This window comes from Rudaea sp., assembly GCF_057139185.1.
In genome coordinates, this window is record NZ_DBNHDN010000031.1 from 1 (window position 1) to 186,031 (window position 186,031).

Sequence of the window (186,031 nt, forward strand, 5' to 3'; positions counted from 1 at the left end):
TTTTTTCCACAAGCCATCGAGCTCGGCCAGCAACTGCGGCCCGGGGACACCGGCGGCCTGTTCGCGCGCCATCACCATCATGTCGACCGCCGGCAGCCGGTGGCGTACGCGCCGGAACGACTCGCGCAACAACCGCTTGATCCGGTTGCGCTCGACCGCCCGCTTGGATACGCGCTTGGAAATCGCTAGGCCAAGCCGGGCGTGGCCAAGGTTGTTGTCGCGATAGCGCATATGAAAACAGCGGCCGCCTGCGCGTCCGCTGCTGGTCCGCAAGGCGGCGAAGTCACCCGGCCGACGTAACCGCGCTTCGCGCGGCAGCCCGGCGCTGGACATGACGCTCGCCCTGGTTACGGGATCAGACGCTTGCGGCCCTTGGCGCGACGCGCATTGAGTACGGCGCGACCGCCGCGCGTTTTCATGCGCGCACGAAAGCCGTGGGTGCGGGCGTGCTTGAGGTTGCCGGGCTGGAACGTACGCTTGGTGGCCATGGCGCTGTCGAAACTTCAGGGACAAAGAAGCGGAATTCTAACCTTCGGATTCCTTGTAGGTCAAGCCGCCCGTGCTTGGCGCGGTACGACGTGGCGGCGTAGACTGCCGGGCCGCCCGGGCGAGAATCGCCCTGACGCCATCCCTGGAAATTCTCTGAGCATGACTGATCTGTGGCGCCGCTGCCTGGAACGCCTTGAGGGCGAATTCAGCGTAGAAGACCTGCACACTTGGCTTGCGCCGCTGCAGGCGACCGAGGACGCCGACGGCCTGCGCGTGCTCGCGCCGAACGCCTACACGCTCGATGTGGTGCGCGAGCGCTTCCAGTCGCGCATCGAAGCGGTGCTGCAATATCTGAGCGGCGCACCGGTCGCGCTGCGCATGGACGTCGGCACGTTGAGCCGGGCGGCGGCGAGTCCGCGCAAGCCCGGACACAACGGCTCGTCCGCCCGCACCGGCAGGGGCGCAAGCGAAGGCGATTCGTTCGAATCCAATCTCGATCCGCACTACACCTTCGACCTGTTCGTTGAAGGCAAGTCGAACCAGCTCGGCAAGGCCGCGGCAATGCAGGTCGCGAACAACCCGGGCCGGGCCTACAACCCGCTGCTGCTCTACGGCGGCACCGGTCTCGGCAAGACCCATTTGATGCATGCTGCCGGCAATTTAATGCGCACGCTCAATCCGGCGACCAAGGTCATGTACCTGCGCTCGGAGCAGTTCGTCAGCGAGATGATCCAGGCGTTGCGCACGAAGAGCATGGACGACTTCAAGCGCCGGTTCCGCGCAGTCGACGCGCTGTTGATCGACGACATCCAGTTCTTCGCCGGCAAGGACACGACCCAGGAGGAGTTCTTCCATACTTTCAACGCATTGGTCGAGAGCAAGCAGCAGTTGATCATGACTTGCGACCGTTATCCGAAGGAGGTCGACAACCTCGAACCGCGCCTGAAGTCGCGCCTGGGCTGGGGCCTGAGCGTCGCGATCGAACCACCGGATTTCGAGACACGTGCGGCAATCGTGCTGGCCAAGGCGCAGACGAAGGGCGTCGAACTGCCGATCGAAGTCGCCCAATTGATGGCCAAGCGCATGCGTTCCAACGTGCGCGACCTCGAAGGCGCACTCAACACACTGGTCGCGCGTGCGAACTTTCTCGGCGCTGCGATCAGCATCGAATTCGCGCTGGAGACCTTGCGCGACCTGCTCACCGTACACGCGCAGGCGGTCACGATCTCGAACATCCAGAAGACCGTCGCCGACTACTACCAGTTGCGCCTGTCAGACCTGCTCTCGATGAACCGCAGCCGCTCGCTGGCGCGCCCGCGTCAGCTCGCGATGGCTCTGGCCAAGGAGCTTACCGAGCACAGCCTGCCCGAGATCGGGCGCGCGTTCGGCGGGCGCGATCACACCACCGTGATGCACGCTTGCCGCACGATCCGCGACCTGCGTGCGACCGACGGCAAATTGCGGCAAGATTGGGAAAAACTGCTTCGTGTGCTGACGGAATAGGATATCCTGTGGATAGTTTGTGCCGCACTTTTGGCGCCGCACTTATCCACAGAAAAACAACAACGGGAGCGGACAGATATCCCGGCGTTCAAATTCTCGCAGAGAGTTGATTTTTCTAGTTTTTATGAGCATTTTTGCGATATGCACAGGCTCTACCGCTACTAGTTTTTCAAGTTTTACAAACAGCCCAGCAGCAGCGACTCCGAAGGACTGACGACTTATGCGGTTTTCCATTCAACGCGAAGTGCTACTCAAGCCCCTGCAACAAGTCGTCGGTGTAGTCGAGCGACGGCAAACCCTGCCCGTCCTCGCCAATCTCCTGGTCGTGGCAACGGCCCAGCAGGTGAGCTTCACCGGCACGGATCTCGAAGTTGAAATGGCGGCGACCACACAAGCCGACCAGATTGAAGCGGGCGAGATCACAATCCCGGCCCGAAAGCTGTTCGATATCTGCCGCGCATTGCCCGATGGCAGCAAGATCGAATTCAAGCTCAATGGCGATCGCGTGGAGGTCAAATCCGGACGCAGCCGGTTTACGCTGGCGACCTTGCCGGCGAGCGAATTCCCGGTGATCGAGAATATCGATCTGGTCGAGCGCGTAAGCCTGCCGGAAGCTACGCTCAAGGGTCTGATGGATCGCACCGCATTCGCGATGGCGCAGCAGGACGTACGCTATTACCTTAACGGGTTGCTGCTCGATCTGCGCGAGCATGCGTTGCGCAGCGTAGCCACCGACGGGCACCGTCTCGCCGTCGTCGAGACAAATCTCGAAGCAGGCGGCGTCGCCGCCCAGCGCCAGATCCTGATTCCGCGCAAAGGTGTGCTCGAGCTGCAAGGATTGTTTGAAGTTGGCGATGGCACGGTCGAGCTCGAGTTCGGTCGTGCCCATCTGCGCGTCAAGCGTGGCGACGTTACCTTCACTTCCAAGCTTATCGATGGACGTTTCCCGGACTACGAGGCCGTGGTGCCGATCGGAGCCGACAAGGAGGTGCGTGTCGGTCGCGAAGCGCTGCGCGGCGCGCTGCAGCGTGCGGCCATCCTGTCGAATGAAAAGTATCGCGGGGTCAAGCTGGAAGTCAGCCCGAACAAGCTGCGCATCATTGCCCACAACCCGGAGCAGGAAGAGGCGATCGAGGAAATCGAGGCCCGCACCAGCGTTGCCGAACTCGGTGTTGGCTTCAACGTCAACTACCTGCTCGATGCGCTGAATGCGCTGGGCGGCGAGGAGGTGTTGATGTGCCTGCGCGACGGCAATTCGAGTTGCCTGCTGCGTGCACCCGAGAGCGAGCAGGCGCGTCACGTCATCATGCCACTTCGCCTCTAATTTCGTTTGTTGCGGGATTTGTGCATCTACCAGCGCGCGGCAGAGATGCCGCGCGTTTGTTTTCCGCCTCGACGCGATCGTGCCGTGGATGATTCAACCCCATGCACCTGACTGAACTGCGCATCCAGAATTTGCGGAACATCGAGGCGGAGCAGCTCGATCTCGCCCCCGGACTCAATCTTTTCCTCGGTGCAAACGGGGCGGGCAAAACCAGCATTCTCGAAGCGGCGTACCTGCTCTCCCACGGCGGCAGTTTCCGCACCCATCAATCCGAGCATCTGCAACGGCGCGGCGTCGAGCCGTTGGCGCTGTTTGCGCAGGTTCGAACGGATTCACTGACACGGCGGCTAGGCTTGCTGCGCCAGGACGGACGCTGGACAGCGAAGCTCGATGGTGACGGCTCGGCGAAGCTCACCGACCTGTTCGCCGCCTGCGCCGTGGTCTGTTTCGAGCCCGGTAGTCACGCGCTGATCTCGGGCTCCGCGGATGGCCGACGCGGCTTCCTCGACTGGGGCGTGTTCCACGTGGAACAGGATTTCGCTGCGCGCATGCGCCGCTATCGCCGCGCACTGCGTCAACGCAACGCCTTGCTCAAGCAAGCGGCTGGCGACGAGGAACTGTCTATCTGGGACGAGGAGTTGTCGCAAGCCGCCGAACCGCTGGCAGCTGCGCGCGAGGCCTACATGGTGCGCTTCGAGTGCGAACTGATTCCGTTGCTCGACGGCTATCTGCCCGAGCTGGGCGGGGCGAGCCTGCGTTTTCGCCCGGGGTGGAATCGCGCCGCGCCGTTGCACGAAGCGCTGAAGGAAGCGCGACCGCGCGACCGGATGCTAGGCCACACGACGCGAGGCTTGCATCGCGCGGATTGGAACCTGACGTTTGCCAGGGCGCCCAGCCATGAGCAACTGTCGCGTGGTCAGGAAAAACTCTGCGCCATCGCCTGTATGCTGGCGCAGGTGTTGTTGTATCGAGCGGTGCGCGGGGAGAATCCCGTCATCGCGTTCGACGATCTTTGTTCCGAACTCGACGCCGCACACCAGGCCGCCGCTCTGGAGGAACTGATCGAAAGCGGGGCGCAGATCCTGTTGACCGGTACCGAAATTCCACCGGCCTTGCTGGAGCGTTTTCCCCCCCGACGCATGTTCCACGTGGAACAAGGCCGGGTGCGTGAAGTGGTATAATTGCTCGATTATTTCAGGACTTTTCGTCGTGCTGCGGGCGCAGTGGCAGGCGAGGGGTCCGGCCCGATATCAGCCGAGCAGCGGATGACCGACGAGACCAGGAACAACCAGTACGACTCCAGCAACATCAAGGTGCTCGAAGGCCTCGAGGCGGTACGCAAACGCCCGGGTATGTATATCGGCAACGTCAACGACGGCTCCGGCCTGCATCACATGGTGTTCGAGGTCGTCGACAATTCCGTCGATGAGGCGCTGGCGGGGCACGCCGACGCCGTGGTGGTGAAAATCCATGCCGACGGCTCGGTCTCGGTTTCGGACAACGGCCGCGGTATCCCGGTGGGCAGACACGCTACGGAAAGCGAAAAGCAGGGCCGCGACGTCTCAGCCGCCGAAGTGGTGATGACGGTATTGCACGCCGGTGGCAAGTTCGACGACAACAGCTACAAGGTTTCCGGCGGCTTGCATGGCGTCGGTGTGTCGGTCGTCAACGCGCTGTCGGAAAAGTTGCTGCTCGACATCTGGCGTGATGGCCATCACCACCAGCAGGAATACCGCAACGGCGAACCGGTTTATCCGCTCAAGCAACTGGAGCCTTCCGACAAGCGCGGCACCGAAGTCCGCTTCTGGCCTTCGGTGGTGGCATTCAACGACAACATCGAATTCCATTACGACATCCTCGCGCGCCGCCTGCGCGAGCTGAGCTTCCTCAACTCAGGCGTCAAGATCGAGTTGATCGACGAGCGGCCGGACGGCAAGCACGACATCTTCCAGTACGAAGGCGGCATTCGCAGTTTCGTCGAACATCTGGCTCAGCTGAAGACTCCGTTGCACCCAAATGTTGTGTCGATCACCGGCGAACAGGACGGCATCGTCGTCGATTGTGCAGTCCAATGGAGTGATTCCTACCAGGAAACGATGTACTGCTTCACCAACAATATCCCGCAGAAGGATGGCGGTACCCACTTGACCGGTTTCCGCGCCGCGTTGACCCGCACCCTGACCCGCTACATCGAGCAGAGCGGCATCGCCAAGCAGGCCAAGGTGTCGCTGTCCGGCGACGACATGCGCGAGGGCATGATTGCGGTGCTGTCGGTGAAGGTGCCCGATCCGGGCTTTTCCTCGCAGACCAAGGAAAAACTGGTCACCGAGGCGGTGCGCCCGGTGGTGGACTCGGTGTTCGCCGCGAAGTTCGAGGATTTCCTGCAGGAACACCCGAACGAAGCCCGCGCCATCGCCGGCAAGATCGTCGATGCCGCGCGAGCGCGCGAGGCCGCGCGCAAGGCGCGCGACCTGACCCGGCGCAAAGGCGCGCTCGACATCGCCGGCCTGCCCGGCAAACTCGCCGACTGCCAGGAAAAGGATCCGGCGCTGTGCGAACTGTTCATCGTCGAGGGTGACTCGGCCGGCGGTTCAGCCAAGCAGGGGCGCAACCGCAAGACCCAGGCCGTGCTGCCACTCAAGGGCAAGATCCTCAACGTCGAGAAGGCGCGCTTCGACAAGATGCTGTCATCGGCCGAAGTCGGCACCCTGATCACTGCGCTCGGCACCGGCATCGGCAAGGAAGAATTCAATCCGGACAAGCTGCGCTATCACCGCATCATCCTGATGACCGACGCCGACGTCGACGGCTCGCACATCCGCACGCTGCTGCTGACGTTCTTCTACCGGCAGATGCCGGTGTTGATCGAGCGCGGCCACATCTATATCGGCCTGCCTCCGCTGTACAAGCTCAAGCAGGGCAAGAACGAGCTCTACCTCAAGGACGACCACGCGCTCAACGCGTATCTCGTCAACAACGCGGTCGAGAACGCCGAGCTGCACTATGCGCCAGGTGCGCCGCCAATCACCGGGGCGGGGCTGGAAAAGCTTTTGCTCGACTATCAAGCCGCGCAGGATCAGATCGCGCGCCTCGCTTCGCGTTGCGACGCCAGCGTACTCAACGCGATGCTCGATCTGGCGCCGCCGGCTGCCGAGGACTGGAACGACGCGGCCAAGCTCGAAACCTGGCTGCGCGCGATCACCGCGAAGGTCAACGCCAGCGGCCTCGGTCGTCCCAACTATCGCTTCGAAGTGCGCGCGGCGACGCCCGAGCATCCGGCCGCGTTGACGATCGAGCGCCGCCACCATGGCCTGACTGCGATGCAGATTCTGCCGGCCGCGTTCTTTGCCGGTGCCGAATTCAAGCCGCTGCGCGAGCTCGCCCGGCAACTTGCCGGCTTGATCCAGCCCGGCGCCGAGATCCGACGCGGCAATCACGCGCAGGTGATCGCGAACTTCGCCCAGGCACAGCAGTGGCTGCTCGACGAAGCGAAGAAAGGCCGCACGATCCAGCGCTTCAAGGGTCTGGGCGAAATGAACCCCGAGCAGTTGTGGGAGACCACCGTAAATCCGGAATCGCGCCGGTTGCTTCAGGTCAGTATCGAGGATGCGGTTGCTGCCGATCAGATCTTCTCCACACTGATGGGCGACGTGGTCGATCCGCGTCGTGACTTCATCGAGCAGAATGCGTTGCGCGTCGCCAACCTCGACGTATGATCCGCGCTCGCAAACCATCCAGCGAAACGTTAACGTTTTCGTGCGTACAATACTTCGATAGATAAAGCGGTGCCGGTTGCGCCGGCGCCAACAATGGCCTGAGGGAGGAACCATGAGCATCCGCAGTTTTGTACGTATACTTTGCAGCATCGTCGTCGCCTTTGCCCTGGTCGCGGGCAATGCCTATGCGAAGAAGGAGGCGAAGGAAGCACCGCTGTATCCGAACGCGACGCGCAAGGATCCGAAGAACGACATGAGTTCTTCCAGCGTACAGAAGGATCTGCAGAAGGCGCTCGACGCGCTCAACGACAACAAGGCAGACGAAGCCGCGCCGCTGCTGCAGAAGATCATCGACGATCCCAAGGCCGGCAAATATGCGCATGCGCTGGCGACCCAGGGCCAGGGCCAGATCGCCTACGACAAGCAGGACAACGCTGGCGCGATCAAGGCCTGGCGTGCGGCCTACGACATGGATGCGCTGCCGAACAACCAGCAATTCACCCTGTTGCTCAACATCGCCAACCTGCAGCAACAGGACGAGAAGTATCAGGACTCGCTCAACACGCTCGACGAATATTTCAAGGCGACCAACGGTGGCAAGGCCGAGGCGTACGCGTTGCAGGGCAACGACTACTACCGTCTCGACAAGTACCAGCAGGCGGTCGACGCGATCACCAAGGCACAGTCGATCAGCGACAAGCCGAACGACAACTGGAATCAAATCCTGATGGCCTCGTACGCGGGCATGGACCAGTACGACAAGGCCGGCGCAATCATCGAGAAGCAACTTGCCCAGCATCCGGGCGACGCCAAGCTCGTCGAGCAGGGAGTCAAGGTTTATGTCAATGGCCGTCAGTTCGACAAGGCGCAGGCGATGCTCGACCAGAACAAGGCGAGCCTCAACAACGACACGCTGTATCAGCTCTATCGTGCGCTCGGTGCCGGCTACTCGCAGGAAAAGGATGGCGACATGAAGGCTATCGATGCGTTCGCCAAGGCTTCGCCGCTGGCGAAGACCGGCGAAGTCGACTACTACCGTGGCAGCTTGCTGCTCAACAATGATCGCGCCAAGGATGCGACGCAGGCACTGCAGCAGGCAATCACCAAGGGTGGTCTCAAGGAGCCCGGCAAGGCCTACCTGATGCTTGGCGATGCCTACAACCAGATCGACGACGTCGCACACGCGCGCGAAGCTTGGACGAAAGCCAAGGGCTATCCCGATTCGCAGAAGTCGGCCGACCAACGCCTCAACCTCGGTGGCCACGTCAAGATGACGACGCAGCAGAAGAAGAAGAATTGAACAGGGGCGCGGGGGCGGGCCGCGCAAGAGTATACTTTTTCCCGGAAATGCGGCGCATGACGCGCCGCGGCTTGCGAAGGTCCACGGAAATTGGCATGCTTCAAAACCGCGTTCTATTGCGGTGCTATGGGGAAGAGCGGGTTCACGAGCGGTGAAAAAAGCTTGTCTATACCGCCTGCGCTGTTGTACTTTGCAAGCGACTCATGCGATTTTGTTTTGGGGTTGGCAGCGGCGTTTCGCGCCGCCGCCCGGGATGATGCTCCCTAGGTAATTGGTTGGCACTGATGTCATCAGCAGAAACGGACAAAACGGGTTTCAATTGGCGGCGCACGATCGCCTGGGCCGGTGCGCTCGCGCTGCACGGCTTTCTCTTCCTCATGCTGCTGGCGCCGGTGCAGCCGCCTACGGCGAAGGAGCGTGCCAAGGAAAACGTGGTGACGGTTGAGTTCATTGAACCACCACCACCGCCGCCGCCGCCGCCGCCGCCGCCGCCCGAGCCGCCGAAAAAGCCGCCGCCCAAGATTGTCGAAAAGATCAAGCCGCCGCCGACACCGCCGCCGCCGGCTCCGCCGCCCGTCGTCACGCAGGAGGCAACGCCGATGTCGACGCCCGCGCCGCCGCCGGCACCTCCGGCACCGCCCGCGGCTCCGGTCGACATCGCGCCGAGCGAGAACATCAGCTACCGTAAGATGCGTCCGCCGAAGTATCCACCACAGGCCGTGCGTGAACATCACACGGGCAAGGTGATACTGAAGGTCTTGATTGCAACGGACGGATCGCCGAAGGAAGTCACCGTGGAGAAATCCTCCGGCTATCGCGAACTCGACCAGGCCGCGATTGCAGCAGCGAAGACTTGGATGTTTAATCCGGGAAGCAAAGGTGGGCAGCCGTACGAGGGCTATGCGCTGATCCCGGTCGATTTCACGTTGGCAGATTGATTTGACGAGACGGTAGCCGGCGATTCCGGCGGAATTTCAGAACCACAAACTTAAGGGTAAGGTCATGTTACAAGAAGCAGCTTCCGCTCCGGTTGCCGGGCAAGGCAACGCCGCCGCTCTGACGCAGATGGGTTTCGAACATCTGCTGCACAACTTCGACACCTTGGGTCTGGTTGTGTTCATCACACTCGTGATCATGTCGCTGGGCTCGGTGTTTTTCATCATCGTCAACGGCTGGCGCATGCTGAATATTCGCCGTCGCGGTGACTCCGTACGCGAACAGTTCTTCGAAACTAAGTCGCTCACCGACGCCAAGCGTCACCTTGAGGAGCAGCCGGGTTGGGAGCCGTTCTCGAAGATCGCGCTCGACGTGGCCACCGCCGCCGAACAGCACAGCTCGGCGCAGGGCAGCCGTCTGGCCGAAACCTTGAACCGCTCCGAATTCGTCGACCGCGCGCTGCGCCAGGGCGTCGCCCGCGAAAGCGGCCGTCTCGAGACCGGCTTGACCTGGCTCGCGACCACGGGTTCGACCGCCCCGTTCGTCGGCCTGCTCGGCACCGTCTGGGGCATCTACCATGCACTGCTCAAGATCGGTGCCAGCGGCAACGCATCGATGGACGCGGTTGCCGGTCCGGTCGGTGAAGCGCTGATCATGACCACGATCGGTCTGGGCGTCGCGATTCCGGCGGTGCTCGCCTACAACGTGTTCAACCGTGCCAATCGCGTGACGCTCGGCAAGTTCGACGAGTTCGCGCATGATCTGCACGACTTCTTCGTCAGCGGCACCAAGTAAGGATTTGCAGTCATGGCAATGAGCGCGGGCGGCAGCAGCGGCGGCATCATGGCGGAGATCAACGTCACGCCACTCGTCGACGTGATGTTGGTGTTGCTGATCATCTTCATGATTACCACGCAGCTGGCTCAGCCCAAGATCAAGGTCGAGTTGCCGCAAGGTACCCTGATCGCGCCGCCGACCGACACGCCACCCGTGCCGCCGGTGACGATCGCCGTGCGCCAGGACGGCACGCTCTACTGGAACGACGAGCCGGTGACCGAAGCGGGACTCGTCGCGCAGTTGCGCGTCGTCGCCCCGCAGGCGGTACAGCCGGAAGTCCAGATCCGTGCCGACAAGGACACCGAGTACCAGATCGTCGCCAACGTCATGACCCAAGCGAAGAATCAGGGTATGGTCAAGGTCGGTTTCATCACCACGCCGCAGCATGGCGGCCAGTAAACGATTGACGAGAGCACATCATGGCATTCAGTGCAGGTAGCAGCGGTGGCGGTGCGATGGCGGACATCAACGTGACGCCGCTCGTCGACGTCATGCTCGTGCTGCTGATCATTTTCATGATCACGGCGCCGATGCTGACTCACCGCATCAAGATCGATTTGCCGCAGCCAACCAACAATCCGCCGCCGGTGGAGGAAAATCCGCCGGAACCGATCACGTTGTCGGTTCGTTCGAGCGGCCAGTTCTACTGGAACGATCAGCTCGTGACCGAAGAACAGGTGCAACAGATGATGACGCTGGCTTCAAAGAAAAACCCGCAGCCGGAGCTGCAGATTCAGGCCGACAAGACCGCGAAGTACCAGCTTGTCGCCACCGCGATGGCTGACGCCAAGAACGCCGGTCTGGCAAAGATCGGCTTCCAGCCGCCGCGCGGGTCGGGCCAGTAGGCGTGTCGGTCTCGATACTCAATAAAGATGAAGACGCCGCAGCGATGCGGCGTTTTTTTATGCCTAGAGCAGTTCCGTCTGTAGTGCTTGCACCGCCGATCCGGGGCCATGCGAAGCATGCAGCCGGAATCCAGTTCTTGCCCCATCACCGCGAAGATCAAGAACGGGATGACCAGCCATTCGGCTGTTGAAAACCCCGCCTTTGCGGGAATGACGAAGTTGTAGATACTTGAATCGAAGTCGCTCTAGTGAAAATCATGATTCGCTCCGGCGAATGGTCCGGCCCGTGCAAGTCGCGCTAGGCTGAACACGGCACGCAAATGCGTGCTCTACCGGAGCCGCAGACATGGCTGCTTTCGCACTCGAACGTGAGCCTACCGCATTCGCCCAGGTTAACGTCACGCCGCTCGTCGATGTGCTGCTCGTGTTGCTCGTGATCTTCATGCTCACGGTTCCGCAGATAACACACAAGCTCACGCTCGACTTCTCGCACTGTGATGTCGGTTGTCCGCTGCCGTCCGATCCGGTGAGGCTTTCAATCAAGCAGACCGGCGAGCTCTACTGGAACGGCACTGCACTCAATCGCACCGAACTCGAACACAATTTCGTAGTGCTCGCGCAGGCAACGCAAACGCCAATGTTGACCCTGCGTCCCGAAGCGCGCACGAAGTACGAAACCGTGGCCGAGATAGTCGCCGCGGCGAAAAATGCCGGTTTGCGCAACATCGGTCTGGAACCTGCGATTCGCTGAGGCTCAGCCTGCAAGGATGCGCAGATAGGCCTTCACTGTCGCATCGAGGCCCGTGTACAGGGCTTCGCCAATCAAGGCGTGCCCAATCGATACTTCGGCAAGTTGTGGAATCGCTGCCTTGAACGGGCCAAGGTTGGCCTGATTCAGATCGTGCCCCGCATTCACCCCGAGTCCGGCCGCGATTGCGCGTTCCGCACACGTCGCGCATTGGACCAGTTCGCGCGCGCATTCGCCGCGCGCGAACGCTTCTGCGTAGGGGCCGGTATAGATTTCGATGCGATCGGCACCGATGTCGCTCGCGCGTGCGACATCGGCGCAGTCCATGTCGACGAACAGGCTGACGCGTGCTCCGACGAGCTTCAGTTCGGCGATCAGCGGACGCAGACGCGCCGCGTCCGCGCGCAGATCGAAGCCGTGATCCGAAGTCAGTTGCGCATCGCCGTCGGGCACCAGGGTCACCTGCGTCGGCCGCGTCTCCTCGACGAGCTTGAGTAAGCCGGGATAGCTGCCGCGCGCTGCGGCGAAACCGTTGCCTTCGATGTTGTACTCGACGCGCTCGCCGATTCGCGCCTTCAGCGCGCGCACATCGTCGGGTCGGATGTGGCGCTGGTCCGGCCGCGGATGCACGGTGATGCCGGCAGCACCAGCCACGATGCAGGCGGCGGCTGCCACACCGACGTCCGGCTCGGAGCCGCCGCGCGAGTTGCGCAGCACGGCGATCTTGTTGATGTTGACGCTGAGGCGGGTCATCGGCGGAAATCTCGGGAGAGGGGGTTACCGCAGCGGCATGGCTTCACGCGTCGTTCCGGCGAGCTCGAGGCGGAGCTTCGCGACTCGTCCGTCCGCACCGCGCACAAGGCGCAGGTCGAGCGTGCCTTCGGCATCCGTGAAGCGATCGGCAGCATAAGCAAAAATACTTCGCCGCTCGCCCTGCGTCCATTGCAGGGTCAGCCCTTGCGCGGACGGCGCGATACGCAGCCAGTTCGCGTCGTCGAGGCGATAGTCGCCTGCCGCCGCGACACGCGTAGCCGTGGGTATCGTGATTGGCGCGCGCGCAAGCCGGGGTGCGCGAGTGCTCAGGCGTGTGGCGCTGACGTTGGTGCCACCCGCGTGCAGCACGAGGCCGTTTACCGCGCCGATGCCGCGCATGAAAGTCACGCCAAAAGCACTGCTGTCGGTAATGAAGACATCCTTGTCGGCCGGTCGCAGGCGCCGCGGAAATTCGCCGGGCAACTGCAGGCTCAACGCGTTCGCCGCGACACGGACGACGGCCTCGCTGCCCGCTGCAATCTGGTACAGGCCGGGATACTCGTCGAGCCGATTGTCGGCAGTGGCATTGGCCGCGTGCGCCACCGACGGCGGTGCGTCGTCGCCGAGCCAGGCGATGCCGAGTGCGGCAACGTCTTCGGAGGAGTTGCCGAGCAGGACGATTGCCCGCTGCCGGTCGGTGCGGAAGCCGATGAAGCTAGCAAACCCGGCGGTACGGCTTGCGCGCCAGACCAACGGCCAGGTCGTGGCACCATCGATCTTCTCGCGAACATTCCAGCCGAAGCCGATTTGATCGGCAGGGCCGGCTGCCCGCGGCTGCCGCGCAAGCAGCAATGCGGCGCGCAGGGGCGAGTTCTCCGGCGTCAAATTGTGCTGCAGGAAGGCAAGCATGTCCGGCAGGCTGGCGCGCAGACCGGCGGCACCCGCAAGGACGCCGTAGTGCCAGTGCGGAACGATCGCGCCATGCGCATGTCCCGACAAGAGATCCGGGTCGTCCGCGAACGAAACATGGCGCAGGTCGAGGGGAACCAATACCTTGTCCGTGAGTGCCTGCGCGTAAGCTGTCCGGTAAACGCGTCCGAGCAGATGGCCGAGCAGGCCGGCGTCGAGTATGGAATAGGAATAGGCCGCTTCCGCGGCTTCGCCGGCGCCGCGCTGAAAAGCGAGCAGGGCGAGCAAGTCTTCCCCCGCATAGCCCGCATAGGGATCGTCGAGGTCGTCGGGAAACAGATTTGCCGGCTGCCCGGGCAGCACCGAATGTTGCGAAGCCAGTTGCGCGAGCGTGATCTTGCCCAGGCGCGCGTCCGCAAACGGAAAGCGCTCGGGCAGGAACTTCTCGACCGGATCGGCAAGCCGCAGCTTGCCTTCGACGGCGGCCTGCGCCAGCAAGATGCCGGTGAATACTTCAGTGACTGCGCCGAGCTCGAACAGACTGGCATCGTCGGCCGGCTTCGATTGCGCGTCGCCGCGCCGGCCGAAATAGAATGTGTTGCTGCGCTTGCCGTCGATCACGCCGACTGCGACGCTGGCGTACGCTCCGTCGGCGACGCCATGGGCAATCGCTTCGGTGAATGCGGGTGAAAGCAGCGGTGGTTCGGCCGGTTCGCGTGCTGCTGCTGGCATCGATGCGCACAACAGGACGGCCCACACCACACTCGTCCAGGATAGCTGCGTGCAGAGAAAACCCATGCGCCAAGAATAGCGCATGGGTCGTAATCGAAAGGAGTGTGACGATCAAAGTTCCACGTCCCTGTGGAGGAGACCCTGTGGGGGAGTGCGTACTCAGACACGCAGGCCCGACGAAAGTTCGGCGCCTGGCGCGCACCCTGCGACAGGGTCAGCTTATGGACAGGTTTCCGCCACTTCCTTCCAAACCACCGGGTCCCAGTAACCGCCGCTGTTGAATTCGTTTGCGCGCCCCTCGTTGTAGTGCGCGGCAATCATTAGTGTCGTGTTCGGCTTGACCGTGACGGTCAGCGGCTTGGGCTTGCCGCGGAAGTTCAGCGCGGCGAGTTCGGAAACGCCGACCAGGCGCCGGGTCGGAATCTGCTCGCGCACGAGCAACTCGTGCGTCCCGGCGGCAACCCGATAGCTTCTCGCGCCGCTCGGTCCGGGCGTGGTGCCGTCGACGAGTTCGACCGTCGCGCCGAACAACTGCTGCTGGCGAGGGGCCAGATCCTGCAGGCTGATGCGCCCGCAGCCGCTTGTCGGGCCCGCCGCATTCGTTTCGACCGCCGCAACGCCGAGCACGACATGCAGCGCCGGCAATTGCACGCTCTGCAGCGGCCCGTTCAGCGCAAGCTCGGCGCCGCCGCGGCGCACGCCGAGTTGTATGGTCGCGTCGGAGGGCAGCGCATCGATGCTCGATTTCAGGCTCGAGGCGGCGAGCGCGCGACCGTCCGCGTCGGCGCCGAGCTCGCGCAGCGAGTGGCCGTTCACCGCGACGAGCACGTCGCCCGGACGCACGCCCAGGCGCTCGGCGGTACCGTCCGGCGTCGTACCGAGCACGCGCAGGCCGTCGCGCGCGTTCGCCGCACTCGTCGCATCGACGAGCAGGCCGAGGTTGACCAGGCGTTGCGCCGGCACCGCAACGTCGAGGTTGGTCTGTTCCGGATGTGCGCCGAGCGCGCCGGTCGTGGCCAGACGCATGAGGGCCTGCTGCATCTCCTCACGCACGTGTTGGGCGACGAGGGGCGAGACGCTGCCGGCATCGCTGGTGATCGTGGCCAGCGCCTGCGGCGCGGCCGTGTCGGCCGCGAGGGTGGCGTTGGTGAAACCGCACAGGGCGATCAAACCGAGAATGCGCAGCATGGCGAAAGTCCTCATCAAATGCGGATCAGGGTCAACTGTTCCTTGCGTGCCGCGATCAGCGTGTCGAGCAGCTCGCTGCGGCGTTTCCACAACGGCACGAGTTGATTGGCATCGCTCTTGTGTTCGTAGACTGCCTGCAGGCGACGGTCGATCTCGGCGAGCTCGCTCGTCGCCGGATCGGTACGGAAAGCGGCAGCAGTCGCGATCGGCAGGTGATCGTCGTGTTCGATAGCCAGCAATTGCAGTTCCAACGCCTGCGCACGCGCCTGCCAGTCGATTTCGGTGCCGCGCTCCGGCGCGGACGTCATCGGCTGCGTGCCATGCAGCAGGAACGCACCGACCAGCGCCAAGCCGAGCACCCCGCCCCCGGCCAGGCGCCGCCAGCGGCGCCACCGGACGCGCACGTCATGCGCGACCTCGATGCGTGCCCACAAGTCGGCAGCCGGTTCGGGTTGCGCCGCGACGATCTGGCGCAGAATCGCCGTCGTCTCCGGTGTGGGTTGCGATTCGATGGTTGGCATGACTCAAGCCTCCGCATCCGGCGTGGCGGCGGCATGCAGCCGCTGCAACCCGCGCGCGAGGATCGACTTCGAATAGCTCTCGCTCTGTCCGAACAACTTTGCGATCTCCGTGTGCGTATAGCCTTCCAGCTCGTGCAGCACGACGACCGCGCGTGCGCGCGGCGGCAGGCGTTGCAGCAAGGCGGCAGCATCCAGTTTTTGTGCCGAATTCGTCGCGCAGGCCTCGCTTGCGGCGAACATCGCTTCGGGATCGGCATCGACGAAGCGCTTATTGCGGCGCAGCTGATCGACCGTCGCGTTGGCGGTCATGCGCTTGAGCCACGCGCCGAACGGTGCATCGCCGCGATAGCTGCGTATGCTGTCGATCAGTTTCAAGAACACCTCCTGGACCAAATCCTCGGCGTGCGCGGCGTTGCCGGTCAGCCGCAGCGCCAGACCGTAGCAGGGCCGGCCGAACTGCACGTACAGTGTCGCGAACGCCTGCATGTCGCCGCGCTGCGCGCGCGCGAGCACGCTGGCGTCGACGATCTGCGCAAAACCGGAAAGGCTGCCGAGGCCGCCCGAGTCGGTGTTCGCGCCGTTATTCATCGCCGTCAAGACGTGCAAGACACGCGAATCGTCGCAGCCGCATCGGCATCGGTGGCGACGAAAGCGCGCAGGCGCATGTCCGGCCCACGCCAGCCCAGGGCACCGGTGATACCCGCATGCGGCGACAGGCGCACCAGCCGCCATTGCTCGGGCGTTCCCGCTTGCGCGTCGAGGTGCACCAGGCGTCGGGTTGCGCCTTCGACATCGAGTTCGAAGCCGACCCGGTCGAGGCCGAAGGCAATGCCGCGACCGATCGCCTTGAGCACGGCCTCCTTCGCGCTCCACAACTCGATGAACTTGTCTGCGAGTCGAGCGGCCGGCAGCCGCGCCAGCGCGGCCGCTTCGTCGGCGGTGAAGTAGCGTTGCGCGATTTGTAGATACGGTCGCGCACGCGCACCGCTTTCGATGTCGACGCCGAGCGCCTGCCTGCGACTCAGGCCGATCAGCAGCACCTCGCCGCTGTGCGAAACATTGAATTGCAGCGCCGCGTCGATGAGATGGGGTTTGCCCGCGGCGTTGCGCCCGATGCGCAGGGCGCCGGCATCGACGCCAAGGTAGGCTGCGAGCGTCTCTCGCAGGCAATGCGTCGCGCCGGATTTCCCCCCAGCGGAACCATGCAGTGGAAAAATCCACAAATGGATTTCGTCGTCGTCGAGCTCGAGCGGCGGCGTGGCGCTGGTGAAATCCGATGGGGCAAGCGTGCGCATGGCCCATGCTTGGCCATGCGGCGTTTGTCGTCAAGCGTTCAACGGACCAGACGCGTGTCGACCAGGTTTTTCACCACCGACGGATCCGCCAGCGTGGAAATGTCGCCGAGCTGCTCGGGTGCGTTCTCGGCGATCTTGCGCAGGATGCGGCGCATGATCTTGCCGGAGCGGGTCTTCGGCAGGCCGGGTGCCCATTGCAGATGGTCGGGCGTGGCGATCGGGCCGATCTCCTTGCGTACGTGGACGATCAGTTCCTTCTTCAGTGCATCGGTACCTTCGATTCCGGCCTTTAGCGTGACGTAGGCATAGATACCCTGGCCCTTGATATCGTGCGGGCAGCCGACCACGGCGGCCTCGGCGACGGCGTGATGGCCGACGAGGGCGCTTTCGACCTCGGCCGTGCCGATGCGGTGGCCGGAAACGTTGATCACGTCGTCGACGCGGCCGGTGATCCAGTAGTAGCCGTCGGCGTCGCGTCGCGCGCCGTCGCCGGTGAAGTAGCTGCCCGGATAGGTCTTGAAATAGGTCTCGATGAAACGCTCGTGGTCGCCGTACACGGTGCGCATCTGTCCCGGCCACGAATCGGTGAGGATCAGGTTGCCTTCGCCCTCGCCCTCGAGTACGGTGCCATTCGCGTCGACCAGCGCCGGCGTTATGCCGAAGAACGGTTTGGTCGCCGAACCGGGCTTGGTCGCGATGGCGCCGGGCAGCGGCGTGATCAAAATTCCGCCGGTTTCGGTCTGCCACCAGGTGTCGACGATCGGGCAGCGGCCATCGCCGACGACGTGGTAGTACCACTCCCAGGCCTCGGGATTGATCGGTTCACCGACCGAGCCCAACAGGCGCAAGGAAGTCCGCCGGGTTTTCTTCACCGGCGCTTCGCCCTCGCGCATCAATGAACGGATCGCCGTCGGCGCGGTATAGAACAGCGTCACCTGATGCTTGTCGATCACTTCCCAGAAGCGCGACACGTCCGGGTAATTGGGAATGCCTTCGAACATCAACGAAGTCGCGCCGTTGGCGAGGGGGCCGTAGACGATGTAGCTGTGTCCGGTCACCCAACCGACATCGGCGGTGCACCAGTAGACGTCGTCTTCGCGCAGGTCGAACACGCATTCGTGCGTGTAGCTGACGAACACGCCGTAACCGCCGGTCGTGTGCAACACGCCTTTCGGTTTGCCGGTCGAGCCGGACGTGTAGAGGATGAACAACGGATCCTCGGCGTCCATCGCCTCGGGCGGACAATCGGTGCTCTGTTCCGCGACCAACGCATCCCACCAGCGGTCACGCGGCGCCTGCATGTTGACCGGCGCGCCCGTGCGTCTGACCACGAGTACGGTCTCCACGCTGTTCGTGCCGGGCCGCTTCAGCGCCTCGTCGACGTTGACCTTGAGCGGTACCTTCTTGCCGCCGCGCAAGCCCTCGTCCGCGGTGATGACGATCTTGGAGGCGCAGTCGGCAATGCGTCCGGCGATCGAGTCGGGCGAGAAGCCGCCGAACACGACCGAATGGGTCGCGCCGATGCGCGCGCAGGCGAGCATCGCCACCGCCGCCTCGGGAATCATCGGCAGGTAGATCGTCACGCGATCGCCCTTCTTCACACCGAGATTCTTGAGCAAATTCGCCGCGCGGCAGACCTGTTCGTGCAGTTCGCGATAGCTCACCCGCCGGGATTCGGACGGATCGTCGCCCTCCCACAGGATGGCGGTCTTGTCACCGCGCGTAGCCAGATGTCTGTCCAGGCAATTTGCCGAGAGGTTGAGCGTGCCGTCTTGGTACCAGCGGATGTGCAGGTTCTTCGTGTCGAAGGACACGTCCTTGACCTTCGTGTACGGACGGATCCAGTCGAGGCGCTGGCCGACCCGGCCCCAGAAGCGCTCGGGGTCCTGCACCGATTCGGCATAGTCCTTCTCGTAGTCGGCAGCGTTGACGCGCGCCTTCGCGGCGACATCCGCGTGCACAGGATAAATCTTGGACATGGCTCTACCCTTTCTTCCTGCATGGCATGGTTGGGGAACTTTGCCGCTTTTTGCCCCCGCCGAAATCGGACCTTCGTCCAACTGACTGTGTCTTTTGCCTGTGACGATACTGCGAGACGTGATTCTACGCTCACGGCACTGAGTTGCGTGGCGCCGGGACCAGGGAATCGGCACTACAAACCAACAACGATCGGGGAGAAGACGAATGGCTACGACTATGCAAGGCAGCGCGGCGCCGCTGACCGGCGAACATGTGCGCGTGATCGGCGCGTCCAGTCTCGGCACCGTGTTCGAATGGTACGACTTCTATCTGTACGGGTCGCTGGCGCCGATCATCGCGACGCACTTCTTCTCTTCGCTCGCGCCCGGCGCGGCCTTCGTCATGGCCCTGCTCACCTTTGCCGCCGGCTTCGCGGTGCGCCCGTTCGGCGCACTCGTGTTCGGCCGCCTTGGCGACCTGATCGGGCGCAAGTACACGTTCCTGATCACGATCGCGATCATGGGCGTTTCGACACTCGCGGTCGGCCTGCTGCCAACCTACAACACGATCGGCATCGCCGCGCCGGTTCTGCTCGTGCTGCTGCGTTGCCTGCAGGGCCTTGCCCTCGGTGGCGAGTACGGTGGTGCCGCGACCTACGTCGCCGAACACGCGCCGCCGGGTAGACGCGGCCTGTACACGAGCTTCATCCAGACCACGGCCACGGTCGGCCTGTTCCTGTCCCTGCTCGTGATCCTGGTTACGCGCACCAGCGTCGGCGAGGATGCGTTCAAGGCGTTCTACTGGCGCTTGCCGTTTGTTATTTCGTTGCTGCTGCTGATCGTGTCGCTGTGGATCCGCCTGAAGCTCAATGAGTCGCCGCTGTTCCAGCAGATGAAGGCAGAGGGCAAGGGCTCGAAGGCGCCGCTTGCCGAGAGCTTCGGCAACTGGGCGAACGGCAAGATCGTCCTGCTCGCGCTGCTTGGCGCGACCGCAGGTCAGGCCGTGGTCTGGTACGCCGGCCAGTTCTACGCGCTGTTTTTCCTGACTCAGACCCTCAAGGTCGATGCGGTGAGTGCAAACCTGCTCATCGCCGCGGCGTTGGTGATTGCCACGGCGGGTTTCATTTTCTTCGGCTGGTTGTCGGACCGCATCGGGCGCAAACCGATCATCATGGCCGGTTGTCTGCTTGCTGCGCTGACCTATTTCCCGATCTTCAAGGGGTTGACCCACTATGCCAACCCCGCGCTCGAGGCCGCCGCGGCGAAGTCGCCTGCCGTCGTCGTCGCTGATCCGAAGGACTGCGCGTTCCAGTTCGTGCCCGGCGAGCTCAAGGGCCAGATCAAGTTCACCAGCTCCTGCGACGTGCTCAAGAACCTGCTCAACGCGCGCAGCGTCAACTACGCCAATGAAGTCGCGCCCGCGGGCTCGCTCGCAAGCGTGCGCTTGGGGTCGACCACGGTTTCCAGCGTTGACTCGAAGACCCTGACGCCGGATGAAGCCAAGGCGGCACAGGCCAAGCTTGCAGCGGACGTGACTGCGGCGATCGATGCGGCCGGCTATCCCACGGCAGCCGATCCGGCGCAGATGAACAAGCCGATGGTGCTGTTGTTGCTCACCATCCTCGTGCTCTACGTGACCATGGTCTACGGCCCGATCGCGGCGTGGCTGGTCGAGATGTTCCCGACGCGCATCCGCTACACCTCGATGAGCCTGCCCTATCACATCGGCAATGGCTGGTTCGGCGGATTCCTGCCGACCACCGCGTTCGCGCTGGTGCTGGCGACAGGCAACATCTACTCGGGCCTGTGGTACCCGGTGATCATCGCGCTCGCAACCTTCGTCATCGGTTCGTTGTTCCTGCGCGAGACGAAAGACGTCGATATCACGAAGTGATTCGATTCGCCTTCCGATCCGCATCTTCCCATCGAGGACAACCCCGAAAACAAAGGCCGGAAGCTCGCGCTTCCGGCCTTTGTGCTTGCAGCAAAGCCGCGCCGCCGACTACGCCCGTTTCACCAGGCGGATGACCAGCAGCAGGATGATTGCGCCGATCGCCGAGGTGATGATCTGGCCGATGATGCCGCCACCGATCGAGAAGTTCAGCACGTGTGCGCACAGCCATCCGGCGATCAGGCCGCCGACGATGCCGACGATGATGTCACCGATCAAACCGAATCCGCCCCCTTTCACGACGACGCCGGCCAACCAGCCGGCGATGCCGCCCACGATCAGATAAATGATGAACTCCATACCGTGCTCCCGGATAGCGGTCGGTCGACCGCAGCACCATTGTGCGCCTCAAGCCGGGGTTGTCAAAACGCAGCGCAATAATTCACGTCGTGCGTTCCGGATCCGCAACGGCATCCGCATCCGGCGCGATCGCGGATGAACGCGATGCGGCGGTCGCCGACCTGGCGAGGTTCGCCTTCGCGCGCATCGCGCGGATTTCCGGATCGACGATCAGCGCGACCTCCGGCTGTGCGGTCAGCGCGATTCGCGCCGCGGCAAGCGCGAGGCCGAAACCGAGCAGCCCGGCGCAGCCGAGGATCAGGCCGACGCCCATGAGGCTCGGTGAGGAGGTCGTGAAGGCGACGGCAAATCCGGCTATGGCGACGATGAGCAAGATCCAGCGCATGGGCGTTCCCTCCTGCCGCAAAGGTTGCCACAAGATGCGGCCCGTGGCGAAGGCGAGGCGGTGCAGCGGCGGCATTTGCGCGACCAGTGGCGACCGGGCCATCGATCATGGCTGGTTCATCGATTCGCACTAGAATGACGCGGTCGGTGTCGTGTCCTGCAAGCGAGGGGGGGGATCATGGAACATCTGCAACAGCTTGCGCTCGCCAGCGGCCTGGCCTGGGCCAGTGGCATTCGTCTGTACGCGGCGATCTTCATCGTCGGCCTGATGGCCCGGCTCGGCTACGTGCATCTGCCGGCCGACCTGGCCCTTCTCGAGCACAACTGGGTGCTCGGCGCCTCGGGCGTCATGCTTGTCGCCGAATTCCTCGCCGACAAGGTGCCCGGTTTCGATTCGATCTGGGACAGCGTGCATACCTTTATCCGCATCCCCATCGGCGCGATGCTGGCCTGGGGCGCCATGGGCGATCAAGGCCCGGCCATGCAGATGGCCGCCGGAATCCTCGGCGGCGCCATTGCCGGCGGAACCCATCTGGCCAAGGCAGGCGCGCGCGCGGCGATCAACACCTCGCCCGAGCCGTTCAGCAACTGGACCGCGAGCGCGAGCGAAGACGGCGTGCTGCTCGGCGGCCTCTGGCTCGTGTTTGCGCATCCGGCCGCGTTTCTCGTCCTGCTCATGCTGTTTCTGGTGCTGGCAATCTGGATGCTGCCGAAATTGTTCCGCTACCTCGCGCGCATCTGGCGTGGATTGGGCGGCGGCGGCGGCACGCCTGCGCCCGCGCCGAGACTGCCATCGCCCTGAGCGAAAACGCCGGCGTTTTTTTTCCGCAACCCATGCTTTCGGCACATGGCGAGTGCCCCGCGCTTGCTATGCTGTGCGATCGTTTCTCCTCGATGCCAGCAGGGTGCCGCCATGTCGTTGGGTTTGCCGAAACTTCTCGTTGCTGCCGCGCTGGGCGCGGTTCTGCTCGCGCCACCGCTGCGCGCCGATGACGGTGCCCGGGACGCAGCCAAGGAAGCCGCCGCCAAGCCGGACGAAAGCAAGCTGCCGCCCTTCCCTGCCGACAGGACGGTGAAGCAGACAACGACGATCGGTGGCAAGACGATAAGCTACGACGCCACAGTCGGCTCGCTGCCCGTGCTCGACGACAAGGGCAAGATCATCGCCGATGTGATGTTTGTCGCCTACACCGTGCCCGGCAAGGCGCGACCGGTAACCTTCGCACTCAATGGCGGGCCAGGCGCATCCTCGGTGTACCTCAACCTCGGCGCGCTCGGACCCAAGCGCGTGCAGTTCGGCGCCGAGGGCAACTCGCCGTCCGATCCGGCGACGCCCATCGACAACCCGGGCTCGTGGCTCGACTTCACCGACCTCGTCTTCATCGATCCGGTCGGCACCGGTTTCTCGCGCTCGCGCGTCGGCGAGGACGAGACGAAGAAAAAGTTCTACTCGACCCAGGCCGACATCGAATATCTCTCGCGCATCATCTATGACTGGCTGGTCAAGAACGATCGCCTGATGTCGCGCAAATATCTCGTCGGCGAAAGCTACGGCGGCTTCCGTGGGCCGCGCATCACGCACTACCTGCAGACACGCCTCGGCGTGGCGATGAACGGCAACGTGCTCGTCTCGCCCTATCTCGATCCCGGTGCGCAGAACGACAACGGCGATCTCTCACCGCTGCCGTGGATGCTGACTCTGCCGAGCATCGCCGCGGCGAATCTCGAGCGCCAGGGCAAACTCAGCGAGGCGACCATGGCGCAGGTGATCGACTACACGCGTGGCGACTATGTCGTGGATCTGTTGAAAGGTCGCTCCGATCCGCAGGCGGGCGAACGCATCGTCAAGCGCGTCACCGAGCTGTCCGGGCTCGATCCGGTGTTCGTGCGTCGCGCTGGCGGGCGCCTGGAGACGCAGGCGTTCCTGCGCGAGGTGTTTCGCAACGAAGGCAAGCTCGGCAGCCGCTACGATTCCAACGTCACCGAATGGGATCCGTTTCCGTTCTCGCCCGACCAGCGCACCAACGACCCGTTGCTGGATTCGATCATCGCGCCGACCACAACGGCGATGGTCGACTTCATCACGCGCACCGTCGGCTGGAAGTACATCGGACGCTACAGCGCGCTTTCCTACGACGTGAACCGTCTCTGGGACCGCAAGGGCGAAGAGCGCGGTTCGGTGCAGGAGCTGCGTCAGTCGGTCGCCATCGATCCGAAGCTGCAGGTGCTGATCGTGCACGGCTGGGGCGACCTGTCCTGCCCGTTCATGGCATCCAAACTCATCGTCGACCAGATGCCGTTGATGGGCGACCCGGCCCGCGTGCAAGTCAAGGAGTATCCGGGCGGTCACATGTTCTACAGTCGCGGCGACAGCCAGCAGGCGCTGCGCCGCGACGTGATGGCGATGTACGAGAAGCATTGAAACGTGCGCTGGTGCAGCGCCGGCGACTAGGTGACGTGGGCTCGCCCGGTCGCCGCCTGCACGGGAATATCGAGTACCGCATTGCGCAGGCCGGCGGACGTGGCCTCGATGCGCAGCGTGCCGGTGCTGCGCCCGGTCGCGACAATGGCCATGCACAGGCCGTTGAACGCGCGCCGCGAAGCGGCCCTGTCCGGCTCGTGGCTCGCGGGGTCGCCGTTGCCGACGCCGAGCAGGCGGCCCGCGCCGCTCACCTTGAAGTCGACGACGTTGCCGGCCGTGGGCACGCTGCGGCCTTGCGCGTCGACGATTTCCACCGCGACGACGCACGTATCCTCGGCATCGGCGAGCAGGGCCGTGCGCTCGGTGCGCAGAACGATGCGCGCGGCTGCACCGCTCGTCTCGCGGCGTTCGCGCGCGACCTGCTTGCCGCCGCGATAGCCGCGCGCCTCGATGTTGCCGGAGGCGTACTTCACGCGCCATTCGACGTGGCCGTGGCGCGGCACCTGCAGGCGCCCCTGGCTTTTGCCGTTGACCAGCAGCTCGACTTCCTCGAGATTGCTGTGACACCACACCTCGACCATGCCGTTGGCCGCCTCAGGCAGCACGCTGTCCCAGTTCCAGTGCGGGAACAGGTGCAGCACTGGTTCGTGCGTCCACTGCGCGCGGTAGTACCAGTAGTTGTCTTTCGGAAATCCGCAGGAATCGAAGATGCCGAACTGGGAGGCGACATTCGGCCAGTGGTTGTACGGCGTCGGTTCGCCGCGGTAGTCGAAACCGGTCCAGACGAAACCGCCGGCGATGTAGGCGCGCTCGGCGACGTACGACCACCATGATTCGGCGTTCGATCCCCACGATGGGTAGTCGAGGTCGTAGGCGCGCGCATACTCCTTGGCGTCGTCGGTCCGGTAATTGCCGCGCACCGCAACGGTGCTCGCGGTTTCACTGCCATAGACCGGAATGCGCGGGAAGCGTGCGTGGAAATCACCCATCTGGTTGGTGCGGTAGTTGAAGCCGACGACGTCGACGACCTGGCCGACGCCGTGCTCCCAGCCATTGTCCATCGCGAACGTTGTGGGGCGGGTCGGATCGAGTCTGCGCACCCGACGCTGCATGCTGGCGACGATGCGTGCGCCGCGTTCGCTGACCATCTCCGGCTCTTCGTTGCCAAGTGACCACGCCACGATGCAAGGATGGTTGCGATCGCGCCGGATCATGCGTTCGAGCTCGTCCATCGCTTCGGCGCCGGAGGACATGCGTCGAGTTTCCGCGATGACGAGCATGCCGAGGCGGTCGCACAGGTCAAGCAGTGCGGGCGTCGCCGGATTGTGCGAGCTGCGCAAGGCGTTGCTGCCCATCGACTTCAGCCGTTCGATGCGCCATTCGTGCAGGCGGTCCGGAATTGCCGTGCCGACGCCGGCGTGGTCCTGATGGTTGCAGGTGCCGAGCAGCTTCAGCGCTGCGCCGTTGAGCAGGAAACCGCGCTCCGCGTCGAACGCGATCGAACGGATGCCGAAACTGGTCTCGATGACATCGTGCAGCGCGTTGGCGCTGCGCACTTCGGCGACGAGGCGATACAAATGCGGTGTATCGGGTGACCACAGCGCGGGCGCGGCTAGGTTGACGTGTTGCTCGACGCAACGCGATTCGCCGGCGGGCACGTCGACACCGATGGGCGCGAGCCTGGCGGCGACCTTGCCGTCCGGCGCGTACACGGTCCACGCGACCGTGCAGGCAAGTGCATCGCTGCCGTCGTTGCGCACCGCGCTGTCGACGCGGCAGTCCGCGCCGCTGCCGCGCGGTTCGCAGCGCACGCTCGTGCCGGTCTGAGGCAAGTGCAGTGGGGAGTTCTTGCGCAGCCACAGGTGGCGATAGATGCCGGCGCCTTCGTAGAACCAGCCCTCGCCGAGGCTTGCGTCGACGCGCACCGCGATGACGTTGCTGCCGCCGTAGTCGAGCAGGTCGGTCAGATCGACCTCGAAGCCGATGTAGCCGCTCGCGTTGCGTCCGGCGACGTGGCCGTTGCAGAACACGATGCAGTCGCGGAACACGCCGTCGAACTCGAGCACGACGCGCTTGCCGAGGTCACCCGCGGGAATCTCCAGCATGCGCCGATACCAGCCGATGCTCGTCTCGGGAAATTCACGGCCCAGCGGCCGGTAACCGTGCGCCGCAGCGGGATCGTCGCCCGTCTTGGGTGCACGCGGATTGGGCACGAACGGCAGGGTGACGGCCCAGTCGTGGGGCAGGTCGATCGCCTCCCAGCCGGTGTCGTCGAAGCCCGGCATCGCAGCGTCGGCGGTGTCCTTGCCGGCCTTGGCGTAGGTGCGCTGGTACGTGCCGAAGTTGAAGTCTTTTGCCGGATCCTCGGCATGTCCGAGATGGAAGCGCCAGCCGAAATCGAACAACAGCCGCTCGCGCGTTGCCGGCGTCGGCACGGCGGACGTTGCGGTGCCGGCGCCGGCCGCCGCGGCGGTCGTGGCGCCGGTAGCGATCGATGCGGGCAGTGCCGTGCCCGCGCCCGCGGCGAACATCGCCTGCAGCAGTTCGCGTCGCGTGAGCTCAGTCATGCCGGGGAGTATAGGCGTGGTGCATGATGGCGATGGCCGCAAGCTGTTCGCTACCGCGATCGAAGTCGAAGAACGCCGCGTCTTCCCACGAGGAGCCGCAGCCCCCACGCGTTTCGCATCGGCCGACTTCAGCGTCCACGGGTAGGCGCGTACGGATGAACGCTGCGCACTGACGCGGACAGGAATGGTGCAACAACATGATTCTCCTCCCGATACGAACGACGGACGGTTGTTGCGACGTTGTCCCGGCGGAGCCTGCCGACCGTCGACAACGCCGTCGGCGGGGGTTCTTGGTGTGGCGCGAGAATAGAAATGCGTCGCCTGTCGTACAAATGAAGATTTCCGCTCGAGCTATACGAATGCGGAATAGGCTGGACTTTGCTTCTGCCTGCTTCCACCTCGCTGCGACTGCCGCGCTGAAGCCTCAGCTCAACCCGGACCACCCTCGTTTCGTTCCTGCGCCGGCACGCGCTACTCGGTGGGCTCGGGATACAACTCGCGCGCGACCTTTCTGAGTGCATCGAGCACGCGTTCGGCGGCGGGCGAGAGCCGCTGATGGCGCGCGCGGATAATGCCGAAATCATCCATGCGCACGCCCAGATCTATCGGCAGCACCACGAGTTGGCCCGAGGTCAGGTACGGCGCGACCGAGCGTGCGGGCAGCGTGGTCAGGAAGTCGGCGTCGCCGAGCAGCGCAGTGATTACCGGCAGTGCGGACGTTTCGATCACGTTTTGCGGCCACGGCATGCCGTGATCGAGAAACACCGCACCCAGGCGCGCGCGCAACATGCTCGAGTCCGGCGGCATGATCCAGCCGAAGCCGGCGAGGTCCTCGTAGCGGATGCGCGATCCCACCAGCGGATGTCCCGCACGCGCGATCACCGCGTGCGGTTCGTCCGCCAACGCCTCGAATTCGAGGTCGGCGCCGAGTTCGGGGTCCATGATGCGACCGATGACGATGTCGAGGCGACCCTCGAGCAGTTTCGCGACCAGCGGCCGGCTGGCATCCATCTCGACCCGGATCAGGATGTCGGGCGCTGCCTGCTTGACTGCCGCGATCGCCTTCGGCACCAGGTTGGTGCCCGGGTTGACCACGGTGCCGATCGCCGCCTGGCCCAGGCGGCCATGGCGCAGCATCCGGATCTCGTCGCGCGCGCGTTCGAGTTCGGAAAGCGCGGAACGCGCGCGCCGCGCCAGCGCGTCTGCATAAAGGGTGGGCTCGATGCCGCGCGCGTGGCGTTCGAACAACGGCACGCCGAGCAGGTTCTCCATTTCGGCGAGCAACTTGGACGCGGCTGGCTGGGTCATGTTCGCGGCCGTGGCCGCGTGCATCACGGAACGGTGTTCGTAGAGCTGCGCGAACAGCTGCAAGTGCCGGGTTTTCAGCGGCATGATGGAAGCGCCGCCGGGATAGCGGGAGGGCGGGAGTTTCTTGGTCATGGCGGCACACCTATTCCGGGACGGAATGGAAATTACCGAAAATTTCATTTGATGCGAATAGGTGGCGAGTCGAATAATGCCAACCGAGCCGGACCTGCGCCGAAACCGGCTGTGGCTGCGGATTCGTTCCGGGTGACAACAAGAACGGCAATCGTCGCCAGCCGGGCGCGTTTCGTCGTCGGCGCGGAAGCGCAGGAGGAGGGCAGGTTGGTGACAAACCCGTTCATGGCCGACGCGCATGCGTGCGCTGCGGATCGACCGGTGTGGACATGGTGCGCCCGGGGCGCACGCGCGTGAGCGCGAATGCACGGCTCTCGGGCAAGCGCGTCATTGTCACCGGCGCGGCCGGCGGCATTGGCGCGGCGATCGCGAAACTGTTCGCCGCGCACGGTGCGCGCGTCGCCTGCTACGACCGCCAGGTATCGGATGCTGCCTGCGAATACAGCGCGCAAGGCGACGTCGCCGACACGGGCGCAGTCGTTGACTTCGTCGCCGGCGTGCATGCGCGGTTCGGTGGCGTCGACGTACTCGTCAACAACGCCGGCGCCGACGTGTTCGCCGAGCCGCTGCGGCTCAGCCAGGCAGACTGGCAGCGCAACCTGGACACGAACCTCGGCGGCGCATGGAATTTCGCACGCGCAGTGCTGCCGCACATGCTCGAGCAGGGCGCGGGTTCGATCGTCAACATTGCCTCGGTGCATGGGCACAAGATCATCCCGGGCGCGTTTCCTTATCCGGTCGCCAAGCACGGCCTGATCGGCATGACCAAGGCGCTCGCAATCCAGTACGCCGCACAGGGCGTGCGCTGCAACTCGATTTCGCCGGGGCTCATTCTGGTCGAACGCATCGAGCGCTGGTTCGAGCGCGAGCCCGGCGCGCGCGAACGCCAGACCGAGCTGCTGCCGTGCAAGCGCATCGGCACGCCCGAGGAAGTCGCCTACACGGCGTTGTTCCTCGCCAGCGACGAAGCGCGCTTCATCAACGCCACCGATATTTTGATCGACGGTGGCCGCTCGCAGCTCTATCACGAATGACGACGATGGACTGGAAAGCGCATCTGCCGCTGATCGCGATCCTGCGCGGCGTCACGCCAGACGAGGTCGAAGCGCATGTCGATGCGTTGATCGCAGCCGGCATCACCCTGATCGAGATTCCGACCAATTCGCCGCACTGGCTGCGCAGCGTCGAGCGCGCTCAGGGGCATGCACGCGGACGCGCGATCATCGGCGCGGGCACCGTGCTCAACGCTGCCGATGTCGATGCGCTGGCCACCACCGGCGCGAAGCTCATGGTGACGCCGAACACCGATCCACCGCTGATTCGTCACGCGGTCGCCGCGGGCCTCACCGTCGCCGCGGGGTTTCTCACGCCGAGCGAAGCATTCGCGGCACTTGGCGCGGGTGCGCAGATCCTCAAGCTGTTTCCGGCGGCGAACATGGGCAGCGCCTACGTGCGTGCGATCAAGGCCGTGCTGCCGTCGACGACGCCGCTGTTCGCCGTCGGCGGCGTCACTCCCGAAAACCTTCGCGATTTCCTCGGCGCGGGCTGTTCCGGCGCGGGGCTCGGCGGCGATCTGTACAAGCCGGGCCAACTCTCCACCGCGACGCGTAGCCGTGCCGAGGCATTTATTCGGTCCTACGGAAAGAAATGAAAATCACCAAACTCACCACCTACCGTGTCGCCCCGCGCTGGATGTTCCTCAAGATCGAGACCGACGAGGGCCTCACCGGCTGGGGCGAACCGGTGATCGAAGGCCGCGCGCGCAGCGTCGAAGCTGCGGTGCTCGAGATCGGCGAGCAGTTGATCGGCCAGGATCCGGCGCGCATCAACGATCATTGGCAGACCATGTACCGCGGCGCGTTCTACCGCGGCGGCGCGGTGTTCATGAGTGCGATCGCCGGCATCGACCAGGCGCTATGGGACATCAAGGGCAAAGCGCTCGGTGTACCGGTGTACCAGCTGCTCGGTGGCCTCGTGCGCGACCGCATGAAGACCTATTGTTGGGTCGGCGGCGACCGGCCCGCCGATGTGATCGCGCAGATCCGGCAGCGCATCGAACACGGCTTCGATACGTTCAAGATGAACGCGTGCGAGGAATTGGGGCTGATCGACACGAGCCGCGCGATCGACGCGGCCGTGGCCAAGGTCGCCGAGATCCGTGCCGCGTTCGGCAACACGATCGAATTCGGCCTCGACTTCCACGGCCGCGTCGGCGCGCCGATGGCGAAGACGCTGATCCGCGAACTCGAACCGTATCGCCCGCTGTTCATCGAGGAGCCCGTGCTCGCCGAGCAAGCCGAACACTATCCGCGCCTGGCCGCGCAGACCGCGATTCCACTCGCTGCGGGTGAGCGCATGTACTCGCGTTTCGAATTCAAGCACGTGTTCGAGCGCGGCGGCGTCGCCATCGTGCAGCCGGATCTGTCGCACGCCGGCGGCATCAGCGAATGCATGAAGATCGCGGCGATGGCCGAAGCCTACGACGTCGCGCTTGCGCCGCATTGTCCGCTCGGTCCGATCGCGCTCGCCGCCTGCCTGCATGTCGACTTCGCGAGCTGGAACGCGATGCTGCAGGAACAGAGCATCGGCATCCACTACAACGCCGACGGCGAAGTGCTCGACTACGTCGTCAACAAGGACGCGTTCGCGATGGAGCAAGGCTCGGTCAAGCCGTTCACTCGCCCGGGGCTCGGCGTCGAGATCGATGAAGCCGCCGTCGTCGAGCGCAGCAGGAATCCGCCCGATTGGCACAACCCGGTCTGGCGCCACGCCGACGGCAGCGTCGCGGAGTGGTGAGGCCCGCATCGTGCCGACGCCCGTGAAAAATGAAGCGCGACTCGCCCTCGACAGCCGCTGCACTCTGGGCGAGGGCATCGTCTGGGACGAGCGTGTCGGCGCGCTGTACTTCACCGACATCCACGCGTCGCGCCTGTGGCGCTTCGATCCGGCCAGCGGCGCGGCGCGGCATTGGGCGTTGCCGGACCGGCTCGGTTCGCTCGCGTTGTGCGAATCCGGTGCGCTGCTGCTTGGCCTCGCCAAGGGTATCCATTTCGCCGATGCGAGCCGGCTCGATGCGAGCGATCGCCTCGATGCGCAGCTCCTCGCCGCGGTCGATGAAGCGCCGTCCCTGCGCATCAACGACGGTCGCTGCGATCGCAACGGAAATTTCGTTTTCGGCACGCTCGACGAAAGCGCTCCCAAGCGCCCGATCGGCCGCTTCCATCAATTTTCCACGAAGCACGGCCTGCGTCCGCTCGATCTCGGCGGTGTCGCGATTCCGAACAGCATCGCTTTCGATGCTGACGGAAAGACGCTCTACTACTGCGATACGCTGGCGCGCTGCATCCAGCGCTGCGACTACGATGCCGAGCGCGCGCGCGTCGGCACGCCGCGCGTGTTTGCGCACGTCGATTCGCACGTCAGCGCCGACGGGTCGGCAATCGATCGCGACGGCCGCCTGTGGAACGCGCAATGGGGCGTCGGCCGCGTCGTCGGCTATTCGCGCGCTGGCCGCGTCGAACACGAAGTCGCCGTGCCCGCGAGCCAGCCGAGCTGCCCCGCGTTCGGCGGCGCGAACCTCGACACGCTTTACATCACCACGGCACGCGAAGACCTGAGCTATGAACAGCTCGAACGCGAGCCGCACGCCGGCGCGGTGTTCGGCGCGCGTATCGACGGCGTCGTCGGTTTGCCGGAAGAGAAATTCTCGGGCCTATGATCGCGATCGATTGGGGAACGACGAGTCTGCGCGCGTTTCGTCTCGACGCGGAAGGCCGCGTGCTCGAACAACGCCGTTCCGCACAAGGCATTCTCACCGCCGCCGGACGCTTCGCCGAGGTGCTGCGCGAAACGATCGCCGGTTGGGACGACGCGCTCGTCGTCATGGCCGGCATGATCGGCAGTCGCCAGGGCTGGTTCGAGATGCCTTACGTCGATTGTCCCGCCGGCATCGACGAGATCGCCGCGGTGATGCGGCGTCTTCCCGCCGCCGCGCTGGCCGGGCGCGAGCTGTGGATCGTGCCCGGTTTGCGCACGCGCGACGGCGCTGGCGTTTACGATGTCATGCGTGGCGAGGAAACGCAGCTCTGCGGCGTGCTCGCACAAACCGAGACGACGCGTGCCAGCGTCTGCCTGCCCGGCACGCACAGCAAACGCGCGACGCTCGTCGAAGGCCGCGTCGACGGGTTCGCCACAGCGATGACCGGCGAGTTGTTCGCGCTGCTGTGCGAGCACAGCCTGCTCGGTCGCCTGATGAGCGACGGCGGGCACGATGCCGAGGCGTTTGCACTCGGCGTGGCGCATGCATCACGCAAGGGTGATCTGCTGCATCACCTGTTTGCCGCGCGCACGCACGGTTTGTTCGATGTGCTGCGTCCGGATCAATTGCGGCCGTTCCTGTCCGGCCTCCTGATCGGCCATGAACTCAACGATCTGCCGGCCGACGCGGGCATCGTGCATCTGGTCGCCGCGCCGGCGTTGCTCGTCGCGTATGAGGCCGCGCTCGCGCAGCGCGGCCATGCGGTACGCGCGCATTCGGAGCTGGCATCGGCGCGGGGTTGTCATGCGCTCGCCAGACGCGCGGGGTTGGTGTGAAAAACGGACGCGTGGAAAATACCGTCGCGGAAAACTTGGGACGATTCGGAGGGGACACATGAAACTGGCCTGGCTCGACGCACTCATCGTGCTGGCGTATCTCGTCGGCATCTTCGCGCTGGCGCAATGGGTGTCGCGCGAGAAAGGCGACCACCGCAAGAACGCGCAGGACTACTTCCTCGCCAGCAAGGCGCTGCCATGGTGGGCGATCGGCACCTCGTTGATCGCGGCGAACATCTCGGCCGAGCAGATCATCGGCATGTCCGGCTCGGGCTATGCACTGGGCCTGGCGATTGCGTCCTACGAATGGATGGCCGCGGCGACATTGTTGATCGTCGGCCGCTGGTTCCTGCCCGTATTCCTGCGCAACGGCATCAACACGATGCCGCAGTTCCTCGAGGAACGCTACGGCACGCGCATCCGCACGGTGATGGCGGTGTTCTGGCTGATCCTCTATGTGTTCGTCAACCTGACCTCGATCCTCTGGCTCGGCTCGATCGCGGTGAGCCAGGTTACCGGCATGGATCAATTCATCGCGCTGGCGCTGCTCGGCGCCTTCTCGCTCGCCTATCAACTCTACGGCGGCCTGAAGGCGGTCGCGCTGACCGACTTCGTCCAGGTCGGCTTGCTCGTGCTCGGCGGTTTGTTCATTGCCGCGATCACGCTCGGCAAGATCGGCGGCGATGCCGGTGTCCTCGCCGGCTTCCACAAGCTGCTCGATGCGCATCCCGAACATTTCCACATGATCCTGAAGCCCGACAACCCCTACTACAAGGACCTGCCCGGCCTGGCCGTGCTGATCGGCGGCATGTGGGTGGCGAACATCAGCTACTGGGGCTTCAACCAGTACATCATCCAGCGCGGGCTCGCGGCGAAGAGCATCGGCGAAGCGCAAAAGGGCGTGCTCCTTGCCGCGTTCATCAAGCTGCTGATTCCGCTGATCGTCGTCGTGCCGGGCATCGCCGCGGTTGCGCTCGCACCGGGGCTCGCGCGCCCCGACCAGGCATATCCGACGATGATGGGTCTGCTGCCGACCGGCGTGCTCGGCCTCGTGTTTGCCGCGCTGATTGCCGCGATCATGGCTTCGCTGGCCTCGAAGATAAATTCGATCGCGACGATCTTCACCCTCGATTTCTATGCGCGCCTGAGCGGCCGCAACGAGCAGACGCACCTGGTCACGGTCGGCCGCTTCGCCGCGGTCGCCGCGGTCGCGATCGGCATCCTCGCCGCGAAACCGCTGCTCGGCAGTTTCGATCAGGCCTTCCAGTACATCCAGGATTTCACCGGCTACTTCACGCCCGGCATCACCGTCATTTTCCTGCTTGGACTGTTCTGGCCGCGCGCGAACGAGGCCGGCGCGCTCGCGGCGGCGATCGGCTCGGTCGTGTTGTCGATCGCGATCCGCTTCGGCTTGCCATCGATGCCGTTCATGAACCGCGTCGGCCTCGTCTTCGTGCTGTCGCTGCTGCTCGGCGTCATCGTTTCGCGGATGACGCCCGCGGTGCCGGCAACGAACCGCATTCGCACCGACGACGTGAGCTTCCGTACCTCGGCCGGCTTCAACCTCGGCGCGGTCGGCGTGGTGATGATCCTGGTCGTGCTCTACACGGTGTTCTGGTAATTCCGCCGCACCCTGTCCTCGCGGAGAACTCGATGAAGAAGGCCTTGCTGAAAATCCTGCACTCGTCGGCGCTGGCGCTCTGCGCAATTGCCGTGTCTTTCCACGCGCGTGCGGCGCAGACTGCGGCCGAACTCGCGCCGGCGCCGCAGATGGGCTTCAACAACTGGAATTCCACCCATTGCCGCGCCGAGTTCAACGAGGCGATGATCCGTGGCGTCGCCGACAAGTTCATCGAACTCGGCTTGAAGGACGCGGGCTACACCTACGTAAACATCGACGATTGCTGGGCGTACTGGCAGCGCGACGAGGACGGCAAATTGCGGCCCAATCCGGAACGCTTCCCGAGCGGGATCAAGGCGCTCGCCGACTACATCCACGGCAAGGGGCTGAAGTTCGGCCTGTATTCGAGCGCGGGCAGCTGGACCTGCGAGCCGAAGCAGGCGAACCACGGATTCCCGGGTGGCCTCGGCCACGAGAAGCAGGACGCCATGCTCTACGCGTCCTGGGGCGTGGACTATCTGAAGTACGACAATTGCAACAACGAGAAGATCGATGCGAAGCAGCGCTATTCGGCAATGGGCGAAGCGCTGCGTGCCACCGGCCGGTCGATTTTCTACAGTTTGTGCGAGTGGGGCGAGAACAAGGCCTGGCTGTGGGCGGGCGAGCCACCCGTAGACGGCAATTCCTGGCGCACGACCGGCGACATCGAGGACAAGTACGCCTCGATGCTCAAGCTGTTCAAGCAGAACGTCGTTCTCGATGCCTATGCGAAGCCGGGCCACTGGAACGATCCCGACATGCTCGAAGTCGGCAACGGCGGCATGACCGACGTCGAGTACCGCAGCCATTTCAGCCTGTGGGCGATCATGGCCGCGCCGCTGTTGATCGGCACCGACCTGCGCACGGTCAAGCCCGAAGCGCTCGAGATCCTGCTCAACAAGGAGGTGATCGCAGTCGACCAGGACGCGCTCGGCGTGCAGGGCAAGCGCATTCGCGCAACCGGCGGCGTGCATGTGATCGTCAAACCGCTCAAGGACGGCAGCCGGGCGGTCGCCGTGTTCAACGAGACGAACTCGGCGAAGGAAGCTTCGGTCACGCCGGCTGAACTTGGCCTCGACGCGATAAAAAAGTACACCGTTCGCGATTTGTGGGCGCATGCCGACGCGAACGGCGACGGCGCGATCAGGGTCAAGCTCGCGCCGCACGCAACCGCGATCTATCGGATCAGCGCGCTGTGATCCGGGACGCAACGTGCCGATGATTCTGACGAGTCCTTCACTGCGGCTGGAGATCGAACCCGCCTGGGGTGGAGGATTCCTGCGTTTCGACTGGATCGCGAACGGCACGGCGGTGCCGCTGATGCGCGCGTTCGATCGCGCGTCGGCTGCGCCTGCATCGAGCGCTCCCGACCCGAACCGCCTCGCCTGCTATCCGCTGATCCCCTGGTCGGGCCGCGTGTCCGGCGGCGGCTTTTCCGTCGGCGCACGTCGGGTCGAGCTTGCGCTCAATCGCAACGACGAACGTTGGCCGATTCACGGCAGCGGTTGGCAGCGCGCATGGCGAGTCGAGAGCATTTCGACGAACCAGGTGTCGCTGACGCTCGAGGAAACCGCGACCGACGGCTACTGCTATCGTGCCTCGCTTCGCTACGCGCTCGACGACAGGACACTTGCCGTGACCTTGAGCGCGACCAACACCGGCACGGTCGCGCTGCCGTTCGGCCTGGGTCTGCATCCGTTCTTTCCGCGCCATGGCGACGCGCGCCTGCGCGCGCCGGCAACCGGCGTCTGGCGCAACGACGGGCGCACGCCATTGCCGGTCGAACGGACCTGCGTACCTTTGCGGTGGAATTTCGCGCGCGATTCGGTGCTGCCCGACGGGTTGGACCATTCGTTCGATGGCTGGAGCGGACAGGCAACGATTCGCTGGCCGCAGCGCGGATTGCGCATGGACATCGATGCCGATGTCGATCGTTATATCGTCTACGTGCCGGCGCAGCGCGACTTCTTCTGCTTCGAACCGGTCGATCACACGCCGGACGCAATGAATCTCCCCGGCGGCGCGGTCGCGCGCGGCATGACCCTGCTTGCACCCGAACAAACCTTGGCGCGGCGATTCTGCTTGCGCGCATCCGCGGAATCCTGAGCGAAGACGGCAAGGATTCGCAGGCGCTGAGACGTGCGCGGCGCATACTCGCCGCATGCGCCGCGAACGCACGCCCGACTACAGTGATCGCCTTGATGTGCCCGCGCGCATCAAGGGTCGCGGCGCAGCGTCGAACCCCGAAGGCCGCTTCGAATCGCGCACGAGCACGCGCGAAGACGACGGCTGGGAGCCGGAAGCCGAACCCGAATCGTGCCCGGAAACGACGGTGACCGAGGAGCGCGCGCGCACGATCATCAGCCACAACGAATCGCCCGACCTCCATTTCACCGCGTCGATCAATGCCTATCGCGGTTGCGAGCACGGATGCATCTACTGCTACGCGCGGCCTTCGCATTCGTACCTGAACCTTTCGCCGGGCATCGACTTCGAGACCAAACTGTTCGCGAAGACCAATGCCGCCGAGCTATTGCACAAGGAGCTCGCCAAACCGGGCTACGTCTGTTCGCCGATCAATCTCGGTGCGAACACCGATCCCTACCAGCCGATCGAGCGCCGCTACCGGATCACGCGCGACATCATTCAAGTGCTGGCCGAGCATCGGCACCCGTTCACGATCATCACCAAGAACGCGCTGGTCGAACGCGATCTCGACCTGCTCGTGCCGCTGGCGGCGCAGAACCTCGTGCACGTGTTCGTCTCGGTCACCTCGCTCGACAACCGTCTTGCCGCGGCACTCGAGCCGCGCGCGAGCGCGCCGCATCGGCGCTTGCAGGCCGTGGAAAAACTCAACGCTGCCGGCGTGCCTTGCGGCGTCATGGTCGCGCCGATCATTCCGATGGTGACCGACAAATACCTGGAAAAAATCCTCGAAGGCGCGGCCCACGCCGGCGCGCCTGCCGCCGGCTACACGATCGTGCGCCTGCCGTATGAGCTCAAGCACCTGTTTCGCGAATGGCTGGCGCTGCATGTGCCCGAGCGCGCCGAGCACGTGATGAGCCTGATCCGGCAGATGCGCGGCGGCCGCGACAACGATGCGAACTTCGGCTCGCGCATGCGCGGCGAAGGCGAATTCGCCGAATTGATCCGCCAGCGCTTCCAGCTCGCTTGTCGCAAGCACGGCATCGACCGCGGCCGACCGGTGCGGCTCGACACGAGCCTGTTCCGCGTGCCACGCGAACCGTTACCGCAGGGAGAATTGTTCTAACTGCGCAAGCTAGTAGACCATCCCGCCAAACGGATCATCGATCGACGGGCTCTGCGGGGTCAGCAACTCCGCGCCGTCCGGCGTGATCACCAGATCGTCTTCCAGACGGATGCCGAACTCGCCCTTGATGTACACCCCGGGTTCGTCGCTGAATGTCATGCCTGCCTTCAGCCTGGGCGCCACATCCCAGCCGAACATGTTGTTCTTCACGAAGTACGGCCATTCGTGCCCGTCCATGCCGATGCCGTGGCCGAGACGATGGGTGAAGTATCGAAACCCCGGCCCGTAACCCGCATCGACGATGACCTTGCGCGCCGCGGCGTCCACGTCACCCGCCACGATCCCCGGCCGCGCCGTCTTCAATGCCGCCGTCTGCGCCGTCTTCACGACATCGAAGACCTTCTTCATCTTGTCGGTCGGTTTGCCGAGCACGAAAGTGCGCGTGAGGTCGGACTGATAACCTTCCACCGTGCAACCGTCGTCCAGCATCAGGATCGAGCCTTCGCGCAGCGTCTGCGGCTGGGCCGATCCATGCGGCAACGCGGTGAACTCGTCGATGTTGAGCGAGGCCTCGCCCGGAAAACCGACCTTTGCGTAGGCCAACTGCACGAGGTTTTCCACCTCTGCGTTCGTCATGCCCACGCGTACCGACTGCGCCACGGCCCGATAGACCAGCAGCGTGGCCTTGGACGCCAGGCGCATGCACTCCAGCTCGTGTGTGTCCTTGATCATGCGGCAGCCGGCGGTGACCGGCGTGGCGCTGACCAGATTCAAGTGAGGATTCGCGGCGCGAATCGAATCGGCGAAAACGAACTTCGTGTTCTCATCGATGCCCAGCGTGCCCGTGGCAATCCCGCGGTCGCGCAGCCCCTTGCCCACGAGCGCGAACGGGCTTTCGTCCTCCTGCCAGGTCAGCACCTGTGCCTCCTTGCCGAGCGGGCCGACATCCAGCGCCTCGCGGGCGCGCGCCTCCTCGAACGCCGGCGTCACCACGAACGGCTTGCCTTTGGCAGCAACCACCAGCGCCCACAGCCGTTCGCTGCCACCCATGCGCAGATCGGCGAAATACCGCCCCGACGTGCCACCGGAGATGAGAATGGCGTCGATCCGGTTCTCCGCCATCAACTGCCTGGCGCGTTCGATGCGCGTCTGCCGCTCGGCGTTCGTGAACGCTCGCGCCTGTGCAGACAACGTGGGCAAACGCGCGATCGCGGGAAACGTAGCTGTCGACGCAGCCTGCGCAGCAACGACGCCTGGCTTCGCGATCGCGGCGGCTCCGGCTGCGGTCGCAAGTCCGGTGGACAGAAAACGGCGGCGGGTGAAGGACATGCTCTCTCCTGTGTGGCTGCGGTTCGATCGCGCGGGAAACGCCAATTCGCGCGGATGCATCGTGTTACGCTCACTCGGAGACGTCAATCCTCGACGAGGTTCGGGAGCCCTTGACGAAGCGACAAATGAAGGCCATCGGCGGTGCCAACGACTATCTGTGATGCATCGGCGTGTCGCGCGCGTTCATGCCGCAAGGTGAATTGTTCCGTTGATCCGCGGCCTGAACTGCCGTGCATTCGATGGTTTCAGGATATCGCCGGATGTGTTGAAATTGGTGCTTCGGAACGCGGGACGATGCCGGATTCCCGACGAGCAGCAGCCATGCCGGCCGCCGCTCCCGCAACGCGCTGGATCTCTTTCATCAGGGGAAATCAGTGGACTACATCACGATGTCGGACTGCATGCGCCGGGGCATGGTTTCGGTTTGCCGCGGCATCTTGCGTGGCGCATTCTTGCTGGTGGCGGCAATGGCCGCGATGCCGGCGCAAGCGGCGGTGGCCCCGGCGGAACGCAACGCCTTGATCGATCTGTACAACGCCACCCAAGGGCCACAATGGATCAATCGCGCGGGATGGCTGGCTGCGGCCGGCACCGAGTGTTTCTGGTCAGGAGTCACCTGCGATCCGGGGCAGACCACCGTTGTCGGGCTCAATCTCACGAACAACCAATTGCAAGGGACGCTCCCCGCGCTGGCGGCGTTGACGAATCTGGTCTACGTTGATATATCGCAGAACGCCTTGACCGGTTCGATTCCGTCGCTTGCCGGCTTGACCAAGCTGCAGGTCTTCAATGCCTATGGCAATCAGCTGTCCGGCACGTTGCCTGCGCTCACCGGGCTGACCACACTGCAGCAGTTCCGCGTCTGGGGCAACCAGCTGACCGGATCGCTGCCTTCGTTGAGCGACACGACGAACCTGGTTTATTTCGACGCGAGCAACAATCAGCTTACCGGTACGATTCCGGCGATCACCCAACTTGCTGCGCTTGAGCAGTTCATCGTCTCCAACAACCAGCTGAGCGGCGCCATGCCCTCGCTGTCGGGTCTCGCCAAGCTGAGGAAACTCGACATCAGTTACAACCAGCTCAGCGGCGCAGTCTCCGATCTGGGCACGAATTCGGCGTTGCAGACCTTCTACATCGACCACAACAACCTGTCGGGCGCATTGCCGACGCCACCGGGCAGTCTCGCCGTCGCGACGGTATGCCCGAACGTGCAACTCAGCCACACGAGCAACGCCAGCTGGGACCTGGCCACCGGGCAGTCGCCCTGGTACCAGAACTGCGGCCTTGCATCGCAGCTCGTCATCACGGATATCAACGGTGGCGTCAGTCCGGCGGTGGGTGCCAAATTTCCGGTAACCGTGGCGCTCAAGGACGGTACGGGCGCCAGTGCGATCTCCAACACCTCCATAACCGTTCAATTGAGTGTCGCGCAAGGTTCGGGAACTCTGCTTTTCTTGGCCTCTGGCGCCAAGAGCTGCACGATATTAGTGGGGGCCAGCGGCTGCACGGTTTCGAATGTCTCCTATTCCGCAGTGGAGAGTCAGGTTCGCATCAAGGCGGCGACGTACTACACCGCACCGCCACTGATCCCGGCGATCAGCAACGCGTTTGCCGTGGTCGCGGGTAGTTACACCGTGGGCGGCACGGTCTCGGGATTGGCCGGGCCAGGGCTTGTATTGAGGATGGCCCCGGAGGCTCAGACAGTTACGGTCAATGCCAATGGCGCTTTTGTTTTCCCGATCCCGCTCGGCGATGGTGCGGACTATCAGGTCGACGTTACGAGTCAGCCGGGGTCTCCGCCGCAGAGTTGTACGACAAGCACCGGTTCGGGAACGATCGTCGGCAGCAGTGTCACCTCCGTGCAGGTCACGTGCAAAACCTACTACTCGCTTTTCATCCAAGTCGGATCGAACGCGCAGATATCTGGCTCGCCGACCCAGCTCGTCCTGTCCGGAACTACAGGCTATTTCCATGTTTTTCCGAAAAGTGGATATCGAATTGACTCGGTATCCGGGCGAGGATGTTCGGTGTCGGTGAGTTCGGGCGATGTCACCACCAGTCCGCTCACGAGCGATTGTGTGGTGACCGTGACGCTCGCTGCGCTAGATTACATACCCATGCCGTACGGCCCGAAGCGCGTGCTCGATACGCGCGCCGGCGGATCGACTGCGGATGGTTCCTACGCAGGCCAGGGCCCGCTCGCGGCGAATACGCCATTCGCATTGCCAATACTCGGGCGCAGCGGCATTCCAACCACCGGAGTCGGGGCTCTCGTGCTCAACGTACTTGCGACGAATACCAGCGCTCCGGGCTACATCACCGTGTGGCCGTCGTGCGTCACCCGGCCGCTTGCGTCGAACCTCAATTTCATCGGCCAACAGACGGTGGCCAATCTCGTTATCGTGCCGGCAGGTTGCGATGCGACGACGAACCTGGTGAGTTCCTCCGGTCCGACCGATATGGTGGTCGATGTCGTGGGCTATTTCACGACCGGACCAACGCTTACCTCGTTGGCGCCTTCACGCCTGCTCGATACGCGTGCGGGGGCATGGACCATCGATGGCAAAGCCGCCGGAAGCGGAGCGGTATCGGGGGGGGACCAACTCAATCTGCAAGTCACGGGCCGCGCCGGGATTCCTGCTGGAGCTTCGGCGGCAGCCTTGAACGTTACGGCAACGGGCACGACGGCACCCGCGTTCATCACGGTGTGGCCGACCGATCAGGCGCGTCCCCTCGCCTCCAACCTCAACTTCGTCGCGAACCAGACCATACCGAACATGGTGATCGCGAAGCTCAGTGCAACCGGGCAGATATCGCTGTTCAATTCCGCCGGCAGTACCGACCTCGTGGCTGACGTGGTCGGTTGGTTTCCGGCATCGTCGGATCTGATCCCGCTGGTTCCGGCGCGTCTTCTCGATACGCGTCCGGGCAGTAGCACCATCGACGGCCAATATGCAGGCCAAGGCGCCATCGCAGCCGGTCAATCGAAGTATGTCAGTTTCCTCGGGCGCGGCGGCGTACCACAACAGGGCGTTGGCGCCGTGATACTCAACGTCACTGCGGCGAATCCGCAAGCTGCGGGATATCTAACCATCAATGGAGGCTCAGCGGCACCTGTCCAGAATGTGAATTTCGTGGCAGGACAGACCGTGCCGAATCTCGTGATCGTGCCGGCCGATGTTTACTCCTACATCTATGCCTCGGCAACCACCGACGTGGTCATCGACGTGGTGGGCTGGCTGCGAGGTCAGTGAGCCGTCGGCGCGACCGGCGCGGCCGACATCGAGTCGACCGCGCCGCTCTGTTAGTCTTCGTGGAATGAACGTTCTTGCCAACGATTACCTGCGCCGTATCCTGACCGCCCGCGTCTACGACGTGGCGCGCGAAACCGAACTCGATTTCGCGCCGAACCTGTCGGCGCGCCTGAACAACCGCGTGTATCTCAAGCGCGAGGACAACCAGCCGGTGTTCTCGTTCAAGCTGCGCGGCGCCTACAACAAGATGGCGCAGCTGAGCGCGGAGCAGCGTGCGCGCGGGGTGTTCGCCGCCTCCGCCGGCAACCATGCGCAGGGCGTCGCGCTCGCGGCGAAAAAACTCGGCACGCGCGCGGTGATCGTGATGCCGGTGACGACGCCGCAGGTCAAGATCGACGCGGTGCGCGCACACGGTGGTGATGCGGTCGAGATCGTGCTCGCCGGCGAATCGTACAGCGATGCCTATGTCGCCGCGGTGAAGCTCGGCAACGAGCGCAGTCTCACCCTCGTGCATCCATTCGACGACGCCGACGTGATTGCGGGCCAGGGAACGGTGGCCATGGAGATCCTGCGCCAGCACCAAGGGCCGATCCATGCGATCTTCGTGCCGATCGGCGGCGGCGGACTGATCGCGGGCGTCGCCGCGTACGTGAAAGCGGTGCGTCCCGAAATCAAAGTGATCGGCGTGCAGACCGAGGATTCCGACGCGATGGCGCGTTCGCTCGAACAAGGCGCGCGCGTGGAGTTGCGTGAAGTCGGCCTGTTTTCCGACGGCACTGCGGTCAAGCTTGCCGGCGAGGAAACGTTCCGCCTCTGCCGCGAACATGTCGACGAGATTCTGCGCGTCGACACCGACGCGCTCTGCGCCGCGATCAAGGACGTGTTCGCCGACACGCGCAGCATGCTCGAACCTGCGGGCGCCCTCGCCATCGCCGGGGCCAAGCAGTACGCCGAGCGCGAAGGCCTGCGCGAGGAAACCCTGGTTGCGATCGCCAGCGGCGCCAACCTCAACTTCGACCGTCTGCGCTTCGTTGCCGAACGCGCCGAAGTCGGCGAGGCGCGCGAGGCGCTGTTCGCGATCACGATTCCCGAGGAGCGCGGCAGCTTCCGCCGCTTCTGCGCGCTGCTCGGCGCGCGCAGCATCACCGAGTTCAACTACCGCATCGGCGACACGAAAACCGCGCGCCTGTTCGTCGGCGTGCAGATACGCGACCGCGACGAGCCCGCGCGTATCGCCCAAGCGTTCGCCGACGGCGGCTTCGACGTGCTCGACCTCACCCACGACGAGCTCGCCAAGCTGCACCTGCGCTACATGATCGGCGGGCGCGGCGACCTCGCCACCGACGAGCTGCTCTACCGTTTCGATTTCCCCGAACGCCCCGGCGCGCTCGCGCGCTTTCTCGACGCGCTCGATCCGGCCTGGAACATCAGCCTGTTCCACTACCGCAACCATGGTGCGGATTATGGGCGCATCCTTGTCGGCATCCAGGTGCCGCCGGTCGATCGCGCCGCGTTCGCCGATTTCCTCGCACGGCTCGGTTACGCGTATCGCGACGAGAGCGAAAATCCGGCGTACCACCGGTTGCTGCGCGGCCACGACAAATAGTCCGAGCCGTTTCCCAAGCCGGTTACGACCCCGGCGCCAGCCAGCCGAGCACGTCCACGACCAAGTGCGTCGTGCCGGCCGAATTGAACAGCGCGACCTTGCCGTCGCTGCCGATCGCGGAGATGACGAGGTTCGGCCGTGTCTGCCCCGGGATGAAGTTCAGGTTTGAAGCATTCGGCTGCGAAAAACCCGAAGGCCAGACGGTGACGAAGCCGGTTCCGCTCGGCGCAACTGCGGTGACATTCAGCACGACCGCCGCGGCGCCGCTCGCAGGCACGCCGCCGCGGCCGCTGACATCGAGATCGAGCGTGGCTTGCGCGCCCAGCGCGCCGCCACCGGAGAATCGGCCATCGACCGTGCTCGTGCCCGGACGCGTATCGAGCAGCCGCGCCGGCGTCATCGAAGTCAACTGCGCGCCGCTCGGCAACCAGCCGGTGACATCGGCGATCAACTGCGTGCTGCCCGCGGAATTGAACAACGACACCTTGCCGTTGGTACCGACACCGGTGATCACGAGATTCGCTACGGTCTGCGCCGGCGCAAAGTTGAGGTTGGAAGCGAGCGGCTGTGATTGACCGCTTGGCCAGACCGTGATGAAGCCGTTCGCGCTGGGACCGGTCGCGGTGACGTTCAGGACGACGCTGCCGACGCCGCTGGCGGGAACATTGCCGCGCCCCGTGACCGCAAGATCGAGCGTCTGCGCGCCGTTCAATGCGCCGTGGCCGGCGGACTGTCCATCGATGGTCGTGAACCCGGGCCGCGTATCGAGGAGGCGCGCCGGAACGAGCGCGGTCACCTGTGATGACGCGTTGAAGTACCACGCGACGTCGGCAATCAGATCGGTACTGCCGGCGTAGTTGAACAACGACACGCTGCCGCCGTTGCCGAGCTTGGCGAGCGCGAGGTTGGGCACCGTCTGCCCGGCGCCGAAGTTGAGATTGGATGCACCCGGCCAGGCGGTCCCGCTCGGCCAGACGGTGACGAAGCCCGCGGCGGTCGTGTTCGTCGCGGTCAGGTTGAGCATGACCGCGGTCGCGCCACTGGCCGGCACGCCGCCGCGGCCGGCGACGGAAAGGTCGCGTGTCGATCCGGAACCGAGCGCGCCGCCGCCGGCGAACAGACCGTCGATCGTGGAGTATCCCGCACGCGTGTCGAGAATGCGCGCCGGAAATGCCGGCGGCGGCAACGTACCGGCGTTGTTGCGCACGCATTGCGCCGCCGGGCTGCTGTTGTCGTACGCGATCACCGTACCCAGCGGCATCACGTCGAAATTGCCCAGCGCTACGCCGAACAACGAGTGCGAGTCGATATTGATGTTGGCGTCCGTCCACTGGTGCGCGCTGAACATGCCATCGTCGGCGGTCAGCGGAACCGAGCCGCCGTCGGCAAGGAACATTCCGTATTTCTTCAGCGTGCGCAGGATGACCTGCGCAGCCGGGTTGTAGGCGGAGATGTCGAACCCCGCCTGCAGACGCAGGTGTGCGCCGTACGGGATCGCGTCGGGCGACGACGAACTCGGTGCGCCATTGTGGCTCGCCGGGTACACGTAGGCGCCGCGGCGCATGCGATTGTTCGGCATGACGAATCGGATCGCGTGGCCGAGGTCGCCGCTGCCCTGCATCGCCGCGTAGACCTCGTCGGGGCCGAAGATCAGCGGAGCCATCGGAAAACCCGCCGCATCCGCGCTGGTGCAACCATCGCCGCGGCCGTTCTGCGGATAGACGAGGTCGAGCCGCCACTTCACCAGGCACAGCGAATGCAGGCCGCCGGAATCCACCGTCGTCTGATAGGACTCGTACAGCGTATTGCCGTCGACGACGAACAGGTGGCAGTCGTTGTTGGCGATGTCGCAGCGGTAGTTGCTCGAACCTTCGATCGCGCCGTTCGCGGGCAGCGGCACGCTCAACCCGGTATCGCAGTCGGGCAGGTAGTAGCCTGGTTCCTGCACCAGCGGCGTCTGCGTCACCGACTGCCCGGCGGTGTAGAGCGTATGCATCGAAAAATCGATCTGGAACTGCGTCGTCCCCGTGCCCCAGCCGACGCTGGCGGCGATCATCCTTGCCGAGTTCGGGTCGGGAGACTGCGTGGAGATGTCCTGGTTCCACGCCGCCCCGGGTGGAAAGCGCGGTGTAGCCTGCGCGGCTGCCGCAAAAATCCACGCCAGTGTCAACCCGCACAGCGAGCCACGGGAATATCGCATCGTTCGAATCCAGCTATGCCGGCAACGGCCGGTTTGGCGCCGATTCTGCGCGAGACGTCGAAATACTTCCACCGGATCCGTCAACGTTCGTGGACGTGCGGCGAAGGTTGCGGCAGACGGCATCTCCATGCCTGCATCGCCGGTTTCGTCGAAGCAGGCAATGCGCCTTCCCGTCTCCTTCGCGGGGCATCGTGCGGCGCTGGTTCAATGCGACACCCGGCGCACCCATCCGGCGAAGCAGGCTAACCGGTAGTTGCGGGCGCGGCTGTGCCGTAGAGCACCTGCGCGCTCTGGAACAGCACCCACGAGGTCGCGATGTACTTGTGCGCGCCCCTGGGTTTGTTGCCGCGGTGGGTGTGGGTGAAGCCGGCAGGCGCGATCAAGAGGCTGCCGGTCTGCGGCGCGATCTTGCGCTGCTGATGATAGAACTCGGTTTCGCCTTCGCTGAAATCGTCGTTCAAGTACAGCGTCCACAGCAGCGTGCGGCTCAAGGTGTCGGGTTTTCTTTCCGGATAGACCTCGCAATGCCAGCGCGGGTAGCCGCCCTCGTCGGCAATGTATTTCTGCACGTTGATCTTGCCGGGGCGGAACGCCTTCATCACCAGCGCGGTCAGGCGTGTGTCGTCGAGCACGGCGAGGCCGTCCGGATCGAGCAGGGTCGAGGTGCCGGTCTGCGGGTCCTTCATGCGCAGCCAGACCGGTCCGAGGATCGTGTACGGATACTTGCGCAGGTAGGCGAGCAGGCCGCGCAGCATCGCGTTGTTGAGCGCGCCCTCGGCCTGCTTCCAGCGCGCGTCGTCCGAGATGCAGATATCCCAGCTGTTCTTCATCGAGGTTTCGACGCCGCCGCCCATCGCGCCGCGCGCGATGTTGTCGCTGGCCTCGAACGCGGCGATCAGCGCGCGGCATTGTTCGGCGGGCAGCGCGTCGGCGAAGACTTCGATGAAGTCGGGATGGTCCATCGGCGTTTTTCGTGTGGCTGGGAAGTTCATTCTAGCCCGACAACGAGGCAAGGCTGCTGACAAAACGCTGGCAGCAAGAGGCGCGCAGGATGCGCGACGTGCAATTGCGCACGTCCTTTACGGAGCAAGCCATGTTGAACCCCAACGTTCCCGCCTGGTTCGAGATCCCTACCGAAAACCTCGACCGCGCGCAGAAGTTCTACGAGACCGTGCTGGCGCAGCCGCTCGTCCGCCAGAACTTCGCCGGCAGTGACATCGCCATCCTGCGTGGTGGCGACAAACCCAATTCGAGCGGTGCGCTGGTCACCGGCGAAGTGCAGCCGACCGTACACGGCAGCATCGTTTACATTGGCGTCGACAATCTCGCCCCGGTGCTCGACCGGGTAGACAAGCACGGCGGCGACACATTGCTCCCGCGCACGGCGTTGCCAGCCGGCATGGGCTACTACGCGCAGTTTCGCGATTGCGAGGGCAATCGCGTCGGGCTTTGGTCGCCGGTCTGACCGGGTCTGCCGGGCGATGCGGCGTATCATGCAACGATGCGCCGTGCCGACCGCCTGTTTCTCATCATCCATGCCCTGCGCGGGCGGCGCACGGCCCTGCCCGCGCGGCGGCTGGCGGAAACGCTCGGCGTTTCGCTGCGCACGGTCTATCGCGATGTCGCCGATCTGCAGACCTCGGGTGTGCCGATCGAGGGCGAGGCCGGGGTCGGCTACATGCTGCGCAAGGGCGCGGACATTCCGCCGCTGATGTTCACCGCCGACGAGCTCGAATCACTGGTCGTCGGCACGCGCTTCGTGCGCGCCTTCGCCGGTGCGCGTCTGGCCCGCGGCGCGCAGGCGGCGCTGCTCAAGATCGAAGCGGTGCTGCCGGCGGAACTGAAGCAGCGCAGCGAACGCTCGCGCATCTTCGCGCCGACCTGGCGCGAGCGCATGCAGCGCGCGAGCGTGATCGATCGGCTGCACGAAGCGGTGGTCGAGCGTCGCGTGCTGCGCCTCGACTATGCCGATGGCGCCGGTCGCGCGAGCGCGCGCGAGATCGAGCCGCTATGCCTGGCGTTCTGGGGCGGTGCGTGGACGCTCGGCGCGTGGTGCCGATTGCGCCGCGATTTCCGCAGTTTCCGTCCCGACCGAATCGCCACGTTCGACGCGACCGGCGAAATCTTCGTCGAGATGCCCGAGCGCGGGCTCGAAGCGTATCTGCGCGCGGCGCGCGCCGATCCCGAAATGAGGGGCTGAGAAGGCATGAATGCCGAAGCGAACATTCGCGCAGCGAATGACCCGCAGGGCACGCGGCAGGATTGCCGCGTGCAATGACCATGGCTTCTTCGCAACGCAACGTCGATTACATTCTCGAGCAGATCGCCGCTGCCGGCGCGGTGTCGGCGCGGCGCATGTTCGGCGAATGGGGCCTGTACTGCGACGGCCGCCTCGTCGCGCTGGTCTGCGACGACCGCCTGTTGGTCAAGCCGACCGAAGCCGGCCGCGCCTTTATCGGCGAGGTGGAGCTCGCCCAACCCTATCCGCAGGCCAAACCTTGGTATCTTGTCGCCGAGGAGCAGTGGGACGAACGCGACTGGCTGGCGCGCCTGATCGCGATCACCGCGGCGCAGTTGCGATTGCCGCTGCCGAAACCGCCGCGCAAACGGAAGCCGAACAAATGACACAACCCGGGAATGCTCGAATGAAACGTTTGTCGATCGCGTTGTCGCTGGTCGCCGTGCTGGTGACGCAAGCCCATGCCGGAATTCCGGATCAAGCCGGCGCCGACCAGCGCTTCGAGACCTTGTACAAGACCGAATGGGCGTGGCGCCAGCAGCAGTTCCCCGGACTCGACAACGAAGATCGCGTGGCGGCCGACAAGGACGACCGCCTGCCCGCGGTCGATGCCAAGGCTCAGGCGGCGCGCCTCGCGTACTGGGACGACGTGCTGAAGAAACTCGCGGCGATCAAGCCCGACGAGCTTTCGCCCGACAACCAGGTCAACTATGCGGTGTACAAGCCGCAGATCGAGAACCTGGCCGCCGGCCTGCGTTTCCGCGACTACGAGATGCCGCTCAACAGCGATTCGCAGTTCTGGTCCGATTTGCGTTTCATGGCGGACAAGCCGTTGAAGGACGCGGCGGCGGCAAAAGCGTACATCGCGCGCCTCAACGACGTGCCGCGCTATTTTCACGAGCAGATCGACAACATGCGTGCCGGCCTCAAGCGCGGTTTCTCGGTGCCGCGCGCGGTGCTCGACGGCCGCGATGTATCCATTTCCACATTTGTAAAAGTGGAGAAGCCCGAGGACAGCGACTTCTACAAGCCGTTCAGGGCGCTGCCGGCTACCATTCCCGCCGACGAGCAGGCCGCGCTGCGCGCCGCTGCGGCGCAAGCGATCCGCGCGAAGGTCATTCCCGCCTACGCGAAGCTGCTCAAGTTCTTCCGCGAAGAATACGTGCCGCGTGCGCGCACGACGCTCGCGGCGGAGGCGCTGCCCGACGGCAAGGCGTTCTATCGCCAGCAGATCCGCGAATACACCACGCTCGACCTCGATCCCGACGCGATCCACGAGATCGGCCTCAAGGAAGTTGCGCGCATCGATGCGGAGATGCAGGCGACGATGCGTGCGACCGGGTTCAAGGGCGACTTCCCGGCCTTTCTCGCGTTTCTGCGCGGCGATGCGCAGTTCTATCCGAAAACCGCGGACGAACTGCTGATGCGCGCATCGTGGATCGCCAAGCGCGTCGACGCCAAGCTCGGCCAATACTTCAAGACGCTGCCGCGCGGCCGTTTCGGCATCGAACCGGTGCCGGCGGCGATCGCGCCGTTCTGGACCGCCGGCCGCGGCAGTGCGCACACCTATTGGGTCAACACCTACGACCTGCCCTCGCGCCCGCTGTACAACCTGACCGCGTTGACCCTGCACGAATCCGCGCCGGGGCATGCGCTGCAGGGCGAGCTCGCCGAGGAGGCGAAGGCGCAGCCCGAGTTCCGCTCGCACAGCTACATCTCGGCCTACGGCGAAGGCTGGGCGCTGTATTGCGAAAAGCTCGGCAAGGAAATGGGCATCTATCAGACTCCGTATGACGACTTCGGCCGCGAAACCTACGAGATGTGGCGCGCCGCGCGCCTGGTCATCGACACCGGCATCCACCACAAGGGCTGGACGCGACAACAGGCCATCGACTATCTCGCCGGCCACGCCGCGCTGTCGCAGCACGAGGTCGAAACCGAAGTCGACCGCTACATCTCCTGGCCCGGCCAGGCGCTGAGCTACAAGTTGGGTGAACTCAAGATCGTCGAGCTGCGCGCGCGTGCGGAGAAGGCGCTGGGCGCGAAGTTCGACATCGGCGCCTTCCACGACGCCGTGCTCGAAACCGGCTCGGTGCCGCTGCCGGTGCTCGAACAGCACATCGATGCGTATATCGCCGCGCAGAAGACCAGGTAACCCGGCCGCGCGGCAGCACCCGGGTGCTCGTCTCAGCCGTGGATCGCGTCGTCGGCAACGACGATGCCGTCCGCATCGGCGTAGAGCCATGCGCCGGGACGAAAGCGCACGCCGGCAAACTCCACGACGCCCCCGGCCTGGCCCGAGTGCAGGCCCTTCTCGCTCCTGCGCGGATGCGCGGCGAGCGCCTTGACGCCGACGGCGTGCGTTTCCAGTTCGGGCGTGTCGCGCACGCAGCCGTTGACCACGATGCCGGCCCAACCATTGTTGACGGCGAGTTCGCCGAGCATGCCGCCGACCAGCGCGCAGCGCAGCGAGCCGCCGCCGTCGACGACGAGCACGCGGCCGTTGCCCGGCGTTTCCAGCGTTGCGCGCACGAGCGCGTTGTCCTCGAACACCTTCACCGTCGCGACCGGGCCGTGAAAGGCGCGCCTGCCGCCGTAGTTGCGGAACAGCGGCGCGCAGACTTGCGCCTCGGGTTGCGCATCGGCAAGGTCGGCGGTGGCGGGGGGTGTGCCAGTGTTCGCCATCACACGTCGCCGTCCCTGAGCCAACCCTCGCCCGTGCCGCGCTGGTACACCTTGTCATCTTGCAGGATATTTCCGGCCGGGATCGAACCGGCCGCGGCAAGCTCGGCGTAGTATGGCGTGAAGTCCGGCTCGGTCGCGCGCATCAGCTGCTCGAAGCTGTCGATGACGAAATAGGTTTTCTGGTACGTGTCGATGCGATAGCGCGTGCGCATGATGCGATGCAGATCGAAACCGATGCGGTTCGGTGCCGCCGATTCGAGGCAATGGATCGACTCGCCTTTGGACGACACGATGCCGGAGCCGTAGATGCGCAGGCCGTCGTCCTGCTTGATCAGGCCGAACTCGACCGTGTACCAGTACAGCCGGGTCAGGTTGACCAGCGCCTCGGCACCGGCGCGGTGCGCTTTCACTCCGCCCGCGCCGTAGGCCTGCATGTAGTCGGCGAACAACGGCTCGAGCAGCAGCGGCACGTGGCCGAACAGGTCGTGGAACAGGTCGGGTTCGCTGATGTAGTCGATCTGCTCGGGGCGACGTATCCACCAGGTCACCGGGAAGCGCCGGTGGGCGAGGTGATCGAAAAACGTCAGCTCGGGCAACAAGCCTTCGACACCGATCAATTCCCAACCGGTCGCGTCCTTGAGCACGCGGTTGAGTTCGTCGAATTTCGGGATCGCATCAGGCGTCATGCCGAAGCGCTGCTGGTTGTCGAGGAATTCGCGGCAGGCGCGACCGATCAGCACTTCGCGCTGGCGCTTGAACAACGTCGCCCAGGTGGTGTGATCATCGCGGCTGTAGCTCGCCCAGGGCTGCTCGACCACGGCAGTCGTGTAGACGGGCACGTTGCCCTTGTCGGTTTGCTGATGCTCGACGCGGCGAGGCTGGGCGTTCATGGCGACGTTCCAGGTGAATTGGTTTCCAATGCTACTACTTCTCTCGCGGCGACGAAGGACGACACGATCGCTGCCGCGCAAGTCTCGCGCCGTGCGACGCCAAACCGTATCCTCGCGGCATGGGGTTTCATCTCGTCTACGGCAACGACACCGACACGCTGCTCGAGCAGCTCGCCTCGCGGCTGCGCACGCCTGCCTCGGGGCAGAATCCGCTCGCGCCGGAAATCGTGCTCGTGCCGCAGTTCGGTCTGCGTCGCTGGCTCGAGATCCGGCTTGCGCAGCGGCTTGGCATCGTCGCAAACGTCGACTTCTACGCGCCGGCCGAGTACGCGTGGCGATTGCTGCGCGCCGCCGATCCGGCGCTTGCGCAGAAGTCCGGCTACGAACGCGAACTGCTGCGCTGGCGCATCTTCTCCCTGCTGCCGGCGCTCGCGCGCGAACCCGGTTGCGGCGAACTCGCGACCGCGCTGGGCGACGGCGATGCGAGCCTGCGCCTGCGCTTTGCCGATACGCTCGCGCATGCCTGCGAGCGCGACCTCGCCTACCGCAGCGAACGCCTCGCGCGCTGGGAGCGCGGCGCCGAGCCGGGCGATTGGCGCGCCGAGCTCTGGCGCCGCCTCGTCGGCACATCCACGCAGCCGCATCGCGCGCGCGCGCTTGCCGACTGGGTCGCGCGCCACGCGCCCGCTTCGGCCGCGCCGCCGGGCGTGCCGGCGCGCCTGTCCGCGTTTGCCTGTACCAACATCTCGCCCGACCTGCTCGGTTTCTACGGTCGCCTCGCGCAGCACTGTCGCGTCGATTTCTATCTGCCCACGCCGTGCCGCGCCTACTGGGGCGACGTGCGCAGCCCGCGCGAGCAGCTGCGCGCGGGACAGGAGTTCGACAGCGACGCGTTCGTCGACGACGAGAATCCCGCGCTCGCCGCGTGGGGCCGCGCCGGCCGCGATCTGATCGATCGGATCTACTCCTACGAGTACGTGCAGCCGGAAGAGGAAAGCGACGTATCGCGGGTGCCGTGCGGCAACTCGCTGCTTGCGCGCGTGCAGCGCGACGTGCTGGACCGCAGCGCGCCATCAGGCGAACCGGCGAAGCACGACGGCTCGATCCAGTTCCACCGTTGTCGCTCGCCGCTGCGCGAGGTGCAGGCGCTGCACGACCGCCTGCTCGACCTGTTCGCGAACGATCCGACCTTGACCCCGCGCGATGTCGCCGTGATGTCGCCCGACATCGCCGCCTACGCAGCGCACATCGACTCGGTGTTCGGCGGCATCGCGCGCGACGACAAGCGGCATCTGCCCTACACGCTCTCGGACTGCCCGCTGAGCCGCACGCATCCGCTGCTCGGCGTCGCCCGGCGCCTGTTCGCGCTGCCGGCCTCGCGGCTCGAGCTGGCGCAGATTTGCGAATGGCTCGCGCTGCCCGCACTGCAGCGCCGTTTCGGCTTCGACGCCGACGACACGCTGCGCCTGTCCACCTGGCTGCAGGAGGCTGGTGTGCGCTGGGGCCTCGATGCCGCGCAGCGTGTGGAGCTCGGTGCCGGCGACTATGCGGAGTTCAGCTGGCGCTTCGGCCTGGAACGCCTGCTGCTTGGCTATGCCAGCGGCGACCTCGACGAAGCCGGTAGCGCGCTGATCGCGGGTATCGCGCCCGACGCCGCGGTCGAAGGCACCGGTGCGCGCCTGCTCGGCGCGGTCCTGCGCATCGTCGATCTGCTCTCCGGCCTGCTGCGCGCGCAACGGCGTGAACACACGCCGCGGCAGTGGCAAAAAATATACAACGATGCCTTGTCGCAATTCTTCGATGCGGGCGACGAGCGCGCCGATGCGCAGGCGCTGGACCGCGTGCGCGCGGCGCTCGCCGACTTCGCCGAGGAAGCCGCGCAGGCGCGGATGGACGACGTCCTCGACTGGCGTTGCGTGCGCGACGAGCTGGAAACGCGTCTTGGCGATGCCGAGCGCGGCTATCGCTTCTTCGCCGGCGGCATCACGATCTGCGGCATGGTGCCGCTGCGTGCGGTGCCGTTCCGCGTGATCTGCCTGATTGGCATGAACGAGAGCGCGTTTCCGCGCCGCGACCGCGCCGCGCCGTTCGAACGCGAACGCGCGCCGCGTGGCGAACCCTCGGTGCGCGATGAAGACCGCTATCTGTTCCTGCAGCAACTCATGGCCGCGCGCGACGGCCTGCAATTGAGCTGGGTCGGCGAGGATGCGCGCGACGGCTCGCTCATGGAGCCGTCCGCCGTCGTCGCCGAACTGCTTCACATCCTCGCGCAATACGGCATCGCCACGCAGACCTGTCTCGTCGAGCATCCGCTGCAGCCGTTCTCGCCGCGCCTGTTCGATGCCGCCGGCGACGCCGCGCTGTTCACCTACGACGCGGCCTGGCTCGCCGCGACGCGCGCCTCGCCCGCCGCGCACGCGCAACGCTTCGTCGTAGGCGAAGTGCCGGCTACCGCCGTCGCCGGCGATGCGCCGACGCGCCTCGACCGGCGCGATTGGCAGCGCTTCTGGCGCAATCCCGCCGCGGCGTATTTCAGCCGCGCGCTCGGCATCGCGCTGGCCCGCGCACCGGAAGCGGATGGCGACGAGGACGACCTCGTCCTTTCCAACCTCGGTCGCTACGTCGTACTCGACGAGTTGCTCGACATGCGCGGCGACATCGACCCGGCCGCCGCCTGCGAGCTGCTGCGCGCGCAAGGCAAGTTGCCCGTGGGCACGGCCGGCACGCAGGCATTCGCGGCGTTGCGCGCGCCGCTCGCGGCGCTGTCCACGGCAAGCGCCGGGGTGATCGGCACGCGCGCCGCCGTGCGCGGCGAGACGTTCGAACTGGATCTCGGTGATCTCGTGCTGGGCGGCACGCTGCCGGAACATCGTGACGGCCTGCTCGTGCATGCGTTGCACAAGCCGGCCGAAGGAAATCGCCTGCTGCAGGCCTGGCTCGACTATCTTCTGCTCGCGACGCAGCGCGCCGACGCGCACCTGGTCCTGCTCGAATGGGACGAGAAGAAATCGTCGATCAGGCGCCGCGATGCGCGCGCAACATCGTTCGCGCAGGCGCGCCTCTGGCTGGCTGACCTGGCGAGGTTGCACCTGTGCGGCATGACAGCGCCGCTGGCGTATTTTCCGAAGGCGTCCTGCGCCTACGCGATGGCTTTCGCGGCCGGCGAGCGTAACGGGTCCGCCGCGGAAGACGCCCGCGCAAACCATGCCGGCGCGCTGCAATCCGCGCGTTGCAGGTACCGGAGCAACAAACACCCCAACGGCATGTCCCGCGGCGACGACGCGGAGCCGGCATTCGCACTCGCCGCACGCGGCACCGATCTGTTCGACGCCGCGTCGCCTGCGAGCCGCGCTTTCGCCGACTGCGCGCTGCGTGTGTTTCTGCCGGCGCTGGACACGTTGCGGGCGGTCGATCCCGGCAGCGGCGAAGCCTTGGCCGCGAAAACCCCGCGTGCGCGGGCGAAGGCGGCGCGCCCATGAACACGCGCGACCTCACCCTGGACATGCCGATCGACGGCCTGCAGTTGATCGAAGCGAGCGCCGGCACCGGCAAGACCTGGACGCTTGCCGGCCTGTATCTGCGTTTCGTCGTCGAGCGCCGTCGCGCGGTCGGCGAGATCCTCGCGGTCACCTTCACCGAGGCGGCCACGCAGGAGCTGAAGCGACGCCTGCGCGAGCGCCTCGTCGATTGCGCGGCGCTGGCCTCCGCCGAGGTCGCCCTGACGGCGGCGATATCCGACTCCGCCGAGGCAGCCCAGGCGAAAACGCTGCTTGCACGCGCGCTGGATGCCGGCGAAACGCGCGCGCAGCTCGCGCGACGCCTGCGTCTGGCCGCGCTCGACGTCGATCATGCGTCGATCACGACGATCAACGGTTTCTGCCGGCGCGCGCTGGCCGAGTACGGTTTGCTCGCCGGCCGCGCGCTCGCGGGTACGCTCGTTGCGCAGGACCGCGACCTGGTCGAGACCGCCACGGCCGACTGGTGGCGCGGCAAGGCGACCGCCGCCGCGGCCGCGGATTTCGACGTGTTGCGGGAAGCGTTCAAGACTCCGCAGGCTTTGGCGAAAGTCCTGGACTCGTTGCTGCCCGGCACGCGCCGCCTGTTGCCGGCCATCGATGGCGGCGATCGCGCCGTCGCCCTGCTGCACCAGGCGCTGGACGCGGTGCGCGAACGCGTCGTCGCGGCCAAGCGCGCGACCGCACGGCATTCGCACGACGACGAGATCCGCGAGCTGCACGGCGCGCTCGCGGGCGAGAACGGCGCGGAACTCGCCGCACGTTTGCATGCGCGCTGTCCGGTTGCGCTGATCGACGAGTTCCAGGACACCGACGCACGCCAGTTCGCCATCTTCGAGTCGATCTACGTCCCGCGTGGCGATCTCATCCTCATCGGCGATCCGAAGCAGGCGATCTACGGTTTCCGCGGCGGTGACGTGCACACCTATCTGCGCGCGCAGCGACGCGTTGCCGAGAGGCAGACCCTGACGCGCAACTTCCGCTCCACGCCGACCTACCTGCGTGCGCTCAACGCGCTGTATCGGGGCGCCGGCAAGCGCGCGTTCGAAGAAGATGACATCGTCTACGAAGCGCTGCAGCCCGGCGGCAAGGCGGCCGACGATGACCTTCTGATCGACGGTGTCGCGGCCACGCCGCTGACGCTGTGGTGCGACACGGACGCGGCGATCAAGCGCTCGAGCAAGGACGCAGCGCGCGCCCAGCTCGCCGCGGCCTGCGCGGCGGGCATCTTCGCCCTGCTCACTCCCGGCCGCGCGCGATTGCGCGAGAAACCGGACGGCGCGCACGCGCCTCTGCGCCCGGCGCACATCGCCGTGCTCGTCGCCATGCACGAGGAGGCGCGGGCGGTGCAGGACGCGCTGCGCACGCGCGGCATCGCCAGCGCGAGCATCACCCGCAGCAGCGTGTTCGCGAGTGAGGAGGCGGGCGAACTGCATCGCCTGCTCGATGCGCTTGCCGACTTCGACGAGGCGCGTCTGCGCGGCGTGCTGACGACGCGGCTGTTCGGCGCGACGATGACGGACTTCGCCGGTTTCGTGGCCGCGCCGCACACGTGGAGCGACCAACTCGCTTGGCTGGCCGAACTGCGCGACATCTGGCGCGCGCGTGGAGTCGCCGCGATGCTGGCACGCGTGTTCGAGGTGCACGCGGCGGCGCTGCTCGGTCTGGCGGACGGCGAGCGGCGCATGACCAACTGGTTGCAGCTTGCCGAACTGGCGCAAACCGCGTCGATCGACTGCGTCGGCCTGCGTGGCCTCGTCGATTGGCTGGCAGCGCGCATCGCGCAGGCTGACGACAACAATGAGGACGAACAACTGCGCCTCGAATCCGACGCGGGCCGGGTGCAGATCTTCACCTACCACAAGAGCAAAGGCCTGCAATTCCCGGTCGTGTTCCTGCCGTTCACCGGCATGCGGGGCGGCGCGCCCAAGCCGCCGTACCGGTTCCACGATGGCGAGGGCAATCCTGCCCTGTATTTCGCGGCAAACGCCGAAGCTGCCGCAACGCCCGCGGCCCTCGCCGCGTGTGTCGCCACCGCGCACGACGACCTCGCCGAGGAATTGCGCAAACTCTACGTCGCGCTGACCCGCGCCTGTTGCGCGACGTTCGCCTGCGTCGATGCCATCGGCAGCCGCGGTGAAGAACCGGCGCTGCTGCACCTGCTCGGCGTCGCGCCGGCCGGCGGCACGAAGGATGCCGCGGCGACGGACGCGCAGCTTGCGTCGCGTCTCGCCGCGCTGCGCGCGAGCGCCGCGGGCGCCATCGCGATCGAGACCTTGCCCGCGGCCGCGGCGACCCGGCTCGCCGATACGCGCGAGGCCGCCAAACCGGGCACGGTGCGGCGCATGCCGCGCGCCCTGCGCGACGACTGGCGCATCGTCAGCTATTCGCGCCTCGCCGCCGGTGCGCGCGATGACGTGCGCGCGGACCGAAGCGACGAAGGTGCGTCGGCGCCGGTCGATGGCGCGGCGTCGGTGGCGCGAAGCGCGGTCCTCGGCGGCGCGCGCTTCGGCACCGCCTTCCACGAACTGATCGAAGTCGCCGACTTCCGCGCCTGGCGCGATCGCCATCCGCGCAACCTGCCGCCCGGCGAGGACGCGCGGATCGACCGCATCCTGCAACGCCACGCACTCGACGCTGACGCGGCCGAAGCGCACGCGCTGCTCGCCGACCTGCTCGCGCGCACGCTCAACGCGCCGCTGCCGTTCGGCGCGCGCCTCGCCGATCTCGCAGCCGAAGCCTGTCGCGCCGAGATGCCGTTCCACTTCTCCATCGGCCACGCCGACACCGCGCGCTGGTTGGCGCTGCTCCACGAGCACGGCTACGTGCGCGAGCGCGGCCGTTTCGAGCTCGCCCGGCTCGAAGGCCTGATGACCGGCGTGCTCGACCTCGTCCTGTTCCACGCCGGCCGCTGGTGGGTGATCGACTACAAGACGAACATCCTTCCTGACACCGGCGACTCGCGCCCCTATGCCGCGACCGCGCTCGCCGCCGCCGTGCGCGACAAGGAATACGATCTGCAATACCTGATCTACCTCACCGCGCTGCATCGCTGGCTGAAATCGCGCGACCCCGGCTACGACTACGCGCGCGACATCGGCGGTGCGCTCTACCTGTTCGTGCGCGGCCTCGACGCGCGCGGCGTCGACGGCGTGCATGTGGATACGCCGCCGGCCGCGCTGATCGAAGCGATCGACGCGCTGCTCGCGCCCGCAGCCGAGGCGGCGGCATGACGCACCGGATCGACCGCCTCGAAGCACTCGGCGTGCTGCCTGCCGTCGACGCCGCGCTCGGCCGCCTGTTGGCGAAAAAGTCGCCGCGCGACGGCGATGCCATCGGCCTTGCCGGCGCGCTTGCGAGCGCGGCGCTCGCGCACGGCCACAGCTGCCTGCCCCTGGCCGCGCTGCACGGGTTTGCCGCCGATCTCGCCGCCGCGACCGGTGCGGACCTGGCCGAGGCCTTGCCGACGGTGGCCGACATTCGCGCCGCGCTGCGCGCATCCAGCCTCGCCGCCGCCGATGCCACACGCGCCGCCGCACTCGTGTTCGACACGGACGAGCGCATCTACCTGCGTCGCTATTTCGTCTACGAACAGACCGTCGCGCAGGCGCTGCGCGAACGCCTCACCGATGCGAGCCTGGGCGCCGATCTCGCACGCATCGATGCATCCACGCTGCGCGACGCGCTGGCGCAGGGAATCGCCGCAGGCCGCAGCGACGATGTCGACCAGCGCATCGCCGTGCTGCTCGCGCTGCGTTCGCGCCTGCTCATCGTCAGCGGCGGCCCCGGCAGCGGCAAGACCACGACCGTGCTGCGCCTGCTCGCGCTGATCGTCGCGCAGGCGCGCACCGCCGCGGCGGTCGTGCCGCGCATCGCCCTCGCCGCACCGACCGGCAAGGCCGCCGCGCGCCTGGCGCAAACGCTGCGCGTGCGCGGCGGCGAGCACGCCGACGCCGCGATTCCCGCCACGGCGACGACGTTGCACCGCCTGCTCGGCCTCGGCGCGCCCGGCGGCCGCGCACGTTTCGACCGGAACAATCCGCTGCCGTACGACCTTGTCGTCATCGACGAAGCCTCGATGCTCGATCTCGCCCTCGCCGCGCGCCTGTGCGAGGCGCTGGCGCCGTCGACGCGGCTGATCCTGCTCGGCGACCGCGACCAGCTCGCTGCGGTCGAGGCCGGACGCGTGTTCGGCGCGCTGAGCCACGCTGCGACGGCGGCCGGCGGCTACTCGTCCGCGCTCGCGCATTGGCTGCAGAATATACTTTTGGAAAAAGTGGAAATTGCGTCACAACCGGCGCTGCTGGCTGAGGCGTTCGTCGAACTGCGTGGCAACCACCGCTTCGGCGCGCACGGCGCGATCGGGCGTCTCGCGCGCGCGCTGCGTGACGGCGAAGCCGATACGGCGCTGGGCATCCTGGGCGAGGCGCAAGCCGAGGCCGCCTTGCACCCGCTCGGCACCACCGGGCTCGCGCAGCGCATCGTGCGCGAACTCGTGTCGCGCTACGCCGATCTCGCGCAGGCCGCGGATGCGGACGCCGCCTTCGCCATCGCCGACCGTTTCCGTGTGCTCTGCGCATTGCGCGAAGGCGCGTTCGGCGCCGTCGCGATCAACGCCGCGATCGAGCACGAGCTGCGCCGCCGATGCAGCGTTGCCGAGACGTGGTACCCCGGCCGCCTCGTCATCGTCGGCGGCAACGACTACCGTCTGGGCCTGTTCAACGGCGATGTCGGCGTTGCCCTTGCGCGCGCGGCCGACGGAGCGCTCGAAGTCTGGTTCCGCGACGCCGACGGCAGCCTGCGCGCGCTGCCGCCGGCCATCCTCGGCGACTGCGCGCCGGCGTATGCGTTGACCGTGCACAAGGCGCAGGGCTCCGAGTTCGACGAGGTCGTCGTCGTCCTGCCCGCGCGCGACGCGCGTGTGCTCACGCGCGAGCTGGCCTATACCGCGGTTACGCGCGCGCGCAGCAAAGTGGAGTTGTGGACGAGTGCGGAGATTCTTGCCGCCGCTGCCGCGCGCAGCACGCAGCGCTGGTCGGGGCTGGCGGACCGCCTGGCGTGAGTTGCAGTCTGCGTCGGCGCGGGTTCAATGCACGGTCGGATTGCGCGTACTGCGCGGCTGCGCAAACTCGATCACGTTGTCGCCACCGACCGGCTTCGCGCGCGGTCCGTTCCACAGCACGGGCACATTGCGCGGGCGATCCGGCTCCAGGCCATCGTTGAGTCCGTCGCCGCCCTCGTCCGCGGAGTCGTCTTCGATCTCCCAGCTGTAGCGCTTGCGCGGCGCCAGCGGGTCGAGCCGGTAGAAGGCGATCGCCGCGATCACGCCGGCAATCGCGCCGGCGAGATGGTATTCGAACGACACGTTCTCTTCGCGCGGCAGCACGGTCAGGGTCATGCCGCCGTAGAGGAAGAACACCGCGAGTGCGATAGCCACGCCGAGGCGGTCGCGGCGGAACAGGCCGGTCAGGAACAGGAAGAACATCAGGCCGTGCACGATGCCGCTGATACCGACGTGCAGCGACGGCCGCGCGAACAGCCACACGCCGAGCCCGGAGACGATCCAGATCAGCGGCAGCGCGTAGCGCGCGGCGCGCGGGTAGGCGTAGAGCAGGAACGCGGACAGCAGGCCGAGCGGCAGCGTATTCGACATCAGGTGCTCGAACGAGGCGTGCACGAACGGCGCGGTCAAGATGCCGACGAGGGCGTGCGGGTCGCGCGGGCGGATGCCGAGCGCATCCATGTCCCAACCGAGCGCGAACGCGGCCAGCCAGACGATCCAGATGCCGGCGACGAGCGCGAGCGCACCGAGCACGGCGTAGCGCACGCGCTCGCGGTCGTTGCGCACGGTGGCGGCGCTGGCTTCGGCGGTGATCGGGGCGAGGTCCATGTCTCCATCATGGGGACGTCGGCGGCGCGCACAAGACGTGCCCCGCGTGGCAGACTGACGGCATGCTGATACGACTAGCCGAACCCGACGACGCGATGGACGTGGCGCGCGTGCACGTGCGCGCCTGGCAGGTCGGCTATCGCCGTTTGCTGCCACCGGATTATCTCGAGGGTCTGCGCGTCGAAGATCGGGCACGGCGCTACGATTTCGCGAATCCCGATCAACGCCGACCGGCAACACTGGTTGCCGCAGACGGTGGTGCGATCCGCGGATTCGCGACGACGATGCCAGCGAACAATGCCGATATGCCGGAGTGTGCCGAGCTTTGCGCGCTCTACGTCGATCCGGATTGGTGGGGCCGCGGTGTTGGCGGCGCATTGGCTGCCGCAGCACGCGCCCGTCTGCGCGATCAGGGTTTCCGCGAAGCGGTGCTCTGGCTGCTCGCCGGCAACGATCGCGGCGCACGCTTTTACCACCACGACGGATGGTCGGCGGACGGAATCGTACGCAAGGACGTCGTCTGGGAGGTCGAGGTCGAGGAGCTGCTTTATCGCCGCGGGCTGGATTGACCCGGGCTCGGCCAACGCGCATGCTTTATCATGTCGCGATGAATTCCCCGCACAACGCCAATCCCGTCGTCCATCTCAAGATCGAGCGCCGCTCCAACCATCCTTGGATTTTCCAGAAGATGGTGGAGAAGCCCGAGCCGAAACCGAAGCCCGGCAGCGTGGTCGACATCGTCGACCGCGACGGCATGTTTGCCGGCCGCGGCTTCTACAACGGCCATTCGCGCATCGCGCTGCGCGTACTCACGTCCGATCCGGACGAGGCCGTCGACGAAAGCTTTTTCGCACGCAAGATCTCGGATGCGATCACCCTGCGCCGCGAGGTGCTCAAGCTCGACGCGGCGACCGACGCCTACCGCGTGATCCATTCCGAAGGCGATGGCCTGTCGGGCCTCATCGTCGACCGTTTCGCCGACACGCTTGTCGTCGAATATTTCTCCGCCGGCATGTTCAAGCAGCGCGACCTGATCAAGCGCGTCCTGCTGCAGCATTTTCCCGAGGCGGAAATCTATGCCTTCGCCGAGGAACACGTGCAGAAGCAGGAAAGCTTCGATTGCTCGGTGCCGCCGACTCCGCGGCCGACCGTGATCCACGAACACGGCGTGCAGTTCCATGCCGCGCCGGGCAGCAAGCACAAGACCGGTTTCTTCGCCGACCAGCGCGACAACCGCCTGTTCCTGTCGGAGTTCTGCGCCGGCAAGCGCGTGCTCGACCTGTGCTGCAACTCCGGCGGCTTCGGCATCTACGCCAAGGCGCGCGGCGGGGCCGAGGAAGTCGTCGGCATCGATCTCGACGAGGAGATTCTCGGTATCGCCGAGCAGAACGCGCGCTTGAACAAGGCCAGGGTCAAATTCATCCAGGCCGACATCTTCGCCTGGCTGCGCGATGTCGCCGGCAATCCGCAGAAGAAGTTCGATGTCGTCGTCCTCGACCCGGCGAAGATGACGCGCGACCGCGAGCAGGTGATCCCGGCGCTGAAGAAATACCTCGACATGAACAAGCTCGCACTCGGCGCGGTCAAGCCGGGCGGCATCTTCCTCACCTGCTCGTGCACGGGCCTGATCAGCGAAGAACAGTTCCTCGACATGCTGCGCCGCGCCGCGTTCTACGCCAACCGCACGGTGCAGGTGATCAAGGTGTCCGGCGCCGGCCCCGATCATCCGTGGCAGGCGCATGTGCCCGAGTCGCGTTATCTCAAAGCGGCGTTCTGCCGCGTCGAGTAGCGTTCGACGCATGCGCCGCCTTGCGCGGCGCATGCAATGCGGCAAATGGCTGATCGGGGCGCAATGCCCTTTTACGTTTTCTTTCCCTGCACTCAGCTATACCAAATCTCCAATCGGGTTGCGCGGGTCCGCCCGTGCGCAATGGCCGCTTGCGATCTGCTTGCGCGCCGTGACCCCGACCTTTCCACACTCATTGCAGGGGATGAGCGAGACGGCTCGCGCCCGTGCGCGTCCGTCGCGACTGCGAGGGCCGCATTTGAACCCGATCAGCAGAAAGTTTGGTCGCCTGATCCTGCCGGCGATGGCGCGTCTGGGTTTGCGTCGTGGCATCGTGCGCGGGGTGGGCAAGCGCGGCATGCGTTCGCGGCTCAGCGAAGCGCCGTTGCGTGTGGAACTGCTGACCGCGGCGCAGATGGCCGAGCGTGGCCAGGAGCTCGCCGGCGAGCACGAATGGCGACGTGGACGCCGCGGCGACACGCTGCTGCTCGAACGCCTGCGCCACAACGAGACGCTGATCGAGGACACCAGCCGCGCGCTCGCCGCGGCGATCGCCGGACAGCACCGCATCACGCCGGCCGGCGAGTTCCTGCTCGACAACCTCTATGTGATCTTCGACCAACTGCGCAAGACGCGCACGCACCTGCCGCGCGGCTACAGCGCCGAATTGCCCGTGCTGACGCGCGGCGCGAGTGCGGGCATGCCGCGCGTCTACGATCTCGCCCTCGATGCGATCTCGCACGGCGATGGCCGGGTCGACCAGGATGCGCTCGCGCGCTTCGTGCGCGCCTATCAGGAGCGCGCGCCGCTGAGTCTCGGCGAACTCTGGGCGATCCCGATCATGCTGCGCGCCGCGCTGATCGAGAACCTCGGGCGCGCCGCGGCGCGCGTGCGCCGCGGTCTCGCGCACAGCCGCCTCGCCGCGCAGTGGGCGCAGCGCATGCTCGACGCCGCGCAGCGCGATCCGAAAGCGCTGATCCTCGTCGTCGCCGACATGGCGCGCAGCGAGCCGCCGCTGACCCAGGCGTTCGTCGCCGAGATGGCGCGGTGCCTGCATGGAGCGGGCGCCGCGCTCAACCTGCCGCTGAGCTGGATCGAGCAGCGTCTCGCCGAGGCCGGCGTGTCGATTGCCCAGCTCGTGCAGGCTTCGCATCACGAGCGTGCATTGGACCATGTCACGATCGACAATTCGATCGCGAGCCTGCGCCTGCTCGACACGCTCGACTGGCACGACTTCGTCGAGGCGACGAGTGCGGTCGAACGCGTGTTGCGCGAGGATCCCGCGGGCATCCACACGCACATGGACTTCGCCACGCGCGACAGCTATCGCCACGCGGTCGAGCACTTCGCGCGATGCAGCGGACGCGACGAACTCGAGGTCGCGCAGGACGCCCTCGCGCTCGCGCGCGACGCCGCACGCTCGAGCGCGTTGCCGGAGCAGGAAGCGGCCGCGCACGTCGGCTACCACTTGGTCGGGCGCGGCCGCGCGCAGCTGCTGCGCCGCTGCGGTGCGGGTTTCAGCGCGACGCTGCGCGAACGCTGGCGCGGTGATCTGCCGTTCGCGGTCTACCTGACGGCGATCGTCGCGCTCGGCCTCGCCGTCGCGCTGCCGCTGCTGCACGCGTTGGTGGCGACGCACGCGCCGATCTGGTTGCGCCTGTCCGCGGGCCTGTGCATCGTCATCGTGCTCAGCCAGCCCGTGGTTTGGCTGGTCGATCGCATCGCGCTTGCGCTGATCGGGCCGCGGCCGCTGCCGCGCATGGATTTCCGCAAGGGCATCCCGGCCGAGGCACGCACGCTCGTTGTCGTGCCCTGCCTGATCGGCAGCGTGGCCGAGGCGCACACGCTCGCCGACCAGCTCGAGTTGCGCTACCTCGCCAATCGCGACGGCGGTCTCGGCTTCGCCCTGCTTGGCGACTTTCCCGACGCCGATGCGGAACAACTGCACGGCGACGCGGCGGTGCTCGACGCCGCGGTCGGCGCGATCGAAGAATTGAACCGGCGTCACGCCAAGGCGCGTTTCTTCCTGCTGCACCGGCCGCGCACCTGGAACGAGAGCGAACAGCGCTGGATCGGCCGCGAACGCAAGCGCGGCAAGCTCGGCGATCTCAATGCGTTGTTGCGCCACGGCGATGCGAACGCGTTCACCTGCATCGTCGGCGATCGCGCCGCGTTGCACGGCGTGCGCTACGTGATCACGCTCGACGTCGACACACGCCTGCCCAGCGACGCGGCGCGTCGGCTCATCGAGACGATGGCGCATCCGCTCAACCGTCCGCGCCTTGCGCCGGACGGATGTCGCGTCGAAACAGGCTATACGATCCTGCAGCCGCGCATCGGCAACCTGCTGCCGTCCTCGGGCAGCACGCGTTATGCGGCGTTGTTCGGCGGCGATGCCGGAGTCGACCCATACACGCTCGCCGTCTCCGACCTGTACCAGGATCTGTTTTCCGAAGGTTCGTTCATCGGCAAGGGCATCTACGACGTCGCTGCGTTCGAGCACCTGCTCGGCGATCAGGCCGCGCGTTTTCCGCACAACCGCATCCTTTCCCACGACCTGCTCGAAGGTTGCTATGCGCGCGCCGGCCTGAGCACCGACATCGAACTGTACGAGGAATATCCGCAGAGTTGGCGCGTCGACGCGCAGCGGCGCGCACGCTGGACCCGCGGCGACTGGCAGATCGCGGCGTGGCTGTTCCCTTCGGTACCGATGGCGGGCGCACGGCGCGAACGCAACCCGCTGACTTGGCTGTCGCGCTGGAAGATTTTCGACAACCTGCGCCGCAGCGTGCTCGCGCCGGCACGGTTCGCGCTGCTCCTGCTCGCCTGGTTCGCGTTGCCGCAGCCGGCATGGTGGTCGCTGTTCGTGCTTGTAGCCGCGCTGCTGCCAGTCGCGCTCGACGCATCGATCGCGGCGCTGAACTCGCCGGCCGGCGGCGTCGTGCGCCATCTGGGCAGCGTGTTGCGCGGTGTCGTGCCGGCCGCGGCGCGCGTTGGCCTCCGTCTCGCCTGCCTGCCGTTCGATGCGCTGCGGAACACGACCATGATCGTGCGCACCGGCTGGCGCGTGCACGTGTCGAAGCGGCATCTGCTGCAATGGGTCGCCTCCAGCGTCGTCGCCGAGCGCGCGCGCGGCGACGACGCTGCGTCGACGTGGCGGGAATTGAAAGCCGCGCCGGTCACCGCATGCGTCGTCGGCGTCGCGTTGGCCCTGTTGCGCGCCGACGCGCTCGCCCCGGCCGCGCCGTGGCTTGTCGCCTGGTTTTTCGCGCCGGCCGTCATCGCCTGGTCCGCGCGGGTCCCGCCACGTCGGGTGCGACCGCTGGATGCGCCGCAAACGCAGTTCGTGCGCCAGGCCGCGCGTCGCACCTGGGCCTGGTTCGAGCGCTTCGTCAGTGCCGAGGACAACTGGCTGCCGCCGGATCACTACCAGGAATTTCCGGCGGTCAAGATCATGCACCGCACCTCGTCGACCAACATCGGCATGGGCCTGTTGGCGAATCTCGCCGCGTACGATCTCGGCTACGTGTCGCTGCGCGGCCTGCTCGCGGCGACGCGGCGCACCATCGACACGCTGCGCAAACTCGAACGCCATCGCGGCCATCTCTACAACTGGTACGACACCGCGACGCTGACGCCGCTGCAACCGATGTACGTGTCCACGGTCGACAGCGGCAACTTCGTCGGCCATGTGCTGACCTTGCGCCAGGGTTTGTTCGAGCTGCTGCACGCGCCGATCGTCGGTACGCAGGCATTCGCCGGCCTGGCCGACACGTTCGCCGTGCTGCGCACGTTGAGCGGGCGCGAGACGGATGCGGTCTGGCTGCCGTTCGCCGACGCGCTCGCGGCCGCGCGGCGATTGCCCGCACAGCTGCCGATCGCGGCCAGTCGTGCCGCGCTGCGCGACCTGTTCGAGCGCGCACGCGCGCTGCAACCGGCGCTCGCGGACGCCACACCTCTCGTGCGCGAATGGAGCGAGAAACTGCTGCACCAGGCGGCGCTGGCGATGGCCGATATCGAGGATTTCGTCGGCGACGTTGCGACCCGCGCGGCGACAGCCCGCGATCCCGATGCGACCGTCGACTCGCCGATGCCGAGTCTTGCCGGCCTGGGCGCGGACAAATCGGTGCCGCCCGCGGCGGCGGAACTCGCGCGTGCCTGCATGCAGGAAATCGAAGCGCTGGCCGCGTTCTGCGCCGATTTCGCGCGCGTCGATTTTGCCTTCCTCTACGATGCGTCGCGCGAGCAGTTCGCGATCGGCTACAACGTCGGCGAAGGCCGGCGTGACGCCGGCTACTACGACCTGCTCGCCTCGGAGGTGCGGCTGGCGGTTTATCTCGCCGTCGCCCAGGGGCAGATCGCGCAGGACGGCTGGTTTGCGCTCGGTCGCGTGCAGACGCAGGTCGCCGAAGGCCGGGTGCTGCTGTCGTGGAGCGGCTCGATGTTCGAGTACCTGATGCCGCAGCTGGTGATGCCGGCGTGGCCCGGCAGCCTGATCGCCGAGTCGGCGCGTGTCGCGGTCGCGCACCAGATCGCCTGGGGACGCGCGCAAGGCTTGCCGTGGGGCATTTCCGAGTCGGGCTATTTCCTCACCGACGCAGGACAGAACTACCACTACCGTGCGTTCGGCGCGCCCGGGCTGGGCCTGCAGCGCGGCCTCTCGCAGGACCGCGTCGTCGCGCCGTACGCGAGCGCGCTCGCGCTGCTGGTCGCGCCGAACGAGGCCGCGAACAATCTCGCCGCGATCGCCGCGCGCGGCTGGTGGTCGCAGTACGGCTATTACGAAGCGATCGATTTCACCGCGGCGCACCTGCCCGCGGGCGAGACGGTCGGTGTCGTGCGCGAATACATGGCGCACCACCAGGGCATGAGTCTCGTTGCGTTCGCCGAGTGCCTCAACGGCTCGGCGATGCAGCGCCGCTTCGCCGCCGACGCCGAACTCGCCGCCGTGTTGCTGCTGCTGCAGGAACGCATGCTGCGCGACGTCGCGCTCGCGCCGGCCGCGCCGGCCGCGCTCGACGTGCGTGCCGAGCCCGATGACGCGCCGACACCGCAGCGCCGCTACACCCAGGTCAATGCGCCGCAACGGCCCGCGCTGCAACTGCTCGGCAACGGCAGCTATCGGGTCATGCTGACGCACAGCGGCGCCGGCTACAGCCGCTGGCGCGAACTCGACCTCACGCGCTGGCGCGAGGATCCGACGCGCGACGCCTGGGGCACCTTCATCCACATCCGCGACGTGGCCGGTGGCCGGGTCTGGAGCACGGCCACGGCGGTTGCCGCGGATGCGCCGGCCGCGCGCGAGATCGTGTTCGACGACGCGCGCGTGGAGCAGCGCCTGGTCCTGGAGCAGGCCGAGGCGCACGTGCAGATCGTGGTCTCGCCCGAGGACGACATCGAGTTGCGCCGCCTGCGCCTGACCAACCGCGCACGCGTGCCGCGCACGTTCGAGCTGACCAGCTACGCCGAGATCGTGCTCAACAGCGGCGCGGCCGATGCGTTGCATCCGGCGTTCAACAATTTATTCGTGCAGACCGAGATCCTGCGCGCGCACGGCGCAATCCTCGTCACGCGCCGGCCGCGCCTGGCCGGCGACGCGCAGCCCTGGCTCCTGCATCAATTCTGCGTACGCGGCGAAGCCGGTCGCGCGCTGCCGGTGCTCGAAACCTCGTTCGAGACCGACCGCGCGCGTTTCCTCGGTCGCGGCAATGGCGCGACCGAGGCGGTCGAACTGGGCCGCGCGGGCGCACTGTCGAACAGCGCAGGCGACGTGCTCGATCCGATCGCCGCGATCCGTCAGCGCGTGAGCGTGCCGGCCGAAGGCAGCGTCGTCGTCGATCTCATCGCCGGCGCCGGCGCAGATCGCGAAACCATGCTCGCGCTGGCCGGCAAGTATCGCGAGCGCGCGCTCGCCGACCGTGCGCTGGCGATCGCGACGACGCACAACCGCATGTTGCTCGGCCAGATCAACGTCAGCGAAAGCGAGGCGCAACTGTATTCGCGGCTCGCCGCAGCGATCCTCTACGCCGATCCGGCCCGGCGTGCGCCGGCTGAGGTGATCGCGAGCAACCGGCTCAGCCAGCCGGGGCTATGGGCGCACGGCATTTCCGGTGACCTGGCGATCGCGCTCGTGCTGATCGAGGAGGTGGAGAAACTGGCGCTGGTGAGGCAGGTCGTCGCCGCACAACGCTACTGTCGCGAGAAGGGACTGGGTTTCGATCTGGTCGTGCTCAACGAGGAGCGCGGCGGCTATCGGCAGGAGGTCAACGACGCGATCCATGCCGCGGTCGCCGCGGCCGGCGAAGGCGCGATGATCGACCAGCGCGGCGGCGTCTTCGTCCGCAGTGGTGCGCAGATCCCGCACGAGGACCGCGTGCAGCTGCTCGCGGTCGCGCGCGTCGTGCTCTCCGACCGCGCGGGCAGCTTCGCCGAACAGCTGAAGGACGCCGGATCCTCCGCGGCTGAGCCGGCCGTGCCGGAATTCGCGCCGACGCGCCGGGTCGCGGACATCGATGCGCGGCCGGTTCCGATTCCGAAACTCGACGCGTACAACGGCCACGGCGGCTTCGCGCGCGGCGGACGCGAGTACGTGGTCGTCTGCGAGGAAGGCGAGCCCACCCCGCTGCCGTGGGCGAACGTGCTCGCAAACCCGCATTTCGGCAGCGTCGTCAGCGAATCGGGCTGCGGTTATACCTTCTTCGACAACGCGCACGAATATCGGCTCACGCCTTGGCACAACGATGCCGTGGCCGACGCCAGCGGCGAGGCGTTCTATCTGCGCGACGAGGAAACCGGCGCGTACTGGTCGCCGACACCGCTGCCCGCGCGCGGCCGCGGCCGCTATCTCGCGCGCCACGGTTTCGGCTACAGCCAGTTCGAGCATGTCGAGGACGGTATCGCCAGCGAGTTGCGCGTGCACGTCGACGTCGACGCGCCGCTCAAGTTTTTCGTCCTGCGTCTGCGCAACGACTCGGGCCGCGCACGCAGGATATCGGTGACCGGCTACGTGGAATGGGTGCTTGGCGACCTGCCGGCGAAGGCCGCGCAGCACGTGACGAGCTGGCTCGACGCGAGCGGCGCGCTGTTCGCGCGCAACACCTGGAACGCCGAGTTCGCCGGCCATGTCGCTTTTTTCGACGTCGAGCAGGCGCAGCGCACGATCAGCGGCGACCGCAGCGAATTCCTCGGCCGCAACGGCAATTCGAAGTCACCCGCGGCGATGCGGCGCGCGCGCCTGTCGGGCCGCATCGGCGCCGGATTCGATCCGTGCGCGGCGATCCAGGTACCGCTCGAACTCGCCGACGGCGAGACGCGCGAGGTGATATTCCGTCTCGGCGCCGCGCGCAGCGCCGAGGAAGCCGAGCGCCTGGTCGCGCGCTTCCGCCGCTCCGGTACGGCGCGCGCCTCGACCGAGGCAGTCGCCGCGCTGTGGCGGCGCCTTACCGGCGATGTCGTCGTCACCACGCCCGATGCGGGCATCAACCTGCTCGCGAACGGCTGGCTTCTGTACCAGACGATCGCCTGCCGGCTGTGGGCGCGCAGCAGCCTGCACCAGTCCGGCGGTGCATTCGGCTTTCGCGACCAGTTGCAGGACGCGATGGCACTCGTCCACGCCGCTCCCGCGCTGCTGCGCGAGCAGATCGTGCTTGCCGCGCAACGTCAGTTCCGCGAAGGCGACGTGCAGCATTGGTGGCATCCGCCCGGTGGCCGCGGCGTGCGCACGAGCTGTTCCGACGATCACCTGTGGCTGCCGCTCGCGCTCGCGCGCTACCTGCGCGCGAGCGGCGATCGTGGCGTGCTTGCCGAGCGCAGCCACTACCTCGAAGGCCGCCCGCTCAATCTCGGCGAGGATTCGTACTACGACCTGCCGCTGCGCTCGAACGAGTCCGCCGATCTCTACCAGCACTGCGTGCGCGCGATCGAGCATGCGTTGCGCGGCGTCACCGGCAGCGCGCACGGCCTGCCGCGCATCGGCGGCGGCGACTGGAACGATGGCCTCAACGCGGTCGGCGCGCAGGGCCGTGGCGAAAGCGTCTGGCTCGGCTTTTTCCTGTACCACGTGCTCACCCAATTCCGCGAGGTGGCGTGCCTGCGCGGCGACGACATCTTCGCCGCACGTTGCGAACGCCACGCGCGCGAGCTGGCCGGGAACCTGGAGCGCCACGCCTGGGACGGCGACTGGTACCGCCGCGCCTGGTTCGATGACGGCACACCGCTCGGCGCGAAGGAAAACGCGCAGTGCCGCATCGACTCGATCGCGCAGAGCTGGGCGGTGCTGTCGGGTGCGGGCGACCCCGTGCGCGCGCAGCGCGCGCTTGACGCACTCGATGCGCAACTGGTCGACGATGAGGCGGGGCTGATATGCCTGCTGCATCCGCCGTTCGATCGGGCGACCGCGAACAGGCCCTCGCCAGCAAACGTTTCTGTCGGTGGCGAGGAAGTCAGGATGCCCGATCCCGGTTATATCGCCGGCTACCCGCCCGGCGTACGCGAGAACGGCGGCCAGTACACGCACGCGGCGGTGTGGGCGGTGATGGCGTTCGTGCAGGCGGGCCGCGTCGAGCGCGCCTGGCAATTGTTCGACCTGATCAATCCGCTGCGCCATGCGGCCGACGAAGAAGGTGTAGAAATATACAAGGGCGAACCCTACGTCGTCGCCGCCGACGTCTATGCGAATCCAGCGCATCGCGGCCGCGGCGGCTGGAGTTGGTACACCGGCTCGGCCGGCTGGATGTACCGGCTGCTGATCGAAACCTTCCTCGGCTTGACGCGCGAAGGCTCGCGCCTGCGCATCGCGCCGCGTCTGCCCGCGGCATGGCCCGGCGTCGACATCGCCTACCATCATGGCGAGGCGACGTACGCGATCCATGCGCAGCGCGATGCCTCGCGGCCGCCCGGTACCGTGCTGCTCGACGGTGTGGCGCAGGCCGGCGAAGCGATCGACCTCGACGCGACCGCTGGCGTGCATCGGGTCGACGTCTATCTTGCCGTGGCGCCGGCCCAGCCCGCCGCGCGCAGGATCTGAAACGCAGATGATCGAGGATCGCGCTACACTGCGCGCCCGTTTCCGTGTTGCCGGCTGGTCCCATGAAGAAGAAATCGCCCAAATCCTCGCCCGTCACCCAGACCCAGGCCGAGGACGCCGTGCGCGTGCTGCTGCGCTGGGCCGGCGACGATCCGGCGCGCGAGGGTCTGATCGACACGCCCAAGCGCGTGGTCAACGCCTACAAGGATTGGTTCTCCGGCTACGCCGACGATCCGGCCGACGAACTGCGCCGCACGTTCGAGGAAGTCGCCGGCTACGACGAGATGGTCGTGCTGCGCGACATCGAGTTTTCCTCGCACTGCGAGCACCACATGGCGCCGATCATCGGCCGCGCGCACGTCGGCTACCTGCCGACCAACCGCGTCGTCGGCATCTCCAAGCTCGCGCGCGTGGTCGAGATTTTCGCGCGCCGCCTGCAGGTGCAGGAGAAGCTGACCTCGCAGATCGCGCACTGCATCGAGGACGTGCTCAAGCCGCGCGGCGTCGGCGTCGTCATCGACGCTTCGCACGAGTGCATGACCACGCGCGGGGTCAACAAGACCGGCGTATCGATGATCTCCAGCCAGATGCTCGGCACGTTCCGCACCGACGCGCGCACGCGCGGCGAGTTCCTGCGCTTCATCGACATCGATGCGGGGCGGCGCAAGTAAGCCCGCGCCGATTCGCCAGAAAACCGTTCCTGCCGGGATTTCCGAAATGGAAAACAGCGCTGCGTCTACGCCCACGCCCGCCCGTCGCGCCGCGCTGATCTTCATCTTCATCACGCTGCTGATCGACATCCTGTCGTTCGGCTTGATCATTCCCGTGCTGCCGCATCTGATCCTTGGATTCGTCGGCGAGAACGTGTCGGCTGCGGCGTGGTGGTATCTCGCGTTCTCCGTCACCTTCATGGCGATGCAGTTCGTGTTCACGCCGGTACAGGGCGCGCTTGCCGACCGCTTCGGCCGCCGGCCGATCATCCTCGCCTCGAATCTCGGCCTCGGCCTCGACTTTCTGATGATGGCGCTGGTCAATTCGTTGCCGCTGCTGTTCATCGGTCGCGTCATTTCCGGCATCACCTCGGCGAGCTTCTCCGCCTCGAACGCCTATGTCGCCGACGTGACGCCGCCGGAGAAGCGCGCGCAGGCCTACGGCATGCTTGGCATCGCGTTCGGCATCGGCTTCGTCATCGCGCCGGTGATCGGCGGCTTTCTCGGCGAGATCCATCCGCGCCTGCCGTTCTGGGCCGCGGTCGTCATGTGCCTGACCAATTTCTGCTACGGCCTGTTCGTGCTGCCGGAATCGCTCACTCCGGACAAACGCAGCGCGTACTTCGACTGGGCGCACGCGAATCCGTTCGGCGCGCTGAAGCTGCTGCGCCGCTATCCGCAGGTGTTCGGTCTGGTCGGCGTGGTCGGCCTGTACGCGCTCGCGCACATGGTCTATCCGACCACATTCGTGCTCTATGCCGACTATCGCTTCGGCTGGGGGCCGAAGATGGTCGGCATCACGCTCGGACTCGTCGGCATCTTCTCGGCGATCGTGCAGGGCGGCCTGATCAAGTTCATCGTGGCGAAGCTCGGCGAACGTCGCGCGCTGCTGTTCGGTCTCGCCTGCGGCACGGTCGGCTTCACCTTGTACGCGCTCGCGCCAACCGGCTACTGGTTCTGGGCGATGATGCCGGTGGCGGCGCTATGGGGCGTCGCCCAGCCCGCGGCGCAGGCGATGATGACCCACTTCGTCGATCCGCGCGAACAGGGCCGCCTGCAGGGCGCGGTGACGAGCGTGTCGAGTCTCGCCGGCATACTCGGCGCGTTCCTGTTTCCGTCGACGCTGGCGCTGGTGTCGAGTTCGCACGACCACGGCCTGTGGGCCGGCGCGACGTTCTTCGCTGCCGCCGTCATCGTCGGCGCCTCGCTGCTGCTGGCCTGGTACATCTCGGCGCATCTGCCCGCGTCGATCTCCGCGGCGAGCGCGAAGCAGCCCGGTCCGGACATCACCGAAGAAATCGCCGCGGTTACCAGCGACTTGCATTCGCCGATTGCCGAAACCGAGTCGCGCGCATAACCGCGGCTCGCGCTTGCGGGTGCATCATGGACCCGGGTCCACGCCGGTCACGGAGCGACCCTCGCGCGCTGATTGGCGCGCGGATTCCAGCACGGCCATGACCGCAAGCGCTTCCCCGGGCGTGACCGGGTTGGGGCCGGCGCCGCGCAGTGCGCGCTCGACGCCCAGGTAGTAGCGGCGCTGGTCGCCGGGCGGCGTGGCGATGTCGCATGTCGCGTCGATGTCGAAGAACCGCAGCGGGTCGGGATCGACGCCCCAGCCGTCGGCGCCGGGCACGATGCCGGCCTTGAGTTGTGCTTCCTGTCGATCCGCTTCGCGCTTGACCAGGCTGCCGCGTTCGCCGTGCACGACGAAGCGCGGGCTGGCCCCGGCGACGAGCATGCCCGCATGCAGGATCACGCGCAGGCCGTGCGCGTAGTCGAGCACGACATGCGCCCAGTCCTCGCTCAACGCGCCGGCGCGCTGCATGGCGAGGTTCGCCTGCACGCGCGCGGGCGGGCCGAACAGTTGCAACGCCTGGTCGATCAGATGCGGGCCGAGGTCGAACCACAATCCCGCACCGGGCCCGGTGCCTTCGCGCCAGCGCCGGCGCACGTCGGGACGATAGCGGTCGATGTGCGATTCGAAATGCACGACGCGGCCGACGCGGCCGTCCGCGATCGCCTGTTTCACGCCGAGGAAGTCGCTGTCCCAGCGCCGGTTGTGGAACACCGAGAGCAGGCGATCGCAGGCGTGCGCGGCAGCGACCAATTCGCGCGCCTCGTCGAGGTTCAGTGCGAATGGTTTGTCGACGACGACATGTTTGCCCGCGCGCAACGCCGCGTGCGCGAGTGGGGCGTGCGTTTCGTTCGGCGTGGCGATGACGATGAGGTCGATGTCGCCGCGCGCGATCAGCGTCTGTGCATCGGCGGCCACGTCGACCCGCGGCCAGTCGGCACGCACCTTGGCTGCGTCGCTCGATGCGACGCCGGCAAGCTGCAGCCCTGGCGTCGCCGCGATCAACGGTGCGTGAAACGTCTTGCCGGCGTAGCCGTAGCCGATCAGGCCGACGCGAAGCGGAGTTGGGGGCATCGTGCAGTCGAAGCGTTCCGGAGCTTTCGGGTGGAGGGCGAGTCTAGTCCTGCCGCGCGAGCACGGCATCGACCCATTCGATCCAATGGCGTACGGGTACCTGTGCGGCGCCTTCCAGGTGCGCAAGGCAACCGATGTTGGCGGAGAGGATCATCGCCGGCCGATGGCGTTGCAGGTTGTCCAGCTTGCGATCGCGCAGGCGTTGCGAGAACTCCGCCTGCAGGATCGAATAGGTGCCGGCCGAACCGCAGCACAGATGCGCCTCGTCCACCGGCGCCAGCTCGGCGCCGAGTGCGGTCAGCGCGTTCTCGACCGCGCCGCTGATCTTCTGCGCGTGCTGCAGCGTGCAGGGTGGATGCAACGCCACGCGACGCAACGTCTGCGGCAGGGCGAGCTGCCTGCGTGCGCCGAGCGGCTGCAGCAATGGCGGCAGGAATTCGGCAAGGTCGCGTGTGGCGGCGACGATGCGCCGGGCCTTGTCGGCGTAGTCCGGATCCGCGCGCAGCAGGTGCGCGTAGTCCTTGACCATCGCGCTGCATCCCGAGGCATTGATGACGATCGCTTCGACGCGGGCATCGAGCTGCGGCAGCCAGGCGTCGATGTTGCGTCGCGCCTTCGCCTGCGCGGCGCTGTGCGCATCGAGATGAAAATCGAGCGCGCCGCAGCAGCCGGAGTTCGCCGCGACGACGGCCTCGATGCCGCACCTGTCGAGCACGCGCGCGGTAGCCGCGTCGATACCCGGCATCAACGCCGGCTGGGCGCAGCCGTTGAGCAGCAGCACCTTGCGTGTATGCGCACCGCGCGGCCACTTGCCTGCGTCGCGCGCGGGCGGGAGCTTGGCGCGCAGTGCCGAAGGCAGCACGCCGCGCAGCGCGCGGCCGATGCGCACCGCCGGAGCGAACAACCATCGCCGTGTCAGCGCGAAGCGCAACAAGCCGCGTTGCGCCCGCTGCGCGCCGGAGCGCGGCAGGCGTTGCGCCATCGTCGCGCGGCCGATATCGACGAGGTGGCCGTAATCCACGCCCGAGGGACAGGTCGTCTCGCAATTGCGGCAGGTCAGGCAACGATCGAGGTGCAGTTGCGTCGACGCGCCGGGCGTTTCGCCTTCGAGCAGACGCTTGATTTGGTAGATGCGTCCGCGCGGGCCGTCGAGTTCGTCGCCGGTGAGCTGGTAGGTCGGACAGGTCGCATTGCAGAATCCGCAATGCACGCAGGCGCGCAGGATCGATTCGGCCTCGCGGCCCTCGGGCGTGTTCCGGATCCAGTCGGCGAGATGGGCTTCCACGGTCACCAGCCTTCGTTCATGCGGCCGGGGCTGAAGACGCCGTGCGGGTCGAACTGGCGCTTGAGGCGCCGGTGCAGTTCGCGCTGGACCTCCGCAAGCGGATGGAACATCGACGCCGAGCGCGCGCCGCGCCAAAGCATGGCCGTGCCGCCGAGCGCGTCGGCCAGCGCACGGATCTCGCGCGCGGGCGCGTCGCTGCGCAGCCAGCGCAATGCGCCCGACCATTCGATCAATTCGCCGCCCGAGCGGTCGAGCGATGCAGTGGCGGGAAGGGACAACCGCCACAGCGGCGTTTCGTCGTTGCGGAAAAAATCGAGCGTCTGCTCGCGCAGACTCGACCACCAGGCGCGTGCGTCGGCTTCGTTCATCGGCGTGCCGCCGAGCGCGGCGCAGGCGGTACGCAAGGCACTGGATGATCCCGACAGGCGCGCCACGGCGGCGCCGTCGTGCCAGCACGTCGCCGAAACCGGCAACGGTTGCGCGCGCCAGCGCTGGAACATCGTCAACGCCTGGACCGCGCCGCACTCGAAGCGCAAGCTGATTTCTTCGCGCGGCCGTGGCAGCACCTTGAGCGAGACCTGAGTGATCAGCCCGAGCACGCCGAGCGAGCCGCACAGGAGGCGTGCGACGTCGAAGCCGGCGACATTCTTCATCACCTGACCGCCGAAGCGCAGAACGTCGCCATGTGCATCGAGCAGATGCGCGCCGAGCACGAAGTCGCGTGCGGCACCGACGCTCGCGCGGCGCGGGCCGGACAGGCCGGCGGCAATCACGCCGCCGATCGTTGCCTCGCCACCGAAGGCGGGCGGTTCGAACGGCAGGAACTGGCCTTGCCGCGCGAGCGCGTCTTCGATTTCCGCCAGCGGCGTGCCGCAGCGCGCGGTGATGACGAGTTCCGACGGCTCGTAGGCGAGGATGCCGTGGTGCTCGCGCGTATCGAGCACGTCGCCGGCCAGCGTTTCGGCGTAGAAGTCTTTCGTGCCACCGCCACGCGGCCGCAGCGGCGTCCGCGCGGCGACGGCGGCGGCGATGCGTTCACGCAGGCGGGCGAGCGTGGCTTCCATCGTCAGAATCGCGGCAGCTCGGCGAATGCGAGCTGGCCGTCGTGCACGTGCATGCGGCCGTATTCGGCGCAGCGCGCGAGCGTCGGGATCGCCTTGCCGGGGTTGAGCAGGCCGGCCGGATCGAAGGCGCGCTTGATGCCGAAAAATACCTCGCGCTCGGTCGCCGCGAACTGCACGCACATCGAGCCGATCTTCTCGATGCCGACGCCGTGCTCGCCCGTGATCGTGCCGCCGAGCTCGACGCAGAGCTCGAGGATGTCGGCGCCGAAACGGTCGGCGCGATCCCATTCGCCTTCACGGTGCGCGTCGAACAGGATCAGCGGATGCAGGTTGCCGTCGCCGGCGTGGAACACGTTCATGCAGCGCAAAGCATACTTTCTCTCCATTGCTTCGATCGCGCGCAGCATGTGGCCGAGGTGCTTGCGCGGAATCGTGCCGTCCATGCAGTAGTAGTCGGGCGAAACCCGGCCGGCCGCGGGGAAGGCGTTCTTGCGCCCCGACCAGAAGCGCAGGCGCTCGGCTTCCGATCGCGACACCGTGCAGCGGGTCGCGCCTGCCGCCTGCAGGACGCGCTCGATCCCGGCGATTTCGTCGCCGACTTCCTCGGCGGTGCCGTCGCTTTCGGCGAGCAGGATAGCCGCGGCGCCGAGATCGTAGCCGGCGCGCACGAACGGTTCGACCGCCGCCGTTGCCTTGCGATCCATCATTTCGAGTCCCGCCGGGATGATGCCGGCCGCGATGATCGCCGCGATCGCATCGCCGGCCTTGACCACGTCGTCGAACGAGGCCATGACGACCTGCGCGACCTTGGGCTTGGGGATGAGCCGCAGGGTCACCTCGGTGACGATCATCAGCAGGCCTTCCGAGCCGATCGCGAGCGCGAGCAGGTCGAGCCCGGGCGTGTCGAGCGCGGCACCGCCGAGCACGACTTCTTCGCCGTCGATGGTATAGCCGCGCACGCCGAGCACGTTGTGCACGGTCAAGCCGTACTTCAGGCAATGCACGCCGCCCGAATTCTCCGCGACATTGCCGCCGATCGAGCAGGCGATCTGCGAGGAGGGATCCGGTGCGTAGTACAGGCCGAACGCCGCCGCCGCGTCGGACACGGCGAGATTGCGCACACCCGGTTCGACACGCGCGGTGCATGCGACCGGATCGATGTCGAGTATGCGGTTCAACTTCGCCAGCGAGAGCACGAGGCCGTCCGCGCTGGGCATCGCGCCGCCGGACAGCCCGGTTCCCGCGCCGCGCGCGACGACGGGCACGTTCAGCCGGCGGCAGCTGTGCAGCACCTCGCGCACCTGCGCCTCGGTCTGCGGCAGGGCGACCGCGAGCGGCGCCTGGCGGAATGCGGACAGCCCGTCGCACTCGAACGGCGCGGTCTGCTCGGCGTCGAACAGCAGGCAGGACGGCGGCAGCACGCCAGCGAGCGCGCGGCGCAGTTCGGCCCGGCGTGCATCGGCTGCGTCGGATTGCGGGCTGGCATCGTTGCGGGACATGCCCGCATGCTAGACCGGAACGCTGGCCGTGGACAGCCGCGAATTCGGGAACACGGCATGATGAGGTCGAACCGCAGCGCACACGGGTCGGCGGCCAGCGACGGGTTTGCCTGTGTCGACTCCGCGATGCGGTCAGGCCGGGTCGGGTCGGGGTTCGAGGCGCAACACGAAGGCGTGGTCGCCGTTGCTGCCGACGTTTTCCTCGAGATGCCAGCCCCAACGCTCGCAGACGCGACGGATCATGCCGAGGCCGAGCGCATGTTCGCGCACGTCGAGCGGCGTCGCCTCCGCGGCGGCGGGCGAGCGTTCGTGCGCGATCGCGACCGCATCGCGCGCGACGCCGATGCGCAGCACGCCGCCGTCGGCGAACTGGGTCGCCGCGCGCAGCAGGTTGCCGAGGACGACGCGCAACACCTTCTGCGGCGCGGCCACGGCGATGTCCGCCTCGCCCGCGTGCGCGAGGCGCAGATGTTTTTCGTCGAGCGCGTCGCGACGCTCGGCGAGCAGGCTGCGCACGAGTCCGTCGAGATCGGGCGTGCGCCCTTCGTTGGCTTCGGCTTCGTCGCTGCGTGCGAGCACGAGCAGGGCATCGAGCAGGTCGCGCAGCTCGTCGGCGCCGCGCTGCATGCGCCGGAGCCGGGTCACGACCGCCGTGCCGCACTGGCCCGAGTCGAGCAACACCTCGATCGCGCCGCGGATCACCGCAAGCGGCGTGCGCAGCTCGTGGCTCGCGTCCGCGGTGAACGCACGCTCGCGGCGCACATAGCCGTAGAGCTTTTCCTGGTAGTTGTCGAAGGCCAGCGCGAGTGCACCGACTTCGTCTTCGGCGAAACCGGGTGCGAGCTTTTGCGCGCCGCGGCGCGAAGGCTCGAGTACCTCGACGCGCCGGGCGAGGCGGCGCACGGGCGCGATCGCGCGCCCGGCCCAGAACCAGCCCAGCCAGGCGGAGAGCAGCGTGCCGCACAGCACGAGGGCGATCAGGTCGCGCGTCCAGCGGCGTTCGCGCACGCCTTCCATGCCCATGTCGAGGACGATGTACAGACGCTTTCCGTCGGCAGTCGCATGCACCGCGACGTAGCGGCGTGGGCCGCTGCCGCCGAGCTCGTACGGATCGCCGGGTTCGAGGTTCGCGATCCCGCCCGGCGGCGCCTGGTCGCCGGTTGCGCCGCTGAGAAAAATGCGGAAATGCGCTGAATGCGTCTGCGGCAGCACGCCGAACTCCGTGTAGCGCTGGACGAAATAGTCGCCTTCGACGCGCAGCATTTCGCGCGCGACGCGGCCGACGTAAGCCGCGGAGAAGTGCAGCGAGATGAACGCCAGGCAGGTACTGACGACTAGGCCGAGCAAGGCGAAGGTGAGCGCGACGCGCGCGCGCAGGCTGAGCTTGAAGGGCATGGCGACACTTCGCGTGGACGGGGCCGGGAGCATTCTAGACGCGGATATGGCGCATGCATGAAAAGCCTGGTCCACGCGCCTGTGTGGCGCAGGTCATTCATGCGTCGGCGTGCTCGGCGATGCGATAGCCGAAACCGTGCACGGTGTGCAGCAGATGGGTCTTGAACGGCCGGTCTATCGCCGCGCGCAGTACCGACAGATGCGTGTGCAGCGTGGCGATGTCGCCGACGCCGTCGCCCCAGAGCGCGTGCGCGAGGTCGTTGTGGCGCACGAGGTTGGGTGATTTGCGCATCAGCGTTTCGAGCAGGACGAGTCCGGCGCGGGTCAGGGTCAGGCGCTGGCCGGCGCGTTCCACGGTGTAGTCGAGTGGATCGAGCACGAGGTCGGCGACGCGCAGACGGTCGCCGTGTTGCATGGTCCCGCGTCGGTGCAGGGCGCGGATGCGCGCCTCGAGTTCCTTCATCGCGAACGGCTTGACCACATAGTCGTCGGCGCCCTCGGCGAAGCCGGTAAGCTTGTCCTGCAGCGTGTCGCGCGCGGTCAGCATCAGCACGGGCGTGTCGCGGTTGGCGCGGCGCAACGCACGGCACAGGTCGATGCCGTCGAGCTTGGGCAGGCCGAGGTCGAGAATGATCACGTCGTAGCCGCCGGCCAGTGCCATGCGCAGCCCGTTCACGCCGTCGGCGGCGTGGTCCATGACGAAGCCGCGCAGCTCCAGGAAATCCCAGATATTCGCCGCGATGTCGCGCTGGTCTTCGATCAGCAGGATGCGCAAACCGATGCCCTTGCCCGAGTTGTCGGCGACGAGTTTCCGCTGCATCCCCTTAAGTCCCTCTAAAGAGCCAGGGAAAATTGAATTGTGTAGCAGCCACCGCTGGCCGCAGTTCGGTTCTTGCGTTCAGCGGTGAGCGCAAGAATGCCGATCACAACAGCAGCGTCCCCTGCTTGGCCTCGATACGGCCCTCACCGGTCATGATCTTCTTGAACTCGCCGCGGCTGACCGAAACGTAGCGGTCGTTGCCGCCGATCTCGACCTGCGGGCCGTCGACAACGGCGTGGCCGTGCTCGTCGACCCGCACGACCATCGTCGCCTTGCGGCCGGTGTGGCAGATCGTCTTGATTTCGACGAGGTTGTCGGCCCAGGCGAGCAGGTACTGGCTACCGTCGAACAGCTCGCCGCGGAAATCCGTGCGCAGGCCGTAGCTGAGCACGGGGATGTTCAGGCGGTCGACGATCTCGGTGAGCTGCCACACCTGCGCCTTGGACAGGAACTGCGCCTCGTCGACGAGCACGCAGTGCAGCGCGCCGTTCGCGCCGATGTCGTCCTGCGCGAGGCGCACGAGGTCGTCGTCGCGCGTGAAGATGCGGCCTTCGGCCTTGAGCCCGATGCGCGAGGCGACCACGCCCTGGCCGTAGCGATCGTCGAGCCGCGGCGTGAAGATCAGCGTGCGCATGCCACGTTCGTGGTAGTTGTGCGCGCTCTGCAGCAGCGTCGTCGTCTTGCCGGCGTTCATCGCCGAATAGTAGAAGTAGAGTTTGGCCATGGTCGTTCCGGAAGCGCAGCGCGCATCCTAATCCGAGTCGGCGACGAGAAGAACCCCACGGCTGGCGACCTGGCCGGCGCGCCGGCGCGCGGCTGTCAAGCTGCCGCAAACGAGAATATCCCGGCACAATTGCCGGCCTGATGAGCCTCAATCCCCAACAACGCGCCGCGATCGAGTACGGCGACGGGCCGCTGCTCGTGCTGGCCGGCGCGGGCTCGGGCAAGACGCGCGTGATCACGGAGAAGATCGCGTATCTGGTGGCGCGCAAACATCTCGCGCCGGCGCAGATCGCCGCGATCACGTTCACCAACAAGGCGGCGCGCGAGATGCGCGAGCGTGCGGCGAAACTGATCAGGGGCGAGGCCGCCGAGCAGCTCGCGATCAGCACCTTCCACGCGCTGGGCTTGAAATTCCTGCAGATCGAGCACGCCAGGCTTGGCTTGAAGCGCGGTTTCTCCGTGCTCGATGCCGACGACGCCGGTGCGATCGTCAAGGAACTGCTGCCGGCGGCGATCAAGCCCGACCAACTGTTCGCGCTGCGCAATCTCGTCGCGGCGGCGAAAAACGAAGGCCTCACGCCCGCGGCCGCGCTCGAACGCGCGCGCAGCCCGCGCGAGCACGAGGCGGCGACCTTGTATGCGAACTACCAGCGTCGCCTCGCCGCGTTCAACGCAGTCGATTTCGACGATCTGATCCGCCTGCCGCTGACCCTGCTCGAAAGCGACGACGAGGTACGCGCTGCATGGCAGGAGCGCATCCGCTACCTGCTGGTCGACGAATACCAGGACACGAACACGGCGCAGTATCGGTTGCTGAAGGCGCTTGCCGGCGAACGTGGTGCGCTGACCTGCGTCGGCGACGACGACCAGTCGATCTACGGTTGGCGTGGTGCGAACGCGGACAATCTCGACCGGCTCGGCCGCGACTGGCCGCAGCTCAAGCTGATCAAGCTCGAGCAGAACTACCGTTGCACGAAACGCATCCTGCGCGCCGCCAATGCGCTGATCCGGCACAACCCGCACGTGCACGAAAAGAACCTGTGGAGCGAACATGCCGAAGGCGCGCCGATCCGCGTGCTCGAATGCCGCGACGACGAGCACGAGGCCGAGCGCGTTGCATCCGGCATCGCCCATCTCGCACAGAAGCACAAGGCGCAATGGAACGAATTCGCGGTCCTGTATCGCGGCAATTTCCAGTCGCGCGCGCTGGAAAAGGCGCTGCGTCTGGCGCAGGTGCCGTACCACCTGACCGGCGGCACGGCGTTCCTCGATCGCGCCGAAGTGAAGGACGTGCTCGCCTACCTGCGCCTGATCGTCAATCCCGACGATGACGCGGCGTTCGTGCGCATCGCCAACATTCCGCGCCGCGACATCGGCGCGACCACGCTGGAAAAACTCGGCGAACTCGCGCAGGCGCGGCATTCCTCGATGCTGCGCGCGAGCAACAGCGACAGCGTGCTGAAACAACTCGCCGCGCGTTCGGCCTCGGCGCTGGCCGGTTTCGCTGCGCTGATGCACGAATTGGAAACGGCGGCGCGCACCTTGTCCGCGGCGGATCTCGTCGACGAGGTCATCCGGCGCACGCGCTACCTGACGCATCTGGAAGCCGAAACGCGCGACCAGGCCGTGCGCGGGCGGCGCATCGAGAACCTGCGCGAACTGGCCGACTGGTTCCGCGCGATGCAACGCAACGACTCCCGCGTCGGCGATCTCGCCGCGCAGCTTGCGCTGCTGACCTACGCCGACCGCGAAGAGGCCGGCAACGCGGTGCGCCTGATGACCCTGCATTCGGCCAAGGGCCTGGAGTTCCGCTTCGTCAACATCGTCGGCGTCGAGGAAGGCAAGCTGCCGCACGAAGCCGGTATCGAGGAGGGCCGCACCGAAGAGGAGCGGCGCCTGATGTACGTCGGCATCACGCGCGCGCGCGAAAGCCTGTGCCTGTCGTACGCGGCGCGCTCGCGCCGCTACGGCGAAATCGTGCGCAACGAGCCGAGCCGGTTCCTTGCCGAACTGCCGGCAGATGATTTGCACCGCGATGGCCTGGACGAAGCGGCCGACGCCGAGGCGAAGAAGGAACTGGCCTCCTCGCACATCGCGCGACTGGCAAGCCTGCTGGCGGACTGAAGCTCTGCCCGTCATTCCCGCCTTGGCGGAAAAGATGGCAAAGAGCGAAATCTGAAACTGAACAAACAATAAATTCAATAACTTAGCACACACAAGCTAAGGTATTGCATCAGTTATGTCATTTAAGTATATTCTGCCACGAGCGTTTAACCACGCTCACGAATACGGCGATTACCAAACGATCAGCCTCGCATAACGCCCCGATTGCCGTAGGAACACCGCAAACAACAAGAAACGGTTCCCGCTGGCGAACGGCCAGCACTCTGCCGGACGACCTCGAGTCGTCCGATTTTTTTCCGGTGTGTTTTTGCGATCGTCCTTGATTGCGAAGATCAAATAGCGGCCGCCCGTGGCCGAACTTCCCGACCGAATCTTCTTTTCCCCTTTCGGCGGACAAGGGTATTCCTTGCCAAGCGCAGTGCGGCTGACTACAGTCGCCGCACTTTTCCACTATAGTTGTCGGGGAACGCCATGTCTGTAATGTTGAAACGCACCGCTTTGCTGCTTGCCCTCGCCGCCGCCGTCGCCGCCTGCGGCAAGAAAGAAGAAGCCACTACGCCCGCCACGCCGGCCCCCGCGGCGGCGGCAACGGCAACGCCCGATGCGACGGTGCTCGCTGCTGTACGCGCCCTGCGCGGCAACGACATCAACGCCTTCCTCAACGCCGCGATGCCGGCCGCCGAAGTCGCCAGGATCAAGGCCGACTGGACGAAGAAGATGACCGAAGACCCGATCACCGACGAGGATCGCAAGAAATTCGCCGATCAAATGGGCAAGCTGACCGCGCCTGGCGCGGAGGAAAAACTCTTTGCCGAAGCCGAGCCGCAGCTGAAGAAGCTCGACGCGCAGGCCGCGCAGATTCCGATGATGATCGCGATGGGCCAGGGTTTCCTGCAGAGCGCGATCCAGCAGAACCAGGACCTGACCGACGAGCAGAAGAAGCAGTCCGCGGCCATGGTCGATGCGGCGGCGAAGTGGGCGCAAGGGGTGAAGTTCACCGATCCGGCGCTGACCAAGGCCGCGATCGCCGCGGTGAGCAAGACCGCTCGCGATCTCAACCTCAAGTCACTCGATGAAGTGCGCGCGCTCAACTACGACCAGGGCATGCTCAAGGCGGGAATCGCGTTGGCCGGCTTCAAGCAGGTGGCCGGCGCTTATGGCCTGAAAATCGACCAGTGGCTCGACTCGGTCAAGGCCGAAACCGTGAGCACGACGGGTGATGCGGCCAAGGTCAAGGTCACCTACACCGCGTTCGACCAGCCGTTCACGGCCGAAGGCGATCTGGTCAAGGTCGACGGCAAGTGGTACGGCAAGCAGGCGATCGAGAAGTGGCAGAAGGAGCAGGCGACCGAAGCCGCGGCTGCCGCAAACCCGCAGGCCAAGCCCGATGCCGCGCAGGCGCCAGCGAACAAGTAGGACCTTCGCATGAGGCGGACGACGGCGCCCCAGCGGCGCCGTCGTAGTTTGCGCGCACGTAACGCGCGCTTTGCCGGCGCTTGCGTACAATCCCGAGCATGAACGACGATTCCGGTTCGCTTTCGCCGGCCGCGGCCAAGCCGCAGGCGCCGTGGTGGTTGCGCGCGCTCGGCGCGCTGGCCGAGCCGTGGCTGAAGATCCAGCGCGATCCCGCCGACCCGCGCGCGGGCATCGATCCGGCCGTGCCGGTCTGCTACGTGATCGAACGCTACGGCCTGTCCGACGCGTTGATCCTCGAGCAGGCCTGCCGCGAGGCCGGCCTGCCCGAGCCGCTGCGCCCGTTCGACATCGCCGGGCTGTCCAAGCAGCGCGCGATGTTCGCGCTGTCGCGGCGCGACGGCTGGTGGTTCCAGAAGCCGCGTTCGAAGACGCATTCGCAGACGCTTGCGCAACTGCTCGACACGGTGCGCACGCATCCCGATATCGACGTGCAGCTCGTCCCGGTGGCGATCTTCGTCGGTCGCGCGCCCGACCGCGAGGCGGGCTGGTTCCGCGTGCTGTTCTCGGAAAACTGGAACGTGGTCGGCCGCTTCCGTCGCCTGCTCGCGCTGCTGCTCAACGGCCGCAGCACGATCGCGCATTTCGCCGCGCCCGTGTCGCTGCGCCAGGTGATCGCCGGCGAGCGCGATGCGCCGAACACGCTGCGCAAGGTCTCGCGCGTGTTGCGCGTGCACTTCCAGCGCCAGCGCGCGGTCGTCATCGGCCCCGACCTGTCGCATCGGCGCACGCTGATCGACGCGGTGATCAACGCCGCACCCGTGCAGGCCGCGATCGCCACGGCAGCAAGCAAGGAGAACGTCGACAAGGGCGCGGCGACGGCCAAGGCGCGCGCGATGGCCTGGGAGGTCGCCGCGGACCAGTCGCATCCGGTCGTGCGCTCGGCTTCCGGTTTGTTGACCGGCTTGTGGGACAAGATCTATTCCGGCGTGCGCATGCACCACTTCGACAAGTTGCGCGCGATCGCGCCGGGCCACGAAGTCGTTTACGTGCCGTGCCATCGCAGCCATATCGACTACCTGTTGCTGTCGTACCTGCTCTACCGCAACGGCATCGCGCCGCCGCACATCGCCGCAGGGGTGAACCTCAACCTGCCGCTGCTCGGTTCGTTCCTGCGGCGTGGCGGCGCGTTCTTCATGCGCCGCAGTTTCAGCGACCCGCTGTACTCGACCGTGTTCCGCGAATACATGAGCCAGCTGTTCGCGCGCGGCGTATCGATCGAATACTTCGTCGAGGGCGGGCGCTCGCGCACCGGGCGCACGTTGACCCCGCGCGGCGGCCTGCTGTCGATGACCCTGCGCAGCTTCCTGCGCGAAGCGCAGCGCCCGGTGGTGTTTCAGCCGATCTACATCGGCTACGAGCGCATCATGGAAGGTGACTCCTACATCGGCGAGCTGTCGGGCAAGCCGAAGGAGAAGGAATCCTGGTTCCAGTTGCTGCGCGCGCTCGGCAAGCTGCGTGAGAATTACGGTCGGGTCGCGGTCAACTTCGGCGAACCGATCTTCCTGACTCCGCTGCTCGACGGCGTCGACGCGGACTGGCGCGCGGCGATCGCCGATCCCGAGGCGAAACCGGCCTGGCTCAAGCCCGCAGTCGACACGCTCGCCGAGCGCATCGCCGCCGGCATCAACGCTGCGGTCGACATCAATCCGATCAACCTGCTCGCGCTCGCGTTGCTGGCGACACCCAAGCACGCGATGGCCGAGGCCGACCTGCTCGCCCAGATCGACCTGACCCGCGAACTGATCACCGCGCTGCCGTATTCGGAGCGGCTCACGATCACCGATCTGTCTGCCGCGGAGATCATCGCCTACGGCGAGAAGATGCAGGCGATCGCGCGCATCAAGCATCCGCTCGGCGATGTGCTCGCGAGCGAAGGCAAGGCCGCGGTGCTGCTCTCGTACTTCCGCAACAACGTGTTGCACGTGGTTGCGACCGCGGCGTGGATCGCCTGCTGTTTCCTCAACAACCGCGGCATGAAGCGCGAGCAGATCCTGCGCCTCGGCCGCGTCGTCTACCCGTTCGTGCAGGCCGAATTGTTCCTGCCGTGGAGCGAGGACGAATTCATGGCGCGCTGCGAGGCGACGATCGACGTCTTCGTCGCGCGCGGCCTGCTCAAGGCCGATGAGCAGCGGGAGTCTCTGCAGCGCGAGCCGGGACAGAGCGACGGCGCGTTCCGCCTGCGCGTGATCGCGCAGAGCCTGCTGCAGACGATCGAGCGCTACTACATCGCGATCGCCGCGCTCGTGCGCAACGGGCCGAACACGCTGAGCGCCGGCGAGCTTGAAAACCTGTGCACGCTGACCGCGCAGCGCCTGTCGCTGCTGCAGGAATTGAATGCGCCGGAATTCTTCGACAAGGCGCTGTTCCGCGGCTTCATCGGCAAATTGCGCGAACGCCGCGTGATCTGGCCCGACGCTGGGGGCAAGCTCGAATTCCACACCGATCTGGAGAGCATCGTGCGCGACGCCAAGCTGATCCTCAGTCGCGAGATCCGCCACGGGATTTTGAAATTGACGCCGGAGCGGCACGGTGCGCTGGCCGAGCCGGGCGCCGGGGCGAAGGAAGAAAATTGAGAAGTGCGGCCATGGATAGCCGCTTTGTGATCCTCGCGTTCAAGGGCGAACGCCAAGGTACGGTTCACGCGTCGAGATCCGGAATCAGTTTCGATTCCAGATACGAGATCATGTCCTTCAGGCGCAGCTTGCGCACCTTCATGCGCTTCAAGCGCAATTCGTCGCCGTGCGGGCTCGCGGCCAGGGCGGCGATCGCCGCGTCGAGGTCGCGGTGTTCGACGCGCAATTCGACCAGCTGGCGCGTGATTTCGGATGGGTCGAGCGGCACGGATACGTCCATTCGCGGGGCGCGATTAGTGTAACGCGTGCAAGGCGCCGGGGAGCAGGGGTGCGTCCCGCGCCGGTCGTTTGCGCGCCGGCAAGGTTGTACTCTTGTCGCTGGCTCACCTCGGGAAGCACCATGAACGCATTGATCGAAACGCGCCGTGTCCCGCGCGCGATACCGCTGCTCGCGGTGACGAAAGCGACGCTGCGCGCCACCACCGCCAAGCTCGGCAAGAGCGCCGCGAACTGGATCGCCGCGAGCGGCTTCGATGCCGCGCCCGGCACGTTCTGCCTGTTGCCCGATGCGCAAGGCAAGGCGAAGCGCGTGCTCGCCGGCATCGCCGCGGCAGACGACCTGTACGCGCTCGCGAGCCTGCCGCTGCGCCTGCCGGAAGGCAGCTACCGGCTCGACGACGGTGGCATCGCGCTCGACGCGGAACGCGCCGCGCTGGGCTGGGGCCTCGGCGCGTACCAGTTCACGCGTTATCGCAAGGCGGCGCGCACTCCCGCGAAACTCGCCGTCGATGGCACGGTGTTGCGCGCGGTCGAAGCGCGCCTGGCTGCATCCTCGCGCGTGCGCGATCTGGTCAACACGCCGACCGAGGACATGGGGCCTGGAGAACTTGTCGCTGCGGTGGAGTCGCTCGCGGCGCCGCACAGTGCCCGATTCCGCGAGTGGGTCGGCGAGGATCTGCTGCGCGACAATTTCCCGACGATTCACGCCGTCGGCCGCGCCAGCCATCGCGCGCCGCGTCTGGCCGAGTTGACCGCGGGGGATGCGCAGCACCCGCAGGTCGTCATCGTCGGCAAGGGGGTCTGCTTCGACACCGGCGGCCTCGACCTCAAGTCGGCCGACGGCATGCGCTGGATGAAGAAGGACATGGGCGGCGCCGCGCATGCGATCGCGCTGGCCGATCTGATCCTGCGCGCAAAGCTGCCGGTGCGCCTGACCTTGTTGATTCCGGCGGTGGAGAATGCGGTCGCCGGCAACGCCTATCGCCCCGGCGAGGTGATCCGCACGCGCGCCGGCCTGAGCGTCGAGATCGACAATACCGATGCCGAAGGCCGCCTCGTGCTCTGCGATGCGCTGGCCTATGCGAGCGAATCGAAGCCGGATCTGATCATCGATTTCGCCACGCTGACCGGCGCCGCACGCGTCGCGCTCGGGCCGGACCTGCCGGCGCTGTTCGGCAATCGCGAAGACTTGGCGCAAGCCGCGGTCGCCGCCGGGCGCCGCGAGCAGGATCCCGTCTGGCACATGCCGCTGTGGGCGCCGTATCGCGCGATGCTCGAATCGCGCGTCGCCGATCTGGCCAACGCCGGCGGCTCCAAACACGCCGGCGCGATCACGGCGGCGCTGTATCTGGAACGCTTCGTGCCGCAGACGATTCCGTGGCTGCATCTGGACACTTACGCCTGGAACGACGCCGACAAGCCGGGCCGGCCTGCGGGCGGCGAGGCGCTGGGTCTGCGCGCGATTTTCGCGCTGCTCGCGGAGCGCTATCGCAGGTGAAGCCGCGCCCCAGGCCTTACAATGGCGGCCTGTTCCGGTTTTGAATTCCCCATGTCCGCTCTGTCTCTCGCGTTGCCCGCGCAGCGCATCGATGCCAACAAGCTCGCCAAGCGCCTGCGCCGCCAGGTCGGCCAGGCGATCGCCGACTACAACATGATCGAGGACGGCGACCGGGTCATGGTCTGCCTGTCCGGCGGCAAGGATTCGTATACGCTGCTCGACGTGCTGCGCCAATTGCAGGCGAAGGCGCCGGTGCGCTTCGAGCTCGTCGCCGTGCATCTCGACCAGAAGCAGCCCGGCTACGATCCGGCAACCCTGCCGAACTACCTGCGTTCCATCGAGCAGCCGTTCGAGATTCTCGAGCAGGACACCTACAGCGTCGTCCAGCGCGTGATCCCGGAAGGCAAGACCATGTGCGGCCTGTGCTCGCGCCTGCGTCGTGGCGCGCTGTACACGCATGCCGAGCGCGCTGGCTTCACCAAAATCGCGCTCGGCCATCATCGCGACGACATGGTCGAGACGCTGTTCCTCAACATGTTCTATCACTCGCGCCTGAAATCGATGCCGCCGAAGCTGCTGTCCGACGACGGCAAACATGTGCTGGTCCGCCCGCTCGCCTACTGCAAGGAGGCCGACATCGCCGAGTACGCCGAACGCCGTGCGTTCCCGATCATGCCGTGCAATCTTTGCGGCTCGCAGGAGACGCTGCAGCGCAAGGCGATCAAGGCGATGCTGCACGAGTGGGAGCGCAGGACGCCGGGTCGCATCGAGAACGTGTTCCGCGCGATGACCTCGATCGCTCCCTCGCAACTCGCCGACCGCGAACTGTTCGACTTCGCCACGCTCGGCGCGCGCTCGCCGAGTCCGCCGCCAAGCATGACCGACTGGCTGCTCGGCGACGGTATTTCTGAAAACCTTTCTTAACGCAGATCAGAGCTGATCAAAGCGGACAAGGGCGGATAAAAGATTCAAAAATCCGCTTCTATCCGTTCTTATCCGCCTTGATCTGCGTTCAACGCTTTTGACTCTGGAAAACCCAAGCATGTGGTTTCGTAACCTGACCCTGTTCCGTTTCTCCCCGGCTGTCGCCAAATCACTCAAATCGCTCGATGAGGATCTCGCCGAAAAGAAATTGCGCCCCTGCGGCCCGGTCGAACTGGCCACGCGTGGGTTCATCTCGCCGTTCGGACGCAATGAGGACACGCTGACGCACCGGACTGGCGAATTCGCCCTTTTAACCATCGGCGCGGAAGACAAACTTCTGCCATCTTCGGTGATAAACGAGGAATTAACTGAACGTTTGCAGAAGATCGCCGAAAAAACTGGTAGAAAGCCGGGTGGTCGCGAGCGCAAACGACTCAAGGAAGAGGTGTTGACCGACCTGCTTCCGCGCGCTTTCATACGCTTGTCAAAGCGGAAGGCTTATCTGGACCGCCAGGACGGCTGGTTCGTCGTCGACACCGCGAGCAAGAAAGCCGCCGAGGAAGCCGTCACGCAGCTGCGCGAGGCGCTCGGCAGCTTTCCGGCGGTACCGATGGCGGCCGAGGAGTCGCCGCGCGTGCTGATGACGGACTGGCTCGCGAAAGGGAAATTGCCGGCGGGATTGGTGCTCGGCGACGAATGCGAACTGCGCGATCCGGTCGAGTCCGGCGCGATCGTCCGCTGCCGCCGCCAGGAGCTTGAAACGGACGAGGTGCGGGAGCATCTCAAGAGCGGCAAGCAGGTGTTTGCGCTGGGGCTGACGTTCGAGGACCGGATGAGCTTTTCCTTGAGCGAAGACCTCGTGGTGCGCAAGCTGCGTTTCCTCGACGTGGTGCAGGACGAACTCGGCGAAGGCGACAAGGGACGTGCTGATGAAAATCAGGCCGCCGCCGAACTCGACGCGGTGTTCGCGTTGATGTCTCTGGAATTGAGACGGCTGTTTGCAAAATTCGAGGAATGGTTCGGGTTGCCCCGGCCATCCGACAAAAAATAGGTGCTCGAACCTGTCTTGAAACGTAGCGAGCGAAGACAGGTCGCGTGACGCCGGAGCACAGGAACCGGAGCGTACTTCCAGTACGTGAGGATTCCGAGCACCGCCGGCGTGCGAGATGTCGAGCGCAGCAGTTTCAAAACAGGTTCGACCCGGTTACGCGACGCCGAGGTATATATGAGGTTTATCGACATGACCTTGGCAGAGCAGAACAATTATCTCGAACTCGCCACCGACGACGGCGACACGATCAAGGTGTTGCGTGCCGCGCACCCGCGCGCGCGGCGTCTGCGCCTGACCGTCACCTCGGGCGGCGCGCGCGTGTCGTATCCGCCGTCGACGCATCCGGCGCAGGTGTTCGCCTTCCTGCGCAAGCACGCGGACTGGCTCGAACGCAAACTCGACGAACTGCAAATCGAGGACGCGCCGCCGCCGATCGAACCCGGCCGGCCGACGCTGATCCCGTTGCGCGGCGAAACCAAGCGCCTGATCTGGCGCGATGGCGCGTTTCCGCACATCGAACTCGACGGCGAGGATCGCCTCGTGCTCACGCTGCCGAAGCCGCACAACAAGTGCACGCTGAGCGCGGCGCGCTCGCTGCTGCATTCGTTTTTGCAGGCGCAGATCCGCCGGGACGTCTCGCGCCTGCTCGCGCGCTACGTGCCCGAACTCGGCCGCGCGCCGACCGGCGTGCGCGTGAAATCGCTGAAAAGCCTGTGGGGCAGCCTCGACACGCGCGATGCGGTCACGCTCGATCTCGCCTTGGCGCTCGCCCCGCCCGAGGCGCTCAAGTACGTCGTCATCCACGAACTCTGCCACCTGCGCTATCGCGACCATGGCCCACGCTTCTGGGCGCTGGTCGGCTCGCTTTATCCCGACTGGAAGGGTCAGCGCGAATGGCTCAAGGCGCGCGGGCATGCGCTCAAGGCGGAATTGGCGAGGATGATTGAGGCCTAGTTAGCGTTATGTCTGCCTCTAACGTCGACAAAGCCCGTTACCAAAAGTCACCACTTCAGGCAGCGTATACGCCGAAAGAGTCCTTTGGTTGGGGTTCATTCGTGCGTTACATCGAACTCGGCGACGATGGGTTCACATCTCGTCAAGTTGATGCGTATGAAAACGGATACTTTACTCGCTACGACCGGAAGCATTGGGAAGATCAATTCGGCACGCTGGCCGATTTTCGGTATGGTGAAACTTGGCAAAAGCATTGGGGCAAACCAATCGTCATTGCTCGCGCAGAGTTCGAGCTTCTGTGGTCTCAAGCAGCCATGTCACCGCCTTTCCAACTCCGAGCAGCATCTCCTTCTGTGCAAGCTCCGTGGCTCATGCTGTTCGAGTCGGGGCGCTGGCAAGGGCAGGCATAACTATTCCCGTAAGAGACTTCCTGTCAACCTCGGCAAAGCGAGTAGGGCGCAATAAGCGCAGCGCATTGCGCCGCAAAGTCGCAAGCCTATGAGCTTACAGGATATTGTCCGGTCCGCGCGTGCGGTGCAGCGTGGCGATCGTGGCGGCGATACCGCCGCATTGCGTGATGGTGCATCGGCTCCAATCGATTTTCGCTGTCTTGCGCGCTGACGCTTTCTTCGTCCTCCTGGGTCGCATAACAAATATGTTACCATGCGCGCATGGCATGGAGCATTTCGTATCACACGAAAGCAGTCGAGGTCTTTGTCCTCGGCTTGCCGGAGGGTCTTCTGGCGCGGTATCTGCGCTTGACCGACTTGATGATCGAGTTCGGAGCGAATCTCGGCATGCCGCATACGCGGGCGATGAGCGATGGTTTGTTCGAACTCAGGATCAAGGGCAGGGAAGGCATCGCGCGCGTGTTCTACTGTACCCGCATCGGACAGCGCATCGTAATGCTGCACGGGTTCGTCAAGAAATCGGAGAAGACGCCGCCCGAAGAATTGAAAAAGGCAAGGATGCTGCTGGCAGAGGTGAAGAAATCATGAAACACAGCGAATTGAAGAAAGCAGCATTGCGCAAGGCGGGAGTCCGCGCGGAATATCAGGCTTTGGCGCCCGAGTTCGAATTGCTGCGTCAGATGTTGCGCGCACGTGCACAGGCGGGCATGAGCCAAGCCGATGTCGCAGCGCTCATGGGCACACAGGCGCCGGCGATAACGCGGCTGGAGTCGGCACTGAGCGGAGGCGGGCATTCGCCGTCGATCGACACGCTCAAGCGATACGCAGAGGCGGTGGGCTATGAGTTGCAGCTCAAGCTGGTTGGCAAGCGCAAAGGTGCGTCCCGACGTGCGATTTCCGACAAGGCCGCTGCGTAAAGGTCGCTTCTTGCCGGTTGTTGTTTCAGTCGGGCCTGCGACTCGTGCACGCCGCGCACTGTTTGGTTAGCATGCGAGCATGAGCGAGAACGACGCCGCCGATTCCTTCAGTGCCTTGCCGCCGCCCGCGGAAAGTTCGCCTGCACCCACGCCGGTACGCCGCCGCGGCGCGGGCGGCTTCGGCTGGCTGCTGCTGGTCCTGATCCTCGCTGCGGCCGGCTACGGCTACTGGCGACTGCAGAACATCGAGCAGGGGCACGAGGCGACCGTGCAGACGGAAGCGTCCGCTGCGCAGAAGCTGCGCGACGAGGTCGAGGCGTTGCGTCGCAGCGCCGATGCGTCAAAGAACGAAGCGCAGACGCTGCGCACGCGGCTGGACGACACGGCCAAGGTCAACGAATCGCTGCGCGCGCAGGTGCTCGGCTTGTCCGAGCGCGCGCGCCTGTCCGAGGACGCGATCGCCAATCTCGCCGAGAAGCGCCTGTCGGGCCACGATGCGTTCCTGCTCGACGAAGCCGAGCTGTTGCTCGTGCTCGCGCAGGAACGCTATGCGCTGTTCGCCGATCCGGCGCCGTCGCTGGCCGCGTATCGGCTCGCCGACGCGGCGCTGGCGCAGGCCAACGATGCGGCATTCGCCTCGGTGCGGCAGAGCATCCAGGCCGAAGTCGCTGCGTTGGGCGCGCTCGAAACGAACAGTCCATCGATGGCACAACAGTCGCTGGCGCAATTGCGCGATTCGCTGGCGCAACTTCCGAGCCGGCAAAACAACGAAGAATCGGACAAGGCGCAACCGGGCTCGCGCTTCGCGCGCATCTTTGGCCAGTTCATCCGCATCCGTCGTGACGATGATGCGGGCGGCCGCTTCGGCAGGAACGATCCACTGCTGGCGCGCGCGCTGCTCGACGCGAGCCTGCGCGGCGCGCAGGGCGCGCTGTTGATTCGCGACGCGTCGCGCTGGCAGCAGGCGCTGACCACCGCTCGTGCGCAGCTTGCGCACGATTTCGATGCCGCCGCGCCCGATGTGGCGAAGGCGCAGGCGGCGCTCGATGCGCTGGCAAAAACGGCGATCGCGCCGCCCGCGCCGAACGTGCTCGGTGCCGCGCTCAAGGAACTGCGCAACCTGCGCACGACGCACAGTTTGCAGGCGCCGCCCGCGGCTGCGCCGGCCAAGCCTGCGGCACCCGCGCAACCGGAAGGCCAGTCGTGAGATCGTGGACCGCCGTGTTGTTGCTGCTGATCGTCGCGGTCGCCGCGGCCTGGGGCTGGCATGCGCTCGCGCTCGATCCGGGCGAGGTGCGCCTGCGCTTTGCCGGCTGGCGTCTGGAGACAAGTTTCGTGTTTGGTGTAGTCGCCGCGTTGTTGCTGTGGGCGATCCTGAGCCTCGTTTTCCGCGCCGTGTTCTGGCCGGGTCGCGCGCTGCGCCGGCGCGCGTTGCAGCGCGGGCACGAACGCATCGCCGACGGCCTCGTCGCCGCGGTCGAAGGCCGCCACGCGCAGGCGGCGAAATCGCTGGAGCGTGCGGCACACATCGAAGCCTTGCAGGCGCCGGCGCTGCTCGAACGCGCGCGCTCCGCGCATCGACAAGGCGATACGCAGCAGGCCGCGGCCGCGCTGGATGCGGTGGAACCCGTTGCGCCGCAGGCCGCACTCGCGCTGCGCGCGCGCTTCCTGCTCGACGATGGCCGCAACGCCGACGCACTCGCGCTGCTCAACGCCGCGATGGCCAAGGCGCCGTTGCCGCCCGCGGCGCTGCGCAGCCTGATCGAAGCGGCCGGTCGTTGCGGCGATTCGGCCACGGCGTTTGCCGCGCTCGCGGCATTGGCAAAAAACCATTCGCTCGCGGACGCGGATTTCACCGAACTTGAAACGAACACGCTGGCCATGGCGCTGACGAATGCGACCCGCGCCGATGCGCTGGCCAGCGCATGGTCGAACCTGAGTCGCGCGCAGCGTCAGCGCGAGCCGCTCGTGGTCGCTTACGCCAGGCGCGCCGCCGCACTCGGCCAGCCGTTGCCGGCGATGGGCGAAATCGAGTCCGCGCTGCGCCGCGACTGGTCGGAGAATCTGGTTCGCGCCTACGGTGAACTTGGGCCTTCGGATGTCGCCGCACGCCTGCGCAAGGCCGAAGCCTGGATCGCCACGCAGCCGAACAGCGCCGGCCTGATGCTCACGCTCGGCCGCCTGTGCAATCAAAGCGAACTCTTCGGCAAAGCGCGCGAGTATCTCGGCCGCGGCCTCGCGATCGCCGCCGATGCGCCGCTGTGGGAAGCGCTCGGCGACGCGTGTGTCGGCGCGAATGACAACGACACCGCACAACGCGCCTATCGCAATGCCCTGCGCGCGGCGCGCGGCGAGAAGACCGAATCGCTGCCGGATACCTTGCGCGGTGCGCTCGACACGCGCGCCAGCGTGGTCGAGCAGCGCAGCGCGCACGGTGTGCCCACGCTCGTACTGCCGCGACAGTAGATCGGCGTCTCGCAAACGAAGGAAAGGATCGACCCATGTCCTTGTGGAAAACCCAACCCGATCTGGCCCAGATCAGGCAGGCAAACCAGAAGACGCTGATAAACACGATCGGCATCGAGATCACCGAGATCGGCGAGGATTTCGTGCGCGGCACGATGCCGGTCGACGCGCGTACGCACCAGCCCTACGGCATCCTGCACGGCGGCGCGTCGATCGCGCTCGCGGAAACGCTGGGCAGCTATGCGGCGATGTTGAGTTGCGATCCGCAGTTCCGCGCCGTCGGCATCGACATCAACGCCAATCATGTGCGCGCCGTGGCGAGCGGCATCGTTACCGGTACCGCGCGGCCGCTGCATGTGGGCCGGTCGACCCAAGTCTGGGAAATCCGCATCGAGGACGAAACAGGCAGGCTCGTCTGCATCTCGCGGCTGACGACCGCGGTGGTGCCGAAGCAGGCGATTGCGTCCGCCTGAATCGCTGTCTGATTGTTGCATCGCTGCGGTGGCGGTGGGCGACGCGCTTGGCTACCATCGCGTGCGATGAGCGCATCGACGCAAATTTCCATCACCTCCGCATCGAAACGCGATTGGCTGCGGCCTTTGCGCTATCTCGTGCGCGTGCCCTTGCTCGCGGTGCACATCCTGATCGCGCCGCCGTTGGCGATTTTCGTGTTCTCGCCGCTCGGTGCGAAATTTTCGGTCAACGGCGAACGGCTAGATCATTGGGCGACGCGCTGGTGGTCGGGCGCGCTGATCCGGCGCTTCGGCTTCCGCATCCGCCGCATCGGCGAACCGTTGCCGGGCGCAACCTTGTTCGTCGCCAATCATGTGTCGTGGATGGACATCGAGCTGATGCACAGCCAGCGCATGATGAGTTTCGTCGCCAAAAGCGAAATCGCGCGCTGGCCTTTCGTTGGCTGGCTGGCGACGCGCGCGGGCACGATCTACCACCAGCGCGGCTCGACGCATTCGCTGGCGTCAGTGACCGAGAGCGTGGTCGCGCATCTCGATGTCGGCGGGTCGGCCGGCGTGTTTCCCGAAGGCGGCACCGGGCCGGGCAACACGGTGCGCACGTTCCATGCGCGCATCTTTCAGGTTGCGGTCGATGCGCGCACGCCGGTCCAGCCGGTCGCGTTGTGCTATGGAAAAAATGGAAAAATGGATTTGTCGGTGCCGTTCGGCGCGAAGGAAAGTTTTTTCGGCAACTTCCTGCGCGTGCTCGGCGGTCCGTCGCTGGATGCCGAGGTGCATTTCCTCGAACCGTTCGCGATCGACGGCGAGGGTCGGCGCGAGATTGCGGAGACGGCGCGTGCGCGCATCGCGGCGGCGCTGGGCTTCGAGTGACATCGGCAGCCGCCCAGTCTTTCGCCTCCCGCCTTGCGGGCGAGGCCGGCACGCGCAAGGCGTCGGGAGAGGGGTTCGGCATCGAAGCCGCCGTCGGCTCCGGCTCACCTTCCCAACCCCTGTTCCGTCGAGCGCGAGGAGCCGAGGGCGCGACGCGCGGATCGAGTCCGCCATGAATGCGCCGACCCGCGAATTTCATCCGCGCCGCTGGCTGCGCAATCCGCATGTACAGTCGGTGCTCGCTTCCAGCGGCGTGCGTCGCCTGTTTTTTCGCCATCGACGTGTGCTCGTCGATGGCGCGGCGACGGAACACGTTCTCGACTGCGGCGACGGTGTGCGCCTGCAGGGTTTCCACACGCGCCAGACCGTGCGCCCGCAGCCGCGCGCGCTGGTGGTCCTGCTGCACGGCTGGGAAGGCAGCGTGCAGTCGACCTACGTGCTCAATACCGGCGCGCGCCTGCTCGCCGAAGGTTGCGACGTATTCCGCCTCAATTTCCGCGACCACGGCGACACGCATCACCTCAACCGCGACATCTTCCATTCCTGCCGCATCGAGGAGGTGGTCGGCGCGCTGGCCGCGATCGCGGCGACACTTTCGCAGCGGCCGCTGGTCTTGGGCGGCTACTCGCTTGGTGGAAACTTCGCCCTGCGCGCGGCCTTGCGCGCGCGCCAGGCGGGCGTCGAGCTGGCGTGGGTGTTTGCGGTCTGTCCGCCGATCAGCCCGAGCGTGGCGATGCGCGCGATCGAATCCTCGCCGGTCTACTCATACTACTTCCTGCGCAAATGGCGCAGTTCGCTCAAGCGCAAGCAGGCTTTGTTTCCACAGGTGCAGCTGTTCGCCGCGAGCGAATTGCGCGGCAACCTGCGCGAACTGACCCAGAGCCTGGTCAGCCGTCATACCGATTTCGGCACGGTGGAAAACTACTTCAACGGTTATTCGATTGCCGGCGATACGCTGTCGGCCCTGGCGGTGCCGGCGACGATCCTCACCGCCGCGGACGACCCGATCATTCCGGTCGCCGATTTTCATGCGCTGAAGCTTTCCGCGTCGACCGAACGCGTCATCGTGCCGCACGGCGGGCACTGCGGCTTCATCCGCGACGCGAGCCTGTCGAGCTGGGCCGAGGATTTCCTTGCCGAACGCCTGAACGCGCATCTGGGCAATCGCCCCTGAGCGTACCGTTTCGCCTATCATGACGGCCGGTTCCACATGTCTTTTCCGTCGATGACCCTCGAAGAAATCCTGCCGCTGCACCGTGCCGGCGAGTTCGATGCCGCCGAACGCGCGTACCGCGAACATCTTGCCGCCCAACCGGACGACGTCGATGCCCTGCACCTGCTCGGCGTGGTGTTGCATCAGCGCGGCGACAGCGCCGCGGCGATGGCGCCGTTGTTGCAGGCGGTGCGCATCGCGCCGGACGTGGCGCGGCTGCATCTCACGCTCGGCGGCGTGCTCATGCAGTTGGGTCAGGACGAGGCTGCGCGAGGCGCGTTCCTGCGCGCGCTGGAGCTCGATCCGAACCTGGTCGAGGCACACGGCGTGCTCGGCCATCTGCAGTTGGGCGAAGGCGACCTCGATGCCGCGGAGAATCGCTTCCGCATCGGCCGCCGCGCCACCGATGCGTTCGAAGACGAGGACCCGCTGATCCTGCTTGGCCTCGGCAACATCTACCTTGCGCGCGGCGATGGCGTGACCGCGTCGAAGTTCCTCAGCCGGGCGGCCTCGCTCAGGCCGGACGATGCGGCGATCCAGACCGCGCTCGGCCAGAGCCTGTTCGCGCAGGAAAGCTTCGCGTTCGCCGAGCAGGCGCTGGCCAATGCACTGCGCCTGCACCCGGATTCGAGCACCGCGAAATTGTTCCTCGCGCGTGCGCGCATGCGCCAGAACAAGGACGACGCCGCGCGCGAAGGATTCAGCGAGCTGGTCGCCGCCGGCAAGCAGGTGTTCGGCGCGACCGCGGGACTCGGCGATATCGCGCGCAAGCATGGGCAGACGGTCAAGGCCCTGAAGTACTACAAGCGCGCGCTCGAACTCGACCCCACGCATGCCGGCGCGATCAACGCCTGCGCCTGGTGCATGGAAAAACTCGGCGACCCCGAAGCCGCGGTGCGCTACCTCAGCGACGGCGTGCGGCGCTCCCCCGATGCCGATTCGCTGCGTCCGCAGCTCGCCGTGCTGCTCGAACGGCTCGGCCGCGGCGACGAGGCGGCGCAGGTACGTGCGGCGCTCGCGGGTTGAACGCGACGATGACGACGCACGATACGCAGGCCGACGCGCAGCTGCAGCGCGCCCGCGCCGCCGTGGAGGCGGGGCGCTACGCGGAGGCCGACGCGGCGTTCGCGCTCGTGCTGACGCAGGATCCCGGCCATGCCGAGTCGCTGAACTATCTCGCCCAACGCGCCCTCGTCGATGGGCGCCCGGCGCAGGCGATCGAGTTGCTCGAGCGTGCGCTCGCACGCGACGCGGACAATGCCGAGTCATGGAAGAACCTCGGTTTCGCGCGCCTCGCCGCGGGCCAGGGCGAAGCCGCGACGGCCGCACTGGAGGCCTCGATCCGTCTCGATCCCGGCGCGTTCCGCGCGCGCCTGTTTCTCGCCCAGATCCACGAACGCGCCGGCCGCGTGCGCGAGGCGACGATGCAGTACTTCGGGGCCATCGTTGCCGCGCAGGCGCAGGGTCTCTGGCTCAGCGAGGAGAGCACGCCGCCGGCAATGCGCGAACGCGTGCTGCAGGCGATGGATTTCGTCGATCGCCATCGCCGCGCGATCTTCGCCGAGGTGCTCGAACCTCTGCGCACGCAACACGGCGACGCCGCGCTTGCGCGCGTCCAGCGCTGCCTCGCCATCTATCTCGGCGAAGCGTCGGCCGATTGGCCCGATCCACGCCAGCGGCCGAAATTTCTCTATTTCCCGGGCCTGCCAACGCCGCCGTATTTCGATCGCGCGCTGTTTCCGTGGTATGCCGCGCTGGAGGAAAACGTCGGCGTGATCCGCGCCGAACTGCACGAGGTGCTGCGCGACGAGGCAGGCATCGCGCCGTTCCTCGGCACGAACGCGCTCGACCGGGTCGGTGACCAGCTCGCCGGCGCGGAAGCACCGCCCGCCTGGGACGCATTCTTCTTTCATCGCCACGGCGAGCGCATCGACGAAAATTGCGCGCGGTGCCCGCGCACCGCAGCGATCCTCGATTCGCTGCCGCTGGTGCGCATTCGCGAACACGCGCCGGAAATCTGCTTTTCGCTGCTCACGCCGGGCACGCACATCCTGCCGCATCGCGGCGTGACCAACACGCGCCTGGTCACCCACCTGCCGCTGATCGTGCCCGAGGATTGCGCCATCGTCGTCGGCGGCGAAAAGCGCGAGTGGCGCGAAGGCGAGTGTTTCACCTTCGACGACACGTTCGAGCACGAGGCGTGGAACCGCGGTGCGTCCACGCGCGTGGTCATGCTGATGGATTGCTGGAACCCCTACCTCAGCGAGGTCGAACGCGACGCAGTCACCCTGCTGGTCGGCGCGATCGGCGATTTCAATCGCGCGGCGGGTATCAACAGCTGACACTGCCCGGCATCGGGGCTCCCTCTCCTTTCAAAGAGAGGGGCCAGGAGCACCGGGCAGTGACGCGGTTACTCCTGCGGCGCCACGTTGAGATAGCCGCCTGCGGCGGCGACGGTGGCCCACAGTTCGGCGGCAAGATGGAACGAGCGACCGAACAGGTCCTCGGCCGCCGCACGGTCGCCGTTCATCAGATAGTACGCGCCGACTTCGGCGATTTCCTTCTCATCTTCCGGATTGGCCTGCGTGTATTTGTCGAACAGCGGCTTGGCCTTGGCCCATTCGCCGGCTTCGCGGTAGACGCGCGCGACGCGGAACTCGTCGCTAGGCTTGTGCTTCTTGTTCAGTACGTCGTCGAAAATCGCCTGACCTTCGGCCTTCATGCCGCCGAGGTAATAGACGCGGCCGATTGCGATGCGTTCCCAACTGCCGTCGCCCGCCTGCGCACGGGCGGCGTCGAGCAGGGCACGTGCGGCCTCCTGCTTGGACTTGCCCTGGAACAGTGACGTTTCGAGCTTCTTCTGTCCGGCGAAACCGACGCCGATTCCGGCGGCGAAGATCAGGGCAGCGAGGGCGGTATGACGAAATTTCATTGCGACTCCTTGTGCGTGGTGTGGTTCGACCCCGGGACAGCATATCCGTGTCGGTGGCGGCGTTGCATGCGCAGTTTCCGCGACCTGGGGCGGCGCCGCGATCTACGATTTTGGTGCATATTTGGAGACGTTGCATCAAAATAGTGCGAATTCGTGCTGCGTTACGATTTTCGGTGGCCATGCCTCTTGATTACAAAAGAGTTTTCATCGTTGGCATCCAGATTGCTTTATTTTCGTCACAACTATTCAACCAAGGGAATCGTCATGTCCTCCAGCTTCACCCAGTTCGTCAAAGACAACAAAGTCGAGTTCGTCGACCTGCGCTTCGCCGACATGCTCGGCAAGCAGCATCACGTTACCTTTCCGGCCAAGGCCATCGACGAAAGCCTGTTCGAGGACGGCAAGATGTTCGACGGCTCCAGCATCGCGGGCTGGAAGGGGATCAACGATTCCGACATGGTGTTGATGCCCGATCCGGACAGCGCGATCCTCGATCCGTTCGCCGCCGATCCGACCGTGATCCTCACCTGCGACGTGCTCGAGCCGTCGACGATGCAGGCCTATACGCGCTGCCCGCGCTCGGTGGCCAAGCGCGCCGAAGCGTACCTGAAGTCCTCGGGCATCGCCGACACCGCGTTCTTCGGCCCGGAGCCGGAATTCTTCATCTTCGACTCGGTGCGCTACAAGAACGACATGCAGGGCGCCAGCTTCGAGATCAATTCCGAAGAGGCCGCGTGGAGCACGAACGACAAGTTCGATGGCGGCAATTCCGGCCATCGTCCGGGCGTCAAGGGTGGCTATTTCCCGGTGCCGCCGGTTGATTCGCTGCAGGACCTGCGCAGCGAGATGTGCAAGGTGCTCGAAGCCTGCGGCCTGACGATCGAAGTGCATCATCACGAAGTCGCGACTGCCGGCCAGTGCGAGATCGGCACCAGGTTCAACACGTTGACGAAGAAGGCCGACGAACTGCTGACGATGAAGTACGTCATCAAGAACGTGGCCCACCAGAACGGCAAGACCGCGACCTTCCTGCCGAAGCCGATCGTCGGCGACAACGGTTCCGGCATGCACGTGCACCAATCGCTGGCCAAGGGCGGCACGAACCTGTTCGCGGGCGATTTGTACGGCGGCCTTTCGCAAACCGCGCTGTACTACATCGGCGGCATCTTCAAGCACGCGCGTGCGATCAACGCCTTCACCAACTCGACCACGAACAGCTACAAGCGCCTCGTGCCGGGCTTCGAAGCGCCGGTAATGCTCGCCTACTCGGCGCGCAACCGCTCGGCCTCGTGCCGCATCCCGTTCGTGCACTCGCCGAAGGCACGCCGCATCGAGCTGCGCTTCCCCGATCCGATGAACACCGGCTACCTCACCTTCACCGCGCTGATGATGGCCGGCCTCGACGGCATCCTCAACAAGATCGATCCGGGCGCGCCCGCGGACAAGGATCTGTACGATCTGCCGCCGGAAGAGGAGAAGCTGATCCCGACCGTGTGCCACTCGCTCGACCAGGCACTCGAGGCGCTGGACAAGGATCGCGCCTTCCTCAAGGCCGGCGGCGTGTTCAGCGACGACTTCATCGATGCCTACATCGAATTGAAGATGGGTGAAGTGTCGAAGTTCCGTGCGGCGACGCACCCGGTCGAGTACCAGATGTACTACTCGATCTGAGCGATTGCCCCTATCCCGCCGGGATAGGGGCAAGGGTTCGGCTGGCGACGGTCGAACCCGCATCCGCCCCTCGGCGGGCGCCTTCTCCGGGCGGGAGAAGGAAGGAAAAAGTATACAAGTTCATTTCTGGAGATTGAGTACTCACGCTCAGGGTTGAGTGTTGTCTGCAAAAAGGCAGCCGAGGCGAAAAAAACGCAGGGCTGGGGGCGGGACGGAAAACGCGTCGTTCGCGGCGCACACGCTTTCTTTCCCCGACGTTACTGGAGACCTACGTGATGAAGACCCGCCTGACCCTCGCGATCCTTTCCGCCGCCCTGCTTTCGGCCAGGGCGCACGCCGATGAACCCACCGCCGCGCCGACTCCGGACTGGACCTTTCCCGGTTCGGTGTCGATCGCCAACGACTACATCTTCCGCGGCCTGACCCAGACCAATACCGAACCGGCGCTGCAGGCCGGCATCGAAGTCGACCACGCCTCGGGTTTCTACGCCGGTGCGTGGGGCAGCAACATAAACTGGCTGCACGACTACACTTCGGCGGTTTCGTCCAGCCTCGAAGTCGACCTCTACGCCGGCTACCGCACCAAGATCGCCGACACGATCGGCCTCGACGTCGGCCTGTACGAGTACTACTACCCGGGTGACTTTCCGAAGAACGTCGGCTACAAGCTGCCGTACACGCTGGAAGGCTATGTCGCGCTGAGCTACAGCTTCGTCTCGCTCAAGTACTCGCACACCTTCACCAACCTGTTCGGCTTCGCCGGCACCAAGCACTCGGGCTATCTCGACCTGTCGGCCAACTACGAGTTCGTGCCAACCTGGGTAGTCAATGCGCACATCGGCCGGCAGAAGGTCGACGGTTTCAGCGCGGCAAGCTACACCGACTACAAGCTCGGTGTGACCAAGAATTTCGACGGCGGCTGGTCGCTCGCGGTCGCGTACTACGACACCAATGCGGACAAGGCCGTCTACACGTTTCCGGACGGCACTTTCCAGGGGCGTTCCACCGGCGTCGTATCCCTGGCCAAGACCTTTTGATCCACACGAGGAGGCAGCATGAAACTCATCACCGCAATCATCCGGCCGTTCAAGCTCGAGGAGGTGCGCGAAGCACTGACTCAGGCCGGCGTGTCGGGCCTCACCGTCACCGAAGTCAAGGGCTACGGGCGGCAGAAGGGACATACCGAGCTCTACCGCGGCGCGGAATACGTCGTCGACCTGTTGCCGAAGATCAAGATCGAGGCGGTCGTGCCCGATGAACTGCTCGAGCCTGCGCTCGACGCGGTCATCGCCGGCGCGCGCACCGACAAGATCGGCGACGGCAAGATTTTCGTCAGCCCGGTCGAACAGGCGCTGCGCATCCGCACCGGCGAAGCCGGAAAGGATGCTTTATGAGTGCGCTCGTCCTTGATCGCGAAGATCAAAAAGCGGCCATCGGTGGCCGCACTTTCAAATTTTCCGGAATTCTCACCATGCACACTTCGATGGACTACCGGCGATTCCTCCCGATCCTTGCCGCGCTGGGCGGCGGCGCGGTTGCACTGTTGCTCGCGCAGCACGGTTTCGCGCAGGAGGCGGCGCAGGCTGCCGCGCCCGCCGCGGCAGCGCCGCCGGCGCCGGTGCCAAACAAGGGCGATGTCGCCTGGATGCTGACCTCGACCGCGCTCGTGCTGCTGATGAGCGTGCCCGCGCTCGCGCTGTTCTACGGTGGCCTCGTGCGCACCAAGAACATGCTTTCGGTACTGATGCAGGTATTCGTCGTGTTCTCGCTGATCAGCGTGCTCTGGTGCATCTACGGCTACAGCGTGGCGTTCACCGAAGGCAATGCGTTCTTCGGCGGATTCTCGCGGTTGTTCCTCAACGGCACGTTCAATCCGGCCGATGGCTCGTTCTCGATGGCGGCGACATTCTCGAAGGCGACGCCACTGTACGAACTGGTCTTCGTCGCATTCCAGGCAACGTTCGCCGCGATCACGGTGTGCCTGATCCTCGGCTCGATCGTCGAGCGCATCAAGTTCTCGGCGGTGCTGATCTTCGCGGTGATCTGGTTCACCTTCAGCTACCTGCCGGTCGCGCACATGGTGTGGTTCTGGCAGGGCCCGGATGCGTACACCGACCCGGCCAAGGCCGATGCGGTCACCGCGACGGCAGGCTACATCTGGCAGATGGGCGCGCTCGACTTCGCCGGCGGCACCGTAGTGCACATCAACGCCGGCCTTGCCGGCCTGGTCGGCGCGTTCATGCTCGGCAAGCGTGTCGGCTATGGCCGCGAGGCGATCAAGCCGCACAGCCTGACGATGACGATGATCGGCGCTTCGCTGTTGTGGTTCGGTTGGTTCGGCTTCAACGCGGGTTCGGCGCTCGAAGCGAACGGCACGGCGGGTCTCGCCTTCATCAACACCTATCTCGCCACCGCCTGCGCGGTGCTGTCGTGGACCTTCGCCGAGTGGATTCACAAGGGCAAGCCGTCGATGCTCGGCGCGGCATCGGGTGCGGTCGCCGGCCTCGTCGCGATCACGCCGGCCGCGGGCAACGTCGGCATTCCAGGTGCGTTCGCGATCGGTCTTCTCGCTGGTGTGATCTGTTTGTGGGGCGTGACCGGCCTGAAACGGCTCATCAAGGCCGACGATTCGCTCGACGTGTTCGGTGTGCACGCGCTCGGCGGCATCAGCGGCGCGCTGTTGACCGGCATCTTCAATTCGCCTTCGCTCGGCGGTCCAGGCTCGGTGCAGGATTGGGTCAAGATGACGAGCGGCTATCCGGGCATCGGCGCACAGCTGCTGATCCAGGCCAAGGCCGTCGGCATCACGATCGTGTTGACCGTGGTCGTCGCCTTCGTCGCCTTCAAGATCGCCGACCTGCTCGTCGGTCTGCGCGTGACCGAGGAAGAGGAACGCGAAGGCCTCGACATCAGCTCGCACGGCGAGTCGGCCTACGACATGTGATGGGTGCGGGAAACAAGCCGGCGGCGTCGCGCCGTCGGCTTCACCGCGGATGTTCCGGCGGAACCGGAGGCAGTCTGCGATGATGATGCTTTCGCACGGGCTCCAATCATGCAGGCAGCCAGGATCATTTCGACGATCGGCGCACTGGCGCTCGCCTGCGCAGGCGTCGCGACATCGGCGCAAACCCCGCCCGCTGCGCGCACCTATGCCAATCCGGTCGACGTCGACTATCGCTACAACTTCGAGCAGCTCAACGAACGGATTTCCTATCGCACCGGCGCCGATCCGGTCATCGTGCCGCACGCTGATGCCTACTATCTGTTCATGAGTCTGGCCGACGGCTACTGGCGTTCCACCAACCTGCTCGACTGGAGCTTCATCACGCCGAACCGGTGGCCGTTCGACAGCATGGTCGCGCCGGCGGCGGCCTCCGATGGCCAGCGCCTGCTGCTGATGCGTGCAACGATGACCCCTGAACCCATTCTCGTGACCACCGATCCCGCGCACGGCCATTTTGATTTCCTCACCCGGCGCACGCCCGAATTGCCGAATGCCGTGCCGCCCGGCTGGGACCGCGATCTGCCGGCGTGGCACAACGGCGATCCAACGCCCGATCGGATTGCGCCCGGTCCCTGGGATCCGGATTTGTTCAAGGACGACGACGGTCGTTGGTACGTGTATTGGGGTTCGTTCGAACGCTTGCCGCTGTTCGGCATCGAGGTCGATCTCGCGCACGGCTTCGCCTATGTCGGCAAGCCGCGCGCGCTGTTCACCCTTGATCCGACGCGCCACGGCTGGGAGCGCTTCGGCCGCGACCATGGCGAGGAGGATCATCCCTCGTACATCGAAGGCGCGTGGATGACCAAACACGGCGGCCGCTACTACCTGCAATACGCCGCGCCGGGCACCGAGTACAACGTCTACGCGACCGGCACGTACGTGTCGGACTCGCCGCTTGGCCCGTTCGCGTACGCGCCGTACAACCCGGTCGGCTACAAGCCCGGCGGCTTCGTCGAAGGCGCGGGTCATGGCAATACGTTCCGGGACAAGTTCGGCAATTGGTGGAACACCGGCTCGGCATGGATCGGCAACAACTGGCGGTTCGAGCGGCGCATCGGCCTGTGGCCGGCGGCATTCGCCGACGATGGGCAGATGCGCGTGGACACGCGCTTCGGCGATTTCCCGCACTACATGCCCGAAGGAAAAGTCGCCGATCCCGACGCGTTGTTCACCGGCTGGATGCTGCTGTCCTACCGCAAACATGCGAGCGCTTCGTCGATGCTGGAGAAGTTTTCCGCCGACAATGTCAGCGACGAAAACCCGCGCACGTTCTGGGTCGCGGCAAAGAACGAAGCGGGGCAGACCTTGACCCTCGACCTTGGCGCTGCGAAAACGTTGCGCGCCGTGCAGGTGAACTTCGCCGACTACGAGTCGGGTCGCTACGGCGACGCGCCCGACGTCTACACCGAATTCAAACTCGAATCCTCGCTCGACGGCAAACGCTGGGATGCGCTCGCGCAAACCGAGCCGCCGCGCCGCGATCGGCCGAACGCGTATTTCCAACTGCCGCAGCCGGTGCGCGCGCGCTACGTGCGCTACGTGCATGGCCACGTCGGCGCCGCGCATCTGGCGATCAGCGACCTGCGCGTGTTCGGCGACGCCGGCGGCGGCGCGCCAGCCGCGCCGACGCGAGTGCGCGCGCAGCGCATCGACGCACGCGCGCTGCGCGTGAACTGGCAGCCGGTGCGCGGCGCGGTCGGCTACAACGTGCGCTGGGGCGTGCAGCCGGATCGGTTGAACCTCTGCTACCAGGTATTCGCCGCTCGCGGCACCACGCTCGACCTGCGTGCGCTCAATGCCGGTGTCGCCTACGACGTGGCGGTCGAGGCCTTCGATGAGAATGGCGTATCGAAACTGAGCGAAATCGTTCATGTACCCGAAAAATTGCACTAAGATGGTGCTATGAGCGCGCTTTCGCCCCTGCCAGCCGCCTCCGCCCGCATTTTCGAGGTCGCCGACCAGCTCGAAACCGGCGTCGCCGTGCTCGACCGCGAGAACGTCCTGACCTACGCCAATCCGGCGTTCTGCGAGCTGTTCGCGGTCAGCCCGCCGCGCTCGCGCAGCCTGGCGCTTGCCGCGCTCGGCGAGGGCGCGCGCGCACTCGCGCCGCTGATCGAGCGCGCGCGGCACGGCGCCGAGACCCTGCATCAGCGCGACCAACGCATCGAGACGCGTGCGGAGCGCATCCTGCATGCCGACCTCACGATCGGCGCCGCGTCCGGCGGTGCGGTGTTGATCGAGGTGCACCCGCTCGGCGGCGAAATCGATGCGGCCACGCCGTTGAGCTTGTCGGAAAGCCTGCGCGGCCTCGCCCACGAGGTGAAAAATCCGCTCGCCGGCGTGCGTGGCGCGGCGCAGCTGCTCGCGCGGCGCGTGGCCGATGCGGAACTGGTGCGCCTCGCCGACCTGATCGTGACCGAGGCCGACCGCCTCGCCGCGCTGACCGACCGCCTGCTCGAGCCGGGCGGCAAGCCGCATCTGGCCGCGCTCAACCTGCATGAAGTCGCCGAGCGCGCGCGCGCCTTGATCGCGGCCGAGGCCGAGCCCGAACTGCACCTGGATCGCGACTACGATCCGAGCCTGCCGTTGCTGCGCGGCCACGGCGACCGCCTGCTCCAGCTCGTGCTCAACCTGATGCGCAACGCGCTGCAGGCCGGCGCGGCGCGCATCGGTCTGCGCACGCGCGTCGAGCACAACGTGCTGATCGGCGAGAAGGTGTCGCGGCTCGTTGCGCGCCTGGACGTGATCGACGACGGCGCAGGCGTGCCCGAGGCGATGCGCGACACCCTGTTCCTGCCATTCGTCTCCGGACGCAGCAAGGGCACGGGCTTGGGTCTCGCCCTCGCCCAGGAAATCGCCGCCGAGCACGGCGGCGCGCTGAGCTATCGCAGTCGGCCGGGAAACACGGTATTCACGCTGCTCTTGCCGATCGCCTTGCGCGGACGCGGGGAAGCGCATGGTTGAGCGACATCGCGCCAAGGTCTGGATCGCCGACGACGACGAGGCCATCCGCTTCGTCCTCGCCGAGGCGCTGCGCGAGGCCGGTGTCGAGGTGCGCGCGTTCGCCGATGCCGACAGCCTGCGCGCGGCGTTGGCGCGCGCCACGCCCGAAGTCATTGTCAGCGACATCCGCATGCCGGGTTCGAACGGACTGGAATTCCTTGCCGAACTGCGCGCGGCCGGCAGTCAGGTGCCCGTGATCGTGATGAGCGCATTCACCGACGTCGCCTCGACCGCCGCGGCCTACCGCAACGGTGCGTTCGACTATCTGCCGAAGCCGTTCGATCTCGACGAGGCGATTGCTTCCGTGCAGCGCGCGCTCGGCGAAAGCCGCCAGACCGTGGCCGCGCCGGCGAAGGCCGAAGAAGTCGAGGAAACCGAACTGATCGGCACCTCGCCGGCGATGCGCGAAGTGTTCCGCGCGATCGGCCGCGTCGCCGCGAGCGACCTCAACGTGCTGATCACCGGACCGACCGGTACCGGCAAGGAACTCGTCGCGCGCGCGCTGCACCGCCACAGCGCACGCGCGTCGCGGCCGTTCGTCGCGCTCAACACCGCGGCGATTCCGGCCGAGCTGCTCGAATCCGAGCTGTTCGGCCACGAGGCCGGCGCGTTCACCGGCGCGGTGAAACGCAACGCCGGCCGCTTCGAGCAGGCCGAAGGCGGCACGCTGTTCCTCGACGAGATCGGCGACATGCCGCTGTCGCTGCAGACGCGCCTGCTGCGCGTGCTCGCCGAGAACGAGTTCTATCGCGTCGGCGGACGCGAGCTGATCCGCGCCGACGTACGCGTGGTCGCCGCCACCCATCAGGATCTCGAAGGCAAGGTCGAGCGCGGCGAATTCCGCGCCGACCTGCTGCACCGCCTCGACGTCGTGCGCCTGCGCCTGCCGCCGCTCGACGAACGCGCCGCCGATATCCCGTTGCTCGCGGCGCATTTCCTCGCACGCGCGGCGCAGGAGATGAAACTCGAAGCAAAGCGTTTCACCCCGTCCGCGCTTGTCGAGCTGAGCCGGCGCAGATGGCCCGGCAACGTGCGCCAGCTCGAAAACCTCTGTCGCCGCCTCGCCGTGATGACGCCGGGGCGCGAGATTCGCCCGCAGGATCTGCCGGCTGGCGACGATGCCATCGCCGTGCAGGTGAGCGAAGGCTGGCGCGAAAATCTGCATCGCCTCGCGCGCAACCGGCTTGCCGGTGGCGAGCAAGGCATCTACGACGAACTGCGCCGCGAGTTCGACGCCACCCTGATCGACGCCGCGCTCGCCGAAAACGCCGGGCGGCGCGTGCGCGCCGCCGAGCAGCTCGGCCTCGGCCGCAACACGCTCACGCGCAAGGTCGGTGCTTCGCGGCGGCGTGGAAAAAAATAGCAGCACAGACAAGGGGATTCGTGACGCGGCGGTTTGCCCGCGCCGGTGCGCGACGGTATCATCCTGCGTTCGATATCCGCTGGACCCCGCATGCTGCACCTGCCGAACTACAAGACCACCTGGGACGCCAAGTCCTCCACTCCAGTGCACGCGATGCTGTCGGTCGACGGCAGCGCGAACGAGGAGCGGTTGCGCGCGAGCGGCGCCTACACCGCGCGCATGGTGAGTGCGGCGCTGGCCCTGAAGCCGACCGACCGCGTGCTCGAACTCGGCTGCGGCGTCGGCCGCATCGGTCACGAACTCGCGCCGCAGATCGCGCATTGGGAAGGCGCCGACATTTCCGCCAACATGCTCAAGGTCGCGCGCGAGCGTCTGGCCAAGTTCAGCAATGTCGGCCTGACCGAGCTGACGCGCAGCGACCTGCGCTCGCTGCCGGACGCGAGCTTCGACAAGGCCTACAGCATTGCCGTGTTCATCCACATGGACAAGGAAGACTTCTACCTGTACCTGGAAGACCTGGCGCGCGTGCTGAAGCCCGGCGGCCTGCTGTTCTTCGATACGTGGAACACCTCGCATCCGGTCGGCTGGCGCCGCTTCGCGGTCGAGCTCAATCCGTTCCGCGGCGTCGACCCGACCGAGCGCAAGGACGTCGCGCGCAACCAGTTCAGCAACCCCGAGGAAGTACGCACCTTCCTCGATCACGCCGGCTTCGATGTGGTCGAGATGTTCAGTGACTCGCCGTGGGTGCAGGCGGTGGCGATGCGTCGCGGCGGCGGCGATGTCGGAGCCGAGCGCCGTCGCGTGCAGGCCAATGCGGGCCGCATCGCCTATTCACCGCTGTGGACCGAGCTGTTCGACTACTTGATCCGTTCGCAGATCGAAGGCACGATGACGCTCACCGAGGCGCTCGAAGCGATGCAGGACGACTCACGCGGCGAGGAAATCCCGATGTTCCGCGCCGCGTTCCTCGACGTGTGGCGCTACAACGAGCAGGCCTGGGGGCCGATCCCGGTGCGTCTGGCCAAGCCCTGACGCGAGCGGCAAGGGCTGCGTTCAGGCGTTGTAACCTTTGTACAAGGTGTTGTGTGCCGGACGCTGTTCTTCGGCAGGCCGGTCGGCCGTATAATAGTATAAAGCTATACTTTGGCGGTTGATGCCGTTCGGTGCAGCCCACGGCTTCGGATGGCCGTGGAACGTGTCCGAGCGCGTCGTGAACAGCACGGCGCGATTGAACAGTGGTTCGACGGTGCGCACGAGCTGCGTGCCCTCGGTGTTCCATAGCTCAAGCTCGCCGCCGTACTCCGGGCGCCAGTCCGGCGTGAGATAAACCAGCAGGTTCAGGCGCCGGTGGGCGTGCAGCTGCACGTGCCAGTTGAAATCCGAATGGATGCCGAGCAGGCCGCCTAGGCGGGTCAGGTGCATGCCGCCGCCGAGCAGGTGATGATCGACGAGCAGGTGCGGAATGCCGGTCATTTTCTCCAGCCACAGCACGAAGGCCGCGCAGTTCATGTCGCGCACCGCGGTGCGGATCGCCGGCGGGAATTTCGTTTCGTCGCCGCAGCCGAGTTTCACTTCAAGCCCCGGAGCTGCATAGTGATCCCAGGCAACGTTGTCGTCCGGACCGGGAAACACGCTCGCCAGCCGGCGCGCCGCGTCGCCCGGCAGGAAATCGTCGATGACGATGTGCGGATACGGCTGCGCGTTGCGGAATTCCTCCGCACGCTCTTTGGCGATGCGCATCAGCCGATCGGTGTCGAAGACGTACATGGATGGTCGATTCTCGGGCTACGAGCGCATAATACCAGCCCGCCCATAGCCTTCTTTTTGATCCATGACAAAACGCGCAGCCATTCTCGGCGGAATCCGCATCCCGTTCTGCCGCAACAACACGGCCTACGCCGAGGTCGGCAACTTCGGTATGGCGGTGAAGACGCTGGGTTCGCTGGTCGAGAAATTCGACCTGCACGATGTCGAACTCGGCGAGGTCGCGTTCGGCGCAGTGATCAAGCTCGCTGCCGACTGGAACCTCGCGCGCGAAGCGGTGCTGTCCTCGGGTCTGTCGCCATGCACCCCGGCGATCACCACAGCGCGTGCCTGCGGCACCTCGCTCGACAACGCGGTGCTGATCGCGAGCAAGATCGCCACCGGGCAGATCGAGGCCGGCATTGCCGGCGGCTCGGACACGACCAGCGACGTGCCCATCGTCTACAGCCGCGCGATGCAGCAGCGCCTGCTCGCGGTCAATCGCGCCAAGGATACGGGTGACAAGCTCAAGGCCGCGGTCAGCGGCTTCTCGCTCGGCGAACTCAAGCCGAGCTTCCCGGGCGTTGCCGAGCCGCGCACCGGCATGTCGATGGGTGATCATTGCGAACTGATGGCGCGCGAGTGGAAGATCACGCGCCAGCAACAGGACGAACTGGCGCTGGCCAGTCATCTCAAGGCCGCGGCCGCGTACGAGCGCGGCTTCTTCAAGGACCTCGTCGTGCCGTTCCGCGGCCTCGATCGCGACGGTTTCCTGCGCCCGGATTCGACGATCGAGAAGCTTGCCGCGCTCAAGCCCGCGTTCGACAAAACCTCGGGACAGGGCAGCCTGACCGCGGGCAATTCCACCGGCCTGTCGGATGGTGCGTCGGCGGTGCTGCTTGCGAGCGAGGACTGGGCGGCCAAACGCGGCCTCAAGCCGCAGGCGTTCCTCACCTATTCGCAATCCGCCGCGGTCGATTTCGTCCACGGCGAAGGTCTGCTGATGGCGCCGACCGTGGCCGTGCCGCGCATGCTCGACATGGCTGGCCTGACCCTGCAGGACTTCGATTTCTACGAGATCCACGAAGCTTTCGCCGCGCAGGTGCTGTGCACGCTGCGCGCCTGGGAAGACGCCGACTACTGCAAGAACCGCCTCGGCCGCGACAAGCCGCTGGGCAAGATCGACCCGGCCAAGCTCAACGTCAACGGCTCGAGTCTTGCCCTCGGCCATCCGTTCGCCGCGACCGGCACGCGCATCGTCGCCACGCTGGCGAAGTTGCTCGAGGAGAAGGGCTCAGGTCGCGGCCTGATTTCGATCTGCACGGCCGGCGGGATGGGCGTGACTGCCATTCTCGAGCGACCGTAGCCCGCGCTGGTCATTCTCGCGGGCTTGTGGCGGGAACCCAGCGACTTGGCCTTGGTGGTCCGGGCCAATGGCAAAAGCTTCCACTCGTCCTGTGGACGAATGGAAGCTTGTTTTTTTGGCGGAGTGTCCCGCCCGCGCCGTCCGCCAGGACCGCGAAAATCAAGTCACGCGGAACAGCGCCTGCGAGAAGCTCGTCGGCACATAGGACTCGGTGCGCCGCGCCTGCATGCGCGCGTGCAGTTCGGCACGACGATCTTCGAGCCAGTCCACGCGCTGCATGTGGATCGTGGAGACATCGACGCCGCGGCGCTTGGCTTCGCTGGCGCGATGGGCGACGAATTCCTCGTAGGCGTCGATTTCGTGCTTGAGCTCGCGCTGGCACAACTCGATCATGATCGCATCGTCGAGGAAGCCGAGCACGGGCACGTTGTCCGGGATCACGTCGTCCGGGTCGGCGAAATAGCACAGTGCGGCGAGCACGCGCTTTTTGTCGGCTTCGGTCAGGTCCCAGCCGGCATCGTTGACCATGTTGATCATCGAATTGAGCTTGGTCAGACGCGAGGCGATGAATTCGGGCACGCGCACGTTCTTCGAGTCAACGAGCAGCTTGCTGGCCGAGTCGGTGATCTGCTTCGGGTTCAGGTTGCAAACCTTGGTCTGCGCGCGCTTGGCCGCGTCGATGAAGAACTGGAGGTCGGCATCGTTGAGGTCGATCGTGATCTGCAATGACATGGCACTGGTCCGTTAATCCCCGAAGACCCGTGAGCGTATCCAGCGCGCCGGGCCGCGTCAATCGGTTTCCGGCGCGGCAGGCAAAGGGGGCCGCGGCGGCGTTTCACATGATCGACACCAGTCCGGCGCCGAAAGCGGTCACGATGCGCGTGTAGATCGTCTTCAGCGGCAGGTTGACCTCGGGAAAGTCGCCGACGTCGTGGTAACAGGCGTAGAAATCCGCATCGCCGGGCGCAATGGGCCGGCAGGTGCCGTTCATGCCGGTCGGGTCGAACTCGAAGCTCGAAGCGTAGCGGAACGGCCACAGATCGAAGATCGGCAGCGCCGCGGACAGGTTGGCGATCGCGTTGTTGAGGCCGCCGAGGATGCGCGTGCGTGGGCGTTTGGCGATCGTCCAGGCGTTGCCGGGCCGGGCGTCGCGCAGGATGGCGTCGCGCAGGCGCGCGGCGAGCGCGGCGTCGTGCACGATGAAGCCGGCTTCGGTGTTGTACTTCTCCGAGCGCGGATCGAAATTGTGCGATCCGATCACCGCGATCGCGCCGTCGATCACCATCGACTTCGCGTGCAGGCCGACGCGCACGCCGGCATGTTTGAGCGGTGCATTGCGGAACTTGCCGCGCGCACGCTGGCGCACCGTTTTCACGGGTTCGGGCGGGGCCGCGCCGAGTTCGGTGTAGTTGGCGATCAGTTCCGCCGCCTCGGCCGGGAACGGCTTGAATTCGTGGATTTCGAAGCCGAGCTTGAGATAGCGCTTCTTGTACTTGTACGACAACGCGTAGACGTAGAACGCATCGGTCGCCGCGAGCGAATTGGTCGAGACGATCACGCGCGGTGGCGCGGGGCGCGCGTGCAGTTCGCGGAACAGGCTCCTCGCCGTGGAGCTGAGCACGAGGTACGGTGTCTGCAGCACGATCTCGGATTTCGCCGCACGCAGCAGCGCGACCAGCGGGCGCGTCGACTCGCGCCGGGCCATGCCCGGCGACGGCTTGCCGGGCAGGTCGGAGAAGTAGTCCACGCGGCCGACGCGCAGCGCATCGGCGCTGAAATTGGCGCGGATGAACTCGGCGTCGTCGGCGCGGCGCGACAGCGCGGCGACTCGCGCCGCATTGCGATAGGCGTGCGTCGTGTAGCGCGGCGCGTCGACGCCGGCGGTGAGGATGCTGCCGGCGACGTCGCGCAGGCGGCTCAGCGGCACGGTGTAAGCGGAATTCCAGAACGCATCGAACGAGGCGCGCATCGTCGCGCCGACCGGACCGGCGGCGAGCAGGTCGCGGTCGCGGTAGTCGAATTCACCGTCCCAGTCGAAGTAGCGGTTTTCGTAGTTGCGCCCGCCGACGATGCCGATGCTGTCGTCGACCAGCAGCATCTTGTCGTGCATGCGCTGGTTGAAGCGCCAGAAGCAGCAGAGCACCCCGGCGGCGAATTCCAGCGGCGGCGTCGAGGCTTTGTGAAAGGTAGGGTTGTAGACGCGGAACTCGAAGTTGGCGTGCGCGCGCGCGAGTGCGGCGTACATCGAGGCATCGGCCAGCGAAAACAGCTGGTCGGCGATCAAGCGCACCTGGACGCCGCGACGCGCCGCCGCGACCAGTTCGTCGAGCATGAGGGTGCCGGCGTCGTCTTCGCTGAAGATGAAGGTCTGGATCTCGATGCTGCGCCGCGCGCTGCGGATCAGGTGCACGCGCAGCAGCAGCGCGTCCTCGCCGCGTTCGATCAGGTTGACGTAGTGCACGGGCGCCGTCGGCGTCGACTGCTGCAGCGCTGCCGAGGCGAGCGCGCGGTAGGGCGAATCGATCGCGCAGGTGTCGCTGCGTGCGGGCGCGCAGTCCAGCGTGTGATCCTGGGCCGCGCTCGCGGTCGCCGCTGCGCGCCGCGCGTGGATCGGGTCGATCGCGCAGCCTGCCGCCGCGACGAGCGCGGCCACGCAAAACACGGCGGATATGATGCGGAGGAAAGCGCGTGGACGCGGACAAAAGCGCACAACGAGGTTCATTTGCCCTTGTGCGATCGGATCTTGCCCGCCTCGATCCGTGCAAATCCGTGTCAAGCGTTCTCGAGCCGGGCCCATCACGGCTGCCTGTCGCCTGGCATGGGGCGGGTCGCGATCGAGAAACTCAGTTCGACCTTGTCGGACAGCGTGCCGCGGCGCGAGCTCATACCGAAGTCGCTGCGGCGGATGCTGCCCTGGGCTTCGACCGGGCAGTCGTCGCCACTCGCCGCCGGGCAGTCGGGCTTGACCAGTTCGAAGCGCACGCGTTTGCTCATCCCGCGCAGGGTGAGCACGCCGTCGACGTCGCCGCCCGCCTGCAGGCGCTGAAGCGGAATCGCATCGGAGACGAACGTGATTTGCGGATAGTGTGCGGCATCGAAGAATTCGGCGGACTTGACCCATTGTTCGTGGTTGCGGTTGCGCATCGCGACGATGCGCGCGTCGATCTGCGCCTCCACCGTCGCTGCATTGCGGAAATGGTCGATCGTGATCATGCCGCGCACGCTGCCGAAGCGACCGTGTACGCCGACGAGCCAGAGCACCTTCACCTCGAAGTCGACATGCGAGCGCGTGGGGTCCAGCGCGAGGTACTGAAAGCGTTCCGCGGCGCCGGCGGCGGCGACGAGGCCAAGCAGCAGCCCGGCGAGCGCGGCGTGGACCGCGACCATCCGCCTGCGCCGCGGTGCCGGTGTGGGGCTTGTCGTCATGCCTGGCGCGACCTGCGGCGGACAGGATGGCCAGGGTCGCTCGCTCAGGGCGCCCAGAACGCCTTGAGCCGACCCGCGCCGGGTTCGACCGTATCGCCGAGTTCGATCCAGGCGACCCCTCCCGGCGGCATGCCGCGGAAGTCGCCGGACTGGCCGGTGGTCAGCAGCGCGACCACGGTTTCAAAGCCCGGATTGTGGCCGACCAGGAGCAGGCGTTCGGCGCCGGCATGCTCGTCGATCAACGCGATCAACTCGCCCGCGGTCGCCTCATAGATGCGCGGTTCGCTCACCGCGCCGACCTCGCCGAGCGCATGCTCCAGCGTTTGCCGCGTGCGCCGTGCCGGCGAACAGAGCACGCGCGTGGGCAGCGCCCGGTGACTGTGCAGCCAGGCGCCGGCGCCCTCGGCTTCGGCGATGCCGCGTGCTGACAACGCGCGCTGCGCGTCGTCCTCGCCCGGTTTCGCGCTCTCGGCGTGGGCATGGCGCAGCAGGATCAGTTCTCGGGTCATGCCAGGATCTGCTTGTACGAAGGTCGATGGAAGGAGGGCGATCGGGAAGGCATGGTGCCGCGGGCGGGGCTCAGCCGAGCTTCTTCAGCCAGCGCAGCAGCTTGTTCCAGTCTTCCTGGTGCGAGCGCGCGGCTTCGGAGGCATAGTCGAAGATGCTCCTGCCGAGGCCGGCCATCAGCACGTAGCCCTGCGAATCGCGGATCTGCGCCACGACCGGGAACGGCAGCGCCTTCATCTCCTCGAGCGCGAGTTGCGAGGCCGTGGTCCACGGCTTGAGCCGGTTGGCGACGATGCCGACCGCGACCTTGCCGCGCTTGACCCGTGCCAGCGCGGCGACGCCGTCGATGAAATGCTGGCTCGCTTCGAGGTCGAAGCGCGAGGGCAGTATCGGAATCAGCACGGCATCGATGTCGTCGAGGAAGGCGTCGACGTCCTGCGGCCGGATCGCCGCCGGCGCATCGACGATCAGGCGCTGGGTGCCCTTGGGTACATGCGAGCGCCAGTCCGCGCGCGTGCCGGCGAGTGGCAGCACCGGCGTGCTGTAGCCGGCGCGCTTCTCGCACCAGCTTTGGCTGGAACCCTGGCGGTCGGCGTCGACGAGCAGCGTATTCTTGCCGTCCTGCGCGTAGTGCGCGGCGAGATTGGTCGCCACCGTGGACTTGCCGCAACCACCTTTCGAATTGGCCACCAGAATCTTCAGCATCGCGCTACTCCTGGGCAACAATCGTCGCGCAAGAGTACACGGCGACCCGCACTCCGGCTAGGGCTGCCCGGGTGCTGCGGGGGGTAATGCAGGGGCGGCCGATGGATCGGGCGCAGTCGCCGCCGGCGTCGGCTGCCAGTCGCCCGGCGGGTCGGTGCGCTGTTTTTGTCCGCGCAGGAAGACGATCAACGCGGCGGCCGCATCCGGCTCTTTCTCCAGCGCCTCGACGTAGGCCTGGGCGAGCGCGGGTTCGCGCGAGAAGCGTGCGGACAGCTCCATGAACTTCTCTTTCTGCCACGCGGCCGCGCGCCGGCGCGCTCCCATCACGTCCTTGTCGACACCCGGTTGCAGCAGCGCTTCCTCGATCGCAAAGCCGATACCCTGGGCGACGAAGGTGCCGCCGGCCTCGAGCTTGCGTGCCACCGCGACGCAGTCGGCCACCGTGGCGTCGTCCTTGGCTGCGTCGGACATGGTGCAGAACTGATGCAGGCCTTGCAGCGGTTGCGGCAGGAACGCGCTCGCGATCGAGGTCGCGAAATTGATCCGCGCGCTTTCCGAGCTCAGGCCGAGCGCGGTGATTTCCTTGGGTACCGGCAGGATCTCGAGGGCGTGATAGAGCGCGGCGACGTCGGTGCCCCAATAGTCGTCGTAGCGCTGTGTTTGCGCCATGCGCGCGACGCTGGCGCGCTGCATCTCGGCGTTGCCTTCGGGCCAGGACAGCAGCCAGACCGCGGTGTTGTCCGCATCGATGCCCTGCAACGTCTTCAGCGCTGCGGGATCGGCGCAGCCCGGCTGGTCCAGGCAGGCGTTCGACGCCGCGATCCAGAGCACGAGCGGGTCCTGCGGACCGAGTTCGAGCGCGCGCTTGACCAGTGCCGGCGTCTTCTTCAGCGCCGAGCGCGAGGGGTCCTTCCGGTCGGGCGCGGCGAACTGCGCCGCGGCGATCTGCCGGCGCGCGTCGCCGCTCAGCGCGAGCAGATTGATCAGGTCGTGGCGGAACAGCTTGAACGTCGCGTCTTCGGCCGGCGCCGTCGACGCTGGCGCCACCTTCTTCTCCGTGGCGGCTTTCGCCGGTGTGGCCTTCTTCGCCGGCGCGGCCGCGGTCTTGGGCGCCGCCGCGGCATTCTGCGCGACGACGATCGGGGCGTGGCCCGCGCCGGCCACGGCACAGGCGGCGAGAATCAGGGTTGTGAAGCGAGACATGGCCGTCCTCTTCAAATCGATACGTCGGTCCAGTGTAACCGCATGCCGGCAGTCCTCGCGGCAGGCGGTTCAGCTTGCGTCCATCGAAAGCGGATAGGGCCTCGGGGACTTGAACTTCGCCGACCGCGACGGCATCAGAGTCGGATTCCCTCAGGCGGAGCGGACATGTTCGACTGGCTGCGCATGCATTTCCGCGCATTCCTCGCCGCACGCAGCGGCACACGTTTCCGCCGCCGGCATCGGCGGCGGCAGGCGCGCCCGCACCTCGTGCGCACGGTTTTCGCGGTGATCGGCGGCGTGCTCCTGCTCCTCGTCGGCATCGTCATGCTGGTGACGCCGGGGCCGGGGCTGCTGGTCATGGCCATCGGCGCGGCGCTGATCGCCGGCGAATCGCAGCTCATCGCGCGCCTGCTCGACCGCTTCGATTTCTGCGCCAGCGCGAACTGGGCGCGCTGGCGGGCGCGGCGTTCCGAAAAGTGAGTCCGCTTATGGCGCAGGTGGCGCTCGGTTCGACTTCGGCGTGAGCGCGGTTTCATCGGCGCGCAGGCGCTCGGCGGAGAAGGGCGAACGCGTATCGATCCAATCCGCGGGCGGCTCGGTTGGCAGGCCTTCGCGCACGAGTTCGCGGCGCATGGCCTCCAGTTCGTTGCCGGTGGCATTCTGATCGTCCACGCGTGCGATCAGCTTTGCTGCGGACGGCAATCGGCTGGTGTCGGCGTAGAGTCCGATGGATTTTTCCCAAATCCAGTCTTGGGCGCGCGCAAGCCGCACGTCGTCATCGTTGTAGGCGTGGGTGACACGCAGCAGGGTGAAGCCGATACGATTGGCGACCAGGGTATTGCCCTTCGCCGCCATCGTGCGACCGGTCTTCGCGCAGTCGCCGATGCGCGCGGCGCCGGGCTGGAAGTCGGCGCGCGGCTTGCACGCATTGGCCAAGGATTGATACGCCGGCAACGGCATCGCTGCGACGATGGCAACGCTTGCGAAGTAAGGCCAGGATTCGCGGGTCAGCGATTCCGTCCCCGGCGTGGACTGGGCGGACGACGCGAGCGCGAAGTATTCATCCGGCGGTGGATTGCGTTTGAACACCTCGATCAGCGCCTTTTGCGCATCGTACCAATGCTCGTCCGTGTACGTGCTTGCCGCCATGTGGCGCATCGCTTCGTCGATTGCGCCCGCATCGTGAAGTTGCGCCGCGCGCATCAGCGCGTACATCCACACGCTGGCGTTGCCGGCTTCGATGGCTTGCAGACGGGTCAGTGCGTCTGCATCCGCAACGGCCGATGCGGAACGGGCGGAGGACTGCGACAACACGATCCACTGCACGAGGGCATCGCCGGGAGCGTCAGCGGCGCGCGTGTGGAGCGACCGGGCGAGTTCCGTTTGCGCGCCGGTGATCAGGGATGCCAGCGCCCAGTCGCGCGGGTCGGCGCTGGCGCCCAGCGTCTGCGCGAGCTTGGCGCGGTATGTTTTGTCGATTTCGTTCAGTCGTGCGGATTCGGGATCGGCCGCCGGGTCGGTCTGGCCGGTTTGCCCGGCGGCATCGCCGGTTGCCGCTGATGGAGCGCCTTCGGCCCACGCTGGACTGAGTTCGCCCGTGCCTGCGAGCAGGCTCGCGCCCGACACCAGCAACGAAAAAACCCGCTTGCGCATACACGCTCCCGAACCGATGTGGAAACCGCGACAGCACAACATACCTTGCGTGATCGTGATGGGCGCCGCTGAAAATCACCCGAACGCGCGCTTGAGAAACTCCGGCTGCGCCAGTGCGGTCTTGTGCATGTCGAGGTTGTAGTACTGGGTCGCGAACGGTTTCGCGGCGGCGGCGGCCTCGCGGAACGAGTCGAGCTTGCCGCGCTTGCGCGCCATCGTGCCGCTCCACCAGCCGGACGGATAGCAGGGTTGCGGGAAGCAGATCGTTTGCAGCGACTCGAAGCCGGCGGTGGTCAGCGCGTTGCGGATGTCGGTGAGCAGCGGCAGGTGCGCGAGCGGCGATTCGCTCTGCTGCACGAGGATGCCATCCGGACGCAGCGCCGTGAGACACGTCTTGTAGAACGCCGCATTGAACAGGCCTTCGGCCGGACCGATCGGGTCGGTCGAGTCGATGATGATGATGTCGAGCGATTCGGGCCTGGCCTTGGCCATCCACTGGATGCCGTCGATGAACAGCAACTGCGCGCGCGGGTCGTGGTTGGATTCGCACAGTTCGGGAAAATACTGCTCGGCGAGGCGGGTCACGCGCTCGTCGATCTCGACCTGGATCGCACTTTCGACCGACTTGTGGCGAAGCACTTCGCGCAGCGTGCCGCAGTCGCCGCCGCCGATGATGACGACGTTCTTCGGGCTCGCATGCGTGTACAGCGCCGGGTGCGACATCATCTCGTGGTAGAAGAAATTGTCGCGCGTGGTGACCATCATGCAACCGTCGATGGTCATCAGCTTGCCCCAGTCGGTCGTGTCGTAGATCGCGATCGTCTGGAACGGCGTCTTTTCCTCATGCAGCTTTTTCGTCACGCGGAAGCCGATCGAGGAGCCGGAATACTCGTGCTCTTCGTTGAGCCAGAAAGTGTGTGCGTTCGACATGGGCGTTCCGCGGGAAAAAGGGGAGGGGCGCGATTGTAGCCATCGGTTCGCCGACGCGGAACTACGTCGGCGACGGGCCCAAACAAGCGTTCGATTGTTACGCTGGCTTTACAAGTCATTTCCTGCAAGGATATTTCCGGGGTAGGGAATAACAATCCAAAAATCTCATCGGTGGCTCCCGTCGTGCAGGGGGGCCGTTCATTGCTGTTGCGCCACTAATTCGGGAGTGATCATGCGTACGAAACAGAATTCCTTGTCGCGGGCGGTGCGGTTGGCGTTGTCTCTTGGATTGGTGTCCAGCGCGGCCGTCATACATGCGCAGGACGCGAATCAGGACAACAACAAGACCGCGCCGCCGAAGGAAACCAAAACCCTCCAGGCCATCGAGGTAACCGGGTCGCTGATCCGCCGCGTCGATACGGAAACCGCCAGTCCCGTGGTGACGCTGAGTCGTCAGGCGCTGACCGACAACGGCAATCCAACCTTGGGCAACGTGCTGCAGGCCCTGCCGAGTTTTGGGGGCTTCGCCACCAATCCCACAAACAACAGCAACGGCGGTGGCGTTGCCAGCCCCACACTGGAAGGTGGCGACGGCGCCTCGCGCATCTCGCTGCGCGGACTGGGCGATCAACGCACCTTGATGCTGGTCGATGGCCATCGCCTGGCCAATGCCGACATCAACATGCTGCCCGCGAACATGATCGAACGGGTCGACGTGCTCGCTTCGGGAGCCACCACGGCCTACGGTTCCGACGCGATCGGCGGCGTGGCCAATTTCATCCTGCGCAAGGATTTCAGCGGAATCGAAGTCAGTGTCAACGGCGGCTATTCGCCGGTTGAGGACTGGTCGCAGTCAAGCGAAGGAAAGAAGTTCATAAAAGATCGATACGGCATTGCCTATCCTCCCGACGGTAACGGCGCGCGCCGTGGCATCGAACTGACGGTCGGCGCGACAGGCGATCAGGGCAACATCGTCGGTGGCCTCAATTACAACAAGTACAGCCCGATGCTCGCTCCGGCGCGCAAATTCTCCGCCTTCCAGTACTACCTGTACAGCTCGGGCCTGCAAGGGCCGGTCGGTTCGTCCAACGTCCCGACGGGCAGGATCACCCTTCCCTCCGGCGATCCGTTGGCTGTTCAGCGCGGGTGCAAAACGCTCACGCGCGGCTCGGGCGACGGCACGTCACTCAGCGACTACCGCTGCCTGGTCAACAGCGATAAATTCAACTACGCCGCCTACAACTACATTCAGACCAAACAGGAGCGCACGAACGCGTTCCTGCTCGGAAATTACAAGATCACGGACTCGCTGACCTACTACGTCGATTTCTTCTACAACCACACCTCGTCGGCCGGACAGGACGGGCCGGCGATCGCCAGCACGGGCGACGGCTGGATGGTGCCAGCCAGCAACAAGTTCAATCCGTTCGGCGTGACGTTCTGCAACACCGCGTTCCCGAGCTGCCCGAAGGATGTCACCACCTACGCATTGTCCATGCGTCTGACCGGTGCGGGCACGCGCCTGCACAGCTTCGGCTCCACCAACATCGACTTGATCACCGGCCTCAAGGGCACGATCGGCGACACCGGCTGGTTCTGGGACGCCGACATCAACTACGGCCACGCGACGCGCAACCAGACGAACTTCCACGAACCCAACGTCGCCGGTTTCCAGAAGGCCATCGACGACGGCGGCAACCCATTCGTGCAGTCCACCCTGCCGGTGTCGGTCACCAACAACCCGCAGTACGACAAGACGCTTAGCAACAAGGAGGCCTCGTTCAGCATCTCCGGCGATCTGTTCCAGATGGCCGCTGGTCCGGCACAGTTGTCGGCCGGCGTGCTGTACCGCAAACAGTCGATGGACTACCAGGTGACCAGCGATGCGATCCTCGACCTGTCGACCATGAGTTGCGCAGTTTCCGCCGAAGCCTGCGGCTCGCCCGGCAGCGGCAGCTTCGACGTGAAGGAATTGTTCGGCGAGGCCCTGTTCCCGCTGCTCGCCGACGCACCGTTTGCCAAGTCGTTGAACCTCGATGTCGGCGTGCGCTATTCCGACTACAACATCACCGGCTCCACCACCAACTGGAAGGTCGCACTCGAATACAAGCCGGTCGAGGATTTGCTGGTGCGCGGCACCGCCACCCAGGTATTCCGTTCGCCCAACGCGGACGAGCTGTTCGACGGCCCGACACTCACCAACCCGACCAACACCGATTTCTGCCAGAACCAGACGGCGGCCTTCCTCGCCGCGCATCCGAACGGCTGCCAATATGTGCCGCCCGGCTATGCGCCGCCTGGCGGCGGCGGCCAGATCTCCGCCTTGTACGAGGGCGGTGCGGTGGCGGGCCTGAAGCTCAAGCCCGAGCATGGCAAATCGTTCGACTTGGGCTTCGTCTACTCGCCGAGCTGGGCGGAAGGCTTGTCCACCACGCTCGATTTCTGGCACATCTCGCTCAGCGACCTGCTCACGCCGCTATCGTCGTCGACGGTGTTCGAAACCTGCAAGGGCAACGACGCCAGCCCCTACTGCGCACTGATCCATCGCAACCCTGCCGGTGCCGACAAGGGCGGCATCTATTACGTCGCCACTTCGGAAGTCAACCTCGGCACGCTCAGCACGAGCGGGGTCGACTTCAACGTGAGCTACCTGCTGCCGGAAGTCGCCGTGCCGGGCCGCTTCAGGGTGGGATTCGAAACCACCTACACGAACAGCTTCAACGTGGACATCCCCGGCGCATCGAGTGCGAACTATGCGGGCACCTACACTACGCAATGGGGCAACCTCTCGCGCCTGCGCGCCACGGTGACGCTGAACTGGAAGTACGACAACTGGTCGGCGCAGTGGCAGACGCGTTATATCAAAGGCCTGACCGTGCTCGGCGCCTATGTCGACACCGGCACCGGCACCGATCCGAAACCGTCGATCACCTACAACTCGGTCAAGGTGGGCTATACCATCCCGGCGTGGCACACCTCGTTCGACCTGGGCATCGACAACGTGTTCAATCGCCAGCCGGTGCTGATCTACAACGGGATGAACTTCAACGTGGATACGGCGACCTACGACGTGATGGGTCGCTATGTCTGGGGCCGCGCGACGGTGAAATTCTAGGCAAGCGCAGCTTTTCAGGCGATCGGAAGAAAAAAGCGGGGACGTGCCCCCCGCTTTTTCTTGAGAAGGGCGGCCAAGAACGGTCGCCCTTTGATTTTCGCCATCAAGGACCAGGGTATGAGCCGGCACCATCGCCCCTGGCGATCCCCTGCGGCTTGTCGCTGACGCGATGTCAAAAATCGTTCCAGACGTTTTTTTGTTGCATGATGCAAAAATGGCTTCCGGAACATCCCAACAGCGCGCGGCGCCGGACCCGGTCTCGACCCGCATTGCCGCAGCTTTCCACGCAGGCGACATGGAACAGGTCGTCGCGCTCGCAGCGACGATTCACGCAAGAAACGACGGCGTGCTGCTCATGCACGGGCTGGCCTTGCACGCTTTGCGGCGCAACGGCGAGGCTGTCGCCATGTTGCGTCAGTTGGTGCAATCGAGGCCCGGTGTGCCCGAATACTGGAACAACCTCGGCGTCGTGGCCCGCGAGGTGGCTGACTTCGGCGAGGCCGAGCACGCTTGCCGGCGCGCCATCGAGCTGGCCCCACACGACGCGCAGTTCCGCTACAACCTCGGCCTGCTGTACGCGCAGCAGCAACGCTGGCCTGAAGCGCGGGACAGCCAGTTCGAAGCCGTGCGCCTCGCGCCGGGCTTCGTCGACGCGCGCCTGCAGGGAGCGCTGGCCTGCCATACCTGCGGCGACGTGCCCGGCGAGGGTGAAATGCTGCAAGGCGTCGCGCAGTGGCCGCCGCAGCTCGCGGAGCAGGCGTTGATGCTGGCCGACATCCTGACCGAGCGCGGCGAGGCGGACATGGCGCTCAGCGTGCTCGAGAAGGCCGCCTTGCCGCCGGATGCCGAAGGCGCAGCGCGCATGGCGCAGCGCTTCGCTGCGCAGCGCAGCCGGTTGTTCGAGCGCAGCAACCGGCTTGCCGAAGCACAGGCCGAATTGGCAAAGATTGCGCTGGACGCATTACCGGATACCGATTCCGATGTAGCCAACGAGATCATGCGGGCGCAAGCCCAACTGCTGGCGCATCAAGGCGACCATGCAGGTGCAGCCGGGTTGTGGCAGGCGATGCTGGATCGCGCGCAGACGCCGCAAGCGCGAGCTGGCGCCGCCTTCGGTCTCGCCGCCGCGCTCGACAAGCTGCGGCGCCCCGGCGAAGCCTTGGTCGCCATTCGCCTGGCCCACGCCGCGCAGCTCGAAACCCTGCGCCATATCGCACCGCGGGTGATCGAGGACGAGAGTCGCTCGCTGCCGATGGCCACGCAGCGCGTCACGCACCGCGAACACGACGCCTGGAGCACGCTGCCGCCGCCTGCGCAAAGCCCGGTTTTCATCGTTGGCTTCCCGCGCTCGGGCACCACGCTGCTCGAGCAGATGATCGACGCCCATCCTGAATTTCGTTCGATGGACGAGCGTGCTTTCGTCTACGAGCTGATCGAGCGCATGGAAAACGCCGGGCAGCCCTATCCTGCGGGGCTGGCCAACCTCACGTTCGAGGAGACGCGCATGCTGCGCCAGGTCTACGCTGGCTTGGTGGACCAGGTGGTGCCCGATCTCGGCACGCGGCGGTTGGTGGACAAGAATCCGCTCAACATGCTCGCCCTGCCGATGATCCTGCGCCTCTATCCCGAGGCGCGCATCATCCTGTGCCTGCGCCATCCCTGCGACGTGATCCTCTCCTGCTACATGCTGCCGTTCCGCTCGCCGCCGTTCGCGGCGCTGTGTTCCTCGCTGCCGCGCCTGGCGCGCGGGTACGTGGCGGCTTTCGAGCAGTGGTTCGCGCACGCCGAGGTGTTCGCGCCGCGCGTGCTGGAATGGCGCTACGAATCGGTGGTCGAGCGCTTCGACGAACATGTGCTGCGCCTCGGCCACTTCCTCGGCATCGCGGACACCGAGCCGCTGAAGCGCTATGCCGAACACGCGAGAAACAAGGGCTACATCAGCACGCCGAGCTATACGCAGGTCACCCAAGGCATCAGCCGCAGGTCGGTCGACCGCTGGCACGCCTACCGCGAGGCCTTCGAAGCGGTGCTGCCGATCTTGAAGCCGATGCTGGAGCGGCTCGGTTACGAGGTCTAGAAGCTAGCCTGCTTCTCGAAATCGGTCAGCGCCGCGTCGGTGCGCGCGATCGTCTCGGCCAACCCCGGCAGCACGAATTGGATGGCTGCCTCGTGCTTGCGCCACTTGTCCGCCTGCGGCGGCGAAAGTGTGTAGCGCGACAGCGGCAGGCCGGCGTCGAGCGGACGATCCCAAACAAAATCGAGCTCCGCGCACAATCGCGCGACCTCACCGGCCGGATTGGCGAGCAGCGCGGCGTAACGCGCCACATGCACGCGTGCCGGCGGCAGTTCGGCGAGATCATCGAGCATGCAGCGCAGGGTCGCGTCCCACTGCGCGGCGACGATCTCGGGCAAGGGCCGGCCGGCAAGATCGCGCCAACCCGGCACGAGCAGCAGCGACCAGGGCGGCCCCGGCCAGCCGGGCAATTGCGGATAGGTGCGGAAGCGGCCGGATTGCCAGGCTTCGATCATGCTCGCCAGCGTCTCGCGCACGTCGCGGTGCAGGAAGACGAATTCCGCTTCGGGGAACATGCGCGCCAGGAACGCAATGCGCAGCGCGTTCTTCGGCGTCTTTTCGAGCAGGCGCAGCGGCAGGCCGTACGGCGGCCCGCCGTCGCGGTCGACCAGTTCGGCGCGGAAACGCGCACGCAGGGTCGCGCTCACGGCAGGCGTCGCTGCGGCGGCGTCGAGCCGGTTGGAAGCGAATCCCGTCAGCACCGGATTGAGCGCATCGATGCCCTCGATCAGGCGGTGGCTTTCGTCGCCGATCGTGAAGACGTTGCCGGCGCGTGCGAGCGTCTCGAACAGCAGCGTGGAGCCGGAACGCGGTGCGGAGACGATGAACACGGGCCGCCGGAATTCCGCATCCGTACCGACTCGTTCCGCCTGCGGCCGCGCGCGCGTGACCGGACGCATCGACGCCACACCGTTCGACAATCCGGCGCGCACCACGATGGTTTCCAGTGGCGCCGCCAAATTGAGCGAATTGCGTAATGAAATGTCCTGCGCGTAGCGCCGGATCGCGCCGCGGTATTCCGCGAGCACCGGTTCGTACAGCTCGCGCGCCGCCGCGCTGTCGCCGTACTGCGCCCATAGCGCCTGCCAGCGGTGCAGGAAGTGCATCGAAGCCTGCTGCACCTGCGGCAGATTCGGATGCGGTTCTGCCTCGGCAAGCAGGAAGGCGATGTGCGTGCGTGCCTCCCACGGACTCATCACGCCGGGCAAGTTGAACGACTCGCAGGCAAGCGCGGGCCGCGCCGCCGCATCGGGGGAAAGCAACGGCGCGTTCCAGCTCCCGGCACGCACGTCGTGCGGACGGCCGCGTGCGACCATCTCCCAGAAACCGTCGCCGCCGACCGTGTCAACGACCAGATGGATGCGCGAATCCTCGGCGCCGTTGACGACCTTGTGCATGCGCCAGGTGTCGAAGATCCAGCACTCGCCCGCAGCCATGTGCACGGCGGCGTCGCCGCAATGGAACACCACCGTCGGCCTAGTCGCGATCGGCACGTGCACGCGCAGGCGTTCGACCCAGTAGTAGGCCTGATCGACGTGCGGCGACACCTCGGCGTGCCCGGACAGGCGCATCAGGCGCGTGCGTCCCAGCACGGTACCGAGTGCGGCCAGCGTCTGGCGCAGATACGGCAGGCGTTCGAGCAGTGGCGTCGGCCGCATCGGTCCCTCGAGGCCCTCGTTGTCCGGATCGCCGTTGAGCGCGATCAAGGGCAGTGCCGAATTGCCGTGGAATCCCTGCGGATGCGCGATCCACTCCGCCTCGTCGACTGTCGCGACCTCGGCGGCCAGCGCCGCTGCGTCGAACCGGATCGGCAACTGGACGAACGGGAATTGCAGTTTCACGGAAAGGAGCGGCCACGGTGCGGAAAAGACGGATTCTACTTCAGGCAGCCGCTCAAGCCGTTTTGCGGCGATTGCATGATTGCAGCCGGGCGTAGCGAATATGACTCGCCCACATCGCTACAATAAGCGCGTTTTCGCATCTTGCTGGAGCAAAACCATAGTGAGCTGGACCACCGATGCCGCGCGCGCGCAGTACGCGATCGCGCACTGGGGCGAGGGCTATTTCGACGTCGATGAACGTGGCGACCTTATCGTGCGTCCGCGCGGTGCCGACGGCCCGGCGTTCAGTCTGCCGGCGATCGTCGATGCGGCGCGCGTGAAGGGCGCGCGCCTGCCGCTGCTGGTGCGCTTCGCCGACATCCTGCGCCATCGTCTGTCGCGCCTGCAGGGCGCGTTCGCCAAGGCAATGAAGGAATGGGACTACGCCGGCGGCTACAGCGCGGTTTACCCGGTCAAGGTCAATCAGCAAAAAGGCGTGGCCGGCGAACTGGCGCAGGCTGGCGGCGCGGGCTTCGGCCTCGAAGCCGGCTCCAAACCCGAGTTGATGGCCGTGCTCGCGCTCGCCCATCCGGGCAGCATCGTGATCTGCAACGGCTACAAGGATCGCGAATACCTGCGCCTCGCGCTGATCGGGCGCAAGCTCGGCTTGCGCGTGTTCATCGTCATCGAGAAACCCTCGGAACTCAAACCCGCGCTCGAAGAAGCAAAAGCGCTCGGCGTCGATCCGCTGTTCGGCGTGCGCATGCGCCTGACCAGCCTCGGCGCGGGCAAATGGCAGAACACCGGTGGCGAGAAATCCAAGTTCGGCCTGACGCCGCGGCAACTGCTTACGCTGATCGACGAACTCAAGGCGACCGGTCTTACCAACTCGCTGCAACTGCTGCACGTGTTCATGGGTTCGCAGATTTCCAATGTGCGCGACATCGCCAGCGGCATGCGCGAGGCCTCGCGCTATTTCGTCGAGCTGTGCAAGCTCGGCGTGCCGGTGCGTTACGTCGATGTCGGCGGCGGTCTCGGCGTCGACTACGAAGGCACGCGCTCGCGCTCGGCCTGCTCGATCAACTATGGCCTCGACCAGTACGCTTCGACCATCGTCGAGCCGCTCGCGCAGGCCTGCGCCGAGCACGGTTTCGCACCGCCGCACGTGATCAGCGAAACCGGCCGCGCGATGACCGCACACCACGCCGTGCTCGTCACCAATGTCAGCGACATCGAACGCGCCCCTGAAGGCCGCATTCCGCCGCGCGACGCGGACGAACCGGTCGCGCTGCGCCGCCTGCGCGAGATCCATACCGAGATCGGCGAGCGTTCGGTGATCGAGCTGTACCACGAGGCGCAACATCAATGGAGCGAAGCGCACGCGCTGTTCGCGCTCGGCCAGCTCACGCTGCGCCAGCGCGCACGCACCGACGATCTGTACTACGCCATCGTCACCGCGCTGCGCCAGCGCCTCAAGCCCGAGGAGCGCGCGCACCGGCAGGCGCTCGATGAGTTGAACGAGAAACTCGTCGACAAGTATTTCGTCAACTTCTCGATCTTCGAATCGATTCCCGACTCGTGGGCGATCGACCAGATCTTCCCGATCGTGCCGATCGCCGGCCTCGACCGCGCGCCCGACCGCCGTGCCGTGATCGCCGACCTGACCTGCGACTCCGACGGCCGCATCGACGACTACGTCGACGCCGATGGTGTCGACGTCAGCCTGCCCGTGCACGCGCCGCGCGAGGGCGAAGCCTATCGTCTCGGCATCTTCCTCGTTGGCGCGTACCAGGAAGCCCTGGGCGATATCCACAACCTGTTCGGCGACACCGACGCGGTCAACGTGCGCCTCAGCGCCGACGGTGGCTACGAGTTCTCGCACCTGCGCCGCGGCGACACCACCGACCTGATGCTCGACTATGTCGGCTACGACCTCGCCGCGCTGCGCACGGAATACGCGAACAAGATTGCGCGCGCAGGCATTGCGGGCGGCGAAGCCGAGCGGTTGAGCGTCGCACTCGAAGCGGGACTGACGGGCTACACGTATTTGGCGGAAGACTGATCGAGACGAGCATGGCAGACATCAAGGCAGGATTCGTTGGTCTCGGCGCAATGGGCTGGGCGATGACCGGGCACCTGAAGCGTCTTGGGCTTTTGGTCGGCGTCGCCAATCGCAGCGCGGCGAAGGCGCAGGCGTTCGCGCGGGAATACGGCGTACTCGGCGCGGCGGATCCGGGCGAATTGGCGAAGCATTGCAATGTGATCGCGCTATGCGTCTCGGCCGATGCCGACGTGCTCGAGGTGACGCGCGCGATCGCCGCGCAGGCGCAGCCCGGCACGATCGTCATCGATCATTCGACCGTGTCGTCGAAGACCGCGGTCGAGGCGCAGAAGCGCATGCGCGCGGCCGGCGGCGATTTCCTCGATGCACCGGTGTCGGGCGGCGTCGAAGGGGCGAAGAACGGCAAGCTGTCGATCATGGTCGGCGGCGACGAAGCCGCGCTCGCGCGCGTCAAGCCGGTGCTGGACGCCTACGGCGCGCGTATCACGCGCATGGGCGGCATCGGCGCGGGACAGAACACCAAGGCGGTCAACCAGACCGTGATCGCCGGCATCATGCAGGGCATCGGCGAAGGTCTCGCCCTGGCCGAAGCGCTCGGGCTCGATCCGGCCGTGCTGCTGCCCACGTTGTCGGGCGGCGCGGCGCAATCGTGGTATCTCGATAAACGCGGCGCTTCGGCGATGCGCAACGAGTTCAACGTCGGCTTCAAGCTCGCGCTGATGCACAAGGATCTCGGCATCGCGCGCGATCTCGCGGCAGCGGCTGGCGTCGGCCACGAGGTGCTCGACAAGTCGCTCGCAGACTATGCCGAACTGATGGCGCAAGGCCACGGCGACGAGGACGTTTCCGCGGTGATACGCCTCAAGCGACGCAAGTGATTTTTACGCTTGTCGATCAAAAAAGTTGGCGCGAGATCATCCGCTCGACCGATTCACGCCTCTATGCGACAAGGAAGGCACGCAATGCGAGCGCGAGACGCGTAAGTCCCTCGCTCACATCGCGATCAGTGATGTTGAGCGCCGGCACGAAGCGCAGTACATCAGGGCCGGCTTGCAGCAGCAGCAAGCCTTGCTGCGCGGCGTGATCGAGAATCGCGCCTGCCTTGCCCTTGTGCGCATCGGTCAGCACTGCGCCGAGCATCAGGCCGCGGCCGCGCACGCCGTCAAACACCTTCAGTTCGGCATTGATCGATTGCAGGCCGGCAATCAGTGCGGCCGACTGACGTTCGACGTTCGCGGCGACCTGTGGTGATGACAGCTTGCGCAAGGCTACGCGCGCGACGGCTGCGGCGAGCGGGTTGCCGCCGAACGTGGTGCCGTGCGCGCCGAACTGCATCACCTCGGCGACCTTCGCGCCGGCCAGCATCGCGCCGATCGGGAAGCCGCCGCCGAGCGCCTTGGCCAGAGTGACGACGTCGGGCCGGACACCGTCGTGCCAGTGCGCAAACAGCGCTCCGGTGCGGCCCATGCCGCACTGGATCTCGTCGAGCACGAGCAGCGCATCGTGTTGGTCGCAGAGTGTGCGCAGGCCGCGCAAGAAACCCGGTGCGGCAGGCATCACGCCGCCTTCGCCCTGGATCGGCTCGACCAGCACCGCGGCGACAGCGCCCGTCGCGAACTCGGCCTCGACCTGCGCCAGGTCGTTGAAGTCGACGTAGCGGAAACCACCCGGCAGCGGCTCGTAGCCGTCCTGGTACTTCGGCTGCGCGGTCGCGGTGACCGCGGCCAGCGTGCGGCCGTGGAAGCTGCCACGGAACGTGAGCATCACGCGCTTCTCGGGCGGCCTGCCCTGCGCTGCGGCCCATTTGCGCACGAGCTTGATCGCGGCTTCGTTCGCTTCCGCGCCCGAATTGCACAGGAACGCCCGCGTGGCAAAGCGCGAAGCTTCGACGAGTTCCTCGGCCAGCCGGATCGGCGGCTCCGAATAGAACACGTTGCTCGTGTGCCAGAGCGTGTGCGCCTGTTCGGTCAGTGCGGCGACGAGGTCGGGATCGCAGTGGCCCAACCCGCACACCGCGATGCCGGAGCCGAAATCGACGTACTCCTTGCCGTCGCGGTCCCACACGCGCGAACCCTGCCCGCGTTCGAGTATCGTCTCGCGCGGCTTGTAGATCGGGACGTAGTAGCGCTTGCCGGCGGCAAGCAGGTCGGCGGTGGTGGTGTTGCTCATCGATTCCTCAAAGGTGCGGCAGCAATTGCGCAGCCAGTTCATCGAGATATGCCCGCGGACAATCATCGGGCACGCCGTTCGGATAGACATTCCACATGCCGTCGCCGATTTGGCGGGGCTGCAGGTGCAGATGGAAATGATCGATCTCCTGCCCCGCGATTTCACCATTGCATTGCCACAGGTTCAATCCAGCCGGCGAATAGGCGCGGCGCAATCCGTGCGCGACGCGCAGCGCGAGATTCATCACTGCGCTGCCTTCGTCCGGCGTCAGATCGTAGATCGTCGGTGCATGCCGGCGCGGCACAACGAGCACATGTCCGGGGACGGGTTGACGCAAGCTCATGAAAGCGACGGTCGATTCATCCTCTGCAACGAAACTTGCAGAAAGCCTCTGCGCAATGATTCCGCAGAAGATGCAACCGCTCATATCACCACGTCCCCGTATTCGGCATCGACGCCCACGGCTCCTGCGGCGGCAGGTGACCGTCCTGCAGCAACTCGATTGAAATCAAATCAGGCGAGCGCACGAAGGCCATGTGGCCGTCGCGCGGCGGACGGTTGATCGTCACCCCCATCGCCTGCAGGTGCGCGCAGGTGGCGTAGATATCGGCGACGCGGAAGGCGAGGTGACCGAAGTTGCGCGCGCTGCCGTAGCCTTCGGTCCTGCCTTCGGCATCGGGCCAGTTGTAGGTCAGTTCGATCTCCGCGTCTGGCGTATCCGTCGCGGCGAGGAACACGAGAGTGAAGCGGCCTTTCTCGTTGTCGATGCGTCGAGTTTCGATGAGGCCGAGTCCCCCACAGAAGAATTTCAGCGAGGCATCGAGGTCGCGGACGCGGATCATGGTATGCAGGTATTTCATATTTGTTTCCTTTGCGATCGTCCGCGATCGCGAAGATCAAGAAGCGGGCGTCCGGCCCGCGCCGTTCAACTCAATCCAGAAACAAGTCCGCCAGCAGCGGCTTCGACGGATCGACCGCGTAGGCGGAAAAATCGCTGACGCCTGCCGCGCGCAATACTTCGTCGTCGATGAAGAACCGGCCGCTCGCCTCGCGCGCCGGACGGGTCAGGATCGCGTGCGCCGCGTCGGCCATGATTTCCGGTTTGCGCCCGTTGCCGGCGTCGACGCCGGGAATCATGTTGAGCGCGTCGGTGGCGATCAGCGTGCGCGGCCACAGCGCATTGATCGCGATGCCCTTTTCGGCGAATTCGGCGGCGAGGCCGAGGGTGACGAAGCTCATGCCCATCTTGGCCAGCGTGTAGCCGGTATGCGGTGCCCACCATTTCGGATCGAGCGAGGGCGGCGGTGCCAGGGTGAGGACGTGCGGATTCGCGGCTTTCAGCAGATGCGGCAGGCAGACCTGCGCGCAGAGGAAAGTGCCGCGAGAATTTACCTGAGTCATCAGATCGTAGCGCTTCATCGGCGTATCGAGCGCGCCGCGCAGCCAGATCGCACTGGCGTTGTTGACCAGCACGTCGATGCCGCCGAAGCGGGCAACCGTGGTATCGACCGCGGCATGTACTTCGTTCTCCTCGCGGATGTCGCAGCGGATCGCGAGTCCCTTGCCGCCGGCCGCCTCGACCGCGGCCGCGGCGCTGTGGATCGTGCCGGGCAGCTTCGGGTTCGCCACGTCCGACTTCGCGGCGATGGCCACGTTCGCTCCGTCGCGCGCGGCGCGCAGCGCGATCGCAAGACCGATGCCGCGCGATGCGCCGGTGATGAACAGGGTTTTTCCTTTCAACGAACTCATGTGCCTGCCTCTTTGTGTCAGCCGGATTGGAATCGGGACAGAGTGTGCATCAACTGCGTCAACCTTTCGAGCGGGGCGGTCATCTGCAGCAGCGCCTGCCGTTCGCGGTGGTCGAGCGGAAGCAGTTCGGCGAGGCGGAAGCCGACCCAGCTTGCGTCGTCGAATGCTGCGCGCGGCGCCTTGGCGTGCGGGCCGCCGGTTTTTTCCAGCAGGCGTTCGAGGATGGTCGCGAGCAGATGGAACTCGACTGGCACCTCGGTACGTATCTCGTCCGCCCACGGCTCGACGTCGCCATGGGCGAGGCCGGAGTCGCGCACGCGCGAGCGCGCGAGGCGGAAGCGCTGTGCGCCTTGTGCGCGGATGCCGAGCAAGCCGTCGGACGTGGTTGCGAAGTCGACGATGCGTGCGAGCGTGCCGACCGCGGCCGGCGTGGCCGGCTCGCCAACCTCGCTGCCGTCGAGGATCAGGCACACGCCAAACGGCGAGTCGCCACGTGTGCACTCGCGCACCATGTCCAGATAGCGCGGCTCGAAGATGCGCAGCGCGATCTCGCCGCCCGGAAACAGCACGGTGTGCAGCGGGAACAGCGGCACGTCGAGCATTGCCACCGCGCGCCTCGTCAGCCTGTCCGGGCCAGCGCCGCCACGAATCGCCGCGGCGCATTCTCGAAGCCGCCGTTCGACATGAAGACGACGTGGTCGCCGGGTCGTGCCTGCGCGCGCAGCGCGGCGATCAGCGCATCGACGGTCGGCGCGGTGCGTCCGCGGCCGCCGAGTGCGTCGGTAACTTTCGCTGCATCCCACGGCAGTTCGGCGCGTTGCAGAAAGACCACCGCGTCGGCGTCGGCGAGGCTCGGCGCGAGCGCGTCGGCGTGGGCGCCAAGACGCATCGAGTTCGAGCGCGGCTCCATGCCGACGAGGATGCGTGCCTTGCCGATCTTTGCGCGCAGGCCGGCGAGCGTGGTCGCAATCGCGGTCGGATGGTGGGCAAAGTCATCGTAGATCTTGATGCTGTTGGCTTCGCCGACCAGCTCCATGCGCCGCTTGGCACTGCGGAATGCTGCCAAACTGGCGATGGCATGGACGACATCGATGCCGCCCGCATCGGCCGCCGCCAGTGCGGCGAGTGCATTGCCCACGTTATGCCGGCCAATCAGGTTCCAGCGCACAACGCCGACTTCCGCGCCGTCGCGTGATACGGCGAACGCGCTGCCGTCGGCCGCGATCAATCGGGCGCGCCAGTCGCCGCTATCGATGCCGAACGTCGTGACCGGAGACCACGTGCCCATTGCCAGCACTTCGGCCAGGTGTTCGTCTTCCGCGTTCACGATCAGGTGACCGTTTGAAGGCACGGTGCGCACGAGATGATGGAACTGGCGCTGGATCGCGGCCACGTCGGCGAAGATGTCGGCGTGGTCGAATTCGAGGTTGTTGAGGATCGCGATCCGCGCGTGGTAGTGGACGAACTTCGAGCGCTTGTCGAAGAACGCGGTGTCGTACTCGTCGGCTTCGATGACGAAGTCCGCGCTCGCGCCGAGGCGCGCGGAAACACCGAAATTTTCCGGCACGCCGCCGACGAGAAAGCCGGGCGCGCGACCGCAGGCGTCGAGGATCCAGGCCAGCATCGCCGTCGTCGTCGTCTTGCCGTGGGTGCCGGCGACGGCGAACACGCGGCGTTCGCGCAGCAGCGCATCGCCGATCCACTGCGGTCCGGACACGTAGGGCAGGCGTGCGTTCAACAGGTGTTCGACGGCCGGATTGCCGCGCGACAGCGCGTTGCCGACGATGACGAGATCCGGTTTCTGCGCAGCATTTTCGCTGCCGAGGTGCTCGGCGCGATAACCCTGCTTGAGCGTGATGCCGAGCGCGGCGAGCTGGTCGCTCATCGGCGGGTAGATGTTCGCATCCGAGCCCTCGACCTCGAAGCCGAGTTCGCGCGCGAGCGCGGCGACGCCGCCCATGAACGTGCCGGCGATGCCGAGGATGTGCAGTTTCATCCGGCGAACAGGCTCAGCAGCAGCGACAGCAGCGCGATCCAGGCGAAGATCACCGCGATGCCGCCGGCGAAACTCAGGTTGAGGCTGTGGCGCAACACGTTCGCGATCGCCGCAAGTTGCCAGATGCCGAGGGCGAGGATCAACGGGCTGAGCAGCATCTGCGTCGGCGTGACCTGCTCGGGCACGAGGCGCCCCGCTTCGAGCGGAATCTTGCCGAACGCGAGCACGACTGGAAGGTTGATCAGGGTGAAGATCAGGTTGCAACCGACCAGGGCAGTCGCCGCCTGCACGAAGCGGCTGCCGAGGTCGCGCAGGCGCAGGACCAGGCGCAGCGCGGCGAGTACGAGCAAGGTTTCGAGCAGCGTCGAAAGGAACGATTCGCCGAGGCCGGCCGGCGCCGGGATCGTGCGCGCGACGGCCTGCACGATGATGCAGGCGACGGCCATCGCCGCGAGCAGTTGCGGCGAATACGGCAGGTCCTGGGGGCCGCGGCGCAGCAGCACCAGGTCGCGGAAAATTGCTACAACAGGAGGCATGGGAGCGGGCGCAAGCGTGATTTTGACGCGGCTTGCCAGTGTATCAGCTTGTCCTTGTCCGTCACCCGGCTCGCGCCGGGATCAAGCAAGAGTTTCAGCGTGGCAACACCGCCAGAATCCGCTGGAACACTTGGTTGACCTCGCCCACGCCGTCGACGGTCTTGAGCTTGCCGATCTGGCCGAAGTGGTCGGCGACCGGCGCGGTCTGGGCGCGATAAACCTCGAGGCGCTTGCGTACGACGGCGGGATCGTCGTCGGCGCGGTGCTCGGCGGCGAAGCGGATTTCGCAGCGCGCGAGGATGGCGCTGTCGGGCACATCGAGCTTGATCGCGACGTCGAGCGGCTGGCCGATGCGCGCGAGCAGGCCTTCGAGTGCGGCGCACTGGGCGAGGTTGCGCGGATAGCCGTCGAGAATGAAGCCGCCTTTCGCGTCGGCCTGGGTGATGCGCTCTTCGAGCATGCCGAGCACGATGTCGTCGGAGACGAGCTGACCCGCCTCCATGACCGCCCTGGCCTTGAGGCCGAGCGGCGTGCCGGCCTTGACCGCGGCGCGCAGCAGGTCGCCGGTCGAGATATGCGGAATGTTCAGTTCGTTCTTGAGCAGGGTGGCCTGGGTGCCCTTGCCAGAGCCGTTCGGGCCGAAGAAAACGATGCGCATATCTGGTTCCGTGAGGACGCGGTGGTGGATGCAATGCGAAGTGCGACAGGCTAACCTAGCGGCAGTGCGGAGCCGAGTCAACGAGACCATGAAACTACGCGCATCGCGGAGTTTCCTTATTCCGAATCCAGTGAGGATGGCATGAGCAAGAGGCAGGGCAAGTCGGGCAAGGGCGCGCTGTTCTACGCGCAGTCGGGCGGGGTGACCGCGGTGATCAACGCCAGCGCCTGCGGCGTGATCGAAACGTGCCGATCCCGGGGCGTTCCGGTGTACGCGGGCCGCAACGGCATCCTCGGCGCACTGCGCGAGGAACTGATCGACGTATCGAAGGAGGACCGCCGCGCGGTTGCGGCATTACGCCACACCCCGGGCGGCGCGTTCGGCTCGTGCCGGTTCAAGCTCAAATCGATCGAGGCCGACCGCTCGCGCTACGAGCGCCTGATCGAGGTCTGCCGTGCGCACGACATCCGCTATTTCCTTTACAACGGCGGCAACGACTCGGCCGACACCAGCCTGAAGATCTCCAAACTCAGCGCCGAATTGGGCTATGACCTGAAAGTCGTCGGCGTGCCGAAGACGGTGGACAACGACCTGCCGGTGACGGATTCGTGCCCCGGCTTCGGTTCGGTGGCGAAGTACACGGCGGTGTCGATCGCCGAGGCCAGTCTCGACGTCGAATCGATGAGCGAGTCCTCGACCAAGGTCTTCGTCATGGAGGTGATGGGTCGCCACGCGGGCTGGATTGCGGCCGCCGCCGGTCTCGCCGCGCAGGGCAAGGATGCACCGCCGCAGGTGATCCTGTTCCCCGAGGTGCCGTTCGAGCAGGACAAGTTCCTCGCGCGCGTGAAGGAAGTCGTGGCCAAAGTCGGCTACTGCTCGGTCATCGTCTCCGAGGGCGTGAAGACGCCGGATGGCCGATTCCTCACCGACTCGGGCGTGGTCGATGCGTTCGGCCATGCCCAGCTCGGCGGCGGCGCGGCGCCGATCATCGCGGGCCTGGTCAAGGAAAACCTCGGTTTCAAGATCCACTGGGCGGTGCCGGACTATCTGCAGCGCTCGGCGCGGCATCTGGCGTCGAAATCCGACGTCGAGCAGGCCTACGCGGTCGGCAAGGCGGCGGTCGAATACGCGCTCGCCGGCAAGAATGCGGTGATGCCGGTGATCAAGCGCGTGTCGTCGACGCCGTTCAAGTGGAAGATCGAGGCCGCGCCGATAACGAAGATCGCGAACATCGAGAAAAAGCTGCCGGCGAACTACATCAGCAAGGATGGTTTCCACATCACCGCGGCCGCGCGCACCTATTTCGAGCCGCTGATCCGCGGCGAGGCTGCGCCGCCCTACGATGCAAGGACCGGCCTGCCGAAATACGCGCGCCTGAAGCGTGTGCTGCTGAAGAAGAAACTGCCGAAGTACGAGATCGCCGACAAATAACGGGGCGACGATTCGTGCCGCAGATTCCCGAAAGCGAACTGATCGAAAGCTTCGTGCGCGCCTCCGGGCCCGGCGGGCAGAACGTCAACAAGGTTGCCTCGGCGGTGGAGTTGCGCTTCGACGCAGCGAATTCGCCGTCGTTGTCCGAGGCGTTACGCGCGCGCGTACTGGCGCTGCGCGACCGGCGCCTGACCGCCGCCGGCGTGCTCGTGATCCAGGCCAACCGCTTTCGCGACCAGGCGAAGAACCGCGAGGACGCGCGCGCGCGCCTTGCCGAAATCCTGCAGGCGGCCGCACGCGTGCCGAAAAAACGCATCGCGACCCGGCCGACGCGCGCATCGAAAGAGCGCCGTCTCGATGCCAAGCGACTGCGCAGTACCCACAAGCAGCAGCGGTCGAAGCGCAACTGGAGCGACGATTGAACGCGAAGACGCCTGCGCCGGCTTTCCCGAGCGTGCCGCCACAGGCGCCGCAGTTTCCGCCGTCGCTGCGCGGTGCATTGTGCCGCGCACTGCTGCGCCTGACCGGCTGGCGCATCACCGGCGAACTGCCGGACGTACCCAAGCTCGTCATCATCGGCGCGCCGCATTCGTCGAATTGGGACGGCGTCTGGTCACTTGCGTTCAAGGTCGCGCTGCGCCTGGACGTCCGTTTCATCATCAAGAACGACTACACGAAGGGCGTGCTCGGCCCGCTCGTGCGCGGCCTCGGCGGCATCGGCATCGACCGCAACGCCGCGCACGACGTCGTCACGCAAATGCGCCAGCAGTTCGCCAGGCGCGACAAGCTCTGGCTCGGCATCACGCCCGAAGGCACGCGCAAGAAAGTGAAGAAGTGGAAAAGTGGATTCTGGCACATCGCGCGCGCGGCGCACGTGCCGGTGCAATTGCTCTACTTCCACTACCCGGACAGGACGATCGGGCTCGGCCCGTTGATCGAGCTCTCTGACGACCTCGACGCCGACATGGCGCGCATCCGCGCGTACTACGTGCCGTTCCAGGGCAGGAATCGCGGCACGGTTTGATCTGCGGCTCGCCGGGCGAGGATCAGCCGCGATAGCGGGCCAGTAGTTCCGGTTGCTGGCGTCGCTGCAACTCGATCAGGGTCTGCCGCGCCGCGCCGCCGATGCGCCTGCGCAAATCGGGAGCGGCGCGCAGGCGTTCGATGGTTTCGAAGGCCTCGGCCTCGCTGGAAACGAGGAATCCGTTTTCGCCGTGCACGATCAGCTCGGCGCAACCGCAGAGCTCGGGGAACACGATCACCGGCAACTCCATCGCCATCGCTTCTAGGATGACCGCGCCGCCGGTTTCAACCCATTGCGGATGCTTGCGGAAGACGAACAGGTCGAGACTGTCGAGAAAGTCGCGCGCATCGACTGCACCCTCGGCGATCAGTTCCGGGCGCGCACCCGCGTCGTGCGAGAACACGCGTTCGATTGCGCTGCCGCCGAGCAGCCTGATGCGGTATCCGCGTGCGACGAGATCGCGGAAGAAAGCGCCGTCGTTGAAATGATACTTGTAGGCGTACGCACGGCCATGTCGCCCAATCGCCAGATCCGTCGTCGCCGTATGCTCGCGTCTGCGCTGGAAGCGGACGAGATCAACCGCCGAGTATTCGGCCGTTCCGGGCAGACCAAGCAGATCGCCGAACATCGTCGAGGGGAACGTCAGCTCCACCGGCGGGTGCGCCGGGTTGTTCTCGATCCGCTTCAGGTACGAGAGCAGTTTCTGGTTCTGTTCCATCAGGTTGTGGCAAATGATCATGCGTTCGAAGCGGCCGCGTTCGAGCAGGTCATTGCAGTCGTAGTAGGTGCCGATCAATGCAAGCGTACCGCCCGACGGGGCCTCTGCCCTGCCCTCGATCAGGCGGATCGGCGCCTCGTCGCGATATGCCGCATGCGGCGGTGCGGTCGACCACAGCGTCGTCGGCATGTGCGTGCAGAGCATGCGATGCAGGTTGAGCGCGCGGCGTTCGGTGCCGCCGAGGCTGTCGAGATTGCAGACTATATGCACATGCCGATCCGCGGCGAGGCGAGGGTGGGCGCGGGCAAGCGCGTTGACGTGTTCCAGCGCGGCGCGGATGTCACTGCCCTCCCTGCGCCAGTTGGCAGGTCGGTCGATCAGGAAGCGGCATTCCGTCAGCAGGTCGGCGCATTCCGGATGCAGTGGATCGATTTCGCGTACCCGTTCGGCCATCGCCAGCGCCGCATCGACCAGATTCACGTCGAGCAGCATCTCGACCGCAATGACCGCTTCCTGAAGGTCGAAGATGCGATGCGCGCGCACGCCAAGCAGGGCTTCCCTCGCCTTGCCGCCTTCGCCCATCTGCAACAGCGCGGCTGCCCGATGCAGGATGTCGCGTTGCTGCAGGCCGGTATCGAAACTGAACGATAAATTCATGGCCGGTCCACGGATGCGTCACGCTGTGTGCGGGCCAAATATTGGGGATGGCGGCAACAACAAAAGTTCAGGGCGACAGGCGCACCGCCGCGCCGCAGTCCGGGGCGAAGCCCGGCTACGGTCGCAAAGCCGCTGGAAAATGGCGAAATCGGCCCCCGACGGAAACTCAAGAAACCCCCTTCAACGCCCGCAGAAACCCCTCGACGAACTCCTCCAATCTGAATCATGCGGCCGCGCGAGTCTCCGGATTTGCGGCGCGCCATTCGCCCAGAAGCTGCTTGCGCGCCGCCGCCGCCCTGGCAAAGTTCGCTTCCTTGATATGGCCGTAGCCGCGAATCTGCTCCGGGATCGAAGCGATATCGACGGCGAGCTTGAGGTTATCGCGACCCAATTTCGAGAGCAACTCGTCGATCGTGGTGAAGTAGTCGGCGATCAGCTGACGTTCCATCCTGCGCTCTTCGGTCCGGCCGAAGAAGTCGAACCTGCCGCCACGCAGGCCCTTGAACTTGGCCAGCAGTTTGAACGCGCGGAACATCCAAGGGCCGAATTCGCGCTTGATCAGATGGCCATCGGCGTCTTTCTTCGCGAACGTCGGCGGGGCGAGGTTGAAATGGATCTTGTAGTCGCCGTCGAAGACATTCTTGATCTGCCGCTCGAACTCGCCGCTCGTGTACAGGCGCGCGACTTCGTATTCGTCCTTGTACGCCATGAGCTTGAACGCGTAGCGCGCGACGGCTTCGGTCAGCGCGGTCTGGCCGGGCACCCTCGTCTGTTCGACGCTGCGCACCTTGCCGACCAGTGCCTGGTATTTCGCCGCGTAGGCGGCGTCCTGGTAGTCGGTGAGGAATGCGATGCGACGCGCGATCTCTTCGTCCAGCGTCCGGCTGATCTTCACGTCGTCCAGCGGCGCTGCAATGGATGTCGCCGCCGCAGGCGCCGCGGCACCGTTGGCCGCTTCCTTGACCCTGGCCATGTCGACCGCGGCGAGGCGGCCCCAGTGGAACGCCGACTTGTTCATCTCGATCGCCGCGCCGTTGAGCTCGATCGCGCGCATCAGCGCGGCTGCGGAGATCGGCACCCAGCCCTTCTGCCAGGCATAGCCGAGCATGAACAGGTTGCTCGCGATCGAATCGCCGAGCAGCCTGGTCGCGAGGTCGGTCGCATCGACGAGTTCGGGCCGGTCGCCGTCGAGCGCGGTGCCGACCGCGTTGACGATCTGCAGCGCAGGAAACTGCATGTCGGGCTTGGTCGTGAACGTGCCGGGCATCGCTTCGTAGGTGTTGAGGACGACATGCGAGCGTTTCGCACGAATCTTCGACAGTGCCCAGTAGTCGTTGACCACGACCATGTCGCAGCCGAGCACGAGATCGGCTTCGCCGGCGGCGATGCGCACGGCGTGGATGTCGGCCGGTGTCTTCGCGATGCGCAGGTGGCAGGTCACCGCGCCGCCCTTCTGCGCGAGGCCGGTCTGGTCGAGCACGGTGGCACCCTTGGACTCCAGATGCGCGGCCATGCCGATCAGTGCGCCGATCGTTACCACGCCGGTGCCGCCGATGCCGGTGACGAGGATGTTCCACGGTTGACTCAGATCGCTGGCAAACGTGGGCTGCGGCAAGCTGGCGAAATCCACTTTTCCGCTGCCCGGCTTGCGCTTTTTGAGGCCGCCGCCGTGAATGGTGACGAAGCTCGGGCAGAAGCCCTTGACGCAGGAAAAATCCTTGTTGCAGTTCGACTGGTCGATTTCGCGCTTGCGCCCGTACTCGGTTTCCTTCGGCAGCACCGAGACGCAGAACGATTTCTCGCCGCAATCGCCGCAACCTTCGCAGACCAACGAGTTGATGAACACGCGCTTCTTCGGGTCTTCGAGCTTGCCGCGCTTGCGCCGGCGGCGCTTTTCGGTGGCACAGGTCTGGTCGTAGATCAGTACCGACACGCCGGGCACTTCGCGCAGGCGCTTGGACACCGCGTCGAACTCGGCGCGGTCGACGAACTCGACGTCGCGCGGGAACAGCTCGCGTTTCGACCACTTTTCGATCTCGTCGCTCATCACGACGATGGTCTGCACGCCTTCGGCGCGCATCTGGTTGGCGATGTCGGGCACGGAAAGCTTGCCGTCGACAGGCTGACCGCCGGTCATCGCGACCGCATCGTTGTACAAAATCTTGTACGTGATATTGACCTTGGCCGCGATCGCCTGACGGATCGCCAGCGAACCGGAATGGAAATAGGTGCCGTCGCCGAGGTTCTGGAACACGTGCTGGGTTTCGGTGAACGGCGCCTGCCCGCACCAGGTCGCGCCTTCGCCGCCCATCTGGGTGAACGTGTCGGTACGCCGGTCCATCCAGGTGACCATGTAGTGGCAGCCGATGCCGCCGAGCGCGCGCGAGCCTTCGGGCACGGCGGTGGAGGTGTTGTGCGGGCAGCCGGAGCAATAGTGCGCGGCGCGCGGGAAGTTCGCGCGCGGCAGGGTCAGTTCCTTCTCCTTCGCCTCGATCCAGGCGACGCGTGCCTTGATCGTGTCGTTGGAGAAGAAGCGCGACAGGCGCTTGGCGATCACGAGCGCGATCATCGCCGGGGTCAGTTCCGACGTCGACGGCAGAATCCAGTTGCCTTGCTCGTCGTATTTGCCGACCACGCTTGGGCGCGTCGGCCAGTTGTACATGTATTCCTTCATCTGCGACTCGATGAAGGAGCGCTTCTCTTCGGCGACGATGATGTCCTCGAGGCCGTTGGCGAATTCGCGGATGCCGACCGGCTCGAGTGGCCAGGTCATGCCGATCTTGTACACGCGGATGCCGATGTCGGCGGCCATCTTGTCGTCGATGCCGAGATATTCGAGTGCCTGCAGTACGTCGAGGTAGCTCTTGCCCGTGGTGACGATGCCGAGGCGCGCCTTCGGCGAGTCGATGACGATGCGGTCGATCCGGTTCGCGCGCGCAAACGCCTGCGAGGCCTGCACGGCGTACTGGTGCAGGCGCATTTCCTGATTGAGCGGCGGATCGGGCCAGCGGATGTTGAGGCCGCCGGCCGGCATGATGAAGTCGGTCGGCACGACGATGTCGAGCTGATGCGGATTGACGTTGACGCTGGCCGAGGATTCGACGGTTTCCGCAATCGTCTTGAAACCGACCCAGCGCCCGGTGAAGCGGCTCATCGCCCAGCCGAGCATGCCCATGTCGAGGATGTCCTGCACGCCGGCCGGATTGAGGATCGGCATCATCGCGCTGACGAACTCGAGTTCCGAACCGTGCGGCAGCGTCGAGGAGCGGCAGGCGTGGTCGTCGGCCGCGAGCGCGAGCACGCCGCCCCTCGCCGAGGTGCCCGCGGCGTTGCCGTGCTTGAACACGTCGCCCGAACGGTCGACGCCCGGACCCTTGCCGTACCACATCGCGAACACGCCGTCGTACCTCGCGCCCGGGAACAGGTTGGTTTGCTGCGTACCCCAGACCATCGTCGCGCCGAGGTCCTCGTTGAGGCCGGGCTGGAATTCGATGGCCGAGGCTTGCAGATGCTTCTTCGCCTTCCACAGTTCGAGGTCGAATCCGCCGAGCGGCGAGCCGCGATATCCGGAAATGAAGCCCGCCGTGTTGAGGCCGGCGGCGCGGTCGCGCATCTGCTGCATCAGCGGCAGGCGGACCAGAGCCTGCACGCCGGAAAGATAGATACGGCCCTGGGTGCGCGTGTACTTGTCCTCGAGCGTGTAGCCGAGGTCCAACTGGGTTGCGGGAACAGACATGACGGCCATGCTCGCGTTAGAGTCAATGCTCGATTTTAGCATCGGCACCGCGTACGGCTGCGCGAATGTGGTGCAAGACACCCCGAAAGTCGACCGCGCCCGCCGATTTGCGCGCCGGCGGCCGCGGAATCCTCGTATCGCCCGGCCCGGTTTTTCGTGGCCCATTGTCCGCAAGGGCGGACCTATTGCGTTTGCGTGATCATTCCGCTGAGGGAATAGGCGGCAAGGCGCTCACCCCTGGCCCATGCGGAATAGTCCGCCTCGGCCTCGAAATGCACCGACGCGGCCATTTCGCGCAATCGGCCGACGCAGGATTTCGCCGCCTTCGCGTCGACTCCGACGATGCTGATCTCGAGCACGCCCTTGCGCGCAAGGCGCAGGGCGTGGCAGTCGAATACGCTGGTGCTGGCGTCGTCCGGCTGACGCTCCTCGCTCCAGACCACAGTCGGGCCGTCGCGCTCCGGAACATCGGCATAGCGCAGCAAGGCACCGCCGCTGCCGGCGAGCCGCGGCACGCGTGGCCGTGCGCGCGCGGCATCGAGCAGCATGGCGGGCTCGAGCGCCGCAGCGTCGCTGGCGACGAAGCCGTCGTGGCGCCAGCGCAGGCGAACGATACGCAGGTTCGCATCGGTGACGTTCTTGTTTTCGTCGATCATCCAGCCGATCAAATGCGCGTCGTCCACGCCGCGCAGGGCGGTATCGACGCGGCGTGCCTCGGCACCGGCGAGCAGATGCTGGCCACGCGGAATGTCCAGGCGCATGCCGATCGCTTCGCGCACGTAGCGGCCGCGCAGGAAGGCGGCGTGGTCGGCGAGCCGGCGCAACTCCGCGGGCGTGGCACGGCGCGCCGGCTCGGTTCCGTCTGCGGGGCTCGAGGCCGGCTGCGCCGGGCTGCGCGCGGCGCTGGCCGGCGATGCGGAATCGCCCGAACCGTACGCGGCGCCACAGAAAGTGGTCGCGCCGAGAACCAGGATCACCCACCGCCAACGCATGGCAAAACCTCCCCAGACGGACACGTGCGAGTGTAGACGAGTGCGGCGGGCAAAACCGGGCAGTCCGCCGCGGTTTTGCGACCGCGCTCAGGCCTGCGTGTCGGGCTTGACCATGGCCCTGAACGGGAACGTCTGCTGGTTGACGAAGCCGTCGGGCATGTAGTCGCCGACCACGCCGTAGCGTTCCGGAAACTTCTTCTCCGACTTCACCGCGGTGCCGAACAGGTAGTCGAGGAACGAATAGTGCGCGGCGTAGTTCCTGTCGATCGCCTCGTCGTCCTGCGAGTGGTGCCAGTGATGGAAGTCGGGGGTCACGATCAGGTATTTCAGCGGCCCCCACGGCAGGTGCACATTGGCGTGATTGAACACGGCCTGGAAGCCGACGATGATGATATAGGCGTTGATCACGCCTTCGGCGAAGCCGATCACGAACAGCGGCGCGAGCACGAGCACGCGCGTGGCGACGATCTCGAGCATGTGCTGGCGCGATCCGGCGAGCCAGTCCATGGTCTTGGCCGAGTGGTGCACCGAGTGGAATTTCCACAGCAGCGGCACCTCGTGGTACGCGCGGTGGGTGAAGTACTGGGCAAGGTCAGCAACGAGGATGCAGAGTAGCAACTGCGGCACGAACCAGATGCGCTGCACGGCTAGCTGGAAGTCGTGGTTGACCAGCCAGCCGAACACGTGATGGATGAGAAAATTGACCGTGAGCAGGATCAGGCCGACGAGGAAGTGGTTGACGGCGAAATGCTTGAGATCGGTCTGCCATTCGCGGCGGAAGATCGGCTGGCCCTTGTAGAGCGGGAACAGTTTCTCGAGCACGACGAAGATCACGGTCGAGCCGAGCAGGTCGAGGATGAACCAGTCGAGGCCGATGTAGGGCGTGTTGTCCGGGAACTCGCCGACCGGCACGCGCGAGCCGCCGAGCGCGACCGCGACGATGACGCAGGCGAACGCGACCAGGTTGAGGTTGCGCCGGCGGTTGAAGATCAGGTTGGTCAGCGCCAGCGCGCCGGCGACGAGCAGGCCGGCGAACAGCAGCTGGCGCAGCACGTCCACCGAGTACTTGTGGCGCAGCTCGGGCATCGTCAGGTACTGCGGGAAATGGAACGCGAGTACCGCGAGCAGGCTCAAGATGCCGAGCAGCAGCGCGATCACCGTCGTGATCAACGCCCTGCCTTTGCGCAGATCGCCGCTGCGATGGAGCAGATTGTCGGTGGCGTCGACGACTTCGCCGACGCGGCGCGCGGTGGCCGCGAACGGAGCGACGAGGACGCGGCGGGAAATCGAGCGGGTTGGCTGGCGCATGGCGGTCACAACGGCGAAGGATTGCGAAAGCGTACCCTTTCAAGCCCCCGTCCGGCGACGGGGGCTTTTCCGGGGCATTCGATTTCGCTTACAGCAACGGAATCAACAGCAGCGCCACGATGTTGATGATCTTGATCAGCGGATTGACCGCCGGGCCCGCGGTGTCTTTGTAAGGATCGCCGACCGTGTCGCCGGTGACCGCGGCCTTGTGCGCGTCCGAGCCCTTGCCGCCGAAGTTGCCGTCCTCGATGTACTTCTTCGCGTTGTCCCAGGCGCCGCCGCCGGTGGTCATCGAGATGGCGACGAACAGGCCGGTGACGATGGTGCCGATGAGCACGCCGCCGAGCGCCTGCGCGCCGGCGACGGAACCACCGAGCCACTTGAAGCCGAACACGACGAGCACGGGCACGAGCACGGGCAGCAGCGAGGGAATCATCATCTCCTTGATCGCCGCACGCGTGAGCATGTCCACCGCGCGCGAGTAGTCGGGCTTGGTCTTGCCCTCCATGATGCCCTTGATCTCGCGGAACTGGCGGCGCACTTCTTCGACCACGGCGCCGGCCGAGCGGCCGACCGCTTCCATCGCCATCGAGGCGAACAGGTACGGGATCAGGCCGCCGATCAACAGGCCGATGATGACGTAGTGGTTCGACAGATCGAACGTGACGTTCGCAAGGCCCGGCTGGCCCGAGAGGTTGTGGGTGTAGTCGGCGAACAGCACGAGCGCGGCCAAGCCGGCCGAGCCGATCGCATAGCCCTTGGTCACCGCCTTGGTCGTGTTGCCGACCGCGTCGAGCGGATCAGTCACGGCGCGCACGCCCGATGGCAGTTCGGCCATTTCCGCGATGCCGCCGGCGTTGTCGGTGATCGGGCCGTAGGCGTCGAGCGCGACGATCATGCCGGTCATCGACAGCATGGCCGTGGCGGCGATGGCGATGCCGTAGAGGCCGCCGAGCGCGTAGGCGCCCCAGATCGATGCGCACACCGCGAGCACGGGGTACGCGGTCGACTTCATCGAGATGCCGATGCCGGCGATGATGTTGGTCGCATGACCCGTCGTCGAGGCCTGCGCCACGTGGCGCACCGGCGCGTATTCGGTCGCGGTGTAGTACTCGGTGATCACGACCATCGCCGCGGTCAGGGCGAGGCCGATCAGCGCGCAGAAGAACAGGTTCGTCGCGCCGATCGGCGTGCCTGCCATCAGCGAGTTGGTGATGAAGTAGAACGCGATCGCCGCGATCACCGCCGAAACGGCGACGCCGACGTAGAGCGCATTCATGATCCTCGCGCCGGGCTTGGTCTTGACGAAGAACGTGCCGATGATCGAGGCGACGATCGACACGCCGCCGAGGACCAGCGGATACAGCACGCCGTTGGCCCCCACCGTGGCAGCGCTGATGCCGCCGAGCAGCATCGTTGCGACCAGTGTGACCGCGTAGGTCTCGAACAGGTCGGCGGCCATGCCGGCGCAGTCGCCGACGTTGTCGCCGACGTTGTCCGCGATCACCGCCGGGTTGCGCGGATCGTCCTCGGGGATGCCGGCTTCGACTTTGCCGACCAAGTCCGCGCCGACGTCGGCGCCCTTGGTGAAGATGCCGCCGCCCAGACGCGCGAAGATCGAGATCAGCGACGAGCCGAAGGCGAGGCCGACCAGCGCGTGCAGCGCCTTTTCGGTCGGCAAGCCGAAATGCAGCAGCGCCATGTAGTAGCCGGCGACACCGAGCAGGCCGAGGCCGACGACGAGCATGCCGGTGATCGCACCACCGCGAAAGGCGACGTCGAGCGCGGCGGCGAGGCCCGAGCGCGCTGCTTCCGCCGTGCGCACGTTGGCAGCGACCGAGACGTTCATGCCGATGAAGCCGGCCGCACCGGAGAGGATCGCGCCGACCGCGAAGCCGATCGCGGTCGGCCAGTTCAGGGCGAAGCCGATGACGACGAACAACACTGCGCCGACGATGCCGATCGTCGTGTACTGCCGATTCAGATAGGCCTTGGCGCCTTCCTGGATCGCCGCGGCGATCTGCTGCATGCGCTCGTTGCCGGCGGGTTTGGCCATGATCCAGGCGCGCGACCAGATGCCGTAGACGATCGCGAGCAGGGCGCAGATGGGCGCGATCCAGTAACCGTATTGTTGCAACATGCCTTTCTCCCTTGGAACAGGCTGATGGAAGGAAACAACGATGGGGCGGTACGGAAAAGCTTTCTGCGAGTATACCCAGCCACGACGCGATGGGTAGCTGCGCTGCGCAAACGCCGCGTTCGCGCGGCGTGGTATCGCTGTCAGCGTCGGTGCGGCGCGCGCGCCAGAGCCCAGACATCCACGCGTGCGACGCCGGCGCGCTTGAGCGTGCGCGCACATTCGCGCAGGGTCGCGCCGGTCGTCATCACGTCGTCGAGCAGGACAACATGGGCAGGCCGGGTTGTCGCGAGTCGACTCGCGTCGACCTCGAACGCGCCACGCAGGTTCCTGCGCCGCGTCGCCGCGTCGAGATCCGACTGTGCGGCGGTGGCACGCGCGCGGCACAGCAGGTCCGGTGCGAGTGCGACGTCGAACTCGCGCGCGAGCGGCTTGGCCAGTTCGAGAGCCTGGTTGTAACCGCGTTCGCGCAGGCGCGTGGCGTGCAGCGGCACGGGCACGATCGCATTGGGCAGCGTGGCGCGCGCGCCGTTGGCCAGTGCTGCGATCCACAACTCGGCGAGCACGCGTCCCGCGGCGAGGCTGTGGCCGAACTTGAGTTTGGTCAGCAGCAGGTCGAGCGGGTGGCCGTAGAGATACGGTGCGAACGCCGCGTCGAATGCAGGTTCACTGCGCAGGCATTCACCGCACAACGCGGCAGGGGTGGGCAGGGGCAAGGCGCAACGGGCGCAGGAGGTGCGGTTCGGGGTCAGATCGGCTGCGCACGCGGCGCACAGATCGCGCGAACTTTCGCCGCGCGCGCCACACAGCAGGCAGTGCGGCGGCAGCAGGGCGAACTGCAGCCGTTGCCAAAATCCGTCAACTTCGGTTGGCTGTTTCAGGTTGACAGGGGCGGGGGGGCTGATCACACTGCCGAAAGTCTACGCCCAAACCGATATTCCCGATGTCAGCCACGATCCAAACCCTGCCGGCCGGCGAGCGCGTCAGCCGCGGTGAAGCGCTTGCCCTGTTCGCCCTGCCGTTCAACGACCTGCTTGCGCGCGCGCACGAGGTGCATCGCGCGCATCACGACGCGAACGCGGTGCAGGTCTCGACCCTGCTGTCGATCAAGACCGGCGGCTGCCCGGAAGACTGCGCCTATTGCCCGCAGAGCGCACGCTACGCCACCGGGGTGAAGGCCGAGAAACTCATGTCGCTCGATGCGGTGCTGGAGAAGGCCAGGCAAGCCAAGGCCGCCGGTGCGACCCGCTTCTGCATGGGCGCAGCCTGGCGTTCGCCCAAGGATCGCGACGTGGACAAGGTCGCCGAAATGATCGGCGCCGTGCGTGCGCTCGGCATGGAAACCTGCGCCACGCTCGGCATGCTCAGCGCGCCGCAGGCATCGAAACTGAAATCGGCCGGGCTCGACTACTACAACCACAATCTCGATACCGCGCCCGAGTTCTATGGCGAGATCATCCACACGCGCGAATTCCAGGATCGCCTCGACACGCTGGAAAACGTGCGCACGGCGGGCATGAAGACCTGCTGCGGCGGCATCGTCGGCATGGGCGAATCGCGCGAGCAGCGCGCGGGCCTGTTGCACACGCTGGCGAACTTGCCCGAGCCACCGCAGTCGGTGCCGATCAATCATCTGGTTCAGGTCGCGGGCACGCCGTTGAATGGCACGACGTTGCTCGATCCGTTCGAGTTCGTGCGCACGATTGCGGTGGCACGCATCCTGATGCCGCGCTCGATGGTACGCCTCTCCGCCGGTCGCGCCGAAATGAGCGACGAGTTGCAGGCCTTGTGTTTCTTCGCCGGCGCGAACTCGATCTTCTACGGCGAAAAACTGTTGACCACCGGCAACCCCGACGTCGAGCACGACCAGGCGCTGTTCGCGCGGCTCGGCATTGCGCCGATGCGGGTGGAACTCGAGCCGGGTACGGTGCATGCGGACATCATCGAGGCCGCGTAAGCTTCCCTTCCCCCATCGGCAGAAGATGGCGCGAAGCTCCGGATGAGGGAAGAGCCTTGCAGCATCCTACGGCGCCACAAATTGCAGAGCCCCTCCCTCATCCGCCCTCCGGGTACCCTCTCCCGATGGGAGAAGGGAAGATAGAGGCATGACTCGCCCCGGTATCATCGAGCGTCTCGCCGCGGCGCAAGTCGAACGTGCCCGACAAGACCTGTTGCGTCGCCTGCGCAAGGTCGAGGCGGTCGACGGCGTGCGCATCCAGATCGATGGCAAGACGCTACTCAATTTCGCCAGCAACGACTATCTCGGCCTCGCCCAGCATCCAGCCTTGCAGGAAGCGCTGATCTGCGCGGCGAAGCAGTGGGGCGTCGGCGCGACCGCGGCGCATCTGCTCGGCGGCCATCGCGAAGAGCACGAGGCACTCGAAGACAAGCTTGCCGCGTGGACGCGGCGCAAGTGCGCGCTATTGTTTTCGACCGGCTACATGGCCAATCTCGGCGTGCAGCAGGCGCTGCTCGCGGAAGGCGATGTCTGCGTGCAGGACAAACTCAACCACGCCAGCCTGATCGACGGAGTACGCCTATCCGGTGCGACGCTCAAGCGCTACGTGCACGCCGATCTCGCCAGTGCGAAACGCCAGCTCGAAGCGAGCGCGGACAGCGCGGCACTGCTCGCCACCGACGGCGTATTCAGCATGGACGGCGACGTCGCGCCGCTGGCCGACCTTGCTGCCCTGGGCAAGGCGCAGCAGGCAACGCTGATGGTCGACGATGCGCATGGCCTTGGCGTACTCGGTGACGAAGGCGCGGGCAGCCTCGTCGAGGCGAAGCTGAAGCAGGACGACGCGCCGGTGTTGATGGCGACGCTCGGCAAGGCACTCGGCGTCGGCGGCGCGTTCGTCGCCGGCAGCAAGGCGCTGATCGATGGCCTCGTGCAATTCGCGCGCACGCACATCTACACCACGGCGATGCCGCCGGCGTTGGCGGCCGCGGCCAGCGCCGCGGTCGACATCGCGCGTTTCGAGGACTGGCGTCGCGCCAAATTGCATCGGCTCGTCGCGCATTTCCGCCACGGCGCGGGCGAGCGCGGCATCGAGCTGCTCGATTCGCGCACGCCGATCCAGCCCGTGCTGGTCGGCGCGAGCCGCGCGGCGCTGATCGCCGCGCAGCGACTGGAGGCCGACGGCTATTTCGTGCCGGCGATCCGCCCGCCGACCGTGGCGCAGGGCAAGGCGCGGCTGCGCGCGACGTTTTCTGCGCTGCACGAGGAAGCCGACGTGGAAAGACTGTTGAATGCCCTCGCGCGCGCGATCACGCATGCGCGGCGCGCGATGAAGAAGGATCGTTGAAAAACATGCTGCATATCGAAACGGTCGGCTCGGGTCCCGACCTCGTCCTGATCCACGGTTGGGCCATGCACGGCGGCATCTTCGCGCCATTGACGCCGTTGCTCGCCGAACACTTCCGCGTGCATCTGGTCGACCTGCCGGGCCACGGCTTCAGCCGCGGCGATGCGGGTACGTGCGATCTCGCCATCTGGGCCGAACGTGTGCTCGATGCGACGCCGGCGGCGATCTGGGTTGGCTGGTCGTTGGGTGGTCTCGTCGCGCTGCAGGCCGCGCGAGCGCGGCCCGCGCAAGTGCGTGGGCTGGTCGAGATCGCTGCTTCACCTTGTTTTGTCAACGCGGAGGATTGGAAGTTCGGCGTCGATCTCGCCGTGTTCGCCCAGTTCGCGCTCGGGTTGCGCGAAAACTATCGTGACGCGATCGAACGCTTCCTTGCGCTGGAAACCCTGGGTTCGGCGAATGCGCAGGCCGAACTGCGCGAATTGAAGACGCTCGTGTTCGCGCACGGCGAGCCGGATCTTGACGTGCTCGAACGCGGTCTGAACATGCTCGAGACCAGCGACTTGCGTGCCGCGCTTGCGCAATTGGCGATGCCAAGCCTGTGGATCGGCGGGCGCCGCGACCGGCTCGTGCCGTCCGCGGCAATGCGCTGGGCATCGACACAAAGTGCGCAAAGTGGATTTGTGGAAATTGCGTCGGGGCACGCGCCGTTCCTCAGTCACGCCACGAACGTCGCGCAAGCCATCGGCGACTTCGCGCAGAGGTTGCCGAGGCCATGACGCCGCCGTTCGATGCGCGCCAGGTGCGTCATGCCTTTGGCCGTGCCGCGGCGAGTTACGAGGCGAACGCCGTGCTCCAGCGCGAAGTCGGGCAACGCCTGCTCGAACGCCTCGACTACGTGGCCGCGGTGCCCGCGCGCGTGCTCGACCTCGGCTGCGGTCCGGGTCATGCGGCGCAGGCGATGCGCGCGCGCTGGAAAGGCGCGCAGGTGATCGCGCTCGATGTCGCCTTGCCGATGCTGGATCGCGTGAAGCCCAACTGGCTGCGTCCGCTCGCGCGCGTGAACGCCGACGCGCGCGCGCTGCCGCTGGCCGAGGCGAGCGTCGATGTACTGTTCTCAAACCTGTGCATCCAGTGGATCGATGATCTGCCGGCACTGTTCGAGGAGTTCCGCCGCGTGCTGCGTCCGGGTGGCTATCTCGCCGTATCGACGTTCGGCCCCGACACCTTGCGCGAGCTGCGCGCCGCATGGGCGCAAGTCGACCGCGCGCCGCGTGTGAACGTGTTCGCCGACATCGCCCGCATCGGCGATGCGCTGATGCATGCCGGCTTCCGCGATCCGGTGCTTGACGGCGAGCACTTCACGCTGACCTACCATGATGCGACGACGCTGATGCGCGAACTCAAGGCGATCGGTGCGACCAATGCCGATCCGCAGCGCGCGCGCGGCCTCACCGGGCGTTCGCGTCATCGCCGGGCGGTCGCGGCGTACGAGGCTTTCCGCAGCGATGGTCTGCTGCCCGCCACCTACGAAGTCATCTACGCGCACGCGTGGGCGCCGGACTCCGGCCAGCCGCGCCGCGGACGCGGCGGCGGTGAAATCGCGAGTTTTCCGATCGAGCGCCTGCGCGGTTCGCGAAGGTAGTGCATCGCGCGGACTCCTGCGCGAAGGGCAGATCAGGGTCGCACATCCGCGTGCGCAATCCGCGACTCAAACTTCGCTTTCGCGGAAGCAGGAGACGAGGTGGTCGTTGACCATCCCGGTCGCCTGCATGTGCGCGTAGACGATCGTCGAGCCGACGAAGTTGAAGCCGCGCTTTTGCAGGTCGCGGCTGAGCCGGTCGGACAGCTCGGTGCGCGACGGCACCTCGCCGTGGCCGCGCCGGCGGTTGCGGATCGGTTTGCCGTCGACGAATGACCAGAAGTACGCATCGAGGCTGCCGAATTCTCCGACCACCTTGAGCGTTGCGCGCGCGTTGTTGCGTGCCGACCAGATCTTCTGCCGGTTGCGGATGATGCCGGGATCGAGCAGGCGCTTTTCCAGCGCCGCGTCGGTCATGCGCGCGACTTTGGCGATATCGAAATCATGGAACGCGCGGCGATACGCCTCGCGCTTGTTCAGCACCGTGGCCCACGACAGCCCGGCCTGCGCACCTTCGAGCACGAGGAACTCGAACAGCCTGGCGTCGTCGTGCAGTGGCACGCCCCATTCTTCGTCGTGGTAGCGCACGTAGAGATCGTTGCCGCCTTCGACCCAGCGGCAGCGGGTAAGGGGCCCGGGTTCCATGGTCATCCGGCCACCTGAGCGGTCCAGTCCGGCAGGTTGTAGTAGTTGGTCACGCGCGCGATCCTGCCGTCGCGCACCTCGAAGAATGCACCCGCGGGCAAAACATATTTCTGCCCGTGCGCGGGCGGCAGGCCCTCGTCGGTAGCGAGATATTCGCCGTGCACCACGAACTCCGCGCTTGCCCGCGTGCCGTCGGCGCTGACCATCACGACGATGTCGTGCAGCTGTTCGCGGTAGCATCGTTCCATGTGCGCGAGAAAGGTGGTGAACGCCGGCTTGCCGACTTCGCGCCGACCCTGGTTGATGTCGTGCACGATCTCCTCGTCCAGGCAACCGAGCATGCCGCGCCAGTCGCCGGCGTTGAACGCGGCGTAGTAGCGCTGGATCAGCGTTGCGCTGGTATCGGTCTTGCGTTCCAGCAGTTCGCTCATTGTGTCCTCCGAATGGTGCTTCAGGGCCAAGGCAGTCGATCCAGATCGACGTTGCCGCCGGAGAGGATGATGCCGACGCGGCGCCCGTGAAAAATCCCGGGATGGGCGAGCACGGCGGCAAGCGCGGTCGCCGATGAGGGCTCGACGACGATCTTCATGCGCTCAAGGATCAGGCGCATCGCCGCGATCGTCTGCGCATCCTCGACCGTCAGCACGCGCACACCGTTATCGCGCAGCAAGGCGAGGTTGATTTCGCCGATCATGCCGCGCAGGCCGTCGCAGACGGTGTCCGGCACCATGTCGGTGACGCGTGTGCCGCGGCGCAGGGACTCGCAGGCATCGGCGGCGCCCGCGGGTTCGGCTGCGTAGATTTCGATGCCGGGGTTGAGGGCCTTGGCCGCGATCGCGCTGCCGCCGATCAGGCCGCCGCCGCCGACCGGCGCGACCAGCGCATCGAGGTCGCCGACTTCACGCAGCAGCTCGAGTGCGGCCGTGCCCTGGCCGGCGATGACGCGCACGTCGGTATAGGGATGCACGAGTTCGGCGCCGGTTTCCGCCTGCACCTTCGCCGCCGCGGCTTCGCGTGCGGCGATCGTCGGCGCGCAATAGTGCAGGGTCGCGCCGTAGGCCGCGATCGCGGCAAGCTTGGACTTCACCGCACCTTCGGGCACGACGACGTGCGCGTGGATGCCGCGTGTGTGTGCGGCGAGCGCGAGCGCGGCGCCGTGATTGCCCGAGGAGTGCGTGACCACACCGCGCTTGGCGTCGGCGTCGGTCAACGACCAGACCGCATTGCACGCGCCGCGAAACTTGAACGCGCCGGTGCGCTGAAAGTTCTCGCACTTGAACGCGAGCGATGTTCGAGCGAGTGCATCGATGCTGCGCGCGCCGACGATGGGAGTGCGCGCCGCATGCATGGCGATGCGCTGCGCGGCGTGTTCGATGTCGGCGAAGCCGGGAAAAGCCGCAATTGCGGACGGCGGCGATTGGATTGATTCTGGCATGGGCGCGATCATAACCTGATCGCGCGGCAGCCTCGTGCGCTGCGCCGCAAGCGTGACGGGACGCTCGCGGCTGGCGCAGTTTCAGCGGTCCAGCGGCAGCTTGTTCAATGCGGCGCTGACGTGTGTGTACTTGTTCTGCAGATTCTCGATCGTGATCTGCCTGTCGTTGTCGGTCGCGTACTGGTCGTAGTCTTCCATCACCATTTCCAGGCGTCCCAATTCGATCATCAGGTCGTGCCGCAGATATTGCACACTGCTGATGCTGGCGTGTTGTTCGTTCAACATGACATCCCCCTGCGAGTTCTTCGGCCCCGGAATCGGGTGCATTGGTGAGAAGCAATCACCGTGCCAACTGAACGCCTTTCTGGGGAAATGACGCCGGCACCAATCCGTTCTGACGCCTGCGTCACGGAATTTTCTGTTTTGAACGCGCCAAGGTACAATTTCCGCGGTTCCACGTGTCGGGAACCGCGAAGATTCCGCCAAAGGTGACGTGGAAGGTCAGGATTGGACGAATTGCGAAGGGGGCAGGGGCGGCGCGAGCCGATTCGCCACGCTGTGGAAGTCTTCACGTTTTTATAGCATGTCCCGAGCTATGCTACGGGCACAGTGGGGTCGCTGGGCTTTGCTCCCAGAGGTTTGAGGCGGAAATCCCGCTGCAGAATATAGGGTTACTGGCGCCCGGCATACGGTCCTCTTGGATTCCCCCTGTTCCTAAGACCGCCGGGCGCCAGCCTTTCTTCCTGAAAGCCCTTCGCTACTCCTTGCTGCGTCCTTCGAGTTTTCGCGAATCGGCCCCTGAGCCCAATTGTCAGCGCGCTTGAAGCGGCGGCTGTGCGGTCTTTCGAAGTGCTCGCGAGTAGAAGCAGGGATCATGCCAATTGGCCACTGATATAATTCCTTTTTGATCAACGGAAGAAAGAGCGCGCCCCGCGCCCGATCCGCATGAATTTCGACCCGCAATTCGACGTCATCGTGATTGGCGGCGGTCACGCCGGCACCGAGGCAGCGCTGGCTTCCGCGCGCCTTGGCGCGCGCACGCTATTGCTCACGCACAACATCGAGACGCTCGGCCAGATGAGCTGCAATCCCGCGATCGGCGGCATCGGCAAGGGACATCTGGTCAAGGAAATCGACGCGCTCGGCGGTGCGATGGCGCAGGCCGCGGACCGCGCCGGCATCCAGTGGCGCACGCTCAACGCTTCCAAGGGTCCGGCCGTGCGCGCGACGCGCTGCCAGGCCGATCGCGCGTTGTACAAGGCCGATATCCGCGAACGCCTCGAAGTCCAGCCGAACCTGGCCATCTTCCAGCAGGCCGTGGACGACCTGACCCTGGAAGGGCAGAAAGTGACTGGCGTGGTCACCCAGATGGGCCTGACTTTCCGTGCGCGCTGCGTCGTGTTGACGGCGGGCACCTTCCTCGCCGGCAAGATCCACATCGGTTTTGAAAACTACGCGGGCGGCCGCGCGGGGGACCCGCCGGCGCAACGTCTCGCCGCGCGCATGCGCGAGCTGCCGCTCGCGGTCGACCGGCTCAAAACCGGCACACCGCCGCGCCTCGACGGCCGCAGCATCGACTTCTCCGAGCTGCAGGAGCAGCCGGGCGACACGCCGATGCCGGTGTTCTCGTTCTGGGGCGAAGCCGCGGATCATCCGCGCCAGCTGGCCTGCTGGATCACGCACACCTGCGAGCGCACGCACGAGATCATCCGCGCCGGCCTCGACCGTTCACCTTTGTATACAGGCAGGATCGAGGGCATCGGCCCGCGCTATTGTCCGTCGATCGAGGACAAGGTCGTGCGCTTCGCCGAGAAGGCTTCGCACCAGATTTTCCTCGAACCCGAAGGCCTGGGCACCACCGAGTTCTACCCGAACGGCATTTCCACCTCGCTGCCGTTCGATGTGCAGATTGAACTGGTCCGGTCGATGAAGGGGCTCGAGAACGCGCATGTCACACGGCCTGGCTATGCGATCGAATACGACTACTTCGACCCGCGCGGCCTCAAGGCCTCGCTGGAGACCAAGGCGATAGAGGGGCTGTACTTCGCCGGCCAGATCAACGGCACGACCGGCTACGAGGAGGCCGCCGCGCAAGGCCTGATCGCGGGTCTGAACGCCGCGCGCTCGACGCAGGGCAGGGAGTCGTGGACGCCGCGCCGCGACGAGGCCTACATCGGCGTGCTGATCGACGACCTGATCACCAACGGTACGCGCGAGCCGTACCGCATGTTCACCTCGCGCGCCGAGTATCGTCTCAACCTGCGCGAGGACAACGCCGACCTGCGCCTGTGCGACAAGGGTTTCGAACTCGGCAGTCTCGACGCGCGGCGCTACGATGCGTTCCGGCGCAAGCGCGAGGCGATCGAGAACGAAAGCGCACGGTTGAAAGCGGTCTGGGCGTCGCCGGGCAACGCGCTCGGCCGCGAAATCCATGCGACGCTGGGCATCGAACTTTCGCGCGAAACGCACGCTCTCGATCTGCTGCGCCGCCCCGAGCTCGACTACGCGCGGTTGATGCACGTGCCGGCGCTCGGGCCCGGCGTCGCCGACGCCGGCGTCGCCGAACAGGTGCAGATCACGGCGAAATACTCGGGCTACCTCGAGCGTCAGAACGAGGAAATCGAACGCCAGCGCCGGCACGAAGACACCGCGATTCCGGCGGCGTTCGACTACACGCAGGTGCATGGCCTGTCCGCCGAAGTCATGCACAAACTCCGCTCGGTGCAGCCGCAGACGGTCGGTCAGGCGATGCGCATCGCCGGCGTCACGCCTGCGGCGATCTCGCTGCTGCTCGTGCATCTGAAACGCGGTCAGCGTCGCGTCGCCTAGGTTCGGCCGCACTTCGCCTTTCGTCCCCGCGCCACCGTCAGGCTGTTGCAAGCTTGATCCGGTATCGTGCGCGCCCCGAGGCTAGGCATTCCCGCGTACGGCAGTGCATCGGGCCGAAATCGCGGTTACCCATCCACCATGCGCCGAAGCACGATCCTCCTTGCGCTTCGCCTCTTCCCGCTCGGCTCACTGCTTGCCGTCGCCAGTGCGGTGGTTGCGCAACCCGTCGTCGAGGCGAACCTGAGCCTCAAGCGCGCGCTTGAGCTCATGCGCGCGCGCGACCCGAACCTGCAGTCGGCGCAAGCTGCGGTCGACCAGGCGTTGGCCGACAAGATCAGCGCGGGCGAGCGGCCGAACGCGACACTGTCCTGGTCGACGGGCAAGATCAACCCGGCCGGGCACAACGGCTCCGGCGACTTCTGGAACAAGAGCTACGACACGGTCGTCAGCCTGTCGCAGCCGTTCGAGCGTGGCGGCAAGCGCAGGTACAGGCTGGACCAGGCCGAGGCGAACGCCGATGCGGCGCACGCGGACTACGCCGACAGCGTGCGCGGCGAGCGTCTTGCCGTGACCCAGGCGTACTGGGAACTCAAGCGTGCGGAGGAAAAGTATAAAAATGCGCAGACGCTTGCAACGATCGAGCATCGTTCGATCGAAGCTTCGGAGCAACGCCTGCGTGTCGGCGACATGCCGCGGCTTGATGTCGAACGCATGCGTATCGATGCCGCAGCCGCCGACAACGCGGTGGATTCGACGCTCGGTGCCCTGCGCGACGCGCAGGTTGCGCTCGCTGCGCTGATCGATGTCACCGCGCAATCGGGCGAGCTGTCGGCGCGCGACGATTGGCCGCGCGCGGCCGGAGCACTCGACCCCAGGCTGGACCTCGATGGCGCGAGCGAACCCGCCGAAACCGTGCTCGCGCGCCGCCCCGACATGCTTGCCGCGCTGAAACGCGTGAACGGTGCGGACGCGGCGCTGCGGCTCGCGCACGCGCAAACGGCGCGCGACATCACGATCAGCGGCCAGTATGAGCACAATCCGGTACCGCCGGCGGCGCCCACCGTCGGGCATACCCTGCTCGGTGTCGGCCTGTCGGTGCCGATCTTCACCGGCAGCCAATACAAGGGCGAGATCGCGCGTGCGAGCGCCGACATCGATGCGGCAAAAGCGAATCTCGCACGCGTGCGCGTGGCCGCGCTCGCCGACGTGCACCGTGCGCGCGCCGAACTGCGCGCTGCGGCACGGCGGGCGCACCGCTACGACAGCGATCTGATCCAGCGCGCGCTTTCCACCGAGAAGACGGTCGAGACCGCCTACGCGCGTGGCGGCCTCGCACTTGCCGACCTGCTCGATGCACGGCGCTCGCTCAAGACAACGCAGGACGACGCCACCGACGCGCATGCCGACTTTGCCGAGGCGCTCGCCGCATTGGCTGCGGCCGTGCCCGACGAAAATCAGGGAACGACACCGTGAAGAAACCGTTTGCGAAAACTCCGATCGAGATTGCCGGCGCGACGGTGCTCGCGCTTGCGCTCCTGCTCGGCGCGCTCTGGCTGTTCCGCTCGAAGCCGCAGACGCGGGTCGATGCGCCGAAACCAGCAGTCGCGAACGACACCTTGCACTACAAGGTAGGCGCAGAGCAGCTCAGCTATCTCGACATCGCGCCGGTCGAGGAACTCGCCGCACCGACGACGCAGGCATTGCCGGGCAAGCTAGCCTTTGACGAAGACGTGACCGTGCGCGTGTTCTCGCCGGTGACGGGCCGCGTCACCGAACTTGTTGCCAAGGCCGGTGCCGCGGTGAAGGCGAAGGACGTGCTCGCCTGGCTCAATTCGCCCGACTTCGCCCAGGCGCGCGCCGACGCGCGCAAGGCGCAGGCCGACCTTGCGATGAAACAGAAGGCGCTGTCGCGGACGAAGGAACTCGCCGGTCTCGGCGTGCTCGCACGCAAGGATCTCGAAGGCGCCGAAGCCGATCTGGGCCAGGCACAGGCCGAGCTCGATCGCGCGCAGAGTGTGTTGAAGAACCTGGATCCGACCGGCAACGACACGCGCTACGCGCTGCGTGCGCCGATCGCCGGCATCGTCGTCGACCGCACGATCAATCCCGGCCAAGAAGTGCAGCCTGGTGCGGCAAATCCGCTGTTCATCCTCACCGATCCGTCGAAGCTGTGGGTGAACTTCGAGTTGTCCGAGCAGGATATGGCGAAGGTCCACAATGGCCAGAACATCCGCATCGATGTCGATGCGATCGCGGACCAGCATTTCGCCGGGCGCGTCATCTACGTCGGCGCCGCGCTCGATCCGGCGACGCGCCGCATCGCCGTGCGCGCCCAGGTCGAGCAGCCGGATCCGCGCCTCAAGCCGGAGATGTTCGCGCGCATCAGCCCGCTCGAAGACGACGCGCGCAAGGAGATCGCGGTGCCGGACTCGGCGCTGGTCAGCATCGGTCTGCACCACTATGTCTTTGTCGAGGAGGCGCCGGGCACGCTCAAGCGCCGAGCAGTGCGGCTCGGCGTGATCGGCGAGCGCGTCGCCTACGTCACGGCCGGCTTGCAGGCCGGCGAGCGCGTGGTCACGCGCGGCGCGGTGCTGCTCAATGCCGAGCTGGGTCAGGCCGAGTGATCGCGCCGTCATGCTGAAAGCAGTCGTCGACTTTGCCCTGAAGCAGCGCGTCTTCGTCGCCGCGATCACGCTGATGGTCGCGATCGCGGGCATGTACGCGTTCAGTGGATTGCCCGTCCAGGCCTTCCCCGACGTGCAGGACGTGCAGGTGCAGATCATCACGCTCGTGCCGGGGCAGGCTCCGGAGGAGGTCGAGCGCGCGGTGACCCTGCCGATCGAGCGCACCGAGTACGGCGTGCCGAAGCTGACCCAGTTGCGTTCGATCTCGATGACCGGCCTGTCGGTCGTCACGATGACCTTCGCCGACGGCACCGACGACTACTTCGCGCGCGCGCAGGTGCTCGAAAAGCTTTCGGAGATCACCCTGCCGACCGGCATCCAGCCACAGCTCGCGCCGCTGTCGACCGCGGTCGGCGAGATCTACCGCTACATCGTCGAGGCACCGGCCGACATGCCGCTCGACGAGGTGCGCGCGATCCAGGACTGGACGATCGAACCTGCCTTGCGTCAGGTGCCCGGCGTCGCCGACATCAACGGCTTCGGCGGTGCGATCCGCGAATACCAGGTGCACGTGCACCCCGACCTGCTGCGCAAGTACAACCTTTCGCTGGAACAGGTCGGCGCGGCATTGCAGGCGAACTCGGTCAACACCGGCGGTGGTTTGCTCAAGCGCGGCGATGAAGACCTCGTCGTGCGCGCGATCGGCCTGTACCAGACGATCGACGACGTCGGCCGCGTACCGGTGGCCGTGTTCGGTGGCCAGCCCGTGCTCGTGCGCGACATCGGCGAAGCGACGATAGGCACGCAGATGCGCTACGGCATCGTCGGCTACAACCGCCAGGACGACGTGGTCGAAGGTATCGTCGTGATGACCAAGGGCGAAGACCCGGCCAAGGTCATCACGACGCTGAAGGCGCGCATCGCCGAAGTGCAGAAACAGCTGCCGCCCGGCGTCAGCATCCGCCCGATCTACGACCGCACCACGCTGGTCAACCACACGGTCGACACGGTCAGCGAGAACCTCTGCGTCGGCGCCGCGCTGGTCATCGCCGTGTTGCTGATCTTCCTGCACAACTGGCGTGCGGCGCTGATCGTGGCGAGCGTGATTCCGCTCGCGTTGCTGACCGCGTTCCTGCTCATGCGCCTGCGCGGCATCGACGCAAACCTGATCTCGCTCGGCTCGGTCGACTTCGGCATCATGATCGACAGCGCCGTCGTGCTGGTCGAGGCGCTGATGGTGCGGCTCGCGTTCGATGCGGTGCGCGGCGAGGCCACGGCCGAATCACGCCATGCCGTGCTCGCGCAAACTGCGACCCAGCTCGGCTCGCCGATCCTGTTCTCGAAAGCGATCATCATCCTCGCCTTCCTGCCGATCTTCACCTTCCAGCGTGTCGAAGGAAAAATTTTCGCGCCGATGGCGCTGACCCTGACGTTCGCGCTCGCCGGCGCGGTGATCTTCACGTTGACGCTGGTGCCGGCGCTGCTGTCGTGGGCCACGCGTGGACCGGGACTCGAGGAAAAGCACGACGCGTGGATGGAACGCTTGCGCGACAGGTATCGTCGCGATCTCGGCCGCTGGGCGCACCACCCCCGGCTCGTGATCGGCACCGCGATTGGCCTGCTGCTCGTCGCCCTCGCGCTGGCGCCGTTGCTCGGCAGCGAGTTCCTGCCCAAGCTCGACGAGGGCAACATCTGGCTCACCATCGATCTGCCGCCGTCGACCGCGCTGGCCAAGACCAAGGAAGTCGAGCGCCATGTGCGCAAGATTTTGCTCTCGTATCCCGAGGTGACCCAGGTCATCACCCAGACCGGCCGGCCGGACGATGGCACCGATCCGAAGGGTCCGAACAACATCGAGATCATGGCCGACCTCAAGCCGCGCGGCGAATGGCCCGATGTCGATAGATGCTGTGCGGACAAGGACGCGCTGATCCGCGATATGGAGAAAAAAATCCACGCCATGCCCGGCGTGCCGACGAACTTCTCGCAATACATCGAGGACAACGTCGAGGAAGCGCTGTCGGGCGTGAAAGGCGAGATCGCGGTCAAGGTGTCCGGCCCCAGCCTCGACGTGTTGCAAGCCAAGGGCGGGGAAATTGCTTCCGTGCTGCGCCAGGTGCCAGGTTCGGCCGACGTCGAGGAAATCCAGATCGGCGGCCAGACCGAGCTCGACATCACCCTGGATCGCGCCGCGCTTTCGCGCTACGGCATCAACGTCAACGACGCGGCGACAACGGTTGCAACCGCCCTCGGCAGCGCCGTCGCCGGCAACTTCTACGAAGGCAACCGCATCTTCAATGTGACCCTGCGCCTCGATGAGGCTTACCGCAACTCGGTGGAAAAGGTTTCCGAGTTGCCGGTGTCGTTGCCCGGCGGGGCGGGCACGGTGCCGCTGGGCCAGCTCGCACACATCGAGGAGCGCCAGGGCGCCGCGAAGGTGCTGCGCGAGTCGGGCAGCCGCATCGTCGCGATCAAGGTCAACGTGCTCGGTCGCGACCAGGGCAGCTTCGTCGCCGAGGCGATGCGCCGCGTCGCCGACGAAGTGAAATTGCCGGGCGGTTACCGCATTGCCTGGGGCGGACAGTTCGAGAACCAGAGGCGTGCGACGGCGCGACTGATGATCATCGTGCCGCTGTCGCTGGTCGGCATCTTCATTCTGCTGTTCTGGGCATTCCGTTCGATCCGCAAGGCGTTGCTGATCCTGGCCACGGTGCCGTTCACGCTGATCGGCGGCCTCGCCGGGCTCGCGCTGGCCGGTTTGCATCTATCAATTTCCGCGGCGGTCGGGTTCATCGCCGTCGCCGGCATTTCGGTGCAGAACGGCGTGATCATGGTCGAGCAGATCGTCGCCTTGCGCGCGCAAGGTCACGCGATGGAAGACGCGGTGCTCGAAGGCGCGGCAAGTCGCCTGCGCGCCATTCTGATGACGGCGCTGATGGCCGGACTCGGTTTGTTGCCGGCGGCACTCTCGCACGGCATCGGCTCGGAGACGCAAAGGCCGTTTGCCGTCGTCATTGTCGGCGGCATCGTTTCGGCGACACTGATCGCGCTCAACCTGTTGCCGCTGCTGTACGAAGCCGTGGTGGGCGCAGAAACCTGATCGCTCCCGCACGAAAAATCAGAAGAACAAACCGACCGACAGGCGCTTCTGGTTCGGCAGATTGAAATTCGCGTGCTGGTCGTAAGCGAGTCGCGCGAACGCGTGATGCCAGGCATAGGTCGCTGCGATCGCATAGCCATGCACATAGGTCTCAGGATCGGCGAGGCCATGCTTGTATGAAAAATCGAGCGAGCAGCGCGAACCATCGTCGATCGCGTAGCGCAGCAGCAGATGCGTGACGTGCTGACGCGTGGTCAGGCGGTCGTCCCAGATGTGGTAGAGCTGCGCTTCGAGACCGCGCGCAAGCACCTTCGTGCCGAAACCCGCGGTGATCGCGTCGTTCGGATCGAAGTTGAGGTTGTAGTAGGCGTGCAGGTTGGTACGGCCCCAGCCGACGATGGCGTAGTTGTCGTCGCTGCCAATCTGCGTGGTGACCGAGCCGCCCCAGAAGCCGCCGGTCGCGTACTGCCCGGAGAAATCGAGGTTGACGAAGCCGACCTGGGTCACCGCATCGAAGCCCGCACGCGACTGGTGATAGCCCTGCGAGTCGCGGTAGTCTCCGATCCACACGCGCTGGTCGCCGAAGTCGGCGCGCAGGTTCACATCGTAGGCATGCGTGCCGTCGGAATTGTCGTAGTACGACGGCGTCAGCTTCCATTGCAGGCGGCGATCGGCGCCATCGTCGGCGTGAAGCGCCGTGCAGGCGAGCAGGGAAGCCGTCGCCAGGATCGTCGCGTGTCCATTCTGTCTTGGGCGAAATTCGAACATTTCGGCAGTTTCCGCGCGTCCCTTCGAAGCTGCCATTGTAGGAGAGAAGCACGATCCGATTCACAAAACTGCGCTGGATTGCAAGCCTGCGCGCGCGCCTACAATGGCATCCCTTCGTATGGAAAGTCGTTGCAGCAACAGCGTATGTCGAATATCGAAACCAGGATTGCCCAGGAAATCGCCGCTCGGCCCGAACAGGTCAATGCGGCCGTGCAACTGCTCGACGAAGGCGCGACCGTGCCGTTCATCGCGCGCTACCGCAAGGAAGTCACCGGTGGTCTGGACGACACGCAGCTGCGCCTGCTCGAAGAGCGCCTGCGCTATCTGCGCGAACTGGAGGAGCGCCGCGCAACGGTGCTCGCGAGCATCGCCGAACAGAACAAGTTGAGCGACGAGTTGAAGGCGCAGATCCTCGATGCCGACACCAAGGCGCGCCTCGAAGACCTGTATCTGCCGTACAAGCCGAAGCGCCGCACCAAGGCGCAGATCGCGCGCGACGCGGGCCTGCAGCCGCTGGCGGATGCGCTGCGCGCCAATCCGGCCGAGACACCCGAGGCGCTCGCTGCCGTCTACATCGACGCGGAGAAGGGCGTGGCCGACGCCAAGGCCGCGCTCGATGGTGCGCGCGCGATCGTGCTCGAAGAGATGAGCGAAGACGCGGCGTTGATCGGCGAGCTGCGCGAGTGGTTGTGGTCGCGAGGGCAGATCCGCGCCAGGGTCGTCGCCGGCAAGGAAGTCGAAGGTGTGAAGTACCGCGACTACTTCGATCACGTCGAATCGATCCAGACGATTCCCTCGCATCGTCTGCTTGCGCTGTTCCGCGCGCGCAACGAAGGCTTTCTGGATCTTGATCTCGAACCTGGCGTCGAGGTCGAACAAGGTCACGCCGAAGGCGAGGGCCGCATTGCCGCACACTTCAACATCATCGACCGCGGCCGTCCCGCGGATGCCTGGCTGCGCGAAACCTGCCGCCAGCTCTGGCGCATCAAGCTGATGCTGCAGCTCACGCTCGACCTGTTCGGCCGCGCGCGCGAGGCCGCCGAGGACGAGGCGATCCGCGTGTTCGGCAGCAATCTGAAAGACCTGATGATGGCCGCGCCGGCCGGGCACAAGGTCGTCATGGGCCTGGATCCCGGCATCCGCACCGGGGTCAAGGTCGCCATCGTCGAGACCACCGGCAAGGTACTCGGCACCGGCACGATCTATCCGCACGAGCCGCGCAACGAATGGGACAAGTCCATCGCCTACCTCGCTGCCGCGTGCAAGCAGTTCAAGATCGACCTGATCTCGATCGGCAACGGTACGGCTTCGCGCGAGACCGACAAGCTCGCCGGCGAGTTGATGAAGAAGCATGCCGACCTGAAGCTCGCAAAGATCGTGGTCAGCGAAGCGGGCGCGTCGGTGTACTCCGCTTCGGAAACCGCGGCCAACGAGTTCCCCGACATGGACGTGTCGCTGCGCGGCGCCGTGTCGATCGCGCGCCGCCTGCAGGACCCACTCGCCGAACTGGTCAAGATCGAACCGAAGGCCATTGGCGTTGGCCAGTACCAGCACGACGTCAACCAGGTGAAGCTGGCGCGTTCGCTCGACGCCGTGGTCGAAGACTGCGTCAACGGCGTCGGCGTCGACGTCAACACCGCGTCGAGCGCGCTGCTGTCGCGCGTCGCCGGCCTCTCCGCGAGCGTCGCCGAGAATGTGGTCAAGTACCGCGACGAGCACGGCGCATTCCGCACGCGCGCGGCGATCAGGAAAGTGCCGCGCCTCGGCGACAAGGCGTTCGAGCAATGCGCCGGCTTTCTGCGCGTGACCAACGGCGACAATCCGCTCGATGCGTCGAGCGTGCACCCGGAAGCCTATCCGGTGGTCGAGCGCATAGTCGGCGACAGCGGTCGCGAGGTGAAACAGATCGTCGGCGACATCGCCTTCCTGCGCGCGCTCAAGGCGGAAAAGTATACCGACGAGAAATTCGGCCTGCCGACCGTGCGCGACATTCTCAAGGAACTGGAAAAGCCGGGCCGCGATCCGCGCCCCGCGTTCCACATGCCGGAGTTCGCCGACGGTATCGAGGACATGAGGGACTTGAAACCCGGAATGATCCTGGAGGGCCGCGTCTCCAACGTCGCCGCGTTCGGCGCCTTCGTCGACATCGGCGTGCACCAGGACGGCCTGGTCCACATCTCGGCGCTGTCGACCAGGTTCGTCAAGGATCCGCGCGAGGCGGTCAAGGCCGGCGACATCGTCAAGGTCAAGGTGCTCGAGATCGATCTGCCGCGCAAGCGCATCGCGCTGACGATGCGGCTCGACGATCCTGTCGGCGCCGACGCGCAGGGGCGCGCATCGGCGCGTGATACCGGCGCGGCACGCGATCCGCGCGGCGCGAGACCGATACCCAACAATCGCGGTGGTCTTGCGAAACCGGTTGCCGCCACACCGGCGAACAACGCGTTTGCCGACGCGTTCGCAAAGGCGCGGAGATCGTAGCGGGACAGCGATGGCCGGCCTGAGCTACCTCTCCCCTTGCGGGAGGGGCAGCGCGCGCAGCGTACCGGGAGAGGGAGAGGGCGTCGCAGATGCCGTCGGCTTCGACTCACCCCTTGCCAACCCCTCTCCCATCGAGGGAGAGGGGTTTGAATTGCAGTTTGGGTGCCGTGTCAGCGGTGCTTCTTCGCCGGCGCGCCTTTCTTTGCCTTTTCGTCGGTCTGCGCGCCGGTCTGCGGCTTCGGCGCATGACCCTGGGCCACGTCGAGTGCGGCCTCGGCATGCGCCTTCATTGCCTTGGCGTCGGCCTCGGAGACGTCGCTGGTCTGGCCGTTGACAACTTTTTCGTGCAGCACCAGGCTGCCGTCGTCGCCCCAGCCCACCCGCGTGCTCGACAACACCTGGCGTGAGCCGACCGGCGAGGATTCGCGCACGATCGCCCACGGTTTGTCGTCCTTGTAGGCGGCCTTGTAGGTCGTGCGGCCGCTGTCGTCGTAGGCGTCGGTGACTTCGCGCACGAACTTCACCTTGCCGTTGGACAGGAACGCATCCCACGCGGTGCCGAAGTTGTCGTTCGAGTACTTGCCGCTGACCTGCTTGAGGTTGCCGGTCTGCGCGGCGGCCTTTTTGTATTCTTCGAACAGTTTTTCCGCCGGTGTCGGCTCGGGCGCGAGCTGCACGTCGACCTTGGCTGTGCGCGCCTTGTCGGTAAGGACCTGGTATTCGAGCTTCTTCAGGAAGCGCCGGTCGCCGTCGGTCAGGATCGCGTCGAGCGCGTAAATGCCCTTGGGATCGACCTTGGCCGTGTCGATCGGCAGGCTGAACGACAACGGCAACTTGTTCGCATTCGGAATCGTCGTCTGCGCGAGCACGATCTCGGGATGGGAGACGTCGTACACCTTGACATCGACCTTGGCCGCGTCGCTGAGCTCGCGCGGCTCGATCAGGCTGACCGTGCCGGTCACCGCATTCGCGATCGGGGCGACCACCGGGGCGGGCGGCGGCGGGGCGGACGAACCGCAGGCGGCGAGCAGCGCCGAAGAAAGGACGGTCGTGGCAAGAAGAATTCGCATGGCTAACCCTCTTTGGAAAACTGAAAATGGAACGAGCATCACCCTTTCGTGCAGCACCCGCCAGCGCCCGCGAAAAATTCCGCTACGGAGTTTTTCAAGCCTTCCCTGGGCCGTGCCGACATCCGCCCACATATGGATCGACTCCGATTCTAGCCGCGCAGACGCGTGCTGCACAGATATGGCGGCGGGTTCGCGACGTCGCCTTTTCCTCGAGAAGCGGCAAGGAATTTACAAGGATGAAGTTTGCTTCACGAAATTGACAGTAAAGTTAACCATTTGTTATGGTCGGGCCACGGGTGCCGGCCATCCAGCGTCGTTTCTTGCCGGGCAGATCGGCGTCTCGCCGATTGGCCGCGGGTTGCGGCGATGCCTGCAAAAATAGCCGCGCCCCCACTCAATGCGCCGGGTCGGCAAGATAAATGCCCGGCTTCGTACCATTTCTGTTGGGGAACAACATGAAGCAGCGTGTACTCGTCTCGTCCATCATCATGGGCTTGTATGCAAGCCTTGCGGTCGGCAGCGCCATGGCGCAGAGCGCCGACGACCAGCAGGAAAAGAAGAAGGAAACCACGGAGTTGAAGGGCGTCGTGGTCACTGGTTCACTGATTCCGCGCGCGCAGATAGAAACGGCCTCTCCGACGATCTCCATCACATCCGATGAGATGAACCGCCAAGGCTTCAAGAGCGTGTACGACGCCCTGCGTTCCATGCCCGTAGCAAACGGTGCGGTGCTGAATAGCCAGGTGACCAACGGCTTTTCCCCGGCGGCGAATACCGTCAGCATTCTCGGCCTCGACCCGAGCTTTACCCTGGTCTTGCTCAATGGCAGGCCGATCTCGGAATATCCCTTCAGCTACGGATTCACGAACAACTTCGTGGATCTGAGCAATATTCCGACGATGCTGGTCGACCACATTGATATCCTGCCCGGCAACCAATCAGCAATTTACGGGTCCTCCGCTATCGCGGGTGTTGTCAACGTCATCACCAAGCAGCACATCGAGGGCGTGGACCTGCGCTTCCGCGTCGGCGGCTACACCCAAGGTGGTGGACAGCAGCAGAAGCTCGAATTGTCGGGAGGCAAGAACTGGGGTGCGCTCAATGTTCTCTTTGCATTGCAGCTAGAGAACTCGAATGCCGTCTATGCGAAACAGCGCGACTATCTCGACAGTCTGGCCGATGATCCCACCCTGAAGGGCAAGCCTCCGCTGGCTTCGCGTGACCGCGTGGTCCGGGACGCCTTCACCAACAAATATGTGGATCCCGGCGCGGCGACTTGCGCTGCGATCAGCAACCTCTTCTACGGCGACGAGAAGTATCGTACGCGTCCGGGTTCCGGCAACTACTGCGGCAGTTTGACCAGTATCGGTCTCGGCACCCTTTGGCCTCAGAACAAAAACGCCAACGGCTATCTGAATGCCACCTATGAGCTGAACGATACGACGCAACTGTATGGCGATTTCCTGTACGGGTTCAGCAAGACGAGTTACGCCGTGGGCGGCAATGCCTCTCCGTTCTGGAGCTATGGCGTCGGCTCAGGCGGCGGCAGCTATTTCTACGACATCGACAGCAAGCACTTGCTCAATCTCGCCCAGCATATTTTCGCGCCGGAAGAAATTGGCAGCGTCGCCAACCCGATATTCCTCACACACTCCTATGTCGTCAATTTCGGCGCGCGCGGCACGTTCGGTTCGTCGAACTGGAACTACGACGCCTACTTCCATCGCTCGGAAAACGACACCTACTACCGTCAGCGCCGTCCGCTGACCGCGAAGGTCAACGCCTTCTTCCTCGGCCCGCAAGATGGTACTGATCCGTATGGCTATGGCTACCCCGCCTATCACTTGAGCAAGCAAGGGCATTTCTGGGGAGCAATCACCCCGGCCGATTTCCAGGCTTTCTCGGCCGACAACACGAGCAATTCGAGCACGCACTCGCAAACTGCGAATCTGACGGTGACGAATACCGACCTGTTCAGCCTGCCGGCCGGTTCGGTCGGTTTCGCAGGCCTCGTCGAATTCGGCGATCAGGCGATCGACAACCCGCTGGATCCACGCATCGTAAATGGAGACTTTTTCGGATTGGGCGGCACTTCCTCGCACGGTACGCGTGACCACCAGGGTGCAGGCTTCGAATTCAACGTGCCGCTGTTCAGCAAGTTGACGGCAGACCTCTCCGGTCGCTACGACCGCTACGACACCGGCTACAGCTCGCAAGGGAAGTTCACCTACAAGCTCGGTTTGGAATTCCGTCCGATCGACACGCTGCTGGTGCGTGGCAACTACGCAACCGCGTTCAAGGCTCCGGACATCGGCCAGGTATTTGCCTCGAACGGCAAGGCGTACACGAGCGTCACGGATTACTACAACTGCCGAAAGATTGGCGGCGACAACTTCGACAGTACGACGTGCCCCGCGCAATACCAAAGTACACAGATCGAATTGTTCAACGGCGGTGATCGCAACCTGAAGTACATCACTTCGAAATCCTGGGGCTATGGTTTCGTTTGGTCTCCGACCAGCAACTTCAACATCAAGCTGGACTACATCGATGTTCGTCTGAAGAACAAGGTCAATCTGTACGATGCCGATACGATTTCGCGCATCGAGGCGGACTGTCTTATCGGTCATCAGAGCGACGGTACGGTGGTCGATCCGAATTCCGCCCGGTGCAAGGACTTCACCGGTCGTGTAGACCGTGTGCCATTGACTGCGAATCTGGGTGCGGGCACGTTGATCAGCGTGACCACGTTCCCGATCAACGTAGCAAGCGAGCACATCGCCAGCCTGCTCGGAAGCCTCGCCTACAAGGTCGAGCTTGGACGGTTTGGCGACGTGAAGCTCGGCGCGAGCTATTCGAACCAGTTCACACACAGCCAGCAGGATTCGCCATTGGATCCACCCACCGATGTGCTGCGCTACAACGGCTACGGCAATCAGTTCAAGAACATCGGCAATGCTTCGGTTGAATGGGATATCGGTGCGTGGAGCTTCTCCGCCATCGGAACGCGTACCGGCAAGACCTTCAACTACAAGGGCACCGGCACCGTTGGTCCGTGGATGACTTACAACGGATCGATCCAGTACAACTTCAGCGATGATGCTTCGATGACATTGCTTGCCAACAACATCTTCGACTCACGTCCGCCGCGGGACAACACGTTCTCTGCATGGCCGTACTTCGACTTCTACAGCTACAACGGCCTCGGTCGCATCGTCTGGCTGCAAATGGACGTGCACTTCGGCGGCAGCAAGAAGTAAGCAGGCGAACACGCGATCCGCGTTTACAAAGGGCCGGCGTTTTCGCCGGCCCTTTTTCATTGGGTTTCGGGGGAACGCCGATGGCTGCGTTTCGCCGAGCGGAGTTTCAGCGTGGCAGTGCTTCTATGCCGGCCGCGAGCGGATTCAGTTGCGAGGCATACGGCGCCCATTCGGCATCCTCGCGCCTGCGTATCCCGCCGCGCACCTGCATCGCGCTCAAGGTCGCGACCGGGGTGGTGTTGCGGCCGATATCGAGCGCCGCAGCCTCGAACGGCAGTCCGCAGAAATCGAATGCTGCGCGCGCCACTTGTGCCGGATCGCGGGTCAACGACTCGTACGACACATCGAGGATGCGCTCCGGCATGACCGCGTGCCAGTGCGCCATCACGCGCCGGTAGTCCGCGTACTGTGCGGCCAACGCGCCGAGATCGTAGCTGTAGGCGTAGCCGCCGCCGAAGAACGCGCGCCAGTTCGAGAAACAGACGTCCATCGGCGCGCGCGTCATGTGCAGGATGCGCGCCTGCGGCAGCGCGCGCGCGACGAATCCGGCCTGCACGTAGTTGATCGGCAGTTTGTCGATGAACCACGCCTTGCCGCGCGCGCGCCATTGCGTCTGCGCGAGGTAGCGCCGGCCGATCTCGGCATAGTCCAGCCGGGGCGCGCGCTCCAGCATCGTCTCATCGATCGGCTGCACGGTCACATGGTCCGCCGCCCAGCGCATCTGACGGGCGAAATCGCCCAGTTCGCCGGCCGAAATCACCTGGCTGTGGTTGCCGAGGATGCGATCGAGCAGGGTCGTGCCCGAGCGCGGCATGCCGACGATGAAGATCGGTTGCGGACCCGCGTGCGCGACCGTGCCGGGTGCGTTCACGAATTCGGCCGGGCAGCGCGCGATCAGCGCGTCGATGCGTGCCCGCTCACGCGCAATGTCGTGGCCGAGCCGCGCGTACATGACCGCGTTGCCGCGTTCGAGCGCTCGCCAGGCCTCGTCGTAGTCGCCGAGATCCTCCAGTTCCTTGTATTGCGCGAATTCAAATGCCGCATGGTCCTCGCTGCCGCGCGGCACGTGCGACAACTGCGCGCGGATGTAGTCGAGGTGGTTGCGTTCGGCGGTCTGCTTCGACAGGCGTGCGAGGGTGACCACGGCGCGGCCGTAGCTCGGGCCGAGCCTGAGGCAGCGCTCGAGTTCGACGACGGCTTCGTCGATGCGGCCATTGAAGGTGAGCTGCACGCCGCGCAGATAGCTCAGGTCCGCATCGTTCAACCCCGCCGCGCGCGCACGATCGAGCAGGGCGAGTGCCGCGGCGTGCTCGCCGAGCATCTGCTGCATGCCGGCAAGCCGCGCAAGCACCGCGCCGATGCGGCAGCGCGCGATGGCCGGATGCGCAAGGCAGGCGCGCGCCATGACGACTTCGCCGACCATCAGCAGCGCGTTGACGACATTGCCGATCATGTCGGCGTCGTCGGGCAGTTTCGTCGCAGCATCGAGAGCATGCCGCGTCGCGTCGCGCAACCTGCCTTGCGCATGCGCGATGCCGCCCAGGGTCAGGTGCGCCGGCGTGAATGCCGGCATCAGCTTGACCAGGGCTTCGAGCGCGGCGGCGGCGGAACGCTGGTCGCCGCGCACGAGCGCGCGCTGTGCGTCCTGCCAGAGTGAATCGGTCAGATGCATGATCAGTGCGTGCCGTCGGTTCGCGGTGGCTGGCTCGCGGCAATGCGCGCGCCGAGCGCGTCGTAGTCGCCGTCATAGTGATGGCCGCCGGGCAGCGCAACGTCGGTGACATTCGGCTTGCCGGTCAGCGTCGCGCAGAAGCTGTCGGCGCCTTCTTCGGCGCCATGCACGCAGATCACCGGCACTTTCGTATCCGCGATCTCGGGTGCAATGGGAATCGCGCCGTCGTGATGGGTGGAGCCGAACCAGTCGCCGACGTGGATCTCGAACACGGCTTCGGGGTCGGGGGAAAACACCATTTGTACGGCGCTCTCAGGCAATCGCCACGCCTTTGGCGCGCAAGCCGCGTTTGGCCGCTTTGCGCCGCAGCGCCTTGTCCAAGGTCAGGAAGGGTTCCCCGTTGGTCTGTGCGATATGCAGTGCATCAGCAAAATCCAGACCTGCGCGATGATGCGACACGGCCGCACGTACAGTGTCGGTGTCCATCAGGACGATGCGTCCACTGGCGTCCATCCATTCAACGAAGTCGGAGAATTGTGCTGGCGAGTAGCCGTAGACGGAACGAAGTACCCATTCCGTTTCCAGAATCACGGTGGGGAAAACTCGCCAGGGGCGAGTTGCCAGCGATTCGGAAACAACGCGATATTCCCGTGCATCGTCGCCGGTCGCCAGACGTACGAGAATATTCGTATCAACGGCGACGGGCTTCATGCTTCAAGTCCACCGGGTGCGACAATTCGACGGCGCTCAGGCTCGCTCCCGTCGGATTCAACGGCTTCCACGCCGGCCCGCTGTCCGGCTTGAGCACGATGCTGCCGCCTTCGATGGTCACTCCCAAGCGGTTGCCCGCCTTCAAGCGCAAGGCGCCGCGCACGCTGGCAGGAATGACGAGCTGCCCCTTGGAGGAAAGAACCACGGTTTCCATGGAAGGCCCTAACTAATGTAAGCTGGTTTCCATGATACGTCTTACACGGTGGTGTATCAAGACAGCCCGCCAGCGCATCAGGGGCCGTGGGTCAGTGGCGATCGGCGCCGCGTGCCGGCAAGCTTGCGGCGATGCGCGCGCCGAGCGCGTCGTAGTCGCCGTCGTAGTGATGGCCGCCGGGCAGCGCAACGTCGGTGACATTCGGCTTGCCGGTCAGCGTCGCGCAGAAGCTGTCGGCGCCTTCTTCGGCGCCATGCACGCAGATCACCGGCACCGTGGTGCGCGCGATCTCGGGGGCGATCGCCAGCGCGCCGTCGTGCCGGGTGGAGCCGAACCAGTCGCCGACGTGGATTTCAAACACGGCTTCGGGGTCGGGCGAGATCAGCACCTGCGCGGCGATCAAGGCGCGCGTGTTGTCAGGCACGCGGTTGACGACGACAGGCGCGAGACTCGCGCCGAACGAATAGCCGATCACGACGAAATCCGCCGCCGGGTGCTCGTTGCCGTAGTGGCCGATGATGCGCGCCACCGCATCGGCCGCTTCCGCCGGCGTGCGCGTCTGCCAGAAGAATTTCAGCGTGTTGAGGCCGACGACGGCGATACCTCGAGCGGCCAACTGATCCGCCACGGCGACATCGAGGCCCGCCCAGCCGCCGTCGCCGGTAAGCATGATCGCGATGCGTTCGGCGAACGTCCCCTGCGCGGCAACCTCGACCAGCGGCAAGTCGGCAACGTCGGCGGGCAACGGTTTCGCAATCGCGGCCGGTGCGGTCAACCAGGCGACGTCTGCATTCAACTGCGCCCCGGCGTCTTCGTGCGTGTCCGCGCGCAATGGTCGCGGCAGCCTGCGCCAAAGCGCTTCCAGCGCCGACAGCGCGCCATCCGCGCGCGCACCATCGGCGAACGGCAGCGGCAGCCAGCGGTTCGGCAGGGCACCCACCGCGACGATGCGGAACCTGCCGTTGCCGTCGGCTGCGGACATCTCGCCGGCATCGCCCTTGCACAGCGGCTTGGGAAAGCGCAGCGAGAAGTCCCAGCCCAGGGTGACGAGCCCGCGGAACGTGCCCTTCGGTGCCTGCGCATCGACCGCGTACGCAAACGCGGCGCCAGCGCCGTCGCCGATCAGCAGCGGATAGGAAAAATTCTTCAGCTTGCGGTCCCTCTGCATCCAGTCGCTCATTTCCTGAATGTGGGCGGAGGGGAAATGGCAGGCGTCGTTCTTGATCGACTCCATTTCCTTCCGGTATGCGGGATAGTCGATGCCGAACACGAGTGCGCCGTCGGCGCTCAATGCCGTTGCCAGCGACTCGGCACGCGCGTTCCAGCCGTCCTTGTCCGAGAGGAAGACGATGGTGTGCCTGGGCTCGCCGACGGGTGAAGCGACGTGGACGTTGCCGAAGAGACCGTAGTGGACCGGAACGGTGGCCGCGAATGCGGCGGGCGTGAAAGCGATCGCCACCAACCACGCGGCGAGCCGCGACGGTGCGCGTCGCAACATGGCTCCCTCTCCCTCGATGGTTCCATCATCGGGGGGGCGGGCCGGGGGTTGGGGGCACTTTTGATTCTGCCGTTTCGGTCGCGCACGCACAAAAAACACCCCCTCACCCAACCCTCTCCCCCGACAGGAAGCCGTCGGGGGAGAGGGCTTGTTGTTCGCCGGGAGCTTCACGATCGCGCCTTGGCCATCAATGCCTCGATCTCGTCCGCATCGTTCGGCACGTGTGCGGTGAGGATCTCCGGTTCGTCGTGCGTAACCACGATGTCGTCCTCGATGCGGATGCCGATGCCGCGCCATTGCGCGGCGACGCCTCTGGCGTCGGGCGCGATGTAGATGCCCGGTTCGACGGTGACGACCATGCCGGGTTCGAGTTCGCGGTATTCGCCGTCGATGCGGTAGTCGCCGACGTCGTGCACGTCGAGGCCGAGCCAGTGCCCGGTCTTGTGCATGTAGAAACGCCGGTAGGCGCCGTCTTCGATGTTTTTCTGCACAGTGCCCTTGAGCAGGCCGAGCTTGATCAGGCCCGCGGTGATCACACGCACCGCGGCGTCGTGGTAGGCGATGAACGGCCTGCCCGGGCGCACCTCGGCGATCGCCGCGCGCTGGGCCGCGAGCACGATGTCGTACAGCGCACGCTGCGGCGGCGTGAATTTGCCGTTGACCGGGAATGTGCGCGTGATGTCCGAGGCGTAGCAGTCGAGCTCCGCGCCGGCGTCGATCAGCAGCAGGTCACCGTCCCTGAGCGGTGCGTTGTTCGCGCGGTAGTGCAGCACGCAACCGTTCGCGCCGCCGGCGACGATCGGCTCGTAGCTCGGCACCGTGCCGTGTCTGCGGAACGCGTGCAGCAGCTCGGCTTCGATCTCGTGCTCGTTCATGCCGGGCCGCGTGGCACGTATCGCACGCAGGTGGGCGTCGGCGGCGATCTTCGCGCATTTCGCCATCACGCGCAGTTCGCTGCGCGTCTTGTACAAGCGCAGATCGTGCAGGATGTGGCCGAGCGCGACGAACTCGTGCGGCGCGCGCGCACCGCGGCGGATCTGCTCGCGCACGCGGTTGACCCAGCCGATCAGCTTGGTGTCGAACTCGACGTCGCGGCCGAAATGGTAGTAGACGCGCGAGCGGCCCTCGATCATGCCGGGCAGGATGTCGTCGATGTCGACGATCGGGAACGCGTCGTCCATGCCGTAGCGCGCGACCGCGCCCTCGGTGCCCGCGCGTGCGCCGTCCCAGGCTTCGCGTTCGGCGTCGCGTTCGCGGCAGAACAGGATTTCTTCGCCGTGCTCGCGGCCGGGGATCAGCGCAAGCACGGCTTCGGGCTCGCCGAAGCCGGTCAGGTACTGGAAATCGCTGTCCTGCCGATACGGATAGTGCGAGTCGTTGTTGCGCACGCGCTCGGGCGCAGCCGCCACGATGCAGATTGCGTCGTCGCCGACGATGCGCATCAACTGCTTGCGGCGGCGGGCGTATTCCTTCTGTTCGATCATGCAGGGGGTCAGTGCAAGGTCGTGCCGGATTGCGGCGCGGCGTGCAATTCGGCATGCAGCAGCAACGCGCCGACGCGGATGAATTCGATCACTTCGGCGAGTGCGGCTTCGTCGTCCTCGTTGCCGGCGTATTCGAAGCGCGTCGCCGCGATCGTGCCGAAATCACCGAGTATTTCCCGCGCGTCGTGCGACAGTGAGCCGTGCTGGACGCCGCCGGCGAGACCGAAGCCACCGAGAAAGCCGCGGCACCACTCGACCAATGCATCGGCACGCACCTCGATCGGCGTTTCCGTGGCGGGCAACATGGGCTCGAAACCGGGTTCGGGATCGGCAAGCCAGCTCGAACACTCGCGATGCAGTTGCTCGAGCAGGCCCGGCGGCAGTGCGCCGGCGATCTCGCCATCGTGGTCGAATTCGAGCGCGTCGAACCAGTGCCGTGCATCCGCGCCGCCGCCACCGCCACCGCAGAGATAACCGACCAGCGAACCGTGCAATTCGCTCGCGCCGACGCCGGCCTGGACGCGAATGAGCGCGTCGCCGAGTTCGCTGTAGCTGATCGCCGTGGTCGACACTGCTGTCCGGATGGTTTTTGGAATCGAGTTATTGTAGATCGTTTTTTGCTCGTCATCCCGGCGAAGGCCGGAATGCCGGAGAACCAAACCATGGCATCGGCACACCCATGCCGCGTTGACCGGCTCCGGCTGCTTGCATATAGTGCCGGCATGGCCGAAACGCCCAATTTCGTCAACGAGTTCACCGAAATCGGCGGGCGACTGGATCGCTTGATCGAACTGGTGCGCCGTTTGACCGAGGAGAATCGCAGCCTGCGCGCGAGCCAGGAGCAGCTCAACACCGAGCGCGCCAACCTGATGGCGAAGAACGAGCAGGCGCGTTCGCGCGTCGAGGCGATGATCGTGCGGCTGCGCTCGCTGGAGAGCAACGCATGAGGCGCTTTTCATGAGCGAGGCAACGCCTGTTGCGGTGAGCATCCTCGACCGCGAGTTTCTGATTGCGTGCACCGCCGAAGAGCGGCCCGGTTTGATCGCCGCCGCCGCCTACCTCGACGGCAAGATGCGCGAGGTGCGTGGCAACACCCGCACCCAGGGCGTAGATCGCATCGCGGTGATGGCCGGGCTCAACATCGCGCACGAGCTGATGCAAAGCAAACAACGCGCCGACATCGACGGCGGAAGCTTGGCGCAGCAATTGCAGACACTGCGCGGCAAGCTCGACACGGCCTTGGCTACGCACGTAAAATAGCCGCGCGTCCCCTGCGGTGTGCGACAGCGCATCCAAACATATCGCCTTGGTCCTATAAACGACCCCGGGATGGCGGTGCGAAAGTCCGTGTGCATGTCCGCCGTGTGCGGAAAGCCTGACGACCAGCGAGCCCTCCCACCTGATCTTCGGATCAAGGTCGTTTGATGTGCATCGGCATCGCGGAGGGCGTGCTTTACCTGTGCGATCATCCGTGATCGCGAAAGTCAAAAAGCGGCCATCCCTGGACGCATTTCTCAAACAAAAGCTTCCGCCGAGGAAGTGTCCCTCTTAACTTCAAGAGCGAGACGATGGCGGCTTCGACTATGGATACCTCGGACCTCGCGACCGTCACTCGCGCGCGGATGCGCGAGCGCCGCGCGGGATTGGGCGCCGCCGAGCGCCTCGCCGCGGCGAACGGCGTTGCCGCCAGCCTCGGGCAGCTTCCCGAATTTCTCGTCGACCAACGGGTCGCCGGCTACTGGGCCGTTGGCGGCGAGGTGCCGCTGCTTGCGGCCGTGGCGCGACTCAACGCGCGTGGGCAGCAGTATTGCCTGCCGATTGTCGACGAGGATCGTCGTCTGCGTTTCGCGCCGCTGCGACCGAACGCCGAACTGCGCATGAATCGCTACGGCATTCCCGAGCCCCGGCATGACGCAGCGGATTTGCTCGCGCCACAGGATATCGATCTCGTTCTTCTGCCACTGACCGCGTTCGACCGCAGCGGGCGGCGTCTGGGCATGGGCGGCGGCTACTACGACCGCAGCTTTGCTTTTTTGCACGACATGGCGCGACCTGCGCAGCCGCTGCTGGTCGGAATCGGCTACGCTTTTCAGGAGGTCGCAATGCTGCCCGCGCGAGACTGGGATGTCGCGCTCGATTTCATCGCCACCGAAAAAGAACTGATCGACTGCACCCCGCCGGAGAGCCGCCCGTGAATCATTGGCTGATGAAGTCCGAGCCCGACGAGTTTTCCATCGACGACTTGCGTGCGCGCAAGATCGAGCCATGGAGCGGGGTGCGCAACTACCAGGCGCGCAACCACATGCGTGCGATGCGCAAGGGCGACGGGGTGTTGTTCTACCACTCCAGCTGCGAGGTGCCCGGCGTCGTCGGCATCGCGACCGTTGCGACCGAGGCGTATCCCGATCCGACCCAGTTCGATCCGAAGAGCGACTATTTCGACGCGAAATCCCCGTGTGCCGAGCCGCGCTGGTCGCTGGTCGACGTCAAGTTCAAGCGCAAGTTCAAGCGCACGATCACGTTGACCGAATTGAAGGATCGCGCCGAGATGAAGGATTTCGCCCTGGTCCGGCGCGGCAATCGTTTGTCCGTGCTGCCGGTGAGCAAGGCGCAGTGGGATTTCATACTTTCGCTGGAACAATGATGACTCCGCAGGAACAACAGAAACGCCTCGCCGCGCAGGCCGCGATCAAGTACGTCGAGGATGGCAGCATCGTCGGCGTCGGCACTGGTTCGACGGTGATGCATTTCATCGACGAGCTGGGCAGGATCCGCGAGCGCATCAAGGCGGCGGTGTCCAGCTCGGAGAAATCGACCGCGGCGCTGAAAGCGCTCGGCATCGACGTGATCGACCTCAATGCGGCGGGCGAACTCGGCGTCTACATCGACGGCGCCGACGAGTGCGACGGCGCGAAGAATCTGATCAAGGGCGGCGGCGCGGCGTTGACACGCGAGAAGATCATCGCTGCGGCGTCGAAGAAGTTCGTGTGCATGATCGATGTCTCCAAGCGCGTCGATGTGCTCGGCAAGTTTCCGCTGCCGATCGAGGTGGTGCCGATGGCGCGCAGCTACGTCGCGCGCGAACTGGTCAAGTTCGGCGGCCAGCCGGTGTGGCGCGACGGCACGGTCACCGACAACGGCAACGTGATCCTCGACGTGCACGGCCTGCGCATCGCCGATCCGCCCGCGCTCGAGTCCGAGCTGAACCAGCTCGTCGGCGTCGTCTGCGTCGGTCTGTTCGCGCGGCGTCGCGCCGACGTCGTGCTGATCGGCAGCGAACAAATGCCGTGAGCAGGATTCTTGCGTTCACCGCAGCCGTGCTGCCGCTGTCGTCTGCGATGGCGGCCGCACCGACGCCGGCGGAAATTCCGGTCTGGTCGTACGCAGTCGTCAACGTCTATCCACACGACCGCGGCGCGTTCACCGAGGGCTTGTTTTACCGCGACGGCTATCTTTACGAAAGCACCGGCATGAACGGCGCCTCGTCGATCCGCAAGGTCGAATTGAAAAGCGGCCGTGTCGTGCAGCAACACGACCTGTCGAACGCGGTATTCGGTGAAGGCATCGTCGATTGGAAAAACGAGCTGGTCAGCGTGACCTGGAAGACCCAGGAAGGCTACGTCTTCGATCTGGCCACGTTCGCCTTCAAGCGCAAATTCAGCTACCCCGGCGAGGGCTGGGGCATGACCCGCGACGACAGGAACCTGCTGCTCAGCGACGGCAGCGCGACCATCCGCGTGCTCGATCCGGACACGCTGCGCCAGACCGGCGCGATCCACGTGACCGCGCAGGGCCGCCCGCTCGACCAGCTCAACGAACTGGAATGGGTCAAGGGCGACATCTTCGCCAACGTCTGGCCAACCAGCCGCATCGCACGCATCGATCCGAAGACGGGCAACGTGACGGCGTGGATCGACCTCACCGGCCTGCTTTCACACGCCGACCGCACGTTCGCGCGTGTCGACGTGCTCAACGGCATCGCCTACGACGCAAAGCACGATCGGCTGTTCGTCACCGGCAAATACTGGCCGAACGTGTTCGAGATCAGGCTGGTTGCGCCAGCGCGGAAGTGAGCGGCATGCCGCTGGCTGCCTCGGGCCGGCGCTGGGGCGGCGCGACGAGCGCATCGTCGTTGAAATGGTAGACCCCGTCTTCGCCCAGCGCGTGCCAGCAATCCAGTCCGACGCGATACGGCACGAGCCGGCCGGGCGGGCCGCCCACGCGGTACAGCATCTCGTCAGTCATCGGCACGAATCGGCTCATTGCAAGTCTGCCTTTGCGACACCATCTTTCCGCGACAGTGAATCAACGGCGGATGGAACGTGCGTGGCCAGGTTGTGACTTTATTCTTGCAATCGTCACCGACCGCGAAAACCGACAAGCGGCGCATTCTTCGATGCGGAATGCGGTTGGCACAAATTCACCGGTTTCAAGGTACTATCGAGTAGGCTCCTGCCCTGGAGAACAAGAACATGCAAAGGGACAATCCCTGGATCACGTTGCGCGGCGCCAAGGACGAAGACATCCCGCTGTTTTCCTCGGCGCTGCTGATCGCCAAGGACGAGTATCCGGCGCTGGCCGCGGCCGACTACGAAGCACAGCTGCAGGACTACGGCCTGCGCCTGCGCAAAATCCTCGATCCCACCGAATCCGCCGCGACCCAGCTGCGCACGCTGAACGGGTTTCTGTTCGACGAACTCGGTTTCTCCGGCGACGAGCAGGATTACTACGATCCGCGCAACAGCTATCTCAACGACGTGCTCGACCGTCGCCTCGGCAATCCGATTTCGCTCGCGGTCGTGCAGATCGAACTGGCGCGCCGGCTCGACGTGCCGCTCGAAGGCGTCTCGTTTCCCGGTCATTTTCTCGTGCGCCTGCCGCTGGACGAAGGCATCGTCGTGCTCGATCCGTTCCAGAAGGGCCGTTCGCTCGATGCGGCCGAACTGCGTCGTCGCGCGCGCACGCATCTGGACACGCACGACATCGACGACGCGCGTCTGGCGCGCATGCTCGAACCCGCCAGCCACCGCGCGATCCTGACGCGCATGCTGCGCAACCTGAAAGGTGTCTACGCCGAACGCGAACAGTGGGACAAGGCCCTGCGCTGCTGCGACCGCCTGCTCACGCTCGATACGCACCAGCCGGGCGAGTACCGCGACCGCGGCCAGTTCTATCTCAAGCTCGGCCACACGCGTGCGGCGAGCGAGGATCTACGCCGCTATCTCTCGCTGGTGCCGCAGGCCGACGACGTCGACGCGGTGGCGTTGCAGGTTGCCGAGATCGGCACGAATCTGCCGCGCCTGAATTGACGCCCGCTCCCCTTCTTCCTCGCGGGAAGGGAAGCAAAGCATCAAACTTCCGTCATCTCGAAATCGGACTTGGTCACGCCGCAGTCGGGGCAGGTCCAGGTTTCCGGGATGTCTTCCCAGCGCGTGCCCGGTTCGATGCCGTCGTCGGGCCAGCCCTGCGCCTCGTCGTAAATCCATCCGCAGACCACGCACATGAATTTGCGGAAGGGAGTGTCGTCGGTTTGCAGGGCGGCGTTCATCGGCACAATCAACGGGAGTCGGGGGGGAAGGCGGAGCGGGGCGCGGATGGCGCCCTGCGGGCTTCGCGCGAGACGATGCGCGCGGGCGAGCGCGGATTGTACCGGTAGACTATGCGCCATGCACCCACTCCTGACTCGGCGCGGCCTCTACGCCATCAGCGACGGCCCGCGCCCCGACTTCCTCGCCGCGGTCGAGGCCGCCCTGCGTGGCGGTGCCGCGCTGCTGCAGTATCGCGACAAGACCGCGGACTCCGCGCGCCGCGCGTTCGAGGCGCGCGCGCTGCGCGAGCTGTGTGCGCGTCACGAGGTGCCGTTCATCGTCAACGACGACGTCGATCTCGCGCTCGCCGTCGGCGCCGACGGCGTGCATCTTGGCGAAGACGATGGCGATATCGCCGCTGCGCGCGCACGCCTCGGTGCGGAAGCGATCATCGGCGTCTCGTGCTACGACTCGCTGGCGCGCGCGCGACAACTTGCCGCAGCCGGTGCGGACTATCTTGCCTTCGGCGCGTTCTTCGCGTCGCCGACCAAGCCGAATGCGCGTCGCGCCACGCCGGATTTGCTGCGCGCGGCGAAACCGCTGGATCTGCCGCTGGTGGCAATCGGCGGCATCACGCCCGACAATGCGCCGGCGCTGGTCGAGGCCGGCGCCGATTTCCTCGCGGTGATCTCCGGTGTCTTCGCGCCGGCCGATCCGGAAGCCGCCGCACGACGCTACGCGGCAATGTATACAAAATGACAAAGTGGAAAACATGATCACGAATCACGATTGGTTTCAGCGCGCGCAACCCCTGATGCCTGGCGGCGTCAATTCGCCGGTGCGCGCGTTCAAGTCGGTCGGCGG

Annotated in this window: 155 protein-coding genes and 1 other RNA gene; 89 read left to right on the forward strand and 67 right to left on the reverse strand. The window is 65.8% G+C overall.

Annotated features, from left to right (window positions below; translation table 11 throughout):
- Both rnpA and rpmH read right to left on the reverse strand, forming a co-directional pair.
- Positions 1 to 333: ribonuclease P protein component (gene rnpA / locus AC16HO_RS10655; protein WP_484335428.1), on the reverse strand; the 333-nt coding region annotated here is incomplete at its 3' end.
- Between the two features lie 14 nt (positions 334 to 347).
- Complete coding sequence (gene rpmH, locus AC16HO_RS10660; protein ID WP_018972158.1) at positions 348 to 488, reverse strand: 50S ribosomal protein L34; 141 nt, start codon at positions 486 to 488, stop codon at positions 348 to 350.
- A 160-nt stretch (positions 489 to 648) separates the two neighbouring features.
- Here rpmH and dnaA point away from each other — a divergent pair, with 160 nt between their 5' ends.
- The 10 genes from dnaA (at position 649) to AC16HO_RS10710 (ending at position 11,701) form a co-directional block, all read left to right on the forward strand.
- On the forward strand, positions 649 to 1,992 hold the full coding sequence (gene dnaA / locus AC16HO_RS10665; RefSeq protein WP_395643367.1) for a chromosomal replication initiator protein DnaA: 1,344 nt from the start codon (positions 649 to 651) through the stop codon (positions 1,990 to 1,992).
- 220 nt (positions 1,993 to 2,212) lie between these two features.
- A complete protein-coding gene (gene dnaN / locus AC16HO_RS10670) occupies positions 2,213 to 3,316 on the forward strand; it encodes a DNA polymerase III subunit beta (RefSeq protein ID WP_395643366.1) in 1,104 nt (367 codons plus the stop codon).
- A 101-nt stretch (positions 3,317 to 3,417) separates the two neighbouring features.
- On the forward strand, positions 3,418 to 4,497 hold the full coding sequence (gene recF, locus AC16HO_RS10675; protein ID WP_395643365.1) for a DNA replication/repair protein RecF: 1,080 nt from the start codon (positions 3,418 to 3,420) through the stop codon (positions 4,495 to 4,497).
- An 84-nt stretch (positions 4,498 to 4,581) separates the two neighbouring features.
- Positions 4,582 to 7,032: a DNA topoisomerase (ATP-hydrolyzing) subunit B gene (gyrB, locus tag AC16HO_RS10680; RefSeq protein ID WP_395643364.1), complete on the forward strand. Its 2,451-nt coding sequence runs from the start codon at positions 4,582 to 4,584 to the stop codon at positions 7,030 to 7,032.
- A gap of 112 nt (positions 7,033 to 7,144) precedes the next feature.
- Positions 7,145 to 8,332 carry a tetratricopeptide repeat protein gene (locus AC16HO_RS10685; RefSeq protein WP_395643363.1) on the forward strand — a complete coding sequence of 396 codons (1,188 nt, stop codon included), beginning with the start codon at positions 7,145 to 7,147 and terminating at the stop codon, positions 8,330 to 8,332.
- A gap of 284 nt (positions 8,333 to 8,616) precedes the next feature.
- A complete protein-coding gene (locus tag AC16HO_RS10690) occupies positions 8,617 to 9,270 on the forward strand; it encodes an energy transducer TonB (protein WP_395643432.1) in 654 nt (217 codons plus the stop codon).
- Between the two features lie 64 nt (positions 9,271 to 9,334).
- Positions 9,335 to 10,063 carry a MotA/TolQ/ExbB proton channel family protein gene (locus AC16HO_RS10695; RefSeq protein ID WP_395643362.1) on the forward strand — a complete coding sequence of 243 codons (729 nt, stop codon included), beginning with the start codon at positions 9,335 to 9,337 and terminating at the stop codon, positions 10,061 to 10,063.
- Between the two features lie 12 nt (positions 10,064 to 10,075).
- Entirely contained in the window at positions 10,076 to 10,504 is a 429-nt protein-coding gene (locus tag AC16HO_RS10700; protein ID WP_395643361.1) for an ExbD/TolR family protein, read from the forward strand.
- Between the two features lie 20 nt (positions 10,505 to 10,524).
- On the forward strand, positions 10,525 to 10,950 hold the full coding sequence (locus tag AC16HO_RS10705; RefSeq protein ID WP_395643360.1) for an ExbD/TolR family protein: 426 nt from the start codon (positions 10,525 to 10,527) through the stop codon (positions 10,948 to 10,950).
- Positions 10,951 to 11,296: 346 nt separating this feature from the next.
- Positions 11,297 to 11,701 carry an ExbD/TolR family protein gene (locus AC16HO_RS10710; RefSeq protein ID WP_395643359.1) on the forward strand — a complete coding sequence of 135 codons (405 nt, stop codon included), beginning with the start codon at positions 11,297 to 11,299 and terminating at the stop codon, positions 11,699 to 11,701.
- Positions 11,702 to 11,704: 3 nt separating this feature from the next.
- Here the strand turns inward: AC16HO_RS10710 and AC16HO_RS10715 are convergent, their stop codons facing one another.
- The 7 genes from AC16HO_RS10715 to acs all read right to left on the reverse strand — a co-directional run bounded on the left by AC16HO_RS10715 (position 11,705) and on the right by acs (position 19,075).
- Positions 11,705 to 12,451 carry a pyridoxine 5'-phosphate synthase gene (locus AC16HO_RS10715; RefSeq protein ID WP_395643358.1) on the reverse strand — a complete coding sequence of 249 codons (747 nt, stop codon included), beginning with the start codon at positions 12,449 to 12,451 and terminating at the stop codon, positions 11,705 to 11,707.
- A gap of 24 nt (positions 12,452 to 12,475) precedes the next feature.
- Positions 12,476 to 14,092, reverse strand: coding sequence for a serine hydrolase domain-containing protein (locus tag AC16HO_RS10720; protein WP_484335429.1), 1,617 nt, complete (start codon positions 14,090 to 14,092; stop codon positions 12,476 to 12,478).
- 219 nt (positions 14,093 to 14,311) lie between these two features.
- Positions 14,312 to 15,280, reverse strand: coding sequence for a PDZ domain-containing protein (locus AC16HO_RS10725; RefSeq protein WP_395643356.1), 969 nt, complete (start codon positions 15,278 to 15,280; stop codon positions 14,312 to 14,314).
- 14 nt (positions 15,281 to 15,294) lie between these two features.
- Entirely contained in the window at positions 15,295 to 15,801 is a 507-nt protein-coding gene (locus tag AC16HO_RS10730; RefSeq protein WP_395643355.1) for a hypothetical protein, read from the reverse strand.
- Between the two features lie 3 nt (positions 15,802 to 15,804).
- Positions 15,805 to 16,389 (reverse strand): RNA polymerase sigma factor, encoded by a 585-nt coding sequence (locus tag AC16HO_RS10735; RefSeq protein WP_395643354.1) that lies wholly within the window; start codon positions 16,387 to 16,389, stop codon positions 15,805 to 15,807.
- Between the two features lie 5 nt (positions 16,390 to 16,394).
- Entirely contained in the window at positions 16,395 to 17,096 is a 702-nt protein-coding gene (locus AC16HO_RS10740) for a 4'-phosphopantetheinyl transferase family protein (RefSeq protein ID WP_395643353.1), read from the reverse strand.
- Between the two features lie 38 nt (positions 17,097 to 17,134).
- Entirely contained in the window at positions 17,135 to 19,075 is a 1,941-nt protein-coding gene (acs, locus tag AC16HO_RS10745) for an acetate--CoA ligase (protein WP_395643352.1), read from the reverse strand.
- Positions 19,076 to 19,280: 205 nt separating this feature from the next.
- Here acs and AC16HO_RS10750 point away from each other — a divergent pair, with 205 nt between their 5' ends.
- Positions 19,281 to 20,948 carry an MFS transporter gene (locus AC16HO_RS10750; RefSeq protein WP_395643351.1) on the forward strand — a complete coding sequence of 556 codons (1,668 nt, stop codon included), beginning with the start codon at positions 19,281 to 19,283 and terminating at the stop codon, positions 20,946 to 20,948.
- A 108-nt stretch (positions 20,949 to 21,056) separates the two neighbouring features.
- Here the strand turns inward: AC16HO_RS10750 and AC16HO_RS10755 are convergent, their stop codons facing one another.
- Both AC16HO_RS10755 and AC16HO_RS10760 read right to left on the reverse strand, forming a co-directional pair.
- Entirely contained in the window at positions 21,057 to 21,305 is a 249-nt protein-coding gene (locus tag AC16HO_RS10755) for a GlsB/YeaQ/YmgE family stress response membrane protein (protein ID WP_395643350.1), read from the reverse strand.
- 82 nt (positions 21,306 to 21,387) lie between these two features.
- Positions 21,388 to 21,690, reverse strand: coding sequence for a hypothetical protein (locus AC16HO_RS10760; RefSeq protein WP_395643349.1), 303 nt, complete (start codon positions 21,688 to 21,690; stop codon positions 21,388 to 21,390).
- A gap of 177 nt (positions 21,691 to 21,867) precedes the next feature.
- Between AC16HO_RS10760 and AC16HO_RS10765 the strand changes: the two genes are divergently transcribed.
- A complete protein-coding gene (locus AC16HO_RS10765; protein ID WP_395643348.1) occupies positions 21,868 to 22,491 on the forward strand; it encodes a DUF4126 domain-containing protein in 624 nt (207 codons plus the stop codon).
- 123 nt (positions 22,492 to 22,614) lie between these two features.
- Complete coding sequence (locus AC16HO_RS10770) at positions 22,615 to 24,111, forward strand: S10 family peptidase (protein WP_407075138.1); 1,497 nt, start codon at positions 22,615 to 22,617, stop codon at positions 24,109 to 24,111.
- 26 nt (positions 24,112 to 24,137) lie between these two features.
- On the opposite strand, the gene galA is transcribed toward AC16HO_RS10770, so the two are convergent.
- The gene (gene galA, locus AC16HO_RS10775; RefSeq protein WP_395643346.1) at positions 24,138 to 26,678 is read right to left on the reverse strand and encodes a beta-galactosidase GalA; all 2,541 of its coding nucleotides are present in this window, start codon (positions 26,676 to 26,678) and stop codon (positions 24,138 to 24,140) included.
- A 471-nt stretch (positions 26,679 to 27,149) separates the two neighbouring features.
- Positions 27,150 to 28,118 (reverse strand): LysR substrate-binding domain-containing protein, encoded by a 969-nt coding sequence (locus tag AC16HO_RS10780; protein ID WP_395643431.1) that lies wholly within the window; start codon positions 28,116 to 28,118, stop codon positions 27,150 to 27,152.
- A 293-nt stretch (positions 28,119 to 28,411) separates the two neighbouring features.
- On the opposite strand from AC16HO_RS10780, the gene AC16HO_RS10785 reads away from it, so the two are divergent.
- Genes AC16HO_RS10785 through AC16HO_RS10825 form a run of 9 tightly spaced genes read left to right on the forward strand, consistent with a single transcriptional unit; the run spans position 28,412 to position 37,642 of the window.
- On the forward strand, positions 28,412 to 29,152 hold the full coding sequence (locus AC16HO_RS10785; RefSeq protein WP_395643345.1) for an SDR family oxidoreductase: 741 nt from the start codon (positions 28,412 to 28,414) through the stop codon (positions 29,150 to 29,152).
- Positions 29,149 to 29,769, forward strand: coding sequence for a 2-dehydro-3-deoxy-6-phosphogalactonate aldolase (locus tag AC16HO_RS10790; protein WP_395643344.1), 621 nt, complete (start codon positions 29,149 to 29,151; stop codon positions 29,767 to 29,769). Before AC16HO_RS10785 ends, AC16HO_RS10790 begins: the two co-directional genes overlap by 4 nt.
- Positions 29,766 to 30,914, forward strand: coding sequence for a galactonate dehydratase (gene dgoD, locus AC16HO_RS10795; RefSeq protein WP_395643343.1), 1,149 nt, complete (start codon positions 29,766 to 29,768; stop codon positions 30,912 to 30,914). Before AC16HO_RS10790 ends, dgoD begins: the two co-directional genes overlap by 4 nt.
- Positions 30,915 to 30,936: 22 nt before the next feature.
- Positions 30,937 to 31,836: an SMP-30/gluconolactonase/LRE family protein gene (locus AC16HO_RS10800; protein ID WP_484335430.1), complete on the forward strand. Its 900-nt coding sequence runs from the start codon at positions 30,937 to 30,939 to the stop codon at positions 31,834 to 31,836.
- A complete protein-coding gene (locus AC16HO_RS10805; RefSeq protein WP_395643341.1) occupies positions 31,833 to 32,711 on the forward strand; it encodes a 2-dehydro-3-deoxygalactonokinase in 879 nt (292 codons plus the stop codon). Before AC16HO_RS10800 ends, AC16HO_RS10805 begins: the two co-directional genes overlap by 4 nt.
- A gap of 58 nt (positions 32,712 to 32,769) precedes the next feature.
- On the forward strand, positions 32,770 to 34,332 hold the full coding sequence (locus AC16HO_RS10810) for a sodium/sugar symporter (RefSeq protein ID WP_395643340.1): 1,563 nt from the start codon (positions 32,770 to 32,772) through the stop codon (positions 34,330 to 34,332).
- A 32-nt stretch (positions 34,333 to 34,364) separates the two neighbouring features.
- Entirely contained in the window at positions 34,365 to 35,570 is a 1,206-nt protein-coding gene (locus AC16HO_RS10815; protein WP_395643339.1) for a glycoside hydrolase family 27 protein, read from the forward strand.
- Between the two features lie 19 nt (positions 35,571 to 35,589).
- Entirely contained in the window at positions 35,590 to 36,477 is an 888-nt protein-coding gene (locus AC16HO_RS10820; protein ID WP_395643430.1) for an aldose 1-epimerase, read from the forward strand.
- A gap of 55 nt (positions 36,478 to 36,532) precedes the next feature.
- A complete protein-coding gene (locus AC16HO_RS10825) occupies positions 36,533 to 37,642 on the forward strand; it encodes a PA0069 family radical SAM protein (RefSeq protein ID WP_395643338.1) in 1,110 nt (369 codons plus the stop codon).
- A gap of 9 nt (positions 37,643 to 37,651) precedes the next feature.
- Here the strand turns inward: AC16HO_RS10825 and AC16HO_RS10830 are convergent, their stop codons facing one another.
- The gene (locus tag AC16HO_RS10830; protein WP_395643337.1) at positions 37,652 to 38,971 is read right to left on the reverse strand and encodes a M24 family metallopeptidase; all 1,320 of its coding nucleotides are present in this window, start codon (positions 38,969 to 38,971) and stop codon (positions 37,652 to 37,654) included.
- A 374-nt stretch (positions 38,972 to 39,345) separates the two neighbouring features.
- Here AC16HO_RS10830 and AC16HO_RS10835 point away from each other — a divergent pair, with 374 nt between their 5' ends.
- Positions 39,346 to 42,228 (forward strand): leucine-rich repeat domain-containing protein, encoded by a 2,883-nt coding sequence (locus AC16HO_RS10835; RefSeq protein WP_395643336.1) that lies wholly within the window; start codon positions 39,346 to 39,348, stop codon positions 42,226 to 42,228.
- Between the two features lie 64 nt (positions 42,229 to 42,292).
- On the forward strand, positions 42,293 to 43,834 hold the full coding sequence (ilvA, locus tag AC16HO_RS10840) for a threonine ammonia-lyase, biosynthetic (RefSeq protein WP_395643335.1): 1,542 nt from the start codon (positions 42,293 to 42,295) through the stop codon (positions 43,832 to 43,834).
- Positions 43,835 to 43,856: 22 nt separating this feature from the next.
- On the opposite strand, the gene AC16HO_RS10845 is transcribed toward ilvA, so the two are convergent.
- Positions 43,857 to 46,034, reverse strand: a complete 2,178-nt coding sequence (locus AC16HO_RS10845) for a hypothetical protein (protein ID WP_395643334.1) — start codon at positions 46,032 to 46,034, stop codon at positions 43,857 to 43,859.
- 242 nt (positions 46,035 to 46,276) lie between these two features.
- Entirely contained in the window at positions 46,277 to 46,996 is a 720-nt protein-coding gene (locus AC16HO_RS10850) for a 2OG-Fe(II) oxygenase (protein WP_395643333.1), read from the reverse strand.
- A 131-nt stretch (positions 46,997 to 47,127) separates the two neighbouring features.
- Here AC16HO_RS10850 and AC16HO_RS10855 point away from each other — a divergent pair, with 131 nt between their 5' ends.
- The 4 genes from AC16HO_RS10855 to AC16HO_RS10870 all read left to right on the forward strand — a co-directional run bounded on the left by AC16HO_RS10855 (position 47,128) and on the right by AC16HO_RS10870 (position 50,428).
- Positions 47,128 to 47,499, forward strand: a complete 372-nt coding sequence (locus AC16HO_RS10855) for a VOC family protein (protein ID WP_395643332.1) — start codon at positions 47,128 to 47,130, stop codon at positions 47,497 to 47,499.
- A gap of 36 nt (positions 47,500 to 47,535) precedes the next feature.
- Complete coding sequence (locus AC16HO_RS10860; protein WP_395643331.1) at positions 47,536 to 48,234, forward strand: helix-turn-helix transcriptional regulator; 699 nt, start codon at positions 47,536 to 47,538, stop codon at positions 48,232 to 48,234.
- 80 nt (positions 48,235 to 48,314) lie between these two features.
- A complete protein-coding gene (locus tag AC16HO_RS10865; protein WP_484335431.1) occupies positions 48,315 to 48,659 on the forward strand; it encodes a TfoX/Sxy family protein in 345 nt (114 codons plus the stop codon).
- Positions 48,656 to 50,428, forward strand: coding sequence for a DUF885 domain-containing protein (locus AC16HO_RS10870; RefSeq protein ID WP_395643329.1), 1,773 nt, complete (start codon positions 48,656 to 48,658; stop codon positions 50,426 to 50,428). Before AC16HO_RS10865 ends, AC16HO_RS10870 begins: the two co-directional genes overlap by 4 nt.
- Before the next feature lie 32 nt (positions 50,429 to 50,460).
- Here the strand turns inward: AC16HO_RS10870 and rraA are convergent, their stop codons facing one another.
- On the reverse strand, positions 50,461 to 50,958 hold the full coding sequence (gene rraA / locus AC16HO_RS10875) for a ribonuclease E activity regulator RraA (RefSeq protein ID WP_395643328.1): 498 nt from the start codon (positions 50,956 to 50,958) through the stop codon (positions 50,461 to 50,463).
- Positions 50,958 to 51,848: a phenylalanine 4-monooxygenase gene (phhA, locus tag AC16HO_RS10880; RefSeq protein WP_395643327.1), complete on the reverse strand. Its 891-nt coding sequence runs from the start codon at positions 51,846 to 51,848 to the stop codon at positions 50,958 to 50,960. The genes rraA and phhA overlap by 1 nt, the downstream gene beginning before the upstream one ends.
- A gap of 119 nt (positions 51,849 to 51,967) precedes the next feature.
- Between phhA and recC the strand changes: the two genes are divergently transcribed.
- Genes recC through recD form a run of 3 tightly spaced genes read left to right on the forward strand, consistent with a single transcriptional unit; the run spans position 51,968 to position 60,425 of the window.
- Complete coding sequence (recC, locus tag AC16HO_RS10885; protein ID WP_395643326.1) at positions 51,968 to 55,327, forward strand: exodeoxyribonuclease V subunit gamma; 3,360 nt, start codon at positions 51,968 to 51,970, stop codon at positions 55,325 to 55,327.
- On the forward strand, positions 55,324 to 58,596 hold the full coding sequence (locus AC16HO_RS10890; protein WP_395643325.1) for a UvrD-helicase domain-containing protein: 3,273 nt from the start codon (positions 55,324 to 55,326) through the stop codon (positions 58,594 to 58,596). The genes recC and AC16HO_RS10890 overlap by 4 nt, the downstream gene beginning before the upstream one ends.
- Positions 58,593 to 60,425, forward strand: a complete 1,833-nt coding sequence (gene recD / locus AC16HO_RS10895; protein ID WP_395643324.1) for an exodeoxyribonuclease V subunit alpha — start codon at positions 58,593 to 58,595, stop codon at positions 60,423 to 60,425. The genes AC16HO_RS10890 and recD overlap by 4 nt, the downstream gene beginning before the upstream one ends.
- A 24-nt stretch (positions 60,426 to 60,449) precedes the next feature.
- Here the strand turns inward: recD and AC16HO_RS10900 are convergent, their stop codons facing one another.
- Positions 60,450 to 61,253 (reverse strand): rhomboid family intramembrane serine protease, encoded by an 804-nt coding sequence (locus AC16HO_RS10900; protein ID WP_395643323.1) that lies wholly within the window; start codon positions 61,251 to 61,253, stop codon positions 60,450 to 60,452.
- Positions 61,254 to 61,315: 62 nt separating this feature from the next.
- On the opposite strand from AC16HO_RS10900, the gene AC16HO_RS10905 reads away from it, so the two are divergent.
- The 5 genes from AC16HO_RS10905 to AC16HO_RS10925 all read left to right on the forward strand — a co-directional run bounded on the left by AC16HO_RS10905 (position 61,316) and on the right by AC16HO_RS10925 (position 74,131).
- Positions 61,316 to 61,822 carry a GNAT family N-acetyltransferase gene (locus tag AC16HO_RS10905; RefSeq protein ID WP_395643322.1) on the forward strand — a complete coding sequence of 169 codons (507 nt, stop codon included), beginning with the start codon at positions 61,316 to 61,318 and terminating at the stop codon, positions 61,820 to 61,822.
- 38 nt (positions 61,823 to 61,860) lie between these two features.
- A complete protein-coding gene (locus tag AC16HO_RS10910) occupies positions 61,861 to 63,042 on the forward strand; it encodes a class I SAM-dependent rRNA methyltransferase (RefSeq protein WP_395643429.1) in 1,182 nt (393 codons plus the stop codon).
- A 256-nt stretch (positions 63,043 to 63,298) separates the two neighbouring features.
- Complete coding sequence (locus AC16HO_RS10915; RefSeq protein ID WP_395643321.1) at positions 63,299 to 72,064, forward strand: GH36-type glycosyl hydrolase domain-containing protein; 8,766 nt, start codon at positions 63,299 to 63,301, stop codon at positions 72,062 to 72,064.
- 62 nt (positions 72,065 to 72,126) lie between these two features.
- Positions 72,127 to 72,735 (forward strand): GTP cyclohydrolase I FolE, encoded by a 609-nt coding sequence (gene folE / locus AC16HO_RS10920; protein WP_395643320.1) that lies wholly within the window; start codon positions 72,127 to 72,129, stop codon positions 72,733 to 72,735.
- A 46-nt stretch (positions 72,736 to 72,781) separates the two neighbouring features.
- A complete protein-coding gene (locus AC16HO_RS10925; RefSeq protein WP_395643319.1) occupies positions 72,782 to 74,131 on the forward strand; it encodes a TCR/Tet family MFS transporter in 1,350 nt (449 codons plus the stop codon).
- Positions 74,132 to 74,155: 24 nt separating this feature from the next.
- Here the strand turns inward: AC16HO_RS10925 and AC16HO_RS10930 are convergent, their stop codons facing one another.
- The 7 genes from AC16HO_RS10930 to AC16HO_RS10960 all read right to left on the reverse strand — a co-directional run bounded on the left by AC16HO_RS10930 (position 74,156) and on the right by AC16HO_RS10960 (position 81,989).
- Positions 74,156 to 75,202 (reverse strand): oxidoreductase, encoded by a 1,047-nt coding sequence (locus AC16HO_RS10930; RefSeq protein ID WP_395643318.1) that lies wholly within the window; start codon positions 75,200 to 75,202, stop codon positions 74,156 to 74,158.
- A gap of 43 nt (positions 75,203 to 75,245) precedes the next feature.
- Complete coding sequence (gene glcF / locus AC16HO_RS10935) at positions 75,246 to 76,487, reverse strand: glycolate oxidase subunit GlcF (protein WP_484335432.1); 1,242 nt, start codon at positions 76,485 to 76,487, stop codon at positions 75,246 to 75,248.
- 2 nt (positions 76,488 to 76,489) lie between these two features.
- Positions 76,490 to 77,551 carry a glycolate oxidase subunit GlcE gene (gene glcE, locus AC16HO_RS10940; protein WP_395643316.1) on the reverse strand — a complete coding sequence of 354 codons (1,062 nt, stop codon included), beginning with the start codon at positions 77,549 to 77,551 and terminating at the stop codon, positions 76,490 to 76,492.
- A 2-nt stretch (positions 77,552 to 77,553) separates the two neighbouring features.
- Positions 77,554 to 79,050, reverse strand: a complete 1,497-nt coding sequence (locus AC16HO_RS10945; RefSeq protein ID WP_395643315.1) for an FAD-linked oxidase C-terminal domain-containing protein — start codon at positions 79,048 to 79,050, stop codon at positions 77,554 to 77,556.
- Between the two features lie 132 nt (positions 79,051 to 79,182).
- Positions 79,183 to 80,445 carry a sensor histidine kinase gene (locus AC16HO_RS10950; RefSeq protein WP_395643314.1) on the reverse strand — a complete coding sequence of 421 codons (1,263 nt, stop codon included), beginning with the start codon at positions 80,443 to 80,445 and terminating at the stop codon, positions 79,183 to 79,185.
- A 97-nt stretch (positions 80,446 to 80,542) separates the two neighbouring features.
- Complete coding sequence (locus AC16HO_RS10955; protein ID WP_395643313.1) at positions 80,543 to 81,265, reverse strand: response regulator transcription factor; 723 nt, start codon at positions 81,263 to 81,265, stop codon at positions 80,543 to 80,545.
- Positions 81,266 to 81,368: 103 nt separating this feature from the next.
- Positions 81,369 to 81,989 carry a thymidine kinase gene (locus tag AC16HO_RS10960; RefSeq protein WP_395643312.1) on the reverse strand — a complete coding sequence of 207 codons (621 nt, stop codon included), beginning with the start codon at positions 81,987 to 81,989 and terminating at the stop codon, positions 81,369 to 81,371.
- Between the two features lie 140 nt (positions 81,990 to 82,129).
- Here AC16HO_RS10960 and AC16HO_RS10965 point away from each other — a divergent pair, with 140 nt between their 5' ends.
- The 3 genes from AC16HO_RS10965 to plsB all read left to right on the forward strand — a co-directional run bounded on the left by AC16HO_RS10965 (position 82,130) and on the right by plsB (position 88,161).
- Positions 82,130 to 84,112: a UvrD-helicase domain-containing protein gene (locus tag AC16HO_RS10965; RefSeq protein ID WP_395643311.1), complete on the forward strand. Its 1,983-nt coding sequence runs from the start codon at positions 82,130 to 82,132 to the stop codon at positions 84,110 to 84,112.
- 471 nt (positions 84,113 to 84,583) lie between these two features.
- Positions 84,584 to 85,528, forward strand: coding sequence for a hypothetical protein (locus tag AC16HO_RS10970; RefSeq protein ID WP_395643310.1), 945 nt, complete (start codon positions 84,584 to 84,586; stop codon positions 85,526 to 85,528).
- A 98-nt stretch (positions 85,529 to 85,626) separates the two neighbouring features.
- The gene (plsB, locus tag AC16HO_RS10975) at positions 85,627 to 88,161 is read left to right on the forward strand and encodes a glycerol-3-phosphate 1-O-acyltransferase PlsB (RefSeq protein ID WP_395643309.1); all 2,535 of its coding nucleotides are present in this window, start codon (positions 85,627 to 85,629) and stop codon (positions 88,159 to 88,161) included.
- A gap of 64 nt (positions 88,162 to 88,225) precedes the next feature.
- Here plsB and AC16HO_RS10980 read toward each other — a convergent pair whose 3' ends face one another.
- Positions 88,226 to 88,441: a YdcH family protein gene (locus AC16HO_RS10980; RefSeq protein WP_395643308.1), complete on the reverse strand. Its 216-nt coding sequence runs from the start codon at positions 88,439 to 88,441 to the stop codon at positions 88,226 to 88,228.
- 120 nt (positions 88,442 to 88,561) lie between these two features.
- Between AC16HO_RS10980 and AC16HO_RS10985 the strand changes: the two genes are divergently transcribed.
- The 14 genes from AC16HO_RS10985 to AC16HO_RS11050 all read left to right on the forward strand — a co-directional run bounded on the left by AC16HO_RS10985 (position 88,562) and on the right by AC16HO_RS11050 (position 101,558).
- Positions 88,562 to 89,938: a leucyl aminopeptidase family protein gene (locus AC16HO_RS10985; protein WP_395643307.1), complete on the forward strand. Its 1,377-nt coding sequence runs from the start codon at positions 88,562 to 88,564 to the stop codon at positions 89,936 to 89,938.
- Positions 89,939 to 89,959: 21 nt separating this feature from the next.
- Positions 89,960 to 90,862, forward strand: coding sequence for a tRNA 2-thiocytidine(32) synthetase TtcA (ttcA, locus tag AC16HO_RS10990; RefSeq protein WP_395643306.1), 903 nt, complete (start codon positions 89,960 to 89,962; stop codon positions 90,860 to 90,862).
- A gap of 118 nt (positions 90,863 to 90,980) precedes the next feature.
- The gene (locus AC16HO_RS10995) at positions 90,981 to 91,913 is read left to right on the forward strand and encodes a recombination-associated protein RdgC (protein WP_395643305.1); all 933 of its coding nucleotides are present in this window, start codon (positions 90,981 to 90,983) and stop codon (positions 91,911 to 91,913) included.
- 189 nt (positions 91,914 to 92,102) lie between these two features.
- A complete protein-coding gene (locus tag AC16HO_RS11000) occupies positions 92,103 to 92,867 on the forward strand; it encodes a M48 family metallopeptidase (protein WP_395643304.1) in 765 nt (254 codons plus the stop codon).
- Positions 92,868 to 92,968: 101 nt separating this feature from the next.
- Positions 92,969 to 93,277, forward strand: a complete 309-nt coding sequence (locus AC16HO_RS11005) for a hypothetical protein (RefSeq protein WP_484335433.1) — start codon at positions 92,969 to 92,971, stop codon at positions 93,275 to 93,277.
- 261 nt (positions 93,278 to 93,538) lie between these two features.
- Positions 93,539 to 93,865: a type II toxin-antitoxin system RelE/ParE family toxin gene (locus tag AC16HO_RS11010; protein WP_395643302.1), complete on the forward strand. Its 327-nt coding sequence runs from the start codon at positions 93,539 to 93,541 to the stop codon at positions 93,863 to 93,865.
- Entirely contained in the window at positions 93,862 to 94,194 is a 333-nt protein-coding gene (locus AC16HO_RS11015) for a helix-turn-helix domain-containing protein (protein ID WP_395643301.1), read from the forward strand. Before AC16HO_RS11010 ends, AC16HO_RS11015 begins: the two co-directional genes overlap by 4 nt.
- Positions 94,195 to 94,273: 79 nt before the next feature.
- Positions 94,274 to 95,401, forward strand: coding sequence for a uroporphyrinogen-III C-methyltransferase (locus AC16HO_RS11020; protein WP_395643300.1), 1,128 nt, complete (start codon positions 94,274 to 94,276; stop codon positions 95,399 to 95,401).
- Positions 95,398 to 96,660: a heme biosynthesis HemY N-terminal domain-containing protein gene (locus tag AC16HO_RS11025; RefSeq protein WP_395643299.1), complete on the forward strand. Its 1,263-nt coding sequence runs from the start codon at positions 95,398 to 95,400 to the stop codon at positions 96,658 to 96,660. Before AC16HO_RS11020 ends, AC16HO_RS11025 begins: the two co-directional genes overlap by 4 nt.
- 35 nt (positions 96,661 to 96,695) lie before the next feature.
- Positions 96,696 to 97,133, forward strand: a complete 438-nt coding sequence (locus AC16HO_RS11030; protein WP_395643298.1) for a hotdog fold thioesterase — start codon at positions 96,696 to 96,698, stop codon at positions 97,131 to 97,133.
- A gap of 66 nt (positions 97,134 to 97,199) precedes the next feature.
- Positions 97,200 to 98,003: a lysophospholipid acyltransferase family protein gene (locus tag AC16HO_RS11035; protein ID WP_395643297.1), complete on the forward strand. Its 804-nt coding sequence runs from the start codon at positions 97,200 to 97,202 to the stop codon at positions 98,001 to 98,003.
- A 172-nt stretch (positions 98,004 to 98,175) separates the two neighbouring features.
- Positions 98,176 to 99,177, forward strand: a complete 1,002-nt coding sequence (locus AC16HO_RS11040; protein WP_395643296.1) for a YheT family hydrolase — start codon at positions 98,176 to 98,178, stop codon at positions 99,175 to 99,177.
- Positions 99,178 to 99,213: 36 nt separating this feature from the next.
- A complete protein-coding gene (locus tag AC16HO_RS11045) occupies positions 99,214 to 100,242 on the forward strand; it encodes a tetratricopeptide repeat protein (protein ID WP_395643295.1) in 1,029 nt (342 codons plus the stop codon).
- An 8-nt stretch (positions 100,243 to 100,250) separates the two neighbouring features.
- On the forward strand, positions 100,251 to 101,558 hold the full coding sequence (locus AC16HO_RS11050; RefSeq protein ID WP_395643294.1) for an aspartyl/asparaginyl beta-hydroxylase domain-containing protein: 1,308 nt from the start codon (positions 100,251 to 100,253) through the stop codon (positions 101,556 to 101,558).
- Positions 101,559 to 101,626: 68 nt separating this feature from the next.
- Here AC16HO_RS11050 and AC16HO_RS11055 read toward each other — a convergent pair whose 3' ends face one another.
- Positions 101,627 to 102,148: a tetratricopeptide repeat protein gene (locus AC16HO_RS11055; protein WP_395643293.1), complete on the reverse strand. Its 522-nt coding sequence runs from the start codon at positions 102,146 to 102,148 to the stop codon at positions 101,627 to 101,629.
- 264 nt (positions 102,149 to 102,412) lie between these two features.
- Between AC16HO_RS11055 and glnA the strand changes: the two genes are divergently transcribed.
- From glnA to AC16HO_RS11095, 8 genes are all read left to right on the forward strand, one after another.
- Positions 102,413 to 103,819: a type I glutamate--ammonia ligase gene (gene glnA, locus AC16HO_RS11060; protein ID WP_395643292.1), complete on the forward strand. Its 1,407-nt coding sequence runs from the start codon at positions 102,413 to 102,415 to the stop codon at positions 103,817 to 103,819.
- 275 nt (positions 103,820 to 104,094) lie between these two features.
- Complete coding sequence (locus tag AC16HO_RS11065) at positions 104,095 to 104,856, forward strand: TorF family putative porin (protein WP_395643428.1); 762 nt, start codon at positions 104,095 to 104,097, stop codon at positions 104,854 to 104,856.
- 18 nt (positions 104,857 to 104,874) lie between these two features.
- Complete coding sequence (locus AC16HO_RS11070) at positions 104,875 to 105,213, forward strand: P-II family nitrogen regulator (protein ID WP_395643291.1); 339 nt, start codon at positions 104,875 to 104,877, stop codon at positions 105,211 to 105,213.
- A gap of 77 nt (positions 105,214 to 105,290) precedes the next feature.
- Entirely contained in the window at positions 105,291 to 106,763 is a 1,473-nt protein-coding gene (locus AC16HO_RS11075) for an ammonium transporter (RefSeq protein WP_484335434.1), read from the forward strand.
- A 108-nt stretch (positions 106,764 to 106,871) separates the two neighbouring features.
- Positions 106,872 to 108,716, forward strand: coding sequence for a family 43 glycosylhydrolase (locus AC16HO_RS11080; RefSeq protein WP_395643290.1), 1,845 nt, complete (start codon positions 106,872 to 106,874; stop codon positions 108,714 to 108,716).
- Positions 108,717 to 108,725: 9 nt separating this feature from the next.
- A complete protein-coding gene (locus AC16HO_RS11085; protein WP_395643289.1) occupies positions 108,726 to 109,787 on the forward strand; it encodes a two-component system sensor histidine kinase NtrB in 1,062 nt (353 codons plus the stop codon).
- Positions 109,780 to 111,189 carry a nitrogen regulation protein NR(I) gene (gene ntrC, locus AC16HO_RS11090; RefSeq protein WP_395643288.1) on the forward strand — a complete coding sequence of 470 codons (1,410 nt, stop codon included), beginning with the start codon at positions 109,780 to 109,782 and terminating at the stop codon, positions 111,187 to 111,189. The genes AC16HO_RS11085 and ntrC overlap by 8 nt, the downstream gene beginning before the upstream one ends.
- A 90-nt stretch (positions 111,190 to 111,279) precedes the next feature.
- The gene (locus AC16HO_RS11095) at positions 111,280 to 112,221 is read left to right on the forward strand and encodes a class I SAM-dependent methyltransferase (RefSeq protein ID WP_484335435.1); all 942 of its coding nucleotides are present in this window, start codon (positions 111,280 to 111,282) and stop codon (positions 112,219 to 112,221) included.
- 21 nt (positions 112,222 to 112,242) lie between these two features.
- On the opposite strand, the gene AC16HO_RS11100 is transcribed toward AC16HO_RS11095, so the two are convergent.
- Entirely contained in the window at positions 112,243 to 112,956 is a 714-nt protein-coding gene (locus tag AC16HO_RS11100; protein WP_395643286.1) for a 2OG-Fe(II) oxygenase, read from the reverse strand.
- Positions 112,957 to 113,020: 64 nt separating this feature from the next.
- Here AC16HO_RS11100 and AC16HO_RS11105 point away from each other — a divergent pair, with 64 nt between their 5' ends.
- Positions 113,021 to 114,298, forward strand: a complete 1,278-nt coding sequence (locus tag AC16HO_RS11105; RefSeq protein WP_395643285.1) for an acetyl-CoA C-acetyltransferase — start codon at positions 113,021 to 113,023, stop codon at positions 114,296 to 114,298.
- A 159-nt stretch (positions 114,299 to 114,457) separates the two neighbouring features.
- On the opposite strand, the gene AC16HO_RS11110 is transcribed toward AC16HO_RS11105, so the two are convergent.
- The 6 genes from AC16HO_RS11110 to AC16HO_RS11135 form a co-directional block, all read right to left on the reverse strand.
- On the reverse strand, positions 114,458 to 115,030 hold the full coding sequence (locus tag AC16HO_RS11110) for a YkvA family protein (protein WP_395643284.1): 573 nt from the start codon (positions 115,028 to 115,030) through the stop codon (positions 114,458 to 114,460).
- A 103-nt stretch (positions 115,031 to 115,133) separates the two neighbouring features.
- Positions 115,134 to 116,951: a phospholipase D family protein gene (locus tag AC16HO_RS11115; protein WP_395643283.1), complete on the reverse strand. Its 1,818-nt coding sequence runs from the start codon at positions 116,949 to 116,951 to the stop codon at positions 115,134 to 115,136.
- 143 nt (positions 116,952 to 117,094) lie between these two features.
- Positions 117,095 to 117,724, reverse strand: a complete 630-nt coding sequence (locus AC16HO_RS11120) for a YceI family protein (RefSeq protein WP_395643282.1) — start codon at positions 117,722 to 117,724, stop codon at positions 117,095 to 117,097.
- A gap of 44 nt (positions 117,725 to 117,768) precedes the next feature.
- Positions 117,769 to 118,233, reverse strand: a complete 465-nt coding sequence (locus AC16HO_RS11125) for a SixA phosphatase family protein (protein ID WP_395643281.1) — start codon at positions 118,231 to 118,233, stop codon at positions 117,769 to 117,771.
- 70 nt (positions 118,234 to 118,303) lie between these two features.
- The gene (locus AC16HO_RS11130; RefSeq protein ID WP_395643280.1) at positions 118,304 to 118,936 is read right to left on the reverse strand and encodes a nucleotide-binding protein; all 633 of its coding nucleotides are present in this window, start codon (positions 118,934 to 118,936) and stop codon (positions 118,304 to 118,306) included.
- A gap of 57 nt (positions 118,937 to 118,993) precedes the next feature.
- Positions 118,994 to 120,139, reverse strand: coding sequence for a hypothetical protein (locus AC16HO_RS11135; protein ID WP_395643279.1), 1,146 nt, complete (start codon positions 120,137 to 120,139; stop codon positions 118,994 to 118,996).
- A gap of 165 nt (positions 120,140 to 120,304) precedes the next feature.
- On the opposite strand from AC16HO_RS11135, the gene AC16HO_RS11140 reads away from it, so the two are divergent.
- Positions 120,305 to 120,619 carry a PGPGW domain-containing protein gene (locus AC16HO_RS11140; RefSeq protein ID WP_395643278.1) on the forward strand — a complete coding sequence of 105 codons (315 nt, stop codon included), beginning with the start codon at positions 120,305 to 120,307 and terminating at the stop codon, positions 120,617 to 120,619.
- A gap of 6 nt (positions 120,620 to 120,625) precedes the next feature.
- Here AC16HO_RS11140 and AC16HO_RS11145 read toward each other — a convergent pair whose 3' ends face one another.
- Complete coding sequence (locus AC16HO_RS11145) at positions 120,626 to 121,792, reverse strand: hypothetical protein (RefSeq protein ID WP_395643277.1); 1,167 nt, start codon at positions 121,790 to 121,792, stop codon at positions 120,626 to 120,628.
- A 75-nt stretch (positions 121,793 to 121,867) separates the two neighbouring features.
- Entirely contained in the window at positions 121,868 to 122,722 is an 855-nt protein-coding gene (gene speE / locus AC16HO_RS11150) for a polyamine aminopropyltransferase (RefSeq protein ID WP_395643276.1), read from the reverse strand.
- Positions 122,723 to 122,954: 232 nt separating this feature from the next.
- Between speE and AC16HO_RS11155 the strand changes: the two genes are divergently transcribed.
- Both AC16HO_RS11155 and AC16HO_RS11160 read left to right on the forward strand, forming a co-directional pair.
- A complete protein-coding gene (locus tag AC16HO_RS11155; RefSeq protein WP_395643275.1) occupies positions 122,955 to 125,837 on the forward strand; it encodes a TonB-dependent receptor domain-containing protein in 2,883 nt (960 codons plus the stop codon).
- Positions 125,838 to 126,132: 295 nt separating this feature from the next.
- Positions 126,133 to 127,914 carry a sulfotransferase family protein gene (locus tag AC16HO_RS11160; protein ID WP_484335436.1) on the forward strand — a complete coding sequence of 594 codons (1,782 nt, stop codon included), beginning with the start codon at positions 126,133 to 126,135 and terminating at the stop codon, positions 127,912 to 127,914.
- Here the strand turns inward: AC16HO_RS11160 and AC16HO_RS11165 are convergent.
- Entirely contained in the window at positions 127,911 to 129,752 is a 1,842-nt protein-coding gene (locus AC16HO_RS11165; protein WP_395643273.1) for a sulfotransferase, read from the reverse strand. The two genes, AC16HO_RS11160 and AC16HO_RS11165, sit on opposite strands and share 4 nt — an antisense overlap.
- Positions 129,753 to 129,909: 157 nt before the next feature.
- Between AC16HO_RS11165 and speA the strand changes: the two genes are divergently transcribed.
- Positions 129,910 to 131,793 carry an arginine decarboxylase gene (gene speA, locus AC16HO_RS11170; protein ID WP_395643426.1) on the forward strand — a complete coding sequence of 628 codons (1,884 nt, stop codon included), beginning with the start codon at positions 129,910 to 129,912 and terminating at the stop codon, positions 131,791 to 131,793.
- A gap of 11 nt (positions 131,794 to 131,804) precedes the next feature.
- Positions 131,805 to 132,671 carry an NAD(P)-dependent oxidoreductase gene (locus tag AC16HO_RS11175; RefSeq protein ID WP_395643272.1) on the forward strand — a complete coding sequence of 289 codons (867 nt, stop codon included), beginning with the start codon at positions 131,805 to 131,807 and terminating at the stop codon, positions 132,669 to 132,671.
- 61 nt (positions 132,672 to 132,732) lie between these two features.
- Here the strand turns inward: AC16HO_RS11175 and AC16HO_RS11180 are convergent, their stop codons facing one another.
- From AC16HO_RS11180 to AC16HO_RS11215, 8 genes are all read right to left on the reverse strand, one after another.
- The gene (locus AC16HO_RS11180; RefSeq protein ID WP_395643271.1) at positions 132,733 to 133,962 is read right to left on the reverse strand and encodes an acetylornithine transaminase; all 1,230 of its coding nucleotides are present in this window, start codon (positions 133,960 to 133,962) and stop codon (positions 132,733 to 132,735) included.
- A gap of 7 nt (positions 133,963 to 133,969) precedes the next feature.
- Complete coding sequence (locus AC16HO_RS11185; protein WP_395643270.1) at positions 133,970 to 134,389, reverse strand: HIT family protein; 420 nt, start codon at positions 134,387 to 134,389, stop codon at positions 133,970 to 133,972.
- A 1-nt stretch (position 134,390) separates the two neighbouring features.
- Positions 134,391 to 134,822, reverse strand: a complete 432-nt coding sequence (locus AC16HO_RS11190) for a VOC family protein (protein ID WP_395643269.1) — start codon at positions 134,820 to 134,822, stop codon at positions 134,391 to 134,393.
- Between the two features lie 70 nt (positions 134,823 to 134,892).
- Entirely contained in the window at positions 134,893 to 135,711 is an 819-nt protein-coding gene (locus AC16HO_RS11195; protein WP_395643268.1) for an SDR family oxidoreductase, read from the reverse strand.
- Positions 135,712 to 135,728: 17 nt separating this feature from the next.
- Positions 135,729 to 136,313, reverse strand: coding sequence for an LON peptidase substrate-binding domain-containing protein (locus AC16HO_RS11200; protein ID WP_395643425.1), 585 nt, complete (start codon positions 136,311 to 136,313; stop codon positions 135,729 to 135,731).
- Positions 136,314 to 136,330: 17 nt separating this feature from the next.
- Positions 136,331 to 137,707: a UDP-N-acetylmuramate:L-alanyl-gamma-D-glutamyl-meso-diaminopimelate ligase gene (gene mpl / locus AC16HO_RS11205; RefSeq protein WP_395643267.1), complete on the reverse strand. Its 1,377-nt coding sequence runs from the start codon at positions 137,705 to 137,707 to the stop codon at positions 136,331 to 136,333.
- A complete protein-coding gene (locus AC16HO_RS11210) occupies positions 137,704 to 138,243 on the reverse strand; it encodes a hypothetical protein (RefSeq protein WP_395643266.1) in 540 nt (179 codons plus the stop codon). Before AC16HO_RS11210 ends, mpl begins: the two co-directional genes overlap by 4 nt.
- A 94-nt stretch (positions 138,244 to 138,337) precedes the next feature.
- Positions 138,338 to 138,901 (reverse strand): adenylate kinase, encoded by a 564-nt coding sequence (locus AC16HO_RS11215; RefSeq protein ID WP_395643265.1) that lies wholly within the window; start codon positions 138,899 to 138,901, stop codon positions 138,338 to 138,340.
- 141 nt (positions 138,902 to 139,042) lie between these two features.
- On the opposite strand from AC16HO_RS11215, the gene AC16HO_RS11220 reads away from it, so the two are divergent.
- Genes AC16HO_RS11220 through AC16HO_RS11230 form a run of 3 tightly spaced genes read left to right on the forward strand, consistent with a single transcriptional unit; the run spans position 139,043 to position 141,356 of the window.
- A complete protein-coding gene (locus AC16HO_RS11220) occupies positions 139,043 to 140,332 on the forward strand; it encodes a 6-phosphofructokinase (protein WP_395643264.1) in 1,290 nt (429 codons plus the stop codon).
- Positions 140,329 to 140,754, forward strand: a complete 426-nt coding sequence (arfB, locus tag AC16HO_RS11225) for an alternative ribosome rescue aminoacyl-tRNA hydrolase ArfB (RefSeq protein ID WP_395643424.1) — start codon at positions 140,329 to 140,331, stop codon at positions 140,752 to 140,754. The genes AC16HO_RS11220 and arfB overlap by 4 nt, the downstream gene beginning before the upstream one ends.
- Positions 140,751 to 141,356, forward strand: coding sequence for a lysophospholipid acyltransferase family protein (locus AC16HO_RS11230; RefSeq protein WP_395643263.1), 606 nt, complete (start codon positions 140,751 to 140,753; stop codon positions 141,354 to 141,356). Before arfB ends, AC16HO_RS11230 begins: the two co-directional genes overlap by 4 nt.
- A 22-nt stretch (positions 141,357 to 141,378) precedes the next feature.
- On the opposite strand, the gene AC16HO_RS11235 is transcribed toward AC16HO_RS11230, so the two are convergent.
- From AC16HO_RS11235 to AC16HO_RS11260, 6 genes are all read right to left on the reverse strand, one after another.
- Complete coding sequence (locus AC16HO_RS11235; RefSeq protein ID WP_395643262.1) at positions 141,379 to 142,731, reverse strand: glycosyltransferase; 1,353 nt, start codon at positions 142,729 to 142,731, stop codon at positions 141,379 to 141,381.
- Positions 142,732 to 142,954: 223 nt separating this feature from the next.
- Positions 142,955 to 146,467, reverse strand: a complete 3,513-nt coding sequence (locus AC16HO_RS11240; protein ID WP_395643261.1) for an indolepyruvate ferredoxin oxidoreductase family protein — start codon at positions 146,465 to 146,467, stop codon at positions 142,955 to 142,957.
- A gap of 182 nt (positions 146,468 to 146,649) precedes the next feature.
- Complete coding sequence (locus AC16HO_RS11245; protein WP_395643260.1) at positions 146,650 to 147,459, reverse strand: DUF2167 domain-containing protein; 810 nt, start codon at positions 147,457 to 147,459, stop codon at positions 146,650 to 146,652.
- Between the two features lie 87 nt (positions 147,460 to 147,546).
- Positions 147,547 to 148,767, reverse strand: a complete 1,221-nt coding sequence (locus AC16HO_RS11250; protein ID WP_395643259.1) for a sterol desaturase family protein — start codon at positions 148,765 to 148,767, stop codon at positions 147,547 to 147,549.
- 88 nt (positions 148,768 to 148,855) lie between these two features.
- Complete coding sequence (locus AC16HO_RS11255) at positions 148,856 to 150,907, reverse strand: sodium-translocating pyrophosphatase (RefSeq protein WP_395643258.1); 2,052 nt, start codon at positions 150,905 to 150,907, stop codon at positions 148,856 to 148,858.
- A gap of 140 nt (positions 150,908 to 151,047) precedes the next feature.
- Positions 151,048 to 151,812, reverse strand: a complete 765-nt coding sequence (locus AC16HO_RS11260; RefSeq protein WP_395643257.1) for a ComF family protein — start codon at positions 151,810 to 151,812, stop codon at positions 151,048 to 151,050.
- A gap of 35 nt (positions 151,813 to 151,847) precedes the next feature.
- Between AC16HO_RS11260 and bioB the strand changes: the two genes are divergently transcribed.
- From bioB to bioC, 4 genes are all read left to right on the forward strand, one after another.
- Positions 151,848 to 152,861, forward strand: coding sequence for a biotin synthase BioB (gene bioB, locus AC16HO_RS11265; RefSeq protein ID WP_395643256.1), 1,014 nt, complete (start codon positions 151,848 to 151,850; stop codon positions 152,859 to 152,861).
- Between the two features lie 148 nt (positions 152,862 to 153,009).
- A complete protein-coding gene (gene bioF / locus AC16HO_RS11270) occupies positions 153,010 to 154,209 on the forward strand; it encodes an 8-amino-7-oxononanoate synthase (protein WP_395643255.1) in 1,200 nt (399 codons plus the stop codon).
- Positions 154,210 to 154,217: 8 nt separating this feature from the next.
- Complete coding sequence (gene bioH / locus AC16HO_RS11275) at positions 154,218 to 154,985, forward strand: pimeloyl-ACP methyl ester esterase BioH (protein WP_395643423.1); 768 nt, start codon at positions 154,218 to 154,220, stop codon at positions 154,983 to 154,985.
- Entirely contained in the window at positions 154,982 to 155,851 is an 870-nt protein-coding gene (bioC, locus tag AC16HO_RS11280) for a malonyl-ACP O-methyltransferase BioC (protein WP_395643254.1), read from the forward strand. The genes bioH and bioC overlap by 4 nt, the downstream gene beginning before the upstream one ends.
- Positions 155,852 to 155,917: 66 nt before the next feature.
- Here bioC and AC16HO_RS11285 read toward each other — a convergent pair whose 3' ends face one another.
- The 4 genes from AC16HO_RS11285 to AC16HO_RS11300 all read right to left on the reverse strand — a co-directional run bounded on the left by AC16HO_RS11285 (position 155,918) and on the right by AC16HO_RS11300 (position 158,213).
- Complete coding sequence (locus AC16HO_RS11285; protein ID WP_395643253.1) at positions 155,918 to 156,499, reverse strand: DNA-3-methyladenine glycosylase I; 582 nt, start codon at positions 156,497 to 156,499, stop codon at positions 155,918 to 155,920.
- Positions 156,496 to 156,915 carry a ketosteroid isomerase-related protein gene (locus AC16HO_RS11290; RefSeq protein WP_395643422.1) on the reverse strand — a complete coding sequence of 140 codons (420 nt, stop codon included), beginning with the start codon at positions 156,913 to 156,915 and terminating at the stop codon, positions 156,496 to 156,498. The genes AC16HO_RS11285 and AC16HO_RS11290 overlap by 4 nt, the downstream gene beginning before the upstream one ends.
- A gap of 29 nt (positions 156,916 to 156,944) precedes the next feature.
- Entirely contained in the window at positions 156,945 to 157,928 is a 984-nt protein-coding gene (locus AC16HO_RS11295) for a pyridoxal-phosphate dependent enzyme (RefSeq protein WP_395643252.1), read from the reverse strand.
- An 81-nt stretch (positions 157,929 to 158,009) separates the two neighbouring features.
- A complete protein-coding gene (locus tag AC16HO_RS11300; RefSeq protein ID WP_395643251.1) occupies positions 158,010 to 158,213 on the reverse strand; it encodes a hypothetical protein in 204 nt (67 codons plus the stop codon).
- Between the two features lie 660 nt (positions 158,214 to 158,873).
- Here AC16HO_RS11300 and mnmG point away from each other — a divergent pair.
- From mnmG to AC16HO_RS11320, 4 genes are all read left to right on the forward strand, one after another.
- On the forward strand, positions 158,874 to 160,757 hold the full coding sequence (mnmG, locus tag AC16HO_RS11305) for a tRNA uridine-5-carboxymethylaminomethyl(34) synthesis enzyme MnmG (protein WP_395643250.1): 1,884 nt from the start codon (positions 158,874 to 158,876) through the stop codon (positions 160,755 to 160,757).
- 138 nt (positions 160,758 to 160,895) lie between these two features.
- Positions 160,896 to 162,230, forward strand: coding sequence for a TolC family protein (locus AC16HO_RS11310; RefSeq protein WP_395643249.1), 1,335 nt, complete (start codon positions 160,896 to 160,898; stop codon positions 162,228 to 162,230).
- Positions 162,227 to 163,381, forward strand: a complete 1,155-nt coding sequence (locus AC16HO_RS11315) for an efflux RND transporter periplasmic adaptor subunit (RefSeq protein ID WP_395643248.1) — start codon at positions 162,227 to 162,229, stop codon at positions 163,379 to 163,381. The genes AC16HO_RS11310 and AC16HO_RS11315 overlap by 4 nt, the downstream gene beginning before the upstream one ends.
- Positions 163,382 to 163,391: 10 nt before the next feature.
- Positions 163,392 to 166,481, forward strand: a complete 3,090-nt coding sequence (locus tag AC16HO_RS11320) for an efflux RND transporter permease subunit (RefSeq protein ID WP_395643247.1) — start codon at positions 163,392 to 163,394, stop codon at positions 166,479 to 166,481.
- Between the two features lie 18 nt (positions 166,482 to 166,499).
- Here the strand turns inward: AC16HO_RS11320 and AC16HO_RS11325 are convergent, their stop codons facing one another.
- A complete protein-coding gene (locus AC16HO_RS11325; protein ID WP_395643246.1) occupies positions 166,500 to 167,249 on the reverse strand; it encodes a hypothetical protein in 750 nt (249 codons plus the stop codon).
- A gap of 144 nt (positions 167,250 to 167,393) precedes the next feature.
- On the opposite strand from AC16HO_RS11325, the gene AC16HO_RS11330 reads away from it, so the two are divergent.
- Positions 167,394 to 169,730, forward strand: a complete 2,337-nt coding sequence (locus AC16HO_RS11330) for a Tex family protein (protein ID WP_395643245.1) — start codon at positions 167,394 to 167,396, stop codon at positions 169,728 to 169,730.
- A gap of 170 nt (positions 169,731 to 169,900) precedes the next feature.
- On the opposite strand, the gene AC16HO_RS11335 is transcribed toward AC16HO_RS11330, so the two are convergent.
- On the reverse strand, positions 169,901 to 170,800 hold the full coding sequence (locus AC16HO_RS11335; RefSeq protein WP_395643244.1) for a YbaY family lipoprotein: 900 nt from the start codon (positions 170,798 to 170,800) through the stop codon (positions 169,901 to 169,903).
- Positions 170,801 to 171,255: 455 nt separating this feature from the next.
- Between AC16HO_RS11335 and AC16HO_RS11340 the strand changes: the two genes are divergently transcribed.
- Positions 171,256 to 174,060, forward strand: a complete 2,805-nt coding sequence (locus tag AC16HO_RS11340; RefSeq protein WP_395643243.1) for a TonB-dependent receptor plug domain-containing protein — start codon at positions 171,256 to 171,258, stop codon at positions 174,058 to 174,060.
- Positions 174,061 to 174,166: 106 nt separating this feature from the next.
- Here AC16HO_RS11340 and AC16HO_RS11345 read toward each other — a convergent pair whose 3' ends face one another.
- The 7 genes from AC16HO_RS11345 to AC16HO_RS11375 all read right to left on the reverse strand — a co-directional run bounded on the left by AC16HO_RS11345 (position 174,167) and on the right by AC16HO_RS11375 (position 180,211).
- Complete coding sequence (locus AC16HO_RS11345; protein ID WP_395643242.1) at positions 174,167 to 175,732, reverse strand: tetratricopeptide repeat-containing sulfotransferase family protein; 1,566 nt, start codon at positions 175,730 to 175,732, stop codon at positions 174,167 to 174,169.
- 2 nt (positions 175,733 to 175,734) lie between these two features.
- The gene (locus AC16HO_RS11350; RefSeq protein ID WP_395643241.1) at positions 175,735 to 176,031 is read right to left on the reverse strand and encodes an AcvB/VirJ family lysyl-phosphatidylglycerol hydrolase; all 297 of its coding nucleotides are present in this window, start codon (positions 176,029 to 176,031) and stop codon (positions 175,735 to 175,737) included.
- Positions 176,032 to 176,044: 13 nt separating this feature from the next.
- On the reverse strand, positions 176,045 to 176,443 hold the full coding sequence (locus AC16HO_RS11355) for a type II toxin-antitoxin system VapC family toxin (RefSeq protein WP_395643240.1): 399 nt from the start codon (positions 176,441 to 176,443) through the stop codon (positions 176,045 to 176,047).
- Entirely contained in the window at positions 176,424 to 176,657 is a 234-nt protein-coding gene (locus AC16HO_RS11360; protein WP_395643239.1) for an AbrB/MazE/SpoVT family DNA-binding domain-containing protein, read from the reverse strand. Before AC16HO_RS11360 ends, AC16HO_RS11355 begins: the two co-directional genes overlap by 20 nt.
- A gap of 91 nt (positions 176,658 to 176,748) precedes the next feature.
- Positions 176,749 to 178,155 (reverse strand): AcvB/VirJ family lysyl-phosphatidylglycerol hydrolase, encoded by a 1,407-nt coding sequence (locus tag AC16HO_RS11365; RefSeq protein WP_395643238.1) that lies wholly within the window; start codon positions 178,153 to 178,155, stop codon positions 176,749 to 176,751.
- 167 nt (positions 178,156 to 178,322) lie between these two features.
- Entirely contained in the window at positions 178,323 to 179,639 is a 1,317-nt protein-coding gene (gene pepP / locus AC16HO_RS11370; RefSeq protein ID WP_395643237.1) for a Xaa-Pro aminopeptidase, read from the reverse strand.
- Between the two features lie 8 nt (positions 179,640 to 179,647).
- The gene (locus AC16HO_RS11375; protein ID WP_395643236.1) at positions 179,648 to 180,211 is read right to left on the reverse strand and encodes a UPF0149 family protein; all 564 of its coding nucleotides are present in this window, start codon (positions 180,209 to 180,211) and stop codon (positions 179,648 to 179,650) included.
- A gap of 150 nt (positions 180,212 to 180,361) precedes the next feature.
- On the opposite strand from AC16HO_RS11375, the gene AC16HO_RS11380 reads away from it, so the two are divergent.
- The 7 genes from AC16HO_RS11380 to AC16HO_RS11410 all read left to right on the forward strand — a co-directional run bounded on the left by AC16HO_RS11380 (position 180,362) and on the right by AC16HO_RS11410 (position 183,712).
- Entirely contained in the window at positions 180,362 to 180,586 is a 225-nt protein-coding gene (locus tag AC16HO_RS11380; protein ID WP_395643235.1) for a TIGR02449 family protein, read from the forward strand.
- 10 nt (positions 180,587 to 180,596) lie between these two features.
- Positions 180,597 to 180,899, forward strand: a complete 303-nt coding sequence (locus tag AC16HO_RS11385) for a cell division protein ZapA (protein WP_395643234.1) — start codon at positions 180,597 to 180,599, stop codon at positions 180,897 to 180,899.
- Between the two features lie 5 nt (positions 180,900 to 180,904).
- Positions 180,905 to 181,089, forward strand: a non-coding RNA gene (gene ssrS, locus AC16HO_RS11390) — 6S RNA.
- 118 nt (positions 181,090 to 181,207) lie between these two features.
- A complete protein-coding gene (locus AC16HO_RS11395) occupies positions 181,208 to 181,834 on the forward strand; it encodes a 5-formyltetrahydrofolate cyclo-ligase (protein ID WP_395643233.1) in 627 nt (208 codons plus the stop codon).
- Positions 181,835 to 181,845: 11 nt separating this feature from the next.
- The gene (locus AC16HO_RS11400; RefSeq protein ID WP_395643421.1) at positions 181,846 to 182,283 is read left to right on the forward strand and encodes an EVE domain-containing protein; all 438 of its coding nucleotides are present in this window, start codon (positions 181,846 to 181,848) and stop codon (positions 182,281 to 182,283) included.
- A complete protein-coding gene (gene rpiA / locus AC16HO_RS11405) occupies positions 182,283 to 182,930 on the forward strand; it encodes a ribose-5-phosphate isomerase RpiA (protein WP_395643420.1) in 648 nt (215 codons plus the stop codon). The genes AC16HO_RS11400 and rpiA overlap by 1 nt, the downstream gene beginning before the upstream one ends.
- Positions 182,927 to 183,712: a glutaminyl-peptide cyclotransferase gene (locus AC16HO_RS11410; protein WP_395643232.1), complete on the forward strand. Its 786-nt coding sequence runs from the start codon at positions 182,927 to 182,929 to the stop codon at positions 183,710 to 183,712. Before rpiA ends, AC16HO_RS11410 begins: the two co-directional genes overlap by 4 nt.
- Here the strand turns inward: AC16HO_RS11410 and AC16HO_RS11415 are convergent.
- A complete protein-coding gene (locus AC16HO_RS11415) occupies positions 183,684 to 183,902 on the reverse strand; it encodes a hypothetical protein (RefSeq protein WP_395643231.1) in 219 nt (72 codons plus the stop codon). The two genes, AC16HO_RS11410 and AC16HO_RS11415, sit on opposite strands and share 29 nt — an antisense overlap.
- Positions 183,903 to 184,111: 209 nt before the next feature.
- Between AC16HO_RS11415 and AC16HO_RS11420 the strand changes: the two genes are divergently transcribed.
- Positions 184,112 to 184,948 (forward strand): SirB1 family protein, encoded by an 837-nt coding sequence (locus tag AC16HO_RS11420; protein WP_395643230.1) that lies wholly within the window; start codon positions 184,112 to 184,114, stop codon positions 184,946 to 184,948.
- A 41-nt stretch (positions 184,949 to 184,989) separates the two neighbouring features.
- Here the strand turns inward: AC16HO_RS11420 and AC16HO_RS11425 are convergent, their stop codons facing one another.
- Positions 184,990 to 185,187: a rubredoxin gene (locus AC16HO_RS11425; RefSeq protein ID WP_395643229.1), complete on the reverse strand. Its 198-nt coding sequence runs from the start codon at positions 185,185 to 185,187 to the stop codon at positions 184,990 to 184,992.
- Between the two features lie 118 nt (positions 185,188 to 185,305).
- Here AC16HO_RS11425 and thiE point away from each other — a divergent pair, with 118 nt between their 5' ends.
- Complete coding sequence (gene thiE, locus AC16HO_RS11430) at positions 185,306 to 185,926, forward strand: thiamine phosphate synthase (RefSeq protein ID WP_395643228.1); 621 nt, start codon at positions 185,306 to 185,308, stop codon at positions 185,924 to 185,926.
- Positions 185,927 to 186,031: the final 105 nt, after the last annotated feature.

Bases quoted from the DNA above. Each gene is read 5' to 3' on its own strand.
- rpmH (WP_018972158.1), bottom strand. From the start codon at position 488: ATGGCCACCAAGCGTACGTTCCAGCCCGGCAACCTCAAGCACGCCCGC.
- dnaA (WP_395643367.1), top strand. From the start codon at position 649: ATGACTGATCTGTGGCGCCGCTGCCTGGAACGCCTTGAGGGCGAATTC.
- dnaN (WP_395643366.1), top strand. From the start codon at position 2,213: ATGCGGTTTTCCATTCAACGCGAAGTGCTACTCAAGCCCCTGCAACAA.
- recF (WP_395643365.1), top strand. From the start codon at position 3,418: ATGCACCTGACTGAACTGCGCATCCAGAATTTGCGGAACATCGAGGCG.
- gyrB (WP_395643364.1), top strand. From the start codon at position 4,582: ATGACCGACGAGACCAGGAACAACCAGTACGACTCCAGCAACATCAAG.
- AC16HO_RS10685 (WP_395643363.1), top strand. From the start codon at position 7,145: ATGAGCATCCGCAGTTTTGTACGTATACTTTGCAGCATCGTCGTCGCC.
- AC16HO_RS10690 (WP_395643432.1), top strand. From the start codon at position 8,617: ATGTCATCAGCAGAAACGGACAAAACGGGTTTCAATTGGCGGCGCACG.
- AC16HO_RS10695 (WP_395643362.1), top strand. From the start codon at position 9,335: ATGTTACAAGAAGCAGCTTCCGCTCCGGTTGCCGGGCAAGGCAACGCC.
- AC16HO_RS10700 (WP_395643361.1), top strand. From the start codon at position 10,076: ATGGCAATGAGCGCGGGCGGCAGCAGCGGCGGCATCATGGCGGAGATC.
- AC16HO_RS10705 (WP_395643360.1), top strand. From the start codon at position 10,525: ATGGCATTCAGTGCAGGTAGCAGCGGTGGCGGTGCGATGGCGGACATC.
- AC16HO_RS10710 (WP_395643359.1), top strand. From the start codon at position 11,297: ATGGCTGCTTTCGCACTCGAACGTGAGCCTACCGCATTCGCCCAGGTT.
- AC16HO_RS10715 (WP_395643358.1), bottom strand. From the start codon at position 12,451: ATGACCCGCCTCAGCGTCAACATCAACAAGATCGCCGTGCTGCGCAAC.
- AC16HO_RS10720 (WP_484335429.1), bottom strand. From the start codon at position 14,092: ATGCCAGCAGCAGCACGCGAACCGGCCGAACCACCGCTGCTTTCACCC.
- AC16HO_RS10725 (WP_395643356.1), bottom strand. From the start codon at position 15,280: ATGCTGCGCATTCTCGGTTTGATCGCCCTGTGCGGTTTCACCAACGCC.
- AC16HO_RS10730 (WP_395643355.1), bottom strand. From the start codon at position 15,801: ATGCCAACCATCGAATCGCAACCCACACCGGAGACGACGGCGATTCTG.
- AC16HO_RS10735 (WP_395643354.1), bottom strand. From the start codon at position 16,389: ATGAATAACGGCGCGAACACCGACTCGGGCGGCCTCGGCAGCCTTTCC.
- AC16HO_RS10740 (WP_395643353.1), bottom strand. From the start codon at position 17,096: ATGCGCACGCTTGCCCCATCGGATTTCACCAGCGCCACGCCGCCGCTC.
- acs (WP_395643352.1), bottom strand. From the start codon at position 19,075: ATGTCCAAGATTTATCCTGTGCACGCGGATGTCGCCGCGAAGGCGCGC.
- AC16HO_RS10750 (WP_395643351.1), top strand. From the start codon at position 19,281: ATGGCTACGACTATGCAAGGCAGCGCGGCGCCGCTGACCGGCGAACAT.
- AC16HO_RS10755 (WP_395643350.1), bottom strand. From the start codon at position 21,305: ATGGAGTTCATCATTTATCTGATCGTGGGCGGCATCGCCGGCTGGTTG.
- AC16HO_RS10760 (WP_395643349.1), bottom strand. From the start codon at position 21,690: ATGCGCTGGATCTTGCTCATCGTCGCCATAGCCGGATTTGCCGTCGCC.
- AC16HO_RS10765 (WP_395643348.1), top strand. From the start codon at position 21,868: ATGGAACATCTGCAACAGCTTGCGCTCGCCAGCGGCCTGGCCTGGGCC.
- galA (WP_395643346.1), bottom strand. From the start codon at position 26,678: ATGACTGAGCTCACGCGACGCGAACTGCTGCAGGCGATGTTCGCCGCG.
- AC16HO_RS10780 (WP_395643431.1), bottom strand. From the start codon at position 28,118: ATGACCAAGAAACTCCCGCCCTCCCGCTATCCCGGCGGCGCTTCCATC.
- AC16HO_RS10790 (WP_395643344.1), top strand. From the start codon at position 29,149: ATGACGACGATGGACTGGAAAGCGCATCTGCCGCTGATCGCGATCCTG.
- dgoD (WP_395643343.1), top strand. From the start codon at position 29,766: ATGAAAATCACCAAACTCACCACCTACCGTGTCGCCCCGCGCTGGATG.
- AC16HO_RS10805 (WP_395643341.1), top strand. From the start codon at position 31,833: ATGATCGCGATCGATTGGGGAACGACGAGTCTGCGCGCGTTTCGTCTC.
- AC16HO_RS10810 (WP_395643340.1), top strand. From the start codon at position 32,770: ATGAAACTGGCCTGGCTCGACGCACTCATCGTGCTGGCGTATCTCGTC.
- AC16HO_RS10815 (WP_395643339.1), top strand. From the start codon at position 34,365: ATGAAGAAGGCCTTGCTGAAAATCCTGCACTCGTCGGCGCTGGCGCTC.
- AC16HO_RS10820 (WP_395643430.1), top strand. From the start codon at position 35,590: ATGATTCTGACGAGTCCTTCACTGCGGCTGGAGATCGAACCCGCCTGG.
- AC16HO_RS10825 (WP_395643338.1), top strand. From the start codon at position 36,533: ATGCGCCGCGAACGCACGCCCGACTACAGTGATCGCCTTGATGTGCCC.
- AC16HO_RS10830 (WP_395643337.1), bottom strand. From the start codon at position 38,971: ATGTCCTTCACCCGCCGCCGTTTTCTGTCCACCGGACTTGCGACCGCA.
- ilvA (WP_395643335.1), top strand. From the start codon at position 42,293: ATGAACGTTCTTGCCAACGATTACCTGCGCCGTATCCTGACCGCCCGC.
- AC16HO_RS10845 (WP_395643334.1), bottom strand. From the start codon at position 46,034: ATGCGATATTCCCGTGGCTCGCTGTGCGGGTTGACACTGGCGTGGATT.
- AC16HO_RS10850 (WP_395643333.1), bottom strand. From the start codon at position 46,996: ATGGACCATCCCGACTTCATCGAAGTCTTCGCCGACGCGCTGCCCGCC.
- AC16HO_RS10855 (WP_395643332.1), top strand. From the start codon at position 47,128: ATGTTGAACCCCAACGTTCCCGCCTGGTTCGAGATCCCTACCGAAAAC.
- AC16HO_RS10860 (WP_395643331.1), top strand. From the start codon at position 47,536: ATGCGCCGTGCCGACCGCCTGTTTCTCATCATCCATGCCCTGCGCGGG.
- AC16HO_RS10865 (WP_484335431.1), top strand. From the start codon at position 48,315: ATGGCTTCTTCGCAACGCAACGTCGATTACATTCTCGAGCAGATCGCC.
- AC16HO_RS10870 (WP_395643329.1), top strand. From the start codon at position 48,656: ATGACACAACCCGGGAATGCTCGAATGAAACGTTTGTCGATCGCGTTG.
- rraA (WP_395643328.1), bottom strand. From the start codon at position 50,958: ATGGCGAACACTGGCACACCCCCCGCCACCGCCGACCTTGCCGATGCG.
- phhA (WP_395643327.1), bottom strand. From the start codon at position 51,848: ATGAACGCCCAGCCTCGCCGCGTCGAGCATCAGCAAACCGACAAGGGC.
- recC (WP_395643326.1), top strand. From the start codon at position 51,968: ATGGGGTTTCATCTCGTCTACGGCAACGACACCGACACGCTGCTCGAG.
- AC16HO_RS10890 (WP_395643325.1), top strand. From the start codon at position 55,324: ATGAACACGCGCGACCTCACCCTGGACATGCCGATCGACGGCCTGCAG.
- recD (WP_395643324.1), top strand. From the start codon at position 58,593: ATGACGCACCGGATCGACCGCCTCGAAGCACTCGGCGTGCTGCCTGCC.
- AC16HO_RS10900 (WP_395643323.1), bottom strand. From the start codon at position 61,253: ATGGACCTCGCCCCGATCACCGCCGAAGCCAGCGCCGCCACCGTGCGC.
- AC16HO_RS10905 (WP_395643322.1), top strand. From the start codon at position 61,316: ATGCTGATACGACTAGCCGAACCCGACGACGCGATGGACGTGGCGCGC.
- AC16HO_RS10910 (WP_395643429.1), top strand. From the start codon at position 61,861: ATGAATTCCCCGCACAACGCCAATCCCGTCGTCCATCTCAAGATCGAG.
- folE (WP_395643320.1), top strand. From the start codon at position 72,127: ATGAAGAAGAAATCGCCCAAATCCTCGCCCGTCACCCAGACCCAGGCC.
- AC16HO_RS10925 (WP_395643319.1), top strand. From the start codon at position 72,782: ATGGAAAACAGCGCTGCGTCTACGCCCACGCCCGCCCGTCGCGCCGCG.
- AC16HO_RS10930 (WP_395643318.1), bottom strand. From the start codon at position 75,202: ATGCCCCCAACTCCGCTTCGCGTCGGCCTGATCGGCTACGGCTACGCC.
- glcE (WP_395643316.1), bottom strand. From the start codon at position 77,551: ATGGAAGCCACGCTCGCCCGCCTGCGTGAACGCATCGCCGCCGCCGTC.
- AC16HO_RS10945 (WP_395643315.1), bottom strand. From the start codon at position 79,050: ATGTCCCGCAACGATGCCAGCCCGCAATCCGACGCAGCCGATGCACGC.
- AC16HO_RS10950 (WP_395643314.1), bottom strand. From the start codon at position 80,445: ATGCCCTTCAAGCTCAGCCTGCGCGCGCGCGTCGCGCTCACCTTCGCC.
- AC16HO_RS10955 (WP_395643313.1), bottom strand. From the start codon at position 81,265: ATGCAGCGGAAACTCGTCGCCGACAACTCGGGCAAGGGCATCGGTTTG.
- AC16HO_RS10960 (WP_395643312.1), bottom strand. From the start codon at position 81,989: ATGGCCAAACTCTACTTCTACTATTCGGCGATGAACGCCGGCAAGACG.
- AC16HO_RS10965 (WP_395643311.1), top strand. From the start codon at position 82,130: ATGAGCCTCAATCCCCAACAACGCGCCGCGATCGAGTACGGCGACGGG.
- AC16HO_RS10970 (WP_395643310.1), top strand. From the start codon at position 84,584: ATGTCTGTAATGTTGAAACGCACCGCTTTGCTGCTTGCCCTCGCCGCC.
- plsB (WP_395643309.1), top strand. From the start codon at position 85,627: ATGAACGACGATTCCGGTTCGCTTTCGCCGGCCGCGGCCAAGCCGCAG.
- AC16HO_RS10980 (WP_395643308.1), bottom strand. From the start codon at position 88,441: ATGGACGTATCCGTGCCGCTCGACCCATCCGAAATCACGCGCCAGCTG.
- AC16HO_RS10985 (WP_395643307.1), top strand. From the start codon at position 88,562: ATGAACGCATTGATCGAAACGCGCCGTGTCCCGCGCGCGATACCGCTG.
- ttcA (WP_395643306.1), top strand. From the start codon at position 89,960: ATGGCGGCCTGTTCCGGTTTTGAATTCCCCATGTCCGCTCTGTCTCTC.
- AC16HO_RS10995 (WP_395643305.1), top strand. From the start codon at position 90,981: ATGTGGTTTCGTAACCTGACCCTGTTCCGTTTCTCCCCGGCTGTCGCC.
- AC16HO_RS11000 (WP_395643304.1), top strand. From the start codon at position 92,103: ATGACCTTGGCAGAGCAGAACAATTATCTCGAACTCGCCACCGACGAC.
- AC16HO_RS11010 (WP_395643302.1), top strand. From the start codon at position 93,539: ATGGCATGGAGCATTTCGTATCACACGAAAGCAGTCGAGGTCTTTGTC.
- AC16HO_RS11015 (WP_395643301.1), top strand. From the start codon at position 93,862: ATGAAACACAGCGAATTGAAGAAAGCAGCATTGCGCAAGGCGGGAGTC.
- AC16HO_RS11020 (WP_395643300.1), top strand. From the start codon at position 94,274: ATGAGCGAGAACGACGCCGCCGATTCCTTCAGTGCCTTGCCGCCGCCC.
- AC16HO_RS11030 (WP_395643298.1), top strand. From the start codon at position 96,696: ATGTCCTTGTGGAAAACCCAACCCGATCTGGCCCAGATCAGGCAGGCA.
- AC16HO_RS11035 (WP_395643297.1), top strand. From the start codon at position 97,200: ATGAGCGCATCGACGCAAATTTCCATCACCTCCGCATCGAAACGCGAT.
- AC16HO_RS11040 (WP_395643296.1), top strand. From the start codon at position 98,176: ATGAATGCGCCGACCCGCGAATTTCATCCGCGCCGCTGGCTGCGCAAT.
- AC16HO_RS11045 (WP_395643295.1), top strand. From the start codon at position 99,214: ATGTCTTTTCCGTCGATGACCCTCGAAGAAATCCTGCCGCTGCACCGT.
- AC16HO_RS11050 (WP_395643294.1), top strand. From the start codon at position 100,251: ATGACGACGCACGATACGCAGGCCGACGCGCAGCTGCAGCGCGCCCGC.
- AC16HO_RS11055 (WP_395643293.1), bottom strand. From the start codon at position 102,148: ATGAAATTTCGTCATACCGCCCTCGCTGCCCTGATCTTCGCCGCCGGA.
- glnA (WP_395643292.1), top strand. From the start codon at position 102,413: ATGTCCTCCAGCTTCACCCAGTTCGTCAAAGACAACAAAGTCGAGTTC.
- AC16HO_RS11065 (WP_395643428.1), top strand. From the start codon at position 104,095: ATGAAGACCCGCCTGACCCTCGCGATCCTTTCCGCCGCCCTGCTTTCG.
- AC16HO_RS11070 (WP_395643291.1), top strand. From the start codon at position 104,875: ATGAAACTCATCACCGCAATCATCCGGCCGTTCAAGCTCGAGGAGGTG.
- AC16HO_RS11075 (WP_484335434.1), top strand. From the start codon at position 105,291: ATGCACACTTCGATGGACTACCGGCGATTCCTCCCGATCCTTGCCGCG.
- AC16HO_RS11080 (WP_395643290.1), top strand. From the start codon at position 106,872: ATGCAGGCAGCCAGGATCATTTCGACGATCGGCGCACTGGCGCTCGCC.
- AC16HO_RS11085 (WP_395643289.1), top strand. From the start codon at position 108,726: ATGAGCGCGCTTTCGCCCCTGCCAGCCGCCTCCGCCCGCATTTTCGAG.
- ntrC (WP_395643288.1), top strand. From the start codon at position 109,780: ATGGTTGAGCGACATCGCGCCAAGGTCTGGATCGCCGACGACGACGAG.
- AC16HO_RS11095 (WP_484335435.1), top strand. From the start codon at position 111,280: ATGCTGCACCTGCCGAACTACAAGACCACCTGGGACGCCAAGTCCTCC.
- AC16HO_RS11100 (WP_395643286.1), bottom strand. From the start codon at position 112,956: ATGTACGTCTTCGACACCGATCGGCTGATGCGCATCGCCAAAGAGCGT.
- AC16HO_RS11105 (WP_395643285.1), top strand. From the start codon at position 113,021: ATGACAAAACGCGCAGCCATTCTCGGCGGAATCCGCATCCCGTTCTGC.
- AC16HO_RS11110 (WP_395643284.1), bottom strand. From the start codon at position 115,030: ATGTCATTGCAGATCACGATCGACCTCAACGATGCCGACCTCCAGTTC.
- AC16HO_RS11120 (WP_395643282.1), bottom strand. From the start codon at position 117,724: ATGACGACAAGCCCCACACCGGCACCGCGGCGCAGGCGGATGGTCGCG.
- AC16HO_RS11125 (WP_395643281.1), bottom strand. From the start codon at position 118,233: ATGACCCGAGAACTGATCCTGCTGCGCCATGCCCACGCCGAGAGCGCG.
- AC16HO_RS11130 (WP_395643280.1), bottom strand. From the start codon at position 118,936: ATGCTGAAGATTCTGGTGGCCAATTCGAAAGGTGGTTGCGGCAAGTCC.
- AC16HO_RS11135 (WP_395643279.1), bottom strand. From the start codon at position 120,139: ATGTCTCGCTTCACAACCCTGATTCTCGCCGCCTGTGCCGTGGCCGGC.
- AC16HO_RS11140 (WP_395643278.1), top strand. From the start codon at position 120,305: ATGTTCGACTGGCTGCGCATGCATTTCCGCGCATTCCTCGCCGCACGC.
- AC16HO_RS11145 (WP_395643277.1), bottom strand. From the start codon at position 121,792: ATGCGCAAGCGGGTTTTTTCGTTGCTGGTGTCGGGCGCGAGCCTGCTC.
- speE (WP_395643276.1), bottom strand. From the start codon at position 122,722: ATGTCGAACGCACACACTTTCTGGCTCAACGAAGAGCACGAGTATTCC.
- AC16HO_RS11155 (WP_395643275.1), top strand. From the start codon at position 122,955: ATGCGTACGAAACAGAATTCCTTGTCGCGGGCGGTGCGGTTGGCGTTG.
- AC16HO_RS11160 (WP_484335436.1), top strand. From the start codon at position 126,133: ATGGAACAGGTCGTCGCGCTCGCAGCGACGATTCACGCAAGAAACGAC.
- AC16HO_RS11175 (WP_395643272.1), top strand. From the start codon at position 131,805: ATGGCAGACATCAAGGCAGGATTCGTTGGTCTCGGCGCAATGGGCTGG.
- AC16HO_RS11180 (WP_395643271.1), bottom strand. From the start codon at position 133,962: ATGAGCAACACCACCACCGCCGACCTGCTTGCCGCCGGCAAGCGCTAC.
- AC16HO_RS11185 (WP_395643270.1), bottom strand. From the start codon at position 134,389: ATGAGCGGTTGCATCTTCTGCGGAATCATTGCGCAGAGGCTTTCTGCA.
- AC16HO_RS11190 (WP_395643269.1), bottom strand. From the start codon at position 134,822: ATGAAATACCTGCATACCATGATCCGCGTCCGCGACCTCGATGCCTCG.
- AC16HO_RS11195 (WP_395643268.1), bottom strand. From the start codon at position 135,711: ATGAGTTCGTTGAAAGGAAAAACCCTGTTCATCACCGGCGCATCGCGC.
- AC16HO_RS11200 (WP_395643425.1), bottom strand. From the start codon at position 136,313: ATGCTCGACGTGCCGCTGTTCCCGCTGCACACCGTGCTGTTTCCGGGC.
- mpl (WP_395643267.1), bottom strand. From the start codon at position 137,707: ATGAAACTGCACATCCTCGGCATCGCCGGCACGTTCATGGGCGGCGTC.
- AC16HO_RS11210 (WP_395643266.1), bottom strand. From the start codon at position 138,243: ATGCCTCCTGTTGTAGCAATTTTCCGCGACCTGGTGCTGCTGCGCCGC.
- AC16HO_RS11215 (WP_395643265.1), bottom strand. From the start codon at position 138,901: ATGCGCATCGTTTTCTTCGGCCCGAACGGCTCTGGCAAGGGCACCCAG.
- AC16HO_RS11220 (WP_395643264.1), top strand. From the start codon at position 139,043: ATGAGCAAGAGGCAGGGCAAGTCGGGCAAGGGCGCGCTGTTCTACGCG.
- AC16HO_RS11235 (WP_395643262.1), bottom strand. From the start codon at position 142,731: ATGAATTTATCGTTCAGTTTCGATACCGGCCTGCAGCAACGCGACATC.
- AC16HO_RS11240 (WP_395643261.1), bottom strand. From the start codon at position 146,467: ATGTCTGTTCCCGCAACCCAGTTGGACCTCGGCTACACGCTCGAGGAC.
- AC16HO_RS11245 (WP_395643260.1), bottom strand. From the start codon at position 147,459: ATGCGTTGGCGGTGGGTGATCCTGGTTCTCGGCGCGACCACTTTCTGT.
- AC16HO_RS11250 (WP_395643259.1), bottom strand. From the start codon at position 148,767: ATGCGCCAGCCAACCCGCTCGATTTCCCGCCGCGTCCTCGTCGCTCCG.
- AC16HO_RS11255 (WP_395643258.1), bottom strand. From the start codon at position 150,907: ATGTTGCAACAATACGGTTACTGGATCGCGCCCATCTGCGCCCTGCTC.
- bioB (WP_395643256.1), top strand. From the start codon at position 151,848: ATGTCAGCCACGATCCAAACCCTGCCGGCCGGCGAGCGCGTCAGCCGC.
- bioF (WP_395643255.1), top strand. From the start codon at position 153,010: ATGACTCGCCCCGGTATCATCGAGCGTCTCGCCGCGGCGCAAGTCGAA.
- bioC (WP_395643254.1), top strand. From the start codon at position 154,982: ATGACGCCGCCGTTCGATGCGCGCCAGGTGCGTCATGCCTTTGGCCGT.
- AC16HO_RS11285 (WP_395643253.1), bottom strand. From the start codon at position 156,499: ATGACCATGGAACCCGGGCCCCTTACCCGCTGCCGCTGGGTCGAAGGC.
- AC16HO_RS11295 (WP_395643252.1), bottom strand. From the start codon at position 157,928: ATGCCAGAATCAATCCAATCGCCGCCGTCCGCAATTGCGGCTTTTCCC.
- AC16HO_RS11300 (WP_395643251.1), bottom strand. From the start codon at position 158,213: ATGTTGAACGAACAACACGCCAGCATCAGCAGTGTGCAATATCTGCGG.
- mnmG (WP_395643250.1), top strand. From the start codon at position 158,874: ATGAATTTCGACCCGCAATTCGACGTCATCGTGATTGGCGGCGGTCAC.
- AC16HO_RS11310 (WP_395643249.1), top strand. From the start codon at position 160,896: ATGCGCCGAAGCACGATCCTCCTTGCGCTTCGCCTCTTCCCGCTCGGC.
- AC16HO_RS11320 (WP_395643247.1), top strand. From the start codon at position 163,392: ATGCTGAAAGCAGTCGTCGACTTTGCCCTGAAGCAGCGCGTCTTCGTC.
- AC16HO_RS11325 (WP_395643246.1), bottom strand. From the start codon at position 167,249: ATGTTCGAATTTCGCCCAAGACAGAATGGACACGCGACGATCCTGGCG.
- AC16HO_RS11330 (WP_395643245.1), top strand. From the start codon at position 167,394: ATGTCGAATATCGAAACCAGGATTGCCCAGGAAATCGCCGCTCGGCCC.
- AC16HO_RS11335 (WP_395643244.1), bottom strand. From the start codon at position 170,800: ATGCGAATTCTTCTTGCCACGACCGTCCTTTCTTCGGCGCTGCTCGCC.
- AC16HO_RS11340 (WP_395643243.1), top strand. From the start codon at position 171,256: ATGAAGCAGCGTGTACTCGTCTCGTCCATCATCATGGGCTTGTATGCA.
- AC16HO_RS11345 (WP_395643242.1), bottom strand. From the start codon at position 175,732: ATGCATCTGACCGATTCACTCTGGCAGGACGCACAGCGCGCGCTCGTG.
- AC16HO_RS11350 (WP_395643241.1), bottom strand. From the start codon at position 176,031: ATGGTGTTTTCCCCCGACCCCGAAGCCGTGTTCGAGATCCACGTCGGC.
- AC16HO_RS11355 (WP_395643240.1), bottom strand. From the start codon at position 176,443: ATGAAGCCCGTCGCCGTTGATACGAATATTCTCGTACGTCTGGCGACC.
- AC16HO_RS11360 (WP_395643239.1), bottom strand. From the start codon at position 176,657: ATGGAAACCGTGGTTCTTTCCTCCAAGGGGCAGCTCGTCATTCCTGCC.
- AC16HO_RS11365 (WP_395643238.1), bottom strand. From the start codon at position 178,155: ATGTTGCGACGCGCACCGTCGCGGCTCGCCGCGTGGTTGGTGGCGATC.
- pepP (WP_395643237.1), bottom strand. From the start codon at position 179,639: ATGATCGAACAGAAGGAATACGCCCGCCGCCGCAAGCAGTTGATGCGC.
- AC16HO_RS11380 (WP_395643235.1), top strand. From the start codon at position 180,362: ATGGCCGAAACGCCCAATTTCGTCAACGAGTTCACCGAAATCGGCGGG.
- AC16HO_RS11385 (WP_395643234.1), top strand. From the start codon at position 180,597: ATGAGCGAGGCAACGCCTGTTGCGGTGAGCATCCTCGACCGCGAGTTT.
- AC16HO_RS11395 (WP_395643233.1), top strand. From the start codon at position 181,208: ATGGCGGCTTCGACTATGGATACCTCGGACCTCGCGACCGTCACTCGC.
- AC16HO_RS11400 (WP_395643421.1), top strand. From the start codon at position 181,846: ATGAAGTCCGAGCCCGACGAGTTTTCCATCGACGACTTGCGTGCGCGC.
- rpiA (WP_395643420.1), top strand. From the start codon at position 182,283: ATGACTCCGCAGGAACAACAGAAACGCCTCGCCGCGCAGGCCGCGATC.
- AC16HO_RS11415 (WP_395643231.1), bottom strand. From the start codon at position 183,902: ATGAGCCGATTCGTGCCGATGACTGACGAGATGCTGTACCGCGTGGGC.
- AC16HO_RS11420 (WP_395643230.1), top strand. From the start codon at position 184,112: ATGCAAAGGGACAATCCCTGGATCACGTTGCGCGGCGCCAAGGACGAA.
- AC16HO_RS11425 (WP_395643229.1), bottom strand. From the start codon at position 185,187: ATGAACGCCGCCCTGCAAACCGACGACACTCCCTTCCGCAAATTCATG.
- thiE (WP_395643228.1), top strand. From the start codon at position 185,306: ATGCACCCACTCCTGACTCGGCGCGGCCTCTACGCCATCAGCGACGGC.